This is a genomic window from Thalassomonas sp. RHCl1 (assembly GCF_947387555.1).
Taxonomy (GTDB): Bacteria; Pseudomonadota; Gammaproteobacteria; order Enterobacterales; family Alteromonadaceae; genus Thalassomonas.
Window position 1 is genome coordinate 917,963 of sequence record NZ_CANDNZ010000001.1, and the last position, 230,686, is coordinate 1,148,648.

General features: G+C 46.7%; 187 protein-coding genes (1 of these 187 only partly in view). 119 read left to right on the forward strand and 68 right to left on the reverse strand.

Annotated elements, in window-relative coordinates; translation table 11 throughout:
* The first annotated feature begins 138 nt into the window (after window positions 1–138).
* From flhB to QL234_RS04325, 31 genes are all read left to right on the forward strand, one after another.
* Entirely contained in the window at window positions 139–1,269 is a 1,131-nt protein-coding gene (gene flhB, locus QL234_RS04175) for a flagellar biosynthesis protein FlhB (RefSeq protein WP_281556582.1), read from the forward strand.
* 147 nt (window positions 1,270–1,416) lie between these two features.
* The gene (gene flhA, locus QL234_RS04180; RefSeq protein ID WP_281556583.1) at window positions 1,417–3,519 is read left to right on the forward strand and encodes a flagellar biosynthesis protein FlhA; all 2,103 of its coding nucleotides are present in this window, start codon (window positions 1,417–1,419) and stop codon (window positions 3,517–3,519) included.
* 66 nt (window positions 3,520–3,585) lie between these two features.
* Complete coding sequence (gene flhF / locus QL234_RS04185; RefSeq protein ID WP_281556584.1) at window positions 3,586–5,217, forward strand: flagellar biosynthesis protein FlhF; 1,632 nt, start codon at window positions 3,586–3,588, stop codon at window positions 5,215–5,217.
* Window positions 5,218–5,234: 17 nt separating this feature from the next.
* Window positions 5,235–6,077: a MinD/ParA family protein gene (locus tag QL234_RS04190; protein WP_281556585.1), complete on the forward strand. Its 843-nt coding sequence runs from the start codon at window positions 5,235–5,237 to the stop codon at window positions 6,075–6,077.
* Window positions 6,078–6,124: 47 nt separating this feature from the next.
* Entirely contained in the window at window positions 6,125–6,820 is a 696-nt protein-coding gene (locus QL234_RS04195; RefSeq protein WP_281556951.1) for an RNA polymerase sigma factor FliA, read from the forward strand.
* Between the two features lie 47 nt (window positions 6,821–6,867).
* The gene (gene cheY / locus QL234_RS04200) at window positions 6,868–7,251 is read left to right on the forward strand and encodes a chemotaxis response regulator CheY (protein WP_044836547.1); all 384 of its coding nucleotides are present in this window, start codon (window positions 6,868–6,870) and stop codon (window positions 7,249–7,251) included.
* Window positions 7,252–7,284: 33 nt separating this feature from the next.
* Window positions 7,285–8,028, forward strand: coding sequence for a protein phosphatase CheZ (locus QL234_RS04205; protein ID WP_281556586.1), 744 nt, complete (start codon window positions 7,285–7,287; stop codon window positions 8,026–8,028).
* A gap of 13 nt (window positions 8,029–8,041) precedes the next feature.
* Window positions 8,042–10,213: a chemotaxis protein CheA gene (locus QL234_RS04210; RefSeq protein ID WP_281556587.1), complete on the forward strand. Its 2,172-nt coding sequence runs from the start codon at window positions 8,042–8,044 to the stop codon at window positions 10,211–10,213.
* 14 nt (window positions 10,214–10,227) lie between these two features.
* The gene (locus QL234_RS04215) at window positions 10,228–11,334 is read left to right on the forward strand and encodes a chemotaxis response regulator protein-glutamate methylesterase (RefSeq protein WP_281556588.1); all 1,107 of its coding nucleotides are present in this window, start codon (window positions 10,228–10,230) and stop codon (window positions 11,332–11,334) included.
* Complete coding sequence (locus QL234_RS04220; RefSeq protein WP_281556589.1) at window positions 11,327–12,073, forward strand: flagellar motor protein; 747 nt, start codon at window positions 11,327–11,329, stop codon at window positions 12,071–12,073. Before QL234_RS04215 ends, QL234_RS04220 begins: the two co-directional genes overlap by 8 nt.
* Window positions 12,070–13,041 carry a flagellar motor protein MotB gene (locus QL234_RS04225; RefSeq protein WP_281556590.1) on the forward strand — a complete coding sequence of 324 codons (972 nt, stop codon included), beginning with the start codon at window positions 12,070–12,072 and terminating at the stop codon, window positions 13,039–13,041. The genes QL234_RS04220 and QL234_RS04225 overlap by 4 nt, the downstream gene beginning before the upstream one ends.
* Before the next feature lie 9 nt (window positions 13,042–13,050).
* Window positions 13,051–13,827, forward strand: coding sequence for a ParA family protein (locus QL234_RS04230; RefSeq protein WP_281556591.1), 777 nt, complete (start codon window positions 13,051–13,053; stop codon window positions 13,825–13,827).
* Complete coding sequence (locus QL234_RS04235) at window positions 13,828–14,616, forward strand: chemotaxis protein CheW (RefSeq protein WP_281556592.1); 789 nt, start codon at window positions 13,828–13,830, stop codon at window positions 14,614–14,616.
* Window positions 14,617–14,690: 74 nt separating this feature from the next.
* The gene (locus QL234_RS04240) at window positions 14,691–15,185 is read left to right on the forward strand and encodes a chemotaxis protein CheW (RefSeq protein WP_044830688.1); all 495 of its coding nucleotides are present in this window, start codon (window positions 14,691–14,693) and stop codon (window positions 15,183–15,185) included.
* Window positions 15,186–15,246: 61 nt separating this feature from the next.
* The gene (locus tag QL234_RS04245; RefSeq protein ID WP_281556593.1) at window positions 15,247–15,705 is read left to right on the forward strand and encodes a DUF2802 domain-containing protein; all 459 of its coding nucleotides are present in this window, start codon (window positions 15,247–15,249) and stop codon (window positions 15,703–15,705) included.
* A 166-nt stretch (window positions 15,706–15,871) separates the two neighbouring features.
* Complete coding sequence (locus QL234_RS04250) at window positions 15,872–16,681, forward strand: VacJ family lipoprotein (RefSeq protein ID WP_281556594.1); 810 nt, start codon at window positions 15,872–15,874, stop codon at window positions 16,679–16,681.
* Between the two features lie 298 nt (window positions 16,682–16,979).
* On the forward strand, window positions 16,980–19,718 hold the full coding sequence (locus QL234_RS04255; protein ID WP_281556595.1) for an SLBB domain-containing protein: 2,739 nt from the start codon (window positions 16,980–16,982) through the stop codon (window positions 19,716–19,718).
* Window positions 19,719–19,921: 203 nt separating this feature from the next.
* Window positions 19,922–20,980, forward strand: a complete 1,059-nt coding sequence (gene wecA, locus QL234_RS04260; RefSeq protein ID WP_281556596.1) for a UDP-N-acetylglucosamine--undecaprenyl-phosphate N-acetylglucosaminephosphotransferase — start codon at window positions 19,922–19,924, stop codon at window positions 20,978–20,980.
* A 131-nt stretch (window positions 20,981–21,111) separates the two neighbouring features.
* Window positions 21,112–21,507 carry a type II secretion system major pseudopilin GspG gene (gene gspG / locus QL234_RS04265; RefSeq protein ID WP_281556597.1) on the forward strand — a complete coding sequence of 132 codons (396 nt, stop codon included), beginning with the start codon at window positions 21,112–21,114 and terminating at the stop codon, window positions 21,505–21,507.
* The gene (locus QL234_RS04270) at window positions 21,507–23,159 is read left to right on the forward strand and encodes a GspE/PulE family protein (RefSeq protein ID WP_281556598.1); all 1,653 of its coding nucleotides are present in this window, start codon (window positions 21,507–21,509) and stop codon (window positions 23,157–23,159) included. Before gspG ends, QL234_RS04270 begins: the two co-directional genes overlap by 1 nt.
* Window positions 23,159–24,361 carry a type II secretion system F family protein gene (locus QL234_RS04275; protein WP_281556599.1) on the forward strand — a complete coding sequence of 401 codons (1,203 nt, stop codon included), beginning with the start codon at window positions 23,159–23,161 and terminating at the stop codon, window positions 24,359–24,361. Before QL234_RS04270 ends, QL234_RS04275 begins: the two co-directional genes overlap by 1 nt.
* Window positions 24,362–24,372: 11 nt before the next feature.
* Window positions 24,373–24,900 carry a type II secretion system protein gene (locus tag QL234_RS04280; RefSeq protein WP_281556600.1) on the forward strand — a complete coding sequence of 176 codons (528 nt, stop codon included), beginning with the start codon at window positions 24,373–24,375 and terminating at the stop codon, window positions 24,898–24,900.
* Window positions 24,884–25,312 (forward strand): prepilin-type N-terminal cleavage/methylation domain-containing protein, encoded by a 429-nt coding sequence (locus tag QL234_RS04285; RefSeq protein WP_281556601.1) that lies wholly within the window; start codon window positions 24,884–24,886, stop codon window positions 25,310–25,312. Before QL234_RS04280 ends, QL234_RS04285 begins: the two co-directional genes overlap by 17 nt.
* The gene (locus QL234_RS04290) at window positions 25,312–26,016 is read left to right on the forward strand and encodes a prepilin-type N-terminal cleavage/methylation domain-containing protein (RefSeq protein WP_281556952.1); all 705 of its coding nucleotides are present in this window, start codon (window positions 25,312–25,314) and stop codon (window positions 26,014–26,016) included. Before QL234_RS04285 ends, QL234_RS04290 begins: the two co-directional genes overlap by 1 nt.
* Before the next feature lies 1 nt (window position 26,017).
* Window positions 26,018–26,887: a type II secretion system protein GspK gene (locus QL234_RS04295; protein ID WP_281556602.1), complete on the forward strand. Its 870-nt coding sequence runs from the start codon at window positions 26,018–26,020 to the stop codon at window positions 26,885–26,887.
* A gap of 12 nt (window positions 26,888–26,899) precedes the next feature.
* Window positions 26,900–28,015 carry a hypothetical protein gene (locus QL234_RS04300; RefSeq protein WP_281556603.1) on the forward strand — a complete coding sequence of 372 codons (1,116 nt, stop codon included), beginning with the start codon at window positions 26,900–26,902 and terminating at the stop codon, window positions 28,013–28,015.
* Window positions 27,999–28,556: a hypothetical protein gene (locus tag QL234_RS04305; protein WP_281556604.1), complete on the forward strand. Its 558-nt coding sequence runs from the start codon at window positions 27,999–28,001 to the stop codon at window positions 28,554–28,556. Before QL234_RS04300 ends, QL234_RS04305 begins: the two co-directional genes overlap by 17 nt.
* Window positions 28,553–29,080, forward strand: a complete 528-nt coding sequence (locus QL234_RS04310) for a hypothetical protein (RefSeq protein WP_281556605.1) — start codon at window positions 28,553–28,555, stop codon at window positions 29,078–29,080. The genes QL234_RS04305 and QL234_RS04310 overlap by 4 nt, the downstream gene beginning before the upstream one ends.
* A gap of 112 nt (window positions 29,081–29,192) precedes the next feature.
* The gene (locus tag QL234_RS04315) at window positions 29,193–31,223 is read left to right on the forward strand and encodes a secretin N-terminal domain-containing protein (RefSeq protein ID WP_281556606.1); all 2,031 of its coding nucleotides are present in this window, start codon (window positions 29,193–29,195) and stop codon (window positions 31,221–31,223) included.
* Between the two features lie 468 nt (window positions 31,224–31,691).
* Complete coding sequence (locus tag QL234_RS04320; protein WP_281556607.1) at window positions 31,692–33,077, forward strand: hypothetical protein; 1,386 nt, start codon at window positions 31,692–31,694, stop codon at window positions 33,075–33,077.
* 123 nt (window positions 33,078–33,200) lie between these two features.
* Entirely contained in the window at window positions 33,201–34,463 is a 1,263-nt protein-coding gene (locus QL234_RS04325; RefSeq protein ID WP_281556608.1) for a glycosyltransferase, read from the forward strand.
* Window positions 34,464–34,576: 113 nt separating this feature from the next.
* On the opposite strand, the gene QL234_RS04330 is transcribed toward QL234_RS04325, so the two are convergent.
* Window positions 34,577–36,289, reverse strand: a complete 1,713-nt coding sequence (locus tag QL234_RS04330; protein ID WP_281556609.1) for a class I SAM-dependent methyltransferase — start codon at window positions 36,287–36,289, stop codon at window positions 34,577–34,579.
* 437 nt (window positions 36,290–36,726) lie between these two features.
* Here QL234_RS04330 and QL234_RS04335 point away from each other — a divergent pair, with 437 nt between their 5' ends.
* The 10 genes from QL234_RS04335 to QL234_RS04380 all read left to right on the forward strand — a co-directional run bounded on the left by QL234_RS04335 (window position 36,727) and on the right by QL234_RS04380 (window position 47,388).
* Window positions 36,727–37,446: a sulfotransferase family 2 domain-containing protein gene (locus tag QL234_RS04335; protein ID WP_281556610.1), complete on the forward strand. Its 720-nt coding sequence runs from the start codon at window positions 36,727–36,729 to the stop codon at window positions 37,444–37,446.
* A 27-nt stretch (window positions 37,447–37,473) separates the two neighbouring features.
* Complete coding sequence (locus tag QL234_RS04340) at window positions 37,474–38,808, forward strand: oligosaccharide flippase family protein (protein ID WP_281556611.1); 1,335 nt, start codon at window positions 37,474–37,476, stop codon at window positions 38,806–38,808.
* Window positions 38,809–38,824: 16 nt separating this feature from the next.
* Window positions 38,825–39,679, forward strand: coding sequence for a putative capsular polysaccharide synthesis family protein (locus QL234_RS04345; RefSeq protein ID WP_281556612.1), 855 nt, complete (start codon window positions 38,825–38,827; stop codon window positions 39,677–39,679).
* A gap of 239 nt (window positions 39,680–39,918) precedes the next feature.
* The gene (locus tag QL234_RS04350; protein ID WP_281556613.1) at window positions 39,919–40,647 is read left to right on the forward strand and encodes a WecB/TagA/CpsF family glycosyltransferase; all 729 of its coding nucleotides are present in this window, start codon (window positions 39,919–39,921) and stop codon (window positions 40,645–40,647) included.
* A 9-nt stretch (window positions 40,648–40,656) separates the two neighbouring features.
* A complete protein-coding gene (locus tag QL234_RS04355; RefSeq protein WP_281556614.1) occupies window positions 40,657–41,727 on the forward strand; it encodes a glycosyltransferase family 4 protein in 1,071 nt (356 codons plus the stop codon).
* The gene (locus QL234_RS04360; RefSeq protein ID WP_281556615.1) at window positions 41,717–42,694 is read left to right on the forward strand and encodes a glycosyltransferase; all 978 of its coding nucleotides are present in this window, start codon (window positions 41,717–41,719) and stop codon (window positions 42,692–42,694) included. The genes QL234_RS04355 and QL234_RS04360 overlap by 11 nt, the downstream gene beginning before the upstream one ends.
* Window positions 42,695–42,796: 102 nt before the next feature.
* On the forward strand, window positions 42,797–43,687 hold the full coding sequence (locus QL234_RS04365) for a Wzz/FepE/Etk N-terminal domain-containing protein (protein ID WP_281556616.1): 891 nt from the start codon (window positions 42,797–42,799) through the stop codon (window positions 43,685–43,687).
* 5 nt (window positions 43,688–43,692) lie between these two features.
* Window positions 43,693–44,961: an O-antigen ligase family protein gene (locus QL234_RS04370; RefSeq protein ID WP_281556617.1), complete on the forward strand. Its 1,269-nt coding sequence runs from the start codon at window positions 43,693–43,695 to the stop codon at window positions 44,959–44,961.
* Between the two features lie 4 nt (window positions 44,962–44,965).
* The gene (locus QL234_RS04375; protein ID WP_281556618.1) at window positions 44,966–46,303 is read left to right on the forward strand and encodes a hypothetical protein; all 1,338 of its coding nucleotides are present in this window, start codon (window positions 44,966–44,968) and stop codon (window positions 46,301–46,303) included.
* Complete coding sequence (locus QL234_RS04380; protein ID WP_281556619.1) at window positions 46,300–47,388, forward strand: polysaccharide pyruvyl transferase family protein; 1,089 nt, start codon at window positions 46,300–46,302, stop codon at window positions 47,386–47,388. Before QL234_RS04375 ends, QL234_RS04380 begins: the two co-directional genes overlap by 4 nt.
* A 260-nt stretch (window positions 47,389–47,648) precedes the next feature.
* Here the strand turns inward: QL234_RS04380 and QL234_RS04385 are convergent, their stop codons facing one another.
* Window positions 47,649–49,271 (reverse strand): BspA family leucine-rich repeat surface protein, encoded by a 1,623-nt coding sequence (locus QL234_RS04385; protein WP_281556620.1) that lies wholly within the window; start codon window positions 49,269–49,271, stop codon window positions 47,649–47,651.
* A gap of 334 nt (window positions 49,272–49,605) precedes the next feature.
* Between QL234_RS04385 and QL234_RS04390 the strand changes: the two genes are divergently transcribed.
* The 8 genes from QL234_RS04390 (at window position 49,606) to QL234_RS04425 (ending at window position 62,904) form a co-directional block, all read left to right on the forward strand.
* Window positions 49,606–52,050 (forward strand): heparinase II/III family protein, encoded by a 2,445-nt coding sequence (locus QL234_RS04390; protein ID WP_281556621.1) that lies wholly within the window; start codon window positions 49,606–49,608, stop codon window positions 52,048–52,050.
* 245 nt (window positions 52,051–52,295) lie between these two features.
* Window positions 52,296–57,416 carry an Ig-like domain-containing protein gene (locus QL234_RS04395; RefSeq protein WP_281556622.1) on the forward strand — a complete coding sequence of 1,707 codons (5,121 nt, stop codon included), beginning with the start codon at window positions 52,296–52,298 and terminating at the stop codon, window positions 57,414–57,416.
* 245 nt (window positions 57,417–57,661) lie between these two features.
* Complete coding sequence (wecB, locus tag QL234_RS04400) at window positions 57,662–58,783, forward strand: UDP-N-acetylglucosamine 2-epimerase (non-hydrolyzing) (RefSeq protein WP_281556623.1); 1,122 nt, start codon at window positions 57,662–57,664, stop codon at window positions 58,781–58,783.
* 13 nt (window positions 58,784–58,796) lie between these two features.
* Window positions 58,797–60,080 carry a UDP-N-acetyl-D-mannosamine dehydrogenase gene (gene wecC, locus QL234_RS04405; protein WP_281556624.1) on the forward strand — a complete coding sequence of 428 codons (1,284 nt, stop codon included), beginning with the start codon at window positions 58,797–58,799 and terminating at the stop codon, window positions 60,078–60,080.
* Window positions 60,081–60,382: 302 nt separating this feature from the next.
* Complete coding sequence (gene ribE, locus QL234_RS04410) at window positions 60,383–60,847, forward strand: 6,7-dimethyl-8-ribityllumazine synthase (RefSeq protein ID WP_044830919.1); 465 nt, start codon at window positions 60,383–60,385, stop codon at window positions 60,845–60,847.
* A 146-nt stretch (window positions 60,848–60,993) separates the two neighbouring features.
* Window positions 60,994–61,410: a transcription antitermination factor NusB gene (gene nusB / locus QL234_RS04415; protein WP_281556625.1), complete on the forward strand. Its 417-nt coding sequence runs from the start codon at window positions 60,994–60,996 to the stop codon at window positions 61,408–61,410.
* Between the two features lie 10 nt (window positions 61,411–61,420).
* Window positions 61,421–62,428: a thiamine-phosphate kinase gene (thiL, locus tag QL234_RS04420; protein WP_281556626.1), complete on the forward strand. Its 1,008-nt coding sequence runs from the start codon at window positions 61,421–61,423 to the stop codon at window positions 62,426–62,428.
* Between the two features lie 17 nt (window positions 62,429–62,445).
* Entirely contained in the window at window positions 62,446–62,904 is a 459-nt protein-coding gene (locus QL234_RS04425; RefSeq protein WP_281556627.1) for a phosphatidylglycerophosphatase A, read from the forward strand.
* A gap of 92 nt (window positions 62,905–62,996) precedes the next feature.
* Here QL234_RS04425 and serA read toward each other — a convergent pair whose 3' ends face one another.
* From serA to QL234_RS04445, 4 genes are all read right to left on the reverse strand, one after another.
* Window positions 62,997–64,226, reverse strand: coding sequence for a phosphoglycerate dehydrogenase (gene serA / locus QL234_RS04430; RefSeq protein WP_281556628.1), 1,230 nt, complete (start codon window positions 64,224–64,226; stop codon window positions 62,997–62,999).
* A gap of 94 nt (window positions 64,227–64,320) precedes the next feature.
* Window positions 64,321–64,983, reverse strand: a complete 663-nt coding sequence (gene rpiA, locus QL234_RS04435; RefSeq protein WP_281556629.1) for a ribose-5-phosphate isomerase RpiA — start codon at window positions 64,981–64,983, stop codon at window positions 64,321–64,323.
* Between the two features lie 104 nt (window positions 64,984–65,087).
* Window positions 65,088–65,690, reverse strand: a complete 603-nt coding sequence (locus tag QL234_RS04440) for a 5-formyltetrahydrofolate cyclo-ligase (RefSeq protein ID WP_281556630.1) — start codon at window positions 65,688–65,690, stop codon at window positions 65,088–65,090.
* 159 nt (window positions 65,691–65,849) lie between these two features.
* Complete coding sequence (locus tag QL234_RS04445) at window positions 65,850–67,298, reverse strand: peptide MFS transporter (RefSeq protein ID WP_281556631.1); 1,449 nt, start codon at window positions 67,296–67,298, stop codon at window positions 65,850–65,852.
* Between the two features lie 437 nt (window positions 67,299–67,735).
* On the opposite strand from QL234_RS04445, the gene QL234_RS04450 reads away from it, so the two are divergent.
* The 10 genes from QL234_RS04450 (at window position 67,736) to QL234_RS04495 (ending at window position 79,753) form a co-directional block, all read left to right on the forward strand.
* The gene (locus QL234_RS04450; RefSeq protein WP_281556632.1) at window positions 67,736–69,076 is read left to right on the forward strand and encodes a UDP-glucose/GDP-mannose dehydrogenase family protein; all 1,341 of its coding nucleotides are present in this window, start codon (window positions 67,736–67,738) and stop codon (window positions 69,074–69,076) included.
* Window positions 69,077–69,117: 41 nt separating this feature from the next.
* Window positions 69,118–70,014 carry a UTP--glucose-1-phosphate uridylyltransferase GalU gene (gene galU, locus QL234_RS04455; protein ID WP_281556633.1) on the forward strand — a complete coding sequence of 299 codons (897 nt, stop codon included), beginning with the start codon at window positions 69,118–69,120 and terminating at the stop codon, window positions 70,012–70,014.
* 85 nt (window positions 70,015–70,099) lie between these two features.
* A complete protein-coding gene (gene pgi, locus QL234_RS04460) occupies window positions 70,100–71,734 on the forward strand; it encodes a glucose-6-phosphate isomerase (RefSeq protein WP_281556634.1) in 1,635 nt (544 codons plus the stop codon).
* A gap of 143 nt (window positions 71,735–71,877) precedes the next feature.
* Window positions 71,878–72,777: a sulfate adenylyltransferase subunit CysD gene (gene cysD / locus QL234_RS04465; RefSeq protein ID WP_281556635.1), complete on the forward strand. Its 900-nt coding sequence runs from the start codon at window positions 71,878–71,880 to the stop codon at window positions 72,775–72,777.
* Window positions 72,778–72,897: 120 nt separating this feature from the next.
* Window positions 72,898–74,310: a sulfate adenylyltransferase subunit CysN gene (gene cysN, locus QL234_RS04470; RefSeq protein WP_281556636.1), complete on the forward strand. Its 1,413-nt coding sequence runs from the start codon at window positions 72,898–72,900 to the stop codon at window positions 74,308–74,310.
* A 91-nt stretch (window positions 74,311–74,401) separates the two neighbouring features.
* Window positions 74,402–76,129, forward strand: a complete 1,728-nt coding sequence (locus QL234_RS04475) for an SLC13 family permease (protein WP_281556637.1) — start codon at window positions 74,402–74,404, stop codon at window positions 76,127–76,129.
* Between the two features lie 34 nt (window positions 76,130–76,163).
* Window positions 76,164–76,763, forward strand: coding sequence for an adenylyl-sulfate kinase (gene cysC, locus QL234_RS04480; RefSeq protein ID WP_281556638.1), 600 nt, complete (start codon window positions 76,164–76,166; stop codon window positions 76,761–76,763).
* A 12-nt stretch (window positions 76,764–76,775) separates the two neighbouring features.
* The gene (locus tag QL234_RS04485; protein ID WP_281556639.1) at window positions 76,776–77,735 is read left to right on the forward strand and encodes a DHH family phosphoesterase; all 960 of its coding nucleotides are present in this window, start codon (window positions 76,776–76,778) and stop codon (window positions 77,733–77,735) included.
* A gap of 87 nt (window positions 77,736–77,822) precedes the next feature.
* Window positions 77,823–78,836, forward strand: coding sequence for a UDP-glucose 4-epimerase GalE (galE, locus tag QL234_RS04490; protein ID WP_281556640.1), 1,014 nt, complete (start codon window positions 77,823–77,825; stop codon window positions 78,834–78,836).
* A gap of 188 nt (window positions 78,837–79,024) precedes the next feature.
* Window positions 79,025–79,753, forward strand: a complete 729-nt coding sequence (locus tag QL234_RS04495; RefSeq protein WP_281556641.1) for an SDR family NAD(P)-dependent oxidoreductase — start codon at window positions 79,025–79,027, stop codon at window positions 79,751–79,753.
* A gap of 58 nt (window positions 79,754–79,811) precedes the next feature.
* On the opposite strand, the gene QL234_RS04500 is transcribed toward QL234_RS04495, so the two are convergent.
* The 10 genes from QL234_RS04500 to QL234_RS04545 form a co-directional block, all read right to left on the reverse strand.
* Window positions 79,812–81,035 carry an HDOD domain-containing protein gene (locus QL234_RS04500; RefSeq protein ID WP_281556642.1) on the reverse strand — a complete coding sequence of 408 codons (1,224 nt, stop codon included), beginning with the start codon at window positions 81,033–81,035 and terminating at the stop codon, window positions 79,812–79,814.
* A 163-nt stretch (window positions 81,036–81,198) separates the two neighbouring features.
* On the reverse strand, window positions 81,199–82,662 hold the full coding sequence (gene putP / locus QL234_RS04505) for a sodium/proline symporter PutP (protein ID WP_281556643.1): 1,464 nt from the start codon (window positions 82,660–82,662) through the stop codon (window positions 81,199–81,201).
* Window positions 82,663–82,836: 174 nt separating this feature from the next.
* Window positions 82,837–83,550: a DUF3379 family protein gene (locus QL234_RS04510; RefSeq protein WP_281556644.1), complete on the reverse strand. Its 714-nt coding sequence runs from the start codon at window positions 83,548–83,550 to the stop codon at window positions 82,837–82,839.
* Complete coding sequence (locus QL234_RS04515; protein WP_044830921.1) at window positions 83,543–84,058, reverse strand: sigma-70 family RNA polymerase sigma factor; 516 nt, start codon at window positions 84,056–84,058, stop codon at window positions 83,543–83,545. The genes QL234_RS04510 and QL234_RS04515 overlap by 8 nt, the downstream gene beginning before the upstream one ends.
* Before the next feature lie 214 nt (window positions 84,059–84,272).
* The gene (locus QL234_RS04520; protein ID WP_281556645.1) at window positions 84,273–85,997 is read right to left on the reverse strand and encodes a BatD family protein; all 1,725 of its coding nucleotides are present in this window, start codon (window positions 85,995–85,997) and stop codon (window positions 84,273–84,275) included.
* Entirely contained in the window at window positions 85,991–87,880 is a 1,890-nt protein-coding gene (locus QL234_RS04525; RefSeq protein WP_281556646.1) for a VWA domain-containing protein, read from the reverse strand. Before QL234_RS04525 ends, QL234_RS04520 begins: the two co-directional genes overlap by 7 nt.
* Window positions 87,881–87,884: 4 nt before the next feature.
* Window positions 87,885–88,877, reverse strand: a complete 993-nt coding sequence (locus QL234_RS04530; protein ID WP_281556647.1) for a VWA domain-containing protein — start codon at window positions 88,875–88,877, stop codon at window positions 87,885–87,887.
* Complete coding sequence (locus QL234_RS04535; RefSeq protein WP_281556648.1) at window positions 88,874–89,473, reverse strand: DUF4381 domain-containing protein; 600 nt, start codon at window positions 89,471–89,473, stop codon at window positions 88,874–88,876. The genes QL234_RS04530 and QL234_RS04535 overlap by 4 nt, the downstream gene beginning before the upstream one ends.
* The gene (locus QL234_RS04540) at window positions 89,461–90,471 is read right to left on the reverse strand and encodes a DUF58 domain-containing protein (RefSeq protein ID WP_281556649.1); all 1,011 of its coding nucleotides are present in this window, start codon (window positions 90,469–90,471) and stop codon (window positions 89,461–89,463) included. The genes QL234_RS04535 and QL234_RS04540 overlap by 13 nt, the downstream gene beginning before the upstream one ends.
* A 146-nt stretch (window positions 90,472–90,617) precedes the next feature.
* A complete protein-coding gene (locus tag QL234_RS04545) occupies window positions 90,618–91,574 on the reverse strand; it encodes a MoxR family ATPase (protein ID WP_281556650.1) in 957 nt (318 codons plus the stop codon).
* A gap of 430 nt (window positions 91,575–92,004) precedes the next feature.
* Between QL234_RS04545 and fadI the strand changes: the two genes are divergently transcribed.
* Window positions 92,005–93,321 (forward strand): acetyl-CoA C-acyltransferase FadI, encoded by a 1,317-nt coding sequence (gene fadI / locus QL234_RS04550; RefSeq protein ID WP_281556651.1) that lies wholly within the window; start codon window positions 92,005–92,007, stop codon window positions 93,319–93,321.
* Window positions 93,322–93,365: 44 nt separating this feature from the next.
* The gene (fadJ, locus tag QL234_RS04555; protein ID WP_281556953.1) at window positions 93,366–95,510 is read left to right on the forward strand and encodes a fatty acid oxidation complex subunit alpha FadJ; all 2,145 of its coding nucleotides are present in this window, start codon (window positions 93,366–93,368) and stop codon (window positions 95,508–95,510) included.
* Between the two features lie 118 nt (window positions 95,511–95,628).
* On the opposite strand, the gene QL234_RS04560 is transcribed toward fadJ, so the two are convergent.
* Window positions 95,629–95,892, reverse strand: coding sequence for a hypothetical protein (locus QL234_RS04560; protein WP_281556652.1), 264 nt, complete (start codon window positions 95,890–95,892; stop codon window positions 95,629–95,631).
* A 298-nt stretch (window positions 95,893–96,190) separates the two neighbouring features.
* Between QL234_RS04560 and QL234_RS04565 the strand changes: the two genes are divergently transcribed.
* Window positions 96,191–96,391, forward strand: coding sequence for a hypothetical protein (locus QL234_RS04565; protein WP_281556653.1), 201 nt, complete (start codon window positions 96,191–96,193; stop codon window positions 96,389–96,391).
* Window positions 96,392–96,708: 317 nt separating this feature from the next.
* On the opposite strand, the gene QL234_RS04570 is transcribed toward QL234_RS04565, so the two are convergent.
* The 10 genes from QL234_RS04570 to QL234_RS04615 form a co-directional block, all read right to left on the reverse strand.
* Window positions 96,709–96,915, reverse strand: coding sequence for a hypothetical protein (locus QL234_RS04570; protein WP_281556654.1), 207 nt, complete (start codon window positions 96,913–96,915; stop codon window positions 96,709–96,711).
* A gap of 215 nt (window positions 96,916–97,130) precedes the next feature.
* Complete coding sequence (locus tag QL234_RS04575) at window positions 97,131–101,759, reverse strand: EAL domain-containing protein (protein WP_281556655.1); 4,629 nt, start codon at window positions 101,757–101,759, stop codon at window positions 97,131–97,133.
* A 169-nt stretch (window positions 101,760–101,928) separates the two neighbouring features.
* Window positions 101,929–104,067 (reverse strand): winged helix-turn-helix domain-containing protein, encoded by a 2,139-nt coding sequence (locus tag QL234_RS04580; RefSeq protein ID WP_281556656.1) that lies wholly within the window; start codon window positions 104,065–104,067, stop codon window positions 101,929–101,931.
* Window positions 104,068–104,201: 134 nt separating this feature from the next.
* Complete coding sequence (locus QL234_RS04585) at window positions 104,202–104,618, reverse strand: hypothetical protein (RefSeq protein WP_281556657.1); 417 nt, start codon at window positions 104,616–104,618, stop codon at window positions 104,202–104,204.
* 145 nt (window positions 104,619–104,763) lie between these two features.
* A complete protein-coding gene (locus QL234_RS04590; protein ID WP_281556658.1) occupies window positions 104,764–106,926 on the reverse strand; it encodes a peptidase domain-containing ABC transporter in 2,163 nt (720 codons plus the stop codon).
* 1,292 nt (window positions 106,927–108,218) lie between these two features.
* Window positions 108,219–108,674 carry a CPBP family intramembrane glutamic endopeptidase gene (locus tag QL234_RS04595; RefSeq protein ID WP_281556659.1) on the reverse strand — a complete coding sequence of 152 codons (456 nt, stop codon included), beginning with the start codon at window positions 108,672–108,674 and terminating at the stop codon, window positions 108,219–108,221.
* Between the two features lie 177 nt (window positions 108,675–108,851).
* Complete coding sequence (locus tag QL234_RS04600; protein ID WP_281556660.1) at window positions 108,852–109,028, reverse strand: hypothetical protein; 177 nt, start codon at window positions 109,026–109,028, stop codon at window positions 108,852–108,854.
* Window positions 109,029–109,038: 10 nt separating this feature from the next.
* Entirely contained in the window at window positions 109,039–109,164 is a 126-nt protein-coding gene (locus tag QL234_RS04605; protein ID WP_281556661.1) for a hypothetical protein, read from the reverse strand.
* A gap of 252 nt (window positions 109,165–109,416) precedes the next feature.
* Window positions 109,417–110,664 (reverse strand): HlyD family efflux transporter periplasmic adaptor subunit, encoded by a 1,248-nt coding sequence (locus tag QL234_RS04610; RefSeq protein WP_281556662.1) that lies wholly within the window; start codon window positions 110,662–110,664, stop codon window positions 109,417–109,419.
* A gap of 367 nt (window positions 110,665–111,031) precedes the next feature.
* Complete coding sequence (locus QL234_RS04615; RefSeq protein ID WP_281556663.1) at window positions 111,032–113,818, reverse strand: insulinase family protein; 2,787 nt, start codon at window positions 113,816–113,818, stop codon at window positions 111,032–111,034.
* Window positions 113,819–114,033: 215 nt separating this feature from the next.
* Here QL234_RS04615 and sixA point away from each other — a divergent pair, with 215 nt between their 5' ends.
* Window positions 114,034–114,534 (forward strand): phosphohistidine phosphatase SixA, encoded by a 501-nt coding sequence (sixA, locus tag QL234_RS04620; RefSeq protein WP_281556664.1) that lies wholly within the window; start codon window positions 114,034–114,036, stop codon window positions 114,532–114,534.
* A 444-nt stretch (window positions 114,535–114,978) separates the two neighbouring features.
* Here the strand turns inward: sixA and smrB are convergent, their stop codons facing one another.
* The gene (gene smrB / locus QL234_RS04625; protein WP_281556665.1) at window positions 114,979–115,521 is read right to left on the reverse strand and encodes an endonuclease SmrB; all 543 of its coding nucleotides are present in this window, start codon (window positions 115,519–115,521) and stop codon (window positions 114,979–114,981) included.
* A gap of 205 nt (window positions 115,522–115,726) precedes the next feature.
* Here smrB and prmB point away from each other — a divergent pair, with 205 nt between their 5' ends.
* Both prmB and aroC read left to right on the forward strand, forming a co-directional pair.
* The gene (gene prmB / locus QL234_RS04630; RefSeq protein WP_281556666.1) at window positions 115,727–116,668 is read left to right on the forward strand and encodes a 50S ribosomal protein L3 N(5)-glutamine methyltransferase; all 942 of its coding nucleotides are present in this window, start codon (window positions 115,727–115,729) and stop codon (window positions 116,666–116,668) included.
* A gap of 2 nt (window positions 116,669–116,670) precedes the next feature.
* Window positions 116,671–117,762, forward strand: coding sequence for a chorismate synthase (gene aroC / locus QL234_RS04635; RefSeq protein ID WP_281556667.1), 1,092 nt, complete (start codon window positions 116,671–116,673; stop codon window positions 117,760–117,762).
* Between the two features lie 225 nt (window positions 117,763–117,987).
* Here aroC and lipA read toward each other — a convergent pair whose 3' ends face one another.
* The 13 genes from lipA to leuS form a co-directional block, all read right to left on the reverse strand.
* Window positions 117,988–118,956 carry a lipoyl synthase gene (lipA, locus tag QL234_RS04640; protein WP_281556668.1) on the reverse strand — a complete coding sequence of 323 codons (969 nt, stop codon included), beginning with the start codon at window positions 118,954–118,956 and terminating at the stop codon, window positions 117,988–117,990.
* An 86-nt stretch (window positions 118,957–119,042) separates the two neighbouring features.
* Complete coding sequence (gene lipB / locus QL234_RS04645) at window positions 119,043–119,705, reverse strand: lipoyl(octanoyl) transferase LipB (protein ID WP_281556669.1); 663 nt, start codon at window positions 119,703–119,705, stop codon at window positions 119,043–119,045.
* Between the two features lie 117 nt (window positions 119,706–119,822).
* Window positions 119,823–120,086 (reverse strand): DUF493 family protein YbeD, encoded by a 264-nt coding sequence (gene ybeD, locus QL234_RS04650; RefSeq protein ID WP_044830751.1) that lies wholly within the window; start codon window positions 120,084–120,086, stop codon window positions 119,823–119,825.
* Between the two features lie 413 nt (window positions 120,087–120,499).
* Window positions 120,500–121,684 carry a serine hydrolase gene (locus tag QL234_RS04655; protein ID WP_281556670.1) on the reverse strand — a complete coding sequence of 395 codons (1,185 nt, stop codon included), beginning with the start codon at window positions 121,682–121,684 and terminating at the stop codon, window positions 120,500–120,502.
* A 169-nt stretch (window positions 121,685–121,853) separates the two neighbouring features.
* Window positions 121,854–122,705: a septal ring lytic transglycosylase RlpA family protein gene (locus QL234_RS04660; protein WP_281556671.1), complete on the reverse strand. Its 852-nt coding sequence runs from the start codon at window positions 122,703–122,705 to the stop codon at window positions 121,854–121,856.
* Window positions 122,706–122,826: 121 nt separating this feature from the next.
* A complete protein-coding gene (rodA, locus tag QL234_RS04665) occupies window positions 122,827–123,945 on the reverse strand; it encodes a rod shape-determining protein RodA (RefSeq protein WP_281556672.1) in 1,119 nt (372 codons plus the stop codon).
* Window positions 123,946–123,974: 29 nt separating this feature from the next.
* Entirely contained in the window at window positions 123,975–125,969 is a 1,995-nt protein-coding gene (gene mrdA, locus QL234_RS04670) for a penicillin-binding protein 2 (RefSeq protein WP_281556673.1), read from the reverse strand.
* Window positions 125,970–126,089: 120 nt separating this feature from the next.
* The gene (gene rlmH / locus QL234_RS04675; RefSeq protein WP_044830756.1) at window positions 126,090–126,560 is read right to left on the reverse strand and encodes a 23S rRNA (pseudouridine(1915)-N(3))-methyltransferase RlmH; all 471 of its coding nucleotides are present in this window, start codon (window positions 126,558–126,560) and stop codon (window positions 126,090–126,092) included.
* Between the two features lie 12 nt (window positions 126,561–126,572).
* The gene (rsfS, locus tag QL234_RS04680) at window positions 126,573–126,890 is read right to left on the reverse strand and encodes a ribosome silencing factor (protein ID WP_281556674.1); all 318 of its coding nucleotides are present in this window, start codon (window positions 126,888–126,890) and stop codon (window positions 126,573–126,575) included.
* A 153-nt stretch (window positions 126,891–127,043) separates the two neighbouring features.
* A complete protein-coding gene (nadD, locus tag QL234_RS04685) occupies window positions 127,044–127,733 on the reverse strand; it encodes a nicotinate-nucleotide adenylyltransferase (RefSeq protein ID WP_281556675.1) in 690 nt (229 codons plus the stop codon).
* Window positions 127,720–128,763, reverse strand: coding sequence for a DNA polymerase III subunit delta (gene holA / locus QL234_RS04690; RefSeq protein ID WP_281556676.1), 1,044 nt, complete (start codon window positions 128,761–128,763; stop codon window positions 127,720–127,722). The genes nadD and holA overlap by 14 nt, the downstream gene beginning before the upstream one ends.
* Window positions 128,764–128,810: 47 nt before the next feature.
* Window positions 128,811–129,326 carry an LPS assembly lipoprotein LptE gene (gene lptE / locus QL234_RS04695; RefSeq protein ID WP_281556677.1) on the reverse strand — a complete coding sequence of 172 codons (516 nt, stop codon included), beginning with the start codon at window positions 129,324–129,326 and terminating at the stop codon, window positions 128,811–128,813.
* Window positions 129,326–131,905: a leucine--tRNA ligase gene (gene leuS, locus QL234_RS04700; protein WP_281556954.1), complete on the reverse strand. Its 2,580-nt coding sequence runs from the start codon at window positions 131,903–131,905 to the stop codon at window positions 129,326–129,328. Before leuS ends, lptE begins: the two co-directional genes overlap by 1 nt.
* A gap of 301 nt (window positions 131,906–132,206) precedes the next feature.
* Between leuS and QL234_RS04705 the strand changes: the two genes are divergently transcribed.
* The gene (locus QL234_RS04705) at window positions 132,207–132,692 is read left to right on the forward strand and encodes a hypothetical protein (RefSeq protein WP_281556678.1); all 486 of its coding nucleotides are present in this window, start codon (window positions 132,207–132,209) and stop codon (window positions 132,690–132,692) included.
* A 75-nt stretch (window positions 132,693–132,767) separates the two neighbouring features.
* On the opposite strand, the gene QL234_RS04710 is transcribed toward QL234_RS04705, so the two are convergent.
* Window positions 132,768–133,766 carry an NADP-dependent oxidoreductase gene (locus QL234_RS04710; RefSeq protein WP_281556679.1) on the reverse strand — a complete coding sequence of 333 codons (999 nt, stop codon included), beginning with the start codon at window positions 133,764–133,766 and terminating at the stop codon, window positions 132,768–132,770.
* A 205-nt stretch (window positions 133,767–133,971) separates the two neighbouring features.
* Between QL234_RS04710 and QL234_RS04715 the strand changes: the two genes are divergently transcribed.
* From QL234_RS04715 to QL234_RS04725, 3 genes are all read left to right on the forward strand, one after another.
* On the forward strand, window positions 133,972–134,880 hold the full coding sequence (locus QL234_RS04715; RefSeq protein ID WP_281556680.1) for a LysR family transcriptional regulator: 909 nt from the start codon (window positions 133,972–133,974) through the stop codon (window positions 134,878–134,880).
* Window positions 134,881–134,909: 29 nt separating this feature from the next.
* Window positions 134,910–135,356 (forward strand): GNAT family N-acetyltransferase, encoded by a 447-nt coding sequence (locus QL234_RS04720; protein ID WP_281556681.1) that lies wholly within the window; start codon window positions 134,910–134,912, stop codon window positions 135,354–135,356.
* Window positions 135,357–135,809: 453 nt separating this feature from the next.
* Window positions 135,810–136,502, forward strand: coding sequence for a PEP-CTERM sorting domain-containing protein (locus QL234_RS04725; protein ID WP_281556682.1), 693 nt, complete (start codon window positions 135,810–135,812; stop codon window positions 136,500–136,502).
* Between the two features lie 51 nt (window positions 136,503–136,553).
* Here QL234_RS04725 and QL234_RS04730 read toward each other — a convergent pair whose 3' ends face one another.
* The 5 genes from QL234_RS04730 to QL234_RS04750 all read right to left on the reverse strand — a co-directional run bounded on the left by QL234_RS04730 (window position 136,554) and on the right by QL234_RS04750 (window position 143,993).
* Window positions 136,554–137,924: an ATP-binding protein gene (locus QL234_RS04730; RefSeq protein WP_281556683.1), complete on the reverse strand. Its 1,371-nt coding sequence runs from the start codon at window positions 137,922–137,924 to the stop codon at window positions 136,554–136,556.
* A 2-nt stretch (window positions 137,925–137,926) separates the two neighbouring features.
* Window positions 137,927–139,348, reverse strand: a complete 1,422-nt coding sequence (locus tag QL234_RS04735; protein ID WP_281556684.1) for a sigma-54 dependent transcriptional regulator — start codon at window positions 139,346–139,348, stop codon at window positions 137,927–137,929.
* A 169-nt stretch (window positions 139,349–139,517) separates the two neighbouring features.
* On the reverse strand, window positions 139,518–141,941 hold the full coding sequence (locus tag QL234_RS04740) for an ADOP family duplicated permease (protein ID WP_281556685.1): 2,424 nt from the start codon (window positions 141,939–141,941) through the stop codon (window positions 139,518–139,520).
* A 7-nt stretch (window positions 141,942–141,948) separates the two neighbouring features.
* The gene (locus tag QL234_RS04745; RefSeq protein WP_281556686.1) at window positions 141,949–142,671 is read right to left on the reverse strand and encodes an ABC transporter ATP-binding protein; all 723 of its coding nucleotides are present in this window, start codon (window positions 142,669–142,671) and stop codon (window positions 141,949–141,951) included.
* Window positions 142,672–142,736: 65 nt separating this feature from the next.
* The gene (locus QL234_RS04750; RefSeq protein WP_281556687.1) at window positions 142,737–143,993 is read right to left on the reverse strand and encodes an HlyD family efflux transporter periplasmic adaptor subunit; all 1,257 of its coding nucleotides are present in this window, start codon (window positions 143,991–143,993) and stop codon (window positions 142,737–142,739) included.
* A gap of 345 nt (window positions 143,994–144,338) precedes the next feature.
* Between QL234_RS04750 and QL234_RS04755 the strand changes: the two genes are divergently transcribed.
* Window positions 144,339–146,735, forward strand: a complete 2,397-nt coding sequence (locus QL234_RS04755) for an ATP-binding protein (protein ID WP_281556688.1) — start codon at window positions 144,339–144,341, stop codon at window positions 146,733–146,735.
* Between the two features lie 98 nt (window positions 146,736–146,833).
* On the opposite strand, the gene QL234_RS04760 is transcribed toward QL234_RS04755, so the two are convergent.
* The 3 genes from QL234_RS04760 to QL234_RS04770 are packed head-to-tail and all read right to left on the reverse strand — an operon-like array spanning window position 146,834 to window position 150,522.
* Window positions 146,834–148,567: a GGDEF domain-containing response regulator gene (locus QL234_RS04760; RefSeq protein ID WP_281556689.1), complete on the reverse strand. Its 1,734-nt coding sequence runs from the start codon at window positions 148,565–148,567 to the stop codon at window positions 146,834–146,836.
* A 34-nt stretch (window positions 148,568–148,601) separates the two neighbouring features.
* On the reverse strand, window positions 148,602–149,027 hold the full coding sequence (locus QL234_RS04765; RefSeq protein ID WP_281556690.1) for a response regulator: 426 nt from the start codon (window positions 149,025–149,027) through the stop codon (window positions 148,602–148,604).
* Complete coding sequence (locus QL234_RS04770) at window positions 149,008–150,522, reverse strand: PAS domain-containing sensor histidine kinase (protein ID WP_281556691.1); 1,515 nt, start codon at window positions 150,520–150,522, stop codon at window positions 149,008–149,010. Before QL234_RS04770 ends, QL234_RS04765 begins: the two co-directional genes overlap by 20 nt.
* Before the next feature lie 639 nt (window positions 150,523–151,161).
* Between QL234_RS04770 and ndhC the strand changes: the two genes are divergently transcribed.
* From ndhC to hppD, 16 genes are all read left to right on the forward strand, one after another.
* Entirely contained in the window at window positions 151,162–151,596 is a 435-nt protein-coding gene (ndhC, locus tag QL234_RS04775) for an NADH-quinone oxidoreductase subunit A (protein WP_281556692.1), read from the forward strand.
* Complete coding sequence (locus tag QL234_RS04780; protein WP_281556693.1) at window positions 151,596–152,234, forward strand: NADH-quinone oxidoreductase subunit B; 639 nt, start codon at window positions 151,596–151,598, stop codon at window positions 152,232–152,234. Before ndhC ends, QL234_RS04780 begins: the two co-directional genes overlap by 1 nt.
* 83 nt (window positions 152,235–152,317) lie before the next feature.
* Entirely contained in the window at window positions 152,318–154,114 is a 1,797-nt protein-coding gene (gene nuoC, locus QL234_RS04785; RefSeq protein ID WP_281556694.1) for an NADH-quinone oxidoreductase subunit C/D, read from the forward strand.
* A gap of 56 nt (window positions 154,115–154,170) precedes the next feature.
* Window positions 154,171–154,821: an NADH-quinone oxidoreductase subunit NuoE gene (gene nuoE, locus QL234_RS04790; RefSeq protein ID WP_348650698.1), complete on the forward strand. Its 651-nt coding sequence runs from the start codon at window positions 154,171–154,173 to the stop codon at window positions 154,819–154,821.
* On the forward strand, window positions 154,814–156,118 hold the full coding sequence (gene nuoF, locus QL234_RS04795; protein WP_281556695.1) for an NADH-quinone oxidoreductase subunit NuoF: 1,305 nt from the start codon (window positions 154,814–154,816) through the stop codon (window positions 156,116–156,118). Before nuoE ends, nuoF begins: the two co-directional genes overlap by 8 nt.
* A gap of 1 nt (window position 156,119) precedes the next feature.
* The gene (nuoG, locus tag QL234_RS04800; protein ID WP_281556696.1) at window positions 156,120–159,152 is read left to right on the forward strand and encodes an NADH-quinone oxidoreductase subunit NuoG; all 3,033 of its coding nucleotides are present in this window, start codon (window positions 156,120–156,122) and stop codon (window positions 159,150–159,152) included.
* A gap of 35 nt (window positions 159,153–159,187) precedes the next feature.
* Complete coding sequence (gene nuoH / locus QL234_RS04805; protein WP_281556697.1) at window positions 159,188–160,159, forward strand: NADH-quinone oxidoreductase subunit NuoH; 972 nt, start codon at window positions 159,188–159,190, stop codon at window positions 160,157–160,159.
* 63 nt (window positions 160,160–160,222) lie between these two features.
* Window positions 160,223–160,738 carry an NADH-quinone oxidoreductase subunit NuoI gene (gene nuoI, locus QL234_RS04810; protein WP_281556698.1) on the forward strand — a complete coding sequence of 172 codons (516 nt, stop codon included), beginning with the start codon at window positions 160,223–160,225 and terminating at the stop codon, window positions 160,736–160,738.
* Between the two features lie 40 nt (window positions 160,739–160,778).
* Window positions 160,779–161,297 (forward strand): NADH-quinone oxidoreductase subunit J, encoded by a 519-nt coding sequence (gene nuoJ / locus QL234_RS04815; RefSeq protein WP_348650702.1) that lies wholly within the window; start codon window positions 160,779–160,781, stop codon window positions 161,295–161,297.
* On the forward strand, window positions 161,294–161,602 hold the full coding sequence (gene nuoK, locus QL234_RS04820; RefSeq protein WP_281556700.1) for an NADH-quinone oxidoreductase subunit NuoK: 309 nt from the start codon (window positions 161,294–161,296) through the stop codon (window positions 161,600–161,602). The genes nuoJ and nuoK overlap by 4 nt, the downstream gene beginning before the upstream one ends.
* 2 nt (window positions 161,603–161,604) lie before the next feature.
* A complete protein-coding gene (gene nuoL / locus QL234_RS04825) occupies window positions 161,605–163,458 on the forward strand; it encodes an NADH-quinone oxidoreductase subunit L (RefSeq protein ID WP_281556701.1) in 1,854 nt (617 codons plus the stop codon).
* Window positions 163,455–164,948, forward strand: coding sequence for an NADH-quinone oxidoreductase subunit M (locus QL234_RS04830; protein WP_281556702.1), 1,494 nt, complete (start codon window positions 163,455–163,457; stop codon window positions 164,946–164,948). The genes nuoL and QL234_RS04830 overlap by 4 nt, the downstream gene beginning before the upstream one ends.
* Window positions 164,938–166,554, forward strand: a complete 1,617-nt coding sequence (locus tag QL234_RS04835; protein WP_281556703.1) for an NADH-quinone oxidoreductase subunit N — start codon at window positions 164,938–164,940, stop codon at window positions 166,552–166,554. The genes QL234_RS04830 and QL234_RS04835 overlap by 11 nt, the downstream gene beginning before the upstream one ends.
* A gap of 303 nt (window positions 166,555–166,857) precedes the next feature.
* Window positions 166,858–168,645: a DEAD/DEAH box helicase gene (locus QL234_RS04840; RefSeq protein ID WP_281556704.1), complete on the forward strand. Its 1,788-nt coding sequence runs from the start codon at window positions 166,858–166,860 to the stop codon at window positions 168,643–168,645.
* A 188-nt stretch (window positions 168,646–168,833) separates the two neighbouring features.
* Entirely contained in the window at window positions 168,834–169,004 is a 171-nt protein-coding gene (locus QL234_RS04845) for a hypothetical protein (protein WP_281556705.1), read from the forward strand.
* A gap of 526 nt (window positions 169,005–169,530) precedes the next feature.
* Complete coding sequence (gene hppD, locus QL234_RS04850; RefSeq protein ID WP_281556706.1) at window positions 169,531–170,574, forward strand: 4-hydroxyphenylpyruvate dioxygenase; 1,044 nt, start codon at window positions 169,531–169,533, stop codon at window positions 170,572–170,574.
* A 200-nt stretch (window positions 170,575–170,774) separates the two neighbouring features.
* On the opposite strand, the gene QL234_RS04855 is transcribed toward hppD, so the two are convergent.
* The 4 genes from QL234_RS04855 to QL234_RS04870 all read right to left on the reverse strand — a co-directional run bounded on the left by QL234_RS04855 (window position 170,775) and on the right by QL234_RS04870 (window position 175,025).
* Complete coding sequence (locus tag QL234_RS04855; protein WP_281556707.1) at window positions 170,775–172,871, reverse strand: TonB-dependent receptor; 2,097 nt, start codon at window positions 172,869–172,871, stop codon at window positions 170,775–170,777.
* 220 nt (window positions 172,872–173,091) lie between these two features.
* Window positions 173,092–173,682 (reverse strand): carbonate dehydratase, encoded by a 591-nt coding sequence (gene can / locus QL234_RS04860; RefSeq protein ID WP_044830787.1) that lies wholly within the window; start codon window positions 173,680–173,682, stop codon window positions 173,092–173,094.
* A gap of 87 nt (window positions 173,683–173,769) precedes the next feature.
* Complete coding sequence (locus tag QL234_RS04865; RefSeq protein WP_281556708.1) at window positions 173,770–173,937, reverse strand: DUF2897 family protein; 168 nt, start codon at window positions 173,935–173,937, stop codon at window positions 173,770–173,772.
* 200 nt (window positions 173,938–174,137) lie between these two features.
* On the reverse strand, window positions 174,138–175,025 hold the full coding sequence (locus QL234_RS04870) for a LysR family transcriptional regulator (protein ID WP_281556709.1): 888 nt from the start codon (window positions 175,023–175,025) through the stop codon (window positions 174,138–174,140).
* A gap of 127 nt (window positions 175,026–175,152) precedes the next feature.
* On the opposite strand from QL234_RS04870, the gene QL234_RS04875 reads away from it, so the two are divergent.
* Both QL234_RS04875 and QL234_RS04880 read left to right on the forward strand, forming a co-directional pair.
* Entirely contained in the window at window positions 175,153–176,232 is a 1,080-nt protein-coding gene (locus tag QL234_RS04875) for an FAD-dependent oxidoreductase (RefSeq protein WP_281556710.1), read from the forward strand.
* Between the two features lie 182 nt (window positions 176,233–176,414).
* A complete protein-coding gene (locus QL234_RS04880) occupies window positions 176,415–177,044 on the forward strand; it encodes a pseudouridine synthase (RefSeq protein WP_281556711.1) in 630 nt (209 codons plus the stop codon).
* A gap of 94 nt (window positions 177,045–177,138) precedes the next feature.
* Here the strand turns inward: QL234_RS04880 and QL234_RS04885 are convergent, their stop codons facing one another.
* Both QL234_RS04885 and QL234_RS04890 read right to left on the reverse strand, forming a co-directional pair.
* Window positions 177,139–177,492: a hypothetical protein gene (locus QL234_RS04885; RefSeq protein ID WP_281556712.1), complete on the reverse strand. Its 354-nt coding sequence runs from the start codon at window positions 177,490–177,492 to the stop codon at window positions 177,139–177,141.
* 345 nt (window positions 177,493–177,837) lie between these two features.
* Entirely contained in the window at window positions 177,838–178,836 is a 999-nt protein-coding gene (locus QL234_RS04890) for a transposase (protein ID WP_281556713.1), read from the reverse strand.
* Window positions 178,837–178,932: 96 nt separating this feature from the next.
* On the opposite strand from QL234_RS04890, the gene QL234_RS04895 reads away from it, so the two are divergent.
* Complete coding sequence (locus QL234_RS04895; RefSeq protein ID WP_281556714.1) at window positions 178,933–179,424, forward strand: DUF4214 domain-containing protein; 492 nt, start codon at window positions 178,933–178,935, stop codon at window positions 179,422–179,424.
* A gap of 193 nt (window positions 179,425–179,617) precedes the next feature.
* Here the strand turns inward: QL234_RS04895 and QL234_RS04900 are convergent, their stop codons facing one another.
* The 6 genes from QL234_RS04900 to QL234_RS04925 form a co-directional block, all read right to left on the reverse strand.
* On the reverse strand, window positions 179,618–179,788 hold the full coding sequence (locus tag QL234_RS04900; RefSeq protein WP_281556715.1) for a hypothetical protein: 171 nt from the start codon (window positions 179,786–179,788) through the stop codon (window positions 179,618–179,620).
* 278 nt (window positions 179,789–180,066) lie between these two features.
* Entirely contained in the window at window positions 180,067–180,633 is a 567-nt protein-coding gene (gene tehB, locus QL234_RS04905) for a tellurite resistance methyltransferase TehB (protein WP_281556716.1), read from the reverse strand.
* 266 nt (window positions 180,634–180,899) lie between these two features.
* On the reverse strand, window positions 180,900–181,163 hold the full coding sequence (locus tag QL234_RS04910) for a SymE family type I addiction module toxin (protein WP_281556717.1): 264 nt from the start codon (window positions 181,161–181,163) through the stop codon (window positions 180,900–180,902).
* Window positions 181,164–181,473: 310 nt separating this feature from the next.
* On the reverse strand, window positions 181,474–182,265 hold the full coding sequence (locus tag QL234_RS04915) for a DNA-binding domain-containing protein (protein ID WP_281556718.1): 792 nt from the start codon (window positions 182,263–182,265) through the stop codon (window positions 181,474–181,476).
* A 2-nt stretch (window positions 182,266–182,267) separates the two neighbouring features.
* Complete coding sequence (locus tag QL234_RS04920; RefSeq protein WP_281556955.1) at window positions 182,268–183,131, reverse strand: DUF692 domain-containing protein; 864 nt, start codon at window positions 183,129–183,131, stop codon at window positions 182,268–182,270.
* Window positions 183,132–183,186: 55 nt separating this feature from the next.
* Window positions 183,187–183,654 (reverse strand): hypothetical protein, encoded by a 468-nt coding sequence (locus QL234_RS04925; protein WP_281556719.1) that lies wholly within the window; start codon window positions 183,652–183,654, stop codon window positions 183,187–183,189.
* 449 nt (window positions 183,655–184,103) lie between these two features.
* On the opposite strand from QL234_RS04925, the gene selD reads away from it, so the two are divergent.
* From selD to lolE, 5 genes are all read left to right on the forward strand, one after another.
* Window positions 184,104–185,135: a selenide, water dikinase SelD gene (gene selD, locus QL234_RS04930; RefSeq protein ID WP_281556720.1), complete on the forward strand. Its 1,032-nt coding sequence runs from the start codon at window positions 184,104–184,106 to the stop codon at window positions 185,133–185,135.
* A 2-nt stretch (window positions 185,136–185,137) separates the two neighbouring features.
* A complete protein-coding gene (gene mnmH / locus QL234_RS04935) occupies window positions 185,138–186,265 on the forward strand; it encodes a tRNA 2-selenouridine(34) synthase MnmH (protein WP_281556721.1) in 1,128 nt (375 codons plus the stop codon).
* A 209-nt stretch (window positions 186,266–186,474) separates the two neighbouring features.
* A complete protein-coding gene (locus tag QL234_RS04940) occupies window positions 186,475–187,653 on the forward strand; it encodes a lipoprotein-releasing ABC transporter permease subunit (RefSeq protein ID WP_281556722.1) in 1,179 nt (392 codons plus the stop codon).
* Complete coding sequence (gene lolD, locus QL234_RS04945; protein ID WP_281556723.1) at window positions 187,646–188,350, forward strand: lipoprotein-releasing ABC transporter ATP-binding protein LolD; 705 nt, start codon at window positions 187,646–187,648, stop codon at window positions 188,348–188,350. The genes QL234_RS04940 and lolD overlap by 8 nt, the downstream gene beginning before the upstream one ends.
* On the forward strand, window positions 188,343–189,647 hold the full coding sequence (gene lolE, locus QL234_RS04950; RefSeq protein WP_281556724.1) for a lipoprotein-releasing ABC transporter permease subunit LolE: 1,305 nt from the start codon (window positions 188,343–188,345) through the stop codon (window positions 189,645–189,647). The genes lolD and lolE overlap by 8 nt, the downstream gene beginning before the upstream one ends.
* 107 nt (window positions 189,648–189,754) lie before the next feature.
* On the opposite strand, the gene QL234_RS04955 is transcribed toward lolE, so the two are convergent.
* Window positions 189,755–190,273 carry a DUF2062 domain-containing protein gene (locus QL234_RS04955; protein WP_281556725.1) on the reverse strand — a complete coding sequence of 173 codons (519 nt, stop codon included), beginning with the start codon at window positions 190,271–190,273 and terminating at the stop codon, window positions 189,755–189,757.
* A 35-nt stretch (window positions 190,274–190,308) separates the two neighbouring features.
* Here QL234_RS04955 and QL234_RS04960 point away from each other — a divergent pair, with 35 nt between their 5' ends.
* The 10 genes from QL234_RS04960 to QL234_RS05005 all read left to right on the forward strand — a co-directional run bounded on the left by QL234_RS04960 (window position 190,309) and on the right by QL234_RS05005 (window position 203,764).
* Window positions 190,309–192,759 (forward strand): DNA internalization-related competence protein ComEC/Rec2, encoded by a 2,451-nt coding sequence (locus QL234_RS04960; RefSeq protein WP_281556726.1) that lies wholly within the window; start codon window positions 190,309–190,311, stop codon window positions 192,757–192,759.
* Window positions 192,760–193,258: 499 nt separating this feature from the next.
* Window positions 193,259–195,001, forward strand: a complete 1,743-nt coding sequence (msbA, locus tag QL234_RS04965) for a lipid A export permease/ATP-binding protein MsbA (RefSeq protein WP_281556727.1) — start codon at window positions 193,259–193,261, stop codon at window positions 194,999–195,001.
* Between the two features lie 3 nt (window positions 195,002–195,004).
* Window positions 195,005–196,039, forward strand: coding sequence for a tetraacyldisaccharide 4'-kinase (lpxK, locus tag QL234_RS04970; RefSeq protein ID WP_281556728.1), 1,035 nt, complete (start codon window positions 195,005–195,007; stop codon window positions 196,037–196,039).
* 88 nt (window positions 196,040–196,127) lie between these two features.
* Entirely contained in the window at window positions 196,128–196,310 is a 183-nt protein-coding gene (locus QL234_RS04975) for a Trm112 family protein (protein ID WP_044830808.1), read from the forward strand.
* Window positions 196,311–196,312: 2 nt separating this feature from the next.
* Window positions 196,313–197,083, forward strand: coding sequence for a 3-deoxy-manno-octulosonate cytidylyltransferase (gene kdsB, locus QL234_RS04980; protein WP_281556729.1), 771 nt, complete (start codon window positions 196,313–196,315; stop codon window positions 197,081–197,083).
* A 159-nt stretch (window positions 197,084–197,242) separates the two neighbouring features.
* On the forward strand, window positions 197,243–197,779 hold the full coding sequence (locus QL234_RS04985; protein WP_281556730.1) for a hypothetical protein: 537 nt from the start codon (window positions 197,243–197,245) through the stop codon (window positions 197,777–197,779).
* Window positions 197,780–197,959: 180 nt separating this feature from the next.
* The gene (locus QL234_RS04990) at window positions 197,960–198,265 is read left to right on the forward strand and encodes a DUF2007 domain-containing protein (RefSeq protein WP_281556731.1); all 306 of its coding nucleotides are present in this window, start codon (window positions 197,960–197,962) and stop codon (window positions 198,263–198,265) included.
* A 266-nt stretch (window positions 198,266–198,531) separates the two neighbouring features.
* Window positions 198,532–199,617, forward strand: coding sequence for an efflux RND transporter periplasmic adaptor subunit (locus QL234_RS04995; protein WP_281556732.1), 1,086 nt, complete (start codon window positions 198,532–198,534; stop codon window positions 199,615–199,617).
* A 2-nt stretch (window positions 199,618–199,619) separates the two neighbouring features.
* Window positions 199,620–202,793 carry a multidrug efflux RND transporter permease subunit gene (locus tag QL234_RS05000; protein WP_281556733.1) on the forward strand — a complete coding sequence of 1,058 codons (3,174 nt, stop codon included), beginning with the start codon at window positions 199,620–199,622 and terminating at the stop codon, window positions 202,791–202,793.
* 293 nt (window positions 202,794–203,086) lie between these two features.
* A complete protein-coding gene (locus QL234_RS05005) occupies window positions 203,087–203,764 on the forward strand; it encodes a hypothetical protein (RefSeq protein WP_281556734.1) in 678 nt (225 codons plus the stop codon).
* A 423-nt stretch (window positions 203,765–204,187) separates the two neighbouring features.
* Here the strand turns inward: QL234_RS05005 and pepN are convergent, their stop codons facing one another.
* Window positions 204,188–206,857 carry an aminopeptidase N gene (gene pepN, locus QL234_RS05010; RefSeq protein WP_281556735.1) on the reverse strand — a complete coding sequence of 890 codons (2,670 nt, stop codon included), beginning with the start codon at window positions 206,855–206,857 and terminating at the stop codon, window positions 204,188–204,190.
* Between the two features lie 282 nt (window positions 206,858–207,139).
* On the opposite strand from pepN, the gene ppiC reads away from it, so the two are divergent.
* The 3 genes from ppiC (at window position 207,140) to QL234_RS05025 (ending at window position 211,409) form a co-directional block, all read left to right on the forward strand.
* Window positions 207,140–207,418: a peptidylprolyl isomerase PpiC gene (ppiC, locus tag QL234_RS05015; RefSeq protein WP_044830819.1), complete on the forward strand. Its 279-nt coding sequence runs from the start codon at window positions 207,140–207,142 to the stop codon at window positions 207,416–207,418.
* A 118-nt stretch (window positions 207,419–207,536) separates the two neighbouring features.
* Window positions 207,537–208,316: a hypothetical protein gene (locus QL234_RS05020; RefSeq protein WP_281556736.1), complete on the forward strand. Its 780-nt coding sequence runs from the start codon at window positions 207,537–207,539 to the stop codon at window positions 208,314–208,316.
* 150 nt (window positions 208,317–208,466) lie between these two features.
* On the forward strand, window positions 208,467–211,409 hold the full coding sequence (locus QL234_RS05025) for a hypothetical protein (protein ID WP_281556737.1): 2,943 nt from the start codon (window positions 208,467–208,469) through the stop codon (window positions 211,407–211,409).
* A 92-nt stretch (window positions 211,410–211,501) separates the two neighbouring features.
* On the opposite strand, the gene QL234_RS05030 is transcribed toward QL234_RS05025, so the two are convergent.
* Window positions 211,502–212,050 (reverse strand): CHRD domain-containing protein, encoded by a 549-nt coding sequence (locus QL234_RS05030; protein WP_281556738.1) that lies wholly within the window; start codon window positions 212,048–212,050, stop codon window positions 211,502–211,504.
* 358 nt (window positions 212,051–212,408) lie between these two features.
* Here QL234_RS05030 and QL234_RS05035 point away from each other — a divergent pair, with 358 nt between their 5' ends.
* From QL234_RS05035 to QL234_RS05065, 7 genes are all read left to right on the forward strand, one after another.
* Complete coding sequence (locus tag QL234_RS05035) at window positions 212,409–213,140, forward strand: glutathione peroxidase (protein WP_281556739.1); 732 nt, start codon at window positions 212,409–212,411, stop codon at window positions 213,138–213,140.
* Between the two features lie 97 nt (window positions 213,141–213,237).
* Window positions 213,238–214,689 carry a dihydrolipoyl dehydrogenase gene (locus tag QL234_RS05040; RefSeq protein ID WP_281556740.1) on the forward strand — a complete coding sequence of 484 codons (1,452 nt, stop codon included), beginning with the start codon at window positions 213,238–213,240 and terminating at the stop codon, window positions 214,687–214,689.
* Between the two features lie 66 nt (window positions 214,690–214,755).
* A complete protein-coding gene (locus tag QL234_RS05045) occupies window positions 214,756–215,166 on the forward strand; it encodes a CBS domain-containing protein (protein ID WP_281556741.1) in 411 nt (136 codons plus the stop codon).
* 114 nt (window positions 215,167–215,280) lie between these two features.
* Window positions 215,281–215,751, forward strand: coding sequence for a CreA family protein (locus tag QL234_RS05050; RefSeq protein WP_281556742.1), 471 nt, complete (start codon window positions 215,281–215,283; stop codon window positions 215,749–215,751).
* Between the two features lies 1 nt (window position 215,752).
* A complete protein-coding gene (locus QL234_RS05055) occupies window positions 215,753–216,544 on the forward strand; it encodes a hypothetical protein (RefSeq protein ID WP_281556743.1) in 792 nt (263 codons plus the stop codon).
* A 100-nt stretch (window positions 216,545–216,644) separates the two neighbouring features.
* Window positions 216,645–218,027, forward strand: a complete 1,383-nt coding sequence (locus QL234_RS05060) for a nodulation protein NfeD (RefSeq protein WP_281556744.1) — start codon at window positions 216,645–216,647, stop codon at window positions 218,025–218,027.
* Window positions 218,028–218,029: 2 nt separating this feature from the next.
* Window positions 218,030–218,830 (forward strand): slipin family protein, encoded by an 801-nt coding sequence (locus QL234_RS05065; protein ID WP_281556745.1) that lies wholly within the window; start codon window positions 218,030–218,032, stop codon window positions 218,828–218,830.
* A 37-nt stretch (window positions 218,831–218,867) separates the two neighbouring features.
* Here the strand turns inward: QL234_RS05065 and QL234_RS05070 are convergent, their stop codons facing one another.
* Both QL234_RS05070 and QL234_RS05075 read right to left on the reverse strand, forming a co-directional pair.
* Window positions 218,868–219,587: a 4'-phosphopantetheinyl transferase superfamily protein gene (locus QL234_RS05070; RefSeq protein ID WP_281556746.1), complete on the reverse strand. Its 720-nt coding sequence runs from the start codon at window positions 219,585–219,587 to the stop codon at window positions 218,868–218,870.
* Between the two features lie 103 nt (window positions 219,588–219,690).
* Window positions 219,691–219,936 carry a hypothetical protein gene (locus QL234_RS05075; RefSeq protein ID WP_281556747.1) on the reverse strand — a complete coding sequence of 82 codons (246 nt, stop codon included), beginning with the start codon at window positions 219,934–219,936 and terminating at the stop codon, window positions 219,691–219,693.
* Window positions 219,937–220,058: 122 nt separating this feature from the next.
* On the opposite strand from QL234_RS05075, the gene QL234_RS05080 reads away from it, so the two are divergent.
* The 4 genes from QL234_RS05080 (at window position 220,059) to QL234_RS05095 (ending at window position 226,595) form a co-directional block, all read left to right on the forward strand.
* Window positions 220,059–220,634: a class I SAM-dependent methyltransferase gene (locus QL234_RS05080; protein ID WP_281556748.1), complete on the forward strand. Its 576-nt coding sequence runs from the start codon at window positions 220,059–220,061 to the stop codon at window positions 220,632–220,634.
* Window positions 220,635–220,639: 5 nt separating this feature from the next.
* The gene (locus tag QL234_RS05085; protein ID WP_281556749.1) at window positions 220,640–220,891 is read left to right on the forward strand and encodes a hypothetical protein; all 252 of its coding nucleotides are present in this window, start codon (window positions 220,640–220,642) and stop codon (window positions 220,889–220,891) included.
* Between the two features lie 705 nt (window positions 220,892–221,596).
* Window positions 221,597–223,189 carry a S8 family peptidase gene (locus QL234_RS05090; RefSeq protein ID WP_281556750.1) on the forward strand — a complete coding sequence of 531 codons (1,593 nt, stop codon included), beginning with the start codon at window positions 221,597–221,599 and terminating at the stop codon, window positions 223,187–223,189.
* A gap of 292 nt (window positions 223,190–223,481) precedes the next feature.
* Entirely contained in the window at window positions 223,482–226,595 is a 3,114-nt protein-coding gene (locus tag QL234_RS05095) for a two-component regulator propeller domain-containing protein (protein WP_281556751.1), read from the forward strand.
* 242 nt (window positions 226,596–226,837) lie between these two features.
* Here the strand turns inward: QL234_RS05095 and QL234_RS05100 are convergent, their stop codons facing one another.
* Window positions 226,838–229,843: an ATP-binding protein gene (locus QL234_RS05100; RefSeq protein ID WP_281556752.1), complete on the reverse strand. Its 3,006-nt coding sequence runs from the start codon at window positions 229,841–229,843 to the stop codon at window positions 226,838–226,840.
* 462 nt (window positions 229,844–230,305) lie between these two features.
* Between QL234_RS05100 and QL234_RS05105 the strand changes: the two genes are divergently transcribed.
* Window positions 230,306–230,686, forward strand: the beginning of a protein-coding gene (locus QL234_RS05105) for an aspartate aminotransferase family protein (protein WP_281556753.1). Its footprint extends 942 nt past the window's final position; 381 of the gene's 1,323 nt are visible here — the first part of the coding sequence; the start codon lies at window positions 230,306–230,308; the stop codon falls past the right edge of the window.

Genomic DNA, 230,686 nt, shown 5'->3' on the forward strand with positions numbered 1-230,686 from the left:
CTGATTATATCGACTATTTTATTGTCTGTTTTATCGGTAAGGGGTAAGCTTTTTATTCAACTTGAGCAGCAGCGGCAACAGGTTTCAGCTTTTAGTCCTGGCATACTTTCCTGCTTAAGTGATCATGAGGCAAAGTAGATGGCTGATTCTGACAGCGGAGAAAAGACCGAAGAACCGACGGCGAAAAAGCTGTCGGACGCCCGAAAAAAGGGCCAGATAGCCAGATCCAAAGAGCTGGGCACTATGTTTGTGCTGGTTGGCAGTGCCAGCGCCTTGTTGATGACCGGAGAGTCCCTGGTAGCGGCTTTATCTACTATGATGAAGCGGCTGTTTAGTCTTTCCCGCGAGGAAACTATGGATATCCACGCCCTGTACCAGGTGGTCAGCGATAGTGTTGCTTCGGTAGCCGCGCCTTTGCTGTGGATGTTTTTCATTATCATGTTGGCGGCCTTTATCGGTAATACCTTGCTTGGCGGTATGAGTTTTTCCTGGGGGGCGATGGCGCCCAAATTCAGCAAACTCTCACCTTTGGCGGGTTTTAAGCGTATGTTTGGGGTGCAGGCCATGGTGGAGTTTGTCAAATCCCTGATGAAATTCTTTGTTGTCTTTATCGTCGCCTACCTGCTGTTGTCCGGATTATTTGATCAGATCTTGGGGCTAAGTCTGGAGTCTATTCCGAATAATTTTGGTCATGCGGTGGATATGCTGTTGTGGATGTTTATGGCGCTGACCTTCTCGTTAATCATCATTGCCGCCGTTGATGCCCCTTATCAAAGCTGGAATCATAACCGCCAGTTAAAAATGACCAAGCAGGAAATCAAGGATGAGATGAAAAACTCCGAAGGCAACCCGCAAACCAAAGGGCGCATTCGCCAGAAGCAATATGAGATGTCGCAGCGGCGTATGATGCAGGAAGTGCCCAATGCCGATGTGGTGGTGACCAACCCCACCCATTATTCGGTGGCATTAAAATATGATGCCGACCAGGGCGGGGCGCCGGTTGTCGTGGCCAAGGGCATAGACGAGATGGCCATGCATATCCGCACTATTGCCAAAGAACACGGGGTGGAAATAATCCAGTCGCCGGCGCTGGCCCGTTCCCTCTATTATACCGCGGAAATCGATCAGGATATTCCGGAAGAGCTTTTTGCTGCGGTGGCGCAGATCCTGGCATTTTTATTTCAGCTTAAGGCCCATAGAAAAGGTAAGGGACGCAGGCCTCAGGCGCTGGCGAAAAACCTGCCTATTCCTGAAGAATATCGGTACTAGTTATCTTCGATGTTCGTCAGATTTATCTATTTACATTTCTGTAACGGTAATCTGGTTAAGCTTTGTTCACTTGGTTTTAGTTCTCTATAAACTGGTCTACTTATTGCTTTTTACTGCCAGGCGTCAAAATTTTATCAAGAAGTAACTATGCAATTAGCAGCGTATTTTAATAAATTCGACAAAAGCAAATTAAACTATTTTTCCGGCTTAGGCACACCTTTATTGGTGATGGCAACCTTAGGCATGGTGATCTTGCCGATGCCTGCTTTGCTCCTCGATGTACTCTTTTCCTTTAATATCGCCCTGGCGCTGGTGGTATTACTTATTACTGTTTATACCTTAAAACCCCTGGACTTTGGCTCTTTCCCCGCCGTGTTGTTGATTGCAACCATATTGCGGCTGGCGCTAAATGTTGCCAGTACCCGGGTGGTTTTGCTTGAAGGCCATGAAGGCGGTGATGCCGCGGGCAAAGTTATCGAAGCTTTCGGCTCCGTGGTGATCGGTGGTAATTATGCCGTCGGTTTAGTGGTGTTTTTAATTCTGATCATTATCAATTTTGTCGTGGTCACCAAAGGTGCCGGCCGGATTTCGGAAGTTACCGCCCGTTTTACCCTGGATGCGATGCCGGGTAAACAAATGGCAATTGACGCCGATTTAAATGCCGGTTTTATCAACCAGGATCAGGCGCGTGCCAGACGTGAAGAAGTCACCAATGAAGCTGATTTTTATGGCTCTATGGACGGTGCCAGTAAATTTGTCAAAGGGGATGCCATTGCCGGTATCCTGATCCTATTTATCAATATTATCGGCGGCTTAATCATAGGCATGGTACAGCATGGCTTGTCTTTTGATAATGCCGTTGAAATTTATACCCTGCTGACCATAGGTGACGGCCTGGTGGCGCAAATCCCAGGTTTGCTGCTATCGGTTGGCACCGCCATCGTTGTTACCCGACAAAATACCTCGGAAGATATGGGCTCCCAGGTCAGCGGTCAGCTGGGCCAGGAGAAGTCTTTATATATTGCCGCCGGTGTAATGTTTGTTATGGGCATAGTGCCGGGCATGCCACACTTTGTCTTTTTATTCTTTGCCGCAGTGATCGGCGCCGGTGCTTATTTTGGTGGTAAGCATAAGGCGAAGAAGGCGGTAGAGCTGGCTCAGGCACAGGAGCAGGAGCAGGTTGAAACCCAGCAGCAGGAAGCGGAAGTGAAAGAGCTGGACTGGGATGATGTCAACCATGTCGATATTATCGGTCTGGAAATAGGTTACCGGTTAATTCCTCTGGTGGATAAGGCGCAGGGCGGTGAATTGCTTAGCCGCATCAAAGGGGTGAGGAAGAAGCTTTCTCAGGAATTCGGCTTCCTGGTACCTGCGGTGCATATCCGGGATAACCTGGACTTAGACCCTAATTGTTATCAGATTTCCCTGATGGGAGTGGCGGTAGGTACGGCGGAAATTCGTCACGATCAGGAGCTGGCTATTAACCCCGGGCAGGTCTTTGGTCAGCTCGAAGGTACGGTCACCAAAGACCCTGCTTTTGGCCTGGATGCGGTATGGATCAATCAAAATCAGCGTGAACATGCCCAGACTCTAGGTTATACCGTGGTGGATGCCGCAACTGTGCTGGCGACCCATTTAAGTCAGATATTAACCAATAATGCATCTCAGTTACTGGGTCATGAAGAAGTGCAAAACTTGATGGATATCCTGGCGAAAAGTTACCCTAAACTGGTGGAAGGCCTGATCCCGGATATCCTGCCGTTAGGGACTGTGGTTAAAGTATTGCAGAACCTGATGAATGAAGGGGTTGCCGTACGCGATATGAGAAGCATAGTCCAGACCCTGGTGGAGTATGGTCCCAAGAGCCAGGATACCGAAGTATTAACCGCCGCGGTGCGTATTGCTATCCGTAAATTTATTATCCAGGACCTGGTAGGCCCTGCGGTTGAAATCCCCGTCATAACTTTGTCACCTGAGTTGGAACAGATGTTGCATCAGTCTATGCAGATGGCCGGAGATGATGGCGCAGGCATAGAACCAGGTTTGGCAGAACGCATGCAAAAATCATTATCCGAAGGGGTACAGCAGCAGGAAATGGCTGGCGACGCCCCGATATTACTGACATCAGGGATTTTACGCTCGGTACTGGCGAAATTTACCAAGTATACGATTCCAAGTCTGCGGGTGGTTTCCTATCAGGAGATTCCCGACGACAAACAAATTAAGATTGTCAGTGTTATCGGCCAGTAATAGATGAATTAACATTATTGCAGAGCAGTATTCAGTCACCAGCAGCTGGATGATAAGGGGTTATCAGTGAAAATTAGACGTTTTGTAGCGAAAGATATGCGAACAGCATTAACGCAAATAAAAGAAGAGTTAGGTGCTGATGCCGTTATTATGTCCAATAAAAAGATCCCGGAAGGGGTCGAGCTGATGGCGGCGGTTGATTATAACCAGGTGGTACCGGAAGCCCGTAGCGATGAAGCGGAAGTGGCAAGCGGCAATCCTGCTGCCGCTATGTCCCAGTCAGCCAATGGCCGGGCGATGGAAAATGATGTGGTGATGTTGGGTCAGCAAAAGGCCGCCGCGATTCAAAATGCGATGACGCAACAGGGAATACCACAAGCGGCTATGCCTCAAGCCGCAGCTGCACCGGCAAGTACTGATAGCGCGAGTGTACCGGCAGACAGCTTATCGGCGTTACTGCAGCGCCAGGCCCAAAGCAATGCCAATAGCGCAGCTCAAACCCCTCAAGCCGCTGTGGCCCAAGCACCGAGTCCGCAGCAAGAAGCGCCGTTAGGCAGTATCGAAGAGCAATTTAAAAACTTTACCCAGAGATTGGAACAATCAAATGTTGGCGCGGATGACAATAATTTGGCGCGCAATAACGGTCAAGAAAGTGCCGGTCAAGAAAGTGACATCTTTGCCGACTTGGATAATGGCTTTGACAGCCAAACCCAGGCAAGCACCCTGAGCTCAGCAGCCATGAACCCCCATGGCGGCGCCGTTGCTCAGCAAGACTTTGACAATATGAAGAAAGAAATGGCTTCTATCCGCCAATTACTTGAGCATCAGGTCTCCGGTTTGATGTGGCAGGATATGGCGCAAAAAGATCCCTCTCGCGCACTCTTGGTAAGCCGGCTAAAAGCGATTGGCGTGACCGAGCAACTGGCGGATCAAATTGCCGGTTATGTGCCGGCTAATGTTAATGAAGAGGATGCCTGGGAGCAGGCCTGTGAACTGATGGCCCGGCAGATCAATACTACCAATAACGATATTATTCACCGCGGCGGTGTGGTGGCCTTAGTCGGCCCCACCGGCGTAGGTAAAACCACGACCGTGGCCAAACTGGCTGCCCGCTTTGCCCAGATCCACGGCGCCGACCAGGTGGCAATGATTTCAACCGATACCTATCGCATCGGCGGTTATGAGCAGCTTGCCACTTATGGCCGCATTATCGGCTGCCAGGTTAAGCAGGCGAAAGATGCCCAGGCCCTGGATGCCCTTATCCAGCAATTTGGTAAAAAGAAACTTATCCTTATCGATACCGCGGGTATGGGGCAAAGAGATATGCGTTTAGCGCAACACTTAACTACCTTAATTGCCAATGCCCGTGTTAGAATCAGAAACTATCTGGTATTAGGCGCCAATGCGCAGCAAAGAGTGATGCAGGAAAATGTTGAGCGCTTTAAAAAAGTGCCTTTATCGGGATGTATTTATACTAAACTTGACGAAAGTCTAAGTATTGGCGAAATTATCTCTACATCCATTCAAAATGGCTTGCCAATAAGTTATCTTACTGACGGTCAAAGAGTTCCTGAAGATATTAAAGTTGCAAATGCCGAGAAATTAGTTACTCTTGCTGATAAAATGGCAAATAAAGTCGCAGGTAATAATCCCGGGGGATGGCAATCAGTATCGATGAACCCTGCAGCAGTTGTATAATAACGAGAAGTAGTTAGATGATAGATCAAGCGAGTGGCTTACGAAAAATGCAAGATTTACAACAAATCAAAGTCATTGCTGTATCAGGAGGAAAAGGGGGGGTCGGTAAAACGAATGTTTCACTTAATACCTCTATTGCTCTGGCACAACAAGGCAAACGAGTTTTAGTACTTGATGCCGATTTAGGTTTAGCCAATGTCGATGTGATGCTGGGCCTGAGAGTTCAGCGCAACCTGTCCCATGTCTTGTCCGGGGAATGTGAACTCGATGATATCATTATCAAAGGGCCCGCCGGCATTAATATCATTCCGGCCAGTTCCGGCACCCAGTCCATGGTAGACCTGACGCCGGCAGAGCATGCCGGTTTGATCCGTGCCTTTAGTGATATGCACGGTCAGTTTGATGTGCTGGTGGTGGACACTGCCGCCGGTATTTCCGATATGGTGCTTAGTTTTTGTCGCGCTGCCCAGGATGTAATGTTAGTGGTGTGTGATGAACCCACGTCTATTACCGACTGCTATGCTCTGATGAAATTATTAAGCCGGGACCACGACGTTTTTAAATTTAAAGTTGTCGCCAATATGGTACGCAGTCCTAAGGAAGGGCAACAACTTTTTGGTAAGCTGACCAAGGTTACCGACCGTTTTCTCGACGTTGCCCTGGAGTTGGTGGCGGTGATCCCCTTTGATGAACATATCCGCAAATCGGTAAGAAAACAGAAGGCGGTTATTGAAGCATTCCCCGAGTGCCCTGCCGCACAAGCCTTTAAAGCGCTGGCAAAACGCGTTATCAGCTGGCCTGTTCCGAAACAGGCGTCGGGCCATTTAGAGTTTTTTATCGAGCAGTTATTAGAGCATTAATTTCATAGACTGGTGGAGCAAGCGTGGTCAAAACAAATGCTTATAACATGCATAACGACAAATCTGCACTTCTGGAGCGGCATAGCGTATTAGTCAAACGTATTGCCTACCATTTACTAGCCAGGTTACCTTCAAGCGTACTTGTTGATGACCTGATCCAGTCCGGTATGATAGGCTTATTTGAAGCCGCCAATAATTTTGACGGCAGCAAAGGGGCAAGTTTTGAAACCTTTGCCGGTATCCGCATTCGCGGCGCCATGCTCGATGAAATTCGCCGCGGTGATTGGACTCCGAGATCTGTCCATAAAAACAGCCGGTTGATCAGTGATGCTATCCGGGCGCTGGAAGCTGAATTGGGACGAGATGTTACCGATATAGAAGTCGCTGAAAAACTTGATATTTCATTGAATGAATACCATCATATACTTAACGAAGTCAGTAGTGGCAAAATAATAGGCATCGCAGACCTTGGTGCCAGTGAAGATACCATCAATTTTGATGAAGACAGCCACGTTGATGATCCTTATCAAAACATCGAGCAGGTTGCCTTTAAAAAAGGGTTGAGCGAGTGTATTTCTACTTTACCTGAGCGAGAAGCTTTAGTACTGTCCTTGTATTATGATGAAGAATTAAATTTGCGTGAAATTGGCCAGGTACTGGATATCAGTGAATCCAGGGTCAGCCAAATTCACTCTCAGGCGATGCATAGGTTAAAAGCACGTATGCAATCCTGGAAAAGTTAAGTAGAATATAATATAAATCGATTTTTAACGTTTCACCGGAGGGTGCCTTGGATAAAAATATGAAAGTTCTTGTAGTTGATGACTTTTCAACGATGAGACGAATAGTTAAAAACTTGTTACGAGATTTAGGTTTCACTAACATTTCAGAAGCGGATGACGGCAGCACGGCTTTGCCTATGCTTCAGGGTGGAGACTTTGATTTTGTAGTAACCGACTGGAATATGCCCGGCATGCAGGGGATTGACCTGCTAAAGGCAATACGCGCCGATGAGCGTTTGGCACATATCCCGGTATTGTTGATCACCGCCGAAGCGAAAAAAGAACAAATCGTCATGGCAGCGCAAGCCGGCGTTAACGGTTATATTGTTAAGCCGTTTACTGCTGCGACCTTAAAAACAAAACTTGATAAGATTTTTGAACGTTTAGGTTAATACGTTCTGGTTGTCAATATGTAAGGACGTAGCATGACAAAATTGATGAGTGGCCATGTTTCTCTGGAACAGGCCAAGTTACTGGTGGAGTATTTAGATAGCGGCCAGCAGGAAAAGGCTGATGAGCTTATAGCGGAAATACAAAATCCTATTAATTCTGAGCTTTTTGCTGAAATTGGCAAGCTAACTCGTCAGTTGCATGACTCGTTGATGAATTTTCAACTTGACTCGCGTCTGAATGATTTAGCAACAGCGGATATTCCTGACGCGAAAGAACGCTTGAATTATGTCATTACCCGTACTGAAGAAGCAGCCAACAAGACCATGGATGCGGTTGAGTCTATCTTTCCTGCGATAGACTCTCTTCAGGATAAGGTGAAAACAGTCAATCCGCTTTGGCAAAAGTTGATGGACAATCAACTTAATCTGGGCGAATTTAAAAATCTTTGCCTGGATATAGATACATTATTGAAAATCACCGGGACGGAATCCGACCGTATCCATTCCCTGATGACCGATGTGCTGATGGCTCAGGACTTCCAGGATTTAACCGGACAGGTTATTCGCAAAGTCATTGACTTGGTGAGGGAAGTAGAAGACAGCCTGATCGGCATGTTAACCGCGTTTGGTATTTCGTCAACTACAGGGCAGGCGATTGCCAAACCGAGCGTCGGCGATAATCTGGTTGAAGGGCCGATCGTCAATACCGAAGAAAGAGATGATGTTGTCAGTGATCAGGATGACGTAGATGATCTTTTGTCTAGTCTAGGATTTTAAGGGGAATAAAAGTATGTCCTTTGAAGCAGATGAAGAAATTCTTCAGGATTTTTTAATAGAAGCTGGTGAAATACTCGAATCTCTGTCTGAGCAGTTGGTTGAACTGGAGAATGATCCCGATAATGCAGAGCTGCTCAATGCCATTTTTAGGGGATTCCATACCGTTAAGGGCGGAGCCGGCTTTTTATCATTAACCGAGCTGGTTGATGTTTGCCACGGCGCAGAAAATATTTTCGATATCTTGCGCAATAATCAACGCTCGGTGACCTCTGAGTTGATGGATGTTATTTTACAAGCGCTCGACTCCATTAACGAAATGTTTGAAAATGTCAAAGAGCGTATTCCACTGGAGGCTGCCGAGCCGGAATTGCTGGCTGAGCTGCACCGTTTAAGCGTACCCGAAGGGGCTGCTGAATCAGTGGCAAATGAGGAAACCCCTGCCGCCGATCCCGAGCCTGCCTTTGAAGAATTTGATCAAGATGATGATTTTGAGGCGGCAACACCGGACGAACCGGCAGATGCTTCTGATGAAATGACCGAAGATGAATTTGAGCGCTTACTTGATGAGCTCCATGGCAGCGGTAGTCCCGGAGCGAGTGAGCAGGGCAAGGCTGCTGATACCAACAGTGGTGACATTACCGACGATGAATTTGAGTCTCTGCTTGATGAGCTCCACGGGCAAGGGGCGTTTTCCCCCGGCGTTGGTGCTCCGGTTGCAACGTCAAGCGGCGGCGATGAAATTAATGACGCAGAATTTGAAGATTTGCTTGATCAGATCCATGGTAAGGGACAGGCACCTAAATCGGTGATCCCCGCAGCAGATACTGCGCCGCCGCCACCTGCCGCTAAAGCCGAGAAAGCTGAGCCTAAACCTAAAGCCGTTCCTAAAGCTGTACCTGAGAAAAAAGCCGCCCCGGCACCAGCCAAAAAGGTCGCGAAACCTGCGGCTAAAGGCAGTGATGATAAAAAAGCGCCAGCCACGCCAACCCCGCAAGCAGAAACGACCGTACGTGTTGATACCAAACGTTTGGATCAGATCATGAATATGGTGGGTGAGCTGGTATTGGTGCGTAACCGTCTTACCAGTTTAGGTATGACCAAGGAAGATGAAGATCTCACCAAGGCCGTTTCTAATTTAGATGCCGTGACCACAGATTTGCAGGGCGCGGTAATGAAAACCCGGATGCAGCCGATTAAGAAGGTCTTTGGCCGTTTCCCTCGGGTGGTAAGGGATCTGGCACGCAGCCTGAAAAAAGAAATCAAGTTAGTGCTTGAAGGGGAAGAAACCGATTTAGATAAAAATCTGGTTGAAGCGTTAGCGGATCCTCTGGTGCATTTAGTGCGCAACTCGGTCGACCATGGTGTTGAAGAGCCGGATGTACGTCAGTCTTTGGGTAAGCCACGCGAAGGTACGGTAATTCTTTCTGCTTCCCAGGAAGGGGATCATATCCTGTTAACCATCAAAGATGATGGTGCCGGTATGAATGCCGAGAAGCTTAAAGAAATAGCGATAGAACGCGGGGTATTAGATGCTGATGCTGCAGCGCGTATGTCGGATAAAGAAGCTTTTAGCCTGATTTTTGCCCCGGGATTTTCTACCAAAACGGAAATTTCGGAAGTCTCCGGCCGTGGTGTCGGCATGGATGTGGTGAAAACCAAGATTACTCAGCTTAATGGTACCGTCAATATCGACTCCGAACTTGGCGTTGGTACTGTGTTGGAAATCAAGGTACCGCTGACACTGGCAATCTTGCCGACCCTGATGGTGGTTGTAGGCGAGCAAACTTTTGCCCTGCCGCTTGCCGGGGTTAATGAGATATTCCATCTCGATTTAACCAATACCAACAGCGTTGATGGTCAGTTGACCATTATTGTCAGGGAAAAAGCGATCCCGCTGTTTTATCTTGACCAATGGCTGGTGAAAGATTTCGAGGAAAAGAGTCGCGACAAGGGACATGTGGTGATCGTTCAGCTGGGCAATCAGCAAGTCGGCTTTGTAGTTGACAGCTTAATCGGCCAGGAAGAAGTGGTGATCAAACCTCTTGATCGTTTGCTTCACGGCACGCCGGGTATGGCGGGGGCAACGATCACCAGTGATGGCGGCATCGCCCTGATCCTGGATGTTCCTAATATGCTGAAATATTACGCGAAGAAGTCGCCAGTAAATAAAAAATTGCGCTCATAATAAAGAGAATATGAATGACCTATAAAATACTCGTTGTTGATGATTCGAGTTTTTTCAGACGTCGTGTCACTGATATCTTAAATAAAGATCCTAATCTCGAAGTGATTGATGTTGCGGTAAACGGCAAGGAAGCCGTTGAAAAAGCGAAACTTTTAAAGCCTGATGTTATCACTATGGATATCGAGATGCCGGTGCTAAACGGCATTGAGGCGGTTAAGCAGATCATGGCTGATTCGCCTGCGGCTATTATCATGTTCTCTTCCCTGACCCACCAGGGAGCGAAAGCCACCCTGGAAGCACTGGACGCCGGTGCGTTGGACTTTTTGCCTAAAAAGTTTAATGAAATCGCGCAAAATAATGAAGAGGCCGGCAGCGTGTTAAGGCAGAGAGTTTCTCAGCTGGCCCGGCGCAGGGCTTTTGCCGTTCGCCGTCCGCTGAGAAGCAGTATAACCCGACCTGACAGGGAAGCCGTTAAAGAGAAGGCCACTGTCACGCCGGCAAAAGAAACCATTGTCAGCAGAAGAGCACGAGTTTCCGGTAAGGAATATAAGCTCTTGGCCATAGGCACGTCCACCGGCGGGCCGGTGGCGCTGCAAAAAATACTTACCCAGCTGCCTGCTAACTTTCCTGTCCCTATTATTATGGTGCAGCATATGCCGGCAGCCTTTACCCAGGCTTTTGCCAACCGTTTGAATTCCCTGTGCAAAATTGAGGTCAAAGAAGCCAGTGATGGCGACGTGCTCAAGCCGGGCCATGCTTATCTGGCTCCGGGAGGCAGGCAAATGCTGCTTGATGGCAAGGAAAGCAATGCTAGATTAAAGATTGTTGATGAGCTGGCGGCGAAAGTGGCTTATAAACCCAGTGTTGATATCAGTTTTGGCTCTGCGGCCAAAGTTTTCCAGGGCAATGTTCTGGGGGTGATCTTAACCGGCATGGGTTCCGATGGCCGGGAGGGCTCGCGTATGCTTAAAGGCAAAGGTGCGACTATCTGGGCCCAGGATGAAGAAACCAGTGTGGTTTATGGCATGCCGCAGGTGGTAACCGCTGCCGGTATTTCTGAATTATCCCTGCCGCTGGATAATTTTGCCGAGTCTATCCTCAAGGAAATGCAGCATGGATAAACTCAGTATCGCTGGCCTGGTTATCGCGATTCTGGCAATTTATGTCGGTTTTAGCGTTGAAGGCGGTACTGTTTCTGCATTATTTGAGTTACCGGCGTTTTTGATTGTTTTTGGCGGTACCCTCGGGGCGGTCATGCTGCAATCATCCACCAAGCAATTTTTTCATGCCATGTCCCTGCTTAAGTGGGTTTTTACCCCGCCGGTTTATGATATTGACCAGGGGATAAAAAATATTATCTCCTGGGCCGAAAAAGCACGTGAGTCCGGTTATCTGGCATTGGAGAATATCGCCCTGGATGAAAGAGATAGCTATATCTATAAAGGCCTTAACCTCTTGGTGGATGGCGCTGAAATTGAGAATTTCAGGGTGTCACTGGAGCTGGACTTAGAGCTTTACCGGGAGCACAATTTGAGATCCGCCCATGTTTTTGAATCTATGGGGGGTTATAGCCCGACCATAGGTATCCTTGGCGCGGTACTTGGCCTGATCCAGGCGCTGGGTAATCTCAGTGATCCCGACTTATTGGGGCAAGGGATCGCTACTGCTTTTGTTGCTACTATTTATGGGGTCGGCTTTGCCAATCTGATTTATTTGCCGATAGCCAATAAAATGAAAGATATTATTCATCAGCAGACTTTATACCGGGAAATGATCGCTGAAGGGCTTATTGCCATCGCTCATGCCGAAAATCCCCATGCTATTGAAAATAAGCTTTCTGCTTTCAGGTTACAGCAATGAACAGGTCCCGCAGCAGAAGGCACAGTGTCGAGCATGACGATGTTCATCGTTGGCTGGTGTCTTATGCCGATTATATGACCTTGCTGTTTGCCTTGTTTGTGGTGTTATATGCCATGGCGATCGTGCATGACAAGCCTTTTGAGACCATCACTGAATCTTTGGGGCGGGTATTTCAGGCGGATCAGGAGCTCACTAAAAATAAGGGGCATGGCGACGATATTCTGCTGGTGAACACGAAAAAAAGCAATAAACCCCTCTACGGTGACGGTTTGCTTGAAGATCCCGGCCCTGAACTGTATGAAGGTGAAAATGAACTTTCCAATATTAAAGACAGCCAGGTAGGCTCTAACTTATCTGTGCTGGAAGAAGAGTTACATGCGGCATTATTTGAGCTGGAGCAGTCGGGTTATGCCAAAATGCAAATTGACGGCGACTGGCTGGAAATCGAATTAAACAGCGGTTTGTTATTCCCGAGCGGCTCGTCGTCGGCGACCCTGGCGGCAAAATCTATCTTAACGGAAATATATAAGGTAATAGGCCCGGCGACTAACTTTATCCGTATTCGGGGTTATACTGATAACCAACCGATTAATAATGAGATTTTTTCGTCAAACTGGGAGTTATCGGTTTATCGCGCCACCGCGATTTTGCGCATGCTGGAGCAGATGTCCCTTAACCCGGCCCGCATGGCAATAGAAGGTTATGGCCAGTATTACCCGAGTGCCGACAACAGCACCGCACAAGGGCGTGCACAAAACCGTAAAGTAGTAATAGCCATTTCTAAATATGGGTTGCAGCAGGCGAAGTTGCTGGAAGAGCCGGGTATAGCGGTAGAAAACTTGCAAAGCCAGGCACAGGAAATTGCGCCGGCGGCGGGGGAAGATGCGGTCAAAATCATTCAGCTGGAAAGTGGTGGTATTCGTATCACCACCCGGGATGAAGAACAACAACCAGAACCAGATAATTAGGATGCAGCCTTGGTCATTTGGACGATAGCAAATCAAAAAGGCGGCGTGGGTAAAACGACGTCTACCATAACATTAGGTGGCTTACTGGCCGAGCAGGGGCACAGGGTCTTATTAGTAGATACCGACCCCCATGCGTCGTTAAGCTATTATTTTGGCATAGAATCGGAAGATCTTGAGCTCAGTGTCTTTGACTTGTTTGTTCAGGTATCCACCAAAGAGCAAATCGAGCAAAGCCTGTGCCCGACCCGGTATGAAAACATCGATATCCTGCCGGCGACGATGGCGTTGGCGACCTTAGATCGTTCCCTCGGCAGTAAAGGGGGCATGGGCCTGGTATTAAAAAAGGCCATGGAGCAGCTGAGCGATGAGTATGATTATGTGCTGATGGATTGCCCGCCGGTGCTCGGGGTCTTGATGGTCAATGCCCTGGCCGCGTCAGATCGTATTTTAGTACCGGTGCAAACGGAATTCCTTGCCCTTAAGGGCCTGGACCGGATGATGAAAACCCTGGATATCATGCAGGGAGAACAGGATAAGCCTTTTTCCTATACCATAATTCCGACCATGTATGATAAAAGAACCAAGGCATCCCTGCTGGCTTACCGCTCTTTGCAGGAAATGTACGGGGATAAGGTCTGGTCAAGTGTGGTGCCTATCGATACCAATTTCAGGAATGCCAGCGTTGAGCAAAAAGTCCCGTCAGACTATGCACATTCAACACGCGGCGTATATGCTTATAAAAAACTGTTAAATTATTTGATGAATTTGCCTGCGGTGAACAGATAAATGAGTAAACCTTTAGCGGCCAGTAAAAAAGTGATGCAAAACTATCTGTCGGAATTATTGACGGATGAAAGCGCTGAGCCGGCACAAACAAGTGAAAAAGAACAAAAACTGGAAAAGCTGCTGCAAAATGTTGCTGCGCCCCAGGCTGAACTGCCGCCCAGGGCTTTGTCACGTAAACGAAAAACTACGGTTAAGGCAAAAGTCAAAACGGCAGAAGTTGCCGAGCCGGAAAAAGTCCTGCCGGTTATTGAACCTAAGGTCGAACAACTTGAGCAAGAGCAACCGCTGCGTACCCGAAAAAGCGAAGGGCCACTAAAAGTTAAGACTGAGGCCAGTTATCGCAAGGGCAGTTTTCAGGCCTTATTTTTTGAAGTTGCCGGCCTGGTGATTGCTGTGCCCCTGATTGAACTGGGGGGCATACATAATATGGACAAAACCAATACCCTGATGGGAAAACCGCCCTGGTTTAAAGGGGTGATGATCCACAGGGAAGAGCAAATCCAGGTGGTGGATACCGCCTTGTGGGTAATGCCGGAAAAATGTGATCAAAAACTAAAAGAATCGCTAAACTATCAATATGTTGTTATGTTAAGTAATACACACTGGGGTCTGATGGCGGAATCTTTGGTGGATACCGTGACCCTGGAGCAAGAAGATGTCAAGTGGTTAGATGCCCCGAGTAAGCGTCCGTGGTTAGCCGGCTTAGTAAAAGATCGTATGTGTGCTCTGCTTGATGTGGTGGAGCTGACGAAATTACTTGATCAGGGGATGAGTATAAATCAGGAATAATAGTGATTAAATTAGTGATGGAACTCGCTGATTTAATTAATATAACAGGATTGATAAATTGAGAGGCTAGTTGTATGTCTGACGAGAGACGCAATGCAAGTGAAAAAGTAGATACTAATGATGAGGTACTTCAGTGGGTGACCTTTAAATTAGAGAAGGAAACTTACGGCATTAATGTGATGCAGGTGCAAGAAGTACTGCGTTACAGTGAAATTGCCCCTGTGCCCGGCGCGCCCAGTTATGTACTGGGGATCATCAATTTACGGGGTAATGTCGTGACCGTGATTGACACCCGCATCCGCTTTGGTCTGGAAACGACGGAAGTGACGGATAATACCCGGGTGGTGATCATTGAAGCAGAAAAACAGGTGATTGGCATTTTGGTTGACAGTGTCGCGGAAGTGGTTTACCTGAGGGCTTCTGAGATCGACATTGCGCCGAATGTCGGCAATGATGAAAGTGCTAAATTCATCCAGGGGGTATCAAACCGTGAAGGCGAATTGCTTATCCTGGTGGACTTAAATAAACTCTTGTCAGATGATGAATGGGATGAGCTGAAACAGTTTTAGTCGCTGAGTTTTGGTATAAAAAGCCTGCGTTGCGGGCTTTTTTTATGGAAGGAGAATTCTTTTGTCGTTAACTGTTGTGATCCTGGCTGTTGTTGCGGTTACTGTATTGCTTGTGGTGCTGGCGCTTTATTTGGCTTTGAAGTCGCTGAAAGCAAAACTAATGCTGTTAGAAGCCCAGGTACAGGCATACCCCCTGCTGATGGAAGAACTGCAAGCCAGTGTTGCCGAGCAGCAGGCCTTGATGGCAACTATGGATGAAAAACATAGCCACAGGGGCGTAGAACATGAGCAAGTGACAAAACAGCTGACTCACAGGGTCAAAGTGGTGCAGGATGAGTTGGCTAAAGTCAAAGAAATGTTTGAGCAGCACCAGGATCAGCAGCCTGAAGATAAACTCTACAGCCGGGCATATAAACTGGCAGAATTAGGGGCGGATGTCGAAGAAATCATCAACGAATGTGATTTGCCCCGCGCGGAAGCCGAAATGTTGCTTTCGGTGTATAAGAAAAAAATCCGCTAATTCTCTTTGTCCCTTCACTTGATAAGGATTTTTCTTACATTTTCTAACAAGTATTTGACACTTGCGAACATAAATTCTCGGTGAAATGATGTGGTAAAAGCTACAGTCATGCTAGACTATGGCTTTTAATTTTGATCATGACCAGAGCGAATTTAAGGGAATTTTTGTGCGACTTCTTACTCAACTGATTATCAGGACTTTCAGCCGAGCCAGACAACTGGCTGCGCCTGCTTTAGTGATTTTTTTATCTGTGCTCCTTAGCGCTTGCTCAAGCACTTCCGCTGTTGACGATGGCGATAGCCGGGATCCGCTGGAGTCGGTTAACCGGCCGCTTTGGACTTTCACCTGGGATTATGCCGACAAATATGTGATCAAGCCGACTTCAGAAGCTTATAGTGATTATACACCGACGTTTTTACGTTCCGGCCTTTATAATATGGCGCTTAATCTGAACGAGCCGTCAACCATTATCAATAATTTACTGCAACTGAAATTTAGCGAGGCGGCGTCGAGCACCGGCCGTTTTGTACTTAATTCTACTATAGGTATGTTGGGCTTTTTTGATCCCGCCAGTGATTTTGGCTGGAACAGGGAGCAGGAAGAATTTGGTGAAGTCCTTGGAAAGTATGGGGTCGGCGATGGCCCCTACCTGGTCGTGCCGGCACTAGGGCCAAGCTCGGTCAGGGAAGAGGCGGGGGATTTTGTCGACCGCTATTACTGGCCGCTGGCGATTATTGATTTCTGGCCAAACATGCTGCGCTCTGCGGTTATCGGTCTGGAAAAACGGGTTGCACTGGCGGATCAGGAACAGTTGATCATTGAGTCAGTCGATTCTTATGAATTTGTTAAAAATGCCTATTTTCAAAATATGAATTACAAGGTGCATGACGGTAACCCGCCAATTGTTGTCGATGAAGAGGAAGAAGCAGAAATTGAAGCTTTTCTTGATGAGTTCGAAGACGAAATTGAAGAATAATATCTGATAGATTAATTCATCTTCTATCAAGTAAGGCGTATCAGCCTACTTGATAGATGCTTTAACAGCTTTGAGTGATGCTGCAATTAGATAATCATTATTTTTAATAATGCATTATGTCTATTTTCTTTTTTAAATCTTGCTCTTTGGGGCCCTGGAATCATTAATGTACTCCTAGGGCTTTAATTTCAGTAAAAAAGTTCCTTTTAGGAAATAGACTATGGTGCTAAACTGCGGCTCAAAATCAGCATTTACTTGCTTTAACCTCTTTATTTAAACAGGACGTGGCATTTTCTAAATGAAAAAGATCATATTTAAAATATTTCTTGGCTGTTTTGCCGTCTTTTTATCTACTTCCCTATTTGCTGCTAATCAAATTTCCCAGCAACAAATAGAACAATTTAAAAAATTGTCACCCAGCCAGCAGCGGGCATTGGCCCAAAGTATGGGGGTAGATTTAAATACTATTAATGCACAAATGAGACGTTCGGCGTCAGATGAAGAAGAAGAACAAACAACTCAGCAGGTTTATCCTCGCGATACTCAATTTGACCAGTTTGGTAATCCTATTTTAACAGATGAGTTAGAGCTGGAAGAGGAAGAAGAGAGTGATGAACCTCAGCCTTTTGGTTATGACATTTTTGCCAACGCTCCTGCCACTTTTGCGCCAACAATGGATATCGCTATTCCGCAAGGTTATGTAATCGGCTCAGGTGATGTGCTTAATATTCGGATCTTTGGCAAAGAAAATAATGATTACGAGGTGCCTGTATCTCGTGAAGGACAGGTACTTATCCCGAGTTTAGGTGCTTATAATGTTTCCGGTATGACTTTTCCTGAAATGAAAAAGTACTTAAGCAATAAAATCCAGGATAAGATTTTAGGAGTAGATATTGTTATTACCCTGGCTGAGTTACGTTCAATGCGGGTATTTGTGCTTGGTGATGCATTCAAGCCTGGTCCCTACACGCTAAGTTCATTATCAAGCATTACCCATGCGATATTTGCTGCCGGCGGTATTAATGATATTGGCTCTTTGCGTAACATCCAGCTTAAAAGAGCCGGTAAATTAATTACCACGCTGGATTTATATGACTTGCTGATAAACGGTGATTCTTCAAATGATATCATGTTGCAATCGGGTGATGTGGTTTTTGTCTCGCCTGTAGGTAAGCGGGTTACGGTTGACGGTGAAGTTACCCGCCCGGCAATTTATGAATTAGCAGAAAATGAAACTTTTGAAACGGCGATAAAAATGGCGGGGGGCTTATTGCCTTCGGCTTACCCTTCCTCCACTGTTGTTGAACGTTTTAATGAACAAAACCTTCGTTCATTGCTAAATATTGATTTGAGTAAAAAGGCTTCATTAAAAAAATCGGTTCAAGGTGGCGATTATATCCGGGTGATGAAAACTTCTGAGCAATTTGCTCAGTCGGTGACTATAATTGGCGCCGTTTCCCGTCCGGGTAATTATCAATGGCAGAAGGGCCAACGTATCACGGATTTACTTCCTAATATTAACGCCTATCTACTACCCGATGCTGATTTAAGTTATGCGTTAGTGATCCGTGAGAAAGGGCAAGGGCGGGATATCGAGGTCCTGCAGTTTGGCCTTTTTAATGCGGTCTCAGATAATGCCTCCACAGATAATCTCGTACTTGAACCCCGCGACAAAATTTTGGTTTTTTCTAATGATGAAAAGCCATCATCAGAGAATATGTCGTTAGAAAGCTTAGCGTTAACGAAAGAAGAGTTGCTTGAAAAAGAAAAGGATACCGCCAAACTTGATTATGAAGACAGGTTGTTTTGGCAGCAATATGGCACCGAGCAGCAGATAGATCTGGCCTTTGAAGAAAAAGATGAACTGGAAGAGCAGCTTAAACTTGCTTCCCAGTCGCTGGAAGAGCTCACCGGCGGAACGGTTACCGAAGAGCTTGAGTTAAGGGAGCTTGGTCTTTTCTCTAGGAAACGTCTATTAACTCCTGTGATACAGCAACTGAAAAGGCAAGGAGCATCGGGAGAGCCTATACAGCTAGTAGAAGTTGCCGGTGAAGTTAAATTCCCTGGGACCTATCCCCTTGCAAGCAATATTACCGTGAAAGATTTAGTTATTGCCGCTGGCGGCTTAATGGAGTCTGCATATCTCGATAAAGCAGAAATCACCCGCAATGTCTTTTTTCAGGGGGCGGCAACTAAAGAGTCTAAAAATGTCGATTTAAAGGCTGCATTGGCCGGTATTGGCGAAAATAATGTTTTACTGCAGAGTAAAGATCGTCTCAATGTTCATCAGATCCCCGCCTGGCAGGAAAATCATGTAATAGAACTGCGTGGCGAATTTCTTTTCCCCGGAAAATATACCATACGCCGTGGGGAAACTTTGGGTCAACTGATTGAACGGGTAGGTGGCTTTACTGATTATGCTTATATCAATGGCTCGGTTTTCACCCGTGAAAAACTGAAGCAATTAGAATTGCAAAACTTACTTAAGGTTTCGGCTGACCTACGTATGGAGATTGCTTCTAAAAGCCTGGCACAAAGTAAGGGCAATCCGATGATCGATTATGATCAGGCAAAGAAATTGCTGGCGGATTTGACGAAAGTAAAGCCTATAGGCCGTTTGGTTATTGATTTACCTAAATTGATGTCAAACAGTGATTTTGATGTTTTGCTAGAAGATGGTGATGTGCTGTATGTACCAACCAGACAAAATTCTATTAATGTTATTGGCCAAGTGCAGTTAGCCTCTTCACATTTATACCAGAAGGAATTATCGGTAGAAGATTATCTGCGTTTAAGTGGTGGTGCTAAAAAACAGGCGGATGAAGATCGTCTCTATGTGATCAGGGCTAATGGCTCGGTGATGATCCCCTCGCAGAGTAATTGGTTTAGTGAGCGTAATACCAGTACATTGAGTCCGGGCGATACGTTAGTGATCCCGCTTGATTCGGAATATATGGACAACTTGACCTTATGGGCCACGGCAACACAAATTGTATACCAGGCAGCGGTAGCCATTGCGGCCGTGTCCGGCATATAACACCCCATTAAGCATTTTTTAGCCAACTAAGCCAGTATATCAACAAGTTATACTGGCTTAGTTGTTCATAGACGTCTATAATAAGCGCGCTTATCTCGTTGTAACCTGTATTATCCAGATAAGTGATTATTTTTTCTCAACTTCTGTTCGATTGCTTCGGGTTGGGGATTATTTGCTAAATTATTCCAATTGGTACTAATTGAATGTTATTTCTCTTACCTGCTTTGCTTGTCGCTTTTCTCGCATCTATATCTACAATTAAAGTACTACTGCCACTCGCTCCCCATATCGGGTTGGTTGATTTGCCAACAGAGAGAAAGAACCATGACGGTGCTATTCCCCTTATTGGCGGAATTTCTATTTTTACAGGTGTTTTAATTGCTTCTAGTTTGTTCATTGAGCAAAGTCAATTGCTGAACCTGTATTTAATTTCATCAGCGTTTTTGGTTTTTCTTGGTACTTTGGACGATATTTATGACTTAAGTGTTATTTCTCGTATTGTCTTTCAAGGGATTATAGCTTCGATATTAGTTTTTGGCGCCGGCCTATATATCAGTGATTTTGGCGATTTATTTGCGGGTGGTCCGATTAATATCGGTATTTACGGGATGATTTTTACGTGTGTTGCCTGTATTGCCGCTATTAATGCTTTTAACATGGTTGATGGTATTGATGGATTAGCCGGCTCTATGAGTATTATTACTATCTCTTCGGTTGCAATCATGAAATTGCTCTCCGGCCAGTTAGATTTAATTTTACTTCCCTTAGTTTTAGTTGTAGCCATAGTTCCATTTCTTTTCTATAACGTCAGTCGACGTAACCCCAGAGGAAAGAAAATATTTATGGGGGATGCTGGCAGTATGTTTATGGGGTTGACGGTTATTTGGTTATTGACTCTGGAGACCCAGGGATCGAATGCTTCTTTTCGTCCGGTAACCGCGCTTTGGATTATTGCTGTGCCGCTTATGGATATGTTATCCGTGATGCTCCGCCGGATGAAAGATGGGAACTCACCGTTTCAAGCCGATAACGGGCATTTGCACCATATCTTGATAAGAACAGGTTTATCTTCTCGTCAAGCGCTTATTGTTATTAGCGGACTGGCAATACTTCTAAGTTTAGTCGGTATTATTTCAGATATAATGCAGGTAGCGGAATGGATAATGATAAATGCTTTCTTTGTTATATTTATTGGCTACTCTGCTGTGTTGTCCCGCTTCTGGAAGATAAATAAAAATAAAAATAAATACCAGCGTGTATAGGGAAGCGACAGAAGCTGATTGTAGTAACAAATTCTAACGTTTTCGCTATTTCATTGTGATTATTTTCATCGACACCTTAATTCTATCTTGATAAAATCGCCTGTAGTCGAAGTTTATTTTTACTGGTTATTATGTATAAAAATCGTGGTTTTACGATGATGGAATTACTTATTGTCATCGTTATTTTAGGTTTACTTACCTCTTTAGTTGCGCCAAAATTTTTTGATAAGTTGGGTACGGCAGAGCGTAAAGTAGCAGCTGCTCAGATGTCTGCATTTGAAACGGCACTGGATACTTACCGCCTTGATCTAGGCAAGTACCCTGCAAAGCTGGAAGACTTGAGAGCCGGTACAGAATCCCGATGGGATGGCCCATATTTACCAAAAGAAGTACCGCTTGATCCTTGGGGTAATCCTTATGTTTATAAAAATCCGGGAGAGAATGGCCAGCCATATTCAATAATGTCTTACGCCTCTGATGGTAAGCAAGGTGGTGAAGGCGCAGACTCAGATATTATTCATAAATAATGCAATTAATCGAATTGCTGCGCGAGAAGTTTTATGTTTCTGAGCCGGATCTTGAAAAAGCAGTAAAATATCAGCAAAAATATGGTGGCCGGCTCGAACAAATTTTGGTGAACATGGGAAGTTTACCCGATGATCAGATCCCTGAACTGTTGTCGCAATACCTGAATATCCCTTTACTCGATTTATCTGTCTGGCAAGAGCTGGAGCCTCCTGAGTTAGAACGTGATGTTTTCGAGTTCTTAACCTCTAAAAATTGGTTGCCGCTTAAAATTGAGGGAAACAGCTGGACCCTGGCTTGTTTATTTCCACTTGAGTTAACTATTAATGAATGGTTGAAAAATCAAGATATTAATGTGAAGCTTTTTTTGGCAAGCGAGTCAGAAATCCAAGCATTACTGGGAAAGTTTTCGCAGCACATTGATGAAACCAATGAGTCTGACTTTATCGGTGATGAAGAAGATCGCTTACGTGAGCTAGCGACCGAAGCCCCGACGGTAAACCTGCTAAACTCACTAATCACCCGGGCATTACGGCAAGGTGCTTCTGATATGCACCTTGAACCTTACCAGGGGCGTTATCGTGCGCGTTTTCGCGTTGATGGGGTTTTGCATGAAGCCGAGCTATTGGCACCACGTATGCAGTTACCTATAGTGACCCGCCTTAAAATACTTTCTGGTATGGACATTGCCGAAAAGCGGCGGCCGCAGGACGGCAAAATAGAAATGAAAATAGCCAACCAAGAGTTGGATATCCGGGTTTCTGCATTACCGCTGAATGACGGAGAGTCGATGGTGATGCGATTCTTGCGTAAAGATAATGTACAGTATGATATGTCTGTGTTGGGCTTGTCCGATGATATCGAAAAAATGATCCGCAAAGATATACAAACGACAGCGGGAGTGATTTTACTTACAGGGCCTACCGGCTCAGGTAAAACAACTACCTTATATACTTTTCTTAATGCCCTTAATAACGATGATGTAAAAATAATTACGCTGGAAGATCCGGTCGAGTATCAATTGCCGGGTATAAACCAGGTGCAGGTTAACAGTGACATAGGTTTTGATTTTTCAGCAGGCTTGCGCAGTATTGTCCGTCAAGATCCGGATATTATCATGTTGGGTGAGATTCGTGATAAAGAAACGGCACAAATAGCCCTGCAATCGGCTTTAACCGGGCATCTCGTTTTTAGTACGGTGCATACCAATGATGCCGCTAGTGCCTACACTCGTTTGCTTGATCTTGGGGTGGAAGAGTTTTTACTTAATGCCGCACTTGTTTCTATTGTTGCTCAGCGTCTGGCGCGAAAAGTGTGTAGCCAATGCCGTGTCCCGCATCCTAGCGCCCAAGAATATATTGAAAAGTATAACTTGGCTGAGTTAGCGCAACGTTTTTCGCTTCCTGAAATTAATTTGATGAAAGGGCAAGGCTGCGAGGCTTGTTCGCATACCGGCTATAAAGGGCGTATGGCGGTTATTGAGTATTTAGGTTGTGATGATGCTATTAAAGCGATGCCAAAAGATGCTGATTTTATCCCGAAAGCCCGACAACATAATGCTAGTATCAATCGGCGTACTTTACTTGAAGATGGTCTCTATAAAGCAATCTCAGGGTTAACGACCGTAGAGGAAGTCTTGAGGATCGCTGGTTAATGGCACTTTATCTCTATAAGGCCTATGATCATTCCGGCGCTAAAAGCGATGGTCAGGTAGAAGCTGATAGTAAACAAGCGGCTTTTACTGAAATTAAAAAACAGGGCTTATTGCCAGCTGAAATAACGGAATATAAAGTTCAGGGAAAAAAACTGTTCAGTTTTGGCAACAGTATTTCGCTGGCTGATTTAGAGTTTTTAACCGCGGAGCTTAGTTTATTACTGGAATCAGGGGTAAGAATTGATAAGGGAATAGATATCATTAAACGAACCAAGGCTAAACCTGCTTTGGCTCAGTTACTTGATGAAATCAGCCGGGATTTGAAAAAAGGCCGGAATTTATCTGAAGCTGTTCGTGAACACAGTGATGTCTTTGATCCCCTTTATTGCAATTTGATTGAATTGGGTGAAGCGTCAGGTAATTTAAGTGAAATTTTTGCTGATCTTGCTGCTGATTTAAAATTCAAACGAGATCTGCGCAGTAAAATTATAGGTTCACTTACTTATCCTTTGGTCATATTTTTCGTTTGTCTGCTCAGCATCTTTTTTATTTTTAACTTTATTATTCCCAAGATGGCCGGTATGTTCAGTGAAGCAGCTGATTTACCTTGGTATACGCAATTTATGTTAGATACCAGTGCCTGGATGAACCAATATCAAGGGTTATTGGTATTGGGGAGTATTGCTGTTTTTTTTGGCCTTGTAGCTGCAACAAAACGGCCAGGTTTTATTAAATGGTGGCAAGGGGTTTCACTGAAATTGCCTGTGATTAAGCATGCTGTGATCATTGTTGAACGCATACGCTTTAACAGTGGCCTGGCAATGATGATCAAATCTGGTGTAGCCATTGATAAATCGCTTGAATTGTCGACCGGGAATATTAAAAATCAATTTTTGCGGCGGGAAATGGAAATCGCAAAACAAAAAGTTAAGCGGGGGAGTGCTTTGACGCCTGCGCTGAAATTAACATCGCTTTATCCTGATTTTTTTATCTCCCTGCTCGAAGTGGGTGAAGAGTCGGGCAATTTGGAAAGGGTATTTAATGAAGTTGCTAACCGCTCACGGCAGGAATTTGAAGGCTGGACTGAAAAAATGACAACCTTGATAGAACCTTTAATGATTTTATTTATGGGGGGATTTATCGGTGGTGTAGTTGTGATGATGTTGCTTAGCATGGTGTCTATGAATGATATTGGCTTTTAGGTCGTTAGTTAATGGGCGTTAATAGCATAGCAAGGAGAAAAAGCGACTGGCCCTATGCTGACAGAGGTTTTACTCTGATCGAGTTGATGATAGTCATGGCTATTGTCAGTTTGTTAATGGGGTTAGTGGGACCATTAACGGTTAAAGCTTATGAGAAAATACAAGTCAAAGAAGAACAACTGACACTAATTAATTTGCTCAGAGCCAATAGTTACCGCAGTTTTGCTGCGGGCCAAGCTGGTGTCTTTTCTTTGAACAATAATGCTATCACTTTTCGCTATTTAAATCGGAGTGGTACAGAAGGGCGTCGTGTTTTATCGGCAGAGTCTCCAGATGATACTTCTTTCCATTCGGATAATAGCTTTGTTGATAGTGAAGCTACTATTGCTGCTTTGGAATTCAAGTATTTAAGTTTTTTGCCGCAAACATTGCAAGTGAATACTTTCGGCCTGCTTTCTCCTGCACAAGTAACTCTTAAGATAAACGGTAAAGAGCAGGTTTTGGATCTTAGTGAGAAAGTCAATGGCAGTGAAAAATAGCGGTTTTACCTTGATAGAGGTACTGGTAGCCAGTGCGATACTCTTTTCATCGATTGCTGTGGTCAGTTTAATTTTCAAATCATCTTACCTGGCTTCTCAAAAGGCTGAACTTCGTGTCGGCCAGGCAGGCCTGGTACCTGCTTTACTTAAATTAGTACAAGCAGAAATTCGCAGGAAAACTGATGATAATAATGACAAAATAAGTGGTCAGGGGGTGATATGGGGACAAAATTATCAGTGGAATGCAAGTTTGATCGCCTTTAGAGCAGCCCCGGATAAATTTGATATTGATATAGGAAAAATGCAATCTTATCCGAAAAAGTTTAAGTTATGGCAAGTGCAACTTCGTTTGGGGAGTGAAAAGGGTGCACGGGATTTTCAATATCATGAACTGAGCTGGTTGCATCCTTGATGTCAGATCGCCAGCGGAAAAGGAGTCAGGGGTTTACCTTGATTGAATTATTGATCGTGACCAGCATCTTGAGTATGTTGATGTTTGTTGGTACATACTCCTATAGTTTGTTTACTGGTAAGTGGCAGGAAGATATAGGGCAGTTTGCACTGGTTAACCGTGAGGCGAGTAATTTCCAGCGGTTAGATATCATTTTATCCAACATTATGCCTTTCGTTGTTCGAAAAGATGATGAACAGCCTGGTTTTTTCTTCATTGGTGGTAAAGAGAGCTTATTTGCCATTACTCATGATGGACTTTTTTCGCAGGCCAGTGCGGAAGCTTTTCGTCTTTCTGCGGTAAAAAGGGAAGATGATAAATATGCACTTATTTATCAGGCAAAACCTCTTCATGCATTAACCATCAATACAGCTTCGCAAAGCATAGATTTTTCTGACAAGATTACACTCTTTGACGGGCTTGATAAAATTGAATTTCAATATTTTGGCTGGACTTCCTTTGTTGAAAGAAGCGGGGCTAATACAGGGAAGAATGCCTCTAAACCTCAATGGTTTACTATTTTTTCCGGGCTGGATAACCAAACTTTCCCAGAGAAACTGACGCTAAGTTTATATCGTGAGGAAAAGCAGATAGATTTTTTGATCGCTTTAGATACGGACGTAGCTCGCTGGTTATCACCTTATTTCAACGAGGAGGCATTGTAATATGAGTAAGGTTAAAGGTATTGCCCTGGTGCAAATCCTGATCATTACCGCAATATTATCAACCGTGGCCTTGTACATAACAAAAACAGCGCGCCAACAAGTGAAAATGGCACACTGGGCAATGGATAAATCTCAGGCCAGGGTTATGGCACATAGCGCCCGTGCCGAGATCTTATTTGAGTTATTAACGAATACCTGGAAAGAGCAAGACGATACCCAGAACATGCTCCTTAGTAAATGGAATTTTTATGGCAAAAGCTTTCAACTTAAAGATGGGATAGATATTCAGATCCAGGATCAGGCGGGATTAATCAATTTACATTACCCCAAAGGTGATATGGTAAGTAAAAGGTTACAGTATGCCGGTATCAATTCGGCCGAAGCTCGCAGAATTTCCGCTGTCTTGCGGGACTGGCAGGATAGTGATATTATTTCCAGTCGCCACGGGGGCGAGCATCGGGATATTGGCCGGAACGGCCCTATGCCCGACCTGCGGGAGTGGCTACATCAGCAAACCCTTTCAGATGAGCAGTTTGAATCCATTAAGGATGATTTTAGTCTTGCGGGGGTTGGTCATCTTAACCTGCTTAACAGTTCTTTTGAGTTACTAGCGGCACTAACCAGTGTCGGTGTTGCCCGTGAGATAATTCAGCGAAGGGAAGCGGGGGAGTTGAACCGTCAGGTGATGACCCAAATTACCGGCCTGGTTCAGGATGAAGATATCTTTTATGCCCCATCAAATAAACAACAAATTACGATTACCGCTCAATATGGTGAGGCCAGAATAAGACAAAAATTTATGGTTGAATTGTCTCCTTATTATGAAAGCGGTAATACCCCATATAACATTATGCAAAACCAGGGTGGTTAGATTTAGTTTCCGATGACATTAACCGAAACCTATAAAAAATTATTGTGCCGAGTGGCTGGCTATTATTCTCAGGGGAACTTATATCGCCTGACGTATAACAACGGCGAAGTTAGCTTTTCCCCTGCCGAAGAAAATGCCCCAGCACCGCTTATTCTCGTTGTTGCGAGAGAATATTATCAAGAACAGGTTAAAAGTTATCCTGTTGAGGAGAAAAAAGCAATTGACGGCTTACTGCGGCTGGAATATGCAAGGGGTCCGGTTAAGTATCATATTACCGACATCGCTAATGGCAGCAGCCATGTTAATATTTGGCAATTTTCTCCTGATTTGCCAAAAGCGAAATTAATCATACCCGAATCTTTCTTGCTTAATCTCTTACTGAGTAATCAAGAAGTTCTAGTGAATGAAAGCAATAATCAGTGTTTGTTTGTTGCTAAAGCCAACCAGGCGGTCGTGTCATCTCTTTCCGGCGCGTTAATTATTGATGTCGAGCGTTTTTGTACCAGTGCCGGTATCGCATTACCGCAGCAAACCTATCAGATCAATCAGGAGCAACTACCAGAGCGCTTGTTAACTGGCTTGGCTTCTTGTCATTTGAACAAACTATTGTCATTTGTTAATAATTTTTCTGTGCGGGATAATACTTCGTTGGTGAAAGGCTTCGCCCTTCCTGCATTGCTTACCGGCTCTTTGTACCTTTTCATCAGTTCGTTATGGCTATTGTGGCAAAACAATGACCTTCAGCAGCAAGTTCAGCATCAGCAAGAAGACGTGATGCAAGCTGTGACGTTAAGGGATGAATTTAGTCAAGACCTGCAGCAGCTTGAATTACTGGGTAATTTTCTTACTAGCAAAGCCAGTAAAGCAGCCGTCTGGTTAATCGTGGCTGAAATTTACGAAGAGGCTGAGATTACAGCACTTCGTTATAGCAATGGCCGTTTTATTTTGCTGGGAAAAACCAGCAAAGCGACTAATTTTTTAGCTAAATTGGCAGACAATCCTTTGGTTGAAAATGCCAAATTCGATTTACCGGTGAGAAAAACGAAAAAGTCGGATCATTTCACCATTAGTTTTATGCTGAAAGACAGGTTCACTTCTGGCGGAGAGCAAAATGCAACAAGTTATTAAGCAGTACGGTTTGCTTTTATCTTTACTGGTTTTTTTATTGATTGTTAAGTTTATCATAGTACCGATATACGAGTGGCAGCAGCAAACTCAAGCAACGAATGCTTTGTTGTCACATCGATTACAAAAATCGACCTTTGCCCTGGATAACCGCAATGAAATTGCCCGGTTAGTGCAGAATACACAAGAACAACTAATAGCTGCCGAAAATTTGTTTTTTGATTACGAAGATGAAAATGCTTTTCAGTTAAACCAGCAACAATGGCTTGAAAAACAATTTGAATTGCACAATATTGCCGTTAGTAATATAGGCTGGCAAACAGCCGTTCCTCTGGATTCTTTGGGTTTGAGCCAGCATGAAGTACAAGTGAGTTTTAAAGGCAATGCATTTGATATACAAAAAATACAGGTTTTTTTTGAGAGCCAGGCTAAATGGATTGAATTTGTAGATTTTAATTATCGGTTTGGCAGACGCCGAGGCAGTAAACTCAGTGATATATCCGGGCGCATGTCTCTAAGGTTTCACATGCAGGAGCAACAATGAAAATTTTCCCCTTATTATCGGTAATTTTGATACTTGCGCTGATTTTACTAGATGTTAATGAGCGCTTTTTGCATGTGAAAGACACCAGTAAAAATGAAGTGCAGCTATCGGGTTTTTCCGGGGATATAAAATTACCCCAACTTGATAAGGCACAGCAATTACGTATAGAGCAGGCTTTTTTGCAATATGACCAACAAGTGGATAAGACAGTCAAGAAGCCAATCGGACTTAGTCTGGAGCAGCAGCAACAACAAGAGGGAGAGCTGAGCCAGCTGTTTGTTGGCGATAAACTCTATCACTTGATGGCGATTGTCGCGCCGAAAGAGCAAGGTCAGGGCTCGCTCCCTAAATTTGCTTTGTTACAAGTCACCGATATTAAAGATAATTCGGTTGAAGTGAGCAAAATCGTCCATGGCGGTGAATTATCTGACTATAAGATTGCGATCACGGATACAAGAAAAGTCAACTTTCGTCATAAGCAACGTGAACTTGAGTTGTTAATGTATCAGCCTAATAAGAATTAACGGGCAGAGAAAGGTAATATTAATCCTTTTTACCTTAAGTCCGAATAACTATAACACGACACCGCTGCGTTTCTGGCGGCCTTTAGGTGTCACTGACCGGAAAAGTATTTGAATGAACAACAAAGTTATTGCTGTCCTCGCCGTGATGTCAACCTTGTCAGGGTGCGCCAATGTGCCACAGAAGTTGCAGCCTAAAAAATCATTTTTGGTACAAGATACCCAAGCTAAACAAGCTGGTGCTGCTGATACAGATTTAGCGGTGCACGAAACCAAGGGGAAACCGCAGCAAAATGCCGAAGTAAAATTTATTAAGCCCTTTGCCTTTAAGCAAGAAAAGCGAGAGGTGGCGGCCGGAATCATTCACCAGTTCAGCGACAGTAAAATGGTGAGCATTGCTGCTGACGAGTTACCCCTCAACGAGTTTTTGCATTATGTTATGGGAGAGGTACTGGGGGTTAGCTATATCTTAGGAGAAGGGGTTAAAGATAATGCTGCGGCATTGACCCTTAATCTGCAAGAAAGTGTCAGTCATCGTAAGTTATATAGCTTAATCGATGAGTTATTGGCGGAGCGTGAATATGTTATTCGCTTTAATGATGGCATCTATTATATCCATCAGGCCGGAAAGCAAACGGGTAAAGGTGATATAGTTTTCGGTTATGGTAACCAGGTTGATGATGTACCCTTAACCTCAGATATTATCTGGCAAATGGCCCCTTTTGATTATGGTTTTAATGGTACCTTGCAGCTAACCCTGAGCCAGCTGGCAAATGTTAAGGTCTATCCGGATTCCAAGCAAAATATGCTGCTTTTGCAGGGAAAGCGTGGCGAGATCATCAAGGCGTTAGAGTTTATGCGTCTGGTAGATAAGCCTAAATTAGGGCAGCGGAAAATTGCCATGTACAAAACCGTGTTTGTTGATTCGCAAACCTTAATTGATCGCCTAGCATTATTATTGGCACAGGAAGGAATTTCGGTGGGGCTTGATAAAACAACGAACAGCGCTTTATCGATTGTGCCTATACCGAATATGGGAGCGATCACTTTTTTTGCCAATAAGTCGGAAATACTCCAGCGGGCATTATTTTGGGTGAAATCTATCGATCAGCCGGAAGAAGGGAACAGCGTTCAATACTTTATATATCCGCCGCGTTTTTCCCGGGCCGCTGATTTAGGGGTGAGCCTGGAAGCTTTGCTTGGTGCAAAAACCGCTAACCAGTCGAAAACAAGCCTGGAACAACAAAATCAGCAAGTGAAGAGAAATGTTACAGCTACCGGGATCAGCAGCAGTAATATAGGTTTAGTGGTAGATGAGCGAGCCAATACTCTGATTTTCCAGACCACAGGTGAAGAATACCGCAAACTGTTGCCGTTGATCAGACGTCTGGATATTATGCCTAAACAGGTGATGCTGGAAGTGGTTATCGCAGAAGTTCAGTTGATTGACAGTTTCAAACACGGGGTCGAATTTAACCTGACCAATAATGGCGCTGAAGTCACCGGTGGTTTTAATCTTTCTTCTGGCGCAACCGGGCTTAGCTATGCTCTGACTGGAACCCGGGGGAAGTTGGAATTTGATTTGTTTGAAAAAAATACCAACATCGAAGTCTTGTCCCGTCCTTCTCTGGTGGTTCGGGACGGTGTTACCGCAGAAATTATTATCGGTGATGATATTCCCACTGTGGGGGAGATTGTTACCGATCCGGTTAATGGAAACCGAAGTTCGGTTGTTTACCGTAAGACCGGGGTCGAATTGGAGGTGACACCTACCATCAACGCTCAGGGGGTGGTGATCATGGAGATTGCCCAGAAGATCAGTAACCAGGCCGAGAGTGATTCTACGGTGGCGGGCTCCCCCATTATTTTTGAGCGGGCAATCAATACCGAAGTTGTGGCAGAAAGCGGGCAAACCATAGTACTTGGTGGCCTGATCAGTAAAGATACCTCGATAACGGATACCCATGTGCCTTTCTTCTCTGATCTGCCGTTTTTAGGCAAACTGTTTGATGGTAAAGATGACAGCGTGACTAAAAAAGAACTTGTTGTACTGGTGACGCCCAAAGTGCTGGAGTCAAATGATGAATGGATATTCATCAAAAACCAATTGGCACAGGGCTTGGAACATATTACGCTAGATTTTTGAGTTCAGATAAGCGGCTTACTCTGAATAAACACAGATAATTATTATAGTTGGATTAAATTAGACGCCATAAGTAGCCATAATTCGTCAATTTTATGTTTATTTTTTGTTATTGTTGCTTGTTGTTGTTTATTGCCTTATATATCAATGGTTTATGGTTTTTTTAGTCCAGGATGAAGTGCAGGGCAGGTCCTTTCGGCCAGGGGTGGAAAATTGCGTAGCTTATTTTTTGCACGAGTCTGGCTTTTTTTTTGATCTGAAGCGTGCTTTTAGTGTTAACTTAGTCAAAATTCTAGTTTTTTAAGTTGACAAGCCCCTAAGCAGTTCTTAGAATCTGTGTAGCTTTATCTTTATGGGTCTGGGTTTTGTAACCTCGGTACCAGAGGGACAAGACAAAGCTCAGTACAAAAGAATAAAGATTTACAATTAGGGTATCTTACCCGTTTCATGAAACATTAAAGGAAAACTAAGATGTTCAAAAAAACTCTACTTGCACTAGCTTTGACTGGTGCGGCTGCTGGTGCTAATGCAGCTTCTGTAATCACTACTTCACTTCCAGGTGCGGCTCCTGTATCTTCACAAGGTTTACCTGCAACTAATGCATATAACCTTTTTGATGATGCCGATGACGCTTTACCAATTGCTGCCGATAGTGTAATTGTGACACTAGCGGCTGCTGATAACTCAGGTATCACTGACGGTGGTAAATTAAAAGTTAACATTAGCGGTGGTTTTTTCGCAAACCCAGCTTCTGCTCTCGCTGTTGCTGGCGGTGCATTAGTAGCAGCTGACGAATTAGTGGTAGTTGACGCTGCTGAAAGTACTTCAACTCAGTTAGTTTTCGACCTGAGCACGGCTAACACCGGTGACTGGACTGTTGCTGATGGTGATACCATCTCTCTTGCTGAATTAGAATTAATCGTAACTGGCGATTCTGTTAGTTTTGACACTGTTTTCACTACCAACACTGATGTTGAAATTTCAACTACTGCTGCTCCTGCCGTTGAAGTTGCTGCTATCACAGACCAGTGGGAAGCAGGTGTTGTACTTGATCTGACTGCAGATCCACAAGTTTCTGGTGCTTTAGACGGTCTGATTGACGTTGCTGACAACCGTGAAACTTTCACTACCGGTACAACTGATACATTAACGTTTGACGCTAATACTTCAGGTACAGGTGCTACTACTAACGATGCGACTGTTACTATTACTGGTAACTTCGAAGGTGTTGCTAGCGTAACTGCTGCAACTGGTGCTGATGCTGCCGTAACTTACACCATCAACGACGCCATGACTGAAGCTACCTTCACTTATGCAGCCGGTGCTACTACTGATGATGAAGTGTTAAGTGGCCAAACGGTTGTTACTTTCACGTTAGAAACTGCTGCTGATGAAGTTGCTCCTTTAGATATCCGTGATTTCACTGTATCTTTAGACGTTGACTACGATGATGCCGAAGGTTCACAAAACGATATCGCACTTCTGACTGACGCTGCTGCCGGTGGTTGGGATCTGAACGGTGAAACTACTACTTTAGAGTACATGCCGTTTGGTCCTAACACGCAAATGATCGTTCAAGCGACCAGCACTTTTGACGAAGATGCCTCTGTTTCTATCAGCTACCTGAACGAAACTTCAGGCCAGATGGTTACTTTAGCCGACATCGGTACTGTTGCTGCTAACTCAGTAACTAAACTTGGAACTATCATCTCTGACGCTATCATTGCTGATTCAGGTGAAGAGTCTGGTAAGACTCGTGTTGTTATCACTATCAATGCTCCAGCAGGTAACGTAAGCCTGTTCACAGCATTTAAAGATACCAACGATCTTGACCGTTTAGGTGTACCTCAAACCTAATTTCTACTTCTAGTAGTTATATAGTATAAAGCGAGCTGCGGCTCGCTTTTTTATTGCAGTCTTTTTACCTTCCTTCTATTTGAGCCAATTTTTTTCTCGCTGATCAGTAAAGAAAATATGCCTATGAAACTTGCCTTTTTTGTCGACCAATTCCCGGTATTATCACAGACCTTTGTCTTAAACCAAATCACCGGTTTGCTTGATTTGGGGGTGGATGTCACTATTTTGGCGCTTAACCGGGGAGATGAAACATTAAACCTGCATCAGGATTACCGTGACTATCGCTTGCATGAGCGTACGATTTATCTGCTGGATGAAGCACAATCCAGTCGCTATAAGGCTTTAAAGCGCCTGTTTTCTCTGGGGCGAGCATGTTTCGGACCTAGGCTGCTTACGGTATTTAAAAGCCTGAATTTTTGGCGCTACGGGCATCAGGCAAAAAGCTTATTGCTGGGCTCTATAAGTGCTCAATGCCACAGCCCTTTACAATACGATGTTATCTTGGCGCATTTTGGTTTTAATGGGGTCACCGCCAATCAGCTAAGGGAGCTGGGAGTGATACAGGGGCAAGTTGCCACGGTATTCCATGGCTTTGAAATTTCTTCACATCAGGCACTTCGCCAGCATTTGCAGAACTACCGGAGGCTTTTTGACCAGGGGGCCTGCTTGCTGCCGATTAGCGAGCTCTGGCAGCAAAAGCTTATCACTCTTGGGGCCAATCCTGATAAAGTGTTTGTCCACCGTATGGGGATAGATCTTAAGCGTTTTGAATTCAGGTCACTTCAGTCATCAGGGCAAGCTATTCCCCCAGAGAGTACAAGCGGGCGAGTATTGCAATTATTTACGGTAGCCCGTTTTACTGAAAAAAAAGGCCTTAAGTATGCCCTAGAGGCTATCGCTAAGCTTAAAGATGAGATTGCCGTACACTACCGGCTTGCCGGTTATGGTGAGCTTATGGCTGAAGTGCAGGGGCTGATTGCTGAGCTGGGCATTTCCGGGCAGGTGACCTTACTTGGTCCTGTAGGCCAGCAAGAAGTCAAAGAAGAGCTGTTAAAGGCTGATGTCTTTTTACAGCCGAGTATAACTGCGGCAAATGGTGATATGGAAGGGATCCCGGTGACAATTATGGAGGCAATGGCCAGGGGCACCCTGGTGGTTTCTACCTTGCATAGCGGCATTCCCGAGCTGATAATACACGAAAAGCATGGTCTATTATCGCCTGAGCGTGATGTGCAAGCATTGACCGAGAATTTATTACGTGCCTATCATGCACCGAATGAAATGGCAATTCTCAGGGAAAATGCCCGTCAGCAAATAGAAGTCTTAGGGGATGTCGACAAACTAAACCGCGATTTATTGAAGAAATTACAACAATTGCTTCCTTAACCTTTGGTTAGCGCTGGTATCTGCTGCTCCTGAGAGAGAAATTCCCGGAGAGATGTTTTTACCGTTTTACTTTTGCTTTAGCCCTGTATTGCACAGGGCTTTGAGTACCGCTGTTACTTTTTCTTCTCTTTAACGACAAAAAAGTGATACATGGCTGCAAAGGCATCCGGATACTTTTCTTCAATCTGATGCCAGTAATGGAGATTCTCTCCGCTGGCCGGTAAAGGGAACTGGCTGCCGGTCTGGCCGATTTTCAGCTGTTTCTTTATCTGAGGAGCCGCCATCCATTTAAACTTTAGCTGGCAAGCCGTTAGCATGTCTGCGATTTCCGGTAGCTGATACTCCTTTTGTTGGGGATGAAAGAGCAGATCATATAAGCCGTTTAAGTAAAAGAAATCAGATATGCCGTACCAGCGGGACTGTTTTTGCTCCGCAGTGAGTTGGCTACGCCAGGCTTTAATATCTTGGCGAGTGAGTTTTTCTTCGGGGAGACGGGCATGTGCCAAAATATTTTCTTTTATCCCTGCAAGGTGCTGCCGTGCCAGTTTACTGTATAGGGCCAGGTACATGATACCATCGGGATTGAGTACCGAGGTGAGTGCTGCTAACCCTTGCTCGGGAGACGCCATATGGTGTAGAACACCGGTAGAGACAATAAAATCAAAGCGCTGATCTAAAGTGTTTACAGCCAGGATATCCTGTACCATAAATTTTACATTCTTGATTTGATATTTTTTCATCATTTGGCTGGCATAGCTGATACTGGCCGGGCTGAGATCTATCGCAATAATATGGGCATTCGGCTCTTTCAGGGCGATATTGACCAGCTGTTTACCTGTACCGCAACCGGCGACCAATATGTTCATTTTTTTCGGTTTTGTTTTACCGCATTGTTTGAAGTAGCGGTCAATATCTATCGGCATCACCTTTTCTAATTTCCATTTAGGGTAAGGGTTAGCGATGTAAAATGATTGCACTTTTTGTGACGATTCAACACTTATACTCCCGGCATCCGTGCTGTTTTGTAATTTTGCGTATAAAGCAAAGTCTGCTTTTAAGTTAATTAACTTCTCTTGCTGCAGGCTATTTTGCTCGCTGTGCCATAAATCCATGGCTTGTTCAAAACCGGCATAAGTCAGTGACAACAATAACAACTCAAGCTTGGTGTCCTGCGCTGCATTCTGGTACTTTTGTATCAGTGAGAGATATTCTTGCTCGCAGGCATACAGGCCGTCGTTGAGCAAGGCTAAACAGGCCAATGAAGATAAGAAGGGGATATAGCAGTCAATGGCTTCACCATTCATGGCAAGGGTGAATATTTCCTGACGGCAAAATAAAATGAGATCTTCAACTAAATAGTTACTGATAATGGTGCGCTCAAGCAGCTTACAAAATAACTTATCCGTTAACAGGTGAATGATAGCGCTTGTCAATTGCTCATGGTGTGGTGAAAAAGCATCAGGGTGCTTAACGGCTATTTGTTTCCATAACACCATAGTTGCCCGTTCTTCCAGAGATTTTATCTCTAGTGCCTTTGTTAGTGGCTGCTCCAGTTGCACAATGTAATTTTGTAAATTCAATACTTCTATTAGTGCAATTAACGTTTTTAAATCTTCTGCGTGAAAATTGCTTAATTTTACTGTTTTTAATATGCCGTTTACTGCATCATTCCAGTTGCCGAGTTTGGCATTACAGGCAACGAGTCCCCGGTTTGCCTCAAGCGCATTGGGCTGGGTCAGTACGATAAATTCAAAAGCGTTTTTAGCCTTAGAAAACTGGCCACTGTTAAATAATTTCTGAGCTGAGGTTAAATAGTCATTTATCATAATTTAAGTAAGTACTTGCTGAGGTCTGTTACTAAAGTTCGTGTGGATAGCTATAGGCTGATGTCCTAAATTTCCCTGAACTTATTCTTGTTACGATTTTTTAGGTTAAAGGGTAACATGAATGAGCTGCCAAGTGCCGCTTTAGTTGGTATTTGTGGCATTTTAAACAAAACACGGCTCAGGTCTGTGCGGATATAGGGTGATGCTTGTCTGCAGAGGTAGCTAAAATGGTGAGCAAAAAGCAAGCAAGTTTTTGGGGAATAGTTCCGGGATGTCTAAGATAAATGCCAAGATGGTGGTTTCATGCATCTTGATGGGTGAAAAATTGCCCCGTTATGGCTTCTGCCCTCGAGAAACTCAACAAAAATGGGATATTGATATCCTTTGCTGACAATTGCTGGCAAAATTAGCCTAATTTAGGGTTAGTTTCTCACGGTATGATTTCTCATCAAGATAAATGTGTTTTTGTTCATTTGCCAAAAGCGGCTGGGCAAAGTATCGAAAGTGTTTTTGTTGCCCGCCATGGGCTTGACTGGCAACAGAGACAAGCCCTGTTATTAAAACCTAACTCTGATCCTGCGCAGGGACCACCACGGCTGGCGCATTTAACGGCGCAGGAGTATCTTGATTACGGTTATTTAACCCCGGGGCAGTTTCAGCAGTATTTTAAATTTGCTTTTGTGCGTAATCCCTGGTCACGTTTAGTGTCAGAGTATCATTATCGTCGTTTGCATGGTGATCATGCGTATCAACTTGATTTTAAAGCTTTTTTGTTTGGGCATTTTCCAACACCTGATTGTGATGATCATGTCCTTGGAAAAGATTATTACAGGCATGTGCTGCCGCAATGGCGTTTTTTATATGATGAGCAGGAACAATGCCTGGTTGACTTTATCGGTAAGTTTGAAACTTTACAGCAGGATTTTTCCAGGGTTTGTCAGCTATTAAATATTCCTCCGCAGACCTTACCCCATAAAAATAAGACACTGGCGTCAGGGGTTAAGCAGAGGATAAAGCAAAAAATGAAAAGTATTTTTCCGTGGATGGAGAAAAAGCGGCATTACACGTGCTTTTTTGATGAAGAGTCCAGGGATTTTGTTGGTGAACTATATAAAAAGGATATCGAACTTTTCCAGTATCGCTTTGGAGCCGAATAAATTAATTTCCCTGCTTTAAAATAATCTATGAATCTAATTAATAAAATAAAGCTGCTGCCATCGAGATTTTGGGCAAATCCGGATAATAAAGAAATATTGTCGGCTTCGGCGGTTATCTTGACTTTTAAGGTTTTTACCGCCGTTACCGGTTTTTTGGTCAGTGTGGTGATCACCCGGGCTTTAGGTACTACGGTGGCAGGATATTACTTTTTTATGTTATCGGCGATAGCTTTGCTTGGTAGTATTTCCCGGCTGGGTTTAGATCAGGCCATTGTTCGCTTTATGGCGGTTGCTAATGCCGGCGGAGAAAGAGGAAAGATTAAACTGATTTTTTCCTGGGCTTGTCGCTGGACCTTGTGCACTTCCTTGCTGATGTCTGCGCTCTTGTATGTTTTTTGCCAATTCTTTTATGCCCGGGTCTTTAATGATGGCGGTTATTTAATGCCGCTGCTTATCGCTTGCCTGGTGCTCCCCCTCAGTAATTTATTTACGGTGATATTGCAAAGCTTTCAGGGAGTGAAACAAATTGTTTCCTTTGCATGGCTAAATGGTGTCGAGCGGCCGATAAACCTGTTGGGGTTATTATTCATCATCTTTGTTTTTGGGGCTATTGAGCTTGAACAAGCATTACTGACTTATCTGCTGGTCAATGTTTTAGTGGCTTTACTCGGTTATTTTTTGTGGCAAAAATATCAAAAAGAAACGACTGAGCGCGAGAGTATACTTGCTGCGGCGGATATTAAAGTGAAATTGTGGCATAGCAGTATGTCTTTATGGGGGGTTGCCTGTCTGTCTATAGTGATGGGACAAGGAGCCCAGCTTCTTACCGGGTTCCTTTCCAGCCCGGAGCAGGTTACCTATTTTGCCGTGGCCAACCGGGTTGCGTTGTTAGTCGCTTTTATGCTTTTAGCTGTTAATGGTATCTTATCTCCGAAATTTGCCGAGCTTAAAGCAGACAATCGAAGTGAACGTTTGCAAAGTGTTTATCGTTCTTCCACCGGTCTGATGTTGCTGTTGACCACGCCTTTTATGGTGCTTGTATTTATTTTTGCACAAGAGATCCTGTGGTTATTTGGAAATGAACTGCAACCGGCAGTGAAGATACTCAGGCTGCTTATTGCTGCTCAATTTGTTAAGGTAGCCGTGGGTTCGGTAGGGCAATTATTGATTATGTCCGGTTTTGAGCATAGTCAGCGCCGGAATTTACTTTTGGCTGTGGCGATACTTGTATTGGTGGCTACTTTACTGATCCCCGTTTGGGGAGCTTTGGGTGCAGCTATTGCCGTATTTTGTGCCATGAGTTTCAACAATGTGCTTGGCTTATGGCAAGTCTATAAAAAATTAAATATCCGGTTGTTTTAACAGAGAGTAAATCGTATTGCTAACTAAAAAAATAAGGGCACTTAAGAGCTACCTGGATGCCCATCGGCGGTTAATCGCCCGTTATAAAGCCGCGGACAGCGTATTTATCTATCAAATGGGCAAGGTAGGCTCGACATCATTAGAGCACTCTCTGGCGAACGCTGTGCATGTGCATGCTTTTTATTCGCAAAACCATACTTGCCCGGTAAGACTGCAGGGGCTGGCTAAATTTGGCATACGTCATATTTTCTACCGAGCCAAGCAGGAAGTTTTGAACTACCTGTTGCGCCGGGCATTTAAGCAACGTAAGAAAACCAAGATCATTACTCTGGTACGGGAGCCGGTGGCGCGAAATGTTTCGATGTTTTTTCATGATTTAGATGCTTATTTATTTGCAGCTTTTACCAATTGTGTTAATAGTCGTGCAAAACCCTTAGCTACACGTTCCCAGGGAGCGGATTTGTTGATGGAGGTTTTTAACCAGGAGTTTAATCATCAATACCCGCTGGACTGGTTTGAGCAAGAGTTTCTTCCCATGACAGGTATTAACATTTATGAGCATCCGTTTGATAGCGAACAGGGGTTTGCCCATATTGTCCAAGACAATATAGAGTTATTATGTATTCGTACCGATAAGTTGGCGCTTTGCGGTGATGTTTTGGAGCAGTTCTGTGTCCAGCCGGTTGAGCTGTTAAGTCGTAATGTGGCTGAACGAAAATGGTATGCAGACGTTTATCAGCAATTTTTACAGCAATATCAGCCTGATGAGCAACAGCTGGTAAATATATTCAGTGATAAATTTTCCCGGCATTTCTTTAGTGAGCAAGAGCTGAAAGGCCTTGTGACTAAGTATTCAGCTACGCAGTCTTAATTTTAATGTCAGCAAGGGAGCCTTCAGTTGTTTTATCGCCAGGGAGCGCGACCTCACTCTTGGGGTTTACCGCGGGGGCTTTTAGTTGCTATTAAATTGTTTTTATTATTAATAACGGATGTGCTAGAATTCGCCCCTTAATTTCGGGAGCTTTCGCCTATCTCTGCTTTATCGTAAAGGATTTTTAGGCTAAGGGAGCCCTGCGTGACGATGACTGTTTTTTCTGATACTAAGCTGATATGACTGAAACGAATATTGCGCCGGTGAAACTTGCCGGTGTTAAAGTACACCCTTTTGCTTCCGTTGATGAACTTCTTAATTGTGTCTTTAACTCTGACGGGGAAATTAGCCCGGGTATGGCGGTTGCCGTTAACCCGGAAAAGGTACTTAAAAGTCTGGAAGATGAAGAAACAAAGGCTATTTTAAACGGTGCAACCATAACCTACGCCGACGGCATAGGGGTGGTTAAGGCACTGGAGAGAAAAGTGGATCGTAAGCTGACAAAAATTGCCGGCTGCGAACTTTGGCTGGATGTGCTTAACCGCTCAAAAAACTATCATTCAAAGGTCTTGCTTGTCGGCGCCAGAGCGGAAGTCGTGAAAAAAAGCGCCGAGATATTATTGAGCCGAGGGATTAACGTTGTTCATTATATGGACGGATATTTTTCTGATGAGCAAGTAGTCCTTAAGGCCATTGAAAAGCATCAGGCGCAAATTGTTATCGTGGCTCAAGGCTCACCACGACAGGAAAAATTAATTAATCGCTTGCAACAGGTGCACCCTAAGGTGTTTTATATGGGCGTTGGCGGTAGCTTTGATGTGTTGGCCGGGCATGTCAAAAGAGCGCCGGCACTGTGGATTAAATATAATGTTGAATGGTTATACCGGCTGCTGGCCGAGCCGAAAAGAATCATCAGACAATTTAAGTTGCTTAAATATGTCTATTTATACCTGCTTAACCGCCTTTAACTGCCCTGAATGAATATTTTAATTGTCTCTAATATGGGACCTAAGCCCTCAGCGCCATTACAAGGGCAGTTTGTTGATAAGCAGGTCGAGCGGCTTCGGCAGAAGTCGCCGACTATTGATTATTTTAACTTAAGCTGGAATGGCGACAGTATTTTTCACCGTGTGCTTAAATACCCGGTATACTTCTTTCAGTTTTTTATACGCTATCTTTTATCAGCTAAAAAAATTGATATCATGCATATCCACTTTTATTTTCCGACGATTGTTTGCGGTGTTCTTTATAAATTACTGCGCAATCCCGGAGTTAAGATTGTAGTCACCTGTCATGGTAGTGATATATATGCTTACCAGCCACCCGGAGTTGTTTATCGCTATCTGTCCCGTTTCGTGAACCACTGGTTTTTTACTTCTGAGAGCTTGTACCATCGTTTTTTTCGCAAGCTTGATAATAAAACTATTTTATCTGCCGGGTTCGACGATGAAGTGTTTGCCCGCTCACAAGATGAGGGAAATAAAAAATTTGACTGTTTATTTGTTGGAACGCTAGATCACAATAAAGGAGTTGATCGTTTAATTGCTCTGGCAACCAAGATGCCAGATATCCACTTCGGCGTTGTTGGTGCGGGAATGCTGGCCGAGCAACTCCGTCAGTATGCAAGTAAATATAATAATTTAACTTTGCTTGGCAGCAGGTCGGCCACTGAACTGGCAGATATTGTTAAGGCCTCCAAATTCCTGATCTCACTTTCCCGTAATGAATCTTTTGGATTGGTTATTGCCGAGGCTCATGCTTGTGGTATACCCTGTATTGCCACAGAAACAGACGGTTCGCTAGAACAGCTTGAAGACAGTCCGTACCTTATCGCTCAAGGGGGCCTTGATGAAGAATCGCTTATCGAGCAGTTAACGGAGAAAATTCAGCAAGCTTTAAATTTAGTTATATCGGACTACCAAGACTTACAAGTTCAAGCTGTTGCTAAAGCAGCAAACTATTCATTGAGTAATGTTATTAGCGTGATAGAAAGTCAATACAAAGCTCTATATTGTAGCCAATCAAGTGGTTGTAAAAATGTACAATAAAACGGTCGGCATTTATATGCCAACTCATAATCGAGTTGAACTATTAAAACAAGCGGTTAATTCTGTTCTGGCACAGAGCTATCAAAATTTTAAACTGGTCATTGTTGATGACGGTTCAAGTGATGATACTTACCAGTATCTGTCTTCGTTAACGGATGAACGCATCAGCTTTTTACATCATACAAGCCCGCAAGGGGCTTGTCGTTCGAGAAACGAAGCGATTGCAGCTCTTGAGACTGAGCTTGTAACCGGACTTGATGATGATGATAAGTTTTTACCGCATCGGTTAGAAGACTTACTCAGCGCTTACAGTGACAATTATGCTTTCATTTGCAGTGGTTATTATTGGAATTACGGCGCCCATAAGAAGGCCTTGTTTAAAAATAATCAGCAGATATCGTTATCGAATGCATTTGATTTGAATCAGTGCTCTAATCAAATATTGGTTAAACGGGAAAGGTTGCTGGGTGAAGGGGGGTTTGATGAGAATATCCCGGCCTTGCAAGATCATGATCTCTGGGTCAGGTTGATCTCTAAATATGGTCCAGCCTTTCGTATTGGTAAATCTTCTTATATTGTCAATGACGATCACAGCATTGAACGTATTTCTTCATTAAAAAATAAGCTACGGGCGATTGAGATATTTGAAGAAAAACATGGTGCGCTCATGAAAGTGCGTAACAAAGAAAACTTTTTGTTTTATAAAAAGAAAGTCAAAGGCGAAAGCTTTACTTTCATTGATTTGTTGAAATCGAGTCGTTACGGGTTATTCGGGTTGAAATTGCGTTTTTATTTTTCAGGTTATTTCAAAGGATTATCTAGTGCCCGGCTTAATTATCTGCAAACAGGGGATGTGAGTAAAAGTATCTCTCAATACTTATTGAATTATTTAAAATCCTTTAAAGGAATTGTTTTTTCTGCTCTTGTATTTGCCCTTATTTGGTATTTTTTATTTGCAAATCATTGACATCAGGTTATTCATCTCTGTTTTTTCTTTATTGCTGATACAGAGTTTGCGTTGTGAATATAGTTACTTTGCGATTTTATTTTAATAAAAAAGGTTAAAAAAATGTCTCCGATTACTCCTGGTTTGCTCCTTCAATGGTTTATCAAAGATATTAAAAAAATTATTCTGTTTTCGTTGCTGTTTGCTGCAATTTCAGTGGTTTATTCACTTAGTTTACCCAATACATATTCTTCAAGCGGTAAGGTTGCCTCAAATTTATCTGATTCAAAATCCATGGGGGGAGCACTTTCTAATTTGGGCGGTTTAGCATCCCTGGCCGGAGTGTCACTTGGCGGGGACGGCTTATCTCCCGAAGTTTTAAAGGAAATGCTCAATTCGACTTCTTTCCTGGCGTCGTTTATTAAAGCCTATCAACTTGAAAAAGAGATCATGGCCGCTGAAAGTTATGATCCTGTTGCAGATACATTTAGCTATGATGAAAAAGTTTATGACATTAACAGCGAGCAATGGGTGAGGGATTATAAGTTTCCGCAAAGCTTAATTCCTGACGGTACCGAATTAGTGGAAAAGTTTAAAGAAAATTTTCGTACAGACTATGACAGGAAAACTAAATTAATCTCGCTTAATTTTACGTCTTTATCGCCGGTATTTTCTCAAAGGGTGTTAAATGATCTGATTTTCCATTTTAATAATTATCTTCGGAAAATTGATGCTGAAGACTCAACATCTAATATTAAATACCTTAAGGAGCAATTAGGAAAATCAAGCTACAGGGAGGTCAAGGTTGCTTTACAACAGATAATGGAAGAGCAATATAAAAAATTGGCATTGGCGGAGACCCGTGAACAATATGCCTTAAGGGTGATAGAGTCACCTATGATGGCTGCTAAAAAAAGTGGCCCAAAAAGAGCCTTTATCTGTATTGCTATAACATTATTCGGCACCCTGTTCAGTATTCTCATTTTATGGTCGGTCAGAATTTTTAGGCTGTAATTTAGATGACTGAAAATGTAACTAAACTCGGTAATTTATTTTCTTTATATAAATATGCCTTGGTGCTGACTGTCGCAATTTGCTTATTTTTCATTGCCCCGCTGACAAAGCTGTCCCTGGTACCGAGTTTCGTTGATGAAGCGATATTGTTCGGGCTCTTTCTTTTTACGGCATATAAGAGCAGAACAGACAAGGTTGTCCGTTATGTCTTTATTTTATATCTTACTTTGTTCGCCTTCTTTGTGGCGATGAGCGTTTCAGCCCTTTCATCACGCGGATTAACCGCGGTATTGCTGCAGGTTTTTATTCATTTAAAGTACATGTTATTTTTTGTCTTTTTTTGGGCCTTGTTTGGGCCCAAATATAGCTTAAAGTTTGCTTATTTCATTTTAGGGGTAACCGTTCTTTTTTTAGTGATCAATGTTTTGACGGGGAGCTGGTTTAATACGCTGTTGGATACCCCGATTAATTTGCGTTCAGGGGGAGCACGGCCTATAGGGATCCAGGCGGATACCGGTAGCTTAGGAACTACATTTGCGTTGCTGGGTTGTCTGTTTATCTGCGGCTTAAAGTCTGTTAGTCGAAGTTTTAAAGTTGTGTTGTTGATTATAGCGTCGGTATTTATTCTAGTGGCCAGTACACGTACCGGCCTGATTCTGTTACCTCTTATCGTACTCTGGTGGTTAAGAGATTCATTTAAGTCTTTTGTGATTGCCATCTTGTTGGTTATTTGTGCTGCTTTGGCCATGAAGTCGAGTAATTACATGGATGAAATTGTTGAAATAACTATAAACAATGTCGAATCGACGATAGATGATCCTGTGGCTTCTTCCTATATCAGGGGCATAATGATTTTTTTCTCTTTTGAATTGGCAAATGACAGGTTTCCCCTTGGCACCGGGGCTGCGACTTACGGTACAGTTATGTCTGATAATAGTGATGTCTATGCTGAAATAGGCTTGCAAAATAGCCGCTACTTCGTTGATAAAGAAGGTATTTATGACAGCAATTTTGCCAGTTTATTGGGAGAGTTTGGCTATTTTGGTGTGATATTGTATTTTGTGTTTTTTTATAAAATGATAAAAGCGCCAATAAAAAATAGTGCTTTGTATTGCAGCGAAGGTGAGTTTCGTTTTGTGTTGTTTTTGCTCGTGCTCGCGCATGCGATTACCACGCCTATTTTTATGAATACTTATCCTGCGTTTATTTTGGCATTAGTCATGGTTGCCTCTTACCATCATCAATCAGCTGCCGAGTCGAAAATAGAGGAATAATTAAATGCTGTCTGCTATCGCTCGTGCATTTGAAAAAATTAATATATTCCTGCTGTCTCTTGTTATCGCCACTCTCTTCGGTACGCAAAGTTTTGCAACATTTGCGGTTGCCATGTCCTATGCCCTGATTATTTTCAGCATTGTCGAGCTAGGCGGGCAACAGCTTTATACTTATTTTAACCGTGAAGTGAGCGAGTTAACGCCAAAATCACTGAACGGTGCCAAATCTGTATTGTTTATGTTGCTGCTTCCCTTAGTGTTTCTTTGTGAGGCTTGGTTGTTGACCGGCTTGCTTGCAATAGCCTATTTTATAGAGTCTTTAAGTAATTCTGTTCGGTATCAACTTTTTCAGGGGCATTTTCATAAAAAAGAGGCTTTGCTTTATCTAAGTGAACGGTTAATTTGGCTTTTAGTCATAAGTACTCTTTATGGTGCTAATTATTTTTCTTTAGCTTTTGACCTGTCCCTTACCGAGCTTTTTGTCTTCTTCTGTGTGCTTAAATGGGGATATTTTATTTTATACTGCCGGTTAAGCAAGGGCATGGCAGTTAACCACAGATTTAATTTTAATCGTCAGCTTTATGTAAACTTATTGAAGCACGGGAAATATTTTATTATCTCTGCATTTGTTGCCTCTGTATTTATGCAAGTTGATATTCTGGTTTTTAATTGGTTGGGAGCCAATGAGCAGGAAATTGCTCTGATTTCGGCTTTTGTACGCCTGGTTACTGCAACCTTTTTTATTTCAACGGTATTGCAGCAGTATATTTTACCAAAATTTGACCGACTGCAGAGAGATGCAGTACTGTTTTCACGTTATCAAACATATATCAGCTATTTTGCTTTTTTTCTTACCTGCTCTCTTATGGCGTTAAGCGATTTGTATCTGTTGATTTTTTTTGGTGGAAAAAATATTGCGGACGGCTTACCGCCCTACAGCGGTTCTTTTATTTTATTATTGGTTTTTTCCAGGTTTTGTCGTGATCCCATTTCCTTGTACCTGGGGCAAAATAACAAGAATAAAACTAAGGTGAAAATTCTGGCCGGAACTTTGCCGCTGAAAGTGTTGACGGTTGGCCTATGTTATCAATTTTTTGACATTGCAGCCGGAATTATTGCCATTGTCATTTTTGACGCCTTAGTTTATTGGTTCTTCAGGTATTACACGGCTTTTCGCAATTGGGATAAGAATTATTTAGCAGGGGTTTTCCTTTTATTTTGTTTCTCATTTGTTGTAGTATACCTCCCCTTATTTTCCCGCATAGCGATTGCTGTTATCGGGTTAACGCTAGCCTATTTGTTTTTCTCTAAAGTGACCAAGCCAGGAGTTTTGTTTAAATGAAATTAAAGAAAAGAAAAAACATTCTTTTTGTCAGGCATTTTGGGGTTATTAGTAATTTAGGCGATAAACTTATATCTGAAGCTACTGAAGAATATCTTCAAGAGCTTTGCAAGAGTGAAAATGTTAACTATAGAACGGCTTCTTTTATTCCGTACACCCAATTTGGCAAGTCGAATATTATTAACTTGATCAAAGGTTTTTTCTTTGGTATTCGCCAGGCCTATAAAGCCGATCGTATTGTGGTCATTGGCGGGAACCTGATCATTCCCAATAATACTAAGTTTTCCCTGTGCTTCTTTTATTATTATATCTTGGCTAAAGTTTTCTCCGCCAAGTTTTCTACTTTTGGCTTGGGGGTGAGTGACTCTAAAGGCCGTCGTACATGGCGGAGCAAGCTCTATCAGAAAGCATTGACTGGCAGTGATTATATCGGTGTCAGGGATGAACATAGCGTTCAGGCGCTAGCGAAAATCATTAGTAGAAATAAAGCGGCTGAAAGTGTGCGTTTATCTCATGATTGTGCCTTTTTATTCAGGAAAAAATATTTTTCAGGCTCCGGTATCAATGGGGCGACGGCAGTGATCCCCATTAATTATTATTCCGCGACTTGTAATGAAAGCGTAGTGTCGCTGTCAGAAAGTGAATATGTCGATTTTCATGTTGACTTGCTTACCGAGTTGAAAAGCCAAAATTTGAATCCTTTTCTTTTATGTACAGACAATGGTGATGTCGCTTTTGCAGAAGTAATTAATAAAGGGTTAAATTTAAAAATATGTACACCCCAGGAGGTTGGTCTTCTTTTTCAGCAACTTGATTCTGTGGATGTTATTGCGGCGAGAATGCATGGTATAATAGCCTCTTTACTTTCCGGCAATTATGTTCTGGGTTTGAATTGGCAGCACAAGGTGAAATCTTTATCAGAGAAAAAGTGTCTTTCTTTTTCTTGTGTTGATTTTGAGAAAGAAAATATCCCCCGATTGATCGATGAATTGACTGCGTCAACTCGCTCTCAAATTTGTGAAGAAAACATTGAACAGTTATCCGATGAGCTTAATCAAGCATTGTTGACCTTAATCAAATTATAAGAATCCCCTTTATTTTCGGCTTGGGTAAAGTTGGGTGCCTCAACCGGGCAATCTATAAAGCAAGTTACTTTCTTTATAACTGTTCACACCCGGCAGAAGACTATGTAGAGTGTCTTATGCCGGGAAGTCATATCTATAGTATTCGCCCTGAAGCTTACATGGGTGGAGCATGAAAGCTGTTTTATTATGACGTTAGCCTTTCATGTAATGATTTTTTAAAGAGGCATAACTGCCTTGTGGTCGATTTTGTTTGCTAACCGTTATGGGGGAGGATTTTGCTCAATCGAACCGCCGTCCTGGATGAGCCAGCCCAGGCTTTCGGTTAAAATATCTCTGAAGCTTTGAGAGAAACTGGAATAGGTGCTATTCCCGGCAGAAAACTCAACATTCGCCTGCAGTGCTTGTTGGCTCCATCCCATGAGCAAGGCATCATAATTTACCGTGGACAGTTTGGCGTTTGCAAACATGTTGCTCATCTCTTTGACTGCAGAGATATTCCACGCGCTTATATCCTGATCAAAGCTTGAGGCGTTATTAAACATACTACTGGTACTGGCGACCTGCGATACGTCCCAGTTGCTTAAGTCCTGATTGAAGCTGTCGGCACTGCTAAACATCCAGCTCATATCGCTGACTTGAGAGACATTCCAGTTACTTATGTCCCGGTTGAAAGCACTTGCACTGGCAAACATACTGCTCATGCTGATGACTTGAGAAGTATCCCAGTTACTTAAATCTTGATTGAAAGCATTGGCAAGAGAAAACATAGCATTCATATTGGTGACATTTGAGACATCCCAGTTACTGATAGCCTGATTGAAAACTCTGGCGTAATTAAACATGCGAGCCATGTTGTTAACACCGGAAACATCCCATTGACTGAGATCTTGGTTGAAGGCAATTGCGTTGCTAAACATATGACTCATATCTGTGACGGCAGAGACGTCCCATTGATTGAGAGGCTGGTTAAAATCTCTGGCGTTACTAAACATTTTACTCATGTTGGTAACTTGAGATACGTCCCAAGTGCTTAAGTCTTGGTTAAAGGCTGTGGCGTTAGCAAATATGCCGTGCATATTAGTAATATTCGAGACATCCCAGTGACTGATATCCTGATTGAAGGACCAGGCCCAGGAAAACATTTCACTCATATCGGTAACAGAAGACAAGTCAGGGGCATCCGTAGCATTAGAAACCAGGTAATGGCAATCAGCAAAAGCACGTTGCATTGATTGCCATTTGATATCTCCCCATTGCTCTAGCGATCGTAATTTATTGTGGTCACTGTGATAGACCACTAAATCTTCCACTATTATGTTTAAAGGCTCAAAATAAAGGCGGGGAAAGTTGCCGCTTATTGCTACAGTATAAGTGCCGGGGAGGGCATAGGCATGTATGATGTCACCGGTAACATGCTCATCAGTTGTGCCATCCCCCCAATCTACCTGATAATCATAGCCCGCTCCCTTCGTACTTATCAAAATTTGGTTGGCTTGAGAAAAGGCATTGCTGACATCGGTTTTCCAGGTGGTGATAAAAGCCCGGGTTTTTGAAACAATAATGAGGCGACTAACGCTACTGATGTTGCCGGCATTATCTGTTGCAGTATAGGTAATGGTATAACGGCCTATACTGCTGCTGTTGACCTGACCTGAAATGCTGACTTCGAGGTTTCCGTCGTTTTCGTCGGTTGCGATTGCTCCCTGCTCACTGTAATTTTCATCCAGGATTAAGTTAATGGTGCTGTGACCGTTGAGGGTTATAATGGGAGCAGTTATATCTGGAAGAGGGAGAACTGTATTTTCATTACTGCTGCCACAGGCACTGATTAGAATCAGCATGCTGGCCATGAGCAGTGTTATTGGCAATTTGATTAGCCACATTTTGATTTGTTTCCCTACATTATTTCCATAACAGATATCACATTATGATAAAAATTTGTCATGCATTTGGGAATACTTTTCTTAAGTCTTTAATTTACCTCTCGGGTGAACAACTGATGAGCAGATAAGCGGCCGGCTTGGCAAGCCTGCTCTTCTTTGGAGCTGGCAGGATAAAATTGATGCGAAAAAATAGAGAGATAATAAAGAGACGCTAGGACGTAATGAGTGTTAATTTTATGTTGGTTTTTTTGCTAAAGGTGTTGCTTTTATGTTTCTTTGTTGTTTTTTTTTCTTTGCGTTTTAGTTATAATTTTGGCCTTTGCCAGTTTTTTAAATGAATTATTTTATTTATAGTGTTTTTTTCTGTATTGCCTTATCGGGTTGTGGGGGGAGTAGTGGTCATCAGACATTACCCGAGCCTGAGTCATTGTCCGCGTATCAGGATGAAATTAGCTCGGTTTGGTCTGAAAAGGTTGAAATTGATGTCTTAGCCAATGATGACTTTACCGGTGCTGTAGAGGTTATTATTGTTCAGTCCCCGGTTTACGGGGAGTTGTCCATTGAGGAGGGGAAGGTTTTTTATACCTCATACGATGAACAAAGCATTGAAGATACTTTTTCGTATCATTTACAGCAAAATGATATCAAGTCAGCAACTGCCAGTGTTTCTGTTCACTTAAAATTAATTAATCGTGTGGTTGCGCTTGAACGGACAGTAAATGACACCCTTGAAGAAGGTAATTTTTATCCCTTAACTATTTTATTAGCAGAGCCTGTGTTACTGGATACCCGGGTTTGGATTAAGCGCTATATCAACGGCCTTTTGGATGACAGTTTTCAGGAACCCGAAATTATAGTGGCAAAGGGGCAAGATATTGCGACTTTTGACTATTTGCTTGAAGTTGAAGAACAGGCTGGTGATTATGAGCAAGAGCATGTGTTAATTGCCCATTTAGCTGATGAAATTATACCGAAAGCTAAAATAACTTATCGCTCGCTGGGGACACCCGAACCTGCTTTATTGCACTTGTCAACTAAGTCTATTTGGTACAATGAAATTGAGTCCGCCCGAATTATCAATACCAGGGGGTTTAGCCTTAACTGGATGAATTTTCCTGTATGGACTATTCCTGATGCGCCTAATTGGAGTGAAAACCCTTTTGGTAACAATAGTTGGTTATTGTATTACCATTCGTTAAGTTGGTTATTTGCTTATGAATATGCTTACCAGCAAACAGGCAATAGTGAATACTTGGATGTGATCGGTGATACTTTGCTTGATTATTTGATTTCATCGCCAAGAACATCGCCCCAAAATGCCATGAGCTGGAATGATCATACGGTCGCCTGGCGCACCGAAAATTTAAGTTATTTTTATAGCCGTTATTTTAAAAAGATATGGAATGAAAGCCAAAAGGCGACCTTGCTCACCGGTATCAAAGAGCATGCGGATGAACTACGTAAGCTTCTGGATGATGTCAGGTTTATTGCCCATAACCATGGTATGTTTCATGCACTTTCCCTGTATAACTACTCTTATGCTTTTCCATTACAGAGTTCGGAATATGACTATCGCGTTAAGTCATTGCAACGCATTAATGAGCTTTATGGTGAAATGGTTGATGAAGAATCAGGTATTTCTGTGGAGCAATCGAGTAATTATCATATTGGGGCGATCAAACTATTTTCCGGCTCTAATGAACTTATTGGTGCTCTGTCCGGAGAATATGATCCTGGATTCAAAGGCAAGATTGAAAACATGGTTGATTTTGCCGCTCACCTGCTTTATCCCGATGGCAGCGCCCCGACGATGGGGGATTCAAATTACGGCGACAGCGGTTATTTAACCCGGCTAAACGCCCATATTACTGGTAAGGGAATTGAATCAGGCTATCTTGAATATGTCAATTCAAAAGGTAACAGCGGCTTACCGTTACTTGATGCTTATGCCTCAACCAGCTCAGGTTACGCGATTGTACGGCCGGAAATAAATTCCGCTTGGGAAGAGCAAATGGTGTTGTTTTTTGATGCCGGTAAAAAGCGATTTTCCCATGGTCATGACGATGCTTTAAATTTTACCTTGTTTGATAATACCGGGCCTGTGCTGGTCGACTCCGGCGGTCCTTTTATTTACAGTTCAACGCAAAGGGCTTATTACCGCTCCAAATATGCCCATAATACTTTGGTTATCGACCAGGAAAAAGAAGATCTAAATGATGCCATATTGCATGATGCACGTTGCCTTGAGCAATTTTGTTACGCCATAGGCCAAATCAGCCAAAGGGGCACTATCCATACCCGAGTATTACTGGCAAGTCGAAATGAGCAGGCCGATGTGTATGTCTTCGATCATGTCAATAGCGCCGAGACTCATGATTTTGAACTGATTTATCACTTTGCCGATGACAGCCAAATCCGCCAGGGGAGTGACAGCGATGAAATTACATTTGCGGGTAGGCGCTCGGCACAAATCAGCGTCATTGCTAATTTGTCCTTCGAACGCAGCTATTATCAAGGCGACGGGGCGGCTGAAGCAAATAATAAACAAGGCTGGGTGTCCCCTAAATATGCACAGGAAATTCCGGCGCCGGTGATCCAATATGCAGCACAAGGCAAAAATTATTGGTCATTAACCGAAATAAAATCCAGCACGCAAGACAGTCAGCTGGAATTTAGTCATGGAGATAATCCGGCAATATTCTCATTAACGGTCAATGATCTGGCGTTGACTATAGATCTTAGCGATGCCAATAAACCGGTTGTGACCGCCTTGCCTTAAGCTATTAAGCGTTATTAGCCGGGATGAAAACGAACGAGTGCTTTGTTGTTTATCCCGGAGCGTAATGTGTTAATATCTTTTTGAAAAATAATTGATTTATCTTTTATTCAGGTGTTATGGATAGCCGGTGATTTTCAGTGTGGTTAAAAAGCTGTCGATGTTGCTTATCGCCGGATTACCGACAATATGTTTACCTTTATCGTCTAAATACAAAATCTCTGTAATAGTATCAAGGAAAAGTTTACATGACGGTTTACCTCCCCCTTACCCTTATTTCCCGGCTCAAGCTGATATGGTTTGGCTTTACTTTGTGTTTTCTCCCCGGCAGTTTTGCCGAAGTACTGATGGATGAAAGTTTTGGTGTAAATGGCTTTGTGAAGACGAACATTTCGCTCGCCGATGACAGGATAGCCGGTGAGCATAAGGGTTACTCAATTCGACAGCAATCAGATGGTAAGCTGGTGATTGTTGGTAGTGTTACATCCTATCAATCATTCCTGATACGTTTAAACAGTGATGGCAGTTTAGACGAAACATGTGCGGGAGGTGGGGTGATGTTAAGCCCGTCTCCCAAGGGAGGTCTTAGCTATTTGCAAGTTTTTCAACAAACCGATAATAAATTACTGGTTGTTAATGCGTTGGGATTGCTTGGCCGGTTTAATGCTGACTGCAGTTTAGATGAAAGCTTTGGCACCAATGGTTATTTGGACACAGGTATTAGTATTGGTAAATCTTGGTCGGCAAACTCAAGCGATACCAGGTACAGTAACCTTTACCGTTTGATACAGCAGCCCGATAACAAGATATTGCTGGCAGGAGCTGACCAGGAACTAAACCAGGCAGCAGTTGTACGTATACTGCCAGACGGGAGCCTTGATAGCAGTTTTGGAGTTAATGGTAAGTTCATTTTGCAAGTCCAGGAAGCGACTTCCGGGAGCGGAAGTGAAATTTTTGCTATTTCTTTACAGTCAGATCATTATGCCCTTGCCATAGAGCAAGCTCAGCAGGGAATTAGCCTGGTTTACCTGGATAACGATGGCCTGCTGGATTCTCGTTTTGGTAGCAATGGGACAGTAGCACTTGACGCTGGTGATTATGAGCTGGTTAGGCTGCTTTCTGATGGCAAGCTATTGGTTTTGGGGAGGGAAAATAGTGATAACTATTATCTGGCCAGATATAATCTTGATGGTTCGCTGGATCCTGAGTTTGGTGAAGCAGGTAAGTTGTATGGGGCGCTCAATGACAAACCTGATGCGATTTTGCCACAACAAGATAATAAACTTCTTTTTCTGATCCGGCGTACCAGCCGTCATGAGACATTCCCTTATACCCACTATTATGCTGAGCTTAAACGTTTGAATATGGATGGTGGGCCTGATATGAGTTTCGGTGGACAGGGACTTGTAACTTATCAGTTGACCGAACATGATTACCTTGAAATAAGCGATATTATTGAACTGGCGGATCATAAATTATTATTTGCTGGGGCAGGTGGAAAGCAATTTACGAGTAACCTCTCTTCTGACACAATTGATGCGCTTATCTCTCGTTTTCATCCCGATGGCAGCCTGGATAATGACTTTGCAGAAAAGGGGCACTTTATTTCGGATCTCAGATATAAGGAAAGCCGGGATAGGGTTGGGCTACTTAAATTAGCATCAGACGGAAAAATCACTGCTGTTGGCTCTTCGGATACAGGAGAGGGGGTTATCAGTCAAGCGCGTTATCTGCAGACGGGTGAATTGGATGTAAATTTTGGCGCCGCAGGTATTTTAAATACCGGATTGGTGACCGATGATAAGGGTGTCTTTCTCCGTAAGAGTCATATCTATAGTATAAAATCTCAGTATGTGAAAAATGACGGGGTGCTTAGCGAGTATCATTTGACTAAATACGATAGTGAGGGAATTCTGGATATTGAATTTGCCGACGGGGGCTCCAGTATTTTCTCCTGGTCTGAGGAGATTTTTCATCCTTCCGACATTTTGGTGTTTTCCCAGTTAGTTGAAACCCCTGATAATGGACTGTTGCTTGGGGCATCTCGTTATATGTACGACTGGGACTCTCGCTTATTTAGTTCAGCCTTATTAATGCGCTTGGATCAACAGGGCAGGTTTTTGTACTTTTTTGACCCCGTCATTAACGATTCTTTTATAGTCTCTGTTCAACTACAGGCAGATCAAAAAGTGTTGATGTTAGGAGCTGCCGGCAGCAGTCAAGCAGGTTTTATTGCCCAATATTTACCCAATGGCGTTTTAGATCCAAGCTTTAATCACGGAGAAGTAATATATACGCCCTTTTTCAAACCTTCCGCCCAACTTGTTATTCAGCAAAACGGAAAAATTGTCCTCACCGCTGAGATGGATAATAACGGGCAGCGTGAATCTATTTTAGCCCGGTATAATAAAGACGGCAGTGTAGATACTGATTATGGAACTGACGGTCAGGTCAAGTTATCGACAGCAGAGGAAGGTCTATTTACGGCTAAATCCGTGATTGAACAGCCAGATGGCAAGCTGGTGCTGGCGGGAACCCGTTTATTTAATGACGTTAAGAACTTGTCGATGATGCGTTTCTTACCTAACGGAAACAGGGATGTGAGTTTTGGCCAGGACGGTATTTATACGCTGCCAGGCTCAGACAACGAACAGCTTACCAATGTATTATTGTTTAGCGAAGGCACTTTTTTTCTTGGTGGAGAAAGTGGTAATAATTTTGCCGTGGCGAAAGTTATAGACCATGGCTATCAAATGTTGGATAGCGATAATGATGGTGTAGAGAATAGTTTAGATACGGACGATGATGGCGATGGCATAGCGGATATTATCGATGCCTTTCCTCTGGATGCTGATGAAGGCCTTGATACCGATGGTGATGGCATTGGAAATAATGCTGATAATGATGATGATGGAGATGGTATAGCTGATGGGGTTGATGCTTTTCCTTTGGGGGAGGCACCGTCGCTAGTTTTAAGTGCCCCTGAGACAGTTTGGGAAAGAGGAGCAGGCAGGCCTGAGCTTTTCACCATAAATATCGCTCAACATGATAATGACGGTGATCAGCTTAAATGGTTCTGGCGACAAACTGTAGGTTCCAGTTTGCTTGTGCAAGAGTCAAAGTCGGCACTTACTTTTTGGCCACCGCTTGTGAGTGAAGACGAATATTACGGGGTTGAAGTTACCGTCAGTGACGGTGTTTACCAAACGAGTGAAAATATTAGCTTTTTAGTTAAAAATATCACCCCATTACCAGGTGTCGGCCTGTGCAGTGTTAGTCAAGTAAATGAAGGAGAGGAGTTGACTATAACTGCAGTGCTTTATGATGAAGTGGCAAGTGACTCCCGAACTCTGAGCTGGCAACAAAACAGTGGTTCGACCATGATAGACGTTAGTGAAGCTGGCAGTGAACTGACTTTTAATGCTCCTTATGTTGAAAGCGATGAATCTTATAATTTTCAGATCACCGTCAGTGATGGTCCGTTAAGTGCAACCGCGTCGGTTAATGTTTTAATCGTGAATACCAATACTGCCCCCGAGATTGTTTTAAAAGATAACCGGATCGATATTGCTGATAATGAGCTCATCGAGTATCAGGGGAAGTTCTATTTTGTGGCCGATGATCATGAGTCAGGGCAGGAGCTTTGGGTGTATGATGTTGCCACCGAATTGACTAATTTAGTGAAAGATATTAATGACGGTGCACAAGGCAGTGTTCCTCAAGGTTTTATTGTGTATCAAGATCTGCTGTATTTTTCTGCCGATGACGGTGTCCATGGCCGGGAACTATGGCGGTATGATGCTTCCACCGGAAAGGCTGAACTGGTTGCTGATATTAATCAAGGCGGTGAAAGTGGTTCTCCCCAGGAGTTAACTATTTATAACAACCGGCTGTATTTTTCTGCTGATACCGGTGTTGATATTGCAAGAAAAAGAGAGTTATGGGTTTATGACTTAACTACAGAATCAGTTACGGCGGTCACAGATTTTAATGTTCAAACCAATGGTTTTAATGAAGGTTATATTCAAGGGCTAACCGTTTATTATGGTCGTCTTTATTTTGCTACCAGTGGTCAAACTTTTGGACATGAACTCTGGGCTTATGATGATCAAACCCGGGAGACCTCATTAATTACAGATATCTGGTCAGGGCAAGGCTCAAGTTATCCGCAGGGTATGGTGGTTTATAACAATAAGTTGTATTTTTCGGCGATAAATAAAAATTCCGGGCGCAAGTTGATGGTTTTTGATCAGGCAACAGAGCATACCGAGAAAGTGTTGGATCTTGAAACTGGTCGCGACTTCTCTAATCCGGCGGATATGACGGTATATCATAACAGGCTTTATTATACCGCCTGGGAAAGCAGTAGCATGTCAAACCTCTGGCATTATGACGATAGCAGCCAAAAGGCTGAGCTACTCAGTGATGTTATCCCGCTGCAACGGGGCTATTCGGATAAAATGCTTACCGTTTTTAATGATAAGTTATATTTCTTACCGGCAGCCGAAGGTCTTATCGGGATTTGGCAATTTGATGACAGTAGCGGGAAGAGTGAAAATATTACCGTTAGCCAATCAACGAGTTCTGAAAGTGCTGGCCTGGCAGACATTAATGCTTACAGAGTCTATAACGATACCCTGTACTTGCTTGGTAATGACGGTGTACAAGCGAACCAACTTTGGCGTATCGAAAATGACTCTTTGCTATCAATTCCCGCACGCCTTGCGGTGAAAGAGGGGCAAACGGTGACTCTAGATGCCTCCGCCAGCTCAGATACCGACAGTGAGCTGTTGACATTCGATTGGCAACAAATTTCGGGGGCTGCCGTTAACCTGTCTGATAACAATGAAAACATACTGACTTTTGTGCTTCCTGATGTACCCGAAGATGAAGTGTTGGTATTTTCTGTTACTGTCAGTGACAATATAGAGTCGAGTGTTGCCCGGGTTGAGGTTCCCGTGATTCATTTCAATACGGCACCGACATTAATCCTAAGCAGTCCGGCAAGTGTTGATGTCGGACAGGAAGTCACTATCGTGGCAAGCAGCCAGGATAGTGATGGCGATAACGTAAGCTTTACGTGGCTGCAAAAATCGGGCCCTGCTGTTGCGGCAGTTGAAACCGCCGGCTCGTCCCTTACCTTTACCGCCGAGGCGGTGCCTGATATGGCTTATAGCTTTGAGGTTACTGTCAGTGACGGACTGTTTAGCACGACTGAAACCGTCACTATGACGGTGACCAATAAAGAAGAGTCAAAGGCTAATGCCAGTAGTGGAAAATCCGGTGGCTCTATGTCTACTATGTTGCTGCTGTTATTTTTATTGCTTTGGCTTAGGCAAGTAAGCCACCAGCACAGAGCATATTGTTGATCTCTTTGTTGTAATCACAGGGTGTCTTCTCATCGCGATATTTTCTTTTTTAAGGCTATTTAAGCCGGTGCATTTAACTGTTGTGATTAAATGCCCGGCTATTTTGGTGATGAGTTAATTAAAAAAGAGACGTGAATATGACTTTTTGTTAGACTTGCCGACTATTTTAAACTCCCGAACTCTTCGACAAGAATTATTTGCGTAGATCTTATTTCTGCAAGTTATTCAAGGTTTATATTGTTATTATGAAAGTGTTAACCGTATTTGGCACCCGCCCCGAAGCCATCAAAATGGCCCCTCTAGTGCATAAATTAGCTAAGGATGAAAGATTTGAGGCTAAAGTTTGTGTAACTGCACAGCATCGTGAAATGCTTGATCAGGTATTGGAGTTGTTTGAAATTCGACCCGATTATGATCTTGATTTAATGAAGCCCGGTCAGGATTTAACCGATGTTACCTGCGGAATTCTACAAGGACTTAAGGCCGTTTTAGCCGAGTTTACGCCTGGTTATGTGTTAGTACATGGAGACACGGCAACCACTTTTTCTGCAACTTTAGCGGCCTATTACCAACAGATTAAAATTGGCCATGTTGAAGCAGGGCTGCGCACCGGTAATTTATATTCTCCCTGGCCGGAAGAAGGTAATCGTAAATTAACCGGGACCTTAGCCAACCTGCATTTTGTGCCGACAACAAGGTCGCAGCAGAACTTACTCGATGAAAATGTCAATCCTGCGCAAATTGAAGTGACTGGCAATACCGTAATCGATGCCTTATTAGAGGTTAAAGGTAAGTTGGAGCAGGATGAAAATATCAACAAGGTGATGGCGGATAAGTTCAGTTTTCTTGATGTGGATAGAAAAATGGTATTGATCACCGGTCATCGCCGGGAAAGTTTCGGCGGAGGATTTGAGCGTATCTGTCAGGCTATAGCAGAGCTGGCAAATAAATTTCCCCAAGTGCAATTTGTTTATCCTATGCATTTAAACCCGAATGTCCGCGAACCCGTTAATCGCTTGTTGGCTGCAAAAGCTAACGTATTTCTGATTGAGCCTGCGGATTATCTGCCTTTTGTTTATTTAATGAACCGATCTACCGTTATTTTGACGGATTCTGGCGGTGTCCAGGAAGAAGCGCCTTCCCTTGGTAAGCCGGTATTGGTGATGCGTGATACCACTGAGCGTCCGGAAGCCGTGGATGCGGGAACGGTTAAGTTAGTGGGAACAAATGTCGAGAAGATTATCTCATGTGTCAGTGAATTACTGACCGATACTCAAGCATACGAAAAAATGTCCTTTGCCCATAACCCATACGGCGACGGACAAGCGTGTCAGCGGATCGTTGACGCACTTTATCTGCGAAAATAAGTTAGGAAAATATATGTCTTTTGAAACCATTTCCGTTATTGGTTTAGGTTATATCGGACTGCCGACGGCAGCCATGTTTGCTTCGCGTAAAGTTAATGTCATCGGTGTTGATGTTAATCCGCATGCCGTAGATACCATTAATCGCGGTGAAATCCATATTGTTGAACCTGAGCTAGACATGCTGGTGCATGCCAGTGTTAATCAGGGGTATTTAAAAGCAGCGTTGGTACCTGAGCCTGCTGATGCTTTTTTGATTGCTGTGCCGACTCCTTTTGCGGTCGGTCACGGTTCCGGGGATCATCACCAGCCGGATCTGAGTTATATTGAATCGGCCACTCGGGCCATTGCCAAAGTGATCAAAAAAGGCGATCTTGTGATACTCGAGTCCACTTCGCCGGTTGGTGCAACAGAATTAGTCGCGCAATGGCTGTTTGAAGAAAGACCTGATTTGACATTTCCTCAAAGTGTTGGTTCTGCTGCCGATGTTAATATTGCCCACTGCCCGGAGCGTGTTTTACCTGGGCATGTTGTTAGGGAGTTGGTTGAAAACGATCGTGTGATTGGTGGAATAAGTTCCCGATGTTCGGAGCGGGCATCTCAGCTATATAAAATATTCGTTCAGGGAGAATGTATTATTACCAATGCACGCACTGCTGAAATGGCCAAGTTGACAGAAAATGCCTCGCGTGATGTCAGTATTGCCTTTGCCAACGAATTATCATTGATCTGTGATCGCCTTGATATTAATGTCTGGGAATTGATCGCTTTGGCGAACCGACACCCGAGGGTGAATATCTTGCAACCGGGTCCCGGTGTTGGCGGACATTGTATTGCGGTCGACCCTTGGTTTATTGTCGCAAAAACGCCGGAGCAAGCCCGTTTGATTAGCACGGCCAGAGAGATAAATGACGGAAAACCTAAATGGGTTATAGAGAAAGTAAAGCTGGCCCTTGCCGAGCATTTGGTTTCTCAGGCAAATAAAACATCACAAGAGACTAAGATTGCATGTTTAGGCTTGGCGTTTAAACCTGATATTGATGATTTAAGAGAAAGTCCGGCCCTTGGTATTACTCAGGATATCAGACAATGGTTTGAAGGTGAATTATTGGTGGTTGAGCCTAATATCAGTCAATTACCAAACTCGCTGACCGATAACGTAAGTCTAGTGTCGCTGGAGCAAGCAATATCAGAGGCTGATATTGTTGTGGTTTTAGTCAATCATAAAGAATTTGGCGAATTAAAGAATGTCAATCTTGATGAAGTCTTATGCATTGATACTATTGGTTTAATTTCTTAATTCATACATGCCTATGCTGCGAAAAAGCTGATTACAGACATCAGCTTTTATATATTATCAATGATTGCTTATAGGGCATGTCAACAGAGAATGAGCCAGGTGACTGCTTATTTGTTTGTACTCATTCTCTAGTCTGCCCTAAAAATCACAATGTCAGGCAATAAAATGCCATATAAACAAAAGCCCTTGAAGCTGTTGTGGGTCTTAATTTGATTGCAACGGTAAAAAATCCATAAACGAGTACCGAAATAAGAAGCTATTTGATAGAATTGCCGCAATTTTTATCAACAGGTGATTTATACATGGAAATCATTGAAGGTTCATTCGCTACTCCAGGCAAAAAATACGCGATTGTTGTCTCGCGTTTTAACAGTTTTATTGTTGAAAGTTTACTCGAAGGTGCTATTGATGCACTTAAGCGTCAGGGCAATGTGGCTGACGAAGATATCACTGTTGTTCGCGTCCCGGGTGCTTATGAATTACCGGTAGCGGCCAAACGCATTGCCGCCAACGGTAAGTTTGATGCGATTATCGCCATTGGGGCAGTGATCCGCGGCGGTACCCCACATTTTGATTTTGTTGCCGGTGAATGTAACAAGGGCTTGGCCCAAGTGGCAATGGAATTTACCACGCCGGTAGCTTTTGGTGTGATCACCACAGACTCAATCGAACAAGCCATAGAGCGCGCCGGTACCAAAGCCGGAAATAAAGGGGCCGAAGCCGCCCTGAGCGCGTTAGAAATGGTTAATGTCTTATCTCAGCTATAATCTTGTGACATTGAAATTATTTTTGTTTTAACGGCATCAATGAGATCTCTTGCGGAAGCCTTTTTTATAAGGCTTCCGTTAATGTCTGTGTAAAACATCCATAATTTCGATACCTTGTTTTGTAAATTTTATTTCGGAAAATTATTGTGAAACCTTCAGCCAGAAGAAAAGCCCGTGAATTGGCGATCCAAGCCGTTTATTCATGGCAGATCAGCCAAAATGATGTTGCCGATATCGAAGCCAGCTTTTTAACAGAAAATAAAGCACGCCGCTTTGATATTGACTATTTCCAGCAGTTGCTGCGTGGCGTAACCGCCAATGTCAGCACCCTGGATGAAGCAATCTCTCCGCATGTCGACCGCCCGCTTGATGATATCGATCAGGTTGAAAAGTCTATCCTGCGCACCGCCATTTATGAACTGAAAGATTCGACAGACGTTCCTTATAAAGTGGTGATCAATGAAGCGATTGAACTGGCAAAATCTTTTGCCGCCGATGACAGCCATAAGTTTGTCAATGGCGTCCTGGATAAAGCGGTAAAGCTTATCCGCCCACAAGAGTAATCATTTCCCCATGAAAGAGTTCGAGCTGATAAAGCACTTTTTTGCCGAGCAGATTGTCAAGCGTAAAGACGTGCTGCTAGGCATAGGCGATGATTGCGCCCTGATACAACCGGGAGAGCGTCAGCATATCGCGGTGACCACAGATACCCTGGTTGCCGGTGTGCACTTCCCGCTGGAAACCGAGCCACGCGCCATAGGGCACAAAGCAATAGCGGTGAATCTGTCAGACCTGGCGGCGATGGGGGCAGAGCCTGCCTGGGTATCGCTGGCGCTGACGTTGCCCGAAGCCGATGAAGCCTGGTTAAAGGAATTCTGCGCCGGGGTGTTTGAGTTATGCGAATACTATAATGTTCAGCTGATTGGCGGCGATACCACCCAGGGGCCGTTAAGTATTACCGTTACCGCCCAGGGGATCACGCCGGCAGATAAGTATCTGTTGCGCTCGGGCGCCAAATCGGGTGACTGGCTTTATGTGACCGGTGAGCTCGGCGATGCGGCACTGGCGTTGAAACACCTGCAGGGCAAAGTAAAGATTGAAGAGGTCTTTACCGAGCAGGTGATGACTAAGCTTAATTACCCCAAACCGCGCGTGTTGGCGGGTCAGGCCTTGAAGGAATATGCCTCCTCAGCCATCGATTTGTCAGATGGCCTGATTTCAGACTTGCAGCATATTTGCCAGGCCTCTAAGGTGGGCGCCAACCTGGTACTTGATGCCTTACCCCTGTCTAAGGTGATGACAGATACCCTGAAACAGCAACAGGCCATCGAGCTGGCACTATCCGGCGGTGATGACTATGAATTGCTGTTCACTGTGGCGGAAGACAACAAAGTGGGCATGGAAACCTCTCTTGCCCATGCCGGTATTAATATCACCTGTATCGGTCAGATCAACGGCTCGGAAAAGATCACCACGACATTGGACAATAAGCCTGTGTCTATCAGCTCCCGTGGTTTTGAACACTTCTCTGGTAAAGAGGGTGATCAAGGGGCTGCTCACCAATCAGATCCGCAAAGTTAATGGCAGCAGATAATTCAATGGCAAAATTTACTCTGGCGGATCCGGTGCAGTTCCTGGCGCTGGGTTTTGGCTCGGGTCTGGCCCCTAAAGCACCAGGCACCTTTGGCACGATTGCCGCCATCCCGGTTTACCTGCTTATGGCCTTCTACCTGCCTCTGGTCGCCTATGCGCTGTTAACGCTTGTGATGGCGCTGGCGGGCATTTATATCTGCCAAAAAGCGGCAGACGCTGCCGGCGTGCATGATCATCCGGCGATTGTCTGGGATGAAATCGTCGGTTTCCTGATCACTATGTTTATGGTGCCTTTATCCTGGCAGGCAGTGGTGACAGGCTTTGTACTGTTTCGCCTGCTTGATATTTTTAAACCCTGGCCGATTTCCATCGCCGATAAGAAGATACACGGCGGTTTTGGCATCATGCTTGATGATGTGCTGGCGGGGGTTTTTGCCTTAATCGTCATGCAGCTGCTCTTCTAGTTTTAGTGAGAATTTTGTTTAGCGCATTAAAAAAGGACCTTAGGGTCCTTTTTTAATGCTTATCGCTTGTCTGTGGCTTTACCCTTGATAAATTAGTGCAAAACCCTGGCCTTAAGGGTGCCTTCTACCTGTTTCAGCTCTTTTAGCGCCAGCTCACTGTCTTCGGTTTCAATGTCTATAACCACATAACCAATTGCTTCATCGGTTTGCAGGTACTGGGCGGCGATATTGATATTATGCTGGGCAAACGCCTGGTTAATTTGCGTCAGCACACCCGGCTGGTTTTTATGGATATGCAGCAAACGGCTGGTGCCGGTATGCTCGGGCAGGGAAACCTCAGGGAAATTGACCGCGGATAGGGTCGAACCGTTATCCGAGTATTTCGCCAGTTTAGTGGCCACTTCAATGCCGATATTTTGCTGGGCTTCTTTGGTGCTGCCGCCGATATGGGGGGTGAGAATGACGTTGTCAAAGGCGCGCAACGGAGAAATAAATTCTTCATCATTACCTTTGGGCTCAACCGGGAAAACGTCGATGGCGGCGCCTGCCAGGTGTTTCGTTTCCAGAGCTGATGCCAGGGCATCAATATCCACGACGGTGCCGCGGGAGGCGTTGATTAAAATTGCGCCCGGCTTCATCTTCTTGAACTCGGCGCCGGCGATCATATTTTGTGTCTGGCGGTTTTCCGGCACATGCAAGCTGATGACATCGGCTTCCTGTAACAAACTGCTTAAGTTGGGGGCCTGGCTGGCATTACCCAGTGGCAACTTGGTTTCAACATCATAGAAGCGCACCCGCATACCCAGGGTTTCGGCTAAAATCCCCAGCTGGGTGCCGATATGGCCGTAGCCGATAATGCCCAGGGTTTTGCCCCTGGCTTCCACTGAGCCCACTGCCGATTTATGCCATACGCCACGATGGGCCAGGGCGCTTTTTTCCGGGATACCGCGCAGCAGCAACAAAATTTCCCCCAATACCAGCTCGGCCACCGAGCGGGTATTGGAGAAGGGTGCGTTAAAGACCGGAATGCCGCGCTTTTGCGCCGCCGCCAGCTCAACCTGGTTGGTGCCGATGCAGAAACAGCCGATGGCGGCGAGCTTGTTGGCATGGCTGAGTACCTTTTCGGTGAGCTGGGTGCGGGAGCGGATGCCGATAAAGTGAACATCTTTAATTTTCTCAATGAGATCGGCTTCACTCAGGGAAGTTTTAAGATACTCAATATTGCTATAACCTTTGGTTTTCAATTCTTCCAGGGCTTTTTCATGCACCCCTTCAAGTAATAAGATCTTAATTTTTTCTTTCGCTAAGGAAGTCTTGCTCATGATGACACTAATTCTCTTGAAACATAATTATGGATGGCTAGATATCTAAACTAGCATATAGTGCTTAAACTCTAAAGTGTTTTTTTCTCCGGCATTAATTCAATTTGCTGACGTTAACGCCTGCTTTAGTGCCGGTCACTAAAATATCGGCGCCGCGGTGGGCAAATAAGCCGTTGGTGACCACGCCGACGATGGCATTGATCTTATCTTCCATCTCAGACGGTGCTGTTAAATTCATATTATGGACATCGAGAATGACATTGCCGTTGTCTGTGATCACCCCCTGACGGTAAACGGGATCGCCGCCGAGTTTGACCAGCTCACGGGCCACATAGCTGCGCGCCATCGGGATGACTTCAACCGGTAAGGGAAACTGCCCTAATACCGGCACCTGTTTGGAGTCGTCGGCTATACAGATAAAGGTTTTCGCTACGGCAGCAACAATCTTCTCCCGGGTCAGGGCCGCGCCGCCGCCTTTGATCATTTGCAGGTGCTCGGTAACCTCATCGGCGCCGTCGATATAGACGTCAAGCACATCAACCGAGTTTAAATCGAAGACCTCGATGCCATGGGCTTCAAGACGTTTGGTGGACTCTTCTGAGCTGGAAACCGCGCCGCGGATGCGTTCTTTGATTGTCGCCAGGGCATCGATAAAGTGGTTCACCGTGCTGCCGGTACCGACGCCGACAATGGTATCATTGTCGATAAAATCCAATGCTTTAACCGCTGCCGCTTTTTTCATTTCATCTTGAGTCATAATCAACCTGCTATATGTAGTGCTGAAGGGGGAAATTTTTGCGCATGATTATAACAGTGCAAATGTCGCAATTGTGCTTTTTTTACCGGCATTTTATAAAAAGGCTACTCGCACTGATAAACTTTGCCCGGGGTGATAATTTCCGGGATAGGTACATCCCAATATTCTGACGGAATTTTTTCAACCCGCTGGCAGTCATGGGCCAGGCCGATAGGGTGTAGTTTAGTGCTTTCCCCGCTCCGGTGGCGGCGGTGCCATTTTTCCAGGGTACGGTCATAAAAACCGCCGCCCATGCCGAGGCGGTCGCCGCTTAAATCAAAAGCAACCAGGGGGGTCAGTAAGACATCGAGTTGCTCGACGGGGCAAATTTTTTGCAAATCCAGTTTCGGCTCTGTGATGCCTAAATGATTCACTGTCATCGCCGTGTCCTGATCATAGTGAAGGAATAATAATTGCCCCTTGGAAAACGGATGCAGCACCGGTAAATACACAGCCTTTCCCTGCTGCCAGCACCAGTGGATAAAAGGCAGGGTATTGATTTCACTGTCGTTGGCCAGATAAATGGCAAGTTTGTCGGCGCTATTAATCACCGGATGTTGCCTTAACTGTTCCAATAGCCGTTCGGCCGCTTGTTGTTGTTGCTCTGGGGTCAGGGCCTGCCTGCGTTTACGCACCAGTTGTCTTAATTGCTGACGGGTAAGGGTCACGTTTTTGCCAAGGTAAAAGAATTAGATGGCTGTTATATCAAAATCAAGCCCTTAAGAGAAGCGCTGGTCTCAGACAGGGAATATTGCCGATGATTTGGCTAAGAGCAGGCAAAAAAAGAGCAGCGTAAAGCTGCTCTTTTTGCGGGGTAAAACTAAGAATTAGTTATGGCTTTCAGGCATAGCTTCATGCGTACCTGTCACGGATAACTCTTCTTCAAGTTTCTCTTCCATATCGTGGTGATCATCACCTTCGGCGCCGTGCATCCAGGCAACTAATTTATTTGCGCTTAAGAAAATAATCACGGCAGTCACTAATGCTGCACCACCTACAGACATAAAGATGGTACCGGCATTTTCAACCTGCTCTTCGCCTTCGCCGACGAACTGCCCGATAAAGGCGGCAAGTTTATTGGAAAGGGCGGTAAAGAAGAACCAGGCACCCATCAATAACGAGGTAAATTTAACAGGAGCAAGTTTTGATACCAGGGATAAACCGATAGGGGATAAGCAAAGTTCGCCTAGCGTATGGAACAGGTAAGCAAAAACTAGGAACAGCATGCTGACTTTAACTGAAGTGTCACCACCTTGTACCATAGTTGCCCAAACCATTACGAAAAAGCCAAGTGCCAAAAATACCATGGCCAGGGCGAATTTCACCGGTGAGGTCGGCTCTTTAGTGTCCATTTTGATCCAGATAGAGGCCACAACCGGGGCAAGCAGGATAATGAACATGGCGTTTAATGACTGGAACCAGGAAGCCGGTACTTCAAAGCCCATGAAATCACGATCGGTGAACTGGGAAGCATAAATATTGAATAAACCACCCGCTTGTTCAAAGCCGGCCCAGAAAATCACCGAGAATACACTCATGATCAGGATAACTTTAGTACGGTCTTTTTCTTCTTGGGTCAGGGCTCTTGCCTTGAGATCATCTTTATTGGCGGCACCGGCTTTTTTCGCCGAAGGCACCACACCGATATCGCCTAAATATTTATTAGCCAGGCTAAGTTGCAGGAATAAACCGATTAACATACCGCAACCGGCAGCAATAAAGCCATAATGCCAGTTAACTTGCTCACCTAAGTAACCAACGATTAATGGCGATAAGAAGGCACCTAAGTTGATACCCATATAAAAGATGGTGAAAGCACCGTCACGGCGATGATCGCCGTCTTCATAGAGTTCACCTACCAGGCTGGAAACGTTGGCTTTAAATAAACCGTTACCGCAACAGATGAGGATCAGACCAAGATAGAAGACGTTCTCTTCCATGCCGGTGATCATGGTTTTTGGGATACCTAAGGTGAAGTAACCTAAGGAAAACAGTATGCCACCAAGGATAATGGCTTTACGCTGGCCGATAAAGTTATCGGCTAACCAGCCACCTATCATAGGGGTTAAATATACCGCCATGGTAAAGGTACCGTATAAGCCTAAAGCCTCTCCGGTTGTCCAGCCAAAGCCGCCGTTTTCGACTGTCGCCACCAAATACAGTACCAGCAGGGCACGCATGCCGTAATAACCAAAACGTTCCCACATTTCGGTACCGAATAAGAGGAAGAGTCCTTTCGGGTGACCTAGAAACGTCCCCGTCGTAGGTTTATTCATATAATTATCCTTTCCAAAACATTTTTCTAATGTAATAAGTACAGCCGGTGTTATACCTGTGCTGGCGCCTAAACGCAAGTGCTAAGCGGTGATAGGACTGAATTATCGGTTGAAATATTACTGTATGATTTTCATGTTGGAAGAGACAATGTCTACAATAACAGTTGATAACTGTGAAAAAATATATAATAAGTGCGTATATTAGTAACCTTTATATGGCCAAGGAATTATTATCCTGAGACGGTGCTAAAAATATCTGTTGGACATTTTTACAGATTTTTTCTCTAAAAAGTATTGGCTTGCACATTGGTCTTTTTGTTTTCAATGATATAATACGCCTCTTAAGAGGCAGATGAAAACCTAAGCTGAATATCTCTTTTCAGGTATCACTTTTTGTTCAGCTTTTTCGCTCTCCCAGATATTTTGCAGGAATTTTAATGAAAGTTACCGTATTCGGAATTGGTTATGTTGGCTTAGTGCAGGCGGCTATTTTAGCCTCTGTAGGTCATGATGTACTTTGTGTAGATGTTGATCAAAGTAAGGTAGATAACTTAAAAAAGGGCATTATTCCAATTTATGAACCTGGTTTGACCCCGATCGTTGAAGAAACCACTAAAAATGGCCTATTAAGTTTTACCACTGACGCCGCCGTTGGGGTAGCACACGGCAATATTCAATTTATAGCCGTAGGAACACCACCGGATGAAGACGGTTCGGCAGATTTAAAATATGTATTGGCGGTGGCCAAAACCATAGCCAGTCATATGAGCGAGCCTAAATTTATTATCGACAAGTCTACGGTGCCTGTGGGCACGGCAGATAAAGTTACGGCGAAAATTACCGAAGTTCTGGCCGGACGTAATATCAGTTTGGATTTCGATGTCGTTTCCAACCCTGAATTTTTAAAGGAAGGGGCGGCAGTGAATGATTGTATGAAACCGGACCGCATTGTGGTCGGTACCGACAGTCAGAGTGCTCGTGAGATCATGACTGAGCTTTACGCGCCTTTTAATCGCAACCATGATCGTATGATCTTTATGGATGTACGCTCGGCCGAGCTGACTAAATATGCCGCTAACTGTATGTTGGCAACTAAAATTTCCTTTATGAATGAAATGTCTAATCTGGCAGAATTATTAGGTGCGGATATTGAAGCGGTACGCCACGGCATAGGTTCTGACACCCGTATCGGTTATCAGTTTATTTATCCCGGTTGTGGTTATGGCGGCTCCTGTTTCCCAAAGGATGTCCAGGCATTGGTGCGTACCGCCCATGGCATTGAATATCAGCCAGCCTTGCTGGAAGCGGTTGAATCGGTAAACGCCGCACAAAAACAAAAACTGTTTAAAAACTTAAGTCATTACTTTAAGGGGGAATTAAAAGGCAAAACCATCGCTTTGTGGGGCTTGTCTTTTAAGCCGCAAACCGACGATATGCGTGAAGCTTCTTCAAGGGTACTGATGGAAGCCCTGTGGCAGGCGGGCGCTAAGGTGCAGGCTTTTGACCCTGAAGCCATGGAAGAGTGTCAGCGTATTTATGGCGATAGCCAGGAACTGGCCTTAGTTGGCACAAAAGAGTCGGCTCTAAAAGGTGCTGATGCCTTGGTGATCTGTACTGAGTGGAGCCAGTTCCGCGCACCGGATTTTGATTTGATCGCTTCAAGCCTGACCCATCCCGTTATTGTTGATGGCAGAAACCTTTATGATCCTAAGCTGTTAAAGGATAAAGGTTTTGCCTATTACGGCATTGGCCGTGGTGAAAGTGTTCAAGCTGGTTAACAATTAATAATATCACTATCTTTACTTTTTAAGGGACTTAGATGTCTGAGAAAATCACCAAAGCAGTTATTCCCGTTGCTGGGTTAGGTACGCGCATGTTGCCGGCCACCAAAGCCATTCCAAAAGAGATGCTGCCGATAGTCGATAAACCTTTGATCCAGTATATCGTCAATGAATGTGTTGATGCCGGCATTAAAGAGATTGTTCTGGTCACTCATTCTTCAAAGAATGCTATAGAAAACCATTTTGACAAATCATTCGAGCTGGAAACGACACTGGAAAACAGGGTAAAACGCCAGTTGCTGGACGAAATTCAGGCAATATGCCCGAAAGATGTGACCATTATGCATGTTCGTCAGGGAGAAGCCAAAGGACTTGGGCATGCGGTATTAAAAGCGCGGCCATTGGTTGGTGACGAACCTTTTGTTGTTGTGTTGCCGGATGTGATCCTTGATGATGCCAGCGCCGATTTGAAAACCGAAAACCTGACCGCAATGTTATCTCGCTATAATGAGTCAGGTTTTAGCCAGATCATGGTTGAACCTGTGCCAAAAGAGCTGGTAAGCAATTATGGGGTGGCAGATTGCGAAGGACATCAACTCACTCCGGGTGAGTCAAAAATTATGACAGCGGTCGTTGAAAAGCCCGCGCTTGAGGATGCGCCTTCTAACCTGGCCGTGGTTGGTCGTTATGTATTATCGGCCCAGATCTGGGATTTATTGGCGTTAACACCACCCGGTGCCGGTGATGAAATTCAGTTAACCGATGCCATTGCCAGCTTGATGAATGTCGAAGTGGTTGAAGCTTTCCATATGACGGGGAAATCTCATGATTGCGGCTCTAAGCTTGGTTATATGCAGGCCAATGTCGAATATGCCATACGCCACCCTGAACTGGCGGATGGTTTTAAAAATTTCCTGAAAGCCCTTAAGCTGTAACCCCATTTCTATCCCGATTATGTTTTAAAATATTCCATGCTCCAGCATGGAATATTTGTTGTCATCAAACCAAGGCCTGTCAATTGTGAATAAGGATATAAAAAACCTTAGCTCTCTTGCTGAAAATGCCAAGCAGCGTCAAATTCATGCTTTATTTGAGCAGCCGAACAGAGCAGGACAATTTTCCCTGAGTGCCGGTGGACTGTTTCTCGATTATTCCAAACAAAATATCACCCAAAGTGAACTTAACAGCCTGGCCCGTTGGGCTGAAAACCAGTTGCTTAAGGAAAAAGTGGCTGACATGTTTACCGGCAAGCAAATCAATGTCACCGAAAAGCGTGCGGTGCTGCATACCGTGCTCAGAGCGCCGGCTAAGGTGCAACAGGCGGTTTTGGGAGAGGTGGCTGAAGAGCTTGTCGAGACTGAATGGCAAATGGCAGATATAGTAAATAGACTATGTTCCGGAGAGTTATCTGCGGGCGATGGTGAAAAGATCAGCCATATTTTAGCCATAGGGATAGGCGGTTCTTATTATGGTATTAAAACAGCCCTGACGGCGCTTGAGCCGTTCCATAACACAGGGTTAAAGGTTGAGGTTTTGGCTAACATTGACGGTGGCGCCTTGGTGGAAAAGCTGGCTAAGTTACCGGCTAAAAATACGGCCGTGGTGGTAATTTCTAAAACCTTTATCACTCAGGAAACCATGCTCAATGCCGCCGCAGTTAAAGCCTGGATGTTAGAGCAAAGCGGCGATAAAGATATTATCGCCCGTCAGTGGTTCGCAGTCAGCACTAACCTTGATAAGGTCAGTGCATTTGGTATCCGCCCAGAACATACCCTGCCGATGTGGGATTGGGTTGGTGGACGTTTTTCCTTATGGTCGGCGGTGGGCTTACCTTTGGCCTTGGCTATCGGAATGGAAAACTTTTCCCGGTTAAAAGCTGGTGCCTTTGCCATGGATGAGCATTTCCAACTGGCTCCCCTGAATGAGAATATGCCGGTATTGCTGGCGATGCTGGGGATCTGGAATCGTAATTTCCTTGATCATGCCAGCCTGGCTATTTTACCTTATGATCATGCCTTAAGGGCCTTGCCCGGTTATTTACAGCAAACGGATATGGAAAGTAACGGCAAGTCGGTATCAATCACCGGAGAAGGACTGGCCTGGCAAACCGCCCCCGTGGTTTTTGGCCAGGAAGGCACCAACAGCCAGCATGCCTTTATGCAGTTAATGCATCAAAGCCAGGACATCATCCCCTGTGATTTTATTGTTGCCCTGCAAGGGGCAAGTGACTACCACCACCACCACCAGGTACTGGTGGCCAACTGCTTTGCCCAAAGTGAGGCTTTGATGCTGGGTAAGTCATTGACTCAGGCCCGGGCCGAGCTCGAAGTTGCAGGGGCTTGTGCTGAAGAAATCGACCGGCTTGCTCCCCATAAAACCATGAAAGGCAATACCCCGAGTAATACCTTGTTGCTTGATGCGTTAACGCCTGAATCCCTGGGAGCGCTACTGGCCTTGTACGAGCATAAAATATTTGTCCAGGGCGCTATGTGGCAAATTAACTCATTTGACCAATGGGGGGTTGAACTGGGTAAAGTCTTAGGGGGCGACGTCTTGTCAGCAATGGCCGGCAATGAAAATGAGCAGCTGTCCGGCTCCAGTCAAATGCTGATCAAGCGTTTTATTAATAAAAGTAAGCCAACTCAAACCGGCTAATGCGGCTATTTATAAATTATTAGCGGGTAAGCTTAGCTTATTATTCAAATTGGTTATATAAAAGCATATTCCTATATGGATACCTGGGCGACTCTATGTCAATATAGCGACATTAGTTTTAACCATTGCCAGTGCTATTTTTAATGAACCTGACCCATTTAAAGAAACTCGAAGCCGAATCCATTCATATCATACGTGAAGTTGCTGCGGAGTTTGATAACCCCGTGATGTTATATTCCGTCGGTAAAGATTCGGCGGTATTGCTTCACCTTGCCCGTAAAGCCTTTGCCCCGGGGAAAATTCCTTTTCCTTTATTACATGTTGATACCAACTGGAAATTTAAGGAAATGATCGCTTTTCGTGATCAGATGGCGAAAAAATACGGGTTTGAATTACTGGTTCATAAAAACCCCGAAGGCATGGCTATGGGGATCAGCCCGTTTAAACACGGCAGTGCCAAACACACGGATATCATGAAAACCCAGGGCTTAAAGCAGGCGCTGGATCAATATGGTTTTGATGCTGCTTTTGGCGGTGCCCGTCGTGACGAGGAAAAATCCCGGGCAAAAGAGCGGGTTTACTCTTTCCGTGATGATAACCACAGATGGGATCCAAAAAGCCAGCGCCCCGAGTTATGGAATATCTATAACGGTAAGGTCAATAAAGGCGAAAGTATCCGGGTGTTCCCGTTATCTAACTGGACCGAACTGGATATCTGGCAATATATCTATCTTGAAGGCATTGAAATCGTACCTTTATATCTTTCTCAGGAGCGTCCAGTGGTAGAGCGCGACGGCACCTTGATCATGGTGGATGACGAGCGCATGCCGATAGCAGATGACGAAGAGATACAAATGAAAAAAGTACGTTTCCGTACCCTGGGCTGTTACCCGTTAACAGGGGCGGTGGAATCCGAAGCGGCTACCTTGCCCGAGATTATTCAGGAAATGCTGTTAACCAAGACCTCTGAGCGCCAGGGTCGGGTTATTGACCATGACTCTGCCGGCTCTATGGAAAAGAAAAAGATGGAAGGTTACTTCTAACGGCAGCCGAATTTATTAATGCTGGTTCCCCCCTGAAGACAGGCGAACAGCAGAAGATGATATCCGGCAGATAAATAGCTATCAGCCGGATAACCCGAGAGATTTCCAAAGGATACCCTAATGAGTCACCAGTCAGACTTAATTGAAAAAGATATTCAGGCTTATTTAAAGCAACATGAAAACAAAGAGTTGGTACGTTTTCTAACGTGCGGCAGCGTCGACGACGGTAAAAGCACCTTGATCGGCCGGTTATTACACGACTCAAAAATGATTTTTGAAGATCAGCTCGCCGCCATTGAAAACGACAGTAAAAAATCCGGCACCACAGGCGAAGCCATCGATTTGGCGCTGCTGGTTGACGGTCTGCAATCCGAGCGGGAGCAGGGCATCACCATAGACGTGGCCTACCGTTATTTTTCCACCGAAAAGCGTAAATTTATTATTGCCGACACCCCGGGCCATGAACAATATACCCGTAATATGGCCACCGGCGCGTCAAACTGCGATATGGCGATTATCCTGATCGATGCCAGATACGGCGTTCAGGTGCAAACCCGCCGCCATTCTTTTATCTGCTCCCTGTTGGGTATAAAACATGTGGTGGTTGCGGTCAATAAAATGGACCTGGTGGACTTTGATCAGGAAACTTTTGACAACATCCAAAAAGATTACCAGGCCTTTGCCAAAGATCTTGATATTCCGGATATTCGTTTCGCCCCTATTTCGGCATTGGCCGGTGATAACGTGGTTAACCGCAGTGAAAATACCCCCTGGTATCAGGGAGAGACCCTGATGGAGTTACTGGAGAGCATCGAAATTGCCGGCGATGAAAACAGCGATGATTTCCGTTTCCAGGTGCAATATGTTAATCGTCCTAACCTGGACTTTCGCGGTTATGCCGGGACTATCGGCTCGGGCAAGATCAGCGTCGGCGATGAAATCCTGGCCCTGCCTTCGGGCAAGAAAAGCACGGTTAAGTCTATTGTTACCTTTGAGGGCGAGCTTGAGTCGAGCGAAGTGCCGAATGTCGTGACCTTAACTCTCAATGATGAAATCGATATCAGCCGTGGTGAAATGCTGGTTAAGCCGGGCAACGAGCCGCAAAGCTCAAAGGCCTTTAATGCCACTTTGGTGTGGATGCATGAAGACGCCCTGGTGCCGGGTCGTGAATACTACATCAAACACGGCAGTAAAATGACCACTGGGGTTGCCGCCGAAATTAAACATAAGGTGGATGTCAATACTATGGCGAAAGGGGAGGCAAATCAGCTTGCCCTTAACGAAATCGGCAATTGTGTGATGCAGACCACAGAAGCCTTACATTTTGATGCCTATCGCAGTAATAAGTCCACCGGTGCCTTTATTGTCATCGATCGCCTGAGCAATATCACGGTCGGGGCGGGTATGATCAATGAAGCGGTGGAAGTTAAGCAGGCGCATCAATATTCAGAGTTTGAGCTGGAATTTAACGCCCTGGTTTGTAAGCATTTCCCTCACTGGGGCGCGCGTGATTTATCTAAGCTAGTCGACTAGCTCTGTATATTCGTTCTGTAAAGTAAGCCCTGCCGGGTTTTTAAGGCAGGGTTGACTAACTGATTTGATGGCCGGGTAAAAGGAATATTCAATGACAGCACCCCAATGGCTGATGGTGATTATTTTTCTGGCCACCCTGTTTGGCCTGATCAAATACCAGCAAAAACCTGAGCGTGTTTTTGCCTGCGCCACCTTATTGTGTCTGGCGACCTCTTTTGTTTCTACCGATGATATCCTGGCGAACGCCGTTAATCCCGGGTTAGTGACGCTGATCTTGCTGGTGTTATGCTCTTTTGTTTTTGAACGCAGCAGCGTGTTGCGCCATCTGGCCGTGTTGATTTTTAACGGCTCTAAAATCAAATCTGTGGTGCGCACGTTATTTTTCAGTGCTTTTGCTTCGGCGCTCATGAGTAATACCGCGGTGGTGGCCAGTTTGATCAGCACCATCAAAAACAATAAGGTGATCAATCCGGGTAAACTGCTGCTGCCGTTATCTTATGCGGCAATTTTAGGCGGTACCCTCACCCTGGTGGGCACCTCAACCAATTTGATCGTCAACAGTATGCTGATAGAGCAAAATCACCCCGGGCTGGATTTTTTTGATTTTACCCTGATAGGCGCTGCTGCGCTGCTGCTTTGTCTCGGGGTTATTTTTGTGCGCCTAAGAAGCCTGCCGGATATGGATGTCTCCCGTTTAGAGGGACAAAACTATATGGTGGAAGCGGAGGTGACACCGCAATCAGCACTGGTAGGGAAATCCGTGGAAGAAAACGGTTTGCGCCACCTGGATTCCCTGTTTTTGGTGGAAGTGATCCGCTGCGGCCGGCTGATTTCGCCGGTAACGCCGGAAGAAGTGCTGCAGGGAGAGGATAAGTTGATTTTCAGCGGTGATATTTCCAAAGTACTTACCCTGCAACAGTTTGACGGTTTAACCTTATTTGCCCAGCAGGACGGTCTGCTGCGGGATAATCTCACCGAAGTGCTGATCAAACCCGATGCTGCGGTAGTCGGTAAAAGTTTAAAAACCGCCGGTTTTCGCGCCCGTTTTGATGCCGCCGTGGTGGCGATTCGCCGTGAAGGTGGCGCCCTGTCCGGCAAACTGGGGGATATAGTGATCCAGCCGGGGGATTTCCTGGTGCTGGCAGTTGGTAAGGATTTCAGTGCCCGAAGCAACCTCTCCAAGAATTTCTTTATTATCTCGGGCCACAAACCCGATGATATGTTGCATGGCTGGCGTAATAAACTTGCGGTTTTTGGTTTTCTCGGGGCCATTACCGTCTCGGTTTCTACTGCGATTTCCCTGTTAGAGTGTTTGCTGTTTTATGTGGCACTGCTGATTTTTACCGGCTGTTTAACCATCAATGAAATCAAGCGCCGCTTCCCGCTGGAAATCTGGTTGATTGTGCTCAGTGCCCTAACCTTAGCCAAGGCGCTGGAAAACAGCGGCGTCTCACTGGTCATTGCCGGTGGCTTTGAGCAGCTGTTGTTGGGCTCAAGCATTTATATCGCCTTTATTGCCGTTTTTGTCATGACTTTAGTGATCACCGAAACCGTGACCAATAATGCCGCAGCGGCCTTGGTTTTCCCCATTGCCTACAACATGGCATTGGGCCTGGGTGTCAGCCCGTTGCCGTTTGTGATGGCGGTGGCTTTTGCCGCCAGCGGCAGTTTTATCAGTCCTTACGGTTACCAGACCAATGTCATGGTTTACAGCGCGGGTAATTATAAGTTATCGGACGTGGTAAAATTCGGCATTCCGGTATCCCTGACCTATAGCGTGATCGTGTTATTGATGATCCCGCTAATTTATCCCTTTTAACCCCAAGTAACAGACTTTTTAGCAACAGGTTTTTATGAAAACAGAAAATACCGTGTGGCATGACCAACACATCAGTAAAACGCAGCGCGCTGAATTAAAGCAGCAAAAACCTTGTTTACTCTGGTATACCGGCTTAAGCGGCTCGGGTAAGTCGACCATTGCTAATGCCGTCGATGCCTTGTTATTTCAGCGGGGTTGCCATACCTATTTGCTTGACGGCGACAATGTTCGTCACGGCTTAAACGGCGATTTAGGCTTTAGCGATGATGACAGGGTGGAAAATATCCGCCGTATCAGTGAAGTGGCAAAACTTTTTACCGATGCCGGTTTGATTGTCTCTACCGCCTTTATCTCGCCTTTTGCCGCGGACCGGGCCATGGCGGCAGAAAAGTTAGCACCGGGGGAGTTCATCGAAGTGTATATCGATACCCCTATCAGTGTTTGTGAGCAAAGAGACCCTAAAGGTTTGTATAAAAAAGCCAGGGCCGGTGAGATTAAAGATTTCACCGGCATCGACTCCGCTTATGATGTGCCCGAGGCGCCGGCTATCCATGTCAAAACCGCCGAGTTATCCGTGCTTGAATGTGCACAGCAGATAGTCGATTATCTGCTTGAACATGATTTCGTAAAATAGGAAAGGGACGTTATGCATTTTGATGTTTTTAACGGTGATGCCGACGGCATTATCGCTTTGGTTCAGCTGCGCCTGGCACAGCCGAAAGAATCACAGCTGATCACAGGTGTTAAACGTGATATCAGTTTACTGAAACAGGTCAGGGCACAGGAGGCTGAATCCGCCACTGTGCTTGATATTTCTCTGGAGAAAAACAGCGAGGCTTTACAGAGCTTGTTGGCGCACGGGGTCGAGGTGTTATATGTGGACCATCACAGGGCCGGCGACATCCCCCGGGATGACAAGCTTAAAACCATTATCAACACAGATGCCAACACTTGTACCAGCTTGCTGGTCAATGAGCTGCTGAAAGGGAAGTATGTCAACTGGGCCATTGCCGCCGCTTTCGGCGATAATATGAAAGCCGCTGCCCGTGCCCTGGCACAAGAGGTGGGTTTGCCGAAAGCGCAGCAGGATTTGCTTGAAGCGCTGGGTATTTATATTAACTACAACGGCTATGGCCGCGATCTGGACGATTTGCATTTTCATCCCGCCGAGTTATTTAAACTGCTGGTGAAATACACAGATCCGCTTGAGTTGATTGCTGACAGTAATTCTGTTTTTGCCACCCTGCAAAGCGCCTATCAGCAGGATATGGCTAAGGCAGAGTCTGCCCGGGTATTATTTGATGGCCCGAGCTGTAAAGTGGTCTTGCTTGCCGATGAAGCCTGGGCCCGTCGGGTCAGCGGCGTGTTTGGCAATGAGCTGGCCAATGCTTCCCCGGATAAGGCACATGCGGTATTAACCCTTAATGCCGATCTCAGTTATACCGTCAGCGTCAGGGCGCCGCTTAATAATAAGCAGGGGGCCGATAACATTTGTGTGCAATTTCCCACCGGAGGCGGCCGTGCGGCGGCGGCGGGGATCAATCATTTACCGCAAGAAAAACTTGAAGCTTTTATCGAGGCAGTGTCAAAATACTATTTAGCATAAAGTTAATACGTTAGAATATTATATTCTGACAAGTGCATTTTTTGATACAAGCGCTGACAAGCATCCCTGATAAGACAAAGGATAATTATGAGTCTGTTAATTACTGGCGGCACCGGATATATCGGCAGCCATACCGTGGTAGAACTCCTCAATACCGGCAAAGATATTGTGATCGTCGATAATTTATCGAATTCGTCGACCCTGGTACTGGAGCGTATCAGCGAAATTACCGGTAAGTCGGTGACTTTTATAAAAGCGGATATCTGCGACCGTGATGCCATGGAGCAGGTGTTCGAGCAGCATGATATCGAGGCGGTGATCCACTTTGCCGGTTTAAAAGCCGTGGGCGAGTCCAGTGAAATTCCGCTGAGCTATTATCATAATAATGTCAGCGGCTCGCTGGTATTATTTGAGACCATGGCAAAACACCAGGTGAAAAACCTGGTGTTCAGCTCTTCCGCCACCGTTTATGGCGAAGGCAATGTTTCGCCGCTGGATGAAACCATGGCCACTTCCGCCACTAACCCTTATGGCCAGACCAAGCTGATGGTGGAGCATATTCTTTTTGATCTGGCAAAAAGCGATCCAGAGTGGTCTATCGCCTGTCTGCGCTACTTTAATCCTATCGGCGCCCATGAAAGCGGCAAGATAGGGGAAAACCCTAACGGTATCCCTAATAATTTACTGCCTTATGTCGCCCAGGTGGCGATCGGCCGTTTGCCGCAACTGCAGATTTTCGGTGATGACTATGATACCGCTGACGGCACCGGAGTCAGGGATTATATCCATGTTGTTGACCTGGCGCTAGGGCATGTTAAAGCGCTGGGGAAGCTCAGTGATATCAGTGGCTGCCAGCCGATCAACCTGGGAACCGGTAACGGCACCTCAGTACTGGAAATCGTCAACACCTTTAAAAAGGTCAGCGGCCGGGATATTCCTTATGCGATCGTACCCAGAAGGGCGGGAGATCTGGCAACGGTTTATGCCGATGCCAGTGTTGCCAAAGCATTGCTGAACTGGCAGGCTACGCGGGATATGCATACCATGATCACCGATACCTGGCGCTGGCAGTCACAAAACCCTAATGGTTTTGCCGATTAGCCGCTGATGTTTCTAGCCCTGCTTGACGGCAGAGATAAAAAAGCGCGGTGAGTCCCGCGCTTTTTTGTTATTTTTCCTTAATCTTCTCAACAATAACCTCCTGCCGGGATTGGCATCCCTTTTCAGGTATTACTATTATAAATAAATGACTTAGCTATTGATGCCTGGCGATGCCGTCTGTACAACTCGTGGATAAAAAAATTCTGATCACCGCAGCGGCCAGTGACCTTGGCAGGCACTTGACGCAATATTATTTAACCCGGGGAGCTGAAGTCATCTCACTGGATATGGCGGTTGAGCCGTTGCAGGAGCTGAAACAGGCTTATTCCGGTTTAACCTGTATTCCCTGCGATATTACTCAAAGTAAAGAAATAAGCGCGGCATTTGCGCAAATAGAGCGGCAGTTTGGTTATGCCGATGTGCTGATCAACAATGCTTCAATAACACACAACGAACCCCTGTTTTGTTTTTTCAGGCAAGGGGACAGGAAACACCATCTTGATGCCTGGCAAAGCGTGCTGGATATCAACTTAACCGCCCCTTTTGTTATTTCTGGTTATTTTGTTGAGTTGCTGGCGGCAAAAAGTAACCCCGGGGTGATTGTTAATATCAGCTCGGCTTTTCCTTCACAGGGAGGCAAGGGAGGGCAAAGTGCTTATGCCGCAAGTAAAGCCGGACTGCATGCCTTAAGCAAAAGCTGGAGCCGGGAGCTAAGGCCCCTGGGGATCAGGGTGGTATCAATAGCCCCGGATGATATTAATTTTATTGTTGACGAGGCTAAAAATAGCGTAACGAAAGAAACAGCCTTAAGGACACTGGCCGGCAAAGAGGCGGTTCTTGATTTGGTAAATCTGGCGATAAACCATGAGCTGATGAACGGGAAAGTGATTGATTTGGGTGATTCAGCAGGGGCCTGACTTTCGGTCAGGGGTTTACTTGCTTAACAGGAGCCCCGGCTCCTGTTAAGCATGGTATTTAGCTTTCTACCTGTATCGTTTGCTCATCGGCCCACACCAGGGCGTCGTGATAGCACTGGATCACTTTGTCTTTATTGAGACCAAGCTCAGTAAGTTCTTCGGAAATTTCATTCCATTGGGCGTGTTCGATAAAACTGACAATTCTCAGCAGGGAGGCCAGGGTGCCTTTACCTACTAATAAGGTATCTTTGATCTCCTGGGCCAGCGGCAGCTTTTCCAGGATACTGGCAAGATCTTCGTCTAAGATGGCATCTATCATAGACAGTAAGCCGGTGAGGAAGGCGATGGAGATATCGACATTTTCTCTGGCTTCATTGGCCATCAATTCACAAAACTTTGCCCGGGTCATGGAGACATTGATCAGTTCGCTCGGTTTGTCGGGATTGACATTTACGGCAAACATCAAGCCGATAAAACGTTTCAGCTCACTGGAGCCGAGGATCACCAAAGCCTGTTTGATGGTGGAGATCTCACTGCGACGCCTGAAAATAGCAGAGTTGGCATAACGCAACAGCTTATATGACAACGAGATATCGCGCTCAAAAACCGAGGTGATGCTGGCAAGGTCGAGCTCGGGTTTAGAAGTTTCATATAAGAGCTCGGCCATGGCTACCTGGGAAGGGGACAGGTTCTTGCTTTTCACCATTTCCGGCTTGGAGAAGAAAAAGCCCTGGAACAGCTCGAAGCCGTGTTCCAAAGCCTCGTTATATTGCTCGTAAGATTCCACTTTTTCAGCCAGCAGCTGGATATGTGGATAGGCACTGATGGCCTGTTGAATAACCTTGACTTCATCAAAAGAGGTTTTATGTAAATCGATTTTGATGATTTTGACAAAAGGATAAAAATGCTGCCAGACCTTCTGGTGTTCATAGTCATCGAGTGCCAGGATATAGCCTTTATCAAAAAGCTCTTTGCACAGGGCCAGTAATTTTTTGCCGGGTTTGACGGTTTCCAGAATTTCCACCACCACTTCATCCGGGGTCAGCATGGCAGGATAACCTTTGCTCATGGTTTCCAGGGTGAAATTGATAAAGGCGGGTTTATTGCCGGTAAACTCACTGATGCCGAGATTAAATTGGCTGGCTTCGATCATTTTACTGGTGGCAATATCCCCGTCTACTTCGGGGAATACATTGTCTATACTGTCTCGGAACAATAACTCATAAGCGAAGAGATTTTTATTTTTGTCCAGAATGGGCTGTCTGGCCGCATAAAAGTACATAGAATAGGGGTCCTCGGTAACAATTAGCCGCTTAACCCTGGATTACCTTTAGTTTGTAAGGTTTATCAGGCGGCTGGCTCAGGCTATATTCAGGAATTAAAGTCACTATAATTTAATCCCTGCAATATAGCCATTACTTTGTGACTCCGCTGCTCAAGAGGGCTTATTTTTTCTCCAGTAAAGCCCGGTAAACCCGCTCGCTGCCTTGTTCCTGCTCAGGAAACAGCAGGCTGAACAGGTAACCGCAGAACAATGCGCTGATAAAGCCAGGGACAATTTCATATAAATCAAAAAGTCCGCCGCTGAGCTGTTTCCATAACACCACTGTTAACGCTCCGGAAACAATGGCCGCCAGTGCCCCGATGCGGGTAAATTTAGACCAGAACAGGGCCAGTAGCATGGTAGGACCGAAAGCGGCGCCAAAACCGGCCCAGGCGTAGCTGACAAGTCCTAGGACAGTACTTTGCGGATCTGTGGCTATAAACGCCGCCAACAGGGCGATCAGCAGCAGGGACAAGCGCGACAGCCATACCAGTTTTTGCTCGCTTGGTTTGCCTTTGCTGAGTTGTTTATAAAAATCTTCGACGATGACACTTGAACACACCAGTAATTGCGAGTCTATGGTACTCATGATCGCAGATAAGATCGCAGCGATTAAAATGCCGGCCACCCAAGGATTGAGCAGGACATGGGCCAGCTGGATAAAGACGGTTTCGCTGTTCTCAAGCGGCGCCTCGATAAAGTAGGCCATGCCGACCACACCCACCGCCAGTGCCCCTACCAGGGAAATCACCATCCAGGCCATGGCAATATTGCGGGATTTTGGAATATCGGCGACCGAACGGATGGCCATAAAACGCGATAAAATATGGGGCTGACCGAAATAACCCAGTCCCCAGGCCATCAGTGAGCAAAAGCCGAGCCAGCTAAAGTTTTTGAAAAAGTCATCATAGTGGGGATCTGCCTGCTGTAAGATCTGCTGAGTTTGTTCTATGCCGCCCAATTCATTAAGGGTCACTACAGGTAAAATCACCAGAGCAAGTAACATCAAACAGCCCTGAAAAAAATCGGTCCAGCTTACCGCCAGAAAACCGCCGAGAAAGGTATAGGAGACTATGACTACAGTGCCGATCAGCAGGGCGTTTTGATAGTCGATGGCGAAGACTTTCTCAAACAAGATGGCGCCGCCGACCAGGCCGGAAGAAACATAAAAGGTAAAAAACACTAAAATGGTCAGGGCGGAGATAAAACGCAGGATATTGGATTTATCGTCAAAGCGTTTGGCGAAAAAGTCCGGCATGGTTAAGGCGTCATCGGCATGTTCGCTAAAGTGCCTGAGCCTGGGAGCCACCAGCAACCAGTTTAGCCAGGCGCCAAACACCAGACCTACCCCGATCCAGACTTCACTGACCCCGGACAAATAAATGGCCCCGGGTAAACCTAGCAATAGCCAGCCGCTCATATCCGATGCGCCGACGCTCAGCGCCGTGACCGCAGGCCCCAGTTGTCTGCCGCCTAAGATATAATCGCTTAAGGTATTGGTGGCCTTAAAGGCCAGGTAGCCAATGAGCAAAGTGGTTAATAAATAAGAAATAAAAGTGATCAGGGTAGGGAGTGAAAACGCCATGCGGTAGCAAGTCCATTGTTATCAGTTATTATCATTTTGGCGATATGCTAGCAAGAGAGACTGACTTGGGCCAGCTTAAGCTGATAATATTTTTGATTAAATAAAGTCAAAACTAAAAGGGAAGGGGATATTGCAACGGCTTTACCTGTGAAAGCCGTTGCTGGGTATTCGTCGTTAAATCGACCAGCTGACATTGTCCTTGATATCTTCTTGCCACTGCTCGATAGGCTCGTTCTTATCGCCGATAACAATCACATTATTGTCATGCATCAATAAGGTTTTGCCATTGAAGTTCTCGTCATTGAAGTCTTCAATAAATTCAAGTTCTTCATGATTAGGTACTATCAGTACCGTAACCGGGCTGGATTTTCCCTGGAATACCAGGTGCAAACTTTTCACCCCTTGAAAAGGGCAAAACTGTGCGGAAATCAGTTCGCCAAAGCCCTGCTCAAAGCTGCCATTAAAAGTTGCCATCTTATCGTTGAGCGCCGCCAGGGAGACCCTGACTTGATCATCGTTGCTGAACTTGCCTTCTTCATGGTAAACATGGGCTAATGCGTATTCACCCAAGGTTGAATAAGGGGTGGAATACTGCATAAAATTAAAGGTTAGGCCCAGGGCAAAGGCTACGGATGCCGCCATCGCCAGTTGTATCCGGTTTTTTCGCTTTTGCTGCCTGTGACTGTCCAGGGTCTGGCGCAAAATGAGCTTATCGTATAAGTCATCCGGCACCGGCACTTTCATTGCTTGCGCCAGCTTGTCGTCCAGGGCTTCTATATCCCTGACAAACTGCTGCTTAGTCGGATCGCCGTCAATTGCTTCCTGCATTGCTTCATCCCGGGATTTAGGATCTGCATATATACTGCGTCTAAATTGCAAATCATCCATTGTACTGACCTCGTTGTATCGGTTCGTTATCCAGCGCGTCTTTTAACTGGTTACGCGCTCTGAACAGGCGTGTCATAACGGTGTTTTTATTTAAGTCCAGCATCTTGGCAATATCGTCACCGCTAAAACCGCCGATGACCTGCAATACCAAGGGCTCCCGGTACTCTTCCGGCAGCTGGGCTATTTTCTCCCTGAGCCAGTGATTTTCAATTTCCTGTTCACTGCCAACCGCTTGGTTATCGGCAATGGTCACTTCTTCATAATCCGCCATATCTAAACGTTTACGTTCGAAGCGTCTGGCATTTTCCCGTCTTAAAATTGTGATCAACCATGACTTGGCTGCTTTTTCATCTTTTAATGAATCAAGGGCCCGCCATGCACGTAAAAAAGTTTCCTGTACTAAGTCTTCAGCTACCTGTTTATCATGACATAACCAATAGGCATATCGGTATAAATCTGTGTGCAGGGCTTTAACCAGTGCTTCGTATCGAATTTGTTTAGTCGCCATGTTGTTAGAGACCTGATCGCGATCAGATTTATTTCGAAATAATTTTTTAATCATAAATCTTTTTAATCTCTATAAGCTAAGATATTGATAGGCAAGCTAAAATAGATAGCTTGCCCTTGTATGCTGACACTATTATATCTCTTTTACTGGCGAGTTAGCTGTCATCTGCCGCCTTGTCGCTGCCTTTTATCTCTTTTATCTCTCTTGATATTTATCATGGATTTAAGGCAATAGCGACCTCGGCTGTCTTTTTCGATTGCTTTTTATTGATGTTGACCAGGATGGTTAACAGCTTTTTCCCCTGCCAGGCAGGCAGGCTTGCTGTTGTTTTGGCGTGTTCTCTGCTCTGCTCTTTACCATGGCCCTTACCGTAGTAATGGTGCTGGAGTTCATTGATCACTTCGGTAAAATCTTGACGGTCGATCACCTTGATCACTTCATCCAGGGTGGAGACCTTTTTGCGCCCGGTACTGAAATTATGTTTGCCGCTGTTAATCCAGGCGGGTAACAGGCTGATCACCTGTTCGCCGTTATTTTGCTTACAGGCGGCCATTAACGCCAGGTAGGGGTCGACATGTTTAACCGGCTCACTGCCTGCTCCCTGTGTTTGCTGTTGTCTTTTCCCCCGGGCGCTGACGAACCAGGCCAAGGAGGTTAACAGCCACAAGGCCATAAACAGCCAGGTTAACCAGGAATGCTCTTTTACGGTCACGGTTTGCACTTCCTGTCCCAGGGGAGCGACATTATCGCCTTGGGGCATTGCAAAAGGCGCGTTATTTGCTGTTTGTACCCCGGGTAATACTTCAATTTCCTGCGCCGCTATGGTGCTGGTTTCATAGCGGTTGGTGACGGTATTCCACCAGGGAATAGAAATTTCCGGCAAGGTATATTTGCCGGGTTTGCTGGCCACCAGGGCAAAGTTCCTGACTTTCTGGCTCACCAGGCGGTCTTTATTTAAACTGGTATGCAGCTCTGCCTGGTCCGGATAGACTTTTAATCCCGGTGGCATCTCCATGGCAAGCTCGGGTAACTGCTCTTCCGATAAACCGGCGGCAGTCAGGGTAACGGTGCGGGTGATCGGCTCGCCGACGGTAAATTTCGTCAGTTCAGGCTGCCATTCCTGATGCAGGGTTAACAGCTCGCTCGGCAGCCATTGTCCCTGGAATGTATCCGGCACCGGGCGGACATTGAGGGAAATGCTCTCTCCCATCACAGAGACCGGCTTGGTTTCTGAAAAGCTGAAAAAGCTCGAGCGGCGGCGGCTATTGGCCATCACTTCACCGGAAAATACCGGGGCGGCAATCACAAAGTCACCACTTTGCTGCGGGGTAATGGCATAGGTACGCTCAATCACCCGGTAGCGACGGCCGTTGATGATGCTTTCGCTTTCGCCGTCTTTACCCACTTGCTGGATATTGGCGCCTTCGAGCTCCGGCTCGCTTAACGTGCCGCGTTTTAATTCGGTGCTAAAGTGCAATTTAACCGACATGGTAACCAGCTGCTGCACATAAACATCATTGTTTGACACTTCTGCGGTGATGAAAATGTCCTGCTGGTTGTTGCCTGCTTTGGCGCTTGATGCCGGCACCACCTCCAGGTTAATGGCCTGGGTTTGCGTCGAGCCCACCGTCAGCGGCGGGATAGTGACATTGCCCGCTTTACGGGCGAATAATACCGTGGTCCAGGTGGTGCTGTAGGAGGTTTTAAAGTTCACCATGCTGGTTTGCGAACTGACCGAGGTGCGCCCGACGATAAAGTCTTTTTGCAGCGGTGTCGTGTCCAGGGCATTGCTGCCGACATCTTCATTGGCCACCACTGAGAGTACAAAAGACTCATTGAGCATAACAGGGTTTTTATCTACGCTGGCACTAACCTGTGGCGCGGCCATCGCGGCCTGTGAAAGCAAAAGGCCTATCAAACATAAAATTGCTTTTACCACTTTTTCTTAACTCCTGCTGGCGTACCGTTCTGGCGGCGTTTTTGATACTCAATCTGCATTTTGTTGCGCAGTAACAAATAAGGGTCATCCGTAACCTTATTCAATAATTGCTGATGTTTTTGCTCGGTTTCCTGATCGGCTTTTTCCTGGGCTAACCTGGCCTGTTGCTGCTCGGGTGTTTCTTCTCCCTGCTCTTGCTCGGCCTCTCGCTGTTTGGCTTCCTGCTCGGCTTTTTCACGCTCAGCCTGCTCTTGCTCCGCCTGTGATTGCTGCTCTTGTTTTTCCTGCTCAGACTGCTGATCTTGTCCCTGCTGCTGGTCGTTTTGCTCTTGTTGTTTTTCCTGCTCCGACTGCTGGCCTTGTTGCTGGTCGCTTTGCTGCTGTTCATCATTCTGCTGCTGCGACTGCTGATCCTGACCTTGCTGTTGTTGCTGCTGCGAGTCTTGACCTTCTTGCTCCTGGTCCTGATTTTCCTGGTCCTTGTTTTGTTGATCCTGATTTTGCTGCTGTTGTTGTTCCTGCTGCTTTTTCAACTCTTCGATCAGTTGCTTGTTTTTTTGCGCATCAATCAGCTCGGGATCTTTTTCCAGCGCCTGCTCATAGGCTTTGAGGGCCTCATCAAACTTTTGCATTTTCGCCAGGGTATTGCCCTTATTGTACAGGGCATCGGCGCTGTCGAACTTTTCAAACGCTTCCAGGGCTTTTTCATAGTCGCCCGCTTTATAGTGGGCGCTGCCCGCCCATAGGGGGTCCTGAAAGTTCTTGGCTGCCTGGGAATAGTTTTGCTGGTTAAACTGCTGTTGTGCCTGCTGATCTTTGGTTTTCCACAGGTCCTGCCACTCCAGTGCATAAGCCTGCTGGTTTGGCATCAGCAAGAAGGTTAACGGCAACAGGGCAACTACCGTGCCGCGGCGGAAATACCCCAGTAACAGGGGTAAAAGTAATAACAGCAGGTAAGGACCCGCTTCCTGCCACTGGTCTCCCAGGTTTTGCGACTCGCCTTCTTCCTTATCGGACTCCATGCCCGGAGGCAGGGTGATCAGGGCATTGATGTCGGCGTTGTCATTGGTGATGGTGCGGTAAGTGCCGCGCCCTTTACTGGCCAGGCCGTATAAACGTTTCTCATTGGTTCTTGGCACGACAATCGCGCCGGAATCATCTTTCATCAACTCGCCGCTGGGTAAAGTGATCGGCGCACCTGCGCTGCTGCCGACCCCTAAAATATTCAGGCGGTGGGGGAAGCTGCGGCTCCAGTCATTGATATCTTCAATATCCTCAAAGTCTATGCCGTCGGTAAACCAGTAGATATCTCCCTCGAGATGACCGGCATTGCTCAGCATTTCATGGGCCAGGGTTAATGCCGCCAGCGGGTTACTGCCTAGCTCAGGCATGATCTCCGGACTGATGGCGGGCAATAACAACTTAATGTTATTGATGTCTTCCGTTAACGGGCTGATGGTAAAGGCATCCCCGGCATAGGCGATCAGGCCGATTTCGCCTTCGTTTAGGCTGTCGAGTAAATCGCTGGCCTTATATCTTGACCGGGTTAAACGGTTTGGCGCCAAATCGGTACTGTACATGGAATAAGACATATCCATGAGCAGCACAGAGCCGCGTTCTACCTGATATACCGGCTGCGGTAGTTTTTGCCAGGTTGGCCCGGCCAGGGCCAGTATGCCCAAAGTGCCGATAATAAAAGGCAGGGTCAGGGATAAAGGTTTACTTTTTTGCGTGCCGTTAATCAGTACCTTGGCCAGGTGGCCGGGTAAAAACTGCTGCCAGCCGGAATGGGCGACCGACATGCGCTTTAACAGCCATAACACTAATAATAAGGCAAAAAATGCCAGCAGGGCCCAGGGGCGGATAAAATGAAAATCTGCCATGGAATTATCCCCTCTGCCAGATGTGGCTCGGGCGGTTGAGCCAGATTAAATATAAAAACGCCAGCAGCATCGCCGCCGCTAACGGGAACTGGAACAGGGCGGACAGAGGTCTCATTTGCTGGTGATCCTGCTCTACCGGCTCTAATTGATCCAGCAACTGGTAAATGGCCGCCATCGACTGGCTGTCGCGGGCACGGAAATAGCGGCCGCCGGTTTCTTTAGCCAGTTTCTGTAAGGTGCCTTCATCGAGCTCGCTCGACGGGTTTACCTGACGGGTGCCAAACAGGGATTTTTGCAGCATGACATCGGCGCCTATGCCTATGGTATAGATAGTAATATCTTTGGCGATGGCAAGCTCCAGCGATTGCTCGGGAGAAATTTTTCCGGCGGTGTTCTGGCCGTCAGTTAACAGCAGCAATACCCGGTTGGACTCTTTCTTTTCATCAAAACGTTTTACCGCCAGGGCGATGGCATCGCCAATGGCGGTTTTTTTGCCCACCAGGCCCAATACCGTTTCATCGAGCATTTGTTTGACGGTTTTACGGTCAAAGGTCATCGGGGTTTGCATATAGGCGTCGTCGCCAAATAAAATCAGACCGAGACGATCGCCAACCCTGTCGTCGATAAAATCCCCCAGCAGCACTTTTAGCATTTCCAGGCGGTTCATGGTTCGGCCGTTCAGGTTCATGTCTTCAACCTGCATACTGCCGGATAAATCCACGGCTATCATCATTTCCCGGCCTTCGGTGGGAATGTCTATTGCTTCTCCCAGCCATTGCGGCCGGCTTACCGCCAGCACAACCAAACACCAGATAAGCGATAAAATGATTAACGGCGCCCGGTTTCTATGTTCGACCTGAGCGCTGGTGGTTAAGCCGGAAACTAAAATGGGCATTTTTAACGCGGCGGTAGTCGCCTTGTTTTTCGCCGGTAGCCAATAAACTAAAAGGGGTAAGGGCAGGGCCAGTAACAGCCATGGCCATTGAAAATGGATCATGCCGGCTCTCCTTGTTTTTGATATTTACTGGTGTCGGTGACTTCAGCAGGTGCGGCTGTTTTGTTTGTGTTTTTATCTGTACTCACCTTAGCCGACCCTTTATTTTTCTCTGAGTTGTCGGTTTTGTTTTTCTTGGCGGGTTTTTTCGGCGGCAGCGCCTTTTTCAACCATAAAATCGCCGCCTGGCTCAGGGCGATATTGCTGTCGTCGCTGGCATCTTTTTGATAAAGGTGATCAAAGGCATCGCCGCATTGCTCTGTGAACGCCTGTTGGTGTTTTTCCGGTAACTGCTCGGTTAAAAACTGCTGGAATTGACGGCCAAATAAACTGGCGCTGCTCTTCCTTGGGAAATAGGTCATAGTCGTCCATTTTAAAATGGCAATGATTTGCGCATTATTGGGAATGGGTGACTGATTCAGCTGGCGCAGGGCAAAGCGTTTTTGCTTGTTCAAACGCCAGGTTTTTACCGCTTTATAAAGCACAATGGCGGTTAAAATGCTGACTAAAATCAGCAATATCCACCAGCCGGGGGCAAGCGGGTAGTTATGCACCTGCTGGGGTAAATGTATGTCTTGTAATTGGGCTAGCGGGTCCAAGTGCTGACTCCGTTTTTAAGCTGAAATTCCAATGTTTTGTCGGCACCGAAGGTTAAAATCCGGGCGCCGGCCTTGCTGATAAAGTTTTGCCGCTCTTCGCGCATGGCTTCTGCCTTCTGTTGATACAGATCTGCGGTGCGCTTATCCCCTAAGGTCAGCTGCTGATCTTGTCTGCCGTCGGTGATGGCAACATTAAACCTGTGTTTGCTTTCGGGCAGATGATGTTCCAGCGGATCTGTGATCTGGCATACCACCAGTTCGCAGTGGCGGCTGATTTGCGACAAATGGCGTATCGCTTCTTTGCTGAGCAGATAACCGTCGGTGATCAAATACACTAAAGAGCCGGGACGGGCAAGCTGGCGCAAGCGGGCGCAGTTTTGCTCAAAAGCTGTGGTGCTCATTTGGTTAGCCGGAGGCTGCCCGGCACTTTGTTCACTACTTTGCTGGTGGATCTGGGTCAGTGCATGCAGGTAATGTAAGACACCGGCCTGGCGGCTGCGGGGTTTTAATTCCTGGTGCTGCTGGTTGTTAAAGACAATACCGCCGATGCGGTCGCCGCGGCCTTTGGCGTGCCAGGCCACTAATGATGCCAGGTGCGCCGCCTGTACCGATTTAAACAGCAATTGGCTGCCAAAAAGCATGCTGGCGCTAAGGTCGGTGGCGATCAGGACCGGGCGTTCGATTTCCTCGCGAAATAACTTGGTATGGGTTTTACCGGTACGGGCGGTGACCCGCCAGTCGATGGCGCGGATATCATCACCTGTCTGGTAATGGCGCACCTCGTCAAACTCCATGCCCCGGCCTTTGCTGCGGGCCAGGTAATTGCCGGACATGCGTCCGTGTAAATTTTTATTGGCTGCCAAATCTATCAAAGAGGTTTTTGTCTGGTACTGGAGTAACTCTTCGATAGACAAACCAACGCCGCTTGCCATGATGCTGTGCAAGACCTGGGCGGCGTCGATTTTCTGCGTTTGTTTGGTTGATTTACTAAACCACATATTTAAACCATTTATCACTCGTTGTTAATTGCATAAGCCCGGACCTTTACCTGTTTCAGGTGTGCCCGGGCTGTTTTTTGCTGTTCTATCCTTGTTTGCTTATCTAGGTTAAGCCAAACAACAGCACTGCCAAATAACAGCTCGGGCTAACCGACAGCCACTAAGCTTAACAAGTGATCCAATAACTGGTTGGTGGTAATGCCTTCCGCTTCTGCCTGGTAGGTCAGCAGGATGCGGTGACGCAAGACATTATGAAATACCGCCTGGACATCTTCCGGGCTGACAAAATCACGACCGTTTAACCAGGCACGGGCGCGGGCACAGCGGTCCAGGGCTATGGTTGCTCGCGGGCTTGCGCCGTAGGCCAGCCACTGCTTGAGTTTGTCGTCATATTTTTCCGGCGCTCGGGTGGCCATGATCAAATCCACCAGGTATTTTTCCAGCGAAGGCGCCATATGGATATTCAGCACCTCTTCACGGGCGGCAAAAATATCTGCCTGGCTCAAGACTTCAAGGGATTTTTTCGCCTGCTTTAACGCTTCACCGCGGTTAAGTTTTAAAATTTCCAGCTCGCTTGCCGCATCCGGGTAATCAATTTCCAGGTGCATTAAAAAGCGGTCAAGTTGTGCTTCCGGCAGCGGATAGGTACCTTCCTGTTCAATCGGGTTCTGGGTTGCCATGACCAGGAACAGCTCCGGCAGCGGGTAGGTTTTTCTGCCGACGGTGATCTGGCCTTCCGCCATGGCTTCTAATAATGCCGACTGTACTTTAGCCGGGGCACGGTTGATTTCATCCGCCAGCACCAGGTTACGGAATAATGGACCTGCCTGGAAAACAAAGCTGCCGTCTTCGGGACGATAAATATCGGTGCCGGTTAAATCCGCCGGCAATAAATCCGGAGTAAATTGAATACGGTGGAAGTCGGCTTCCAGGCCTTCGGCCAGGGCATTGACCGCACGGGTTTTTGCCAGGCCCGGAGGACCTTCAACAATAAGATGGCCGTCGGCCAATAAGGCGATCAGTAAGTTTTCAACGAGGGCCTGCTGGCCGATGATCTGCTGCGATAAATGTTCTTTTAGTGAAGAAAATTGTGTAATTGCCATATTTATAATTATCTAATTGTTCAATTGATTCGATTGTCTTTTACGACGTTTGTCTTTAACTGCACTGCTTTAGCGCCTGTCTTAATGACACCTGTGTTGATATATGGTTCCCTATTTAAAAAACAAGCACCAGCGTAAAGTTGTAACTATTTTTAACAAACTTAAGCGGTCATTGTACCTATTTTTACTGGCCCGGGTATTTTATTTATGCTTTTCTTCTGCCGGTTTACCGCGCTTTTCGCTGTCGATGGTTTTTCAATGATTGAATTATTCTCATAGTTCGTTAAAATCAGGGGTAATATTTAGAGGTCTGACCTCTTGGTCGGGCAGTCAGCTTTACCTACCCTGTTATTTTATGTGGTGAAAGAGTACACAATATTCCGGTACTCCTGATAAGGTATGGGTAGGGATAAATCAGTCGGGGAATAAGATGTCAAAAACAAATACACTGACAACAGCAAAGGGCGAACGTATTGCTATTGTTGCAGGTTTAAGAACACCTTTCGCAAAACAGGCAACGGCCTTTCACGGGGTGCCAGCGGTTGACTTAGGTAAAATGGTAGTCAACGAGTTATTACAAAAACACGAAGTTGACCCAACCATTATCGACCAGCTGGTTTTCGGTCAGGTAGTACAAATGCCGGAAGCGCCGAACATTGCCCGGGAAATTGTGTTAGGCACCGGCATGAATGTACACACCGACGCCTACAGTGTTTCCCGCGCCTGCGCCACCAGTTTCCAGTCTACCGCCAACGTGGCGGAGTCTATTATGGCGGGGATCAGTGATGTCGGTATCGCCGGCGGCGCTGATTCTTCTTCTGTGGCGCCTGTGGGCGTATCGAAAAAACTTGCCAGAACCTTAGTCGATATGACTAAGGCGAAAACCTTTGGCCAGAAGTTTGGTTTAATCCGTCAGCTGGGATTAAAAGACTTATTGCCTGTTTCTCCGGCGGTTGCAGAATATTCTACCGGTATCTCTATGGGACAAACGGCGGAGCAGATGGCGAAAACCTACCAAATCTCCCGCGCCGATCAGGATGAGCTGGCCCACAGATCTCATACCCTGGCCGCGAAAAACTGGAAAGAAGGCAATCTGGCGGGTGAAGTGATGACCGCGCACCCTGAGCCGCACAAAACCTTTATCGACCAGGACAACTGTTTCCGCGAAAACTCGACCCTGGAAGGTTACGCCAAACTCAGACCGGTATTTGACCGCAAGCACGGCTCGGTAACCGCTGCCAATAGTACGCCGTTAACCGACGGCGGCGCCGCGGTACTGATGATGCGCGAAGGCCGTGCCAAAGAACTGGGTTACAAGCCGTTAGGTTATATTAAAAGCTTTGCCTTTGCCGCCATCGATGTATGGCAGGACATGCTGATGGGGCCAAGCCACGCGACGCCGCTGGCGTTAAAACGTGCCGGTATGGAACTGGCGGATCTGGATTTGATCGAAATGCACGAAGCCTTTGCCGCTCAGGCATTGGCCAATATGAAAATGTTTGCCAGCGACAAATTTGCCAGAGAGCATTTGTCACACCTGCGCGATAAAGCTATCGGTGAGATCGACATGAGCAAGTTCAACGTGATGGGCGGCTCTATTGCCTACGGTCACCCGTTTGCCGCTACCGGTGCGCGCTTGATCACCCAAACTTTGAATGAATTAAACCGCCGCGGCGGTGGTGTTGGCCTGACAACCGCCTGTGCGGCCGGTGGTTTAGGTGCTGCTATGATATTGGAGACGGACTAATGACCCAGATGAACGAAGTAACAGAAGTTACCGAGGTAAGTGAGATGACTGAAGAAACAACCAGCAGTAGCGCGAGTGCCTTTACTTTGGTGCGTCAGGAAAACGGCCTGGCCCATTTAGTCATGGACGTGGTCGGCGACACCATGAACACCCTCAAAGCTGAATTTAGCGAGCAGGTTGCCGAAGTATTACAGGAAATTAAAGGCGATAAAGATATTAAAGGCATAGTACTGCTAAGCGGTAAGAAAGACTCTTTTGTTGCCGGTGCCGACATTAACATGCTTAACGCCTGTCAAACCGCAGAAGAAGCCACGGTGTTATCCCGCCAGGGACAAATGCTGTTCGACCAGCTGGAAAAAATGGATATTCCGGTAATTGCCGCAATTAACGGTCCGTGTTTAGGCGGCGGCTTGGAGCTGGCCATGGCTTGTCATGCCCGGGTATGTACCGACAGCCCGAAAACCGCTTTAGGTTTGCCTGAAGTGCAGCTTGGATTGTTGCCGGGCAGCGGCGGTACCCAACGCTTACCAAAACTGGTAGGTATTCAAAAAGCATTGGACATGATGTTAACCGGCAAACAGCTAAGAGCAAAACAGGCATTAAAAGCCGGTTTGGTTAACGACATGGTGCCGGAAAGTATTTTGATCCGCACCGCAGAAGAAATGGCGCTAGCGGGCAAGCCTAAAGCCAAAAAGCGCAAGATGTCGACCATGGACAAATTGCTTGAAGGCAACAGCTTTGGCCGCAATATCGTATTCAAGCAGGCGGCGAAAACCGTACTCGCAAAAACCAAGGGCAAATACCCTGCGCCACTGAAAATTATCGACTGTGTGAAAACCGGCTGTGAGCAGTCTCCGGCCCAAGGTTACCAGGTAGAAGCCAATCACTTTGGTGAGCTGGTGAAAACCCCTGAGTCGGCCCAGCTGAGAAATATTTTCTTTGCCACCACAGACATGAAAAAAGAGCAGGGCGTTGCCGGTGTTGAGCCGGAAAAAGTCGCCAAAGCCGGTGTACTCGGCGGCGGCTTGATGGGCGGTGGTATCGCCTTTGTTACCGCCACCAAAGCCAAGGTGCCGGTACGTATTAAAGACATCAGCCATAAAGGCATTAATCACGCGCTGAAATACGGCTATGACCTGTTAAACAAAAAAGTAAAACGCCGCTTTATGATGCACAGCGAAATGCAAAAGCAAATGTCATCTATTACCGGCACGGTAGACTACAGCGGTTTTAACGACTTGGATATTGTTGTTGAAGCGGTATTTGAAGACTTGGCCCTGAAGCAAAAAATGGTCGCCGATGTGGAAGAATTCTGTAAACCGACCACTATTTTTGCCAGTAACACTTCCAGCTTGCCTATCGGGCAAATTGCCGCCAAAGCGGCGCGTCCGGAAAACGTGATTGGTCTGCATTACTTCTCACCGGTAGATAAAATGCCGCTGGCGGAAATTATTGCCCATGAAGGTACTTCCGACCAAACCATCTCCACGACCGTAGCCTTTGCCAAGAAACAGGGGAAAACCCCGATTGTGGTTAAAGATAAAGCCGGTTTTTATGTGAACCGTATTTTGGCGCCCTATATGAACGAAGCCGCCAATTTGCTGCTTGAAGGCGAGTCTATCGAAAAACTGGATAAGACTTTAGTGAACTTTGGTTTCCCGGTTGGCCCGATGCAGTTGCTTGATGAAGTCGGTATCGACATTGGCGCTAAAATCGGTCCTATCCTGCAGGCAGAATTAGGCGACCGTTTCACGACACCTCCTGCCTTTGACAAATTATTGGCGGATGGTCGTTTAGGTAAGAAAGCGTCAAAAGGTTTCTACCTGTACGGTAAAAAAGTGAAGAAGAAGCAGGTAGACGAAAGCATCTACAAAGTGCTGAACATCACCCCGCAAGGCCGTTTGTCTGACGATGAAATCAGCCAGCGCTGCGTATATATGATGTTGAACGAAGCGGTAAGGTGTTTAGACGAAGGCATAGTACGTAATGCCCGTGACGGCGATATTGGTGCCATCTTCGGCATAGGTTTCCCGCCGTTTTTGGGCGGGCCGTTCCGTTATCTTGACCAGGTAGGCGCAGCCAATGTGGTGAGCCAGTTAAACCGCTGGGCAGCTCAGCATGGCGAACGCTTCAAGCCGTGCGATGCCCTGGTGAAAATGGCCGAAGAAGGCCGTACCTGCTACGAATAATTGCCGGGCAGGTTAGCGCCGGGTTAAGCCCGGCCTGAAGATTAAATAATGTTGGCAATGCCGTATGGTTTGCCAACATTTTTTTGCTTGGTGTTAAAGTTCGCTGCTGGGCGAAGGCTCAATTCAATTTGGTTTGGGGAGTGACCACAATGCCGTCCTGAATCATACCGATAACGGTATTAATATCGACATCGCTGAGGAAAGATTTGAACTTCATGGCCTTATATAATAACTCTTCGCCATATCGCTCTTCCACTTCGCCAATTGCAGCCTGAAAGGCTAAAATGGCTTCCCAGCCCGAACCGGATGTCTTAACGGCTTCTGCAAAGAGCTGATAGATCTCACCGGCAACTAACTCTACTAACTTTTCATCTTGAGCCATAATTTCCCTTGCTTTTTACTCCATGATCTTTCGCTCGTTATTCTTGCATAAATAAATTGTTAGTTGCCAGCAAACTGAGCAACAAATATAAATAGATTGAGTTAGCGGAAATAATTTACCGCCTGTTTTCCGGAAGTAGGCAATTTTTTGCCTCCTGTATTTCTGCCGTTTTCCTCCTGTGGTTTGATCATTCAAGTTATTTTAACTTTATATTTATTAACCAGTAATTGATTGCTTTATCATCAGGTGGAAGTTTGCTATATTACGTCGCCTGAAGTTAGTAGTAGGATGTTTTGTAGTGTTGTTACTTACCGGATTGATTGGTTTTATTTCTGCGTTATTCTTTTATTGCCAGGCGCTGGCAAGCGGTTTGGGCCGCAAGCGTTGGGCCTTTGCGGGTTTGGTATTCGGGCCTTTTATCTGGCCGATGTTTTGTATGAAAAAAAGAATGAAAACCAACCGTAAGTTTGGCTTTGGCGGTTTGATTTTCCGCGCCTGATATTTGACAGCTAGCGTTTTTGCGTGGGAGCTTTAGCTAGGGCCTTGTAACTGCGTAAAATGCTGTATGAGGGGGAATGTCGGTTTAGTCATCTATAACTATGATTTTGGCCTGATAAGGCTCTTAAACGGCTTTCTCCTTGTTTATTACGACATTCCCATTAATTATTTTTCACTTATCCTTCCTTTGTATGTTGTAAATGCTTATCTCCACCAGGTATTGGCGGGCATTTCTTTTATCTCGATGCTGGCGGCTATGGCATTTTCTTTAATTTGATAGTTGAACAGAGCTTTAAGTAATTTGATCATACTCGTCTCCTAGATTCTTACAGAGCGGCGGCCTGTTTCAGTCATCTTTAACTTATTCATTTTAGATGCTGTTATTTTATCATTTTTGCTTTGCTTACTTACGATGGCTCCTACTGGGCCATTATTAACTTTCATCTCTTCTTGTGTAGAAACTTCGATATGGTCACTGGGAGTTGAAGTTGAAATAAACAAAGATAATAAAATTGAATTAAGCATAATTTTCCTGGTAGCTGCTAGTAGTTTAATAAACTTAATTAAGCAAGTAATAGACCAAAAATATATGTATTAATTTTTGAACGAATTGGGGGAGTAATAGCCAGAAAACATTCGTTAATGACTTAGCTAGGAAGGAAGAGAGTTATTTTAGTTAGTACAGAACAAAGTTTAGCTGTTTAGAAAACGTATAGGTGTCACTGTTTTGACACCTATATTTAGGCAAAGCTGGTAGATTTGTCAGTAATTTGATACGAAACTAAGTATTTTTCGAAATCGCTTGTGGAAAGGGGTTTAGAGTATAAATATCCCTGTAATTGCTCACACTTCAGCTTGGCTAAAAATTCTAGTTGCTGGTTGGTTTCTACCCCTTCTGCAACGACCTGCATCCTTAGGTTATGGGCAATGGTGACTATAGTGGCTACCATATTCCGCCCCTGTTCAGACTGTTCAATATCATCGACAAAAGCCTTGTCAATTTTAAGAGTATTTAGCGGGAATTTCTTTAAATAAGCTAGTGATGAATAGCCGGTACCAAAATCATCTAATGCCAGGTGAACGCCAAGGGCGCGAATCTGTAACATAGTTTCTATTGCTTTTTGTGGCGAGTCCATTACTGTGCCTTCGGTGATCTCTAGTTCTAAATAACGGGCGGGTAATTGGCTTTCTTCCAAAACATTCGCGATTAAGGTCACTAGGTTAGGCTGGGTAAACTGCACTGCAGAAAGGTTTACTGCAATCCGTCCATCAAATAAACCTGCATCTACCCATTGCTTAGTAGCAAAACAAGCTTTGCGTAACACCACTTCACCAATGTCAATAATTTGGCCTGTTTCTTCTGATACAGGAATAAAAACTACCGGACTTATCAAACCTTTGGTTGGAGTTTCAAATCTTACCAGGGCTTCCATACCGGCTATTTTACCGGTTGAAATTTCAATTTTAGGTTGATAATAAACCGAGAATAAATCTTTCTTCAGGCCGTGGCGAATTAAGCTTTCTATTTGTAAGCGAGTAACCGCCTTTTTATTCATAGATTCGTTAAAGAACTGGTATTTATTACCACCAAGACCTTTAGCATGGTACATGGCAGTATCAGCATTTTTTAGCAATTCTTGTGGAGTGGCACCATCTTCAGGATATAACACTATGCCTATGCTGCTATAAAGCACTATTTCCTGATTTTTTAACTTCAACGGCTGGGCAATAGTATCAAGAATGTTTTTAGCAATAGTGGTGATAGTATGAATATCATTGGTTTCCTCAATAATAATACTAAATTCATCCCCTCCAAGGCGATATACTGTATCTTGCTTACGGCTGGCGTTTACCATACGCTCGGCTACCTTACATAGCAGTACATCACCTACTTGGTGTCCCATGGAATCATTAATTTTTTTGAAATTATCTAGGTCAAATACCAAGAGTGCATGTGGGGTTTTATTTTTCACCAGTTGCAGCTGGTTAGCCTGAAAATAAGAACGGTTAGGCAAGCCGGTTAAAGTATCTGTATTGGCCAGTTTTCTTAACTCTGCTTCGGTCTCTTTGCGTTGACTGATATCAGAGAACACGGCGACAAAGTTCGAGATGCACTGGTTTTCATCGCGAATAACATCAATATTAAAATCGGCTAAAAATACGCTGTTATCCTGACGGGTATTTTCTACTTCGCCATGCCAGCTACCTTTAGTTAACAGATGTTTCTTAATGTTTGTGCTGAAACTGGTTGGATAGCGCGGGAATCTTAGTGACCTACCTACCATTTGTTCCCGGCTTTTGCCGGTAATACGTAAGAAGGCTTTATTAACATCTAAAATTACAAATTCTCGGTCGTAGATTACTACGGCATCGGAAATATTAGCAATACACTTGGCAAATAGCTTCAACCGCTCTTCTGCTTTTTTGATCTGGCTGATATCTTTTAGTGTGCCAGTCATTCGGGTGGCGATACCTTTATCATCCCGCTCTACTATTTTTCCGCGATCTAGCACCCAAATCCAATTACCTTCTTTATCCTTTACTCGATAGGTAGATTCAAAGTGCTCGGTTTTATCTTCAAAATGGGCTTCTAACGCTGCCTTAACCCGAGGGATATCCTGCTGATGGATATTAGTATTTTCTGACGGAGATTTAGGTTGATTGGCATTATTACCGTCTTTGCCCATGTTTGAGCTAGAGCTGGCATTACGCTGGCCGTCTTGAGGAAACTCTAGTAAACCCCAGATATTAGAGCGGAATATTTTTCCGGTTTTAATATTCCAGTCCCACATTTCATCACCACTGCCCCAGAGAGATAATTTAAGTCGCTCTTCGCTAAGTTTAATTTGCATGTGATATTTGCGCTTATGGCGCATTTGAAGGACTACATAACCAATGCAGCTCAAGGCTATTAAGCTATAAACCAGCATCGCCCAACTTGATAACCACCAAGGAGGTAATACTAGAATCTTTAAGTTATTAGTTTGGGTTAAGCTGGTATCTTGTAGATCATAGGCTTGTACCTCAAAGTTATATTCACCAGCACTTAAGTTAGTATAAGTGGCGCGGCGATTGTTATCATCGGTTTCTATCCAGTCTTCATCTAAGCCAAACAATCGGTAGCGGTATTTTAATTGGCTTGGCAGTTTGGCATTAGGTGCTACAAAATCAATACTCACAGGTGATTGATAGTGTTGCAGTCGTAATACATCAACTGTGTTTAATTGTTTGTTTAGGGTAGAGTTTGGTTTACTATCGGATTCATGAGAGTGTTTATGTTTGGAAGAATCCTGCGCTATATCTATTTTTTTGTTGGCAATGAAAACATCGGTAAAGAAAGGCTTCTCTATCTGAGGAGTAACTTTGAGTAATTCTTTTGGATTAAAGCTGATATAACCATTTGTACTACCGAAATATAATAAGCCAGTTGAACTTTTTAGGGCGCTAAATTGAATAAAGTCATTATTTGAAGCGAAGAAGTCATGATCAAAATTTCTTACTAATCCTGTATCAGGGTTTATGACACTAATACTTTTATTTGTTGCCAACCAAGCATTGTTGTTTTCATCAATTAAAATATCCGAAATAAAGTTGTTTGATAACTGGTTGTCTTCATTGAAAACTGTCGTCGTCTTTGTGTTTTTGTCAATTAAAGCTATGCCTTGGGATTTAGAACCTAACCATAACCATTGTTGTGAACTAGCGATGTTGCTGGTATGCGCAATAGAAAAATTTGCAGGTTTATTAAATTTAACTTGAGTAAAGTTGCTGTTTTGGGGATGAAAATAAAAGACTTTACCAGCAGTAGAGGTAACCACAATACGTCCGTTATCTATTACTTGTAAACTGGACAGACTGGTATTGCTGTTTGGCTGAAAATGAGTAAATTCTTGTGTTTGAGTATTATATGATGTCAGTAAACCATCAGTGTTTATATACCATATATGTTTATTTAAAAATGCTAGTCGTTTTTCTGAAGAATGCTTTGCATTTTTGAACCAACTCTTATGTTCACTAATCAAGGAGTTACTTGTATCTAATTTGTATAAATGTTCATCTACGGTTCTGAGCCATAAATCAGAGCTATCGGTGATTAGATGAGTAATGTCTTTGCCTACACTTATAGAGTGCTTTTCTATAGAGCTTTCATTTTTGAGGTAGTATAAATCCCCTTGTTCAGTTGCAAACCAGATAATATCATCACTGGTGCTTCCTATTGATTCTACCCATAAATTTTTATTGTCTAATCCTGGATAGAAGCTATTTTTTAGAGGGTTGTACTGATTTACACCACCTCCATAGGTTCCGAGCCAGACGTTACCGGAATTATCTTTAAAGATATCCATCAACCAGTTTTCTGAGAGTGAAAACTTATTGGAATTATTTTGGTAAGCAGTCAATTTATTATTTGATAAATTTAAACTGTTTAAGCCTTTATTAGTTGCCAACCAAACTTGGGTTTCACTTACTTGTTCTATTGCTCTTATCTCATTAGATAAAGTTGGGTTTTTACTAGTGCTGTTGAAGTGTTCTAATATTTGGAAATCGTAGGAGATTATGTAAACACCATTATTAGTTGCCAACCAATATTGATCATCAATTATCTTTATATCAAACAAGGCATTGGCATTTAGGTTAAGGTTCCATTTATTGTCTTCATGGACAGCTATTGCATATGATAAATTGCTGTTAATCCAATACAAGCCTTGGCTGAAGCTACCTAACCAATAATTCCCTCTATCATCTTGGAATATTCTTTTTATTTCTTTGAATTTATCTTCAAACCCTTGGATTTGGATACGAGTAAAATTATTACTTTCAGGATTAAATTGATGTACTCCTGTAGCTGTAGAAATCCACAGAGGATTATTTTTTTTGGGGTTATTCTTGTTGGGCCATTTTTGATAAATATCCCAGATAAGATTGTCTTTTAGTGATTGGCTGTCATCGACAATATTAAAAAAATTATCAAAGTTATCCAGTTCTGCATTATAACGACTAAGACCATTTTGGGTGCCAACCCATAGGGTATTATGCTGATCAACAAACACTTTACGTATAAGGTTGTCAGCTATGGAGTGAGGGTCTGTAGCACTATAGCGGTACTGGGAAAAATCATGGCCGTCAAAACGGTTTAAACCGTCCTCAGTAGCAAACCATAAAAAGCCATTGTGGTCCTGAGCGATACTAAACACGGAATTTTGTGATAAACCATGTTCGGTAGAATATTGTTTAAACTTCAGTTGTGTGTTGGCTTGTAGCGCAGATGCAGGTGCTATTAACGTCGCCAATAACAGCAAAGAAATAATGGCAAATGAACTGACATTTGAAAAAAACGAAGGCAAATGTCGAAAAAAAGATAAAAGCACTGAAAATACCTAAATAACCGGGTTAACTCATTTATCCCGTGGCGTTATTGTTATTATTTTTGGTTAATACCCCATTACAAAGCATGGCTGGCGCTAAGTCAACACTTTCAGGGTTTTAACTCCGCTATTATGAGACTTACAGGTCATTTCTTGTATGGTTATTTAGCATTTAGTGATCAGTGAGTCTTTTACTTAAGTCTGGTATGGTTATTTTACCAATAAAAGTATTGGCAGCCTGGAGGTTATTAAGAATCAACTTATTGTTTTGTATTGATAAACTTTGTGTTGCTACACCCTGGATATTTATTTTCTTGTTTTGTTGTGTGGCGTAATTAAATTGGTAAATATTATTTACTGAATCAAGATGATAAATCGCACTCTTACTAACAGCCCAAAGTTTATTATTATTATTGAACGTTATTTGGGTGAGGTAATGTTTGGTTTTATCAATTTCCCAATTATTGGTTAGTTGAAAAATTCCTGGTTCAGTGATGCTTGAAGCGTAGTATTCTCCTATGTTGTTAGCTGTACTATTAGTTACGTTATTACAAAAGTTATGAATTGATGTTAGGCCGGTTGTTAGTAGTTTTGTGTCTTGGGTAAATATATTGACTCGGTATAGCCCCCAACCCCCCTGTTTTTTAGCGATCACAAGAATATTTTCATTAGAGTTACATTGCCAGGTAAAGTTCTTTGCGTACTTTGTTGGTTGAGTTATTGTAATTACTTCTCTGGTATCAATATTCAATACTTTTAATTTATTATCTTTTAAAAATAATAAATTTTTGCCGTTCAGTGAAAAAGACAAATCTTCAATATAAGGTTTTCCCTCAAACTGGGTTAGTTGTTGTAATTTGTTATGTTCTTTTAACCAAATTTGGTAATTGCCGGAACGGTTAGAAACAAAGGCGATTTTTTCTCTTTCACTATTTTCGTAGATAGCTGCAGAGTGGTCTTTAAAGCTAGAATTAATCAAGTTTGAAACCACCAAATCGGGTTTGCTTAAATCTACCTGTTTAATATCAGATTTGTAGAGATCTCCAAATGACACTAAAAAGTTCGTTTCAGAGAGCATTACAGGATCTAGCAGTTGCTTAGTATGTTGGAAAAGTGGGATGTGTTTTTTGGTATTAATGTTTACAGCATTAATAGTATTGGTGTCTCCACCTGTATAAAGTATATGATTACCAAACTTGGACCAACTGAGAGGGTATGGTGAATATGATGGCTTTATTATCGAACTAAGCTCACCATTTAGTAGGTTTAACACCATGATTTCTCTTGAATAATCGTCATGTACACGCATAACTGCAAGCTTGCTGTCATCAGGGCTTAAACTTAAGAATTTGTCACCAGCGAATTTTATTGATGATGTGGTTAAGGTTTCTATTTGATTACTCTTTAAATGAAAACGTTTAATTATGCTGGGTGAAAGAGTTGATTCTCTATAAATATAATAAAGCCAATTTAAGTCTTTACTTATAGCTATGGAAGTAAACTCATTAAAATTAGATGATTGCCCACAAAAAACCACTTTCTCCGGGAGAGATGCTATTAACTCGCTGGAAATAGATACTTTTTTTATAAAGCATTCTTTCTCTGAAAATGATTGATAAAATAGTACTCTGCTTTCTGGCTGCCAAAAAGGGGAACCAGTGCTGTTATCAGGTTCTATTTTTAGTACTTGTTTACTTGATTGTTCTTGAACAATGACTTGGTAATGAGTGTTTCTATTTGATTGGTGGGTGAATGCTAATAAGGTTTGATCTGCAGAAATAGCTGGGGCTTGTTCCCAACCCTCCATATAAGTTAAAGGTACTACGGATATATCTTTTTCAATTAATAGCGGAGGTTGTGTTGTTTTCTCTTGTTTTAAAGGAGTTATTTGTAACCATGAAATGCTCCATAAAGCGAAGCATAAAATAAGAGAAAAGACTACGTATTTATTTAAGCTTTTGATTTTTTTCGTCTTATTAGCTACTGGCTTCCCCAAAAACTCAACCTGGCAATTTAATGAATAACCAAGCTTAGGGTGGGTTTTAATAAAATCATCCCGCTCGCCACCAAGTATTTTTCTTAACCTTGATATCGCCGAATTAACAGTTCTGTATTCCACATGCCGGTCTTGCCAAACATCCTGTATTAGCTGATCCCGTGTAACCAGCGCATCACCGTTTTTCGCCAAATATTCCAGCAGTACAATATATTTGGCTTCTATTGTCGTTTTGTTATTGTCTGGGTCGATAAGAGTGTTGTTAACAGGGTCTAAGGTCCACTGATTAAGTTTGATGAGTCTAGACTTGTCCATGTGCTTTCTGCTGATACTGCTGCGCTACTGCTTCGGGGAATATTGTCGCGGCTATTATAATGATTTTGTTGTTAATAAGAAATATTTACCTGGCGCTGTCGTTTTTTGTTATTGAATATAGCGTTCGTATTAGATTAACGATAGATAATTCTCGCCAGCTTGGTGTGAAAGTAAAATGCCAGCACCAGCAAAAAAATGACTTTGGTGGTTATGGCTAAAGTTATCGTCATATCTTGCGCCAGGGCTAAAACAAAGCCGGTGGATAATGCCGCGAAAATTTTATTAGATGCCGTTACCTGGTTCATGATCACTGAAAAGAAATAACCGAACATTACTAACAGGCTGAAACCGGTAAACAGCATGTTGGTGGTAAAAAGCAAAAAGAGCGAAAAAATCAGTAGGTACTGGCTGAGGATCAGCCAAGTAAATTGTGCGGCTTCCCGGTGATAGCTTTCGGTGTAGCTATTTTTAAAATTAAGGCGAAAGCCCTCGTTATTGCTTGTCCTGTTTTCGTCGCTGTTGTCAGTGGTTAAGGTATTGTCTTTTAACATTCCATGTTTCCCTTGGCCTAGTTTGATTGTTATTTACTGTATTCACTTGGGCTTATGTGTCTCTAACTTTTTAGCCCTAGGTTTTGAGTGATGTACTCTGCTGCTAAAGCGCTGTAGGTATTTGTTTTTGTATTCGTTACCTATTTTATGCTTGCTCGTTATGCTGCCGGGTTATGGTGTTGTCTGCCACAAGCAGCTGGCCTTGCTCCAGTTGCAGCACTTGCCCCGCCTGGTTAATGGTTTCCGGGCGGTGGGCGATAATAATTCGGGTTATATTGAGCTTGCTTATTTGTTTGCTGATCTTCGCTTCGTTTTTTATGTCCAGATGGCTGGTGGCTTCGTCCATGAATAAAATGTCCGGTCTTTTGTACAGGGCACGGGCCAGCAGCAACCTTTGTATTTGTCCGCCGGATAAATTGGCCCCCATGTCGCCTACCAGGGCATTGTAGCCCATGGTCATCAGGCAGATGTCTTTGTGTATGGCGGCCAGACGTGCGCATTGTTCAATGCGTAGGGTATTTGGCTCAGGGTCAAAAAAGCAGATGTTGTCGGCAATTGAACCTGCCAGCAGGGTGTCGTCCTGCATTACCGCGCCTACCTGCTGGCGGTAGTTTTTCAGGCCCAAGCGGGTAATGTCCTGGCCGTCGAATAATATCCGGCCGCTTGTGGGTTGCAATAAGCCGAGCATAAGTTTGGCCAGGGTAGTCTTACCACAGCCTGAATGGCCGGTAATGGCGATTGAGTCACCAGCTTTTATGGTAACGGATAAATTGTCTATGATGTAATGTTCGTCTTCACCGTAGCGGAAACTGACGTTTTCCAGCACCAGTTCGCCTTTTTGCGTTAAGCCGTAGTTGATCATTTGTGTGCCGTCACCGTCGCGGTTAGGCTCTTGCTCGTGCAGGGCGATATCGGCCAGGCGGTCTAGGTGAAGGCGCATCATTTTAAATTCGATCAGCTGTTCAATGAAGCTGGCAAATCTTTGGGTCAGCTGGCTTTTGTAGGCGATAAAGGCCAGCACCATGCCTATGGTCAAGTTGCCTGTCATCACCAGGTTGGCAGCCAAATACACTACCAGTACGTTTTCCAGACCAAACAGGAGTTTGTTTACCGCGTCAAAACTTATCTGTAATTTGCCCAGGCGGATATCGGCGTTGATCACCTCTGCGTAACGGTTTTGCCAGATGCCCTGGCGCTGGGCTTCGTTGCCGAACAGTTTAATGGTTTGTATGCCGCGGATATTTTCTAAAAAGTTACTTTGCTCTTTGGCGGCGTTTTGGATGGATTCTTCGGTTGCACGATGCAGCGGCCGGTACAGGCTAAAGCGGGCAATGACATACAGGGTAATGGCAGCTACTACTACCAGGGTGAGCTTAATGCTATATAGTGCCATCATCACCAATACCGTAATCGACATCAGGCCGTCAACACTGGCTTCTACCAGCCCTGTGGTGATACGTTCGCGAATTTGCGCCAGTGAGCCGAACCGGGATACTACATCGCCGACATGGCGCGATTCAAAGTAGTTCATGGGCAGGCGCAGCAAATGATGCAGCAGGTTTACTCCCATTTGCATGTTGAGCAAACTTGATATTCTTAACACCAGATAGCTGCGTACTGTGGTGGCGAGCACATTGAAAAGACACAGCAGGGCAAAGCCGATAGCGAGTACGGTCAGCAAAGGCTGGTCTTGGCTGATCAATACTTCGTCTACTACCCATTGCATATAATACGGGCTTGCCAGGGCAAACAGCTGTAATACCAGCGACAGGGCAAATAACTTTAACAGAGAGCTTTTTAAGCCGGAGATATTGCTCCACAGCTGGCCGAGTTTCATGCGCTGGCGTTCGTTTTTTACTTCAAATTTGTTGGTAGGAGTCAGCTCCAACGCTATGCCGGTAAAGTGCTGGCTAAATTCATTCAGGGTTAGGGTCTTTTTGCCGGTGGCGGGGTCGTTAATGGTGATGCTTTTGCCGCTGACCTTGGTTAATACCACAAAATGGTTCATGTCCCAGTGCAAAATACAGGGCAGGGCGAGCCGGGGTAAGTCTTCTACCGGACATTGCAGGGCGCGGCTGGCCAAACCTAAGCTGTCGCCAAGGTCTATCAGCTGTTGCAGATTCATGCCTTTAAGGTTGGCACTAAAGCGCTTGCGCATGGTCGGCATGTCTAACTGGTGGCCGTAGTATGAAGCGATCATTGCCATTGAGGCCAGGCCGCATTCCGCTACTTCCGCCTGTAAAATTAGCGGTACGCGTTTGGCGTTTGAAAACTCCAGTAGTTGCTCTGCGTTTGCGGTATTGTCCATGAGGATCCTTTGAAAAATGTAGCTGTTTTTACCGGGAAGCAAGTTATCAAGTGTTTTTGCTCTCAACAATGGGCTAAATTCTGCCTGGGTGGTACAGTTTTTTAAGTGGTTGTTTTTACTTGGATATACCCTTGTTGTAATTATATTGGGAATATATTGGGAAAAGGTTGGGTAAGATATAATGTCGAAATTGTTTGTTTTTAATACGGAAATGGTGACTCTACCCGGGGGAAGAATATGGCTTTAATTCGCTTTATCAATTGTTTGTAAGTTGTCAGAGGAGCGTCAGCAGCGTGAAATAGCGCCGTCTTAGTTGCTTGATGGGGGGCTAAATTTAATACCTTGATAGCATCAATTGCCAGCGATGATATTATATGATGAACAGTCGTTGTGTCCTGTTCTGCTCTGCTTCGTTTAAATGAGTTGTTTTGGGAGAAATATCAGGTTGAAGCTTACAGCTCTCAATTAGCGATATGGTATTTTTAGCTAATCATCGTGATATTCAGATAGGGAGAAAAATACGTCTAAATATTTTTGTAAAAACAAACTTGCTAAGATCCCTAAAATGACAACCAATTCGGCTTCAATATTTAATGAATAACCAAGTACGCCACAAAAAAGGCCTATAATCACACTATTTATTAATACGTCGAATGTTTTTATCTTGAGGTTTTTACAACAATATGGGCAGGTAAAATAGGGGTTCTTAAGGCTCTGTTTAATATATTTAATTTCTATTAATTTATTGCAACAAGGACATTTTCTAGAAAACAATTTATTCGCTCCAGGTAGACTCAGTAAACCTTGTTTATTAAAGCCGGTAAAAGTGAAGTTAGCTTGATATTAAGCTTTTTATTTTATACTTGCTTTCCTTCAATGATATCAAATTATTAGAGACTAAATAATTGCTCTGGCAATAACTTTTACTGTAGATATAAAACAGCACAAATGCGCCGAAAAAGATGGTGAAGATAAAAATCATTGCCAGTAGGTTTTTTGATTTTGTTGCCGATGTGAGCAATGGATGCTCAGTCTGTTGCTCTAAAATACTTAATAAATGGTTTTTTATTTCTTATTGTCATTAAGGCATTCCTTTTTTTTATGAAGAATTCTTTTCAATGAATTTGGGAGTAAGTCCTTGCCTAATATGCAGCTGATTAAAAGGTGTATATTGATCAAAAGTAAGACGATAAGAAATACCACCATCTCAATCGCTAATGAATTAAAGGTTATGATTAATGTAAAAATTAACTTTAATGCCGAAAAAGCAAATATTGGAACTAACAATCCTTTCATATGTAAAATACCTGCAGGACAAATAAGAAAATCGCATTATTGATGGCGTGTAGCAGTATGGGCAGTCGTATGCTTTTTGATTTTATACGTGTCAGGGCTAAAATTCCCCCTAAAGTAAATAACATAAAAGAAACTAATAAATTAGTTTTAAAATGCACTAGCGCCCATAAAAAAGAAGACATTAATATCGCAATAACAGTATTAATGCGGAGCAGAAAGTTAAATAATACACGGCGAAAAATGAATTCTTCTATTATTGGAGCTAAAAAAATCACGGCAACTGCGAAAAGCCAGATATTAGCGCCGTGAAGTAATGCCAGGCTTTCTTTTAATTCATCATGAAGAAACGTTGTTTGTGTATATAGAACATACATTGCAACTTGGTAGAGTAAAAAAAAAGCAAAAATAGTTTTTCTAAAATCAAAATCTGATTTACTGGAAAGCTTAAGCAACTCCCTCTCCTAAATATCCGTTGTGTTTATCTTTTTTATTTTTTGAACTGATAAAATATGGGCTGCGGTAATCACGGCTAGCGCCCATATAAATCAATTCGAAATAGTTTTTTATAACGCTCTAACTAGTGTGATTTATTAGAGCGCCAGTAGCTTATGCTAGTTGAGTTGATAGTTTTAAAGCTTTTGGCTACCTCTAAAGTTACCGTTGTTATATGACCAGCTGCCAAATGATGCCGCACCGCCATTTACCCAGCCCGAGCCAGCATTCCATCCCTTTACAAAGGCTGTTGCAAAAACGGCCCAAACTCCGCCATTAATTGCCTTAATTTCTTTCGTATTTAATTCTCTCATGTTTATCTCCCTATCTCATGCTTTTTGCGAATGAATACCATGCGTAAACATTTCCAGCCTGTACTAATGCATATACAGCCAGAGGTGGAATGCCGCCGTTGATTTCTTGAATTTCATTGGTGTGTAATTCTCTCATTACTTTTCCTTGTTAATGCCCGGTGTTTTTAATTGCCGGATAAGTTTGTGGTTGGCTAAGTTTTATCAAAGCTAACCGGTTTACATTGCTGGCACGATAGTTTATCGGCTAACAAAATTTGCTTAATTGTTTATGGGAGCTATGTCTTTTTCGTGACGACTGTTGCTAATGGTTTAAGCTGAACTCTTTGATATTAAATGAGTATTTTTGAGCGGTTTCTTTTTATATTCTGCTCGCTGCTTTATAACCTGGTTAACTCAATCTGCCATGCAGGCTGTAAATTGGTGCCATTATCCATTCGATAAGGCTACGCTTGTCCAGGATGATATCGGCGTTAATTAACATGCCGCTTTTTAAGTGGAACTCTTCACCGTAGGCGTTAATAAATTGCCGGTCGAGTTTGGCTTGCAGCCGGTAAACCGGCTCTTTGATCGGCACCGGAAAGTCGACATCGTTTTGGGTGATCAGGGTTTTGTCGATTCGATCAATTGTTCCTGTTAAAAAGCCGAACCGCTGGTACGGGAAAGCGTCAAAACGCATGTGTGTGAGGTCTCCTGTTGAGATAAAACCAGCGGAACGGGACGGAAGTAATAACTCCGCAACCAGTTGTGCCCCGTGGGGCAAAATTGTCAGTAGCGGCCTGTGAGTTTTTAAGGTTTCACCGTTTACTACTTGTATTGAGGTAACTATGCCGCTGTGGGTGGCTTTCACTACATAGCTGTAATTATTTTCGGTTTCGCTCAGGCGCCGGGTTAGTTCTGATTGCTGTTGCTTGATGGCGCGCTTTTTCGCCAGATACTCCGGTGCAATGGTTTTTTCTTCGTATTCAAGCTGGGCCAGTTGGTCCTGTAGTGTTATTAGGGTACGCTCCAGGGCTTCGACTTCCTGCCTGACATTGATATGGCGCTCTTGTTGCTGCTGATAGTCAAGCTCAGATAAGTATCCTTGTTTTACCAGTTTGCGGTATTGCACTTGCTTGTCGTTGAACAAGGCTAATTTTTCTTTTAGCAACAGTTGTTGTTTGATACTGATCCTGGTGTTTTTTTCCAGAGACTCTTGTTTTTCCAGGTTGCGGCTAATGGCTTGGCGCTCCATCCGGTCAAGTTGGCGTAGCTCTTGTGCCAATAGGGCTGCTTGAGATTTTAATTCGTAAATAAGTTTTGTGCTGAGCTCTTCACCATTGTTTAGGCTGCGTGATTTGATAATGCTGACTAACGGTGTGCCTATTTCCACAAAGTCTCCTTCCTGCACAAAGACTTGCTTAATGGTGCCGGTACCGGGAGCATAACTTTTGATCACACCTTTGTCGGGGCGTAAAAAGCCTTGCACTGTTGCCTTGCGGGCATAATGGCTGTTAAACAGGAAAACGATCATGGCGATGACCACAGCAACAAAAATCACCACGGTAGATGTTATTGATTTAGGTTGTGTCAGGGATACCGGGCCGGTTAAACGGTGGGTTTGTGCCTCTACTGCTTCTTTTCTAAATAGTTGTGTCATCTTTAGCTATCCTTGTTGCTGTCTTTGCCTGTGTTGCAGGGGGGGCCTTGCTTTTCTCTGCTGGCGGCGGGCAAGTTAGCAATAGCGGGCAGGGCTAACAAGTTGGGAAATATTGTCAATGTGAGTTGTTGGTAACTGTTTGTTTTATATTGATAAAAGTTCTTTTTTATGTGGTGTTGGGGAAAGGTTGAGAAAAGGTTGTGAGATTTTTTGCTTGTATTTTGAGCACTTGTCGAGGTTACTAAAAATCTGACGAGGCGTTTATGAGGGAAGTGTTAATGAAATAAAGGGGGAAGGGGCTTGCCGGTACCCTGAAAATAGCATACCGGCAAAAAGTACTAAATGTTTGCGAAATAACCGCAGTTAATTAATATTTCCTCGCCATGGTCTCGTTTAATTCATCCTCCCGACTAATGACCATACCGCCGAGTTGTTGTTTCAAGTCATCAAAGGTCAAGCCCTCTTTGCACGCTGTGGTCACCAGCAGCAAGCGGTCGGGATCGGCGCTTTTAAATAGCTTAGTGCGGATAAAGGTTTTCACTTCGTCAAAGCTCAGCGCTAAGATGGCATCGATTAAGTTTTGTTTGTGCTTAAACTCAGTGTCCTTGTTGCTGATCGCCCCCCAGAAGCGCTGGCTTTTAATACGCAAACTGGCGTCGTTCTCCTGTAACTGGCCTGCCAGGCCGTGTTGCAAATGCTGCCAGTCTTCATTGCTTAAATTTTCCAGTTTTTCCAGACAGGTGTGGATAAAATCATCCATGGCCTCCGTCAGAGCATCAGGCATGGTGTGGGGTGACTGGATATAAAAGGCAATGCCCGGGTAGCGGTTGATGGGAATGTAACCGACCCCCACCAGGTAGCCGTATTGTTTCTCGGTGCGCATTTCCTGGAAAAACAGCGGCGATAACAAATGGCTGGTGATCATGGTTTTGGCTGTGGTGTTAACTGCTTTATCCGGTTGGGGATAATATAGTACCGAGGCATGGTCGTGATCCGGCAGGGTGACCGGCAAGATCAGTTGTCCCTGATCTTTGATGTCGATCACCGGGCAGTTTACCGCGTATTCTTTCCGGTAATAGCCGTGGAAGGTTTGTTTGATACAGGCGGATATCTGCTTGGTGTGTTCGGGCAGCCAGTTACCGTGTACCAGTGCCTCTATGGTGACTTGGGTAAACAATTGCTCGCTAAAGCGTATAAACTGCTGGTAGCTGACACCGCTTAGCGCTTCTGCCAGTTTTTGGCTGCTGAGATTATTGGGCTGCATTGCCGAGCTCATGGTGGCGAAAAGCTGGGAGATGGATTTGCTTTTGTCGGCATTGGCCCAGTGGCTGATACTTTGTTGTTTGAACAGTTCAAAGCGGTTTTCTGGCGCCACATGGTGTTGCAGGCTGACCAGAAGTTTGGCCAGTAAATCCCCTTGTTTTTCGCTCAGGCCGGATACCTGCAAGGTCATGCCCCCCTGGTGGGCATATAAATGATAATGGATACCGGCAAGCTCGGCGTCGTAGTTCTCTTCGATGACGTCGTCGGTATAAAGGTCGACAAATAGCCGGGTCATGGCAATATTTTCCGCACTGGCGACAGAGAACGGCGAGTCGATACCGATATAGATATAACCCTTTGGCACCTTGAAGGTGATGTCTTGTTTGAACCACAAACTGAAGCCGTCGGTTTTTTCTACCAGGGTGGGTATTTTTGAGCCGTTATGCGGCGCTATCACCTGCGGGTTTCTGACGATATAAGGGTTGGCCGGTGGCAAGAACAGCGCTTTATTTAGCGGCATCTGTTGCCATTTGGCTAATTTGTCTTTGGTGATCGGACCAACATCGTAAGGCACCTGATACCAGTAGCTGGTTTTACTCGGCTGCTGATTTTTACTGATGTGCACCAGGCGCATATTGCTTGGGGTTAAATAGCCAAGCAGTTTTTTGATGGTGTCATGGCACATGCTATCCATGACATAATCGCCGAAAATATAATCTTCCGGCGGATAATGCTGCATGTTCAGCACCAGCTGGCAGACATTGTCCAGCGGCGAGCTTTTTTCATGATAGGTAAAAGACAGCTCTGCGATGGCCTGTTTTTCCCGATAATAATGCTCGGGTAACTGCTCTTTTTTGAGCAGGGTAATATAGCTAAAGACGGTATCGACAATTTCATCCAGGTGCTGTTCACCCAATTCAGTCAGGGAAATACTGACGTTAAAGTCTTTAAAGTTGGAGCCGTTAATGCCCGAGCCGGCGGAGATGCCCATAGCCCATTGTTGTTTTTTCAATAACGACAAAATACTGCCCGGGCCTTCGTGGCCGATAAGGTAAGCAAGTACCGACTCTGGCTTGTGGCGGTAATATTTGTCGATACTGGGCATGGCAAAACTGATGATCAGCTGGCGGTCATTTTTTACCGGCATTACCTGAATATTAATGCCCTGGTGCTCGGGTAAATAAAGCGGCTCGGTCACTTGGGGCAGGGGATCGACGGCACTGGGAATATCGCTGAATTTTAAGGTTGCCAGGGTGGACAGCTCATCAAGCGATTGTGGACCTTCCAGTGCCAGGGTCATAAATTCGGCGCGGTAATAGCGGTGGAAAAAGTTGCGGACATCATCTTTTACCGGCTGATTTTCTCTATCCGCCAGGGTGTCGATATTACCCACGGAAAATTTTGAAAACGGGTGTTTCTGGTTAATGGTTTCTTTATGCACATCGTACAAACGGCGAATGTCGTCTTTAAGCTTTAATTTAAACTCGGCATCGATGTTTTGCCTTTCTTTATTGACAAACTCGGCTGATAATAAAGGCGCGATAAAAAATTGACTGAATCTGTCAATGGCCTTAGTGAAATGGCTGTGATGAATATCAAAGAAAAAACAGGTGTGTTCGGTGGATGTCCAGGCATTGTTATTGCCGCCGTACTGGGAAATAAATTTTTGATATTCGCTGCCGTCCGGATAACGTTCGGTGCCCAGGAACAACATGTGTTCGAGAAAATGGGCTAATCCCTGGCGATTTTCGGGATCATTAAAATGGCCGACATTTACGGCAAGAGCGGCAGCTGACTTTTCGCTATGAGTATTTTGTATCAACAGTACACGTAAGCCATTTTCCAATGTAACTGTTTGATAACGTTTGCTATCATTTGGGCTTTGTTTCAACGTTTGGCTCCTCGCAAACACTTTTGGATCACTTACTTCAGATTCAGGAGCAGCGTTTGGCTTGTTTTTAGATATAAAACAGTTTTAAATTACCGCAAGGAATAACGAGAGTCCATTTTATTCTTAACTGTTGTTACTATATTGTAATCGTTTCTATTACTATAGCCGCTAATTTTGGCTAGTGTCCGCGAAAACTTGAAGTGCGGGAGATATTTATGCAACTGTATATTATGCGTCATGGTCAGGCAAGCCCGATAGCGAACTCTGACGCAGAGCGACAACTGACAAAACAAGGGCAGTTCGAAGCCGAAATTATGGGTAAGTGGCTGAAAAATATGCAGGTGAACTTAGATCATGTGCTGGTAAGTCCTTATATCCGGGCGCAGCAAACCGCAGCTATGGTAAAAGCGACCTTGAATTGGTCTGGCCCGGCGACTACTTGTGATCTTATTACGCCTTCAGGAAACGCTGCCCAGGTGCATGACTATCTTGACGGCATGTTGGCTCAAAGCCGTGGCAAAAGTAATTCCGACAAGGGGATACAAGAGTTGTTGGTGGTATCTCATATGCCGCTGGTAAGCTATTTGGTTGAAGATTTAACCTTTGACCGTAAGTCGCCGATTTTTCAAACGGCGGGTATCGCTCAGATAGACTATGACCTTGGCAGCATGAAGGGGGAGTTGGTACGTTTGGTATCCCCGCACGATCTTTGTTAACCTCAGCTTAAACTTATCTCGTAAAATTTTTCTTCTCTTGTTTTATCACCGATTAGTGCCGGACGTTCCGGCTTTAATAAGGCGTGACTTGGCACTATACAGTAGTACTACCGAACAAATCTTATGAAAGCCCAGCAGTGTGCGGGAGCTTAACCTTGCAAGCTGGTTTGGCTACGCAGCCCTGGTGGGTGATGTTTTTATCTATATAGGCAGGGAGGCCATTGTCCGGTGGCAATATTGATGGTATTGCCGTATGCGCGAATGACCGGAACTAAAAGACAATTGATGATGAGCAGCCGGAGAAACTGGCCACAGGTCATCATAGTAAAGGCTCCGATAACTTAATCGCGAAGGAGTTTGAGCATAGCTATCAGTATCGCTAATTGGGTTTTTTACTGAAGAGGCGGGGGGTTAACTGGTATTGTTCACAGCTCCGTACAGGGATTAATCCCGATAGAATTTATCTTTCAGCTCTATCAATACCAACAGGGCGCCGTTGCCGCCCCATTCCAGCGGCGCCTGATGAAAGGCCATGACATCCGGGTGCTGTACCAGCCAGTGAGGCACCTTGGTTTTTAATATTCTCGAGCCTATGCCGTGCACAATACACACACATTGGGCGTGTTCTTTCTGGCAGGCGTAGAGCAGGGCGGCAATTTCCTGTTTGGCCTGGTGCTGGTCCAGGCCGTGCAAGTCCAGGATCAGATCCGGGGGATACTGGCCGCGGCGCAGGTTTTTGGCCTCAAAGGTATCGACGTCGTGGCGAACATATTTCATCGGCCCCTGACTGTTGAGATCCGGTTCAAACTCATCGGAAAAATGAAACTGGGCAGCCTGCTTGGCGCTTTTGTCTTTTTCAAGCCGGATTTTCTGCTTCGCCTGCTTGATGCTCGGGCGAATTTTATCCTGCTCCATAGGTTTTACTTTGCCTATGGCTTCTTTGAATAGCTGCTTTTCCTGGGCGCTCAGGGCGTTCTTTAGTTTCATGGCGCAAGTCTAAAAACATCTGCAGGCAAATTCAACTACTAATGCCGCTGCGCGGGTATTTTACCGAGGTATTTACCGTGACTGCTTTGTTTTATGTCGCTTTTCTTTTTCTGCTTAACTATCTATTCAACGATCTGTTCAATAAGGGGCGTTTAGCGGTAGAATAACCGCGAGCCTTATTTTTACCATCCTTTGAGGAAGCTTTGTGAGTACCTTTGATACCGTGCCCGTAAGTGCGCAATTACATACCATAGGCGATTATTTGCGTTTTGCCGCCAGCCAGTTTAACCGCGCTGAGCTCTATTTTGGTCATGGTACCGACAATGCCTGGGACGAGGCCGTTACCCTGGTGATGTATGCGCTGGACTTGCCTGAACAGTTAACCGAGCAGGTGATGGCGTGCCGCTTGCTGGATCAGGAAAAATCCGAGCTGTTGGCGATTATTGAGCGCCGGGTGGTGGAGAATATTCCCGCCGCTTATATTACCAATCATGCCAGGTTTGCCAATTTATCTTTTTATGTCGATGACAGGGTACTGGTGCCGCGCTCGCCGATTGGCGAATATATTGAAAAGCAGTTTGCGCCGTTAATTGATGCCAATAAGCCGCCGGAGCGTATTCTGGATTTATGTACCGGCAGCGGCTGTATTGCCATCGCCTGTGCCTATGCTTTTCCGGAAGCGGAAGTGGATGCCCTGGATTTGTCGGTAGATGCTTTGAACGTTGCCCAGATTAATATCGAAAATCATGGGCTTAGTGAACAAGTTATTCCAATTCAATCTGATGTTTTTTCTGGGATCCCGGGACTGACTTATGATTTAATTGTGACCAACCCGCCGTATGTCGATCAGGAAGATGTTGATTCCCTGCCGCAAGAGTATATACATGAGCCGGAAATGGGCTTAGGCTGTGGTGTCGACGGTCTGGATATCGTGCGGAAGATTCTTGCCCAGGCGTCGGAGCACCTTAATGATAACGGCCTCTTAATTTGCGAAGTCGGTAATTCGCAAATTCATGTCGAGGAAGTGTATCCCGAAGTCCCTTTCACCTGGCTGACATTCGAGCGCGGCGGGCACGGGGTCTTTATGTTAACTAAGGCACAACTACTTCAATATGCTGAAACTTTTAAACAACAGGTAATAGATTAATAATGTCAGGTAATACATTCGGAAAGTTATTTACGGTGACCACTTTCGGGGAAAGTCATGGTCTGGGCTTAGGGGCGATTATTGACGGTTGTCCTCCGGGACTGGAGCTGACGGAAGCCGATTTGCAGGCAGATCTCGACCGCAGAAGACCGGGCACCTCCCGCTATACCACGGCGCGCCGCGAACCGGATCAGGTCAAGATCATGTCCGGGGTATTTGAAGGAAAAACCACGGGTACGCCGATCGGTTTACTGATTGAAAATACCGATCAGCGCTCGAAAGATTATTCTGATATTGCCCAAAACTTCCGTCCCGGCCATGCCGATTATACCTATTGGCAAAAATACGGTATCCGTGATTACCGCGGCGGCGGACGCTCTTCTGCCCGGGAAACGGCGATGCGGGTGGCTGCCGGTGCGATTGCGAAAAAATACCTGAAGCAAAAGTTCGGTATTGAGATTAAAGGCTGTGTCACCCAGATTGGCGATATTGCCGCGCAAAATTATGACTGGAATATTGTTGAAGAGAATCCGTTTTTCTTCCCGGATGAAAGCAAACTGGAGCAGCTGGACGAAAAACTGCGGGAAATTATCCGCGCCAAAGACTCTATCGGCGCCAAGGTGATGGTGCTCGCAGATAATGTGCCTGTTGGCCTTGGCGAGCCGATATTTGATCGTTTGGATGCCGAGATTGCCCATGGCCTGATGGGCATCAATGCGGTAAAAGGGGTGGAGATTGGCGACGGTTTTGCCGTGGTGAACCAGAAAGGCTCTGAGCACAGGGATGAACTGACGCCTGAAGGTTTTGCCAGTAACCATGCCGGTGGTGTTTTAGGAGGCATTTCTTCCGGTCAGCAGATTGTTGCCAATATCGCGTTAAAACCGACTTCCAGTATCGGCGTGAGCGGTAAAACCGTGGATTTACAGGGTGAGTCCACGGATATCATTACCAAGGGCCGTCATGATCCTTGTGTCGGTATCCGTGCGGTGCCGATTGCCGAAGCTATGCTGGCATTGACCCTGATGGATCACTTTTTAAGGCACAGGGCGCAAAACGCCGATGTGGTATGTCCGACCCCGGTGATCACCGACTAGCTTGTTCCCTGTCAGGGGCAATCTTGGCAAGGCAGAGCAAACAATGAGATAGCACCAGGTGCAGGGCTAATAGTAAAGCGCGGCATAACCCCTGATTTTTTCATCTCTATATGTTCGCAGGGTGAATAGCCACTTATAAAAAAAGCCGCAAACAGCGGCTTTTTTTATGCAGGATGTTGCCGTGGTGTCACGATTGGTATCACGGCGATATCGACAGCAGAAGTTTTATTTTACTTCTTCACCGGCAGCTTGTTTGTCGGCATGGTAGCTAGAGCGTACCAGCGGGCCACAGGCGGCGTGGTCAAAGCCCATCTTCATGGCTTCAACGCGGAACATCTCAAATTCATCCGGGTGTACGTAGCGCTCAACCGGCAGGTGATGTTTACTTGGCTGCAGGTACTGGCCTATGGTCAGCATAGTCACGCCGTGGTTGCGCAGGTCCTGCATCACTTCGAGGATTTCTTCATTGGTTTCACCCAGGCCTACCATTAAACCGGATTTGGTCGGCACGGTCGGGTTGGCTTCGCCGAATTTTTTCAGCAAATCCAGCGACCACTGGTAGTTGGCGCCGGGACGGGCCTTAGTATATAAACGTGGTGCGGTTTCCAGGTTGTGGTTAAACACATCCGGCGGCGACTGGTTTAAGATCTCCAATGCCTTGTCCATGCGGCCGCGAAAATCCGGTACCAGAATTTCTATCTTGGTATTGGGGGCATGCTCCCTGATTTCCCGGTTACAGTCGGCAAATTGCTGGGCGCCGCCGTCGCGTAAATCATCACGGTCAACGGAGGTGATCACCACGTATTTCAGCGCCATGTCTTTTAACGTCAATGCCAGCTTTTTCGGCTCTTCGGCATTGGGTGCCAGCGGACGGCCATGGCCGACATCGCAGAACGGACAACGGCGGGTACAGATGTCACCCAAGATCATAAAGGTGGCGGTGCCGTGGTTAAAACATTCCGACAGGTTCGGACAGGAAGCTTCTTCACAAACCGAATGCAGATCATGTTTACGTAATGCCGACTTTATTGAGTCGATGCGCTCAGTGGTACGGGGAAGTTTGATGCGCAGCCATTCGGGTTTGCGTAACATGGTTTCCCGCTCTGAGGTGACCACTTTGATCGGAATATGTGCCATTTTGTCTGCGTCACGCAACTTAGTGCCCGGGGCAATGCGTGATGATTTAGTCGTCATATCTTCTTTTCCAAACCTGTTGTTGTGGATGGTATTCTTTCGTTTTCTTTTCTTGCTAAGCTGTTATCCGTCGATGGCGCTAGTGCCTATTCATCAACCAGCAGGCTTTCTAAGCCGTCCTGGTAACGGATTTCTTCTGCTTCGAATAACCGGGTTAAATGCTCGATTAAACTTTTGCCGGCTTCTTCGACATTGTCCGGGCCGTTATAGTCGCAGGTTTGCACCATTTCCAGTCCGGCATAACCACAGGGGTTGATGCGCAGGAAAGGGGACAGGTCCATATTGACGTTTAACGCCAGGCCGTGGAATGAGCAGCCTTTACGTACCCTAAGCCCTAAAGAAGCGACTTTTTTGTCGTCGACATACACGCCGGGAGCATCTTTTTTGGCGTAGGCGGTAATATTATAATCTGCCAGGGAAGCGACTATGCTGTTCTCAATCAAAGTTACCAGCTCGCGTACGCCGATTTTTCGCCGGCGCAGGTTGATCATAAAATAAATCACCTGCTGGCCCGGGCCGTGATAGGTCACCTGGCCGCCGCGGTCAACTTTCACCACCGGGATATCGCCCGGCATCAACAGGTGTTCTTCTTTGCCTGCCTGTCCCTGGGTAAAGACCGGGGGGTGTTCTACCAGCCATAATTCGTCTAAGGTGTCGTCATTACGGTTGTCGGTAAAATGTTGCATCGCCTGCCAGACCTTAGTGTAGTCCATGTTGGCAAGTTGCCGAATTATTAACGTATTTTGCAAGTCAGAGCCCTGATATATTCGGAATGTGCTTAGTATATTAAAATTATAAGGGAATATCACCCCGGCAGCTGTATGGTTATTGCAACACCGGGATAACAGACAAAAACAATCCTTGATTTACAGGACGTAGCGTACCTGCTCAATGGCATTCAGGCTGGTATAAATCAATTCGACATGTTCTTTGCTGGTCACGGTAACGGCAACAGAAACCGAGTGATAATTGCCTTTTGAGCTCGCTTTTACCGTCGGGGCATAATCGCCCGGGGTATGTTTTTGCAGCTCGGCGACGATAAGATCGGGTAATTCATCACAGGCGATACCCATTACTTTAAAGTTTAATACCGCGGGAAAATCTAATAACTCATCAAAACGGGTTTGCATTTAATTTCTCTTTTACAATGTCATTATTTAAGTGTTTGTTTCGTTGGCCAAAACACACTAGTTGCGCCAAAGTTGGCCACTCAAGCCAGCTATTTGTGGTTATTTTATCACTAATTGATGGGGCAGGGCTAATACCAAACGAAATAATTAGTTAACCATCTTCAATGGTCTAAACACTCAACTTCTTCGTTGCGCTCAATCCCAATAGCTGGCTATTGCTCAATCACGCGCCTTGAATTTGAGTATTTATCCTCATTGAATCTTGGCTACCTAACTATTACGTTTGGCATGATATCTCAGCAAACTAAGATATCCTTTATGGTGATGTTATCGGTAATTTCAACTATCTTGTTAAGCTTCGGACATAAAAAATCCCGACCAAGGCCGGGATTTTCTTTAAAGTGAAATGGAGATTAGTTAACAAACTGAAGTTTAACGTAATCCACCAAACGGCTGAACATACCGCCTTCGTTAACTTCCTGTAAGGTAACTAACGGGTAGTTAGCGATGTCCTGGCCGTCGAGTTGTAAAAACAGTTTACCAACCACTTCGCCTTTAGTGAGCGGCGCGGTTAACTGACGATCCAGCTCGATGTTGGCTTTGAGGTTCTTGCTTTGCCCCCTGGGGATAGTGATCGGCGTGTCAACTAAAATACCTAAATCGACTTCTTCCCTATCCCCCATCCAGACGCGGTTGGCGGCAAACTTTTCACCGGCATGATACGGGGTGATGGTTTCGAAGAAACGGAAACCATAGTTCAGCAGCTTTTTGCTTTCCACTTTACGGGCGCGTTCGCTTTCTGTGCCCATCACCACGGTAACCAGGCGCATATCATTTTTTGTGCCCGAGGTAACCAGGCTGTAGCCTGCCTTGGAGGTATGGCCGGTTTTTAAACCGTCGACATTCAGGCTTTTATCCCACAGCAGGCTGTTACGGTTATATTGCTTGATATTGTTGTAGGTAAAAGATTTTTGTTTATAAACCTTATATTCTTCCGGCACGTCGCGAATAAGGGCGATAGCCAGGGTCGCCATATCGCGCGGTGTGGTTTGGTGCGAGTCGCTGTCCAGGCCGTGGCTGTTTTCAAAAAAGCTGCTGTTCATGCCAAGCTGTTCGGCATGGGCATTCATCAAATCGGCAAAGGCGCTTTCGCTGCCGGCGATATGCTCGGCCATGGCGACACAGGCGTCGTTCCCCGAGGCCACGATAATGCCCTGGTTAAGCAGGTCCACCGAGACTTCGGTGCCGACTTCGATAAACATTTTTGACGACTCGGGGAAGTTTTTCGCCCAGGCGTTTTCACTGATGGTGACTTTATCGTCTTTACTGATGTTGCCGGTTTTGATTTCCTGGCCGATGATATAGCTGGTCATCATTTTAGTCAGGCTGGCAGGGGCTAACAGGGTATCGGCATTGCCTTCTGCAATCACCTTGCCTGTGGTGTAATCCATCAGGATATAACCCTTGGCATTAATTTCCGGAGGGCTGGGAATGATCACCTGTTGCGCCAGGGCTGAGGCGCTGATGATAAGAGAGCCGAAAAGAGTAATAATTTTGCTTCGAGCAAAGACTCGTTTGCCTGCCAAATTCTTGGGCATAATGATCCTTTGAAATTCTTATTTTGTTTGATGCTTACTGGCTTATCAGGTTCATCTTTTTTTGGATAACCTTTGCTAATAAATAGCAATAAATAGCCAACAAAAATTTTTCCCGAGTATAACATTATCACCGCCGTTTACTATGGGGCAGGGGTAAAGTTTTCCGGGGTTATTGTAATAATTTACGTCGGTAAGCGCCGGAATAGCCATTTTGTTGCAGAGTCGTTAATAAGCTGTTTAATGACTCTCCCTGCTCCAGCGGACCCATTTGTACCCGGAAGATGCCGTTTTTCTCTCCCAGGCTGACTTTTTGTTGATATAAGCTGGCCAGGGCAGTGGCGGTTGCCTGTGCCTGTTTTTGATCCCGGGTTGCCAGGATTTGAATATAATAGCGATCTTTGGCCGGGCTTTTGGCTGAAGGAAAGGCCGGCTCAGGGGAGCTTGCTACCTGAGTGATGACAGCCGGCGCCTGTTTTTGGCCTGGCTTTTGGCCTGGCTTTTGGCCAAAATCGGTAATCGCCGTGATGCGTACCTTGGCGGTGCCGGTTTTTAACATATCCAGCTTATAGGCGGCGCTGTAGGATAAGTCGATGATCCTGCTCTCGTGAAAAGGACCGCGGTCATTGACCCTGACAATTACGGATTTGTTATTGCTCAGGTTGGTGACTTTGGCATAGGTAGGCAGGGGCAGATTTTTATGGGCGGCGCTCATGGCGTACATATCATAAATTTCACCGTTGGAGGTCAGGTGGCCATGAAACTTTTTCCCGTACCAGGAGGCGATGCCGGTCTGAGTGAAATCTTCCGCGCTTTTTAGCACCTGGTAATGCTTGCCGCGCACGGTATAGTTTTTGTTGCCGCCGCGGCTATGGGGTTCGGCGCGGGGCACGGCGTCGTGCAGTTCGCCGGCGCTTGGCAAACGGGCAGGCGTGCTGTCGTTGGCTTGCTGATAACGGCCGTATTGTTTACTACAGGCAGTTAAAAATAAGGTGATAAAGATGAGTAGCGCCGTTTTGTTCACTGTGTTTCTTCTTATTATTATTTCGAGGTTTGTTGCTGGTTATTAATTATGTCTTCGTTATGCCAGGCTCTGCCGGTTTTGGCGAGCCGCTTGTTATGGGCGGCTCTTTATACCCTCTTTTTTATGAGCCAATAAAGCGCCTGTGGGTACTGATGGCCATCAATATGCCAAATCCCGCCATTAATGTCACCATGGAAGTACCGCCATAGCTGACCAGGGGCAGGGGCACACCCACCACGGGCAATAAGCCGGAAACCATGCCGATATTAACGAACACATAGACAAAAAAGGTCAGGGTCAAACTGCCTGCCAGTAATTTGGTAAAGGCCTGCTGGGCATTTACCGCAATCCATAAACCGCGCATAACGATGGCTAAATACACCAGCAGCAACAGGGCAACGCCGATCAGGCCGAATTCTTCACTGAAAACGGCAAAGATAAAGTCGGTATGGCGCTCGGGCAAGAACTCCAGTTGGGACTGGGTGCCCTGCAACCAGCCTTTGCCGTGCAGGCCGCCTGAGCCGATGGCGATTTTTGACTGGATAATATGGTAGCCCGAGCCGAGCGGATCCTGCTCGGGGTTTAAGAAGGTCAGCACCCGCTGTTTCTGATACTCTTTCATCAGGTAAAGCCATAAAATCGGGGCAAACGCCGAGCCGAGTCCGATGCAGCTGGCAATCAGTTTCCAGCTGGCGCCGGCGAGGAATATGACAAAAATGCCCGAGCTGGCGATCAATAACGAGGTACCCAAATCTGGCTGTTTGGCGATCAGTAACGTTGGGATCAGTACCAGGATAAAGGCAAAAATAATGGTGGAGATTTTTACCGGCAGATTATCCTGGCTGATAAACCAGGCGATCATGATAGGCACTATCAGTTTCATGATTTCCGAGGGCTGAAACTTGGTAAAGCCTAAGTCCAGCCAGCGTTGCGCGCCCTTGCCGACATGGCCGAAAAGCAAGACCAGCACCAGCAGGATCAAACCGATAACAAATACCGGCACCGCCCATTTTCGGTAACTTAAAGGGGGGATTTGCGCCACCACGAACATTACTGCCACGGCTATGCCCAGGCGCACTGCCTGGCGGATCACTATATCCATGTCCTGGCCGCCGGCACTGTAGATCACGAACAAACTTAATATCATCAGGCATAACAGCCCTGCCAGTAACGGCAGGTCTATATGCAGCTTTCGCCAGATACCGGCTTTTTTTTCCTGATCGTGGCCGGTGCTACGCATCGCTGGTATCTCTTATCATCAATAGGCTGTTAATCACTTTCCTGTACACCATATAAATCATCATGCTGGGGATGCATGTTTTTATCTTTACTGAGGATCACCCGGTTGCCGAAATATTGATCCATGATCTGGCGGGCAACGGGGGCGGCATTGGTGGCGCCGCCGCCTTTGGCAACGTTTTCTATTGCCACCGCCACCACGATTTCGGGATTTTCATAAGGAGCAAAGGCGATAAACATGGCATTATCCCGTTTATGCTCCTGAGTGGTTTCCGCATCATATTTTTCATCCTGGCCCAGCCGGGCGACCTGGGCGGAGCCGGTTTTCCCGGCGGCATCATAAGTGCTGCCTTTAAAGGCGTTGTAGCCGGTAGCGCCGGGTCTTTGCACCGTATTGTGCATGGCATCGAGCACCAGCTGCCAGTTATCGTGATTTTTGAGTTTTATCGGCGGCTTGTTCTCATAAAAAATGGTTTCAACCTGCCTGCCTAGCTTGTCGGGATTTTCCGCACTCTTGATGATTTTTCCCTGATCCTGAGAAGCGAGTTGCTGTGAATCCGACATTGCCATCAACAGGTGGGGAATTTTGATCTCACCTTTGTTGACCAAAATAGAGGTCGCCTGGGTCAGCTGCAGCGGCGACACCGTCCAGTAACTTTGTCCTATGCCCACGGAAATGGTTTCACCTGTATACCAGGGCTGGTTGTACCTGGCCCGTTTCCAGCCGACGCTGGGCACCACTCCCCGGGTTTCTTCATGCAGGTCTACGCCGGTGTAGTCGCCAAAACCGAACTTTTCCATCATGGTGCTGATGCGGTTAATGCCGAGCTTATAGGCCAGGTTATAAAAATAGACGTTGCAGGACTCTTCTATTGCCTTGGTCAGGTTAACCCAGCCATGGCCCCATTTTTTCCAGTCGCGGTATTTGTTGTCTATGCCCTTCATCTGGTACCAGCCGGGATCCCAGATACGGGTTTGTGGGGTGATGATTTCTTCTTCCAGCCCCAATAATGCCATAAAAGGTTTTACCGTCGAGGCGGGGGGATAACCCTGGATGCTGCGGTTGATCAGCGGCAGGTTTTTCGAGTTCAGCAATTTGCTGTAATTTTTGCTGCTGATGCCGTGCACAAACAGGTTGCCGTCGTAACTCGGATTTGAATACATGGCCAGGATGCCGCCGTCGCGGGGATCCATGGCCACCACAGCGCCGCGTTTGCCCGACAGGGCGCGTTTGGCGATCATTTGCAGTTCGATATCCAGGGTCAGGGTTAAGTCTTTGCCCGGTACCGGCGGGGTAAAATTCAGGGTGCGGATAATGCGCCCCTGGTTATTGATCTCAACTTCCTGGTGGCCGATAGTGCCGTGCAAGATATCTTCGTAATACTTTTCTATGCCGAGCTTGCCGATGCCGTGGGTGGCGGCATAATTTTCCGATTTACCCTGGGCATCGAGTTTTTTCACGTCTTCGCGGTTGATACGGGCGACATAACCCAGGTTATGTGTGGTTAAATCGGCGAACGGGTAATAACGCTTTAGCCTGGCGTCGATAAAAAAACCGGGAAATTTATGCTGGTTGACGGAAAACAGCGCCACCTGCTGGTCGCTGAGTCTGGAATGTAATTCGACCGGTTTAAAGCGGCGCTTTCGTTTTAAAGCTTTAAAGAATTTTTGCTGTTTTTCCTGGCTGATTTCTAACAGGGCGCTGACTTCGGCCACCGAGGCTTTGATATCTTCCACTTGTTCGGGAATAATTTCCAGGCTGTAAATGGCCTTGTTTTCTGCCAGCAAGACGCCGTTTCTGTCGTAAATTAAACCGCGGTTCGGCGCCACCGGCAACAGCTTGATGCGGTTGCTGTTAGAGCGGGTTTGGTATTTTTCGTAGGAGCTGATTTCCAGATCAAAAATATTACTGAATAAAAGCAGCAGCACCATCAGCACGCCGATAAAGGCGATAAAGGTTCTGCGGGCAAACAAGTTTGCTTCAGCGCTGTGGTTTCGGATCGCAATACGTCTACGTGGCGCCATGGTGGATGTCAGTCCCGGTAAAAATAGAGAGCATTGATAATAGCCGATACCCGGTATCAGCTATTAGACCCTTTGATAAGAAAATTGTTGCGACATATGTCAGCTTATTGTTTTTTGGCATTATTCTCTATGGTAGGGGTGGTTGTTGTTAACACTCCAGGCGCGATAAAGACTTTCCGCCACTACGATCCTGACCATAGGATGAGGCAAGGTCAGCGGCGATAACGACCATTTTTGCTCCGATGCCCGGATACAGGCGGGAGCCAAACCTTCAGGGCCGCCCACCAGTAAGGCGACGTCCCTGCCGTCTAACTGCCAGCGTTCCAGTTGCCCGGCAAGTTGCGGGGTGGTCCAGGGTTTGCCTTCGACTTCCAGGGTGACGATACGGTTTCCTTTGGGGATGGCGGCGAGTAACTGCTCACCTTCTTTTTCCAGGATACGGGCGATATCGGCATTTTTACCGCGTTTTCCCGGTGGGATCTCCACCAGGTGAAACGACATGTCCCGTGGGAAGCGTCGGCTGTATTCATTAAAGCCGGCAGTCACCCATGAAGGCATCTTGTTGCCGACGGCATATAAAGTTAAGCGCATAGGATAAGTTTATCAGGCCCACAATTGTTCAAGCTGATAACGGTCACGTATTTCATCTGTCATCACATGGACAATCACATCACCGAGATCCACCAGCGACCATTCGCCGACGTCATTGCCTTCTACCCCCAGCGGGGCTTTATTGATGGCGCGGCACTCCATGGCAACATTTTGTGCGATGGATTTAACGTGGCGGTTAGAGCTACCAGAGCAAACCACCATATAATCGGCGAAATTTGCTTTATCGGTCAGATCTAAGGTTATGATATCTCTGCCTTTGATGTCTTCAATCTTTTCAATAACAAATGCTGTTAACTCTTTACTGTGCAAGGTTTTATTCCTAATTTGATATAATTTTTCAGGTCATGGTGCGCTAATCGCACCTGTAATGGGGCCATAGTACCACTAATTGACCTTGCCGTTAACCGTCCATACGGCTAACGGCCAGATTATTTGGCCTGAATTCGCCTTATTTGGCCGTGTTTAACGGTATAGCTGATGTTGCCTGATATAAGCCAAGACCGGAGCAGGCAGTAAAGACTGACAATCCAGACCTGATTTAAGCTGTTGGCGTATTTGGGTGGAAGAGATATCCCAGCGGCTTTCAGGGGCAAGGATAATATTGCCCGCCAGGCTTTGCTTGAGTGCGCTCACATCCGTGACCTGGTGCCTGGCCAGCAATTGCCGGGTATCAGCCGGCATATCCGCCAGTTCGTAACCGGGACGGGTATTAACCACCAAATGGCATAAGGTCAGGATTTCCTGCCATTTGTGCCACTTGGTAAAAGTGAACAGGGAATCCATGCCGATCACGAAAAAGATCCGCTGGTGCGGGTGTTCTTTTTTGATTTCCAGCAGGGTATCTAAGGTATAACTGGTGCTTTGGCGTTTTAGTTCCCGTTCATCACAATGAAAGACTTTTTCCTGCTCACAGGCAAGTTTCACCATCTGGGCTCTTTGCTGCGCCGAAGCCGAGGTGCCAGCTTTATGGGGCGGAATGGCGGCGGGCATTAACACCAAATGGTCCAGGCCTAGCCATTTGAGCAGTTCTTTGGCGGGATTGAGGTGGCCGAGGTGGATAGGATCAAAAGTGCCGCCCAGGATGCCGATATCACTGGTCTTGTGCATGACTTTATGTGATTTGTTTACGTGGCCGCTATCAGAGGTTTTCATAATCCAGGCTAAAATTTTTCATGGTCTGGCCGTGATACAGGGTGACACAGATATCTGCCAGCAAGATAAAGGGATTAAAATCGCTGCTGGTTTTACTGAGTAAATCCAGCTGGGCCACCCGGGCACAGGCCAGTTTAAGATTGGCCAGCGGGATGTTGTTCAGCGCTTGCTGGTATAGAGGTTTGCGCTTATCCCAGATACGGTATTGCTTAAACAGGGCATTGATATTTTCTCCCTGTTGCAGGGCTTCGGTCATCGCCAGTAGTTGATTGATTTCCTTATGGAAGAACCAGATGATCTGACCGGCGGCAACCCCTTGCTGCTGCTGTTGGTCTAACATGGTCATGCATTTGTTGCACTGGCCAAGCAGCATGGCATCTATGATCTGAAAGGGATTAAATTTGGCCTGTTTTACCAGTAACTGCTCGGCAGCTTCGAGGGTAATGGTTTGCTGGCCAAATAAAATCACCAGCTTTTCCAGCTCCTGGGACAGCGCCGGCAGATTGCCCTCGAATAATTCAATTAGCAGCTGGGTTACTTCGCGTGAGAGCTTGAGGTTTAATCCCCGGGCCTGCTGTTGTATCCACATCGGCAGGCCTTTGGCATCGAGCTCATACAAAGGCAGGTAAATACCTTGTTGGTCAAGGGATTTAAACCATTTTTTATTGCTGGTGGCAGTTTCGAGTTTCGGGCCGTGAAACAGTAAAATCACGTCATTGTGCAGCTGTTCGAGCAGTGCCAGAATGGCTTTAGAGCCAAGGTCGCCAATTTTGGTGGTGGTTAATTCTATTTCGAAAATTCGCAGGCTGGAAAACAGGCTTAACGCCTGGTATTCCTGTAGCAGGAGTTGCCAGTCGAATTTATCATCAACGCTAAAACGCACGGTTTCGCTATAACCCTGCTGCTCAGCCGCTGTTTTTATCCGGGCCAGACTGTCATTTTTTTGCCAGGGTTCGTCACCAAAGACTAACCATACCGGTTTTAACGGCTGGTCGAGGAAACCCTGGAGTTTGTTGTGATAAATGCGCATCTGTTTTGATTGCTAATGTAAGCCGGGATTAGCCAGGAGCACCCGCCTTAGCGGGTGATGGCAGCCATATCACGTAAAATGCGGTCTGCCGCCGAGCGGCGCATTTCTTTTAACATCAGGGACAATTCCCGGCTTTTCGCCAGGGCCAAATCGGGATCGTCCTGATAGTCGCGATATAAATCAAAGCTATAATCACGGGGGGCTTGTCCGGCAAAGACCAGCTGGTATTTGACCGTGTAGATCAGCTCATACTCCGCTACCTGGCCGTTGGCAAAGATAGACAAGGTACGCCGGTTTAACTCATCTTTAAGGATGCGTAACTCGGGTTTATCCCGCTCGGGGCTTTCCAGCACATTCACCTGGTTAATTTTCAGGTGTTGCTTGACCGTGCGGGTAAGCTCGCCGTGGATATCCTGAGAGCTGATATACAGGGTTTTTAATTCGGGGGCCAACAAGTAGTCGCCCCTGAGTTTAAAACCACAACCGGACAGCAGGGAAGTGATCAGTACTAAACTGATCACCGCGCTTTTGCTAACCAAATGCTTTTTTAATAAATTAATCATTAATTTGCGACTATGTTAAGCAGTTTACCCGGTACGTAAATCACTTTACGTATGGTTTTATCGACAATGAATTTACTGACATTGTCGTCGCTATAGGCAATTTTCTCTACCTCGTCCTGGGCCAGGGCCGCAGAAACGGTGATTTTTGCCCTTAACTTGCCGTTGACCTGGACAATGATCAGTTTCTCATCTTCCACCAGGGCGTTTTCATCAACTACCGGCCACAGGGTATCTTCAACGGCATTGCCGTCGCCGATAATATTCCATAAGTGGTGGCTCATGTGCGGTACGATAGGTGTCAGCATCAGGACCACGGCGCGCACGGCTTCGCCCATGACGGCACGGTCTGCATCGCTTTCCATGCTCGCCTTGGTCAAGTGGTTCATCAGCTCCATAATCGCGGCGATGGCGGTATTGAAGGTGTTGCGGCGACCGATATCGTCACTGACCTTGCCGATGGTTTTATGCAGTTCGCGACGCAGTTTTTTCTGTTCGCTGTTCAGGCTTAAACCGTCAAGGGAAGGCGCAGCGCCTTTTTCATTGAAATCAAACGCCAGTTTCCACACCCGCTTCAGGAAGCGGTGCGCCCCTTCTACACCCGAGTCGGACCATTCCAGGGTTTGCTCCGGCGGTGAAGTAAACATGATAAATAAACGCACGGTATCGGCGCCGTATAAATCAATTACTTCGTGCGGGTCGATACCGTTGTTTTTTGATTTCGACATCTTGCTCATACCGGCAGAAGTGACCGGCAGGCCGTCAACTTTACTGACCGCAGAAGTTACCTGGCCTTTTTCATTGCGCTCAACGCTAACGTCAGACGGTGAAATCCATTCCTGGGCGCCGTTGTCGGCTTCGCGGTAGTAGGTATCCGCCAATACCATGCCCTGACATAACAGGCTCTTGAACGGTTCGTCGGATTCAACCAAACCGACATCGCGTAATAACTTATGGAAGAAGCGGGCATATAATAAATGCAGGATCGCGTGCTCGATACCGCCGATATATTGATCCACCGGTAACCAGTAGTTGGCCTTTTCCGGGTCTAACATGCCGGTTTCGTTATCAGGTGAACAGAAGCGGGCGTAGTACCAGGACGATTCCATGAAAGTATCGAAGGTGTCGGTTTCACGCAGGGCGTCCTGACCGTTATAGGTGGTTTTTGCCCAGGCGGGATCGTCTTTGATTGGTGAAGTCACACCGTTCATGATCACATCTTCGGGTAGTTCCACCGGCAGCTGGTCTTCAGGAACAGGTACGGATTCACCGTTTTCCAGGTTGATCATCGGGATAGGCGTACCCCAGTAACGCTGGCGGGAAACACCCCAGTCTCTTAAGCGGTAGTTAACGGTAACCTTGCCTTTGCCTTCGCTGATTAATTTGTCTGAGATGGCTTTAAAGGCGGCGTCAAAGTCCAGGCCGTCAAATTCGCCTGAATTGATCAAGGTGCCTTTTTCTGTGATGGCGGCAGTTTCGATTGACTCATCTTCTGTACCGGTGATCACTTGTTTGATCGGCAGGCCGTAGGCAGTGGCAAATTCCCAGTCGCGCTGGTCGTGTCCGGGTACCGACATCACCGCACCTGAGCCGTAATCCATTAAGACGAAGTTGGCGGCCCATACGGAAACCTGCTCGCCGGTGATCGGATGCACGGCTTTTAGGCCGGTATCGACGCCTTTTTTCTCCATGGTCGCCATGTCGGCTTCCGTGGTCTTGCTGTTTTTGCACTCGTCGATAAAGGCAGCCAGTTCGCTGTTGTCTTTGGCAGCGGCTAACGCTAACGGGTGCTGGGCGGCAAGTGCCACATAGGTGACTCCCATCAGGGTATCGGGACGTGTGGTGTAGATATCAAAAGTTTCGTCGCTGCCTGAAACCTTAAAGGTCATCTCCACCCCTTCGGAGCGGCCAATCCAGTTGCGCTGCATGGTTTTAACCTGCTCAGGCCAGTCGGTTAACTGGTCAAGATCGGTTAATAACTCTTCGGCATAGTCGGTGATCTTGATAAACCACTGGGGAATTTCTTTGCGCTCAACGATAGCGCCTGAGCGCCAGCCGCGACCGTCGATGACCTGCTCGTTGGCCAATACCGTCTGGTCAACCGGGTCCCAGTTCACTGTGGCGTTTTTCTTGTATACCAGGCCTTTTTCATAAAGCTTAGTGAAGAACCACTGTTCCCAGCGGTAGTAATCTTTTTGACAGGTGGCCAGTTCACGGTTCCAGTCAAAACCAAAACCTAAGGATTTTAACTGGTTGCGCATGTAATCAATGTTTTGGTAAGTCCACTTGGCTGGCGCCGAATTATGCTTGATGGCGGCATTTTCTGCCGGCAGGCCAAAAGCATCCCAACCCATAGGCTGCATGACGTTTTTACCCTGCATGCGCTGGTAGCGGGCAATCACATCACCTAAGCTGTAGTTGCGCACATGACCCATATGCAGACGTCCGCTCGGGTAAGGGAACATGGCAAGGCAGTAGAATTTCTCTTTGCCAGGCTTTTCAACGGCCTGGAAGGTTTTATTTTCAGTCCAGTACTGCTGTACCTGGGCTTCGATTGACTTAGGATTGTAAGTGGATTCCATTAAGATGTTCTCAAACGCTTGAATTTTGGGGCTGGTAAAGCGCAAGGAGTTCCCGGCTTGGGGATCACTTGCCCGGCAGCGACCTATAAAAAATATCGGCATAGAATACCTTATCCATGGGGTTAACAACAAGTTTAATCTAGGCGGTGTTTATCTTTTGTGGTTGAATTTTGTCAATATAAATGTCTTTTGCTTAAGTCACTTAATTAAGCCGCCAAGGGAGTGGCTTGCTTGACTATAATCAAGGTAACAAACAAGAAACTGATCTAGTGTAAACCTCAGGATCAAAAGGAGCACTGTGATGGCTGAAAATAAAAGCGGTTTTGAGCGGGTTTATGATAACTTGTCTAACTGGTTCGCCGATATCAAGGCGCACGAAATCACCAGGATAGTGGAGGTGGTGGAAACGGCAAAAGGCTTGTTGGCGGCGGCGGAGAGTTTGCCGGAAGAAAGGGTGCGGCAGTTTCTCGACAACTTCAGGTATGATTTGCGCGAATTTTACCGGCAAAACCAGTCACAGGCGCAACATTCGGTTTATTTGGGGTTACTTAACGAAGAATTTTGGGACACCCTGGCCAAGATGACAGACAGATCCCAGGTGGAGTGGAGCGAGCTTTGCGACGATCTCGAACACCAGGGGATATACCACAGCGGTGACTTTATCGGTTTCGGCGTACTCGAATGCCAGCACTGTCATGAAAAACTGACCATCTCTCATTTTAGTGAGGTTGCCGACTGCATGGTCTGCGGCGGTAAAAGTTTTGTCCGCCACGGTCTGACCCCCTGATTCAGGTAAAGGGCGGGAAAAAGCCGGCCACAGGCATCAGCTATGGCCGTTATTAACAGCTAAGAGCTGGACGCTTTAGAGTTTGACCAGTAATTTGCCTTTGTTTTCTCCGGTGATAAACAGATTGAGTCCCGAAATAGCAGACTCCAGGCCATCGAGCACATGGCAGCGGTATTTAATTTTCCCTGCCATCACATACGGGGTGAGCTTGGCTAATAGTTCGGGTACCTGGTGAAAGTGATCCGGCATGGTAAAGCCTTGAATGGTTAAGCGCTTTTTAATGACAGGGATCCAGTTAGGCCCCGGACCGGGAACCTCTTTGGCATAATCGGCTATCATGCCGCAAACCACGATACGGCCATGGGCATTCATGCGCTCGAACACCAGGTTCTGGACAGGACCGCCGGTATTTTCAAAATAAATATCGATACCTTTTGGGGTTAAGGCGCTGAGCTGGCCGTCAATATCATCTGACTTATAGTTAATGGCGCCGTCAAAGCCGAGCTCATCCACCATCCAGGCGCATTTTTCATCGCTGCCGGCAACCCCTATTACCCTTAATCCTTCCGCTTTGGCCAACTGGCCCACCAAGGAACCGACAGAGCCGGCACCGCCGCTGACCACTAAGGTTTCTCCCGCTTTAGGTTTACCGACATTAAATAACCCTTGGGTGGCGGTTAATCCGGGCAGGGCGAATACCGATAATGCCGTTTGGGCATCAACCCCCGGCGACACCTTGTTTAAGCCCTCGCCTGTACTTAAAAGATACTCTGCCCAGCCGGTCATACCCATGACCTGATCGCCGACGGCAAAGTCAGGGTTTTTACTGGCAATAACTTCGGCAATGCCCGATGAGCGCATGGTGCTACTCAGGGCAACCGGGGGAATATAACTCTCGGTATCCGGCGTCATCCAGCCGAACATGGCGGGATCTAAGGACATATGGGTTTGCTTGAGCAGAATTTGTCCATCGCCTGGCTCGGGAATGTCTTTGCTGACCACTTCAAATAAATCTGGTGTGACTGGGCCGCCGGCAAAGTGTTTAATTAATTTGATTTCGCTATAGCTGGGCATCTGGGGCTCCGGGAAAATAAAAAGTTAATGAAAATAAAATATTACATCTGCTTACTGCCTTCTCAGGCTATTATTGACCAGTTTATTGGTAAGATATATAACCAGAATAGCTAAGCTTGATTGCTAAAAAGACAATAATGTTTGATGATGTTGCTGTTGATAGCGAATGACTTTTTATAACAGCCGGTAAGGGACAGGTAAGGCAGTGGATCAGCTTAGGGCGTTAAGATATTTTTCAAAAGTAGTGGAAAGCGGTAGCTTTACGCAGGCGGCAAAGAGTTTTGGCGTGCCGGCTTCTTCTTTATCAAGAAGGGTGGCAGATCTGGAAACAAGCCTTGGCGCGAGTTTGCTTATTCGCTCCACCCGTCAGGTTAAACTCACGGAAATAGGCCGGATTTACTTCAACAGTATCCAGGATATCTTGCATCAGCTGGAGCAAAGCGATGAAGCGGTGCGCAGCTATCAGGCAAAACCTATGGGGCAGCTGCGCATCAGTGCTATGGTCGGATTTGGTGAGCGTATCTTATTGCCTTTACTGGATGAATTTAGCGAGCTTTATCCCGAGATCACTTTAGATGTAAACCTCAGCGATGAGTTATCCACTTTAGGGCATGATGAAGCGGATATCGCCATTCGCGGCGGTATTGCCCCTAATGAGCGGGTGGTGGCGATAAAGCTGATGCAAAACCAGTTTATCCCGGTGGCCTCTCCCGGCTATCTTAAAGAGTGGGGGCAGCCCGAAACGGCCGGTGATTTGTTACATCATAAAGGTTTGTATTTTAATACCCCGAGGGGACCGACTCCCTGGCTGGCACAAATTGACGGTCAATGGCAAAATGTTTCGGCCCCGGCGGCTTTTTTATCAAATAAAGGCAGCTGGATTTTGGAAAAGGCGCTGCAGGGGCGTGGTATTTTGATGTTGCCGCGCTGGGTGGTGGCGCCTTATATTGCCTCAGGACAGTTGCAGGAACTCTTTATTAAACCGGCCGTATCTGTTACCACCAATAAAAACTTTGCCGTGTATCTACTGTATCAAAAACAGGAGATTATTGTGCCTAAGGTGAAAGTGGCGGTAGACTTTATCCGTGACAGGGTGCAGGCACTTTACAGCTGACAATTAAGCAAATATGAGTAGGAACAAATATGTTAACAATTCGCCAGGGGAGTTTTGAAGAAGCCATCGCCATCAAGGCCAATATTCCGGAGATGCTCGAGGTTGAGCCGGTAAGTCAACTGCTTGAGCGCATAGGTTCAAGTCCTTATCTGTTGTTGATCGCCGAAGTTGATGGCGAGCTTGCCGGTTTTAAACTCGGCTATGAAACATCAAAGGCCCAGGCATGTTTCTACAGCTGGCAGGGAGGAGTTTTACCTGCTTATCGTAGCCAGGGCATAGCGAAAAAGTTACTACGGGCCCAGGAAATTCAGGTAGCCGAGTTGGGATATAAAAAGATCACGGTAAAATCCATGAACCGCTTTCCCCATATGATGAAAATGTTGCTTTCAAACGGTTATCACATTAGCGGTTATCAGGAAAAAACCGGGCCGGATGATGCAAAGATCTCTTTTTATAAGCGGCTGAATAATCGTTAAGTGTAAAGTTCCACATCAAGGTGAATTGATATTAAACATTGTCGGGCTTTTGGGTGGAAAAGTCCCTGATGTCTAATTTGGGCTGCCAATATTAGGGTGAGTTACTTTCACAGCTAAAATGTATGCTTTCCCCTTCATATAAAGTGAGTGATATAGGCCTGGGCTGTTTGTCTGTGATGCCAATGCCTGTGGTGCATTTACCAGAGAAGCTATGGTTTTTGCGTGTCCGGGGAACTCCTATGCCGGAAACCCAAAAGCCAATAAACTGGTTAACAGCAACTTTTTGCAAGTAAGCTCATATTTAGCGCCATACCCCGACTTTTTATAGCTTACTGATTAAAAAGAATATTTGAATAAACCTGTATCAGGTGTTATAAAGGCGCTCAATTAATAACCTGTAGTTTTAGCGGTCGCTTTCCTAGATATTAAGGAAAGTGTAGAAAAGGTATATTTATGTCGAGAAAATTTTTAAACCTTGCTTTGGCAGGCTTGGTTTTATTAAGCAGCAATTTCGCCAATGCTTCTTTGATCACCCACAGCGGTTACACCCTGAACACCGAAACCAATATTGTTACAGGTGAGACTCTTGAGTGGCTGCAATGGGATGAAACCGCCGGGCTTACCGTGGAGCAAGTGTTAAATGACTATGATGGCTGGTCTCTGGCCAACAGCAGTCATATGGCGCAATTATTTTCTGACTTTTTCCCTGAATATACCTGGGTGGCGGATGAAAACCTTAATCAGGATAACTGGGGCACTTTTGGTGTCGACAGTGTTCATATGAACTTTGTTGAGTTGTTTGGGGCCACTTATACCGTGCCCGCTGACAGGCAAGGGCTATATTTTGATGAATATGCGGTCACATCAGCTTATTTTGGCCATGACGATGATCAGGACGGAGCTATCAATGCGGCGTATGTGCGTGACGGTTATGGTTTTGCCAGCTCCGGCAGTGAAATTCCGCCTGTTGCCGTGTTATATACTGACTGGGTGACCCCGGCAGATCAGGGGGAGAGCCGTTATGGTGTTGCCCTGGTAAGGACGGTCGGTAGCGGCGAAAATACTGTGGCCGTGCCTGAGCCCAATATCCTGGTGATATTTGTCTTAGGTTTGCTGGTCGTTGGCTCTCGTCGTTTGTTAAAGTAAGATTTTCTTTATTTCTTGTTAAGCTAAAACGGCTGGTTAATCACCAGCCTTTTATTTGTCACTTAGCGGCAATTTTACTGTGGCGATGCTTCCGGGTTTATCGCTGCGGTTATTCAGGTTTAATTTACCTTCATGCATTTCCAGTATCTGCCGACACAATACTAAACCTATACCCGAACCTTGTTTTTTGGTGCTATAAAAAGGCACAAACAGGTTTTCGGGGTTGCTGATGCCGGTACCCTCATCGGTTATTTTCAGGATGAAGACGTCATCCTGTCGTTGCCAGGAAATCATAATTTTCCCCGGTGTTTCCTTATTGGTATCCGAACTCACATTTTGCATGGCTTCCTGGGCATTTTTAAGCAGGTTGATCAATACCTGTTCTATTTGTACCGGGTCGATCAACAAGCTGATGTTGGCTCCCGGTTTTACGATCAGCTCCTGCTCTTGAAAAAGCGGGATAATTTTGTTGAGCAAGTCATTGATCGCGGTTTGTTTCTTATCCGGCTCAGGCAAGCGGGCAATTTGTTTGTAGCTGTTGACAAAGTTTTTCAGGTTATGGCTGCGCTGTGAAATGATGGACAGGCCTTCAAGTAGATTCTCTTGCTGTCCCTCAAGCGTTGCCTGGCGCTCAATCAAGCGCCTTAATGTCTGACTGATGGAGGCAATCGGTGCTAGGGAGTTATTGATTTCATGGCTGATCACCCTTACCAGGCTTTGCCAGGCGTTGCGTTCTTCGTTTCTGAGCAGGGTGCTGACATCAGTGAGAAACAATAATTTATGTTGCAGGCCGGTTTCCCTGAACTCTTCCATATGGACTTTAAATTTTCCCTGGCGCTGGCCGAAGGTGAGCGGCATGACTTTACTCTGGCCTGCTTCAAGCGCTCCCAGTTGTGCCAGCGGCAGTAAGTCGGCGTTTGCGGTGTTATTCTGTGTTAAGCCCAGCAGTTTATCCGAGGCGGGATTGCTGAGCACAACCTCCCGGTTTTCATTTAAGGCGACTATGGCAACGTCAATATTATTGATCACTGTTTGCAGCAATAGCTGGCTTTCGGCGGTTTCTATGCGCTGGCGGTTGAGTTTTTGTGCCAGGCCGTTAATGGTATTCACCAGCTCGTTAAGGGCATCATGGTTGTGATCCGATCGTGCCCGCAGGCTGTAATCGTCCTGAAGCATGGCTTCGAGTATGTTGGTTAAGCTGCGAAACTGGTAGGCGGATTTTTGGTGGATTTTGACATGGCAATATATCAGGGTGAGTCCCGACAGCAATGCCGTCAGCAAGATCAGGTATATTGAGATCCCGGCATAATACATGGCCGGGATCAGCAGGCAAAAAAGCGGCAGCGAGGATATTAACGACAGCCGGGTTAATTGGGCTTCAAAGGAGGATCTTTTCGGGCCTGGTGCGCCATACTTTGCCATTGTTATTCACTTTTCCCCAACCGGCGGTAAAAAGCGCTGCGGCTTAACCCCAGTGATTTTGCCGCCTTGATGGCATTGCCGTTGAAATGGGACAACCTGAGTTCGAGAATTTCCAACTCAAGCGAGGCCAGGGTATCAAGCTCGCCGTCTTCGTTTTGCTCCAGCGTTGCTAATGTGCCGCCGGGCAAGCTTGTCGGGGTTGAGGCTGTGGCAGCGGGGGCTAAGGTCAGGCCCAAAGCTTCGGCTGTTATCTCTTTGCCCCGGGATAAGATTTGTGCCCGCTCCATCACATGGTGCAACTCCCGGATATTGCCGGGCCAGCTGTAACGACAAAGGGCCGACTGTGCATCGCTACTTAAGGTGAGTACTTCCTGACCGTATTTGGCTGCGGTTTTGTGAAGAAAAGACCGCGCCAGCGGCACGATATCTTCAAGGCGGCTGCGCAGCGGGGGAATTTCTATGGTGATGGTATTGATGCGGTAAAGTAAATCCTTGCGGAACTCCTGCTGCTCAACCGCCAGGTTGAGATCGGCATTGGTGGCGCAAATCAGCCGGATATCGACTTGCTGGGTTTTATTGCCGCCGACCTTTTCAAACTCCCTGTCTTCAAGGACCCGCAGCAGTTTTCCCTGCTGGGAATAGGGGGTATTGGCGATTTCATCCAAAAACAAACTGCCGCCGTCGGCCAGTTCGAAGCGGCCGATGCGGGTGGCTTTGGCATCGGTGAAAGCGCCTTTGCTATGGCCGAACATTTCGCTTTCAAACAGGGTTTCGGTGACGGCGCCCATGTTCACGGAAATTTGCGGGGCGTCTTTGCGCGGCGAATGACTGTGAATATAACGGGCGAACAGGCTCTTGCCGGTGCCGTTTTCGCCGGTGAGCAAGACACTGGCATCGCTTTGGGCCACCTGGTTGATCATCCCCAGCACCTGCTGCATGGCCGGTGACTTTGCAATGATATCGCCGCTGATATCGCCGTTGACCTGCTGCTGCAATAACTGGTTTTGCCGGCTTAATTTTTTCGACTGCTGTTCGCTGCTGGCCAGCTTGAGCTGGTTATTGATGATCGCCAGCAAACGGTCGTTTTCCCAGGGCTTCTGGATAAAGTCATTGGCGCCGTTTTGCATGGTGGCGACCGCGACTTCTATGGTGCCCCAGCCCGTCATCACAACTATGGGGATCTCGTCGTCGTCTTTTCTGACGGCTTCAATCAGGGCCAGGCCTTCTTCCCCCGAAGTGGTATCGAGGGAGTAGTTGAGATCCATCAGGATCAAATCAAAGGTTTCCCGTTTCAGGGCTGCCAGGGCCGCCTGGGGGGTTTGTGTTAAGCTGACGTGGTAACCTTCAGACACTAAAAGCATTTTGAGTGCTAACAGGATGTCGTTGTCATCATCCGCTAATAAAATCTTGGCTAATGTACTCATGTTTTCCTAATGCCGGGGAGTTATCTTCGGCGGTGTTTACCGCACTTTCGCTAACGGTGTTAACTTATTAATGCGACTATATTTTTTTGCCGGGCGCTTGTCCATTAAAATGCGGCGCCGCGTGATTGCTTTTTCGGCGCCGCCGGGTTTTCAGGGGGAAGTTAACACCCTATTCATAATGCAGCGCCTGGCTCGGCTCCATCTCCAGCGCCTTTCGAGTGGGGAAGTAGGTGGCAGCCATCACCACGGCGCCTATGATAAAAGCCGTACTCAGGGCGATAAGGATAATGGCGCTACCGCCGACCCCCATCACCTGCGCCATGGCAAAGCCCAGGGCGCAGCCGCCAATCAAGCCGGGTATGCTGCCGGCTAAAAATTGTTTAAAGCCGGATAATAACAATTCTTTTTTGATACGCTCGTCATCAGCACCCAGGGCACGTTTTACCCCGATTTCCTGGGTTTTTTGGTTGATGGTATTGGACATTACGCCATAGATACCGCTGCCGGCGAGGATCACCGCGGCAATGCCAAAGAGCAGCAGTACCTTGCTGATAAAGCGCACCGGGGCATAATTGCGCGCCAGGCTCTGGTGGTAGGTTTCCACCCTGAAGGCAGGTAACTCCGCATCTATGGCTTTTAGGGTATCGCGCAGCAGTGCCATGGTAGTCACACTGTCGGTTTTCATATGCATCGCTATGGTCATTTGCGGGCGCGGCGCCTGGCTAAAGGGACGAAATACCGAAGGCAATTCGCCCCTTTGGGTATCACCCTGGCGGGTATGCTCGACCACACCAACTATGGTCAGCCATTTGGGGGCATAATCGCCGGGCTCTACCAGGCGCAGGCGTTTGCCAAGCGCGCTTTCACCGGCAAAATGTTGTCTGGCAAAACTTTCGCTTACCAATACCGTGCTTTTATCCAGGCCCTGATCGCCGCTGGTAAAGTAACGTCCATGCCTGAGCTCGACGCCAAGATTGGCCAGGGTACCTGGAGTCACGGCGATATAATTGGCCTTAGGGTAACCGCGGTCCAGCGGGTAGACTTTTCCTTCGAGCGCCATAAACGGGCTTTGGCTGTATTTTCCAGGCAGCGAGGAAAGCATCATAACATCTTCGATACCGCTGTTATTTTCCAGGTTCGATTGCAGGGTTTTGATCAGCTGGCTTTGCGACTCGGGCGTCGGATAATCGGCTTTTGGTAATTTGATGGTGGCGGTCAGGATGTTATCCGGGTTTGCGCCTATATCAACCGTAGTACGTAAATAACTGGACAGCACCATAACGGCGGCGCCGATTAATACCGTGATCGAGATTAATATCTCACTGATCACTAAGGTTTTGTTTAAACGACCGGCTTTTTTTCCTTGTGCGCCCCGGGTGCCGTCACGCAGTGCGGCATTAAAGTTTTCACCGGAGTTTTTCCATGCCGGCAGTAAACCTGTCATCAGCACGGTGGCGATCACAAAGGCAAAAAATAACTTGATTGCAAAAGCATCCAGGCCGAATTTCCACCAGAAACTGGGCTTTTCCACGAAAAAGGTGGCGGTGATCGCTTGGGTGACCTCCAGGCCCCAGGCAACCATTAATAAACCTATTATTCCGCCCAGGGTACAGATAATAATGCTTTCCCATAACATCTGGCTGATCAGGCGTGAACGAGGTGCCCCCAGGGCGACCCGGATGGCGGTTTCCTTGCTGCGCTCTACTGCCCGGGATAACAATAAATTGCCGACATTAATGGCTGCGAGGATCAGGATCAATATTGCCACTACCTGCATGGCATAAACCACGGCAATACCGTCGCCGACTGCCGTCATCGGGATAGTGTCGGCATAGGCACTGATATTTTGGTTGCTTTTGGGGTACTTGTCTTCGATACGTGCCATGATCATATCCAGCTGGGCATTGATCTCCTGCTTGGAGACTCCGGGATCTAAATGTCCCAGTCCGAAAACCGTACCGGCTTCCTGGCGGGTTAACTGGCCGCGATCCAGGTGCAGCGGCATCCACAGGTCGGAAACGTTCGGGAAGTAATATTCGCCCGGCATCACCCCGATAATGCGGTGGTTTCTGCCGTTAACGCGCAAGGTCTGGCCCAGAACCTGTTTATCGCCGGCAAACTGGTTTTGCCAGATGTCAAAGCTGATCACGACCACGGCTTCACCGCCGCGTTTTTTTTCAGCCTCGGTAAAACCTCTGCCTAATAACGGCGAGGTATGGGTGATTTCAAACATGCCCGGTTGGGTATAAGTGGCACCATAGCGCCGCGAACCGTCACGGCCGACAACATTGACGTTGGAGGTGTGGTAGGCAAGCAAGTTCGACATGCCTTTGAGACCGGCCTTAACTTCCTTGTAATCGAAAATATTGAGCTCGCCAGAATTCCTTTCTTTATTTTCCGAGGTGCCGATCACCACCAGGGAGTCGCTGTTTTTAAAAGGAAGGTCCTTAAACAAGACGGTGTTAAAGAAGCTGAACAGAAACAGGCTTAAGCCTATTCCGGTGGCCATGACTAAGGTGGTTAGCACGGTAAAGCCGGGTTTTTTTCCCAGCAGACGCAAGGCGTATTTAAAATCCTGCATGATCATTGTCATTCTCCCCTTAAGCGGCTGCCGTGCCGTTATCAGTATCCTTCTCTGTATTGCGGTCGGCAATGATTTGCCCGTCTAACAGCTCGACAGTACGTTTCGCCTGTTTGGCGGAGCGGGGGTCATGGGTGACCATACAGATGGTGGCGCCCTGGGCGTGTAACTTATCCAGCAGTTGCATCACAGCTTCGGCATTTTTTGAGTCCAGGTTACCTGTGGGCTCATCCGCCAATATGATGGAGGGATTGCCGGCGATGGCGCGGGCCACGGCAACACGCTGTTGCTGACCGCCGGATAATTGTGCTGGGAAATGTTTGCCCCTGTGGGACATATCGACCTTGGCCAGGGCATCTTTGACCATTTGCTGTCGCTGGCTTTTGCTTAAGTCTTTGCGATAGGTCAGCGGCAGCTCTACGTTTTCTTCGACATCGAGGTCGCTGATCAGGTTAAAAGACTGGAAAATAAAACCGATTTCTTTGTTGCGGATACGGGCGCGTTCTTTTTTATCTATGTCTGAAACATCGTTTCCCGCCAGCTGATACTCGCCGCCCGAGCTGGTATCGAGCAGCCCGAGCAGGGATAACAGGGTAGATTTGCCACAACCGGAAGGGCCGGAGATGGACACATATTCCCCTTTGTTTATCTTGAGGGAGATATTCATCAAGGCATGGGTTTCAACCTCGTCGGTGTAGAAGACTTTTTTGACCTGGTCTAATGCAATTAAACATGTGCTCATAACGGGTTCCTTTTTTTGCTTATCTTATGCTGGTTTAGGGGGATTTTCTATGTCTTGCGCGCGTTTTAATTAATGCGCACTTTCTGATAACTTTCCCAGGTACTGGGATCTGAAATAATGATTTTCTCTCCCGGGGCCAGGCCCTCGAGGATTTGGATTTGATCTACCGAGCCTTTGCCCAGTTTTACCTTGACCCGGCTGGCAAAATTGCCGCTGTCGGTGATTTTATAAAAGCTGGCCGTGCTCTGGCTTTGGGCAAATAACGGCCTGCTGACATACAGGGCATCGCTGATTTCGGCGATTTTAATTTCACCGTCGACGGTTAAGTCGGGGCGGGCATCGGCGGGCAGTTTGTCGCTGAAGCTGACATCGACCTGGACATTGCCGTTGACCACGGCGGGGTCGACCCGGGTGACGACGCCCATCGCTTTGTTATTGCGGGTGTCGATCACCACTTTTTGCCCGATGATGACATCGCGGATCTGTAATTCAGGCACCTGAAGCTCGGCGATCAGGGAATCCTGGCGGGCAAGTTTAGCAATATTGCCGCCCATGGTGATGCGCTGGCCGGCTTCGACCGGCACATCCTGTACCACAGAGTTGATGCTGGCATAGATTTTCAGGCTGTTGACATCCTGGCGCACCCGCTCCAGGGTTTTACGCATCTTTTTCAAGCGGGCATCTCGGGCATTGTTTTGTACGCCGAGGTTTTCGGTCATTTTCGCCAGCCTTTGCTGCTGGATTTGCCAGCGCTGCTTGAACTGTTTGGTTTCAAGCCGGGTTCTCTGGTAATCAATTTTCGATACCGCGCCGGTTTTTTTCTGAAACAGCTCACTGTGGGCATCCTGCTCTAACTTGCTGCTTTCATAATCAAGGCGGGCATTTAATACTATGGTTTTTTGATCCAGCAGGGCAGACTCCTGTATCACCCGCTGTGCTTCGTTTTCCGCAGCGACGGCTTCAAGCTCCCACTGGGTTTCTTCCAGTAGCTGCACCAGTTTCGGGTTGCTTAACTCAACAATTAAATCGCCTTTGTTGACGATTTTTCCCGGTTTGGCCAGGATACGCTCTACCCGGGCATCGACATTGGCGGATAACCACTGGATATTGTCGGGCACCAGCACGCCGCTGCCCCTGACAGAGACCGAAAACTTTCCCTGCTTGACCTGGCCAATCACCAGGGTCTCGCTGTCGATGGCAAAGTCAGCCTGAGCCAGGAAGTAGAGGTAATAGGCAGCACCGGCCAGCAAGAAAGCCAGGATTGACCAGGGCCAGTAACGGCTTAGCACAGACTTTTTTTGTTTCGCTCTGTTAATATCCAACTTGGTTACTCCGTGAAAATAAACTGGTTTCAATAGAGCAGGCTCTGTGCCAATTGATTAATGTGTTGATATTTAAAGTGAAAAATTATTTTTGTTATTTTTTAGTACTAGGCTAACTTCACTAAACCCATTTTTGGGATAAACAAAATCCCAAAAATGGGACTGGTGCAGGAAATTTGCCCGATAACCGGGGTTTTCTCTTGATCGTTCCCGGCATTTTATTGATGCCGAGATCTATTGGGCAGACTTTTTTGCCTAAAGCACCCTAGTCAGAGTACACTGAGGTTATTATTCCCGATTCATCATAAAACGCTTGTTTTTTAAGCGTTAATAGCGAGATTCTGCATGACCCGAGCTGTTGAGCAATTGCGCCTGAAGCCTGCACAATTAACTGCCATTTTATCTGAACACTTATTCTCTATGCCCGCGGCCAGTACCGAGGTGGAACAGGGCTTTGTCGGCCATGAACGCGCCAAGGAAGCACTGGATTTTGGTTTGTCTATGGATGCCCTCGGCTTTAATGTTTTTGCCATGGGGGAGCCGGGTACAGGCCGGCAAACGCTGATCAAACAGATGCTGACGGCCCTGGCCAGCGAGCGCCAGACGCCGGCGGAGTGGTGTTATATCAATAATTTTGATGAAGTGCATGCGCCGTTTAAACTCTATGTCAGCCCCGGAGACGGCAAGCTGCTGCTTAAACGCATGAATACCTTTATTGATGAATTGCTCGATCTTTTCCCGGAAGTATTCGATAACCCCGGCTATCAGAGACAAAAAGGCGCCATCGACCGCGAGTTTAACCAGAAATATGATGAAGCCATTGCCGTGGTGGAAGAGACGGCGTTAAAACATAATGTGGTGTTGTTTGAAGAAAACGGCGAAATCGGCTTTTCCCAGATGGTGGACGGTAAACCGTTAAGCGATAAAGAGTTTGCCGAGCAGGATGAAGAAAAAAGAGCGGAGTTTTACCTGCTGTTGGCCAAGCTGGAAAACCTGCTGTCGGAGCAGTTGATTGAACTGCCGCTGTGGAAAAGAACCTCGTCGGATAAACTAAGAAAACTTAAATATGAAACCGCAGAGCAGGCGGTAAAGCCCCTGTTAAAAGAGCTTGAGCATGAATTTGCCAGCAATCTCGGGGTCTTAAAATATTTATCAAAAGTCAAAAGCCATGTGGTGGATGCGGTACTGGAAATCCTGGTGGATGAAGGAGCGGAAAGCCAGAATGACAAGGAAGCACGCAAACTTGTGGTGGAGCAGTTCCTGCCGAACCTTTTGGTGCCGCGCGAAGCCGGTGAAGGGGCGCCTGTGGTTTATGAGCAAAACCCTACCTACCAGAACCTGTTTGGCCATATCGACTTTGCCAGCTTCCAGGGCAGCAACTATACCAGCTACCGTTTGATCCGCCCGGGAGCACTGCATCAGGCCAACGGCGGTTATTTGCTGCTCGATGCGGAAAAGCTGCTGAGTCAGCCGCTGATCTGGTCAAGGTTAAAACTGGCATTAAAGACCCAGGAAATCAGCATTGAAAACCCTTATTCGGAATTCAGCCAGCCGGGGCTTTACAGTTTACAGCCGGAAAAAATTCCTCTGCAGGTGAAAGTGATCTTACTCGGCGATGCCGATATTTATTACACCCTGCAGGAATATGATCAGGAATTTACCGAGCTGTTCCGCGTGCTGGCGGACTTTGACCGTCACCTGGTCAACAACGACGACAACCTGGTGGCCTATGCCAATTTAATCCGCCAGCGGGCGCAGCAAAACAGCTATCCCGCGGTGACGGATGCCGCCATGGTGGAGCTGGTGCGTTACGGTTTAAGACGGGCAGAGCACCAGCATAAAATTTCCGCCAATATTGTCCAGGTCAATGACTTGCTCGATGAAGCCAATTACCTGTGGCACAAACATGACGGCAACGGCGACGGCGAGTTAACTGCCGAATTTGTTGAAATGGCGCTGGCGGCGAAACAGCGCCGTACCGGACGTATGAGCGAAACCTGGATGAGTGAGATAAAAGAGCGCCAGGTTTTGATCAGCACCGACGGCAAACAGATAGGTAAAGTAAATGGTTTGACGGTACTGGAAATCGGCGACAGCGTGTTCGGCACACCCGCGCGCATCACCGCTACTGTGTATGCCGGCAGCCAGGGGGTGACGGATATCGAGCGGGAAGTGGACTTAGGCAAACCTATCCATTCCAAAGGGGTCTTGTTGCTGACCGGTTATCTGGGCCATAAATACGGCCAGGGGTTCCCGGTATCGATTTCCGCCAATATTGCCATCGAACAGTCCTACGGTCATATCGACGGCGACAGTGCTTCTATGGCCGAGTTATGCGCTTTGGTATCGGCCATTACCCATTTGCCGATCGATCAGGGTATCGCCATTACCGGCTCCATCAACCAGCACGGGGAAGTGCAGTCAATCGGCGGCGTCAACGAGAAGATTGAAGGTTTCTACCGCCTGTGCAAAGACAAGGGCTTGACCGGTAATCAGGGGGTGATAGTGCCCATGACCAATATCGTCAACCTGATGCTGGCCTCGGATGTGATTGAAGCGGTGGAGCAGGGCAAGTTCTCCATCTGGGCGGTGGAAGATATTAACCAGGCGCTGGAAATTCTGATGGATACTCCCGCCGGGGAAATGAGCAAAACCGGCCGTTATCCGAGAAAGTCTATCCACGGTATGGTGCTGGACAAGTTGTCGGCTTTTGCCGATATCCTTGACGGCGGCGATGAATAACCTTCAGCCAGCGGATTGGCGGGATGCTTGCCGCTGTTAATCACCGGCATATGCCTTGGTGTTATGCCGTTCAGAGAGCTGAACGGATAGTGCCAAGGTCACTGAACTGGCGGGGGGAGTTCTGTTTTTATGTCCGCCATATGGTTTTGTGCTATCCACAGGGGGGCATCCTCTGCCGGCATGGGATAGGCAATACCGAACCCTTGTCCGAAAGGGCAACCGAGATCTATGAGTTTGGCGATGTGTTCGGGGGTTTCAACTCCTTCGGCGATGATTTGATGGCCGAAGGTTTTACACAGGCTGATGACTCCCCGGACAATGGAGTAGTCTTCGGCATTTTCGAGCATATTGATCACAAAGCTTTTATCAATTTTCAGGACATCTATAGGTAAACGGCGCAGGCAGGTAAGGGAAGAATAGCCGGTACCGAAATCATCCAGTGCTATGCTGACCCCCAGGGCTCTGCACTCATCAATGATGGCATGCACAGCGTTGATGTCTTCGGCTTCCACGGTTTCTAAAATTTCCAGTTCCAGTGCCGTTGCCGGCACCTGAGGCACAGTGCCAAGCAGTGCGCTGAGCCGTGTTGCGAAATCACTGCGCTGCAGATGTTTTGCTGAAATGTTGACACTGACTTTTAATGACAGGCCCTGCTGATACCAAACCTGGAGTTGCTGCAATACTTCGCCAAGTACCCATTCGCCGATTTTCACCCCTAACTTATCGTGCTCGCCGGTAAATAAAAATTCCCCCGGGCCGATTAAGCCTTTTACCGGATGCTGCCAGCGCAGCAAAGCTTCGAGGCCGATTAACTGTGAACTTTTTAGGTCGATTTTAGGTTGATAATAGAGTTGGAATTCATCATTTTTCAGGCCGGAAAGTATGCCCTGAAAAGAATTTTGTCTGTCTTGCTGGCGTCTTTCGGCTTCGGGGTCAAAAAACTTCAGGTGATCACGGCCGGTATTTTTAACCCGGTACATGGTCTGGTCGGCCTGGCGCAATACGGTATCGGCATCCAGGTTTTCATCGCGGATCATGGTGACCCCTATGCTGGCGGTCACGCGTATTTCTATATCATCGGGCAAGAAAATAGGCTGGATTAAGGCTTTACGGATACGTTGCAGCAGCTTTTCGCATTCATCAACATTAAGCAAATCATTAAGCAGTAAAACAAATTCATCTCCCCCCAGGCGGGCTACCGTGTCGCTGGCACGTGCACCATGCTGTAATCTCTGGCCCACTTCGACCAGTACCAGATCCCCGGCGGCATGTCCCCAGGTATCGTTAACCGGTTTAAAGTTATCGAGATCGATAAAAGCCAGGGCCGCGAGACTTTTATGCCGCCCGGTGCGTTTAATGGTTTGCTGCAGGCGCTCGGTGAGCAGGGTGCGGGTGGCAAGACGGGTTAAGGTGTCATAGTGGGCAAGTTCATGTATCTGGCGCTGGACATCAATCCGGTGGACAGCCCCCATCAGTGAGCGGATCAGCTGTTTTTCATCGACCTTGTATTTGACCAGGTAATCGCAGACCCCTTCACGCATGGCGGCAGCGGCGATATTTTCATCTCCCAGGCCGGTGACCAGGATGACAGCACACGGAGTATCGATGCGGGCCCGGATCTCCTGTAACAGGTCAAGTCCCGAACTATCCCCCAGATGATAATCGAGGAAAATGCAGTCCCATGTCTGTTTGGCTAATATACTGAGTGCCTGGGGGGCAGAAGTTGCCTCTTCAATTTGAATGTGATCCAGGCTGTTGTTGAGCATGCGATGTAAACGTTCGCGATCAACATCATCGTCGTCAACTATCAGGACATGTAAAGTTTTTTCCACCGCCTCTCTCCCTGGTGTGGCCAAATGGTTTACGCTATTGTGGCAGCTTTATGGCTTCACAATAGCTTTCCATCAGGGCGGTAAGTTTGCTGAACATAGGGCCAACAGCCGACTTGACCATGTATCCGGCGACGTTTTCGTTATAGGCGCGTACTAAGTCTTTTTCATCTGAAGAAGTGGTGAGGATAAAGACTACAGTGTCTTTTAAGTCTGCATCGCCGCGCAGAATTTCTAAGAATTCAAAACCGTTGAGGTGCGGCATATTCAAATCGAGCAGCACCAGCAGGGGTTTTTCAATCGTGCGCTCGTGGCTGCCCCTAAGAATATTCAGGGCAATATCCCCATCTTCAGCAAGTATGATGGGGAATTGCAGGCCGGCTTTGTTAAAACTGCGGATAACGGCTTCTGCTGCAACATCGTCGTCTTCCACCAGCAGTATGTTAAGGGGGTATGCTGCCATTAATGTCTCTCCGGATAAAGCGTGGCCACCATAGGTGGAAGGTTGAGCCACGTTGTTCTTGGTTGGCGGTCACTGTGATTTTACCGCCATGGGTTTCGACCAGGCGCCGGGTAACGGCAAGGCCGATACCTGAGCCCCGCTTATCTGTGCGGCTCAGGGTCTGAAAAAGTTTGAATATGCGTTCGTGGGCCTGATCGGCAATACCGGGTCCGTCATCGGTCACCGAAATATGGCACAGGCTATTTTCGCTGCGACTGCGGATGACGATATGGCCACAGCTCCGGTCATGATGTTGTACCGCATTGGCGATCAGGTTACGTAATGCCGTTTCCAGGGGCACTTTAGCGGTATGGATTGAGGTTAAATCCAGCTGGCGTTCGAGGGTAAAGCCCTCGGGGAGCGGTTGTAACTCTTCAATGTTATCGAGTACTTCATCAAGCTCAACCAGGCTGATCTCGTTTTGGCTGCGACCGGCACGGGCATATTTCAGCAGGTTATCGATCAGTTTTTCCATGCGGTGGACGCGTACTGACATGCGCTCGATATTATTGAGCAGGGAGGGGGCAGGATCTTCCCCGAGATCTTCGCGTACCCATTCCAACAAATCTGATATCCCCCGCAGGGGAGAGCGCAGGTCGTGAGAGGCAACATAGGTAAACTCTTCCAGATCAGAATTGATCTGGCGCAGGTCCAGTTCCATTTTTTTGCGTGCGGTGATATCACTCAGTGCCACCAGCACCATGTCCTGTCCATTCCAGATAAAGGGGCTCAGGCCAATCTCCACCGGAAATTCGGTGCCGTCCTTATGCAGCCCGGTCAGATCCCGCCCCGGCCCCATGACCCGCATAACAGGCTCTCGTGCGTATTTTGCCCGCAAATTGCCATGTTCTTTACGGTAGCGCTCCGGCAGAAGTTTCTCTATCGGATTTGATAACAGCTCTTGTTCGCTGTAGCCGAAAATAGAACAGATTAACGGGTTGACTAATTCGATTTTACCCTGTGGATTGATGAGCATCAGGCCATAGGGGGCACTGTCGACTATCTGGCGAAACATTTGATCCGCCTGCAACCGGGGAGTGATGTCAATCAAGGTAGCCAGTACCAGCGGACCCTGCTCGGAGGCCAGAGGATTAAGGCCTATTTCTATCGGGATTTCAGAGCCGTCTTTGCACAGGGCATATAAAGAACCGCCATTCCCCATGTTGCGTTTGAGCGGCTTTTTAAAAAATGAGGCGGTTAACGCACTGTGACCATGGCGAAAACGTTCAGGCAAAAGCATTTCCAGGGGTTGCTTGACTAGCTCTGAGGCCCTGTATTTCAGGGTCTTTTGCAGCTCCTGGTTGCTTGATTGTATCAGGCCGTTAGCATCCACCAGCAGGGCCCCGGTGGGGACGGCTTCCACCAGGTAATGCAGGACATCAGGAGTAATCCGGAAGATATCCGGTTTATCAAGGCTAGTGTCCGGGCTGCAGGGGGGAAATTGCAAATCACTCACTCTCTATCCTCCTTGACAGATATTGTGAACCGGTCGGCTATGTGCATACACCCAGCACTAGTGCGTATGGCAATACCCTAGTGAAACACTCAGGTATACCCATGTATAGCACTCCCCCGTATTGCCGTCAAATTGGGCTTTTCCCGCATTTTTCATCTTGAGGAACTTACCGGTTATGCCCGGGAGCATGCCTTAATGTCAGGGGGAAATCTTTAAAAGTTATTTTGTGGGCGACCAGGGGGCTGTTATTTAGGGGAATCCTGTAAATCATGAAAGCTAAGTATCAGCCGGTTTGCTGTGTTTTTTAGCCAGATTTAAATTTAAAGATGATGAATTTAAAGAAAAATTTTTCTTTTTCAAATTCTTTACTATGCTTAGGTCAAGATAATAAAAATACAGTCAATTGCGCGTCATTCAAAAAGTGTCGATTAGCTTGTTGTTACCCCTGAGGCCTTAGCGCCTGCCGTCAGATAAAGCCGTTTAACCAAAGCCGCCGTCGACTCCGCCCATGCAGTGTATTTTTCCCGTATCAATAAAAGAACAAAGACAACAAGAAAAATATTGGTAAAAAATTAATCCGGCAATCTAGTGCAAAACAATACTAATAAAAGAGCTAAAGGATTTAGCTTAGGGGGTTAAGTGCAGAGTGCAAATCAACTGGCGGAGCTATGGCCGATTGCCGCCTATTTTATCATTTTATGTGTCATGTTAGTGGTCATGATGCTGCTGAGCGTGGTGTTGGGGCCAAAAACACAGACGCGGGCCAAAAATATTCCCTATGAGTCGGGTGTCATTGCCGCCGGTGATGATAAGACCCGGTTTAGCAATCACTTTTTCCTCTATGCCATCTTTTTCGTGATTTTTGATCTGGAAACGATTTTCCTGTTTGCCTGGGTGATCGCCTTTGAAGAAGTCGGCTGGGCGGGCTTTATCGAAGCCAGTGTCTTTATCGTGATTTTGCTTGCCGCCCTGGTGTATCTATGGCGCATCGGCGCATTGGAGCTCAAGCAAAGACACCAGCCGTTTCGGGTACAAAAACTTAAGCAAATGCAAAGCAGTGTGAGGAAATCGTGATGGAGTGGTCATTAACTAAGGCTAAGCTGGATGAATTTATGGGCCAGTCGAAAGCGGTGCAGGAAGAGGAGCTGAACCGTAATGTGTTTATGGCAAGACTCGATGATATGATCAATTGGGGCCGTAAAAACTCCATCTGGCCGTTTAATTTCGGGCTAAGTTGCTGCTACGTGGAAATGGCCACCAGTTTTACCTCCCGCCATGATATTGCCCGCTTCGGCGCCGAAGTGATCCGGGCGACACCGCGCCAGGCGGACTTGATGGTGATTTCCGGCACCTGCTTTCGCAAGATGGCGCCGGTGATCCAGCATTTATACGAGCAGCTGCTTGAACCCCGCTGGATCATCTCCATGGGCTCCTGCGCCAATTCCGGCGGCATGTACGATATCTATAGCGTGGTACAGGGGGTGGACAAGTTTATTCCGGTGGATGTTTATGTACCCGGCTGCCCCCCCAGGCCGGAAGCCTTGCTTGAAGGCTTGTTGCTGCTGCAAAACAATATCCAGCACCAGCCGCGGCCATTGAGCTGGGTGGTGGGGGAGCAGGGGGTCAGCCAAATCGCCAAACCTTCGCTGCGTGATATCAAGCACGAGCACAGGATCCAGGTCACAAACCTTGACTCGCCGGACAATTGTTGAGGGGAAGTGCTGATGAAGCGCATTAATGACTTTTTATTCTGCTTATTGGCTGGCTGTTTACCAGGGAAGCGCAAGGGGGATGTATGGCAAAAATAGATATGGCACTAAGTAGCGACTGGTCGATGTCTGCTCCTGTGCCTGTGATTGATGAGATTCTCACCCTGTCCCCTTCGTTAAAGCTGTTGCCGGTAACCGCCGCTGAAAATATTGTTGATGATATCAGCTCATTTTGGGTGGACAGGAAACAGCTGAGCACCCTGATGCAGGTGCTGAGGTTCGATTTACCCCAGCCCTTTGATATGTGCTTTGATCTAACCGCCATCGATGAAAGCGAGCGCCGCCATAAAGCCAGCCATGTCGGGGACTTTACCGTCAGCTATCACTTACGCTCGTATGAGCGCAACCAGGATGTGCGTATCAAGGTCTCGCTCTGTGCCAGCGATAAAAATATTGCCAGTGTCTGCCGGTACTGGCCCAATGCCAACTGGTATGAGCGGGAAGTGTGGGACATGTTCGGCATTGTCTTTGAAGGCCACCCCCATTTGAGCCGTATCCTGATGCCGGATACCTGGCAGGGACATCCGCTTTTGAAAACCCATCCCGCCCGCGCCACCGAGATGGACTCTTTTACCCTGCCGCCTTACCAGCAGGATATCGAGCAGCAGGCGCTGCAATTTAATCCCGAAGCCTGGGGCATGAAGCGCAGGGATAAAGACAACGACTTTATGTTTTTAAACCTGGGTCCCAACCATCCCAGTGTGCACGGTGCCTTCCGTATTGTGCTGCAGATGGACGGTGAAGAAATTGTCGATTGTGTGCCGGATATCGGTTATCACCACCGCGGCGCGGAAAAAATGGGTGAGCGCCAGTCCTGGCACAGTTATATCCCCTATACCGATCGCATCGATTATCTCGGCGGGGTGATGAATAACTTTCCCTATGTGATGGCGGTGGAAAAGCTGGCGGGGATCCAGGTGCCGGATCGCGCTAAGGTCATCCGTATCATGACCGCGGAAATGTTCCGTATCTTAAGCCATTTGTTGTTTTACGGCACTTTTGTCCAGGATGTCGGCGCCTTGTCGCCAATTTTTTATATGTTTGTCGACCGGGAAAAACTCTTTGGCATTATTGAAGCTTTTACCGGGGCTCGCATGCACCCGAGCTGGTTCCGTATCGGCGGCGTCGCCCACGACTTACCCAAAGGCTGGGATACCCTGGTGCGGGATTATGTTAACTATCTGCCCAAGCGATTGGACCAGTATGAAAAAATGGTGATGCAAAATTCCCTGTTGAAACGGCGCAGCGTCGATGTCGGCGCCTATTCCACCGAGGAAGCCATTGAATGGGGTATCACAGGGCCGGGGCTGAGGGCTACCGGGTTTTCCTGGGATATGCGTAAGCAGCGTCCCTACGGCGGATATGATCAGTTTGATTTTGAGGTGCCGCTGGGACACAAGGGAGATTGTTACGATCGCTGCCGGGTGCGGGTGGAAGAAATGCGGCAAAGTATCCGCATTATCGAGCAATGCCTGAACAATATGCCCGAAGGGCCCTATAAAGCGGAGCATCCGCAAACCACACCTCCGGATAAGTCCCGTACCATGACGGATATCGATACCTTGATCCCGCATTTTGTCAATGTGTCCTGGGGACCGGTGATCCCTGTCGGTGAGGTGTCCACTTTTGTCGAAGCGACTAAGGGCATTATGGGTTACCACCTGATCAGCGACGGCAATACCATGAGTTACCGTACCCGTATCCGCACCCCCAGCTTCCCGCATTTACAAATGTTGCCTGTGATCAGCCAGGGACAGATGGTGGCTGATCTTATTGCCACCCTGGGCAGTATCGATTACGTGATGGCGGATGTAGACAGATGAGTTTTTTTTCTTATAGCAACAGTGGTAAGCCAAGTAGCAAGGCAAGAAGGTGATTTATGCAGATTATTAACACTATTACTCCTGACTACCGCAGCTATCTGAGTAAAGAGGAAATGGCCGCCATAGAGCATGAAGCCAGCATCATGGAAACCCGTGAAGCGGCGGGTATCGAGGCGTTGAAAGTGGTGCAAAAACACCGGGGCTGGATTAGTGATGACAGCTTATATGCCATTGCCCAGATGTTAAATATGTCAGCGGCCGAACTTGAGGGCGTGGCAACCTTTTATAACCTGATTTACCGCCAGAAGGTGGGGCGTTACGTCATTCATATTTGCAACAGCATCAGTTGTCATCTCAGTGGTTACCAGCAGGTATTGCAGGCAATTAAAGCGCACCTGGGAATAGATTACGGGCAAACCACAGCCGACGGTATGTTTACCTTGCTGTCCAATGCCTGTCTCGGCGGTTGCGACAAAGCGCCGGTGATGATGATAGGGGAGCGGCATTATGAATACCTGACCCCGGAAAAAGCGGTGGAAATATTAGAAAAAATTGCCGCCGGGGCCAGCACGGAAAATTACTTGTCCTCTTTTTTAAATGAAGGGGATGCTGCAGCCGACAGGGAAAACAAGCCCCGCTCCCGGGATTATCTCGATGATGACGATGTCGCCGGTGAAATTAGTGAAATGGAGTTAAGTGATGATTAAAGCCCCTGATAAGCCGTTAACTTCTCTGGTTAATTTGGAGCAGCCCTTATCAATCGAGGGTTATATCGAGGCTGGCGGCTATCAGGGGGCAGAAAAAGCTTTGCATCACCTTAGCCGGGCCGAGGTCCTGACCCTGGTGGAAGACTCTACCCTTAAAGGGCGGGGCGGCGCCGGTTTTCCCACCGGCATGAAGTGGAAGTGTGTGCCTATGTATGAGCCGGGAGACGTTAATGCCCCCGAGTGCAAATACCTGGTATGCAATGCCGATGAGATGGAGCCGGGGACCTTTAAAGACCGGGTGTTACTTGAAGGTGTGCCGCACCAGTTAATTGAAGCCATGATCATTGCCGCCTATACCATAGGGGCGGAAAAAGCCTATATTTTCCTGCGCGGTGAATATCACCTGGCAGCCCGCCGTCTGCAACAGGCAATTGATGAAGCCTATCGCAGCAATTGGCTCGGTGAGAATATCCAGGGCACGGATATACACTTAGACCTCTACCTGCACAGCAGCGCCGGGCGTTATATCTGCGGTGAAGAAACTGCCCTGATTAATGCCCTCGAAGGCAAGCGCGCCAATCCCCGGGCCAAGCCGCCGTTTCCGCAATTTAGCGGTTTGTTCGGTAAACCCACTGTGGTCAATAATGTTGAGACCTTAAGCAACTTACCTCATATCCTCAAACACGGCGCAGACTGGTTTAAGGGGCTGTCCCCCGACAGCGATGCCGGTACGAAAATTTATGCCGCCTGCGGCCGGGTGAAAACCCCCGGCACCTGGGAGTTGCCTATGGGGGCGACCATACGGGAAGTGTTATATGACCATGGCGGCGGTATGCTCGACGGCCTTAAGCTTAAAGGCCTGCTGCCCGGCGGCGCTTCCACCGACTTCCTGTTACCTGAGCACCTGGATACGCCGATGGATTTTGCTTCTATTGCCAAGGCGGGCAGCCGTTTAGGTACCGGTGGGCTGATTGTGCTGGATGATCATAACTGCCCCGTGTCTATGGTGCTTAACCTGCTGCAATTTTTTGCCCAGGAGTCCTGCGGCTGGTGTACCCCGTGCCGCGACGGTACCCCCTGGGCGGTGGAAGTGTTAAGCCGCATAGAACAGGGGCAGGGCAGTCTTGATGATCTCGATACCCTGGCAAAACTCTGTGATTTTATGTGGCTGGGGAAAACCCATTGCGCCCTGGCCCCGGGAGCGGTCGAACCGCTAAAAAGTGCTTTGAAATATTTTCATGACGATTTTGAGCAGCATATTGAACAGGGCTGCTGTCCTTATCAGGGAGGACACTAAGATGGCAGACATAGATCCAAAAAAATCTGCTGAAAAAAATGGCCGGCAAGTAAGCGAAAACCAGTTGACGGTTTATATTGACGATCAGCCTTACCAGGTAGATAAAAACGATAACCTGCTCGCCGGCGTCCTGGCCAATCAGCTGAATTTACCTTATTTTTGCTGGCACCCGTCTATGGGCTCGGTGGGGGCCTGCCGTCAGTGCGCCGTAACCCAATACCAGGATGAAAACGACAGTCGTGGCCGGATAGTGATGGCCTGTATGACCCCGGTGAGCGACGGCATGCGTATCGGCCTTCAGGAGCAACATGCCAGCGAGTTTCGCGAACAGGTGATCGCCGCCATGATGACCAACCATCCCCATGACTGCCCGGTGTGTGCCGAAGGGGGCGAATGTCACTTGCAGGATATGACGGTGATGACAGGCCACAGCGCCCGCCACTACAGCGGCAAAAAACGCACTTTCACCAACCAGTATCTCGGCGAACTGGTGGGGCACGAAATGAACCGTTGCATCACTTGCTACCGCTGTGTCCGCTTTTATAAAGATTATGCCGGCGGTAAAGACTTTGACGTCTATGGCTCGAAGAACCAGGTGTACTTTGGCCGCCAGACGGACGGGGTCTTGGAAAGTGAATTTAGCGGCAACCTGGTGGAAGTCTGCCCCACCGGGGTGTTCACCAATAAGTTATTCTCCGCCCACTTTACCCGCAAGTGGGATCTGCAAAGTGCCCCTTCCGTGTGCAGCCACTGCGCTGTTGGTTGCAATACCAGCATTGGCGAGCGTTACGGTGCTGTGCGCCGGGTGGTGAACCGTTATAACGAGCAGCTTAACGGTTACTTCTTATGTGACCGCGGCCGTTTCGGCATCGGTTTTGTTAACGGCGAGCAGCGCATCAGGAAGGTCTCGGGCATCAGGCAGCAGTCGGCGGAAAAACTGACCAAGCTCGATGTCGCCAAGGCGCTGGTGCATTTTAAAGGGCAGAAGTTTATCGGCATCGGCTCGGGCAGGGCTTCGCTTGAAGCAAATGCCTATTTGAAAAAACTGGTGGGAAGCGATGGTTTCTGCGCCGGACTGACCGGCAGGCAAATGGCGCTGGCGGCGCAGCATAAGTTAGCGCTACACCGCTACCCGGCACCGGGGATCCCGGAAATCGAACAAAGCGATCTGGTGCTGGTTATCGGTGAAGACATCACCCAGACCTCGCCGCGTATCGCGTTGGCGGTGCGCCAGGCATTGAGAAATGCCGGCCTGGCAAAAGCGGCGACCATAGGCATAGCTTCCTGGCACGACAGTGCAGTACGCACTGTGGGGGGCAAGCTGTTTTCGCCGTTATTCTCACTGCAGGGGATGCCGACTAAGCTTGATGATGTCTGCCAGCAAAAACTTTTACTCTCCCCCCGGGAAACAGAGCACACCCTGGAGGTGCTTAATCAGCAGCTGCGCCTGTTATTGGGTATTACCAGTGAGCAGGGTAAAGCCTCCGCGAAAGGCGATATCTCCGCTGACCGAAAAGCCTTTATCAGCGAGCTGATCCCGATGCTATTGAGGGCTAAAAATCCTTTAATCATTTCCGGCTGGAGTCATGAATCCGCTGCGGTCTTTGCTGCCATTAATGAGCTGATGGAGATTTTGCACAGCGATGCCTGCATGGGACATCAAGCGGGCGTAGGGCAGGAAGAAAAGCAGGATGAAGCAACAGCCGATAAGCAGCCGAGGGCAAAACTGGTCCTGCTGCCACCCCAGAGCAACACTACCGGTTTATTGCATTTAAGCGATGCACAGACCCTGTCCCTTGAACAGGTATTATCCCGGCTTACCAAGGAGCAACAAACCGGCGATATAGTTGACGGGGTGATTATTTTAGAAAACGAATTGCCTGCTTTGTCCGAGCAGCAGGCGGCCTTGCTTAGGGAGCAGGCAGAAACCCTGATAGTTGTCGACCACAGCCAAACGCCTTTCACTGAAATGGCCGATATCCTGATGCCGGCTGCACCGGTCAGTGAAGGGGACGGGCATTTTGTCAACTACCAGGGGCTTTGCCAACGTTATTACCAGGTGCATGCCTCGGTATTACCTGTGCTGGACAGTTGGCGCTGGCTTAACCTGATTGAAAGCAGCATCTTTAACGCTGGCGCTTATGGCGGGCAGAAACCGCAGCAATTTAAAGAGGTGCACTCGCTAACCGAGCTTGATTTATATCTGAGCGAACAAGGCATTGAATGGCCGTTTGATAGCAAAGAATTGCACCGGGAAAAGCAAATTGCCCGGCAAAGCCACAGGGCCAGCGGCAGAACCGCGCAGATGGCTAATATCAGCGTGCATGAAACTAAAACTACCCAAAGCCCATCAAGTGAATTTGGTTTTTCCATGGAAGGTCTGGCAGCGGATGCTGCACCGGATAGGCCTTTTAGTTGGGCCCCTGGCTGGAATTCAAATCAGTCGGTGAATATGCTGCCAGGACAGGGGGCTGATACTTCGCCCAAGCTTGATTTTGCAAACCCGAACGTCTTGCTTGAAAGCTGGCCGCTTGTGACAGAGGTTGAGGATGAAACAGCCTTGAGCTCGCAAGACAAGCACAGTTTGACCTTTATCGATCATCGGCAATGGTTTCAAAACGAATGGCAATCAAGTGTTAACCCTGAATTTCGCATGCTCTGTCCCGGCAACCAGCTAATTGTGGCAAGTGATTATGCCCGGGAGCAAAGCTGGCAACCTGGGGATTATGTTGCTTTTAGTTTTAGCTTGCCCGGTGAAGAGCATGCCCGGCAGGGGATAGCCCGGCTGTTATGCCATGATGAGCTGCCAGCACATTTGGTGGCCGGTAATCTCCTGGCACCGGGACGTAGCAGTGGGGAGGGGGTCATCAGGCTTTCACCGGCACAAGCAAGTGATATCACCTTATATCAGCAGGCAGAGCAAGAGCGGTTGGCACAGGCCAAAGCCGATAAAACAGCCCTGCTGGAACGTTTGAAAAGGGCGGATCAAACGATTCCTATCCGCATGGTTGCCGGAGGACTGGAAGATGTTTGATGGCCTGTTGCTATTTGTAAGCGGAGGGAACGCTAATGCTTGAATCTGCATTTAAGCTGTTGGAAATTTTTATCATCATCGCCCTGCTTATTCCTATCGCCGCCATGCTGGTATGGGTAGAGCGGCGCATGATCGGCATCTGGCAGGACAGGTTGGGGCCAAACCGGGTCGGTCCCGGCGGGGTATTGCAGTCGCTGGCGGACTTGTTAAAAATTCTTGGTAAGGAAGATTGGGTACCCCAGTTTAGCGATCGCAGCGTTTTTATTATCGCTCCTGTGATAGGTGCGGTTTGTGTGCTGATGAGTTTTGCCGTGATCCCCTTTTCCCCGGATATCGGCGTATCCAATTTAAATATCGGTTTGCTGTTTTTCCTGGCGATGGCTTCCCTTGCCGTTTACAGCGTGGTGCTGGCGGGCTGGGCGTCCAAGTCAAAATATGCCCGTTTAGGGGGCATGCGCGCCGCCGCGCAAACCGTCAGTTATGAAGTGTTTATGGGGCTGTCGGTCATGGGAGTGGTTTTGCTCACCGGCACTTTTAACTTAAGGGAAATAGTTTTGGCCCAGTCGGATACCTGGCTGATCCAAAGTCAGTTTGTCGGCTTTTCAATTTTTTTAATTGCCGGTATCGCCGAAAGCCATCGGCTGCCTTTTGACTTACCGGAAGCGGAAACCGAACTTACCGCGGGTTTTCATACCGAGTATTCCGGGTTGAAGTTTGCTTTGTTTTTCCTTGGCGAATATTTGGGGGTCACCCTGATTTCCGCCATGTCTGTGGTGCTGTTTTTTGGCGGTTGGCTGATGCCCGAGCCTTTGGCATCCTGGTTGCCGCCCCTGGTGTGGTTCATTCTGAAAATTTTATTTTTTGTCATGTTCTTTATTTTATTGCGTACCTCATTGCCCAGGCCGAGATTTGATCAGTTGCTGGCCTTTGGCTGGCTGGTGATGCTGCCATTGGCGTTAGGGAACTTGTTGATCACCGGGGCATTAAAGCTGGGAGGCGTTCTCTAACCAGGAGTCTGAAGAAAAGTATGGATAAGCACCTGAAAAAAATAATAAGCCGGGAGGGTTACCATGTTTAGTCAAGTTCGCACCATATGGCAGGTGCTTAAACATACCTTTACCAAAGCCGACACCGTTGAGTATCCGGAGCAAAAGCCGTATCTGGCGCCCCGTTATCGCGGCCGTATTGTCTTGACCCGGGATCCTTCCGGGGAAGAGCGCTGCGTGGCCTGTAATTTATGTGCGGTAGCCTGCCCGGTGGATTGTATCGCCCTGCAGCAAACCATAGATGAAGACGGCCGCAAACGACCGGAATTTTTTCGCATCAATTTCTCCCGTTGTATTTTATGCGGTTTCTGTGAAGAAGCCTGTCCTACCTATGCGATACAGCTCACGCCGGATGTTGAGCTGTGTGAATACGAGCGGCACAACCTGGTATATGAAAAAGAGCATTTATTGATTGAGGGGCCGGGCAAATACCCGGATTACAATTTCTATCAGCAATCGGGCATCGCCATTGCCGATAAGGGTAAAGGGCAGGGGGTGCAGGAAGCGCCGCCGGTGGATATCAGGGGGCTAATGCCATGAGAAGTGCCAGGAAATATTTAAAGGGAGGCCTGTTATGACGATAGAGCTGATGTTTTATTTGGCGGGAGCCGTGGCGGTTTTGGCCAGCTTAAAGGTAGTGACCGGGAAAAATACCATACACGCCCTTCTCTACCTGGTGGTGTCTTTGCTGGCGGTGGCGGTGTGTTTTTATCTGATGGGGGCGCCGTTTGCCGCCGGACTTGAGGTTATCGTTTATGCCGGTGCTATCCTGGTCTTGTTTGTCTTTTCCGTGATGCTGTTTAACTTAAATCACGATGAAGTCTTGTTTGCCCGGCAAAGCCAGGGGTTAGGTTTCTGGGCCGGACCTGTGGTGTTGGCCATGTGCCTGTTGGCCTTGCTGGTTAACATCATTCAAAGCGCAGAGATCCAGGATAAGCTCACCGTTAATCTGGTGGATGCCAAACAGGTGGGCATATTGCTTTATGGCCCCTATCTGTTGGCGGTAGAGATTGCTTCTTTTCTGTTACTGGCCGGTTTGATTGCCGGGTACCATTATGCAAGACCTGAAGGGCCGGGTAGCCATGGAGGTCGCTCATGACAGCTATTCCGTTAAATCATGTGCTGATACTGGCCTGTATTTTATTTTCCATAGGTTTTATCGGCGTCATTATCCGCAAAAATACCCTGTTTATCCTGATGAGCCTTGAGATCATGCTTAATGCCGTTGGGGTAGCCTTTATCGGTGCCGGCAGTGTCTGGCAGCAGGCGGACGGGCAGATCATGTTTATTTTGATCTTATCGCTGGCGGCGGCTGAGGTCGCCATTGGGCTGGCGCTGCTGATCAGGATGCAGCGCAGGTATCAGTCGCTCGATATCGATAAACTCAGTGAAATGCGGGGGTAAAGATGTCACTTTTAGCCTGGATACCTTTTTATCCCCTGATTAGTTTCCTGCTTTTGATCGCCTTAGGCAGACGTTTATCCTGGGGGCTGGCCTCAACACTCAGTATCGGCGCGATTGCCTTAAGCGCTATTTCCAGTGGCCTGGTGATCAGCCAGCTGGCAAGTGCCGATAGCGGTATTATCAGCGTGAAATTATGGAGCTGGTTCAGCCTGGGCAGTGCTGAGGTCAATTTCAGCTTTTATCTCGACAGCCTTTCGGCGGTGATGATATCTGTGGTCAGCGGCGTCGGTTTGCTTATCCATGCCTATGCCGCCGCTTATATGAAAAACGATGAGAATTTCAGCCGTTTTATGGCTTATATGAATTTATTTATCGTTGCCATGTTGATTTTAGTGCTGGCGGATAACCTGGTGCTCTTGTACCTGGGCTGGGAAGGGGTCGGCTTGTGCAGCTTTTTGCTGATAGGATTCTGGTACCAGGAAAAGGAAAATGTTCTGGCGGCGCGTAAGGCCTTTATCGTCACCCGGGTCGGGGATACCGCCATGGCCATCGGCTTGTTTTTATTATTTAAATCCCTGGGTGAGCTTAATATTGCCGCCGTCAATGTATCGGCCAGTTCTTTATGGCAAATCGGCGATGAGCTGCCTTACTGGATTGCGCTGTTATTACTGGGCGGCGCGGTGGGCAAGTCGGCACAATTGCCGCTGCAAACCTGGCTGCCGGATGCCATGGCGGGGCCGACGCCGGTCAGTGCCCTGATCCATGCCGCCACTATGGTGACCGCCGGGGTGTATTTGATTGCCCGTATGCAGGGAGTGTTTCTGCTTTCACCTGAGGTGATGTCCTATGTTGCCTGGGTTGGCGCTTTAACCTTGCTGCTGGCGGGAGTTGCTGCGCTGGCACAAAAGGATATCAAGCGGGTGCTGGCTTACTCCACCATGAGCCAGATAGGGTATATGATGCTGGCACTCGGTGCGGGCGCCTGGTCGGCTGGGGTCTTTCATTTAATGACCCATGCCTTTTTTAAGGCGCTGCTGTTTTTAACCGCAGGCTCTGTGATACTGGCGCTGCATCACCAGCAGGATCTGTTTAAAATGGGCGGCTTGCTGAAGAAATTACCGGTGGAAAGCGGCCTGTTTATTGTCGGTTTGATCTGTTTAATGGCCTTGCCCGGGACTTCCGGCTTTTTCTCCAAAGAAGCGATTATTGCCACCTTATGGTCTTCGCCTACCGCGGGGCCTGTCTTGTGGTGGGGGGCAATACTCGGCGCCTTACTGACCAGTATCTACAGCTGCCGGTTATTTTTCCTCGCCTTTCTCGGGGCCAGCCGTGAGCATGACAAGGTGCATGACCTGCATCATGACCATCCGACGGTGCTGTTGCGCTGGCCGTTATTTTTACTGGCCTTATTGTCCTTATTTGGCGGATTAATTTCCCTGGATTTTACTGAGGTGTTCGCTGTTGCCTCTTCAGTTGATGCCGCCCAAGAACCTGCCTGGCTGCATCCCCTTGCCATTGCCACGCCTTTTATCGGTATCGCCTTTGCCTGGTTCTTCTTTAAAAGCTACCGGGACAATAACGGGGAAGCGCTTGAGATGAAACCCGGGGGGCTTAACCGCTTTTGCGGCGATGGTCTCGGGTTTGACTGGCTCTATCATTCTTTACTGGTGCGGCCTTATTGTTTTCTTGCCGCCATCAACCGCCGGGATATTATCGACCAGCTGATCATGTTCAACGGCTGGTATGTCAGGTTATGGCATGATGCCATGTCCGCCAGTCAGAACGGCAGCCTGCGCTGGTACGCCGCCGGTATTGGTTTGGCTGTTGTCTGTTTAGCGGGAGTGACCACCTTATGATATTAACAATTGTGATGTTGGGCTTTTTGCTACTCGGCGCTTTTGCCTGGTATATGGAAGGCATCAGCAGTAGAGCCCCCCGCTGGATTGCCTTATTTGCGGTGATATTTGCCGCCGGCTTATTTGCAAGTTTTGTCTTGGGCTCGGGGACCAGCTTTGCCGAACTTAAACCTTTAGTGCGTGTCCCCTGGATCCCGCTTTTTAATATTGAATATGCCTTAGCCATAGATCACCTGAGCATTATCCTGTTATCCCTGACCTTTATGCTGGCGCTGATATGTGTGCTGGTGTCCTGGCAGGAAATCAAAGAAAAGGCCGGGTTTTATTATTTTAACCTGCTCGCGACCTTTGCCGGCATTATCGGGGTGTTTACCGCGGTAGATCTGTTTTTATTCTTTTTCTTCTGGGAAGTGATGTTATTGCCGATGACGGCGATTATCGCCATTTGGGGCCATGAAAACCGTCATTTTGCCGCGATAAAGTTTTTTATCTTCACCCAGGTAAGCAGCTTATTGATGCTGGTGGCCATTATCCTGATGGCGGCGGCGCATTATCAGCAAACCGGGCAATTGAGTTTTTATTACTCCGACTGGCTGGCCCTGGATCTGCCGCTGGAATATGCCCGTTGGCTGATGCTGGGCTTTTTTATCGCTTTTGCCGTCAAGCTGCCTTCGGTACCGGTACACAGCTGGCTGCCGGATGCCCACACCCAGGCGCCGACCGCGGGCAGTGTCTTGCTGGCAGGCGTGCTGTTAAAAACCGGTGCTTATGGCCTGATCCGTTTCGTGATCTTTTTATTTCCCGAAGCAAGCCAGGGGTTTGCCCCTTTGGCCGCACTGCTTGGTGTAGTGAGCATTTTATACGGGGCGAAAATGGCCTTTGCCCAGCAGGACTTTAAACGTCTGGTGGCCTATAGCAGTATCAGTCATATGGGCTTTGTGATGCTGGCGCTGTTTTCCTTTAATACCACCGCCTACCAGGGGGCGGTATTGACCCTGGTGGCCCATGGCTTAAGCAGCGGCGCTTTGTTTTCACTGGCGGGCATTATCTACAGCCGCATTCATTCCCGTAACCTGGCGGATATGGGCGGCTTCTGGTCTAGCGCGCCGCGCATGGGGGGATTCACCCTGGCTTTTGCCGCCGCGGCTTTTGGTTTGCCGGGGCTGGCTAACTTTATCGGTGAGTTTATGAGTTTAGTGGGGGCGTACCAGGTATTCCCCGTTGCTGCGGTTTTTGCCGCCCTGGGACTGATTGGCTCGGCGGTTTATGGCATTGTTTTATTCCAGTCGACTTTCCACGGGCCGCCGGGGGACAAGGTAGAAGATTTATCCGGGCGTGAACTGGTGATTTCCGGCTCTTTGCTGGGGTTATTGCTGCTGTTTGGCCTTTTCCCCAACATGATACTTGAATACAGCAGCGCCGCCGGCGAACAGCTGGCGTTATTGTCCCAGGGAGTCTCGAATTTAACAGGAGTAACTTATGCCCACTGAGATGGCCGCAGCGCCTTTGCTTAGCAATGTTCAGTTTACTAATGCCATGTTGCTGGCGATATCACCCCAGCTGATTGTCGCTTTTGGCATAGTGCTCTCGTTATTGCTGATTGCCTGGAAACGTTCGCGGCGTATGCTGCAGGGGTTGACCTCGGCAATTTTCATCGTCGCCTTAATTGCCTCTGTGCCGCTGTTATTTAACAACGAGATCCCGGTCACTATCTTGTTAAAGGTGGACGGTTATGGGGTGTTTGCCTTTATGCTGGTGTGTTTTTCCGGTTTGATGGTGACCTTGTTAAGCGGGCAATTGCTGCAGCGAAATACCGAGGCCCACGATGAATACTACTTGCTGTTGCAGCTGGTGATATTAGGGGGCGGCGTATTGGTTGTCAGCGATCATTTTGCCAGCTTGTTCCTGGGGTTTGAATTACTCAGTCTGGCCTTGGTGGGTATGGTGGGTTTTTTCCGCGAGGGCAAACATGCGGTGGAAACGGCTTTTAAATATTTGATTTTAAGCGCCACCGCATCGAGTTTTATGTTGCTTGGCATCGCCTTTATTTATAGCCAGACCGGAAGTTTGCATTTTTCTTTAATTAATACCGGGGTAAATGGCGCAGATCAGCTCGGCGCGGAGCTGACCAATACCTTCCATGCCCTGGGCATGCTGCTGTTTTTTGCCGGCATGGCGTTTAAGCTATCCCTGGTGCCTTTTCATTTCTGGACCCCGGATGTGTACCAGGGGGCGCCAACCCCGGTGACTATGTTGATGGCGACGGTCTCGAAAGTGGCGATGTTTACCGTGTTGATGAAATGCCTGTTCAGCCAGGGAGTCTTTGTTCAGAGTCATATGATGCAGTTGATGGCCCTGGTGGCGATTTTGTCTATGGTGTTTGGCAATGTGCTGGCGTTAAAGCAGGAAAACCTGAAACGTTTATTGGGCTACTCCTCTATTGCCCATATGGGTTATCTGCTGATTGTTTTGTTGATCACTTCGATGCAGGATATTAATTTTGCCTGGCAAAGTGCGCTCTTTTATCTGTCGGCTTATGTGTTGGCGTCTTTGTCGATTTTTATGGTGCTCATCTTTACCACCCAAGAGGCTTTATTGCCCGGGCAAAGTCAGCAGCAGGCAGAAGATGATACCACCATCGGCAGCTGGCAGGGGCTTTTCTGGCGCAAACCTATGATGGCCTTTCTGGCGATCCTGGCAGTATTAAGTTTGGCGGGCATCCCACTGTCGATGGGCTTTATTGCCAAATTTTATCTGTTGACCTTTGCCAGCCAGGCGGGGTTGTGGTGGTTAATTGCCGCACTGGTAGTCGGCAGCGGCATCGGGCTGTTTTATTATTTGCGGATCATTTTTAGCTTGTTTGCTGCGCCGTTCTCTGAGCAAAAAGCTGAACAAAAAGTCCAGCAACAAGCGGTATCGAGTGACGGGACCGGGCAGGTACAGGCGTCCGGCAATTGGCCCTGGAAGGGGGTACTGGTCACGGGGTTTGTTTTTGCCGGTCTTGTCTTTGGCCTGTATCCGGATGTATTGATGCAGGTGATTAGTCGGCTGGGGGAACTTACCGAGCCTTTAGCGGTATTGGATCAAACGCCTTAAGGGGTTTTTACACTAACTTTACCTGGTATTAGCATTTTTCATGCCTGAATTTAAGACTTTTGCCCGAGACAGGATAAATATAACTTGTGTCTGGGTTTTACATCTGTATAATACGCGCCTCGCTTATAGGGTGCCTTGAAGCACCCTTTTCCCAGCGTTTAAAATGAGTGGGGTTATTTCCGCCCAATAGACTTGCCAAGCTAATTTCTCCTTAATTAGCATATTGACTGTGCCTCAAGTCTTCCTGGTGGTTTTCCTCGTAAATGTACGCAGGCTTTACCTGCTATTGAGAAGACAAAATCTATGACTGATACTAACAATGCCGCTGTCGGCTTTGAATCTTTAGGCTTGCCTGAAACTTTATTAACTGCTTTAAATTCTTTAGGATTTTCCTCTGCGACCGATATCCAGGCGCAAACTATTCCCCCGTTATTGGCAGGTAAAGATGTTTTAGGTGAAGCGCAAACCGGTACCGGTAAAACCGCGGCATTCGGTTTACCTGCGCTGGCCCAAATTGATACTTCCATCAAAAAGCCGCAGTTAATGGTATTGGCACCGACCCGTGAACTGGCAATGCAGGTAGCAGAAGCCATTGAGTCATTTTCCAAAAACATGAAAGGTTTGCGTGTTGCTACCTTATATGGCGGCCAGTCTTATGGTCCGCAATTTCAGCAGCTTGAGCGTGGCGCCCAGGTGGTTGTCGGTACTCCGGGCCGTTTAATGGACCACTTACGCCGTAAGAGTTTAAAACTGGATAACCTGTCTTTCTGTGTGCTTGATGAAGCCGATGAAATGCTGAACATGGGCTTTTTGGATGACATCGAATGGATCCTTGAGCACTTGCCAGAGCAAACGCAAATGGCCTTGTTCTCGGCCACTATGCCGCCACAAATCCGTAAGGTGGCGAACCGTTTCTTAAAAGAGCCGGAGCACATTAAAATTGCCGCGGTGAAAAAAGCCAAGGCCAATATCAAGCAATACGCCTGGAAAGTAAGTGGCATCAACAAAATGACCGCATTGGAGCGTATCGCTGAAACGGTAGAATACGATGCCATGATTATTTTCGTGCGCACCCGTAACGATACCGTTGATGTTGCCGAAAAATTAGAGCGTCTGGGTTACCCTGCGGTTGCCTTAAACGGTGATATGAACCAGGCACAACGTGAGCGTACCGTAGATCAGTTAAAATCCGGTAAGTCTTCTATCATGGTTGCGACCGACGTAGTTGCCCGTGGTCTGGATATTCCGCGTATCTCTTTGGTGGTTAACTACGACCTGCCGGGTGATAACGAAGCTTATGTTCACCGTATCGGCCGTACCGGTCGTGCCGGTCGCAGCGGTGTTTCCATTTCTTTTGTACGTCCTCGTGAAATGTATTCTTTGCGTCACTACGAGCGTTTAACGTCCGGTACTATCGAGCAGTATGAACTGCCGACCATTCAGGAAATCGGTAAAGCCCGTATCGAGCGTACCCGTGAAGAACTGGCCAGTGTTGTTGCCGATAAAGAATTGGCGAGCATGCGTGAAATCATTGAAAGCATGGCCAATGAATCTGAGCTTTCCATGGTAGATTTAGCCGCGGCGCTGTTATATCAGAAGCAGTTAAAGCAGCCGCTTCAGCCAAAAGAAGATCCTAAACCTCGCCGTGAAGCGCGTGACCGTTTTGACCGTAACGATCGCAATGGTCGCCGTGACGCACGTGGCGGCCGCGACGGACGTGATAATCGTGGTAACCGCGACAACCGTGGTGAAAGAGCACCGCGTAAGCCTAAGGCAGTACGCAGCGATGTCGATTGGCAGACTTACCGTTTAGAAGTCGGTAAAGAGCATGGTGCCAAGCCGGGTGATATTGTTGGTGCTATTGCCAACGAAATCTCATTGGACAGCAGCTATATCGGCGCCATCAACCTGCATGACCGTCACAGTTATGTACAGTTGCCAAAAGGTATCCCGACCGGTGCTTTCCAGCAGCTGAAAACGGTACGTGTACGTCGTCAGGCTTTAGAAATCTCTGTATCTGATGCACCTGCTGCACACGAGCGTCCGCGTCGTTACAATGACCGTCCTGAGCGTTCAAGACGTGCTAACTAAAACTTATTCCTAATAAGTTATTTGATAAAAAAGGTGCTGTTAAGCGCCTTTTTTATTGCCGGTGAAATAGTTTTCTGTTGTTGCGGCCTGGTTTGACTTCATCAAATGGCTTTGATAGTTTGGTTTGTGTACTAAGGTCGTCGTAGATGCGGCGCCGGTATAAACTAATAAAAAATAAGGATATACCAATGAAATTGACTTTAAATATACAGAAATTAAAAAACCTTTCTCGCGACAAGAAGGACTTGCCGGTGGATATGACGCCCCGGGTTGGCGGCGGTATCACCGGCACAGTGTGCGGTCCGGTGAAGACAACCGTGCCTACCTGGGCATGTCCGACCTATTATTACCTGTGCTAGTGCCTTTAACTGCCTGATCTTTAATGATCTTTAAAACGGTTATACGGGCCCGTTAAACCGGGCTCATTGTTAGCATGCGCTTTTACGCTGCCGTGATGCCTTTAGCAGCAAGCCCTTAAACACTTCCCCCCTGCTTTTTCCGCCGGTTTTGCTTTCTTGTACAAGTTATCTCTTTATAGCCAGCATGCAGGATAAATGTCGGCTAAGCATTATTTTTAACAAACTCCTTAAAAAGAGCGGCGGTTAGCGCTTGGAAAATGTCCGGTTTTTAGCGCTTGAGCCGGTAATTTTTGTTAGCAATAAATTTTTGCAAAGGGGATTTTATAGCGCTATTTTCTGGGTGTTAAAAATTCTTTACAGCTGCCTTTCAGGGCTTATCTGCGCTGGCTTGATGTAGATCATATTTTTGCCACTTTTTGCGTACAATTTCTGTTACAGGTCTCTTTTTTTTCTGTTTCCCGCAGGTCTTTTTCTTTCCCGAAATCAGTTTAATAATGAAGTCATACTATTGAAGAGAGATACCAATATGACCGAAGTAAACAACCCGCTAAATTTACGCGGCATTGAATTTACCGAATACGCAACACCCGACAGCGATTACATGGAAAATGCTTTCTATGGTTTTGGCTTTTCAAAAACTAAAAAGTTTAAAGGGCGTGATATCGACTACTTCAACCAAAATGATATTCACTTCTTATTAAACAATGAACAGTCGGGTTTCTCCCGTGAATTCGCCAAAAGCCATGGCCCGGCCATTTGTTCTATGGGCTGGCGTGTAGATGATGCCGAATTTGCTTTTACCGAAGCGGTGAAGCGCGGTGCCAAGTCGGCACAGGAAGCGCCAAATAAACTGCCATACCCGGCCATTTACGGCATCGGCGACAGCTTAATTTATTTCGTTGATAAATTTGGCGCGAAAGGCAGTATTTATGAAGATGATTTTGAAGCCTTGGACAAGCCAGTATTGGTGGAAGACAAAGGTTTTAAAGCGGTTGATCACCTGACCAACAATGTTTACCAGGGTACCATGGAGCACTGGGCAAACTTCTATAAAGATGTCTTTGGTTTCACCGAAGTGCGCTATTTTGACATCAAGGGGATTCAGACTGCATTAATCTCTTATGCCTTACAATCCCCTTGTGGCACTTTCTGTATTCCAATCAACGAAGGTAAAGGCGATAAGAACAACCAGATTGATGAATACCTGGATGAATACAACGGGCCGGGCGTACAGCACCTGGCGTTTATTACCGATGACCTGGTAGGTTCGTTAGATAAACTGGATAAATCTATTATCGATACTTTGGATATCGTACCGGAATATTACGATGATATTTTTGACCGTGTACCTTGGGTGAAAGAAGATAAAAAACGCATTCAGGAACACCAGATCCTGGTAGATAGCCAGAAAGAAAACAGCTATCTGTTGCAGATTTTCACCAAGAACATTTTCGGTCCTATCTTTATCGAAATGATCCAGCGTGTTGATGACAGAGGTTTTGGTGAAGGTAACTTTACCGCCTTGTTCAAGTCTATCGAGCTGAACCAGATGGAACGCGGCGTACTGTAGCGTTTTTTAAATCAAGACAAGGGCGGCTGTAATAGCCGCCCTTTTTTTATGCTCTGGACGAGCGGTATCCTGCGGGTTCATGGATGAACAGGAGCCGGGTATGCTCACGACTAAACGGATTTAGGAGGTAGAGCGAAGCAGGAAACCAGAGCCGAGGACGAGCGGTATCCTGCGGGTTTATGAACGAACAGACTGTCTGCTTAGAATCTGTAGTTCAGGCTCAGGGAAAAGTTAAGCTCTTCATCCGGGTGTCCTTCAGGTAAGCTGAAGGTACTCGGGGTGGCGTTATCACGGTCGAATATATTGTGAATATAGCCGGAAAGTCGCCAGTTTTTTGATACTTGCCAGTGGCCTGAGATATCCAGCTTGAAATAATCGGGCAACTCATTGGGGTCTGCTATCGCCCCGGAAACCACAGCACCTGAGGTCCGGTTGATATGCCATTGGTTTTGGATAAAAAACTCAACCGGATAGTGGCTGAGTTGATAACCCAGTTTCAGGTTGATTATGTAGTCGGGGAAGGAGTCGTAATCGAAGTTTTCGGTCTCGTTTTTACTGTCGACATATGCCGCATTGGCCTTTAAAGACCAGCTGTCTTGCACATACTGGTAACTCAGTTCGATGCCTTTAGCTGTTTGTTCGCCGATATTGCTGAATTCTAGGCTAAAATTGGGGTCTGTGGTGGATACCGCCAGGATGCCGTCGCTCCAGTCGCTTTTGAAGAAGGTGACATTTAACTTCCAGTGGTCGCTGTGCCTGATATAAACCAGTTCATAGGTATCGATAATTTCCGGGCCTATCTCGCGGTTTCCTTTGATGGTGACCCCGCCAAAAATGTCTAACGAAGAGGGTGGGGTGAACGCCTGGCCGTAAAGTAATTTAATGGCCTGTTCCTCGTCCGGATAATAAATAACCCCAAGACGGGGGGAGTCCTGGTGGCCAAAAGCATCGATATAATTATCTATTCTGAGGCCGTAGAGCAGATCCAGGCGATCGTTAAAAAGGTGGCTTTTGGCCTGAAAGACAAGACTGTTGATCTTACGTTCATAACCCTGTGAGACATTGATGCCTTCACGTAATACGCTGTTATCTACCAGGGATATGCGCCGGTTGTGGTTGTCGTCGAGCCGGGCTCTGCTGGCTTCCAACCCCAGCAGCCATTGAGTGTTCCAGGGATTGTCCGCCTGTTTTAAATATAAACGCACCCCTTTGTGGCTTTCTTCAAAGAAAATCTGGTCCTGGGTCGGCTGACCTGCCCGGTAGCGGGAAAAGGTTCGGGTGATATCTGTGTCCCAGAAATAACCGTTGCCTTCAAGAATGAGCTCCCTGGCAAAGGTTTGGCTGAAGCCGGCTTTTACCATGTAAAAGTCTTCGTCCGAGTCTGAGTGGTCGATATCCAGGGTATCTCTGTTGGGACCTAACCCCGGTCCCTGATCAGAATGACGCCCTTTGGCATACAGGTTGAGATAGGTAGACAACTGATTGGAAAAGTCTGAGTTGAATTTTAGCACCCCGGTGTAGGCATTATAATCTAAATCCCGTTCGCCGGTTACCAGCTGGTCATTGGTTAAGTTAATGTTTTGATAGTTTTGGTCCTGACTGTTTTGCTGGCTATAGGCAAAGGCGCTGTTGACTCTATGCGACTGGTTTAATGCCTGGCTGATGTTGATATCTGCCTGGCTAAATCCCAGGCTGCCCAGTTTAACTGATACCCGGCGCTGATCTTCGTCGGCGCTGTAGGTATTGGCGGCAATAACGCCGTGAAAAGCGTCCGACCCGTGTATGGCTGAACCCGGTCCCCGGATCAGCTCCAGGCTGTCTAAGGCGCCTAACTGGTAGCTTAAGGTATCAAACAGGGCGCTGTTGGTGCGCAGTAAGGTCATGGGCACATCATCGAGTTGTACAGCGATGGCTGAAGATGAGGTATTACCGAAAAAGCCCCTGATTGCAATGGCACTGCCATTCCATAATGAAGGGGAAACTACAGTGGCAACTTGAGTGGCAAGTGCTTCCCTGAGGCGGTCTGCTCCCCGGTTTATCCATTCCTGGCGGGTGATTTTACTGACAGAGGAACCCAGATTAATTTCATCTTCATTAAAGCGGGAAGCGATTGAGACGGTTATTTTCAGTAAGTTTTCCAGTGAAATGGAATGCAGGTGTTCATTTTCCGGCTCTGGCTGTTCACGGTGCTCAGTACCGGCATGATTGCCGGCAAAAGTTAAAGGGGTTAAGACATTTAAGCTGATAACAAGCATCAGCGGGCAATTGAGATGAAAACAGCGAAGAGGAGAGTACATAATAAAATCCGGTTAAGATTAAAGTTTTACCTTCAATCCATGAAGCCGGTAGTTTTTATAGTTTAGTTGATTTTGTACTTTTAATTTTTCGCCGGGCTGAGAAGGCAGCGGAATCGGGCACTGAAAAAGAGGGTGATATCAGGTTTGCAATAACAGGATGAGACTTGCCTCATCCTGTTTGAATATTGTTTTTTGCCTGTCGGTGACAGCTAAGGGGTCGTTACACCGATACCTTGAGATCTTTTAAGATACCGTCGGCAAGGTTATAAACAAAACCATGGACCGTGATGTCCTGACCTGCCTCGCGGGCATTACGTATGATAGTGGTATTGCAGACATTGTTGACCTGTTCGATGACATTGAGTTCGCATAATAAGTTCATGCGTTTGCCGTGATCGGTTTCGGCATCGAGCTTGTCTTTGTGGAAACGGTAAACATCCTGGATATGTCTGAGCCAGTTGTCGATCAGGCCGTAACTGTTGTCATCGGCAGAAGCATGAACACCGCCGCAACCGTAATGGCCGCATACGATAACATGTTTCACTTTCAGTACTTCAACGGCGTACTGGATCACCGAAAGGCAGTTGAGATCGGTATGGATCACCTGGTTGGCGATGTTGCGGTGAACAAACACCTCGCCTGGTTTCATGCCTAAAAGTTCATTAGCCGGCACCCGAGAGTCGGAGCAGCCAATCCATAAATATTCCGGGGTTTGTTGCTGGGATAATTGCTGGAAAAAATCAGGCTCTTGCTCTGTTATTTCCTGGGCCCATTTTTTATTGTTATCAAACAAGTGGTCTATGGACGACATATTATAAAGCCCTTTACTTTAATTAAAAAAATCCATGACATTTTATGTCATGGCTTGATGAAGTAAAGTAAAACATGGTCAAACCTGTTATTTTTCCTGCTGCTCTTCTTTTTCCAGCTCTTGGTTACGGGCTTTGATATCTTTTAATTGCTGCTCGGTGAGGTTGAATTTTTTCGCTGATTTTTTTAGCAGTAAAATGCCGCCGATAATCATGCCAAGGCATAGCAGCAGAATGATCACACCTGTGATGGACATAGTTACTCCGCATTCTCTTTAGTGTCTGCCATTATATGAGCAAATGTTGACGCTTTTATCAATACTCTTATAAGGCAGAGGTTAAGTTATTATTTCGAGCTGGCTTTAGGGGAGGGGAGCACTTAAAGAGCTTGTTGTGTTAATACTCAGAAGTTTAGCCATCCGAATTTGTGTATTTTAACATAGTTCAACCTTCATCATTAGCCTGTCGTGTTGGCTCTTTCTTGAAACAGTTGCCACAGCCTTTGTGCAACCGGACCGACAGGTTCAGACTCTAATCTTGCAATGCGAAACTCAGCCTCAGTCCATGTAAGGCCACCCTCTACTTGAAGAGGAGCGAGTATCCCCTGTTCAAGCTCTTCTTTGATGAGATGTTCCGGCAAACTTCCCCAGCCCATCCCCTGAACAATAAGCTCTTTTTTGGTTTGAAAATCATTCACTCTCCATTGATCGCCACCTTCCAGGACACCATAGGTTTTCTTTGAAGATTTTCGACCGCTAATGACCACCTGCGGATGAGTTTTCATAACAGTTTTAGGTACTACCTGATATTCTTTTAACAGCGGTGATTGCGCTGAAATAACAGAAACAAACCGCAAATTCATGAAAGGCAGCGACTCCAATGTTTCGAAATTCTTTATCCACGGAATAATGAGCAGCGAAGCTTGGCCATTCTCAAGTAAATCGAGTGGCCCCGTACCATTTTCTGAATATATTTCGAGCCGGGTTCGGGGAAATTCAATCTTACACTGCCTGATGGTATTCAGTATCGGGGCAACGGGAATAGCGGAGGTAAAGGCAATGCCCACTTCTAATTCTTCCCCCGTTGTTAGTTGTTTCGCAAGATTTTCAAATGACTGTACCTGTCCCAAGACTAACTTTGCCTTTTTATAAAGCGCTTCTCCCTGTGGTGTTAGTTTGTTTCTGTATTGTGCCCGGTCAAAGAGTTCAAGGCCGAGTTCCTTTTCCAGATTTTTTATCGCTACGCTGATAGTAGGTTGTGTTCTATGTAGATTTTCAGCCGCCACCCGCAGAGAGCCGCCCTCAACAATTGCTTGCAGCGATTTCAGTTGATCCAAAGTCATCATATCTCCTTAGGTAAAAGCTAATATCTATGTAGTTATTTCGAAATATTCTTTGAATATATCTAATGATATGCTTTTCGCATGATTAAGTGAAGCCAGTTATTGAATGGCTATTGGATGGAAAGTGACCATGATGAACAAACACACAGATGTACTGATTATTGGCGGAGGTTTTGCCGGTGTAGGTGTCGCCCAGAAGTTATCAAAAGAGGGAGTTGATGTTACTTTGGTCGACCGGAAAAATTATTTTGAAGTAACGTTCGCGACCCTGCGCAATGTTACCGCGCCCCAGAAACACGGCAACACACCGCGTAAACTTTATGATGATTTTATTAACGGCACTTTTATTCAGGCTGGCGTAACTGCTATGAATGGTAGGCGGGCGATGCTTGAATCTGGTGAGACTATCCACTTTAAACAAGCCATTATCGCAACAGGAAGCCGTTATCCTACGTTGCCGGAGGCCAAGTCAAATTCAAAATTTGATTATGCAGAGCGCAACCAGGAGATGCTGGATGCCCACGCGTCTCTTTCATCAGCAGAGTCAGTGCTGGTAATTGGTGGTGGTGTGGTAGGTGTTGAATTTGCCGGTGAAATTGCCAGTGCTTTTCCCGGTAAAGATATAACGCTTGTTCATAGCAAGAATAGCCTGTTAGATAATGCAGAGCCTAAGGCACAACGTAAGGTATTGGAACAGTTAACCGCTAAAGGGGTTAAGGTAAAACTTAACCGAAGATTCTCAAAGCATGAAGATATTTACCGCTGCGCTAACACGGGTGAGACGATTAAGGCAGACATTGCTTATGAATGTGTTGGTATGGTCCCGAATACCGATTTCCTTCGAGCAGAATTGTCCAAGGTGCTTGATAGTAGAGGTTTTATCACCGTTGACGAATATATGAGAGTTAAGGGTTATGAAAATCTGTACTCATTGGGAGATTGCGCTACCCTCGACAGTCATAAACATGGCTATCTTGCCAGTGTGCAAGGCGCTCGTTTAGCGGATATGTTGTTAAAAGCGATGAAAGGAAAAAAGGTTAAACCTTATAAAACCCCTCCGGTTGTGGTGGTAACCCCTACAGGTACCGACTCAGGCGTGGCGCAGCTTCCGTTTGCGGTTACTACCATGAATTTCTTTGTGAATCTGAAACAAAAAGATATGGGGATCAGTAATATGTACAAAATGTGTGGGACTATACCAGATAGTTAAGCGCTTTTTAAGGGATGGCTTGCTGATTTCGTTGCTAAAGCAGGTCATCCTTAAGTTTTATTAGTTATATAAAACAGTGCTCGGTCTCACTTGTCCATAACACTTAGCTGATGCAGTGCATCCAGCTCAGACTAATCGTATAATGCGATACTACTGAGACTTTACGAGCAAGACCATAGTTAATGCCAACCACTAACCAGACCCGTTTAACCGAATCTGCCGAGCCAAACCAAAATCACCAGCACTTCAAAGTATTTAAGCCATATGGTTTTCTAAGTCAGTTTGTACCTGAATCACGAAAGAAGAAACGCCTGTTAGGCGAGCTGTTTAACTTTCCCGATAAAACGATGGCGATAGGGCGATTAGATCACGACTCTGAAGGGTTATTGCTACTGACTACCGACGGTATGATGAGCTACGAAGTCAGAAGCAAAGGCATAGAAAAAGAGTACTATGTGCAAGTTGATGGAGCGATCACTGAAGAGGCCATATTACAGCTGCAAAAGGGAGTTGAGATTGGTATCAACGGCACTAAATATCTAACCCTGCCTTGTAAAGTTGTAAAGCTGGACGGTGAGCCTCAACTTCCCGATCGTGGCCGTAAAATTCGCGATCCCAGACACGGCCCTACCAGCTGGATTTCTATTACCCTCTGTGAAGGGAAAAACCGTCAGATAAGAAAAATGACGGCTGCTGTGGGCTTTGCCACATTAAGACTGGTAAGGGTTCGGATTGGCGATATTCATATTGAGAGCTTGAATGCCGGTGATGTTGTTACGTTGCCTGATTTTGACGCTGCACTTAATCGCTAATGCCTCAATGAGCAAAATTGATAGGCTTGCCCTAGGATCCGGCTGTTAATCTTTATTTGCATCAGCTGAGCAGATAAAGCAAATACTTTATGGTTTAAAACAGTTCTACAAGAGTGCCAGAGTCAAAGTGCAAACCCACAATGTCTTGCCTTGACTGTGATGCCTGTTTTAGTGCGGCAAGTACGAAGTTCACCATACTTTCTCCATCATCACCTATGTTAAAATGACAATTTGCGCCGATAAAAGTGAGCTCGGGAGGTCCAAGGTGAAAAGCATGGGCTAATAAGGTGAGGAAACCACTTTCACTGGAGAACACATAACATTTTCCACTGTGGGGTAAGGATAGTATCCGGCGTTTTTTTTCCGTGACTCCCCCGGCTTCCAGGGCAAGCAGTAGTTTGTTCTCCGCTGCGGAATAAGGGGCCGGGGTGGGGATAAAAAAGAACAAGCGAGAAGCTCCTTGGGGTAGGGGCGTCAGTGTTGAAGTGATAGTTGTTATAATTTGCTCTGAAACCCGGCGTTCATCACAAGGGGTGAAATCTTCTTCCCAGTTGATCTGAGGCAGGAATCGACAAAGCTGGACTACCGACAAAGGACAAAGCGACAAAGCTGGACAGCCAAAAACTGAACTATACCGATGACAATATTATGAATATCAGCAAAGGTAACAAGGGAATTTCATTTATTCTATGAGCGGATATATTTCTTTCAAAAAGGAGATAATTGAAGAATTTAGAACAAGATAGACCGTCACTATCAATTAGCGGGCATCGTTACAGTTAAAGCTTGAAGATTAGTGAAAGATAGCTTCTTGCTCTCGTTGTCCTGCTATCCATTTTTTCCCCATATGTTGGGCATAAAGGGATAATTCCGCTAAAGAGCCTACGGCTCGGTGATACTTTTTGCCAAAGTGCTGCGCTAAGTCTATCCAGTCATCACCAGAAAACCCTAGTTGCTGTAATAGCGGATAAGCATTTTCATCAATATAACCCCGTTTATCCTCTCTAATGGCTTTACCGGTAGCTTCCACCAACTCAAAGTAATCAACAAGTGAAAAAACTATACCGTAGGGTTGGTCTTGATGTTCATTGCCAATAAAACCGAGTAAGGGCTTAACTTTAAACGGAAGCGTTGATGGATTGTCTTGCTGACTGGCTTTATCATGTGCCCGCTCGTATGCTGAGGTGTATTCAGATTCTTGCACAGTACTGGCCATTTTAGCGCGAATAGGATTTAAATCGACATAAGCCATACAAGCGAGTAGTGCTTTTTCATCCAGCAAGGCTTGAGATTTAAATCTGCCTTCCCAAAAGCGCCCCTGGCAGTTATCTTCTTTATTTGCTTTACGGGCAATATACTCATTAAGACTGCGCATCAACCAGGAAATATCACTAAGTCTGCCGCGCCATTCTTCGATAATCTCCAATGCTGCAGCCTTCTCAGTACTTGTTTTCACTTCTCCGGATAACCAGCGTTCGACTAAAGGTTTATTGGCATAGAGTTGTAACCAGCGCCGGCAAACTTCTTCATTACTCCAGCTATTGGCTTCCTGCTCATTAACATATACCACTAAGTGATAGTGATTTGACATCACCGCATAAGCGGCCACTTCAATTGCAAATACCGAGGTAAGAAAACGGATACGGTCAACCATCCACTGCCGCCTGTGCTCATAATTCTTGTTGGTGTATTCATCATCACCGCACAGGAAAGCGCGGCGAATACAGCGGGAAACCAAATGGTAATAACAGGTATCGGAAAGGGAAATTTGAGAACGTCGTGCTTGAGTCATAGTGAACACCATTGTCAGTAGAAATAACCGTGACACAAAGGTAGTTCAGTTTTTCACATTTACCAAGGTTTGGGTGTCCACGCTTGGACTCAAGGTTTGGGTGTCCACGCTTGGACTCCGCTTGGACTAAGTCGATCTGCGAGTTCGGCCGAAGTAAGTGATTGGGTAGCACAAATGAAGTCTGGCTTATCACGAGAGCAACTCATTGTTGAGTTTACAAAGTCTTCAGAATTTTGGACGCTCTCAGGTGAAACAAATAGTGGCTTTGTTCACAGGCTTTATACAACGATACTTAATCGGGAACCAGATGGAGCAGGCAAAACATATCATACCGAAAGGTTGGATGCTGGAGAGTCAAAAGAGTCCGTCATCAGAGATATTCTTTACTCTGATGAACATTTAAGCCTCTTTATTAGCACCCAATATCTTCGGTTATTAGAAAGAAGTGCTGAACCTTCTGCTATAGAAGCCTGGAAAAGCCGCATGAAATCTGATTTAAACCAACAAGGCTTGATTAAAGAGCTTTTACTGTCTCAGGAGTATTTTGATTTAAGCATGAAAAAGGGATATGAGAGGAATAATAAATAGTGTAACGCTCTAATTATAAACTTATATGGCTAATCTTTGTTCTGATGCTAGCGGTGTCAGGTAGTCATTGTAGCTATGAGTCGAAGGGGTCAGGTCAGTTGAACAATAATTTGTTTACACAGTTCAAAGCCTGACCCCGGGGCTCCCTACTTAAGCGTAGATATTACAGGTGCAGCTTAACTAGGCTGCGGGGTTAAAACAGACAATAACGGGCCACGAGTTGACAACCGTAGGTATTACCAGCTTCACACATGTTTTCATATACCAGACACTGTTCCGGACCCGGGTAGCTAACGGCTGAAACCGAAACGCTGATGCCCATACTTATTGCTAACAGTGCCATTTTTACGCGAGAGTTTTTCATAAAACATCCTGTTTAGTTATTGGTTTAATTGTTGTTATTTAACTTATTTCATTACATTATGTTTCCATAGTGTTAAATTAATGTATCCTTTGTTTGTTTTTATATCAAGTGTGAACTGGTTTTTAGGCTGACTAAACTAGTACCTAAACACAGTAAAGATGAACGATTGAATTCAGCCAAGAGCAAAGCTGGATAGCTAAAACTGAATTACGTTATAGAGTGAAATGCGCATCGATTTATCTACTGAATAGACTGTTACAATGGATATCTTATTTGCTTTAGCCAGGTTTTCTCGCCAACATAGTCGCAAACTGCAATTTCGCGCCATTGTGCATAGTACCTAGATCTTCATTGTACTTAATCAGCTCCCAGCCCTCATAAGCCTCACGCAATTGCCCTGCTTTTAGGGTATAAGGGAAGGGAACCGGGCATGGATGTTCTTCAGTGCTCATAGCACAAACAATCAGGTTATAACCGCCGGCAAGCGTATGCTGTTGCATATCGGCAATAACAGCTTCAATACGCGCAGGGTCGATAAACATTAAAGTTACGGTACAGCTAATAAAGCCGTAGTCCTCACTAAGGCTGGCACTGTTAATGTCGTATACCTGCGCCTTAATATTACTCATATTCTCTTCAATGCTGATACTTTGCAGCATATCAATGGCGCCGGGATTGTTATCTATGGCGGTAACGTTAAATCCGAGTTGGCCGAGGTATACAGTATTGCGGCCATTAGAACACCCCATGTCTAAGGTATCGCACGGCTCAATAATTTTGCACGCTTCTACTACTTCACTATGCGCGGGGTTTAAGCCGTAACGGCTATTTAGATCAACTGTCATGGTAATAACTTTGTTTTGAAATGAGGGCTGTTATCTTACTACTGATCTTGCTCTATTGAATATGAATCGGCGTGCTTTATAGACTTTGTTTGACCCTAATCAACAACGTTATTGATTGGAATTAAGTGAACCGAGAGCCGTTATTTGCCATCAACTTCTGGCTCCTATCTTGAATAATACAATTACCTGCCTGCCAAGCTGCTGAATCGGCGTTGAAACACAGCAGCTTGGCTTTATTACCCTTTTTTCGGGCTATTCCTCAGTATTTAGCTTGCCTGCTTAGGTGTGATGATTAGCTCATCTTGATTTACCCTAATACTGATCTTTTGCCCATTGGTAAAACCGGCCAGTTTAAGCCATTTCCCCCTGAGCACAATGCAAGGTTCAAGCTTTACCGGCACATAGTTAATACCTATGCCACGGGTTTTCGAAGCCGTACAACAAACGGTTTCCTGCACGGTAAGTTGCCGATAAATGGGATATTTTACTTTTGCCGAGCCTGGCTCTGACGTATGATGACATTCAGCCATGACGTACTCCTCGCTAGTTCGTTGTGGTTAGCGACCTCTGGGTGTCCTACCACTCAGGGGTTGCGACTTGAGTTGTTGCCTAAAGGGCAACAGCTGGTGAATTAAAAATCTGGAATGGGTGCTCTCCTTATTTGGATGGATCGCACTATTAAATAAAGACCGCTTAGCTGGATAAATCAACAGCAAGAGGTCTTTTTTTTGAAAGAAATTTGAGGATGTTTTTATCCCTTAAGGCCAGATGAAATCTTATTTTAATAAGCCATAAAATCAAGTGCTTATTGATTTATCTTTGCCGTTGATGTTCACCGGGTTAAGGTGCCCGAAGCAGGCCTTGTTCTATCCAGGCGGATAGGTAGTTCAGGGCGACCGTGGTGACATCGGTGCTATCATTTGTGCTGCCGTTATGGCGCTCTAGCAAGTAATCACATAAGGCGCTGAAATCTTCCCCCGCCAGTATCATCTGAAATAAACCGGCTTCTTCTTCTGATATTGAACGAAACTCTGTCAGCTTATCCCGGTTGCGCCACAGCAGCCAGCAGCTGTTGTGTTCCCTGGCTGGTTCGGGGGCCTGCTCTGTTTTTAATGCCTGCCAGCTTTCGACACTGTTCCAGTGCATAAAGGTAAGCTGCACGCTGGGATGAAAATGAAATATCAACGACGGCCATAAATCATGGGCAATGCTCTGGAGATGCTCAAGGGCAAAGCGGTTAACATCGGCGGCGTCAAAGGCCGTTAACAATAAACGCTCAAAACGGGCAAGTTCGCTTAGCAAGGGGAAATCGGCAAAGGGGACTTGTGTGGCCAGGAACTCGGGCAAGTTATCGCCGTATTGGCGTAAACTGGTGTAACGGGAGGGATAGAGGTCAATATAACCGTCTACCATTTGCTCGAACAATTCGTCGCCAAGGTATAAGCCTAAAATCTCATGGTCGGTATCTAAGGTTTCTTTTAGCCGCATCCGGTAGGCATTTTTATAGATATTAAGGCGGGTATGATTATCTATGCTTCCCTGGCTGATAATGTTATCGCTGATACTCTCATCATCACAGGTTAAATAATCTATCATCTGCTGCTGCAGTTTTTCTAAGCGGGTATTTTCCATGGTTATATCGCTTGCTTGCCTTGGGCTATGCCTGTACTTATAGTGTGGTTAAGGGTTTGTGCGGCGATATTGCGGGCAATATCCAGCTCTGCCATAAGCTCGGCAAGGGGCGGAATATTATCATCGCGCTCTATCATGGTACTGACGTAGCCGAAACGTTGTAATGCCTGGCGGTATAAATCCCACACCGGATCGGCCACCTCGTGGTCATGGGTGTCGATAACGTAATCGCCGTAATCTGTGTGTCCGGCCAGGTGGAATTGCCTGACCCTGTCTTTGTCTATGCCGTTAAGATAATCTAGCGGGGCAAAGTTATGATTGCGAGCGCTGACATAGATGTTGTTGATATCAAGCAGCATTAAACAGTCGGCACGTTTCACCACTTCGTTGATAAACTGCCATTCGCTCATGTCTGAGTCTTTATAACTCATGTAGCTGGAGACATTTTCTATTAGTATTTGCTGGCCGAGGAAGTCCTGCACCCGGGAGATGCGATCGGCAACATGCTGTAAGGTTTCTTCGTTATAAGGCAAAGGCAGCAGGTCATGGCTGTTAACTTGTTTGTTGGTAGTCCAGCACAAATGATCCGAGAGCCATTCTGGCTGAAGTTCATTGGCCAGCACTTTAAGTTTACGCAAATAGTCCATATTCAGGGGCTCGGTAGAGCCGATAGACATGGAAACCCCGTGCATTACCATGGGATAGTGTTCACGTATGGCGTGCAAGTAGTGTTTAGGTTTACCGCCGTCTACCATGAAATTTTCCGAAACCACTTCAAACCAGTCAAGTGCGGGTTTTTGTTCCAGCACATCCTGGAAGTGATCTGTGCGTAATCCCAGGCCGAAACCGAGAAAGTGCTCTGGTATGCCTTGCTGACCCTCAGGGGAAGAAGCGGGGGTTAACCCGCCTCCTTTTACTGCATTATTTACCAACTTTGCCCCCGACATCGTTACATGCCTTCGGTGACATTTTGACAAAGCCCTGGCCTTTACAGGATGCCTGGCCTTTACAGGCGTTGTTGGCGGTTTTACAGTCGTTGTGGCCGCCGCAAACATTGACGTTGTAGCAATGGGCCATATCTGCGGTGGTGACTTTGCCGCGCCAGTCGTCTTTTACTGTGCCGCCGATATCGCCGCAAGACTTGGTGGGCATGGCGACAAAACCGTGGCCTTTACAGGATGCCTGGCCTTTACAGGCATTCTCGGCGGTTTTGCAGTCATTATGGCCTGAGCATTTATTCACGCCGTAACAATGGCCCAATTCTGCGGTGTTTTTTGCCGCATATGAAGAAGAGCCTGATTGGCTGCCGGTTTGTGCGCAGCCCATCATGCCGGCTACGGCCAGGGCTACCGCTGCGCCCTGTAATGTTGTTTTAGTGTTTGCTTTCATGTCTTTCTCCGGTGTTGAACGATGAATTAACCCTGTTACTGCCTGTTATTTTAATTACAGTGAGTGATAACGCATGTTAGAGAAAAATAAAGGCCGAGTTATCACAATTTGATCACAAAACGGAACGTTTCCTTCACTTTACTACCGGTCTTTTTATTATCCCGCTTGCCAGATTTACTATAGTTGACAATTTTTATACTGTCGTTACTGTTTGAAAAATAGGCTTAAAGTTTGTTTTAGTCGTTGCTTGTCCGCTACCGGGCAGGGAAAACAAATATTTGATAACAGTAAGCGCCCGCATTCTTCCGGCCTTTTCTTGAATTAACGCCGGGTTTTACTGGATCTCAGGCATGGTTAGGGTACATTAGGCCGGTAACTCTGCTTTTATACTGCTTGGAAGAGATGTTCAGCAGTGATTTCAATAAGTTTTCAAAAATAAGGGATTGAACGTGAGCCAAGTAAAATTAACCCAGTACTCCCACGGCGCCGGTTGCGGCTGTAAAATTGCTCCGGCGGTTTTAGATGATATCCTCAAGTCTTCATTGTCGCTGCCGCCTCAGCCTGATTTACTGGTGGGCAATCAAAGTAAAGACGATGCCGCGGTATACGATATCGGCAATAACCAGGCGGTTATTTCCACCACAGACTTTTTCATGCCGATTGTCGACGACCCCACAGACTTTGGCAAAATAGCTGCCTGTAATGCCATCAGTGATATTTATGCCATGGGGGGTAAACCCCTGATGGCGATTGCTATTTTGGGTTGGCCTATCAATAAACTTTCCCCTGAGGTGGCGCAAAAGGTGCTGGACGGCGGGCGTATGATCTGCGCAGAAGCCGGGATCCCGCTGGCGGGAGGGCATTCAATCGATGCCCCCGAGCCCATTTTTGGTCTGGCGGTTACCGGGTTAATCGATACCGACAAGGTGAAACGTAACAATAATGCCGGAGCCGGAGATCTGTTATACCTGACCAAACCTTTAGGTGTCGGCATATTATCTACCGCGCAAAAACAGGGAAAACTTCAGCCGCAGCATGCCGATATTGCCCCGGATGTGATGAAAACCTTGAATAGCCCGGGGCTGGCCTTTGCCGAATTAGCCGGGGTTAGTGCGATGACAGATGTGACCGGTTTTGCTTTATTGGGGCACTTACTGGAAATGTGCCAGGGCAGCGGACTTGCTGCCGAGCTTGATTTTGCCAAAGTGCCTTTGCTGGAGCAGGTCGAGCATTATATAGATCAAGGCTGTATTCCGGGGGGCTGTGGCCGTAATTTCCAAAGTTTTGGCGATAATGTCAGTGAATTAACCCCTTTGCAGCAAACTATTTTGTGCGATCCGCAAACCAGCGGCGGCTTATTGGTGGCGGTAAAACCCGAGAGCCGGGAAGTGTTTGAAACCCTGGCGCAAAAACTGGGCTTATCACTGGAGCCGATAGGCAAAATGGTGCCGGAGCAAAGCCCGGTGATCAGTGTGGTTTAATTATGGCGGTAGAGGTTACAGCAGATAGCAATAAAACAGGCCAGTCCTCTCGGCCCGACAGTAATGACTATCACAAGATACTTGCTTCAGGTTTGCCGTTACTGGACTTAAGGGCGCCGGTTGAATTTGCCCGCGGCGCGTTTGAGCAAGCGGTTAATATTCCTTTGATGACAGACGATGAAAGGGCTGCTGTCGGCACTTGCTATAAAGAGCAGGGCCAGCAGGCGGCAATCGAGCTGGGGCATCAGTTGGTGTCGGGTAAAACCCGGCGGGATCGCGAGCAGGCGTGGCAGCAATTTATCCATGAGCACCCGGGCGGTTATTTATATTGTTTTCGCGGCGGTTTGCGCTCGCGCACGGTACAGGCGTTTTTAAAAGAAGCGGGTGTTCACTATCCGCTGATCAAAGGCGGTTACAAGGCCTTAAGGCAATATTTGCTGGATCAGATTGCTGAGTTAAGCGCCCATCCTTTGCTGATCCTGGGCGGGAAAACCGGTTGTAATAAAACCGAGTTTATCACCAGTCGCAGCGACAGTCTGGATCTTGAAGGGGCGGCCGGCCACCGGGGGTCGAGCTTCGGCGGTTTTGCCTGGCCGCAGTCGACCCAGATCACCTTTGAAAATAAGCTGGCGCAGCAATATATCCGCAGGGATTTTGCAAAGGGGCAGCGCATTCTGCTTGAAGATGAAGGCCGTGTTATCGGCAGTGTCCATGTGCCGCAGGAGCTGAGGGAAAAAATGCGACTGTCGCCGGTAGTGGTAGTGGAAGAAAGCTTTGATTATCGTCTGGAGCAGCTTTTTAATGAATATATCGTAAAAATGCTGCAGGACTTTGTTGCCTTAAAAGGAGAAGAGTCGGGCAGGGCTGCTTTTAGCGAGTACTTTTTTCAAGGTGTGTTTAAGGTGCGTAAACGTTTGGGCATGCAAAGGTATCAGGCTTTGCTTGGCTTGCTGGAAAAGGCCTCCTCGGGACTGCACCGGGAGGATTTAAGCGGTTATTATGATGTACTCAGGGATTTGATGGTGCAGTATTATGATCCCATGTATGACTACCAGCTGAGTTTAAAAAGCGAGCGTATTGTCTTTCGCGGCAACAGCGACCAGTGCCGGACATATTTAGATGCACTTTAATGTGTATTTTTAATGACTTAAACCAGGCGCCTTTGTGATATGCTAGGGCGCCTGAGCAGGGCGATGATAATGCCGATATCCGGGATATCTATTATCTTTATTGTCATATAATTTAATAATCAAACAGTTAGTGTCCTAATTCCATGTTTCAACCGGTTAGCTTTTTTATTGGCTTACGTTACAGCCGTAGCCAGAACCGTTCCGGGTTCGTGTCTTTTATTACCTTTTTTTCCATTGCCGGGATTTTATTGGGGGTTGCCTCACTGATCACTGTGGTTTCCGTGATGAACGGTTTTGAAGGGGAGTTGAAGAAAAAAATTCTCGGCCTGGTGCCCCATGTGGTGATGTCTGAGCAGTCCCCCGAGGGTAAAACCCTGAATATGTCAGACTGGCAACAGCAAAGAGCCAAGCTGTTAACTTACCCCGGGGTCAAGGCGGTGACGCCTTTTATCGAAAGCGAAGCCTTGATCCAGTCGCCCTCGACCCTGCAAGGGGTATTGGTGCAGGGGATTATTCCGGAATATGAGACCGGACATATTATTAATCAGCATATGGTGGCGGGGGATTTAGCCAGTTTAGAGGATACGCCCTATTCCCTGGTCATGGGGCAGGCGCTGGCGCATAAACTGGAAGTGAATGTCGGCGATAAAGTCCGGTTGGTGATCCCGAATAAAACCATGTTTACCCCTATGGGTCGGGTGCCGGTGCAAAGAACCTTTACCCTGAGCGCTATTTTTAATGTCGGCTCGCAGATTGACGATGCCGTGGTCTATATCCACAGCAAGGCCGGAGCCAAGTTATTGCGGCGAAAGGGCGACGGCATTAACCAGCTCAGGTTATATCTGAACGACGCCTTTTATGCCGGAGAGCTTGCGCCAAGGCTGACACAGGACTTGCCCACTTATACTTTTGCCACCTGGAATGAAAGTCAGGGGGCGTTATTTGCCGCTGTCAGCATGGAAAAGAATATGATGTGGCTGATGCTGAGCCTGATAGTTGCCGTGGCCGCCTTTAATATTGTCTCGGCCCTGGTAATGGTGGTGATCGACAAGCAGGGGGAGATCGGCATCTTGCAGACCCTGGGACTGGCCAGGGCGGAAATCGTGAAGATTTTTATTACCCAGGGTATGGTGAACGGTTTATGGGGCGTGATTTTGGGCAGTATTTCAGGGGTGCTGCTAACTTTGAACCTCAATACTTTGATGTCGGTCACCGGCATCAATATTTTTGCTCCCGGTTATGCCTCGCAGGTATTGCCGATACAGCTTGAGGGCTGGAATGTCGCTGTGATTGTTTTTTCCGCGTTAATGATGAGTTTTGTTGCGACCTTGTATCCCGCCTACCGGGCATCGAAAACGCAACCGGCAGAGGTTTTACGAAATGAATAAGGTGTTAGTTTGCCAACAGTTAAAAAAATCCTACCAGCAAGGCCAGATAGAAACCAAGGTTTTGCAGGGCTTAGACCTGGAGGTTGAGCAGGGGGAGTTGTTGGCGGTAGTGGGTAGCTCGGGTTGCGGTAAAAGTACGTTTTTGCATTTAGCCGGTGCGCTGGATGTACCGACAGCCGGTGAAGTCTTCATCAATGAGGTTAATATCCACAAATTATCGGATAAGGAAAGGGCGGCGTTTCGCAACCGCCATATCGGTTTTATTTACCAGTTTCATCACCTGATGATGGAGTTCTCGGCGCTGGAAAATGTCGCTATGCCGTTACTTATCCGCGGTGATAATGCCAAGAGCGCCCGGGAAAAGGCGCAGGCTATGCTGGCCAAAGTGGGGCTGGATCACAGATGTGCTCACCGGCCGGGAGAATTGTCGGGCGGCGAGCGCCAGCGTGTTGCTATCGCCCGCGCCCTGGTAACCGAGCCGTCGCTGATTTTGGCGGATGAACCTACAGGTAACCTCGACTTTGATACCGCAGAGCAAATCTTCCAGCTGCTGAAAGAACTCAATGCCAGCGTTAATACCAGCTTTGTTATCGTCACCCATGACCTTGGTCTGGCGGCGCGTATGGATCGCCAGCTGAAACTTGACCATGGCAAGTTATTGCCTATGGCTAGCCAGCAGGAAGTGGCCAATGTTTAAGCCGCTCAGTTTATTTCTTGGTTTGCGTTATGTGCGCAGCCGCCACGGCAATGGCTTTTCTTCGTTTATTTCCGCCTCTTCCACTATCGGTATTGCCCTGGGGGTGATGGTGTTGATCGTGGTGTTATCCGCCATGAACGGTTTTGAGCGGGAACTTGCCCAGCGGTTATTGTCGATTGTGCCCCATGCGGAAATCATCGGCGTTAACGAGCCGATGAATAATTGGCGCCAGCAAGTGAGCAAGGTTGAAGAAAATCCCCGTGTGATTGCCGCCGCCCCGGTGATCAAGATGTCGGGTATGATGCAAAAAAATGCCGAATTAAAAGCAGTGGAACTCAGGGGAGTGGATAGTGCCCTGGAAAAGCAGGTCTCAAGCATAGAAGATTATATGGTTGACGGGAACTGGTTAAGCTCTGCCGGTAATAACGGCGCAACAGGTGCTGGTAATATGCCCGATAACCAGGTGGTGTTAGGCGCCGGTATAGCGAAAAAGCTCAGGGTGAAAATAGGGGATACGGTGCAGGTGCTGCTGCCCAAGCAGTCACTCTCTCCCCAGCAAAAACAGCAGCAGCTGAACCAGAGTTTCCAGGGCATATTAACCCGTAACCTGGTGGTGACGGGGATATTTAAGTTTGGCGGTACGGTGGATGACAGCCTGGCTTATATTTCTTTATCGCAGGCCGGGGACATCAGTCATTTAAAGCCAGACCAGGTGCATGGCATACGTTTAAAAATCGATAATGTTTTCCAGGCACCGGCGATTGCCCGGGAAGTGGCCTACCAGGTGGATCATTATGTCTACATCTACGACTGGACCCGCAGCCAGGGGCATTTGTTTAACGACATTCAGCTGGTGCGTATGGTGATGTTTATTGTGCTGGTGCTGGTGATTGCCGTGGCAAGTTTTAATATCGTTTCTACTCTGATCATGGCGGTGAATGAGAAAAAAGGCGATATCGCCATTTTAAAAACCATGGGGGCGGGTACCGGAGTGGTGATGATCACTTTTATTATCCAGGGGGCGGTGAACGGTGTTCTAGGCTCGCTTATCGGTGCCTTGCTCGGCGTTTATCTGGCCTTGAACCTGACGGATATTATTTTAGCGGTAGAAGGCTTGTTTCAGGTGAAGTTTTTATCGGCAGATGTCTATTTTATCGACTTTTTACCCAGCTTGTTAAATTGGCCGGATGTTTATATAACCGTTATCACCGCCCTGGTGATGAGTTTGCTGGCCACTATTTATCCCGCCTGGCGCGCCACGAAAGTTGAACCTGCTCAAGTGTTGGGGCAATTGTAGGTTATTGGGGTTGTGAGAGAGATTAGTATCAATCTATAAGCTGAAAACAGATTTATCAGTGGTTGGTATAAACGGGAGATAATTAGACATTATCTCCCGTTTTTATTTTAAGGTTTCGTTCGCAGCTTACGTTTACCCCATTCCTTGACCACGGAATGGCGCCATAACGCCTGGATACCGAAATAGCCGATAATGGAAAAGAGCACGGATAATACGGCGCAGCCCAGGAAAAAGGCCGGGCCTATGGTAGATAAGCTGTCAAGCACCCATTGCCAGGTGGCTTCAAAGGCAAAATCCTGTTCCGGTACCCCCAAGACCCAGGTACCCACCAGGTAACAGAAATAAAAAATGGCCGGCATGGTTAAAGGGTTGGTGATCCATACCAGGGCGATGGATAACGGCAGGTTGGCATGTACTATAATGGCAATACCCGCTGCTAGTATCATTTGAAACGGCACAGGCACAAAGGCGAAAAACAAGCCGACGGCGAAGGCTTTCGCGACAGATCTGCGGTTCAGGTGCCACAGGTTGGGGTTGTGCAACAACTCGCCAAAGATGCTTAAATGCTTGTGATTTTTTATCTTGTTATGATCTGGCATCATACGCTTGATGATTTTTTTTGGCATACACTCTTTACTGTAAATGGAACTAAAGGTTCACTATGGACTGGTGGCTGTTAAGCTTCTTTCTTGGTGCTATATTGTCACTATTTCTGCCAATAGTACCAGCGCTTTTTTACCTATCTTTGTTTTTTATCACGGTAATTGGTCATTATTATTACAAGCCGTTGAAAAATGTCAGCGGCTTAGTGCTGGGATTACTGTGGATGATGCTGCATGCCTACCTGTACCAAAACATCTGGCAGCTAAATGATATCGAGCCAAGCAAGCTGTCGGGTAAAGCTCAATTATTGCAAGGACAGGTGATTACGCTGCCGGTAAATACTTCCGGCGGTTATGACAAGGATAAACGCCAGGATATCAGCCGTTTTAATTTTCGTGTCGAGAAACTCAACCAGCAGCCGTTAAGGCGAAGCTTTATTGTCCGGCTGCGTTGGGATGAGGCCGGGGTCAAGCCTGCTTTAGGGCAGGAATACCTGTTAACGGTGCGGATGAAACCGGCCCATGGTTTGGCCAACCCCGGTACTTTTAGCTACCAGACCTGGCTGCGTTATAAGCATATTGCAGCAACCGGCTATGTGCTGGACAAACCCTTACCACAATTATTAGGCCATGATCTGCCCGTGCGTCAGCACCTTTTTAGCCGTTACCTGCAGCTATTGCCGAAGGGAGAGGTTGCCGCCTTGCTGCCGGCCCTGAGTTTTGGTGAGCGTAGCCGTATTACCCAAGAGATGTGGCAGGTATTGCAAAGAAGCGGCACTTCACACCTGATGGCAATTTCCGGGTTACATTTGGGATTAGTGGCTACCGGCAGTTTTTTTGCCATCTTGTGGTTGCTAAGGAGGTTTCCCCTCGCTGCGGTGTTACCCCAAGGGCTGGCCCAGTCCCTGATGCAGATGAACCTTAATAAGCTGGCTATTGGCGTAAGCTTATCTATTACCTTGTTTTATGCCTACCTGGCCGGTTTTTCCCTGCCGACACAAAGGGCGCTGGTGATGTTGTTTTTGTATTGGGGTATACGTCTTTTGGGCGCTAAATTCACTTTGAGACGCTGGCTGCTGATTGCCTTATTTTTGCTGGTACTTGTTGATCCCTTTAGTTTATTCAGTGCCAGTTTTTGGTTATCTGTATATGCTATCAGCTGTATTTTTTTGTTGTTATGGCGTTTCGGTGTCTTATTTGATCAGGGCAGCAAAGCCAAAAAAGTCGTTAACTCCCTGCTGGTCATTCAATTGGGATTGACGCTGTTTATGATCCCGGTTACCGCGCTGTTTTTTCAACAGTTTTCCCTGGCCTCTTTTCTGGCCAATATTGTTGCCGTACCTTATATGAGCCTGATCTCTATTCCCTTGTGTTTACTGTCGGCGCTGAGTTTATTTTTTAGCGACTCGCTGGCAAGCCTTTTTATGCATTTAGCGCTGCAGAGCCTGGATCTTTTGTGGACTTATCTGGTGTTTCTTTCCGGGCAAAGCTGGGCCTTGATCAATTTATCCCTTTATCAGGTCTATTATTTATGCATTTTTTTACTGCTGGTGATGGCCTGGTGTTTTTTAACGCCGAACCTGTTGTATCCCTGGCATTTTCTTAGGGGGAATGTGGAGCGCGGTTGGCAAAAGCTTGCGCCGGGTGTTTTGCAAAAACCGGCAATGAGGGGGCTGATCATGGCGGGTATTGCTATTACCGGGTTTTCCCTGTCCGGGTTAAGGACGCCGCCGGTTACTGAAGCGGTGAACCAGCCATTGATAAACCCATGGCAAGTATATGTGCTTGATGTCGGCCAGGGACTGGCGGTGGTTATCCGCCGGGGCAGCCGGGCCATTCTTTATGATACCGGCGCTGCTTATCCCGGCGGTTTTAATTTGGCGCAAAGCGTGATTTTACCTTTTTTGCAATATCAGGGCATATCTGGTTTGGATAAAGTGATCATCAGCCACAGCGATAATGATCATGCCGGCGGTTTGCCTGTGCTTAAAGCTGAAGTGGTTATTGATGAAGTCATGGCCAATGACCCGGTACTCGAAGGCCGGGGGGTTTGCCTTTTGGGGCATGACTTTAGCTGGCAGGGGCTGCACTTTTCCATGATATGGCCGCCGGATATCAAAGGGGAAGCCAACGATGATTCTTGTGTGGTTGAAATCAGTGACGGGGTGCATTCCCTGTTATTGACCGGGGATATTTCAAAAAAAGTTGAGTCGAAGCTGTTAAATAAACTTGGGCATAGCCAGGTACTTATAGCCCCGCACCATGGCTCAAAAAGTTCTTCCAGCCAGGCGTTTATAGACCGGGTATCGCCCCGATACGTGATTTTCAGCGCCGGTTATTTAAATCGCTGGCACATGCCCAGTGCAGAAGTGCTGGCACGTTACCAAAAAGTGCAACCTGAGATTTTTACCACCGCCGAAAGTGGCATGATACAGCTTGAATTTAGCAAGTCAGGCATCCATATAAAGCAATACCGTCAGGATTTATGGCCATTCTGGTTTGCCAATTAAGCCTTATTTGCGCTAGAGCAGTTATTTATACCCAATTCACCTCAATATGCAGGTTCAGAGTTCAGCGAGGTAATCAGAGCAAGGCGCAGCACGAAGAGAATGGTTGTTCCATTGTCGAGTGTTGCACAGGTTTCAGTTCCAGACAAAACCTAAGTACATACATCCATGTATGCAACGTTGCACTGGTTTTCTCGCTGAGCTCCCGCAGGGCAAGGCGATAAGCGGCTATCTGCGGCGTTATTAAAGATTCAAATAGAATAACTATTCTTCATCTTTAATGCCTTGCACCTAGCCGCTTATCGACTTGCTGAAGTCTGCATCTTGAGATGGATTGGGTATAGAGTGGTTAATTAGTTGGTTGAACAGCAAAATAACGCTAGAATAGCCCGAAATTAAACGGCACTGCCAGATGCTCATTCATTTACGCAGTCATTTTTCAAATATATTTACGCAGTAACTTTTTACGAAGTACTTTACCTGGCAAACAAAGAGAGACTGAATGCAGCCTATTTCATCCCCGACCACCTGGCAGAATTTTAAGCGCTTATTATCTTTTGCAAAACCTTATAAACTCGGCTTTGTCGTGGCCGTTATCGGCATGTTGGGTTACGCGGGTATAGATGTTTATTTTTTGTCAAAGCTGCAGCCGTTAATTGACGAAGGCTTAACCGGTAAAAATCTCGATTTTATGAAATGGGCGCCGCTGTTTATTATTGTCTGTTTCCTGATCCGCGGCCTGTGCCATTTTATCGGTAATTATTGTCTGGCCTGGGTCGGTAATAATGTGGTGGCTGACTTAAGACAAAAGCTGTTTGAACATATTATGGCCATGCCGGTGCCTTATCATGACAAGGAGTCTACCGGCACCCTGATCTCTAAACTGACCTTTGATACCGAGCAGGTATTGCAGGCCACAAGTAAATCTATTTTGACTTTAGTACAGCAGGGGGCTTTTGTGCTCGGTCTGCTGGTGATGATGTTTTACAGTAGTTGGCAATTGTCGGCGATCTTCTTTTTGATTGTGCCTCTGGTGGCGGTGATTGTTACCACGGTTTCCCGCCGTTTTCGCAAAATCAGCAAGAACATCCAGGGGGCTATGGGGGAAGTGACCAGTGCTGCCGAGCAAACTTTCAACGGCCATAAGGTGGTACTGACCTTTGGCGGCCAGGAGCGTGAAGCCAAACGTTTTGGCCAGATCAACAAACATAACCGCCAGCAGCGTATGAAAATGGTGGCAACCAAGGCTGCCAGTGTGCCGCTGATCCAGGTGATTGCTTCCTTTGCGCTCGCCTTTATTTTTTATGTGGTCACCCTGGACAGCATGAAAGATATCCAGCCGGGCACTTTTATTGCTGTGGTCACTTATATGACTATGCTGCTCAGGCCGCTGAAATTACTGACGACAGTTAACAGTGAGTTTCAAAAAGGCATGGCCGCCTGTACCAGTATTTTTGCCGTGTTGGATCAGGACAAGGAAAAGGATACCGGCAGTAAGGCATTAACCAGGTCTGCGGGAAAAATTGATTTTAAAGACGTGAATTTCAGCTATCCGGGGGCGGAGAAAGTCGCCCTGAAAAAGTTGTCATTTACTGTCAGCCCGGGGGAAACCTTAGCCCTGGTGGGTCGCTCCGGCAGCGGTAAATCAACCGCCAGTTCGCTGTTATTGCGCTTTTACGATGCCGACAGCGGTGAAGTACAAATAGACGGTGAGAATATCCAGGACTATAAACTGGAAGATTTACGTCGTCAGTTTGCCTATGTTTCGCAGCAGGTGGTGCTCTTTAACGATACTTTGGCCAACAATATTGCCTATGGCCGTCCGGGAGCAAGCGAAGAAGAAATTATTGCCGCCGCCAAAAGTGCCCATGTTTACGAATTTGCGCAAAATATGCCGCAAGGGTTAAACACTAACATAGGTGAAAATGGTGCCGAACTCTCCGGCGGCCAAAGACAGCGGGTGGCGATTGCCCGGGCATTACTGTGCGATGCGCCGTTTTTGATTTTAGATGAAGCCACCAGTGCCCTGGATACCGAGTCTGAACGCCATATTCAGGATGCGCTTCAGGTGTTGCAGCAAAACCGTACCTGTATAGTGATTGCCCACCGATTATCGACCATAGAAAATGCCGATAAAATTATCGTGCTGGAGCAGGGGGAGATTATCGAACAGGGTGAGCATAAAAGCCTGCTGGCACAAAACGGTGCTTACGCCCAACTTCACAGCCTGCAGTTTGGTCAGTAAGTTATGCGTTTAATCGAGAAGGTCTGGTTTTTTCGCCACCCGGGCAAGTATGTACTGGTGCCGTTATTATTGCCGCTGACCCTGGTTTTTGCATTAGTCTCCGGCCTGCGCCGCCTGGCTTACCGTTTGGGACTGAAAAAAACAGGTCAGCTTGATAAGCCGGTGATCGTGGTCGGCAATATTGGCATCGGCGGGAACGGTAAAACCCCTGTGGTGATTTTTCTGGTGAAACTGTGCCGCAGTTTAGGCTTAAATCCCGGGGTGATCAGCCGTGGTTATGGCGGTCAGGCAGAATCTTATCCCTATTTGTTAGACGAGAACTCTACCCCGGCAGTGGCCGGTGACGAGCCGGTGTTGATTTATCAAAGGTGCCTGGCCCCCGTGGCCGTGGGGGCCGATCGTATCGCCAGCGGCCGTCTTTTGCTGAAGCAGGGCTGTGATATTATTATTGCCGATGACGGCCTGCAGCATTACCGGTTGCCGCGCCAGTTAGAGTTGATTGTCGTGGACGGTAAACGCCGCTTTGGCAATGGTTTACTCTTGCCTGCCGGCCCGTTAAGGGAGGGTAAATGGCGGCTGAAACAGGCGGATGGTATTATTTATAACGGTGTGGCCGAAGATAACCTGGGACAGGAAAAAAACCATGGCGGCGCTGAAAATATCAGCATGCTGCTGGCAGCAAGCTCAGTTTGTCATTTAAAAACCGGCGAGCAATTACCCATCGGCGAATTTTTGCAAAAATACCCGCAAGTTAATGCCATGGCGGGCATAGGGGATCCCGGGCGCTTTTTTACTACGCTGACCGCTTTAGGTTTTAGTTTGCAGCAGGCGCAGGGCTTTAATGACCACCATGATTTCAGCGCCGGGGAGTTTGCTCATTTTGAAGATAATATCCCCTTGTTGATGACGGAAAAAGATGCGGTAAAATGCCGGGTATTTGCTCAAGATAATATGTGGTTTGTGCCGGTGAGCGCAGCGATACCGGAGCAACAGCAAGATATATTGAAAGAGAAGATCAACAAGATAGCAGCCGGTTAACGGCACTGGAAATTCGCTTTTGCTGTTTAATAAGCGAGTGACCCAATACACTGAATTTATAGACTTAATTAAAGAAAGAGATAACCCGATGGCTTTTGATACTAAACTGATGGAAATACTGGCCTGCCCCGTGTGTAAGGGCAAACTTGATTATGATAAGGCGCAGCAGGAACTGATCTGTAAATTTGATCGCCTGGCCTATCCGATAGAGCAGGATATTCCTGTGTTGCTGGAAAATGAAGCGCGCCGCATTTCAACAGAAGAGAGCTGATTATGTCATTTGTTGTGGTGATCCCCGCCAGATACCAGTCTTCCCGTTTACCGGGCAAAGTGCTGGCGGATATTGAAGGCAAACCCATGATCCAGTGGGTGGTGGAAAAAGCTCAGCTTAGCGGCGCCAGCCAGGTAATCGTGGCGACGGACAATGATGATGTCGCGGCGGCGGTTACGGCTTTTGGCGGCGAAGTCTGCCGTACCCGGGCGGATCACCAGTCGGGCACCGAGCGTTTGGCCGAGGTTATGGAAAAATATCAATTCCCCGATGACCAGGTCATAGTGAATGTCCAGGGAGATGAACCTTTTATTCCCGCGGAAAACATTGCACAGGTAGCGAAAAACCTGGCAAGCCAGGACAAGGCCCGGATGGCGACCCTGGCGGTGAACATCAGGGAGGTTGAAGAAGCCTTGAACCCTAACGTGGTTAAAGTGGTGTGTGACAGCCAGGGTTATGCCCTGTATTTCAGCCGCTCGACTATCCCCTATGACAGGGAAAGGTTCTTAAATCAGGATGAGGTTAAGGAAATCGGTGATTTTTACCTGCGCCATATCGGCATTTATGCCTACCGGGCAGGTTTTATCAAAGATTATGTTTCCTGGCCGGCAAGTGCGCTTGAGCAAATCGAGTCGCTGGAGCAGCTGCGGGTATTATGGCAGGGAGAGAAGATCCATGTTGATGTAGCCGCCTCAAACCTGCCGGTAGAAGGGGTTGATACCCCGGAAGATCTGCTTAAAGCCCAACAATATGCCAAATCATTGAACGGTTAACCCGCTTTAATACGCTTGCTGTGTTGCTAAGGACACAGCAAGTATCATCCTCTTTTCTTTGAATTGTTTTTAATTATAAATTCAGCTATTTAGCATAAAGTTTTTTATCGTTTAGCCGATATTAGCTTTGACCTTGTAATTTTCGAAAGGATTCAAACCATGTTAACGACCCAATTGGGTGCATCTTTAACTATCGCCCCAAAAGTCAGCGCTCAAGAACCACCGCCAGTGGCACATTTAACTGAAGAGGTAAAAAGTGCTTCAGGCAAGCCGGAGACATCAGCAAATAAACCGGGGAGACCGGCAAGTACACCGGTAACTTTAAAGACGGATACGGTAACCCTCTCCGACGAGGGGAAAGCTGCTCAGGCCAGTGCTGCAGAGAAAGAACAAGCCAAGAACAATGAAGAGCTCGATAATGAAGCTTTACATAAATTGAGTTCGGGTGAAGCGCATAATAAAGAAGTTAGCGAACAAGATGAGGTCGATACCTCAGTGATTGATGCGCTTATTGCTAAGCTTGAAGAAAGAATTCTTGAAGTTGAACAACAAATCAAAGAATTAACCGGCCGCGATGACGAAGCATCAGTAGAACAGTTAAAAACCTTGTCAGAGCAATTAGTGATGTTAAACGGCCAGTTACTGGCTTTGTATAAGGAAAAAGAAGAAATGATCAAAGGCGGAGCAAATACTTAAATAACCTGGTTATCTCCTGTTGAAAAGAGCACTCCATACGGTTGAAGGTTAACTATGGCAATGAAAGTAATAACAGCAAACCCGGTTCTAATAAGTTATTGCCCTTGCAGCTAATAGTTTCAATGGTGAACCAATTTGGCTGTGTGCGAAATGCACGAATAACCTGATGAGTGGGCGGATATGAAGCTGATATATACAAATGAAAACCTTTTCCTGGTAGCCAATGCCAAGAATATCCTGGAAGCTCATCGCATAGAGGTCATGGTCAAAAATGAGTTTGCCCAGGGAGCCATAGGGGAGATAGCGGCATTTGATGCCTGGCCTGAGCTATGGCTTGTTAATGATGCCGACTATGACAAAGCAAGTACCATTCTCGAAAATGCTTCAAGCGCTCAAGGAGGTACTGAATGGATTTGCAACCATTGCTGCGAACGCAATGATGCGTCGTTTGAGCTGTGTTGGAACTGTCAAAGTGAATGTTGTTAACCGCACTCAAATGAGCTGAAACTTTCCCAAAGACTTCCATTGATATCCTGATGTTCTGGCAGGTATTTAATTATCTCTTACCGGTAACTTTTTACTGTCAGCATTACCTCTGATAAAGCCTTTAAAAGTGAATTAACGTCAATATTTCTCTAACCTTTTGATCTAAAGGCTATTACACTTACACTTTGTATGTGCATTAAGCTGGAACTTAAGTCGCCGGTTTGTTGTCAACACTTGCTTATTTAGAACAATAAAGGGGTATCAAAATGAAGAATATCAGCCTGCTCGGAGTTATCTCCCTGTTAGTTTTTAGCCCGTTGAGTCTGGCTCAGCAAGCGATGAAACCCGGTGTCGTGGTGACTCAGGTGACTGAGCAGGATGTCACTAAGGTCTTTTCCCACGTCGGTCGGGTGGTGGCGATAGACAAGGTTGATATCCGCGCCCGGGTCAGCGGTTATTTGTTAAAACGCCATTTTATTGAAGGAGCCGAGGTAAAAAAAGGCGATTTGTTATTTGAAATAGAAGCGGACACCTATGAAATCACCGTACGCCAAAGGCAGGCGGATCTTGCCAGTGCCAAGGCAAATCTGAAAAAAAGCAAGGCGGCGTTAAAGCGCCAGCAGGACTTGAAAAAGCGCGGCGTGGCCTCAGCAGCCGACTTGGACCAGGCGGCGGCAAGCGAAGCGGTTGACGAGGCCAGTGTGTTAAAGGCTCTGGCCTTGTTAGCCGAAGCCGAGCTGAGTTTAAGTTATACCAAAATCTATTCTCCCATCGACGGCAAAATCAGCCAGGCGGTTTACAGCACGGGTAATTTGGTCGGCGCCGACAGTGGCGCCCTGGCAACGGTGACCAATATGAATCCGGTTTACGTCAGTATGTCGGTGAGCGAAAAAATTCTGCTTGAAGCAAGAAGGCAGGGCATAGGTCAGAAAACCTCGCCGGTGGCGCCGACACTGAAACTCTCCGATGGCAGTGACTATGGTCAGGCCGGGGAATTTGACTATCTCGATACCCAGGTGAGTGAATCTACTGATACGATTTTGGCGCGGGCGGTTTTCCCCAATGATCAAGGGATTTTACTGCCGGGAGAATTTGTTCAGGTTGATGTGACCCCGAAAGAGAAAAAACTCTCGGCGGTTGTCCCCCAGTCGGCGGTACAAAAAGATCAGCAGGGTTATTTTGTCCTGGTGGTAAATAACGACAATATCGTTGAAGTACGCCGGGTGGAGCTTGGCGCGCAAAAAGCGGGCAACTGGGAAGTACGTGCCGGTTTGGCGCTTGGGGAAAAAATTATTATCGAGGGGCTGCAAAAGGTCAGGGCCGGCGCTGCTGTTAATCCGGTGGAGGGCTGATCATGTTTACTGATTTTTTTATTTCCCGGCCTAAATTTGCCTTTGTTATCGCCATTGTCATCATGATAGCGGGGGCCATCAGTCTCAATGCCATACCGGTGAACCAGTTCCCCGACATCACGCCGCCCCAGGTGGTGGTGACAACCGCTTACCCGGGGGCCAGTGCCCAGGTGGTGGAAGAGTCGGTGGCTGCCATTATTGAGGCGGAAGTAAACGGGGTGGACGATATGATTTATATGTCGTCAACCAGCGGCAATGACGGCAGTTACTCCCTGACGGTGACCTTTGCCGTAGGCACAGATCCCGATATGGCCACGGTGAATGTCCAGAACCGGGTGGCCCAGGTGAGTGCCAAGCTGCCCAATGATGTCAGCCGTCAGGGCATAGTCACCAAGAAGCAGTCGTCGAGTATGCTGATGGTGATTAATTTTTTCTCGCCGGATAACAGTTTCGATGATGTGTACCAGAGTAATTATGTGTCGATTAACGTTCAGGATCAGCTATCGCGTATCAACGGGGTCGGCAGTGTCAGCCAGTTCGGCGCCAAAGATTACGGCATGCGGGTCTGGCTTGATCCCGACCGCCTTACCGCGTTAAATGTTTCCACCAAGGATGTCAGCGATGCCATACGCAACCAGAATATCCAGGCATCCGCCGGTCAGCTGGGAGCGCCGCCGTTTGATTATGACCAGCAATTTCAATATACCTTGCAGGCCAAAGGCCGGCTAAAAACCGTGGCGGAATTTGAGAATATTATCATCCGTGCCAATGCCGACGGTTCGACCTTACGCCTTAAAGATATTGCCCGGTTGGAGCTGGGCTCGCAAAGTTATACCGGCACCAGTAAGTTAAACGGTAAGCCGTCGGCATCCCTGGCGATTTACCAGGCGCCGGGGGCAAATGCCCTGGATGTTGCCGACAATGTTTACCGCGAGCTGGAGAAGTTGAAACAAAACTTTCCTGCCGGGCTTGAATATACCGTGCCTTACGATACCACTAAATTTGTCCGCGCCTCCGTCAAAGAAGTGATAGAAACCCTGTTTATTACCTTTACCCTGGTGGTGGCGGTCACTTACTTATTTTTAGGCAGCTGGCGGGCGACCCTGATCCCCGCCATCGCTATCCCGGTGTCTTTGATCGGTACCTTCGCCGTGCTTTTTGCCGTCGGTTTTACCGCCAATACCATTTCCCTGTTTGCGATTATTTTAGCCATAGGCATAGTGGTGGATGACTCTATTGTCGTGGTGGAAAATGTCCAGCGGCATTTGAATGAGTCGGATATGTCGCCGGTGCAGGCGACCTCTGTGGCGATGAAAGAAGTTGTCGGCCCTGTAATTGCCACCACTTTAGTGCTGCTGGCGGTTTTTATTCCTGTCTCTTTTATGCCGGGGATCACCGGGGAGCTTTATAAGCAGTTTGCCCTGACCATTTCCGTGGCTGTGGTGATCTCTTCCGTTAATGCCCTGACACTGGCGCCGGCGTTATCGGGATTATTGCTGAGTAAAAAAACCGGTACATTATCCGGCCCTTTGGCCGCGTTTGATGCTTTGGTTACCCGGGTAAGAGACAAGTATGTCGGGGCGGTTAACTTTCTTAACCGCCGGGTATTGCTGGCGCTGACTTTGCTGGTGGCGGTTGCTGTCGGTACTTTAGGTTTGTTCCGTATTGCACCTACCGGCTTTTTGCCGCTTGAAGATAACGGCTTTTTCCTGTCGAATGTTCAGCTTCCTGACGGGGCATCGTTAAACCGGACCAATGAGGTGGTGGCAGAAATTACCGAGTTGATCCAGTCGGAGCCTGGGGTCAGTGATGTCATTGCCATTACCGGCTTTTCCATTTTATCCGGCGCTTCTTCCAATTCGGCTTTGCTGATCCCGATCTTAACTCCCTGGGAGCAGCGCACTGACTTTGACTTGAAATGGTTTAATATCTTAGGACGTTTAAATGCCAAGCTGGCAGCCGTTCCCTCGGCGCAGAGCTTTGTTTTTCCTATGCCGCCGATTATGGGCTTGGGTACAGGCGGCGGTTTTGAAGGGCAAATTCTTGATACCGCGGGCGGTTCGCCGCTGGAGCTGGCGCAGGCTACCCGCAGTCTGGTATTTGCCGCCAATCAGGATCCCAGGTTAAGCGGCGTATTCAGTACCTTTACCGCCAATGTGCCGCAATATTATATTGATGTCGACCGGGAGAAGGCCCAGGCATTGGGCATTGAGATCTCAGATATTTTTGAGACCCTGCAAACCAATTTCGGTTCTTCCTATATCAATGACTTTAATTTGTACGGCAAGGTTTACCGGGTGATAGTGCAGGCGGAAGCAGGCTACCGCCGTTCGCTCGAAGATATCGACAGATTGCATGTGCGTAATATGCATAACGATATGGTGCCGCTCGGCGCCTTAGTGCAGGTGGAGTCGGTACTCGGTCCCCAGGCCTTAAGCCGTTACAATATGCGTAAAACAGCCGCTATCCAGGGAAATCCCGGCGAGGGCTATAGCTCGGGAGAAGCCCTGCTGGCTTTGCAGGATATCGCTAAAACTGCCTTGCCTCCGGGTTATATCCTGGAATGGACCGGTACTTCTTCGCAGGAGCAGGAAGCAGGCAATTTTGTGGTGCTGATTTTCACCCTGGCTTTTGTGTTTGCCTACTTATTTCTGGTGGCACAATATGAAAGCTGGACCATTCCCATGGCAGTAGTGGTCTCTGTGGTGGTAGCCATTTTTGGCGCGCTGTTGCCCATTGTCTTGTTGCCTTTTCTCAGCAATAACCTTTATGCCCAGGTCGGTATTGTCATGCTGATCGGCCTGGCGAGTAAAAGTGCCATCTTGATTGTTGAGTTTGCCAGTGAGCTCAGGCAGCAGGGATTGTCTGTGATTGAAGCTGCCAACCAGGCAGCAAAACTGCGTTTTCGTGCGGTGATGATGACGGCACTGTCCTTTATCCTTGGCGTCTTGCCGTTAGCCTTTGCTTCCGGTGCCGGCTCCGCCAGCCGGATGTCTATCGGCTGGGTGGTGTTAGGCGGCATGTTGCTGGCGACTGTGGTCGGTATTTTCTTTATCCCGGCGTTATTTGTGATGTTGCAGGGGCTGAGGGAAAAAGTTAAAGGGGGAAAGGTTAAAGGAGAAAAAACCGCACCGGAAAAAAATCAGCCGACGGGCATTTCGGGCGCTGACGGTTAATATGTCCAGGCAGCAGCTGGGTGGTTAGACCTCTTGTGCTGCCTGATTTTTCATGCTTCTATTTTTCCTGTTAATCAATATCTTGATAAAAGTTAATTTCTTGTATTTTTCTTTATAGCCCTTGTCAGACAAGGGCTATACGCCGGAGAAGTTGCGAAATAATCTCAGTTTCCTACACTTTAAAATCACAGGCAGGAACAAGGCATGGATTTCTTTTAGGGTAGCTGCGACCCGGAAACCGGCTTTGTTTTTGTGTGATGTTGTATTTAATGTCTTGATAAAAGGAGAAAATCATGACAGTTCAAGCCAGTCTCACCATTTCAGATGCCGATAATCAAATAGTTGTTTTTCTTAATGGTGAAGAAATCTATAACAAAAGCACCATAGGGGAAAAACCCCTGACCGATGTGACCGATCTTAGCGCCAAGTTAGTTGAAGGGGATAATACCTTGCTTATTCTGGGTATTAACTGGGGGGGACCTTCAACCTTTAAAGGCTGCCTGACAGTGAACGGTGCCGTCTCCCCTTTTCATAAAATGTACGATGCCATGGCGCCCAGGGGGCTGTTGTGGAGTGATACTTTTATTATTCAGGGGGAGCGCCCCAATGTGCCTGTGCTGAACCGGGTTACCTCCAGCAGTCACCCCGAGATCCCGGAAGAACTTATCGAAGGTTTCTCCGATGGTGCAGAATCCCTGGACTTTTCTGACAACTGCGAGGTGATACACTGGAACGGTTATACCTATTGGGCCTTTTCATATATGGATAACCGGGAGTCGTTGGCTATAGTTGCTTTTGACTGTGATGGCCAGCTGGTGGGGAAAATAGAAAAAAAAGGCGCACACTTCCTCTGGCAGATATCCTTGGACCATACCAACAAGACGGTTACTTTTTATGGGCAGCATAACCATAATATCACTATGGGTTGGGAAGAGCTTAAAGCCTGCTGCCAGGAAAGTATGCCGGCTTAGTTTTAAGAGCTGTTGTTAATACATACTTAAACCATATCCAACAAAAAGGCCAGACAGTCAAACCGTCTGGCCTTTTATTTACAGGACGTAAAGTATGTCGTGGGTTCACGGATGAACAGGACCGACGATTTACAGGACGTAAAGTATGTCGTGGGTTCACGGATGAACAGGACCGACGATTTACAGGACGTAAAGTATGTCGTGGGTTCACGGATGAACAGGACCGACGATTTACAGGACGTAAAGTATGTCGTGGGTTCACGGATGAACAGGACCGACGATTTACAGGACGTAAAGTATGTCGTGGGTTCACGGATGAACAGGACCGACGATTTACAGGACGTAAAGTATGTCGTGGGTTCACGGATGAACAGGACCGACGATTTACAGAACCTAATGCATCTCGCGGCTTTCCCTTTGCCCTTATTGTTCCATTAAAGCCAGGATTTTATTACAACGGTTGACCTGCTGATGCGTGGCTCTGATGCTTTTTAACGCCACAGGCTTTATGTCAGTTGACTCTTTTACTAACTCTGACAGGAAGCTTTCATTATCGGCGGTACATTGTTTGGGCAGCATGATACGGGTGAAGGCGTTTAGCAGCCCGTAATTAGCTTGCTCATTTAATGCCCGCATCTTGCTGATGATTGCCTCACGGTAAGGGGTTTTAAAGGCTTGTTGCTCTGCCGGAAACAGGCCGGCCATGATATAACGCAAGCGGGCGAGTTTTAACTGCTCAGGATTATGGCGCAGGATATCGAACAATTTTGCTTTTTCTTCCGCTTGCGGGCGCTGTGCCCGGGCATAGAAGCTGTAGTTGATACCTGTGTCGCTGTTATCCTGCTCAATTTGCGCCGTCAGTCTTTGCCGGTAGTTGGCAAACTGGTAGCGGTTAAGTTGGGCGACCAGGGCCCAGCGCTTGTCCTGATCTATGGCCAGGCCGTCAAAACTGAGCTTGTGATCGAGAATATCCGCCAACATTGCCAGATGCTTGTCAGATCTGGCGACGGAGACAAAGCGGCCATACCATAATTTTTGCGCATCTGAGCCGGCTTTGGCCCGGCTCAGTAATTGATAATAAACTTCTGCCACCTGGTTGTGCTTGTCGCTGTAGTCGCGGCGTTGCTGGTAGGTGAGCATATCCAGGTAATGCAGCGCCGAAGTTAAGCTGGAGGCAATTTTCCTGCTGACATTATGATCTTGCTCCCCCTGGATATTTTTCAGGGCGAAATCGACAAATTCTGCAGCCGGGAGCTTGGCATCGCGGACACTGTCAAACAGGCTTTGCCATAACATGATGCGCATGGTGGCATTGTCCAGGGCATTAATATGCTGCTTGACGGCAGTTAAAGACATGGGGTCGAGATTGACTTTGACATAACCCCAGTCTCCCTCGTTGGGATAGACCAGATCCGGACAGTTTTTTCCTATGGCATCGTCTACTGAGGTGGACTTGCCCTTATAGGTCACGGCGATTTTATCGGTAAGCGCCATGCTGTTTTGCCGATAGTTATATAAACCAACCTGTACCCTTTGTTCACGCAGGGTCGGGTAGGATTTAGGGGCCGTTTGTTTCAGGGTAAAGGAGGAAACCTTGCCGTTTTCACACTGATAGCTGGCTTCTATGGTGTTTAATCCCGGCTGGTATAGCCAATCCTGGGTCCACTGGCTTAAGTCTTTGCCGGCAGCCTTGCCCAATTCTGTCATAAAGTCATCGAGGTCGGTATTTTTATAGGCAAATTTTTTCAGGTAGTTGCTGACACCGGTGCGAAATTCCTCTTCACCCAGATAATGGTGAACCTGCTTAAGCACGGCAGCCCCTTTACCGTAGGTGATACCGTCAAAGTTGGTCATGGCATCGCCTGTGGTCGGCACCTCAAGTTCAATGGCATGGGTATTGACCGAATCATCGCTGCGGTAGGCCCATTGCTTCATGCCGGTATAAAAATAATCCCAGGTATTGGTAAAGTCACTGGCCCTGTCTATGGCCAGGTTAGCCATATAAGTGGCAAAACTTTCATTAAGCCATAAACCGTTCCACCATCTCATGGTAACCAGGTCGCCGAACCACATATGGGCCATTTCATGGGCTATGGTATTGGCCAGGTTCATGCGTGCCCGGGTCGATTTTTCGCCGCGGCTGACATAGGACTCGGTGAAGGTGACCGCGGCAACATTTTCCATGGCGCCGGAATTAAAGTCCGGGGCTATGATTTGATCATATTTGCCAAAGGGATAGCGGATATCAAAATAGTCGTTGAAAAATTTAAAGCTTTGCTTGGTCGGGGTAAACCAGTCGTCTGTTTTGACATTTTCCGCCAGGCTCTGGCGGGCAAACAGCCGCAGCGGGATATCTTCGAACTTATCTTCCCAGACCGCATAGTTGCCGGCATGTAAGGCAAAAACATAAGAAGATATTTTTGCCGAGATTGGGAAATACCAGTGGTTAAATTCACCCTCACTTTTTATTTCGGTTTCCCGGGTGGTGGAAATGACCTGCCAGTGGCTGGGGGCGATGACGTCCAGGGTATAACGGGCTTTGAGATCCGGCTGGTCGAAATGGGGAAACAGACGGTTGGCGTCATAGGGTTCGAAGTCGGTATATAAATAGACTTCTTTATTCTTGGGATCCACAAAGCGGTGGAAACCCGAACCGTCGGTGGAATATTTGCGTGAATAATCAATGACCAGGGTATTTTGGCCGTTGACCAACTGATGCTGGGGGATGGTGATAAACCATTTATCAAATTTAAAGGCCGCCGCCTGGCCGTTGATGGTAACAGAGGTTATCTCACCTTCTTCAAAATCTACGGTCAGCGGCAGGTTATCGTTTTTATCCAGATCAAAGGTGATTTTATTGCTGCCGCTGAAAGACTCGCTGGTCTGGTCTATTTTCAAGGATAACTGGTAATTAAGATTACTGATCTGGGCCGATCTTTGTTTGGCGTACTCGCCGGATAAAAATTCGCTGTTATCCCGCAGTTTGCCTGCGCCAACTCCGTCGGGACCCGAGCTGCAACTGCTTAAAGCAAGGGCTGAGCTTAATGCGCTTACAGCTAGCCACCGGCACCTTCCTGGCTTAAAAATCGCCATTTGTAATATTCTCCTTTGACCTGTTTCCAGGTTTTATTTTGCAATCAAGAAGCCGGTATCTTGTGGTGATAATTTTTCTGTTTATCTGCTCACGCTGTGGTTGGACCGGCAGGGGCATTGATGTTATCAATAAATTCCAGCCAGGGTAAGGGGCAGCACAGGAAATTGGCCAGTCCGAGCGGCTTTTGGGGATAAAGCCTTTTCAAGGTTTTAATCAGTGATCAAAGTGGTCCGCTACTGGTATAATCACCTTAAATTCGTCGTTATTCAGGTAGAAGTATTATGGCCGTAGCCTGTGCCCATCATATCTTAGTAAAAAGTGAAAAATTAGCGCAAAAATTAAAAGAGGAAATCGCCAAAGGCGCCGACTTTGGTAAAGTTGCCCGCAAACATTCCATTTGCCCGTCCGGGAAAAAAGGCGGCGATCTGGGGGAGTTTCGTCCCGGTCAGATGGTGAAAGCTTTTGATAATGTTGTCTTTAAAAAAGAAGTGCTTAAAGTGCATGGCCCGGTAAAAACCCGTTTTGGCTATCATTTGATTAAAACAATTTATCGTACTTAATCAAAGGCTTACCTGGTTTTTGAGTTTTTTATAAATTTATTTATTTTGCTTTTAAACCTTTTTGTGGTTTGGCGTCACTTATTTAGATAACGAAACGCTATAACAATAAAGGTTTATTATGAATAAAGTAACTGCATTTGCTGCCGGCGCCCTATTACTGGGCCAGGGAATTCTAAGCCAACCGGCAATGAGCCACATGGGCTTCGGGCATGACAAGACATTGCAAAAAACCAGGACCTTAACCCTGGAAGTGGTAAACATGTCGGAGCTGGTGATTGAAGCCGGCGCCGGCTCGATGGAAGTTAAATCTGCCGATATTGATCAGATCCAGGTTACCGCCAAAGTATACCAGGAGCAGCCGCATGATAATTACTGCCTGTCTTTAACCCGAAACAATAATCAGGCGCTGCTGGAGTCAGCAAGCTGTCGCGATGATCGTTATGATAATCATGAAACCAATATTGATCTGACGGTACTGGTACCGCAAACACTGGCACTGGATATCCGTGATGGCTCTGGATTTATCAAGGTTGACGGTGTCGCCAAGGCTAAAATTGCTGATGGTTCCGGTTATATCAATATCCGCAATATTAGCGGCCAGGTTGATATTCATGACGGTTCAGGTTTGATCACCGCCGACAACATTGGGAAAAACCTGGATATTACCGACGGTTCGGGAGGCATTGAAGTACATTCGGTGGCGGGAGACTTAGTGATCAGCGATGGCTCAGGTGGCATTGATATTAGCTCGGTTGAAGGGGAAGTGGTGATTCGTGACGGTTCGGGCAGCATCAGTGTTGATCAGGCCGGACGTTTTGAATTGCTGGCGGACGGCTCAGGCAGTGTCGATGTCAGTAACATCCGCGGTGAAGTGGTGATGAACGGACACGGGCGTTAAACTTCTCGCTTTATCAGCTACTTTGGCTGCCGGTTTCGTTTCCCGACAGTCTTGTACTAGCTTGTGATTGCCACCTTCGGGCATTAAAATGATGTTCGCGAATGGTAATAACAAAAATCGCTAATACAAGGCAAAGGGAGCTTCTATCTGATGAGAATAATACCGGCACTGGCTTTTTTCTTTTCTGCCACTTTTTTTCCTGTTGTGGCTGCTGTATATCCGCAAAGCATCGATGAACCCCAAAGCCCCGCAAATGATAACTCTGCTTTTCTCTCTTTAAATCAATCACAAGGTTTGTCGGCTGAAAGTGCAGGGGGGGATGCGCTGCAAACCCTGACAACCCGCTATGGCAGAATTCATTTTCACAGGGACTATCAGGTTTTTGCCGGGGAAATCGCCAGGCGCTTTGATGCTGTCTACCTTGATGTCGGCAAACGCATAGGTTTTAACCAGGAAGAAAAACTCGACCTGGTGATCGTTGACGAGCTCCACCGGGCCAATGGTACGGCTTTGCCTATGGCGGCGGGTTCCTTACTCAAGCTGTACACCAGCGCTCCCCGTTCCGAGCAGGGACTGGGATTTTACAGCGACTGGCTGGACTTAGTGCTCAGTCATGAACTGGCCCATAAAATCCATCTGGCCGAGCCGGGCAGGAGCTGGCGTTCCACTTTGGATCCTTATTTGCTCGAAGCCGATGCCATCAATGCCGGCCGCTATCCCCGCTGGGTTGCCGAAGGTTATGCGACGGTTATCGAAACGGAGTTTACCGGGCAGGGCCGTGTTCACAGTGACTATGTCAAAAGCTTATTGCAGCAATGGGCGATTGAAGGTCAGCTGCCGAGCTATGGTGAGCTCAACGGTAGCAAGCGTTATCTGGGTCGGAGCATGATGTATTATCAGGGCAGTGCTTTCCTCTACTGGTTGCAGCAAGAATACGGCGCGGAGAAATTATCGCATTTATGGCGTCGTGCTACCGCGGTAAAATATCGCTCGTTTGAGCAGGCCTTTACCGGTTTGTTTCTCGACTCGCCGGAAACCCTCTATAAGCAATTTGTCGCCGAGCAGGTTTACCGGGCCAGGCAGGCTCTGGGGGAAGTGCAGTCAAGCGGGAAGTTATGGCAGGACAATGGCTTTAAAGTGCTCAGCAGTGAGCCTTCATTGGATCAAAAGCACATATTGCAACTTGAGCAGGATAAAAAAGGTTATATCAGCTTGAGTGTGTTTGGCCTGGATGAAAATAGCAAAGCCAGGGAAAAGTTTGAAAAAAATAACCGCGAGCTGCTGGCCAAAGACCCTTTAGATGTTGCCGATACCCGCCCCCGGGTGTTTAATCCAAAAGCCCTGTATAGGGTGAAAAGCAATAAAAAGCACCAGTGGCACCGCGCCCGCTACCTGGACGAGCAACATGCCCTGGTGCTGCAATATCAAAGACAGGACAATCATGAACTGGGTTTTGAACTGGCAAAGGTGAACCTGAAAAGCGGACAGGTAGATAAGCTCAGCCAAGGTTTGCGGCTGCAAGATTATGTGCTGAGTGCGGACAAAAATTCGGTACTGGCGGTTTCACACTTTGCCGGTTTTAACCAGCTGCTGAAAATTTCCCTTAAAGACGGTAGCTGGCAAGAAGTGAGCGAAAAGCGCTTTAATTACCCTATGGATAATCTGACCCTGTCTCCCGACGGCAGCCGTTTAGCCCTGATGGCCCTTTATGAAAAACACTGGCACATTCATCTTTATGATTTGGCCAAGGAGCAATGGCAGGTGGTTAAGCTGCCGCTGCAGGGAAATTATCTTTCTTATCTGCGCTGGCAGCCTTCGGGACTTTACTTTAGCTATAGCGGTAAAAACAGCCACGCCGATAGCAAAAGCAGCAACAAGGCGCAGGGGATCAATGTCTATCGCTTAAACCTGGAAAATAACAGCTGGCAGCAATTAACCCGGGGAAGCCATATCAGCACCGCGGCCTTTGCTTTGGATGAAAACCGCTTGTTTTATTTAGCAACCACCAGCCGGGGGCAGGATACCTATTCGCAAGATATCAGTGATATGAATCAGCAGGCGGACAAGGCGTTTGCCCATGGCATGTTCAGCTTATTGCCGGTAAGCAATCCACTGTCGTCTGCCTCTTTGCCCGGGGAAAAAATAAACCCAATAGCCGGCGAAAGTAAAGCTTACGGGCCGGGACCGCAAGTGGCAACCTTGGCACTTGGCACTTATATCAGCGATGTGGATCGCGGCGTGGAACTGCTTGCCCGGGGAGGTGATCCGTTTGCAAGGCTGCGCTGGCAGCTTGCCTGGAGTCACGGCGATTTACAGCAAAACAGCGCATTAAAGCTCAAAAGCACCTTGTCCGATATCAAGATATATGCCGAGCTGCTTGATAACGATTACCGGGGGCAGCACTTGCGACAGCGCATTAAAGCGGTAAACGGGGAAGTTTCCCGGAATATATATTTAACAGACAACAGCCGCCTGCGCTTAAGGGCGGGGCTTGGCCATGAGAAAGTCACCAGGCCATTGGCCGAGTTTAAGTCAACGAATTACCGCCTGCAGGGGGACTTTGGCTTTGATGATGCCATCGGCAAGTTTCATTACGGCTTTGGCCTTAATGCCCTGGCCATGGATTATCACGGCGATGGACAAGACTGGCAGCGCTTTGATTACGGCCTGTCCACCCGGATGGGTTATCAGGACATGCATTTAGGCTATGCCTACAGGGACCATGATTTATCCGGCACCATACCCGACTATGGTCTGTTAACTTTTGGCGGGCAGCTCACGTCTGCCTCGAGTGAGCTGGCGAGTAAGGAGTTGCTGGATTCACGCTTCCCTCTGGCATGGCAAAGCGGTTTTCGCTTTCGCCAGCACAGGATAAATATGCGCTTTAACAGTCTGGACTTTTTCTATCTCAGGCATAAAACCGACCAGGCAAAAGCTTTATCTTCCTATGGCCTGCAAATGATGACTTCGGTGGATAATACCAGTGCGTTACTTGACGGGCTAAATTTGAAATTTTCTGTTAACTGGTTTGAAAACCAGTGGCATCAGGATGAAGACATGCTGTCGCTGTCTTTAATGTACAACTTTAAATAGCGGCGGAGGTTTTGGTTATCTGTTCACTCTTGCTCTTGCGGGTCCGGCCAAGAGTGAACATGGGATTGACTTTATGGTAACAGCAACAGCCTTTAACGTTTTATCCTGCCCCTTGTTTGACGTGCGCTATGCAGCAGTAACAAACCCGCTAATATCAGCAGGGGCAAAGTGGCGGGTGCCGGCACCAGCACATTGCCCAGTTGCCCTCTGACAGAGCCCGGGGGGAATTCAGCGGTATGGACATTGATATAAAAACCTTCGGGCGCATTAATGATGGTATTTACATCCGCAAGGTTGGCCACCAGGGAATCTATCAGGGTATTGGCACCACCTGAGGTATTGACCCCAAGGTCGATGAAGACACCGGCATTGATACCCACAGTGCCTCCCGGACCGTGGATATGCATGGCAAGGGGCGTATCGATATTGGCATAGGTCAAGTCCCAGGAAATTAAACCCGTGACATCGTCAAAGCTGATGGTGCCGCTGGCGGTGCCGTCGAGATCGCTAACGGGGACTTCTTGCAGACCATCAAGTTCCATTTGATAGGTGATTAAACTGGCGCTGGCCAGGCCTGGTAACAGGCTGAGCATAAAACAAATTATCGCCGGCCATTTGCCGGTTTTCAGTGCTTTTATCATGACTTTTCCTATCTGTTTAATAAAGGTTTATGGCATTTCTCTCGGCAAAAAGTCAGGCATAATTTAAACCATTTCTGCTAGTTTTTTGTTTTCTTGGAAATTCTTTTTTGAAAAAAGCTGAGAAAGCATAACGGCAGGTAAAATTGTAAAAAACACCGACAGCCTTTATCTGCCGCCGCTCAGGATATACAGAAAAAATCTAATCTGTTTTTTCGATTGTAATGATAGTTTTAATTTGTTTTATTGTTTTCCAACTTTGGCTGATAATGAACTCATTGAAACGGGCAAGTAAATGAAATTGCCTTACGCTTAACCTAATACTTAAACAACGATAGATGAATTCAACAGGAGCTTAATCATGTTAAACAATAAAGAAGGTCAAACTATTCCGGCGGTAACTTTTGCAACACGTGATAACGATCAGTGGGTCAACCGCACCACGGAAGAATTATTTGCCAACAAAACCGTAGTGGTTTTTTCATTACCCGGTGCTTTTACCCCAACTTGTTCATCCACTCACTTGCCGCGTTTTAACGAACTGGCCAATACCTTTAAGGCTAACGGCGTTGACGACATTATCTGTATGTCGGTAAACGATACCTTTGTGATGAATGCCTGGGCGGCGGATCAGGAAGCTGACAACATCACCCTGATCCCTGACGGTAACGGCGAATTTACCGACGGCATGGGCATGCTGGTTGACAAAAATGACTTAGGCTTTGGCAAGCGCAGCTGGAGATACTCTATGCTGGTGAAAAACGGTGTGGTGGAAAAAATGTTTATCGAGCCGGAAGTTGACGGCGACCCGTTTGAAGTGTCCGATGCCGATACCATGCTGGAATACATTAACCCACAGGCGAAAAAGCCGGAAGCGGTTTCTTTATTCACTAAACCCGGTTGTCCTTTCTGTAAGAAAGCCAAAGAGCTGTTAACCGAACAGGGACTGGCGTTTGAAGAAATCGTTCTGGGCAAAGATGCCAGTTTAACCAGCTTAAAAGCGATATCCGGTAATGAAACCGTGCCGCAAGTCTTCATCGGCGGTAAGTTAATCGGCGGCAGTGAAGCGTTAGCACAACACTTCGGTCAGTAATCACCTCTGACGGCGGGCTGTAATTGAAGTTATAGTCCCGCCGGGCAAAATTTTTCTCAGCGACAAACTTGTCATCATTCTTTTTTGGGGAAGTAAAATGAAAATCATCAATACCGATGTTGCGATTCTTGGTGCCGGAACGGCAGGGTTAGGAGCATACCGGGCCGCAAAAGCCCATACCGACAAGGTGATCTTAATTGAAAACGGTCCTTATGGCACTACCTGTGCCCGCGTGGGATGTATGCCGAGTAAGTTATTAATTGCCGCTGCAGAAAAAGTCCATCAGATACACGAAGCCAGCCCTTTTGGTATCCAGGTTGAAGTGCCGCCTGTGGTACATGGTAAAGCGGTGATGAAGCGGGTGCGTGAGGAAAGAGATCGCTTCGCCGGTTTTGTGGTTGATACCGTCGAAGATTTTCCCGAGCAGGATAAAATTCGCGGTAAAGCCAGGTTTATCAACAATCACCAGTTACAGGTTGATGATCATACCTTGATCAATGCCAAACGTGTGGTGATAGCGACCGGCTCACGTCCCAGTTATCCGGGCTTTTTTAACAATGTCGGCGATCGCCTGATTGTTAATGATGATCTGTTTGACTGGCAGGATTTACCTGAATCGGTAGCGGTTTTTGGTCCCGGCGTGATTGGTCTGGAGCTGGGACAGGCGCTGCACCGTTTAGGTGTCAAAGTGAAGGTCTTTGGTATCGGCGGAGCCCTGGGGCCGCTGACAGACCCTGAGGTTGCCGCTTACAGTAAAGCCAAATTAGCCGAGGAGTTTTACCTTGATACCGATGCCAAAGTCTTGTCCATGAAAAAAGTCGGCGATAAAGCTGAGCTGAACTTTATTAACCTTGAAGGCGAGGAAGTGGTAGAGCAGTTTGATTATTTACTGGCTGCTACCGGCCGTCGCCCCAATACCGATAATTTAGGGCTGGAGAATACCGATTTAGTGCTGGACGAACGTGGCGTACCGCTGGCGGACGAAAAAACCATGCAATGCGGCACCAGTAATATTTTTATCGCCGGTGACGCCAGCAACATGTTGCCGCTGTTACATGAAGCGGCGGATCAGGGCAAGATTGCCGGAGATAACGCCGGGCGCTTGCATGGCGCCAAGCCCGGACTAAGACGTACGCCTATTTCCGTGGTGTTCTCCGATCCTCAGATTGCCATGGTGGGGGCAAGTTATCGCCAGCTAGAGCAGGAATACGGCAGTTGTCAGTGTTTTGCCGTCGGGGAAGTCTCGTTTGAAGATCAGGGCCGCAGCCGGGTGATGCTGAAAAACAAAGGCATGTTGCGGGTATATGCCCAGCAAGGGACCGGATTGTTTTTAGGGGCGGAAATGTTTGGTCCGGCGGCAGAGCATATTGCCCACTTGTTATCCTGGGCAGTGCAAAACAAGATGACAGTGGCGCAGATGCTGGACATGCCTTTTTACCACCCGGTGATAGAGGAAGGGGTACGTACCGCCTTAAGGGATTTAAATGCCAAATTACACTTGGGACCGGAAATTATTTCTCACTGTATCGAGTGTGGCCCGGGAGCATAAAGTACTTGGCAATAAGCGCTTTGCTTTACGAAAAGATCACGAAACAGATAAAAATCGGAGGATTTTATGACAACGTTATTAGTAAAAGATTATTTAACCCCGGATGTGACTAAGCTCGATGAGAGCACACCTTTGAGTCAGGCAATAGAACTGCTGCAAGATGCCAAGGCGATTTCTTTACCTGTGGTTAACGGGCAAAATGAATTAGTTGGTTTTGTATCCGAGCAGGATTTGATCAAGCCGCTACTCGAAGGCAGCTATTATTGTGACGGCGCGGTCAAGGTTAGCGATTTTATGCAAACGCAAGTCGTGACGGTAACACCGACGATGAACATTTTTGATATTGCCCAGAGCATGAACAGCCAGCGGCCGAAAAGTTATCCTGTGCTTGAAAGTGGCAAGTTTGTCGGCATGCTGTACCGTGCTGATGTCTTGTCTGCCTTGAATAAGCATTATCAATCCTGCCAGCCGGCATAGTCGCAGGTGCTGCCGGGAAAGTTAGCGCCAGGTAAAATAGTCGGGATTTCAGTCACTTTTTTTGTTAGCGTATAGGGCAATAAAGATGAACCTTTTACAGAAAAAGTGACTGTAATGAAAAAATTAATACTAACCCTGGCCGCAGGGGCGTTATTGTCCGGATGCTCGGATGATGTCGGTAAGGTCAGCCTCGGGCTTTTTACCACTAAGGATGTGGTGATTGAAGCCAATGTCGATCCTAAGGTGACCGGTGTCACCTGTCATATCAGCCATATCGAAGCGGATTTGGACTTTTCCGACCCTTCCGATATGTCCATTGCCTGTCGTCAGACCGGGGAAATCAATGCCGCGCAGCTGGCAAAGATAGACCGCAGTAAAAATGGCGAGATAGTTTTTACTCAGTCCAAGAGTATTCTTTTTAAAACCCTCAAGGTCAGACGTATTTATGATGCTGAAAATAAGACGTTGATTTATCTGTCATACTCCACCAAAGAATCCAGCGGCAGTCATCATCATTCTTTATCTACCGTCTCCCTGTATAATACCAAGGGCTGGGACTGGGCATTGATGCAGGAGAAAAAATAATATGTTAGCCGGATTATTTAACAGCAAACCTGTGCTGGACAGCGGCTCCAGCGAGTGGATCTTAGATACCTTTGCCTGGGCGCTGGAGCATTTTGAACTCAATGTCTTTAAAGCCGATACCCAGTTGATTTTACCCACCAATGACTTTTATCCGGGTAAGGTCAGCAGCATCAGTGAAATGGCGCAGTCGGTGTTTGACAAAACCCTGGCTTACGCCGGTATGCAGCACTGGCCGGTGCAGTTGGTGCAACCTCAATATTACCAGCAGCAAAACCTGCCGAAATTATCTTTTGCCGGGGCCGTACGCGGCAAAGGCTCAACCCCGGTTATTGCCGGGGATATTAACGGCCAGCAAAATATCTTGATCAGTTATAACCCGAATCAAATCAACCAGCCCCAGGATCTGATCGCCTCTTATGCCCAGTCTCTGTCTGCGGTGCTGATTATGCAACAAGGGCATTTGCCGCCGGGGGGCCAGGAGTTTATGCCCCAGGCGGTGGATTTGGTGGCCTGTTTTATGGGCTTTGGTGTGATGCTGGCCAATACCGCCTACCAGTTTAAAGGGGGCTGCGGTTCATGTTATAACCCCCGTGCCAACCGTGAAGTGGCCTTGCCGGAGCAGGAAATGCTTTATTGCCTGGCCCTGTTTAGCGTATTAAAAGCGATCCCCGCTAAAACAGTGCTCGGTCAGTTAAAACCCCATTTAAAAGGCACCTATAAAAAGGCCTACAAGGAATTGATGCAAAAGGTGAAACACTCGCCTAATCCGGCGTTGCTTGCCGCTGTAAACTGATGTGCACTTAAGCTGCCGGGTGATTGCTCAAGGCATTAAGCACTAAAGGATTTACTCGGCTACACTAACAGTTAACACTGGTAATCATTGGATTTATCTGATGTTTCGTTGGCTGTTAGCATTCTCTTTTCTTACCCTGGTATTTCTTGGCACTTTAGTGCCGGGTACTTCCGGCGACGGTTTATTCAGTTCTGTTATCAGCAAAGCCCGGGCCGGGCAGGCGGCGGTCCAGGTGCCGCTATTAACCATTAGCGGGGCGATAGGTCCCGCGGTGAAAGATTACCTGGTCACGGAAATTACCCGGGCGAACCTGACGCCGCAAACCCCGCTGATTGTCCTGACTTTGGATACTCCGGGGGGCTTAAGTTCCAGTTTACGGGATATCAACCAGGTTATTCTGGACTCGGATATTCCCGTTGCCTGTCTGGTGCATCCCCAGGGGGCCAGGGCTGCCAGTGCCGGCACCTATATTCTTTATGCCTGTCATATTGCGGCTATGGCGCCGGCGACGACCTTAGGGGCGGCAACCCCGGTAAAAATAACCGGTCCAACCACGCCGGGCCAGGATGATAAAGCCGAGCAGCAAAAACCTTCCGCCATGGATAAAAAAATTCTCAACGATGCCATTGCCTATATGCGCTCCCTGGCCCAGCTGAGAGGGCGCAATGAAAAATGGGCGGAACTGGCGGTGACCGAGGCGGCGACTTTGACCGCCGCCGAAGCACTCAAAGAAAATGTGATCAATTTTATCGCTGATTCTCCCGAGGCGTTATTAACTGAGCTCGACCAGCAAGAGATTCAGGTTAAACAAAAAACCCTGGTGCTGGACCTGGTCAATGCGGTATTGGTGAAGCAAAGCCCCGACTGGCGCAACAAGTTTATCTCCACCATTACCGATCCCAATATTGCCTATATTTTAATGCTGGTGGGGATTTATGGTCTGATCCTGGAATTCTACAGTCCGGGGATAGGTGTTGCCGGGGTGATCGGCGGTATTTGTTTGCTGATTGCTTTATATGCTTTCCAGTTGTTGCCGGTGAGTTTTGTCGGTGCCGGGTTATTGTTACTGGGCATTTGTTTATTGATAGTTGAATCGATCATGCCCAGTTTTGGCATTTTTGGTATCGGCGGCTTAGTGGCTTTTGTCGTCGGCTCAATTTTTCTTATCGATACCGACATTTCTTATTTTCAGGTGTCCCTGCCTTTGATTATTTCTGTCGCCGTTGCTTCGGGATTATTTTTTATCTTTGTGTTGGGATTTTTATGGCGCAGTCGGCGCGCGCCCGTGGTCAGTGGTCAGGAGCAAATGCTGGGGGCGGATGTGATTGTCGTAGATGATTTTACCGGGGAGGGGGAGGTGCTCTTTAACGGTGAGCATTGGGCGGCACAAAGTAATGAGACATTATCCCGCGGACAAGTGGTGGGGGTCAGCGAGATTAAGGGGCTGACATTAATGGTAAAAACAAAAAAAGAGGATAACTAACCGTGGAACCTATTTTAGACAGCAGCCAGCTTTTTATTACCGCACTGGGATTTTTTCTCGCCGCCATAGTGATCAGCGCCTTTCGTATCTTGCGCGAATACGAGCGCGGGGTGATTTTTTTACTTGGCCGCTTTTATAAGGTTAAAGGGCCGGGGCTGATCATCGTTATTCCCATTATTCAGCAGATGGTCAGGGTGGATTTGCGTACTGTGGTGATGGATGTGCCCAGTCAGGATGTGATCAGCCGGGATAATGTCTCGGTCCGGGTCAATGCCGTACTGTATTTTCGGGTGATAGACTCGCAAAAGGCGATTATCAATGTCGAGGATTATCTTTCCGCCACTTCGCAACTGGCGCAAACCACCTTGCGCTCTGTGCTGGGGCAACACGACTTAGATGAAATGCTGGCGAGCCGGGAAATGCTTAATGCCGATATCCAGGCGATACTCGATGCCCGCACCGATGGCTGGGGCATAAAAGTGTCCAATGTTGAAATCAAACATGTGGATCTAAACGAAAGTATGATCCGTGCCATTGCCCGCCAGGCGGAAGCCGAACGGGCACGGCGTGCCAAAGTGATCCATGCCTCGGGGGAAATGGAAGCGTCCGACAAGCTGGTGGAGGCGGCCAATAAACTGGCCGCCGAGCCCAATGCCATTTTACTCAGGTACTTGCAGACGCTGACGGAAATTGCCGGCGAGAAAAACTCTACTATCCTGTTTCCGATGCCGTTCGATTTGCTTAAGGGGCTGTTTACCGGAGGAGCAGAGGGCGGGGAAAAAGAGGGCGCGGATAAACCCTAGTGTGCTTAGCCGCTGATTTGATGATGAATCTTCATTTTTAGAAAAGGGCATCCAATACCGTCAGCTCAACCTGGGCTAAGGGCAAATCGGTGATCAGGCTGATATCAAAGTCCTGATGCTGGCTGGACATGACCGTAAAGGGGTCAAGCATAGGGATGATATCCTGGCTCAGTAAGCGGGCAATGGGTTGCTTGATGGCTTTGGCCAGCGCTTCCTTTAACGTCCATATCCGGTAGAAGCTGTCTACGCCTCCCTGTTCTATCCGGGTAATTTCGCGGGCATGGTAAAAATGCCGGGCCAGTTTCAGCCAGGGCCGCTCCGGTTTACGCCATTCCAAATCGACCCCCAAGCGGTTGCTTTGCATGCTCATGGCCACCAGTACCTTGCCGTGGGAATGGGAAATACAAATCTGGACCGGCAGCAGCTCTTGCTGCGTTTCCGGGTTAGCTTGCTGGTAACGGGAGGCTTTTAAGCAAGTATCTTGTTGATCGAAGTGGATATTGATTGCCTGAACATCCAGTTGAAAATGGCGGGCAAGAGCGAGTTTTATCATGCCCCGGCTGGCGACAAATTCTTTTTTGGCGGTCAGCAGCCTTCTTTTGTCGAGTATTTGCTTTTCATCTGCGATTAACCAGCTTTCTGCCAGTTCGCCAATGTGGGCCTGGCTCAGGACATTGCTGTCAAAAAGCATCAGGCACAAGGGGGACTCCAGGCTGATGGCGTTAATATTTTTTGTTACCGGGGGGAGCTTTTCCATTGTTAACCGTGTTTGTTAAGGCAGGCGTCCAGTATACCCGCATAATCAAACACAAGGGAAAATAAAACCCGCCGCTTTCACTTATGGCCGGTTAGCAAAGCTGTCAAAAATCACACTTGAGTAATTTCATCGGTTTGTCTGCGGCCAGGACACAACCTCTGGCATCATCTGTTGCCCCTTGGCATTGTTTATTCATTTCTGCCGTGGAAGGAGCCTTGCTACCCAAAACTTTTTTGGCATGAGCGACGACTTTGTCACACTGGCTCTGCGGTACCGGTTCATGTTTACTGCAACCAGGCAGCAGGGCGGGGCAAAGGAGCAGTAATAGAGCAGTTTTGTTATTCATCATGATTTCCCTATGTTTTCTTTGCCTTGAGTATAGTTAGCCTGGATAGTTTTACTGGACTTTTTTAATTGCCGTTATGATATATTAGGCTTTCTGTCCGCCCGCTATCGCTATATTGGTAAGTTATGCATCAACAACAAGATCCCTCGACGTTATTAACTGAGTTTTTCAATGAGCTAACACTTGCCTGCCAGCAAAATAAGGCTGAGAGCCTGCCGGTATTGGATTTGGCCTGTGGGTTTGGCCGTAACGGCCTTTATCTGCTTAAGCAAAATTTGCCTGTAGTGTTTGCCGATATTAACCCCGATGCCCTGGCGCAGGTAGAGCAGCAGGCAAACGCTTTAACAAAACACGGACAAGCGCTTGCTTCCTATTGGCACCAGGATTTTGAGTTGCCGGGCAGTGCTCCCCTTAAAGATAAACGCTTTTCTGCGGTAGTGGTTTTTCGCTATTTGCACCGGCCGTTAATGGCGCAAATTAAAGAGGCGATTATTCCCGGCGGCGTGATCGTTTATGAAACCTTTACCCGGGCACAGGCGGAATTTGGCCGCCCTAAAAATCCGGACTTTTTACTTGAACCGGGGGAGCTGGCGGATTGTTTTGCTAACTGGCATGTCCGCCATTATTTTGAAGGTATAGTGCAAAGCAAGGGCACCAAACAGGCGCTTGCCCGTATTGTTGCCGTTAAACCGGATGAATAGACAGCTTGGCAAAACCCAATAAAAAAGGCCCGGTTACCCGGGTCACCATCATCTGCAGTCGCTGTAGGGCAAAACTCTTTTATTATCGCAAAGGTGGCAAGGGCGCTTTAGTGAAATGTTTTAAAGAGCGTATCGTCAAAGATTTTACCGAAATTGAAGGGCAATGCCCCGGCTGCCAGCAAAACTTCGCCCGTGATTGTCTGATCCGCGGCGCCCCGGCATTGAAAATTATCGGCGGTAAAGTCAGGGTCAGTTGACGCGGCTGATCCATATTTTTTATCAAGCATTAACAACAAATCAAAATGTATGCTATTTAACCCATTGTAAACAATGTGTTTTATCTTTGTTGTCGTTTATGTATGAAAAGCTGTCGTTTTTTTGCTAGAGTAGAATCTTGCAAATGCTAGTATCACTGCAAGCTAAATATGGTGTTGTTGAATGTTTAACTTGGTAACAGGTTGAATTGTTTGATTATCTTATATTTGTAATTAGATGGAACTTTGAAGTAAGAATGTAAGTAGATAAAAAATACCTTGGGGACTGAGGTAACATTAAACAAAAATGTTAACAACAGTAATTAACAGAGCAGAGATAGCTAGCGAGTATGGCTGAAAACTAATAACAATAACCAGACAGGTTTCGCCAATATTCATTTGTTTGCTCTATACGCATAAAGTACCAACGCATAATACTTGTCGGTACTTTTGATCCAGCCCAAGGATTGGGCTGGATTTTTTATTTTAAAACTCACAATAAACTGATTAGTCAGGATGTTTTAAAAATTTTAATAATTAAAGGACGATAGAAGGGGATAAATAATGTTGATCGCATCAAAGAAAAAAATATTTACTACACTCTCATTGTTAACGGTTATTAGCATTACATCTTGGCTAGTAGCAACACCAGATCAAACTGATGCGCAGACTCAGTCTTATATTATCAGTGCCCAGCAATATGACTTATTGAAATCAAAAGTTGCTGAGCTGAATGTCACGCCGAGCCATGAGCTAAAAATTATTAACGCCTTGGCACTTGAGCTGACGACAGAGCAATTGTCACTGTTAAAAGAGCAACTTGATATTAAGGTGACCAGCAACCATAAAGTGGAACTGAGTGCCAACAGCCGGGCAAGACGCGCTAACAGACCACCGTCAGTGGTTAATGATTTGATCGAAGCGGCCCCGGTGCAATACCAGGCCAATTATGGCGAAGGGGTTACTATTGCCTTTCTTGATACCGGACTTGAATTGTTCCCCGGACTTGCCGCACAAAAAGATGGTTACGGGCGTTTTTGCGGCATGGACTTTTGCGGATCATATGATGCTGTTACAGATGAATTCAGTACTTATAACTACAGTGAAGAAAGTGGTCATGGTACCCATGTTGCCAGTATTGCCGTTAACAGTGACCGGGATGCAAACGGCAAACTCTACGGCATAGCCCCCAATGCCGGCTTATTAGGGATTAAAGCTTTTGATGCCGAAGGTAAGGCAACTTATGCGGATGTTATTCGCGGTATCGGCTGGGCGGTACAGGAGAAAGACAGATTTAATTTGCGGGTATTAAATATGTCCTTTAGCGGTCCGGTGCGCTCCTCATACTGGGAAGATCCGCTGAATCAGGCAGTTATGAAAGCCTGGAGTGAAGGTATAGTGGTAGTGGCATCTGCCGGCAACCTTGGGGCTACCCCGATGACAGTCGGCGTGCCAGGTAATGTGCCTTATATTATTACCGTGGGTGCGATGACAGATAATTATACGCCCAATGATTTAAGTGATGACAGATTGGCAGACTTTAGCTCCGCAGGCCCGACTGTGGAAGGTTTTGTCAAGCCAGATTTAATTGCACCGGGCGGTCATATTGCCGGTTTGATGTCTAAGCAGGCACAGATTGCCCAAGAGTATCCTAAGTATAAACTTGGCGGTAACTACTTTGAGATGACGGGCACATCTCAGGCAACCGCCGTTGTTTCAGGCGTAGCGGCACTAATGTTAGCCAATGACCAGTCGTTAACGCCGGATGATATTAAATGTCGTCTGATGTCTTCTGCTCAGGCCGCCCTGAACAATGACGGCAGTTTAGCCTATAGTGTTTTTCAGCAGGGAGCGGGTTTAATCAATGCCGCAGATGCAGTTAACAGCACCGACAGTGCCTGCGCCAACCAGGACATGGATATTGCACTGGATATTGCCGGACTGCAACATTATCAAGGACCGGCCAGTGTTGATGCCGATAAGAACTTCACCATCGAAGGGCAGACAAGTGGTTATAGCCAATTTACCGATGAAGCCGTTATCTCTGATAAAACTGTAAGCTGGCAAGGTGATGTCGCCACAGACTTACTGATTTGGAAAACAGCCGTGCTTGAGGTGTCTGACAGCAGTTATGAAATAGCCAGTGTTACCGTGGACAAATCGCCACTGCAAAGCTTTTTTGAGACGGACCTTCTTATCTGGAAGACCATGCTTGATACCGATCTGCTGATCTGGAAGACGAGTGTAGACTTTGACAGCAGTGAAACTATCCAGGTGAATAACTGGGTAGAACAGCAGTAATCCCTCAATGAGTCATAGAGAGAAAAGCCACTTTTTAAGTGGCTTTTCTTTATTAGACGTAAAAGTTTATATTTGTGATAATATCCTGGAAATTTTCTAAGGGTAGCTATCAGCATGGAGGCATAAAGTGAAGTATCTGTTTATTTGAGGGGGCGGGCCCAAGGGCCAGAGTGAATTTCTTTATTTCAGCCTATTTTAAATTTATCATCTATCCATTTCCTAACAGATTAATATTCCAGTGAAAAAATACTTTATTCCAATAACTTTGTTTGTTTTGTCCTTGGCCATGACTATGGCTATGGCCAAGGAACTTGATTCATTAAAGCCCTTTCCCGCGAACAACCCCTTGTCTTATCAGTACATCAAAGCTATCGCCCAGGATAAAGACGGCTTTATGTGGTTTGGCATGCAGGAAGGCTTATACCGCTATGACGGTTATCAGTTAATGCGTTTTCACCATGACTCTTCAGATAAAAACTCTTTAGCCGGCGATACCGTCAGTGACTTGCTGGTGGATAGCAAGGAGCAGTTATGGGTGGCAACCCGGGACGGCGGTGTCAGTTTATACCGTGAAACCAGCCGGGATTTTATTAACTTCACCGAAAAAAATGAAACCCTGGCGCTAACCGACAATAATGTCAATGTGCTGATGGAAGACAGTGCCGGCAATATCTGGCTGGGAACCGAGTCCGGGCTTAATATCATTTTTCGTCAGCAAGAGCCGTGGCAAGTCAAAAAAATCGTTAAAAATGGTGCTGTTGGCCAGGGCTTGACCCATAACGGCATAGAAACAATTTTGCAGGTCTCAGAGCAGGAAGTCTGGGTGGGGACCAATGGCGGCGGTATTTCTGTATTTGATTTGCAAGGAAATTTTATTAAAGCACAGCCGATAGTCAGGGATGGTCAAGAATATGCAGCGGGTAAGCGCATTAAGGCCTTGATTCAGGATGAGGCTGATAATGTCTGGATAGGGACCTTTGACGGCGGTTTGCTCAAATATGACAGCAATAACTTTGATTACAGTTATTATATGTTTGATGAAAGTAACTACCGTTCACTTTCCAGTAATAATATTGAAGCCATGTACTTGGACAGCCATGGCAATATCTGGATAGGCACAGACAAAGGTATGCTTATTTATGATACTGCGCTCAATAACTTTAAACGATACAGCCATTCCCCCAGCAACCCCTACAGTCTCACCAATGATTATGTGTTAACGTTTTTTGAAGACATGAATCAGATGATGTGGATTGGTACCATCTACGGTATGAGTCGCTGGCATCCGAATATGACCACTTTTAATCAATATGATGCACAAAAATATCCGGCGCTAAAAAATGACCCTATTATGGGCTTTACCCAGCTCGAGTCCGGGAAAATCTTTATCAGCAATTACAGCGACGGTATTTACGAGCTCTCCCTCAAAGACGATAAAATAACTCCTTTTGCTTTTAATAAGGCCTTTAAGGGTTTAAGGGTTATTACCCTTACTGCCGAAGAAAATACCCTTTGGGTGGGGACCCGGGCGGCGGGATTATTTAAAGTGACTTTAGATACAGGGGACATTGAAAACTTTAAATATGATCACCTGAATCAACATAGTCTGTCGGCGAACAGTATCACTGATATTATCCGGGACAGCAGGGGCATACTCTGGGTCTCCACTTACCATAAAGGCATTAACCGCTTGAATGATGACGGTACCTTTACCCGTTTTGAAATGAAGACGCCGGTGTCAGGGAAGGGCCCCAACACCAATAATATTCTGCAGATATTAGAAGACAAACAGGGGTATCTGTGGCTGGCGACCTATGGTGGCGGTCTCAATCGTTTTGATCCAAAAACAGAGCGTTTTGCTTATATCCGTCATGATGAAAATAACAGTAAAAGTCTCAGCAGTGATGTGGTGCATAACATGTTCCAGGACAGTAAGGGAAATATTTGGGCCGGCACCCAGGTAAGCCTTAATTTACTGAGCCAGAAAAACTTGTTGAATGAAAATTATGAGTTTGAACATTTTAATACCCAGAAAGGGATGAAAAGCCGGCTCGCCTACGGTATCAGCGAAGATAGCATTGGCAATATCTGGTTTAGCTCAAATCATGGCTTATCCCGTTATTCCCGGGAGAATGATAGTTTTAAACATTTCGACACCAGTCACGGCCTGCGCAGCTTGGAATATGTCAGTGGCTCGGTATTTACGGCTTTTGACAACCGTCTGTATTTTGGCAGTACCAAAGGTTTTACCAGTGTCAATCCCGATGAGATAGGTCAAAATCAGCCGGCGCCGGAGGTCAAGTTAACCAATATTTTAAAGCTTAATGAGAGCATGACTTTTGACCTGTCGCTGTCGGCATTGACTTCTCTGGTATTCGACCATAATGATCACCTGATCTCCTTTGAATATGTCGGCCTCCACTATTTCGAACCCGAGTCTACCCTTTATAAATATCGCTTGTTGGGTTTTGATCAAGAGTGGATAGATGCCGGTAAGCTGAGAAGGGCCACTTATACCAATCTGCCCGCCGGCAATTACCAGCTGCAGATCATCGCCGGCAATAATGATAATGTTTGGAGCGAGCCGCGCACCTTAGATATCATAGTTAAAGCCGCTCCCTGGTTTTCCTGGTGGGCTTATTTACTCTATATCATCACCATAGCTGTGGCCATTTTAGCTTATTCGCGCTTTTTACACCGGAAATTACTGTTAGAGCAGCAACAAAGAATTTTTCTCAAGCAACAAATTAAAGATAAAACCCAGGAATTTCAGTTAAAAAATGTTGAACTTGAACAGGCGAATAAGCAACTGGAAAATGCCGCGACCATAGATAAACTCACCGGAGTGAAAAGCCGCCGCTATCTGGATATTTATATCGAGCAGGCCAGTCAACTGATGTCGCAAATCCACCAGAATATCTTGCCGGTTCAGCGCAGTATCTTACCCCGCTTGTATATTTTTATGGTTAAGCTGCGCGATGCCAGCCAGGTAAACAACAGTCAGCTGCTAAATCTGACGGATTTGCTGCTGTACAGCCGCAACCAGGATGACCTGGTGATCCGCTGGTCTGAAGATACGTTTGCCGTTATCGGCTATGAAAAAGAAGAAAATGCCCGCGAGCTGGCTATTCGCCTCAGTGACAGGTTTGAACATATCTTAGGGGGACTGACCCAGGTAGATATGGCTTATTCTTTCTATCCGTTTAATTTTGAGCAGCCAATGGAGTTAACCTGGGACCAGGTGAGCGTCCTTACCGAGCATGGCTTGAAGATGGTCGGGAAAACCGAGAATACCCAGTGGTTGGGGTTATATGGCCCGAAAATTCAGCCTTTTAATTATTTAGAGGTGCTGCAGGTACAAGCACTTAAAGATATGGCTAATCTGGTTAAGGTGCAACAGGGATAAACGCTGGTCTTACCCTCAATAATCATCGCCAGGAGGCTGTAAAGGCGCCCTGGCGTTTATCATTATCTGAAGTTGTTACCTGGCAAGAACGAATCAGCTGATCGCTGTTAATGCCGGGGAGCTGTTTAGGTTATGCTTTTACAGTGCCGGCAGTAACAACTTGAAATACCAAGGGGTTACTAAAAGCTTTCGCTTGTTCTCCCGGCGCTGTTATTTCATTGCTGTGAAGTTAAGCCGGTAATTTACGTGTCTTCATCGGTTTGCACTTGTTGCTGATATTGTTTAGGCGTGCACTGGAACATCTCTTTAAAACAGCGGCCGAAATAAGTTTGCGAAGAAAAACCGACATCCAGGGCGATACGTCCGATCTGGGCGCCGCTTTTGAGTAATTCCTGCGCTTTTTTCAGCCTGAATTCCTTGATAAAGTTATTCGGTGTCGTGCCCAGCAGCACTTTGATCCGCCTTTGCAGCTGGCGTTCACTCATAGCCAGCTCTTTTGATAAGGCACTGATATCCAATGACGGGTCTGAATAATGTTTTGCTACCATGGCTTCGAGCTTATTCAGGAACTTCTCATCCTGGTTGACGCTTTCGCTGTTATCTTCCGCCAGTTTGGAGACATTCTCCTGCGAGGTGATACGCCGCTCCTGCTTCTGGGTATCCTGGAACTTATTGAGATAGGTTTGCTGTAACTTTTGCCGGTTTTCAATCAGGTTCTGGATCCGCGTCAGCAACTCGTTATGATTAAAAGGCTTGCTCAGGTATTCATCGGCATTTAAATTCAGTCCCTGCAAGCGGCTTTCCAAATCCGAGCGCGCTGTTAATAAAATCACCGGAATATGGGCGGTCATTTCATTTTGTTTGATTTGCTGCAACACCTCAAAACCGTCGATGCCGGTAAGCATTAAATCACAGACAATCAGGTCCGGCAGGTATTCATTGGCCAGCTGAAGGCCTAATTCACCGCTGCCGGCGAGAATACAATGGTGTCTTTGCTCTATCACCTGTTTGATATGACTTTGCATATCAATATTATCTTCAATCACCAGTACCACCTGATGGGAATGCTCTGCCTGGCTGCTTGATACCGTACGTTGTTCTTCCAGTAAGGAGGAGACCTCATTTTCAGATAAACTAATGGGTAATTGTTTTTCCTGCAACCTGGGGCTGGCCATAGGGATAGACAGGCTGAATTTACTGCCCTGGCCCTGCTCGCTGACCAGGTTAATCCGCCAGTTATGGGTTTTCACCAGTTCATTGACCAGGGAAAGACCGATACCGACACCGAAGGTGCCCTGGTTCAAGACATCATCGGCCCGCTGAAAGCGCTCGAAAATTTTACTTTGTGACTGTTTATTGATGCCTATGCCCGAGTCGATAATATCGAGAATAATGGTGTCCTGCTCGGTATAGGCATTGACCTTGATAAAACCGCCTGCCGGAGTATATTTCACGGCATTGGCGAGCAGGTTAAAGATGATTTTTTCAAAGGCCTGGGCATCACATTCGATCCAGAGATCGTCCGGGATCTGGCTGGAGAACTCCAGTTTACTCTGGGATGACAGGCGGCAAAAGGAATCAAGCGGCATGGCCATCAAGGTTTGTAGCCGGTAGGTATCCAGGGATAATTTCGGATTATCGCTTAACCTGGATAATTCCAGTAACTGTTCCACCATACGCACTAAACGCAAGCCGTTTCTTTTTGCCGTGGTCAGGTCGTCGTTTTCTTCTTCGTTGCTGCCTTTTAGGATATAGCGGTCGATAATGCCGTTGATTATGGTTAACGGCGTTCTGAACTCATGGGAAATATTGGCAATGAATTTATCTTTTAACTCCAGTGCCTGTTTTTCGGCGAGTTTGCGCGCCGTCAGGTTGATAAAAGTGATCACGATCAGCGGCTGGGCTTCGCGCACGGCCCATTGTAACTCCGCCTGGGTCGGGAACTCGGTGCCATCGGAGCGCATGGCGCTGCATTCCACGGATATGCCCAGTTCTTTACGCTGCAGGGAGTAGACATTACTTTGAAAATCAAAGAAATAAAACATCTCATCCTTGTCTGAAAATAAAGCGCTGACATTGGTGCCTTTTAATTCCTGTTCCAGGCTTTGAAACATTTGTACAGCTGCCGGGTTTGCCGACAAGATCTCCCCCTGAATGGACGTGGTGAGAATGGCATTATTGGATGCCCGCACTATGGCTTTATCTTCACTGTTAAGGAAGGCATCGGTGATCTTGTGGTTGGCTGAGGTCAACTCCTTAATTTCTTCTTTTTGCTCCAGGATATTAAGGGCCTGCTGGGCGGATAAATCCCGGCGTTGACGGTAAATCATATAAAGCAGGATGGCGCCGATTATCAGCCACAGGGTGACAACAGCGGCCTGCAACGGGGTTTTCAGAGCATAAAAGTATTGTTGTTCGTGGCCGGCCAGATGCAGGCCTATCATCACCAGCATTAAGGACAAGGTGTAAATTTCCGGGTTGCTTTCCCTTTTGATGACAACCGGATGTCCGGGATGCTTTAAGGTGATATAGGCGGCAAAAATGATCAGGCAATAGGGCAATAACTGCACTAAGGTGGTCAGGTAACTTTTAGTGATGAAAATATTGTTGTCAATGGCGATAAAGCGCATGATTTTGGCTATCAGCACCACCACTGCCGCCAGGGTTAACAAGAAAAAGGTCTGGCGCCAGAAATGATCTTGGCAACTGATCAAGCAGACGAACAGGCGCATGGCAATTAAGCCGGTGATCAGTATATGGAACAGGTATGAAGGTTTAAGCTGCTGGTAGAGCTCATCGGCAAACTCAGCAGGCAATAAGATAAAATAACCATAACAGAGCACGGTAAAGATAATCGCCGGTACCCGGCCGCTGATATATTTGCTTGGCGGTGCATCACCTAAGTGCGGGTTGGTTTCTATTGCCAGCAAAATGAAAAAATAAATAAACAGGGACAAGAAGTCCTTAGACAGCAGCTGGGCGAGATAATTAATGTTCTGCGGCAACAAATAAGCGCACAGGATAAAAACAATGGCGAAAATTAAATATTGCCAGAAGAGTTTCAGCGAGCGTGAGCTGGTTTTTTTAGCGCATAGCAGTAGAAAACCTATACTGGTAAATTGCAATAATAATAGGGCCAGATCAGACAGTTGCTGCTGGGAAAACGACAACCAACGCTCAAGCAAAGCGTACGGGATAAAGGTCGCAAATAGAACTAAGGATAAGAGTTGTTGCTTTGATAATTGCAAAAAAAGTGCCCTGTTTTTCTTATAATATTTTATTTGTTTTTATTTCGTATATTGACGGTTAACACGTCTTTGCACGTTTTCCGTGGTCGTTAATCTATAATAACAACCGATTAACAGCAAGTAGGGAGCTGGATTAAAAATTGGTATTTATTGGCACAAAGCAGCGATTTCGGCTGATTATTATATCGCCATTGCGATGTCGGCCACGGATTACTTTACCGGCGGAGGATTTTGCTTTTACCGTAAAAGGAAACAGGAACAAGAATTATTTGTAACAAAGCAATAATTTTGTGCTTTTGCCGTTTTTAGAACCCGCCCCGCATGGAAAAAGTGAGCCGACTCCTGTATTATCCTGCCCTTAAATTTCCCGCTGTCGGCAAAGCCGGCAGCAGATGTACTTACTCAGTTAAATGTGCTCGCGCTGGCCTATTGTATAACGCCAGGCAGACTAAGGAACTCATCATGACCAATACCAAAAAGCCAACAAGTACTACTTTGTTGGAGCAGGCTCACACCCATATGCCTTTGGGGGTTGCCGACAGTTACCGTTATTGGGGTGAAGACAATACCGTTTTTGTTAAAAGCATGAAGGGCTGTCAGATCACCGATAGCGATGATCAGGTTTTTGTCGATTTTCGCCTGGCCTATGGCCCTATTATTCTCGGCTACCGGGACAATCGTGTTGATGAGCAAGTGATCCGTACCATTACCGAACGCGGCACTATTTCTGGATTTTCCACCGATCTCGACAGCGATGTTGTCAGCCTGATCAAAAGCCTGTGCCCGAATATTGAAAAAATGCGCTTTGCCAATTCCGGTACCGAAGCGGTTATCGGCGCGGTG

Excerpts from the sequence above, each read along its gene's own strand:
- flhB (WP_281556582.1), top strand. The coding sequence starts at position 139 with ATGGCTGATTCTGACAGCGGAGAAAAGACCGAAGAACCGACGGCGAAA.
- flhA (WP_281556583.1), top strand. The coding sequence starts at position 1,417 with ATGCAATTAGCAGCGTATTTTAATAAATTCGACAAAAGCAAATTAAAC.
- QL234_RS04190 (WP_281556585.1), top strand. The coding sequence starts at position 5,235 with ATGATAGATCAAGCGAGTGGCTTACGAAAAATGCAAGATTTACAACAA.
- QL234_RS04195 (WP_281556951.1), top strand. The coding sequence starts at position 6,125 with ATGCATAACGACAAATCTGCACTTCTGGAGCGGCATAGCGTATTAGTC.
- QL234_RS04205 (WP_281556586.1), top strand. The coding sequence starts at position 7,285 with ATGACAAAATTGATGAGTGGCCATGTTTCTCTGGAACAGGCCAAGTTA.
- QL234_RS04210 (WP_281556587.1), top strand. The coding sequence starts at position 8,042 with ATGTCCTTTGAAGCAGATGAAGAAATTCTTCAGGATTTTTTAATAGAA.
- QL234_RS04215 (WP_281556588.1), top strand. The coding sequence starts at position 10,228 with ATGACCTATAAAATACTCGTTGTTGATGATTCGAGTTTTTTCAGACGT.
- QL234_RS04220 (WP_281556589.1), top strand. The coding sequence starts at position 11,327 with ATGGATAAACTCAGTATCGCTGGCCTGGTTATCGCGATTCTGGCAATT.
- QL234_RS04225 (WP_281556590.1), top strand. The coding sequence starts at position 12,070 with ATGAACAGGTCCCGCAGCAGAAGGCACAGTGTCGAGCATGACGATGTT.
- QL234_RS04235 (WP_281556592.1), top strand. The coding sequence starts at position 13,828 with ATGAGTAAACCTTTAGCGGCCAGTAAAAAAGTGATGCAAAACTATCTG.
- QL234_RS04240 (WP_044830688.1), top strand. The coding sequence starts at position 14,691 with ATGTCTGACGAGAGACGCAATGCAAGTGAAAAAGTAGATACTAATGAT.
- QL234_RS04255 (WP_281556595.1), top strand. The coding sequence starts at position 16,980 with ATGAAAAAGATCATATTTAAAATATTTCTTGGCTGTTTTGCCGTCTTT.
- wecA (WP_281556596.1), top strand. The coding sequence starts at position 19,922 with ATGTTATTTCTCTTACCTGCTTTGCTTGTCGCTTTTCTCGCATCTATA.
- gspG (WP_281556597.1), top strand. The coding sequence starts at position 21,112 with ATGTATAAAAATCGTGGTTTTACGATGATGGAATTACTTATTGTCATC.
- QL234_RS04270 (WP_281556598.1), top strand. The coding sequence starts at position 21,507 with ATGCAATTAATCGAATTGCTGCGCGAGAAGTTTTATGTTTCTGAGCCG.
- QL234_RS04275 (WP_281556599.1), top strand. The coding sequence starts at position 23,159 with ATGGCACTTTATCTCTATAAGGCCTATGATCATTCCGGCGCTAAAAGC.
- QL234_RS04280 (WP_281556600.1), top strand. The coding sequence starts at position 24,373 with ATGGGCGTTAATAGCATAGCAAGGAGAAAAAGCGACTGGCCCTATGCT.
- QL234_RS04285 (WP_281556601.1), top strand. The coding sequence starts at position 24,884 with ATGGCAGTGAAAAATAGCGGTTTTACCTTGATAGAGGTACTGGTAGCC.
- QL234_RS04290 (WP_281556952.1), top strand. The coding sequence starts at position 25,312 with ATGTCAGATCGCCAGCGGAAAAGGAGTCAGGGGTTTACCTTGATTGAA.
- QL234_RS04295 (WP_281556602.1), top strand. The coding sequence starts at position 26,018 with ATGAGTAAGGTTAAAGGTATTGCCCTGGTGCAAATCCTGATCATTACC.
- QL234_RS04300 (WP_281556603.1), top strand. The coding sequence starts at position 26,900 with ATGACATTAACCGAAACCTATAAAAAATTATTGTGCCGAGTGGCTGGC.
- QL234_RS04305 (WP_281556604.1), top strand. The coding sequence starts at position 27,999 with ATGCAACAAGTTATTAAGCAGTACGGTTTGCTTTTATCTTTACTGGTT.
- QL234_RS04310 (WP_281556605.1), top strand. The coding sequence starts at position 28,553 with ATGAAAATTTTCCCCTTATTATCGGTAATTTTGATACTTGCGCTGATT.
- QL234_RS04315 (WP_281556606.1), top strand. The coding sequence starts at position 29,193 with ATGAACAACAAAGTTATTGCTGTCCTCGCCGTGATGTCAACCTTGTCA.
- QL234_RS04320 (WP_281556607.1), top strand. The coding sequence starts at position 31,692 with ATGTTCAAAAAAACTCTACTTGCACTAGCTTTGACTGGTGCGGCTGCT.
- QL234_RS04325 (WP_281556608.1), top strand. The coding sequence starts at position 33,201 with ATGAAACTTGCCTTTTTTGTCGACCAATTCCCGGTATTATCACAGACC.
- QL234_RS04330 (WP_281556609.1), bottom strand. The coding sequence starts at position 36,289 with ATGATAAATGACTATTTAACCTCAGCTCAGAAATTATTTAACAGTGGC.
- QL234_RS04335 (WP_281556610.1), top strand. The coding sequence starts at position 36,727 with ATGATTTCTCATCAAGATAAATGTGTTTTTGTTCATTTGCCAAAAGCG.
- QL234_RS04340 (WP_281556611.1), top strand. The coding sequence starts at position 37,474 with ATGAATCTAATTAATAAAATAAAGCTGCTGCCATCGAGATTTTGGGCA.
- QL234_RS04350 (WP_281556613.1), top strand. The coding sequence starts at position 39,919 with ATGACTGAAACGAATATTGCGCCGGTGAAACTTGCCGGTGTTAAAGTA.
- QL234_RS04355 (WP_281556614.1), top strand. The coding sequence starts at position 40,657 with ATGAATATTTTAATTGTCTCTAATATGGGACCTAAGCCCTCAGCGCCA.
- QL234_RS04360 (WP_281556615.1), top strand. The coding sequence starts at position 41,717 with ATGTACAATAAAACGGTCGGCATTTATATGCCAACTCATAATCGAGTT.
- QL234_RS04365 (WP_281556616.1), top strand. The coding sequence starts at position 42,797 with ATGTCTCCGATTACTCCTGGTTTGCTCCTTCAATGGTTTATCAAAGAT.
- QL234_RS04370 (WP_281556617.1), top strand. The coding sequence starts at position 43,693 with ATGACTGAAAATGTAACTAAACTCGGTAATTTATTTTCTTTATATAAA.
- QL234_RS04375 (WP_281556618.1), top strand. The coding sequence starts at position 44,966 with ATGCTGTCTGCTATCGCTCGTGCATTTGAAAAAATTAATATATTCCTG.
- QL234_RS04380 (WP_281556619.1), top strand. The coding sequence starts at position 46,300 with ATGAAATTAAAGAAAAGAAAAAACATTCTTTTTGTCAGGCATTTTGGG.
- QL234_RS04385 (WP_281556620.1), bottom strand. The coding sequence starts at position 49,271 with ATGTGGCTAATCAAATTGCCAATAACACTGCTCATGGCCAGCATGCTG.
- QL234_RS04390 (WP_281556621.1), top strand. The coding sequence starts at position 49,606 with ATGAATTATTTTATTTATAGTGTTTTTTTCTGTATTGCCTTATCGGGT.
- QL234_RS04395 (WP_281556622.1), top strand. The coding sequence starts at position 52,296 with ATGACGGTTTACCTCCCCCTTACCCTTATTTCCCGGCTCAAGCTGATA.
- wecB (WP_281556623.1), top strand. The coding sequence starts at position 57,662 with ATGAAAGTGTTAACCGTATTTGGCACCCGCCCCGAAGCCATCAAAATG.
- wecC (WP_281556624.1), top strand. The coding sequence starts at position 58,797 with ATGTCTTTTGAAACCATTTCCGTTATTGGTTTAGGTTATATCGGACTG.
- ribE (WP_044830919.1), top strand. The coding sequence starts at position 60,383 with ATGGAAATCATTGAAGGTTCATTCGCTACTCCAGGCAAAAAATACGCG.
- thiL (WP_281556626.1), top strand. The coding sequence starts at position 61,421 with ATGAAAGAGTTCGAGCTGATAAAGCACTTTTTTGCCGAGCAGATTGTC.
- QL234_RS04425 (WP_281556627.1), top strand. The coding sequence starts at position 62,446 with ATGGCAAAATTTACTCTGGCGGATCCGGTGCAGTTCCTGGCGCTGGGT.
- serA (WP_281556628.1), bottom strand. The coding sequence starts at position 64,226 with ATGAGCAAGACTTCCTTAGCGAAAGAAAAAATTAAGATCTTATTACTT.
- rpiA (WP_281556629.1), bottom strand. The coding sequence starts at position 64,983 with ATGACTCAAGATGAAATGAAAAAAGCGGCAGCGGTTAAAGCATTGGAT.
- QL234_RS04445 (WP_281556631.1), bottom strand. The coding sequence starts at position 67,298 with ATGAATAAACCTACGACGGGGACGTTTCTAGGTCACCCGAAAGGACTC.
- QL234_RS04450 (WP_281556632.1), top strand. The coding sequence starts at position 67,736 with ATGAAAGTTACCGTATTCGGAATTGGTTATGTTGGCTTAGTGCAGGCG.
- galU (WP_281556633.1), top strand. The coding sequence starts at position 69,118 with ATGTCTGAGAAAATCACCAAAGCAGTTATTCCCGTTGCTGGGTTAGGT.
- cysD (WP_281556635.1), top strand. The coding sequence starts at position 71,878 with ATGAACCTGACCCATTTAAAGAAACTCGAAGCCGAATCCATTCATATC.
- cysN (WP_281556636.1), top strand. The coding sequence starts at position 72,898 with ATGAGTCACCAGTCAGACTTAATTGAAAAAGATATTCAGGCTTATTTA.
- QL234_RS04475 (WP_281556637.1), top strand. The coding sequence starts at position 74,402 with ATGACAGCACCCCAATGGCTGATGGTGATTATTTTTCTGGCCACCCTG.
- cysC (WP_281556638.1), top strand. The coding sequence starts at position 76,164 with ATGAAAACAGAAAATACCGTGTGGCATGACCAACACATCAGTAAAACG.
- QL234_RS04485 (WP_281556639.1), top strand. The coding sequence starts at position 76,776 with ATGCATTTTGATGTTTTTAACGGTGATGCCGACGGCATTATCGCTTTG.
- galE (WP_281556640.1), top strand. The coding sequence starts at position 77,823 with ATGAGTCTGTTAATTACTGGCGGCACCGGATATATCGGCAGCCATACC.
- QL234_RS04500 (WP_281556642.1), bottom strand. The coding sequence starts at position 81,035 with ATGTACTTTTATGCGGCCAGACAGCCCATTCTGGACAAAAATAAAAAT.
- putP (WP_281556643.1), bottom strand. The coding sequence starts at position 82,662 with ATGGCGTTTTCACTCCCTACCCTGATCACTTTTATTTCTTATTTATTA.
- QL234_RS04510 (WP_281556644.1), bottom strand. The coding sequence starts at position 83,550 with ATGGATGATTTGCAATTTAGACGCAGTATATATGCAGATCCTAAATCC.
- QL234_RS04515 (WP_044830921.1), bottom strand. The coding sequence starts at position 84,058 with ATGGCGACTAAACAAATTCGATACGAAGCACTGGTTAAAGCCCTGCAC.
- QL234_RS04525 (WP_281556646.1), bottom strand. The coding sequence starts at position 87,880 with ATGGCAGATTTTCATTTTATCCGCCCCTGGGCCCTGCTGGCATTTTTT.
- QL234_RS04530 (WP_281556647.1), bottom strand. The coding sequence starts at position 88,877 with ATGATCCATTTTCAATGGCCATGGCTGTTACTGGCCCTGCCCTTACCC.
- QL234_RS04540 (WP_281556649.1), bottom strand. The coding sequence starts at position 90,471 with ATGTGGTTTAGTAAATCAACCAAACAAACGCAGAAAATCGACGCCGCC.
- QL234_RS04545 (WP_281556650.1), bottom strand. The coding sequence starts at position 91,574 with ATGGCAATTACACAATTTTCTTCACTAAAAGAACATTTATCGCAGCAG.
- fadI (WP_281556651.1), top strand. The coding sequence starts at position 92,005 with ATGTCAAAAACAAATACACTGACAACAGCAAAGGGCGAACGTATTGCT.
- fadJ (WP_281556953.1), top strand. The coding sequence starts at position 93,366 with ATGACTGAAGAAACAACCAGCAGTAGCGCGAGTGCCTTTACTTTGGTG.
- QL234_RS04560 (WP_281556652.1), bottom strand. The coding sequence starts at position 95,892 with ATGGCTCAAGATGAAAAGTTAGTAGAGTTAGTTGCCGGTGAGATCTAT.
- QL234_RS04570 (WP_281556654.1), bottom strand. The coding sequence starts at position 96,915 with ATGCTTAATTCAATTTTATTATCTTTGTTTATTTCAACTTCAACTCCC.
- QL234_RS04580 (WP_281556656.1), bottom strand. The coding sequence starts at position 104,067 with ATGGACAAGTCTAGACTCATCAAACTTAATCAGTGGACCTTAGACCCT.
- QL234_RS04585 (WP_281556657.1), bottom strand. The coding sequence starts at position 104,618 with ATGTTAAAAGACAATACCTTAACCACTGACAACAGCGACGAAAACAGG.
- QL234_RS04590 (WP_281556658.1), bottom strand. The coding sequence starts at position 106,926 with ATGGACAATACCGCAAACGCAGAGCAACTACTGGAGTTTTCAAACGCC.
- QL234_RS04600 (WP_281556660.1), bottom strand. The coding sequence starts at position 109,028 with ATGAGAGAATTAAATACGAAAGAAATTAAGGCAATTAATGGCGGAGTT.
- QL234_RS04605 (WP_281556661.1), bottom strand. The coding sequence starts at position 109,164 with ATGAGAGAATTACACACCAATGAAATTCAAGAAATCAACGGCGGCATT.
- QL234_RS04610 (WP_281556662.1), bottom strand. The coding sequence starts at position 110,664 with ATGACACAACTATTTAGAAAAGAAGCAGTAGAGGCACAAACCCACCGT.
- sixA (WP_281556664.1), top strand. The coding sequence starts at position 114,034 with ATGCAACTGTATATTATGCGTCATGGTCAGGCAAGCCCGATAGCGAAC.
- smrB (WP_281556665.1), bottom strand. The coding sequence starts at position 115,521 with ATGAAACTAAAGAACGCCCTGAGCGCCCAGGAAAAGCAGCTATTCAAA.
- aroC (WP_281556667.1), top strand. The coding sequence starts at position 116,671 with ATGTCAGGTAATACATTCGGAAAGTTATTTACGGTGACCACTTTCGGG.
- lipA (WP_281556668.1), bottom strand. The coding sequence starts at position 118,956 with ATGACGACTAAATCATCACGCATTGCCCCGGGCACTAAGTTGCGTGAC.
- ybeD (WP_044830751.1), bottom strand. The coding sequence starts at position 120,086 with ATGCAAACCCGTTTTGATGAGTTATTAGATTTTCCCGCGGTATTAAAC.
- QL234_RS04655 (WP_281556670.1), bottom strand. The coding sequence starts at position 121,684 with ATGCCCAAGAATTTGGCAGGCAAACGAGTCTTTGCTCGAAGCAAAATT.
- rodA (WP_281556672.1), bottom strand. The coding sequence starts at position 123,945 with ATGCGTAGCACCGGCCACGATCAGGAAAAAAAAGCCGGTATCTGGCGA.
- mrdA (WP_281556673.1), bottom strand. The coding sequence starts at position 125,969 with ATGGCGCCACGTAGACGTATTGCGATCCGAAACCACAGCGCTGAAGCA.
- rlmH (WP_044830756.1), bottom strand. The coding sequence starts at position 126,560 with ATGCGCTTAACTTTATATGCCGTCGGCAACAAGATGCCTTCATGGGTG.
- nadD (WP_281556675.1), bottom strand. The coding sequence starts at position 127,733 with ATGAAAACCTCTGATAGCGGCCACGTAAACAAATCACATAAAGTCATG.
- holA (WP_281556676.1), bottom strand. The coding sequence starts at position 128,763 with ATGCGCATTTATCACAACAAACTCCAGGGTTTCCTCGACCAGCCGTTA.
- lptE (WP_281556677.1), bottom strand. The coding sequence starts at position 129,326 with ATGATTAATTTATTAAAAAAGCATTTGGTTAGCAAAAGCGCGGTGATC.
- leuS (WP_281556954.1), bottom strand. The coding sequence starts at position 131,905 with ATGGAATCCACTTACAATCCTAAGTCAATCGAAGCCCAGGTACAGCAG.
- QL234_RS04705 (WP_281556678.1), top strand. The coding sequence starts at position 132,207 with ATGGCTGAAAATAAAAGCGGTTTTGAGCGGGTTTATGATAACTTGTCT.
- QL234_RS04710 (WP_281556679.1), bottom strand. The coding sequence starts at position 133,766 with ATGCCCAGCTATAGCGAAATCAAATTAATTAAACACTTTGCCGGCGGC.
- QL234_RS04720 (WP_281556681.1), top strand. The coding sequence starts at position 134,910 with ATGTTAACAATTCGCCAGGGGAGTTTTGAAGAAGCCATCGCCATCAAG.
- QL234_RS04725 (WP_281556682.1), top strand. The coding sequence starts at position 135,810 with ATGTCGAGAAAATTTTTAAACCTTGCTTTGGCAGGCTTGGTTTTATTA.
- QL234_RS04730 (WP_281556683.1), bottom strand. The coding sequence starts at position 137,924 with ATGGCAAAGTATGGCGCACCAGGCCCGAAAAGATCCTCCTTTGAAGCC.
- QL234_RS04735 (WP_281556684.1), bottom strand. The coding sequence starts at position 139,348 with ATGAGTACATTAGCCAAGATTTTATTAGCGGATGATGACAACGACATC.
- QL234_RS04740 (WP_281556685.1), bottom strand. The coding sequence starts at position 141,941 with ATGACAATGATCATGCAGGATTTTAAATACGCCTTGCGTCTGCTGGGA.
- QL234_RS04745 (WP_281556686.1), bottom strand. The coding sequence starts at position 142,671 with ATGAGCACATGTTTAATTGCATTAGACCAGGTCAAAAAAGTCTTCTAC.
- QL234_RS04755 (WP_281556688.1), top strand. The coding sequence starts at position 144,339 with ATGACCCGAGCTGTTGAGCAATTGCGCCTGAAGCCTGCACAATTAACT.
- QL234_RS04765 (WP_281556690.1), bottom strand. The coding sequence starts at position 149,027 with ATGGCAGCATACCCCCTTAACATACTGCTGGTGGAAGACGACGATGTT.
- QL234_RS04780 (WP_281556693.1), top strand. The coding sequence starts at position 151,596 with ATGGAGTGGTCATTAACTAAGGCTAAGCTGGATGAATTTATGGGCCAG.
- nuoC (WP_281556694.1), top strand. The coding sequence starts at position 152,318 with ATGGCAAAAATAGATATGGCACTAAGTAGCGACTGGTCGATGTCTGCT.
- nuoE (WP_348650698.1), top strand. The coding sequence starts at position 154,171 with ATGCAGATTATTAACACTATTACTCCTGACTACCGCAGCTATCTGAGT.
- nuoF (WP_281556695.1), top strand. The coding sequence starts at position 154,814 with ATGATTAAAGCCCCTGATAAGCCGTTAACTTCTCTGGTTAATTTGGAG.
- nuoG (WP_281556696.1), top strand. The coding sequence starts at position 156,120 with ATGGCAGACATAGATCCAAAAAAATCTGCTGAAAAAAATGGCCGGCAA.
- nuoH (WP_281556697.1), top strand. The coding sequence starts at position 159,188 with ATGCTTGAATCTGCATTTAAGCTGTTGGAAATTTTTATCATCATCGCC.
- nuoI (WP_281556698.1), top strand. The coding sequence starts at position 160,223 with ATGTTTAGTCAAGTTCGCACCATATGGCAGGTGCTTAAACATACCTTT.
- nuoK (WP_281556700.1), top strand. The coding sequence starts at position 161,294 with ATGACAGCTATTCCGTTAAATCATGTGCTGATACTGGCCTGTATTTTA.
- nuoL (WP_281556701.1), top strand. The coding sequence starts at position 161,605 with ATGTCACTTTTAGCCTGGATACCTTTTTATCCCCTGATTAGTTTCCTG.
- QL234_RS04830 (WP_281556702.1), top strand. The coding sequence starts at position 163,455 with ATGATATTAACAATTGTGATGTTGGGCTTTTTGCTACTCGGCGCTTTT.
- QL234_RS04835 (WP_281556703.1), top strand. The coding sequence starts at position 164,938 with ATGCCCACTGAGATGGCCGCAGCGCCTTTGCTTAGCAATGTTCAGTTT.
- QL234_RS04840 (WP_281556704.1), top strand. The coding sequence starts at position 166,858 with ATGACTGATACTAACAATGCCGCTGTCGGCTTTGAATCTTTAGGCTTG.
- QL234_RS04845 (WP_281556705.1), top strand. The coding sequence starts at position 168,834 with ATGAAATTGACTTTAAATATACAGAAATTAAAAAACCTTTCTCGCGAC.
- hppD (WP_281556706.1), top strand. The coding sequence starts at position 169,531 with ATGACCGAAGTAAACAACCCGCTAAATTTACGCGGCATTGAATTTACC.
- QL234_RS04855 (WP_281556707.1), bottom strand. The coding sequence starts at position 172,871 with ATGTACTCTCCTCTTCGCTGTTTTCATCTCAATTGCCCGCTGATGCTT.
- can (WP_044830787.1), bottom strand. The coding sequence starts at position 173,682 with ATGTCGTCCATAGACCACTTGTTTGATAACAATAAAAAATGGGCCCAG.
- QL234_RS04865 (WP_281556708.1), bottom strand. The coding sequence starts at position 173,937 with ATGTCCATCACAGGTGTGATCATTCTGCTGCTATGCCTTGGCATGATT.
- QL234_RS04870 (WP_281556709.1), bottom strand. The coding sequence starts at position 175,025 with ATGATGACTTTGGATCAACTGAAATCGCTGCAAGCAATTGTTGAGGGC.
- QL234_RS04875 (WP_281556710.1), top strand. The coding sequence starts at position 175,153 with ATGATGAACAAACACACAGATGTACTGATTATTGGCGGAGGTTTTGCC.
- QL234_RS04880 (WP_281556711.1), top strand. The coding sequence starts at position 176,415 with ATGCCAACCACTAACCAGACCCGTTTAACCGAATCTGCCGAGCCAAAC.
- QL234_RS04890 (WP_281556713.1), bottom strand. The coding sequence starts at position 178,836 with ATGACTCAAGCACGACGTTCTCAAATTTCCCTTTCCGATACCTGTTAT.
- QL234_RS04900 (WP_281556715.1), bottom strand. The coding sequence starts at position 179,788 with ATGAAAAACTCTCGCGTAAAAATGGCACTGTTAGCAATAAGTATGGGC.
- tehB (WP_281556716.1), bottom strand. The coding sequence starts at position 180,633 with ATGACAGTTGATCTAAATAGCCGTTACGGCTTAAACCCCGCGCATAGT.
- QL234_RS04910 (WP_281556717.1), bottom strand. The coding sequence starts at position 181,163 with ATGGCTGAATGTCATCATACGTCAGAGCCAGGCTCGGCAAAAGTAAAA.
- QL234_RS04915 (WP_281556718.1), bottom strand. The coding sequence starts at position 182,265 with ATGGAAAATACCCGCTTAGAAAAACTGCAGCAGCAGATGATAGATTAT.
- QL234_RS04925 (WP_281556719.1), bottom strand. The coding sequence starts at position 183,654 with ATGAAAGCAAACACTAAAACAACATTACAGGGCGCAGCGGTAGCCCTG.
- mnmH (WP_281556721.1), top strand. The coding sequence starts at position 185,138 with ATGGCGGTAGAGGTTACAGCAGATAGCAATAAAACAGGCCAGTCCTCT.
- lolD (WP_281556723.1), top strand. The coding sequence starts at position 187,646 with ATGAATAAGGTGTTAGTTTGCCAACAGTTAAAAAAATCCTACCAGCAA.
- lolE (WP_281556724.1), top strand. The coding sequence starts at position 188,343 with ATGTTTAAGCCGCTCAGTTTATTTCTTGGTTTGCGTTATGTGCGCAGC.
- QL234_RS04955 (WP_281556725.1), bottom strand. The coding sequence starts at position 190,273 with ATGCCAAAAAAAATCATCAAGCGTATGATGCCAGATCATAACAAGATA.
- QL234_RS04960 (WP_281556726.1), top strand. The coding sequence starts at position 190,309 with ATGGACTGGTGGCTGTTAAGCTTCTTTCTTGGTGCTATATTGTCACTA.
- msbA (WP_281556727.1), top strand. The coding sequence starts at position 193,259 with ATGCAGCCTATTTCATCCCCGACCACCTGGCAGAATTTTAAGCGCTTA.
- lpxK (WP_281556728.1), top strand. The coding sequence starts at position 195,005 with ATGCGTTTAATCGAGAAGGTCTGGTTTTTTCGCCACCCGGGCAAGTAT.
- QL234_RS04975 (WP_044830808.1), top strand. The coding sequence starts at position 196,128 with ATGGCTTTTGATACTAAACTGATGGAAATACTGGCCTGCCCCGTGTGT.
- kdsB (WP_281556729.1), top strand. The coding sequence starts at position 196,313 with ATGTCATTTGTTGTGGTGATCCCCGCCAGATACCAGTCTTCCCGTTTA.
- QL234_RS04985 (WP_281556730.1), top strand. The coding sequence starts at position 197,243 with ATGTTAACGACCCAATTGGGTGCATCTTTAACTATCGCCCCAAAAGTC.
- QL234_RS04990 (WP_281556731.1), top strand. The coding sequence starts at position 197,960 with ATGAAGCTGATATATACAAATGAAAACCTTTTCCTGGTAGCCAATGCC.
- QL234_RS04995 (WP_281556732.1), top strand. The coding sequence starts at position 198,532 with ATGAAGAATATCAGCCTGCTCGGAGTTATCTCCCTGTTAGTTTTTAGC.
- QL234_RS05000 (WP_281556733.1), top strand. The coding sequence starts at position 199,620 with ATGTTTACTGATTTTTTTATTTCCCGGCCTAAATTTGCCTTTGTTATC.
- QL234_RS05005 (WP_281556734.1), top strand. The coding sequence starts at position 203,087 with ATGACAGTTCAAGCCAGTCTCACCATTTCAGATGCCGATAATCAAATA.
- pepN (WP_281556735.1), bottom strand. The coding sequence starts at position 206,857 with ATGGCGATTTTTAAGCCAGGAAGGTGCCGGTGGCTAGCTGTAAGCGCA.
- ppiC (WP_044830819.1), top strand. The coding sequence starts at position 207,140 with ATGGCCGTAGCCTGTGCCCATCATATCTTAGTAAAAAGTGAAAAATTA.
- QL234_RS05020 (WP_281556736.1), top strand. The coding sequence starts at position 207,537 with ATGAATAAAGTAACTGCATTTGCTGCCGGCGCCCTATTACTGGGCCAG.
- QL234_RS05025 (WP_281556737.1), top strand. The coding sequence starts at position 208,467 with ATGAGAATAATACCGGCACTGGCTTTTTTCTTTTCTGCCACTTTTTTT.
- QL234_RS05030 (WP_281556738.1), bottom strand. The coding sequence starts at position 212,050 with ATGATAAAAGCACTGAAAACCGGCAAATGGCCGGCGATAATTTGTTTT.
- QL234_RS05035 (WP_281556739.1), top strand. The coding sequence starts at position 212,409 with ATGTTAAACAATAAAGAAGGTCAAACTATTCCGGCGGTAACTTTTGCA.
- QL234_RS05040 (WP_281556740.1), top strand. The coding sequence starts at position 213,238 with ATGAAAATCATCAATACCGATGTTGCGATTCTTGGTGCCGGAACGGCA.
- QL234_RS05045 (WP_281556741.1), top strand. The coding sequence starts at position 214,756 with ATGACAACGTTATTAGTAAAAGATTATTTAACCCCGGATGTGACTAAG.
- QL234_RS05050 (WP_281556742.1), top strand. The coding sequence starts at position 215,281 with ATGAAAAAATTAATACTAACCCTGGCCGCAGGGGCGTTATTGTCCGGA.
- QL234_RS05055 (WP_281556743.1), top strand. The coding sequence starts at position 215,753 with ATGTTAGCCGGATTATTTAACAGCAAACCTGTGCTGGACAGCGGCTCC.
- QL234_RS05060 (WP_281556744.1), top strand. The coding sequence starts at position 216,645 with ATGTTTCGTTGGCTGTTAGCATTCTCTTTTCTTACCCTGGTATTTCTT.
- QL234_RS05070 (WP_281556746.1), bottom strand. The coding sequence starts at position 219,587 with ATGGAAAAGCTCCCCCCGGTAACAAAAAATATTAACGCCATCAGCCTG.
- QL234_RS05075 (WP_281556747.1), bottom strand. The coding sequence starts at position 219,936 with ATGATGAATAACAAAACTGCTCTATTACTGCTCCTTTGCCCCGCCCTG.
- QL234_RS05080 (WP_281556748.1), top strand. The coding sequence starts at position 220,059 with ATGCATCAACAACAAGATCCCTCGACGTTATTAACTGAGTTTTTCAAT.
- QL234_RS05095 (WP_281556751.1), top strand. The coding sequence starts at position 223,482 with ATGGCTATGGCCAAGGAACTTGATTCATTAAAGCCCTTTCCCGCGAAC.